Origin of the sequence: Flagellimonas nanhaiensis (assembly GCF_003382275.1) — a bacterium.
Taxonomy (GTDB): Bacteria; Bacteroidota; Bacteroidia; order Flavobacteriales; family Flavobacteriaceae; genus Flagellimonas; species Flagellimonas nanhaiensis.
Genome location: NZ_QTJX01000001.1, coordinates 403,215 through 633,900, shown reverse-complemented (window position 1 = coordinate 633,900; position 230,686 = coordinate 403,215). Strand labels below are relative to the sequence as shown.

The 230,686-nt window shown below is 40.8% G+C and carries 215 protein-coding genes, 1 tRNA gene and 1 other RNA gene (2 of these 217 only partly in view); 114 read left to right on the top strand and 103 right to left on the bottom strand.

Annotated features, from left to right (window positions below; genetic code table 11):
- From DX873_RS02955 to DX873_RS02870, 18 genes are all read right to left on the bottom strand, one after another.
- Nucleotides 1-1,849, bottom strand: partial view of a glycoside hydrolase family 2 TIM barrel-domain containing protein gene (locus DX873_RS02955; protein WP_116183028.1) — the 5' portion only. 1,337 nt of this gene lie to the left of the window's left edge; 1,849 of the gene's 3,186 nt are visible here — the first part of the coding sequence; its start codon is at nt 1,847-1,849; the stop codon falls past the left edge of the window.
- Between the two features lie 278 nt (nt 1,850-2,127).
- Nucleotides 2,128-4,941 carry a triple tyrosine motif-containing protein gene (locus DX873_RS02950; RefSeq protein ID WP_147296594.1) on the bottom strand — a complete coding sequence of 938 codons (2,814 nt, stop codon included), beginning with the start codon at nt 4,939-4,941 and terminating at the stop codon, nt 2,128-2,130.
- A 113-nt stretch (nt 4,942-5,054) separates the two neighbouring features.
- On the bottom strand, nt 5,055-7,712 hold the full coding sequence (locus tag DX873_RS02945; RefSeq protein ID WP_116183026.1) for a GH92 family glycosyl hydrolase: 2,658 nt from the start codon (nt 7,710-7,712) through the stop codon (nt 5,055-5,057).
- A gap of 3 nt (nt 7,713-7,715) precedes the next feature.
- The gene (locus DX873_RS02940) at nt 7,716-8,918 is read right to left on the bottom strand and encodes a CaiB/BaiF CoA transferase family protein (protein ID WP_116183025.1); all 1,203 of its coding nucleotides are present in this window, start codon (nt 8,916-8,918) and stop codon (nt 7,716-7,718) included.
- A gap of 11 nt (nt 8,919-8,929) precedes the next feature.
- Nucleotides 8,930-9,700, bottom strand: a complete 771-nt coding sequence (locus tag DX873_RS02935) for an SDR family NAD(P)-dependent oxidoreductase (protein ID WP_116183024.1) — start codon at nt 9,698-9,700, stop codon at nt 8,930-8,932.
- 2 nt (nt 9,701-9,702) lie between these two features.
- On the bottom strand, nt 9,703-11,082 hold the full coding sequence (locus DX873_RS02930; RefSeq protein WP_116183023.1) for a sugar porter family MFS transporter: 1,380 nt from the start codon (nt 11,080-11,082) through the stop codon (nt 9,703-9,705).
- Nucleotides 11,083-11,114: 32 nt separating this feature from the next.
- Nucleotides 11,115-14,729, bottom strand: coding sequence for a glycoside hydrolase family 38 N-terminal domain-containing protein (locus DX873_RS02925; protein ID WP_116183022.1), 3,615 nt, complete (start codon nt 14,727-14,729; stop codon nt 11,115-11,117).
- Nucleotides 14,730-14,771: 42 nt separating this feature from the next.
- Nucleotides 14,772-15,836: a mannonate dehydratase gene (locus DX873_RS02920; RefSeq protein WP_116183021.1), complete on the bottom strand. Its 1,065-nt coding sequence runs from the start codon at nt 15,834-15,836 to the stop codon at nt 14,772-14,774.
- 2 nt (nt 15,837-15,838) lie between these two features.
- Nucleotides 15,839-17,041, bottom strand: a complete 1,203-nt coding sequence (locus DX873_RS02915; RefSeq protein ID WP_116183020.1) for a CaiB/BaiF CoA transferase family protein — start codon at nt 17,039-17,041, stop codon at nt 15,839-15,841.
- Between the two features lie 17 nt (nt 17,042-17,058).
- Nucleotides 17,059-18,123: a lactonase family protein gene (locus DX873_RS02910; RefSeq protein WP_116183019.1), complete on the bottom strand. Its 1,065-nt coding sequence runs from the start codon at nt 18,121-18,123 to the stop codon at nt 17,059-17,061.
- A 1-nt stretch (nt 18,124) separates the two neighbouring features.
- Nucleotides 18,125-18,892 carry an enoyl-CoA hydratase/isomerase family protein gene (locus tag DX873_RS02905; RefSeq protein WP_116183018.1) on the bottom strand — a complete coding sequence of 256 codons (768 nt, stop codon included), beginning with the start codon at nt 18,890-18,892 and terminating at the stop codon, nt 18,125-18,127.
- A 1-nt stretch (nt 18,893) separates the two neighbouring features.
- The gene (locus DX873_RS02900; protein WP_116183017.1) at nt 18,894-20,045 is read right to left on the bottom strand and encodes an extracellular solute-binding protein; all 1,152 of its coding nucleotides are present in this window, start codon (nt 20,043-20,045) and stop codon (nt 18,894-18,896) included.
- Between the two features lie 16 nt (nt 20,046-20,061).
- On the bottom strand, nt 20,062-20,859 hold the full coding sequence (locus tag DX873_RS02895) for an SDR family NAD(P)-dependent oxidoreductase (RefSeq protein WP_116183016.1): 798 nt from the start codon (nt 20,857-20,859) through the stop codon (nt 20,062-20,064).
- The gene (locus tag DX873_RS02890; RefSeq protein ID WP_116183015.1) at nt 20,850-21,290 is read right to left on the bottom strand and encodes a hypothetical protein; all 441 of its coding nucleotides are present in this window, start codon (nt 21,288-21,290) and stop codon (nt 20,850-20,852) included. The genes DX873_RS02895 and DX873_RS02890 overlap by 10 nt, the downstream gene beginning before the upstream one ends.
- A gap of 15 nt (nt 21,291-21,305) precedes the next feature.
- On the bottom strand, nt 21,306-22,766 hold the full coding sequence (locus tag DX873_RS02885; RefSeq protein ID WP_116183014.1) for a sugar porter family MFS transporter: 1,461 nt from the start codon (nt 22,764-22,766) through the stop codon (nt 21,306-21,308).
- A gap of 1 nt (nt 22,767) precedes the next feature.
- Nucleotides 22,768-23,472, bottom strand: a complete 705-nt coding sequence (locus tag DX873_RS02880) for an RraA family protein (protein WP_116183013.1) — start codon at nt 23,470-23,472, stop codon at nt 22,768-22,770.
- Complete coding sequence (locus DX873_RS02875; RefSeq protein ID WP_116183012.1) at nt 23,465-23,884, bottom strand: hypothetical protein; 420 nt, start codon at nt 23,882-23,884, stop codon at nt 23,465-23,467. The genes DX873_RS02880 and DX873_RS02875 overlap by 8 nt, the downstream gene beginning before the upstream one ends.
- A gap of 73 nt (nt 23,885-23,957) precedes the next feature.
- Nucleotides 23,958-24,977: a LacI family DNA-binding transcriptional regulator gene (locus tag DX873_RS02870; RefSeq protein WP_116183011.1), complete on the bottom strand. Its 1,020-nt coding sequence runs from the start codon at nt 24,975-24,977 to the stop codon at nt 23,958-23,960.
- A 354-nt stretch (nt 24,978-25,331) separates the two neighbouring features.
- On the opposite strand from DX873_RS02870, the gene DX873_RS02865 reads away from it, so the two are divergent.
- Nucleotides 25,332-27,023, top strand: a complete 1,692-nt coding sequence (locus tag DX873_RS02865) for a DUF7402 domain-containing protein (RefSeq protein WP_116183010.1) — start codon at nt 25,332-25,334, stop codon at nt 27,021-27,023.
- Nucleotides 27,024-27,442: 419 nt separating this feature from the next.
- Here DX873_RS02865 and DX873_RS02860 read toward each other — a convergent pair whose 3' ends face one another.
- Genes DX873_RS02860 through DX873_RS02830 form a run of 7 tightly spaced genes read right to left on the bottom strand, consistent with a single transcriptional unit; the run spans nt 27,443 to nt 32,354 of the window.
- Nucleotides 27,443-27,856: a VOC family protein gene (locus DX873_RS02860; protein ID WP_116183009.1), complete on the bottom strand. Its 414-nt coding sequence runs from the start codon at nt 27,854-27,856 to the stop codon at nt 27,443-27,445.
- Nucleotides 27,822-28,274 (bottom strand): NUDIX domain-containing protein, encoded by a 453-nt coding sequence (locus DX873_RS02855; protein ID WP_147296593.1) that lies wholly within the window; start codon nt 28,272-28,274, stop codon nt 27,822-27,824. Before DX873_RS02855 ends, DX873_RS02860 begins: the two co-directional genes overlap by 35 nt.
- 51 nt (nt 28,275-28,325) lie before the next feature.
- A complete protein-coding gene (locus tag DX873_RS02850; RefSeq protein WP_116183007.1) occupies nt 28,326-28,634 on the bottom strand; it encodes a hypothetical protein in 309 nt (102 codons plus the stop codon).
- Nucleotides 28,635-28,671: 37 nt separating this feature from the next.
- Nucleotides 28,672-28,947 (bottom strand): hypothetical protein, encoded by a 276-nt coding sequence (locus DX873_RS02845; protein ID WP_232520839.1) that lies wholly within the window; start codon nt 28,945-28,947, stop codon nt 28,672-28,674.
- 26 nt (nt 28,948-28,973) lie between these two features.
- On the bottom strand, nt 28,974-29,948 hold the full coding sequence (locus tag DX873_RS02840; RefSeq protein ID WP_116183791.1) for a deoxyhypusine synthase family protein: 975 nt from the start codon (nt 29,946-29,948) through the stop codon (nt 28,974-28,976).
- Entirely contained in the window at nt 29,938-30,876 is a 939-nt protein-coding gene (gene speB, locus DX873_RS02835; RefSeq protein WP_116183005.1) for an agmatinase, read from the bottom strand. The genes DX873_RS02840 and speB overlap by 11 nt, the downstream gene beginning before the upstream one ends.
- A 14-nt stretch (nt 30,877-30,890) precedes the next feature.
- Nucleotides 30,891-32,354 carry an arginine decarboxylase gene (locus DX873_RS02830; protein WP_116183004.1) on the bottom strand — a complete coding sequence of 488 codons (1,464 nt, stop codon included), beginning with the start codon at nt 32,352-32,354 and terminating at the stop codon, nt 30,891-30,893.
- Between the two features lie 900 nt (nt 32,355-33,254).
- Between DX873_RS02830 and DX873_RS02825 the strand changes: the two genes are divergently transcribed.
- The gene (locus DX873_RS02825; protein ID WP_116183003.1) at nt 33,255-33,959 is read left to right on the top strand and encodes an urease accessory protein UreH domain-containing protein; all 705 of its coding nucleotides are present in this window, start codon (nt 33,255-33,257) and stop codon (nt 33,957-33,959) included.
- Here the strand turns inward: DX873_RS02825 and DX873_RS02820 are convergent.
- The 17 genes from DX873_RS02820 to DX873_RS02735 form a co-directional block, all read right to left on the bottom strand.
- Entirely contained in the window at nt 33,956-35,050 is a 1,095-nt protein-coding gene (locus DX873_RS02820) for an NHL repeat-containing protein (RefSeq protein ID WP_116183002.1), read from the bottom strand. The two genes, DX873_RS02825 and DX873_RS02820, sit on opposite strands and share 4 nt — an antisense overlap.
- Nucleotide 35,051: 1 nt before the next feature.
- On the bottom strand, nt 35,052-36,113 hold the full coding sequence (hypE, locus tag DX873_RS02815) for a hydrogenase expression/formation protein HypE (RefSeq protein WP_232520838.1): 1,062 nt from the start codon (nt 36,111-36,113) through the stop codon (nt 35,052-35,054).
- Between the two features lie 9 nt (nt 36,114-36,122).
- Nucleotides 36,123-37,217 (bottom strand): hydrogenase formation protein HypD, encoded by a 1,095-nt coding sequence (hypD, locus tag DX873_RS02810; protein WP_116183789.1) that lies wholly within the window; start codon nt 37,215-37,217, stop codon nt 36,123-36,125.
- 1 nt (nt 37,218) lies between these two features.
- Nucleotides 37,219-37,494 carry a HypC/HybG/HupF family hydrogenase formation chaperone gene (locus DX873_RS02805; RefSeq protein ID WP_116183001.1) on the bottom strand — a complete coding sequence of 92 codons (276 nt, stop codon included), beginning with the start codon at nt 37,492-37,494 and terminating at the stop codon, nt 37,219-37,221.
- A complete protein-coding gene (hypF, locus tag DX873_RS02800) occupies nt 37,485-39,764 on the bottom strand; it encodes a carbamoyltransferase HypF (protein WP_116183000.1) in 2,280 nt (759 codons plus the stop codon). Before hypF ends, DX873_RS02805 begins: the two co-directional genes overlap by 10 nt.
- 7 nt (nt 39,765-39,771) lie before the next feature.
- Nucleotides 39,772-40,467 (bottom strand): hydrogenase nickel incorporation protein HypB, encoded by a 696-nt coding sequence (gene hypB / locus DX873_RS02795; protein ID WP_116182999.1) that lies wholly within the window; start codon nt 40,465-40,467, stop codon nt 39,772-39,774.
- A gap of 16 nt (nt 40,468-40,483) precedes the next feature.
- On the bottom strand, nt 40,484-40,831 hold the full coding sequence (locus DX873_RS02790; protein ID WP_116182998.1) for a hydrogenase maturation nickel metallochaperone HypA/HybF: 348 nt from the start codon (nt 40,829-40,831) through the stop codon (nt 40,484-40,486).
- A gap of 9 nt (nt 40,832-40,840) precedes the next feature.
- Entirely contained in the window at nt 40,841-42,322 is a 1,482-nt protein-coding gene (locus DX873_RS02785; protein ID WP_147296592.1) for a hypothetical protein, read from the bottom strand.
- Nucleotides 42,297-42,554 carry a hypothetical protein gene (locus tag DX873_RS02780; protein WP_116182996.1) on the bottom strand — a complete coding sequence of 86 codons (258 nt, stop codon included), beginning with the start codon at nt 42,552-42,554 and terminating at the stop codon, nt 42,297-42,299. The genes DX873_RS02785 and DX873_RS02780 overlap by 26 nt, the downstream gene beginning before the upstream one ends.
- Nucleotides 42,554-42,871, bottom strand: coding sequence for a hypothetical protein (locus tag DX873_RS02775; protein ID WP_116182995.1), 318 nt, complete (start codon nt 42,869-42,871; stop codon nt 42,554-42,556). Before DX873_RS02775 ends, DX873_RS02780 begins: the two co-directional genes overlap by 1 nt.
- The gene (locus DX873_RS02770; protein WP_116182994.1) at nt 42,868-43,347 is read right to left on the bottom strand and encodes a hydrogenase maturation protease; all 480 of its coding nucleotides are present in this window, start codon (nt 43,345-43,347) and stop codon (nt 42,868-42,870) included. Before DX873_RS02770 ends, DX873_RS02775 begins: the two co-directional genes overlap by 4 nt.
- Before the next feature lie 82 nt (nt 43,348-43,429).
- On the bottom strand, nt 43,430-45,022 hold the full coding sequence (locus DX873_RS02765) for a nickel-dependent hydrogenase large subunit (protein ID WP_116182993.1): 1,593 nt from the start codon (nt 45,020-45,022) through the stop codon (nt 43,430-43,432).
- Nucleotides 45,023-45,043: 21 nt separating this feature from the next.
- Nucleotides 45,044-46,006 (bottom strand): NADH-quinone oxidoreductase subunit B family protein, encoded by a 963-nt coding sequence (locus tag DX873_RS02760; protein WP_116182992.1) that lies wholly within the window; start codon nt 46,004-46,006, stop codon nt 45,044-45,046.
- Nucleotides 46,007-46,254: 248 nt separating this feature from the next.
- Complete coding sequence (locus tag DX873_RS02755; protein ID WP_116182991.1) at nt 46,255-46,800, bottom strand: BfmA/BtgA family mobilization protein; 546 nt, start codon at nt 46,798-46,800, stop codon at nt 46,255-46,257.
- A gap of 381 nt (nt 46,801-47,181) precedes the next feature.
- On the bottom strand, nt 47,182-48,438 hold the full coding sequence (locus DX873_RS02745; protein WP_116182989.1) for a site-specific integrase: 1,257 nt from the start codon (nt 48,436-48,438) through the stop codon (nt 47,182-47,184).
- Nucleotides 48,439-48,656: 218 nt separating this feature from the next.
- Nucleotides 48,657-48,733 (bottom strand) — tRNA-Pro (locus DX873_RS02740).
- A 157-nt stretch (nt 48,734-48,890) separates the two neighbouring features.
- Nucleotides 48,891-57,209 (bottom strand): T9SS type B sorting domain-containing protein, encoded by an 8,319-nt coding sequence (locus DX873_RS02735; protein WP_116182988.1) that lies wholly within the window; start codon nt 57,207-57,209, stop codon nt 48,891-48,893.
- 147 nt (nt 57,210-57,356) lie between these two features.
- On the opposite strand from DX873_RS02735, the gene DX873_RS02730 reads away from it, so the two are divergent.
- Complete coding sequence (locus tag DX873_RS02730) at nt 57,357-58,475, top strand: PQQ-dependent sugar dehydrogenase (RefSeq protein WP_116182987.1); 1,119 nt, start codon at nt 57,357-57,359, stop codon at nt 58,473-58,475.
- Nucleotides 58,476-58,479: 4 nt separating this feature from the next.
- On the opposite strand, the gene murQ is transcribed toward DX873_RS02730, so the two are convergent.
- Nucleotides 58,480-59,295: an N-acetylmuramic acid 6-phosphate etherase gene (gene murQ, locus DX873_RS02725; protein ID WP_116182986.1), complete on the bottom strand. Its 816-nt coding sequence runs from the start codon at nt 59,293-59,295 to the stop codon at nt 58,480-58,482.
- Complete coding sequence (locus DX873_RS02720; RefSeq protein WP_116182985.1) at nt 59,295-60,044, bottom strand: DeoR/GlpR family DNA-binding transcription regulator; 750 nt, start codon at nt 60,042-60,044, stop codon at nt 59,295-59,297. Before DX873_RS02720 ends, murQ begins: the two co-directional genes overlap by 1 nt.
- A 193-nt stretch (nt 60,045-60,237) precedes the next feature.
- On the opposite strand from DX873_RS02720, the gene nagB reads away from it, so the two are divergent.
- The gene (nagB, locus tag DX873_RS02715) at nt 60,238-62,169 is read left to right on the top strand and encodes a glucosamine-6-phosphate deaminase (protein ID WP_116182984.1); all 1,932 of its coding nucleotides are present in this window, start codon (nt 60,238-60,240) and stop codon (nt 62,167-62,169) included.
- Between the two features lie 37 nt (nt 62,170-62,206).
- Here nagB and DX873_RS02710 read toward each other — a convergent pair whose 3' ends face one another.
- A complete protein-coding gene (locus DX873_RS02710; RefSeq protein ID WP_116182983.1) occupies nt 62,207-62,953 on the bottom strand; it encodes a DeoR/GlpR family DNA-binding transcription regulator in 747 nt (248 codons plus the stop codon).
- Nucleotides 62,954-63,157: 204 nt separating this feature from the next.
- Here DX873_RS02710 and DX873_RS02705 point away from each other — a divergent pair, with 204 nt between their 5' ends.
- The 8 genes from DX873_RS02705 to DX873_RS02670 all read left to right on the top strand — a co-directional run bounded on the left by DX873_RS02705 (nt 63,158) and on the right by DX873_RS02670 (nt 74,159).
- Complete coding sequence (locus tag DX873_RS02705; RefSeq protein WP_116182982.1) at nt 63,158-66,121, top strand: SusC/RagA family TonB-linked outer membrane protein; 2,964 nt, start codon at nt 63,158-63,160, stop codon at nt 66,119-66,121.
- Between the two features lie 16 nt (nt 66,122-66,137).
- Complete coding sequence (locus DX873_RS02700) at nt 66,138-67,469, top strand: RagB/SusD family nutrient uptake outer membrane protein (protein ID WP_116182981.1); 1,332 nt, start codon at nt 66,138-66,140, stop codon at nt 67,467-67,469.
- A gap of 89 nt (nt 67,470-67,558) precedes the next feature.
- Nucleotides 67,559-69,058, top strand: coding sequence for a glycoside hydrolase family 10-like protein (locus DX873_RS02695; protein WP_116182980.1), 1,500 nt, complete (start codon nt 67,559-67,561; stop codon nt 69,056-69,058).
- Nucleotide 69,059: 1 nt separating this feature from the next.
- Entirely contained in the window at nt 69,060-69,542 is a 483-nt protein-coding gene (locus DX873_RS02690) for a GNAT family N-acetyltransferase (RefSeq protein ID WP_116182979.1), read from the top strand.
- Nucleotide 69,543: 1 nt separating this feature from the next.
- On the top strand, nt 69,544-70,818 hold the full coding sequence (locus DX873_RS02685; RefSeq protein ID WP_116182978.1) for an MFS transporter: 1,275 nt from the start codon (nt 69,544-69,546) through the stop codon (nt 70,816-70,818).
- Nucleotides 70,787-72,415: a glycoside hydrolase family 3 protein gene (locus DX873_RS02680; protein ID WP_116182977.1), complete on the top strand. Its 1,629-nt coding sequence runs from the start codon at nt 70,787-70,789 to the stop codon at nt 72,413-72,415. Before DX873_RS02685 ends, DX873_RS02680 begins: the two co-directional genes overlap by 32 nt.
- Complete coding sequence (locus DX873_RS02675) at nt 72,412-73,077, top strand: class I SAM-dependent methyltransferase (protein ID WP_116182976.1); 666 nt, start codon at nt 72,412-72,414, stop codon at nt 73,075-73,077. Before DX873_RS02680 ends, DX873_RS02675 begins: the two co-directional genes overlap by 4 nt.
- On the top strand, nt 73,074-74,159 hold the full coding sequence (locus DX873_RS02670) for an anhydro-N-acetylmuramic acid kinase (RefSeq protein ID WP_116182975.1): 1,086 nt from the start codon (nt 73,074-73,076) through the stop codon (nt 74,157-74,159). Before DX873_RS02675 ends, DX873_RS02670 begins: the two co-directional genes overlap by 4 nt.
- Here DX873_RS02670 and DX873_RS02665 read toward each other — a convergent pair.
- The 4 genes from DX873_RS02665 to DX873_RS02650 form a co-directional block, all read right to left on the bottom strand.
- The gene (locus DX873_RS02665) at nt 74,149-75,357 is read right to left on the bottom strand and encodes a multidrug effflux MFS transporter (RefSeq protein WP_116182974.1); all 1,209 of its coding nucleotides are present in this window, start codon (nt 75,355-75,357) and stop codon (nt 74,149-74,151) included. The genes DX873_RS02670 and DX873_RS02665 overlap by 11 nt on opposite strands.
- Nucleotides 75,358-75,450: 93 nt before the next feature.
- Complete coding sequence (locus DX873_RS02660; RefSeq protein WP_116182973.1) at nt 75,451-76,992, bottom strand: acyl-CoA carboxylase subunit beta; 1,542 nt, start codon at nt 76,990-76,992, stop codon at nt 75,451-75,453.
- Between the two features lie 5 nt (nt 76,993-76,997).
- On the bottom strand, nt 76,998-78,440 hold the full coding sequence (accC, locus tag DX873_RS02655; RefSeq protein WP_116182972.1) for an acetyl-CoA carboxylase biotin carboxylase subunit: 1,443 nt from the start codon (nt 78,438-78,440) through the stop codon (nt 76,998-77,000).
- A gap of 7 nt (nt 78,441-78,447) precedes the next feature.
- A complete protein-coding gene (locus tag DX873_RS02650) occupies nt 78,448-78,948 on the bottom strand; it encodes an acyl-CoA carboxylase biotin carboxyl carrier protein subunit (RefSeq protein ID WP_116182971.1) in 501 nt (166 codons plus the stop codon).
- 177 nt (nt 78,949-79,125) lie between these two features.
- Between DX873_RS02650 and udk the strand changes: the two genes are divergently transcribed.
- The 11 genes from udk (at nt 79,126) to DX873_RS02595 (ending at nt 89,455) form a co-directional block, all read left to right on the top strand.
- The gene (udk, locus tag DX873_RS02645; protein WP_116182970.1) at nt 79,126-79,734 is read left to right on the top strand and encodes a uridine kinase; all 609 of its coding nucleotides are present in this window, start codon (nt 79,126-79,128) and stop codon (nt 79,732-79,734) included.
- Between the two features lie 2 nt (nt 79,735-79,736).
- Entirely contained in the window at nt 79,737-80,069 is a 333-nt protein-coding gene (locus tag DX873_RS02640; protein WP_116182969.1) for an FtsB family cell division protein, read from the top strand.
- Nucleotides 80,062-81,459 (top strand): methylmalonyl-CoA mutase subunit beta, encoded by a 1,398-nt coding sequence (locus tag DX873_RS02635; protein WP_116182968.1) that lies wholly within the window; start codon nt 80,062-80,064, stop codon nt 81,457-81,459. The genes DX873_RS02640 and DX873_RS02635 overlap by 8 nt, the downstream gene beginning before the upstream one ends.
- Nucleotides 81,452-83,524 (top strand): methylmalonyl-CoA mutase, encoded by a 2,073-nt coding sequence (scpA, locus tag DX873_RS02630; protein ID WP_116182967.1) that lies wholly within the window; start codon nt 81,452-81,454, stop codon nt 83,522-83,524. The genes DX873_RS02635 and scpA overlap by 8 nt, the downstream gene beginning before the upstream one ends.
- Nucleotides 83,525-83,659: 135 nt before the next feature.
- On the top strand, nt 83,660-84,433 hold the full coding sequence (locus DX873_RS02625; protein WP_116182966.1) for a ParA family protein: 774 nt from the start codon (nt 83,660-83,662) through the stop codon (nt 84,431-84,433).
- A complete protein-coding gene (locus DX873_RS02620) occupies nt 84,434-85,345 on the top strand; it encodes a ParB/RepB/Spo0J family partition protein (RefSeq protein WP_116182965.1) in 912 nt (303 codons plus the stop codon).
- Complete coding sequence (locus DX873_RS02615; protein ID WP_232520837.1) at nt 85,338-85,988, top strand: DUF5683 domain-containing protein; 651 nt, start codon at nt 85,338-85,340, stop codon at nt 85,986-85,988. Before DX873_RS02620 ends, DX873_RS02615 begins: the two co-directional genes overlap by 8 nt.
- 3 nt (nt 85,989-85,991) lie before the next feature.
- Nucleotides 85,992-86,702: a 4-hydroxy-tetrahydrodipicolinate reductase gene (dapB, locus tag DX873_RS02610; protein ID WP_116182964.1), complete on the top strand. Its 711-nt coding sequence runs from the start codon at nt 85,992-85,994 to the stop codon at nt 86,700-86,702.
- Nucleotides 86,703-86,741: 39 nt separating this feature from the next.
- Complete coding sequence (lepB, locus tag DX873_RS02605; protein ID WP_116182963.1) at nt 86,742-88,484, top strand: signal peptidase I; 1,743 nt, start codon at nt 86,742-86,744, stop codon at nt 88,482-88,484.
- Nucleotides 88,485-88,521: 37 nt separating this feature from the next.
- Nucleotides 88,522-89,154 (top strand): WbqC family protein, encoded by a 633-nt coding sequence (locus DX873_RS02600; protein ID WP_116183787.1) that lies wholly within the window; start codon nt 88,522-88,524, stop codon nt 89,152-89,154.
- A complete protein-coding gene (locus DX873_RS02595; RefSeq protein ID WP_116182962.1) occupies nt 89,147-89,455 on the top strand; it encodes a DUF6122 family protein in 309 nt (102 codons plus the stop codon). The genes DX873_RS02600 and DX873_RS02595 overlap by 8 nt, the downstream gene beginning before the upstream one ends.
- On the opposite strand, the gene DX873_RS02590 is transcribed toward DX873_RS02595, so the two are convergent.
- From DX873_RS02590 to DX873_RS02560, 7 genes are all read right to left on the bottom strand, one after another.
- Nucleotides 89,444-90,478 (bottom strand): endonuclease/exonuclease/phosphatase family protein, encoded by a 1,035-nt coding sequence (locus DX873_RS02590; RefSeq protein WP_116182961.1) that lies wholly within the window; start codon nt 90,476-90,478, stop codon nt 89,444-89,446. The genes DX873_RS02595 and DX873_RS02590 overlap by 12 nt on opposite strands.
- A 3-nt stretch (nt 90,479-90,481) precedes the next feature.
- Nucleotides 90,482-91,345, bottom strand: coding sequence for a rhomboid family intramembrane serine protease (locus DX873_RS02585; protein ID WP_116182960.1), 864 nt, complete (start codon nt 91,343-91,345; stop codon nt 90,482-90,484).
- 3 nt (nt 91,346-91,348) lie between these two features.
- The gene (locus DX873_RS02580) at nt 91,349-92,146 is read right to left on the bottom strand and encodes a rhomboid family intramembrane serine protease (RefSeq protein WP_116182959.1); all 798 of its coding nucleotides are present in this window, start codon (nt 92,144-92,146) and stop codon (nt 91,349-91,351) included.
- Nucleotides 92,147-93,994, bottom strand: a complete 1,848-nt coding sequence (gene mutL / locus DX873_RS02575) for a DNA mismatch repair endonuclease MutL (protein WP_116182958.1) — start codon at nt 93,992-93,994, stop codon at nt 92,147-92,149.
- Nucleotides 93,994-94,278, bottom strand: coding sequence for a riboflavin synthase subunit beta (locus DX873_RS02570; RefSeq protein WP_116182957.1), 285 nt, complete (start codon nt 94,276-94,278; stop codon nt 93,994-93,996). Before DX873_RS02570 ends, mutL begins: the two co-directional genes overlap by 1 nt.
- Nucleotides 94,279-94,393: 115 nt before the next feature.
- Nucleotides 94,394-94,879 (bottom strand): 6,7-dimethyl-8-ribityllumazine synthase, encoded by a 486-nt coding sequence (ribH, locus tag DX873_RS02565; RefSeq protein WP_116182956.1) that lies wholly within the window; start codon nt 94,877-94,879, stop codon nt 94,394-94,396.
- Nucleotides 94,880-94,882: 3 nt separating this feature from the next.
- The gene (locus tag DX873_RS02560; protein ID WP_116182955.1) at nt 94,883-95,644 is read right to left on the bottom strand and encodes a tetratricopeptide repeat protein; all 762 of its coding nucleotides are present in this window, start codon (nt 95,642-95,644) and stop codon (nt 94,883-94,885) included.
- A 123-nt stretch (nt 95,645-95,767) separates the two neighbouring features.
- Here DX873_RS02560 and recF point away from each other — a divergent pair, with 123 nt between their 5' ends.
- From recF to DX873_RS02540, 4 genes are read left to right on the top strand one after another with little or no spacing between them, the layout of a single operon-like run.
- Entirely contained in the window at nt 95,768-96,847 is a 1,080-nt protein-coding gene (gene recF, locus DX873_RS02555; protein ID WP_116183786.1) for a DNA replication/repair protein RecF, read from the top strand.
- Between the two features lie 2 nt (nt 96,848-96,849).
- Nucleotides 96,850-97,272 carry a hypothetical protein gene (locus tag DX873_RS02550; RefSeq protein ID WP_116182954.1) on the top strand — a complete coding sequence of 141 codons (423 nt, stop codon included), beginning with the start codon at nt 96,850-96,852 and terminating at the stop codon, nt 97,270-97,272.
- Nucleotides 97,272-97,568, top strand: coding sequence for a DciA family protein (locus tag DX873_RS02545; protein WP_116182953.1), 297 nt, complete (start codon nt 97,272-97,274; stop codon nt 97,566-97,568). Before DX873_RS02550 ends, DX873_RS02545 begins: the two co-directional genes overlap by 1 nt.
- Nucleotides 97,569-97,589: 21 nt before the next feature.
- The gene (locus tag DX873_RS02540) at nt 97,590-98,114 is read left to right on the top strand and encodes a GNAT family N-acetyltransferase (protein ID WP_116182952.1); all 525 of its coding nucleotides are present in this window, start codon (nt 97,590-97,592) and stop codon (nt 98,112-98,114) included.
- Between the two features lie 30 nt (nt 98,115-98,144).
- Here DX873_RS02540 and DX873_RS02535 read toward each other — a convergent pair whose 3' ends face one another.
- Complete coding sequence (locus tag DX873_RS02535; protein WP_116182951.1) at nt 98,145-98,564, bottom strand: nucleoside-diphosphate kinase; 420 nt, start codon at nt 98,562-98,564, stop codon at nt 98,145-98,147.
- A gap of 49 nt (nt 98,565-98,613) precedes the next feature.
- The gene (locus tag DX873_RS02530) at nt 98,614-99,654 is read right to left on the bottom strand and encodes an alkaline phosphatase D family protein (protein ID WP_116182950.1); all 1,041 of its coding nucleotides are present in this window, start codon (nt 99,652-99,654) and stop codon (nt 98,614-98,616) included.
- A 73-nt stretch (nt 99,655-99,727) separates the two neighbouring features.
- On the opposite strand from DX873_RS02530, the gene DX873_RS02525 reads away from it, so the two are divergent.
- The 6 genes from DX873_RS02525 to DX873_RS02500 all read left to right on the top strand — a co-directional run bounded on the left by DX873_RS02525 (nt 99,728) and on the right by DX873_RS02500 (nt 107,870).
- Nucleotides 99,728-100,744 carry a DHH family phosphoesterase gene (locus DX873_RS02525; protein ID WP_116182949.1) on the top strand — a complete coding sequence of 339 codons (1,017 nt, stop codon included), beginning with the start codon at nt 99,728-99,730 and terminating at the stop codon, nt 100,742-100,744.
- Nucleotides 100,741-101,298, top strand: coding sequence for a gliding motility-associated peptidyl-prolyl isomerase GldI (gene gldI / locus DX873_RS02520; protein ID WP_116182948.1), 558 nt, complete (start codon nt 100,741-100,743; stop codon nt 101,296-101,298). The genes DX873_RS02525 and gldI overlap by 4 nt, the downstream gene beginning before the upstream one ends.
- Before the next feature lie 4 nt (nt 101,299-101,302).
- Nucleotides 101,303-102,409 (top strand): peptidylprolyl isomerase, encoded by a 1,107-nt coding sequence (locus DX873_RS02515; RefSeq protein ID WP_116182947.1) that lies wholly within the window; start codon nt 101,303-101,305, stop codon nt 102,407-102,409.
- Nucleotides 102,410-102,494: 85 nt separating this feature from the next.
- Entirely contained in the window at nt 102,495-103,562 is a 1,068-nt protein-coding gene (locus DX873_RS02510) for a DUF3810 domain-containing protein (protein WP_116182946.1), read from the top strand.
- 63 nt (nt 103,563-103,625) lie between these two features.
- A complete protein-coding gene (locus DX873_RS02505) occupies nt 103,626-106,568 on the top strand; it encodes an amidohydrolase family protein (protein ID WP_116182945.1) in 2,943 nt (980 codons plus the stop codon).
- A 9-nt stretch (nt 106,569-106,577) separates the two neighbouring features.
- Entirely contained in the window at nt 106,578-107,870 is a 1,293-nt protein-coding gene (locus DX873_RS02500) for an amidohydrolase family protein (protein WP_116182944.1), read from the top strand.
- 42 nt (nt 107,871-107,912) lie between these two features.
- Here the strand turns inward: DX873_RS02500 and DX873_RS02495 are convergent, their stop codons facing one another.
- Nucleotides 107,913-108,716: a DUF6503 family protein gene (locus tag DX873_RS02495; protein ID WP_116182943.1), complete on the bottom strand. Its 804-nt coding sequence runs from the start codon at nt 108,714-108,716 to the stop codon at nt 107,913-107,915.
- 66 nt (nt 108,717-108,782) lie between these two features.
- On the opposite strand from DX873_RS02495, the gene DX873_RS02490 reads away from it, so the two are divergent.
- The 21 genes from DX873_RS02490 to DX873_RS02390 all read left to right on the top strand — a co-directional run bounded on the left by DX873_RS02490 (nt 108,783) and on the right by DX873_RS02390 (nt 126,852).
- On the top strand, nt 108,783-109,586 hold the full coding sequence (locus tag DX873_RS02490; RefSeq protein WP_116182942.1) for a TrmH family RNA methyltransferase: 804 nt from the start codon (nt 108,783-108,785) through the stop codon (nt 109,584-109,586).
- Between the two features lie 3 nt (nt 109,587-109,589).
- On the top strand, nt 109,590-110,822 hold the full coding sequence (locus DX873_RS02485; RefSeq protein ID WP_116182941.1) for a M48 family metallopeptidase: 1,233 nt from the start codon (nt 109,590-109,592) through the stop codon (nt 110,820-110,822).
- 44 nt (nt 110,823-110,866) lie between these two features.
- Nucleotides 110,867-113,071, top strand: coding sequence for a RelA/SpoT family protein (locus DX873_RS02480; protein WP_116182940.1), 2,205 nt, complete (start codon nt 110,867-110,869; stop codon nt 113,069-113,071).
- A gap of 42 nt (nt 113,072-113,113) precedes the next feature.
- Nucleotides 113,114-113,569 (top strand): Fur family transcriptional regulator, encoded by a 456-nt coding sequence (locus DX873_RS02475; protein WP_116182939.1) that lies wholly within the window; start codon nt 113,114-113,116, stop codon nt 113,567-113,569.
- 13 nt (nt 113,570-113,582) lie between these two features.
- Nucleotides 113,583-114,851 carry an adenylosuccinate synthase gene (locus tag DX873_RS02470; protein ID WP_116182938.1) on the top strand — a complete coding sequence of 423 codons (1,269 nt, stop codon included), beginning with the start codon at nt 113,583-113,585 and terminating at the stop codon, nt 114,849-114,851.
- Between the two features lie 152 nt (nt 114,852-115,003).
- Entirely contained in the window at nt 115,004-115,576 is a 573-nt protein-coding gene (locus tag DX873_RS02465; RefSeq protein ID WP_116182937.1) for a hypothetical protein, read from the top strand.
- A gap of 141 nt (nt 115,577-115,717) precedes the next feature.
- Nucleotides 115,718-116,794, top strand: coding sequence for a DUF418 domain-containing protein (locus DX873_RS02460; RefSeq protein WP_116182936.1), 1,077 nt, complete (start codon nt 115,718-115,720; stop codon nt 116,792-116,794).
- A 152-nt stretch (nt 116,795-116,946) separates the two neighbouring features.
- Nucleotides 116,947-117,327: a DUF1905 domain-containing protein gene (locus tag DX873_RS02455; RefSeq protein WP_232520836.1), complete on the top strand. Its 381-nt coding sequence runs from the start codon at nt 116,947-116,949 to the stop codon at nt 117,325-117,327.
- Between the two features lie 54 nt (nt 117,328-117,381).
- Entirely contained in the window at nt 117,382-117,834 is a 453-nt protein-coding gene (locus DX873_RS02450) for a nuclear transport factor 2 family protein (RefSeq protein ID WP_116182935.1), read from the top strand.
- A gap of 54 nt (nt 117,835-117,888) precedes the next feature.
- The gene (locus tag DX873_RS02445) at nt 117,889-118,239 is read left to right on the top strand and encodes a nuclear transport factor 2 family protein (RefSeq protein WP_116182934.1); all 351 of its coding nucleotides are present in this window, start codon (nt 117,889-117,891) and stop codon (nt 118,237-118,239) included.
- A gap of 97 nt (nt 118,240-118,336) precedes the next feature.
- Entirely contained in the window at nt 118,337-118,759 is a 423-nt protein-coding gene (locus tag DX873_RS02440; RefSeq protein ID WP_198412961.1) for an EthD family reductase, read from the top strand.
- A 146-nt stretch (nt 118,760-118,905) separates the two neighbouring features.
- Complete coding sequence (locus DX873_RS02435; protein WP_116182933.1) at nt 118,906-119,529, top strand: hypothetical protein; 624 nt, start codon at nt 118,906-118,908, stop codon at nt 119,527-119,529.
- A gap of 69 nt (nt 119,530-119,598) precedes the next feature.
- Nucleotides 119,599-120,312, top strand: coding sequence for a DNA alkylation repair protein (locus tag DX873_RS02430; protein WP_116182932.1), 714 nt, complete (start codon nt 119,599-119,601; stop codon nt 120,310-120,312).
- A gap of 48 nt (nt 120,313-120,360) precedes the next feature.
- Entirely contained in the window at nt 120,361-121,194 is an 834-nt protein-coding gene (locus DX873_RS02425) for a GNAT family N-acetyltransferase (RefSeq protein ID WP_116182931.1), read from the top strand.
- Nucleotides 121,195-121,312: 118 nt separating this feature from the next.
- On the top strand, nt 121,313-122,386 hold the full coding sequence (rsgA, locus tag DX873_RS02420) for a ribosome small subunit-dependent GTPase A (RefSeq protein ID WP_232520835.1): 1,074 nt from the start codon (nt 121,313-121,315) through the stop codon (nt 122,384-122,386).
- A gap of 90 nt (nt 122,387-122,476) precedes the next feature.
- On the top strand, nt 122,477-123,079 hold the full coding sequence (locus DX873_RS02415) for a short chain dehydrogenase (protein WP_116182930.1): 603 nt from the start codon (nt 122,477-122,479) through the stop codon (nt 123,077-123,079).
- 186 nt (nt 123,080-123,265) lie between these two features.
- Complete coding sequence (locus DX873_RS02410) at nt 123,266-123,568, top strand: DUF1330 domain-containing protein (RefSeq protein WP_116182929.1); 303 nt, start codon at nt 123,266-123,268, stop codon at nt 123,566-123,568.
- A 66-nt stretch (nt 123,569-123,634) separates the two neighbouring features.
- On the top strand, nt 123,635-124,438 hold the full coding sequence (locus tag DX873_RS02405) for an SDR family NAD(P)-dependent oxidoreductase (protein WP_116182928.1): 804 nt from the start codon (nt 123,635-123,637) through the stop codon (nt 124,436-124,438).
- 15 nt (nt 124,439-124,453) lie between these two features.
- The gene (locus DX873_RS02400) at nt 124,454-125,377 is read left to right on the top strand and encodes an LLM class oxidoreductase (protein ID WP_116182927.1); all 924 of its coding nucleotides are present in this window, start codon (nt 124,454-124,456) and stop codon (nt 125,375-125,377) included.
- A 115-nt stretch (nt 125,378-125,492) separates the two neighbouring features.
- A complete protein-coding gene (locus DX873_RS02395) occupies nt 125,493-126,050 on the top strand; it encodes a Crp/Fnr family transcriptional regulator (protein WP_116182926.1) in 558 nt (185 codons plus the stop codon).
- A 64-nt stretch (nt 126,051-126,114) separates the two neighbouring features.
- Nucleotides 126,115-126,852 carry an SDR family oxidoreductase gene (locus DX873_RS02390; protein ID WP_116182925.1) on the top strand — a complete coding sequence of 246 codons (738 nt, stop codon included), beginning with the start codon at nt 126,115-126,117 and terminating at the stop codon, nt 126,850-126,852.
- 40 nt (nt 126,853-126,892) lie between these two features.
- Here the strand turns inward: DX873_RS02390 and DX873_RS02385 are convergent, their stop codons facing one another.
- Complete coding sequence (locus tag DX873_RS02385; protein ID WP_116182924.1) at nt 126,893-127,531, bottom strand: DUF3313 domain-containing protein; 639 nt, start codon at nt 127,529-127,531, stop codon at nt 126,893-126,895.
- Nucleotides 127,532-127,673: 142 nt separating this feature from the next.
- A complete protein-coding gene (locus tag DX873_RS02380; protein ID WP_147296591.1) occupies nt 127,674-128,246 on the bottom strand; it encodes a Crp/Fnr family transcriptional regulator in 573 nt (190 codons plus the stop codon).
- Nucleotides 128,247-128,378: 132 nt separating this feature from the next.
- Between DX873_RS02380 and DX873_RS02375 the strand changes: the two genes are divergently transcribed.
- The 10 genes from DX873_RS02375 to DX873_RS02330 all read left to right on the top strand — a co-directional run bounded on the left by DX873_RS02375 (nt 128,379) and on the right by DX873_RS02330 (nt 139,228).
- Complete coding sequence (locus tag DX873_RS02375; protein WP_116182922.1) at nt 128,379-128,807, top strand: nuclear transport factor 2 family protein; 429 nt, start codon at nt 128,379-128,381, stop codon at nt 128,805-128,807.
- Nucleotides 128,808-128,845: 38 nt separating this feature from the next.
- Entirely contained in the window at nt 128,846-129,472 is a 627-nt protein-coding gene (locus DX873_RS02370) for a Crp/Fnr family transcriptional regulator (protein ID WP_232520834.1), read from the top strand.
- 164 nt (nt 129,473-129,636) lie between these two features.
- The gene (locus DX873_RS02365; RefSeq protein ID WP_116183781.1) at nt 129,637-129,843 is read left to right on the top strand and encodes a YgaP family membrane protein; all 207 of its coding nucleotides are present in this window, start codon (nt 129,637-129,639) and stop codon (nt 129,841-129,843) included.
- A gap of 112 nt (nt 129,844-129,955) precedes the next feature.
- Nucleotides 129,956-131,659, top strand: coding sequence for an OstA-like protein (locus DX873_RS02360; protein ID WP_116182921.1), 1,704 nt, complete (start codon nt 129,956-129,958; stop codon nt 131,657-131,659).
- Nucleotides 131,659-132,852: an aspartate aminotransferase family protein gene (locus DX873_RS02355; RefSeq protein ID WP_116183780.1), complete on the top strand. Its 1,194-nt coding sequence runs from the start codon at nt 131,659-131,661 to the stop codon at nt 132,850-132,852. Before DX873_RS02360 ends, DX873_RS02355 begins: the two co-directional genes overlap by 1 nt.
- Nucleotides 132,853-132,938: 86 nt before the next feature.
- Entirely contained in the window at nt 132,939-134,339 is a 1,401-nt protein-coding gene (locus tag DX873_RS02350) for a tetratricopeptide repeat protein (RefSeq protein ID WP_116182920.1), read from the top strand.
- A gap of 25 nt (nt 134,340-134,364) precedes the next feature.
- Nucleotides 134,365-135,282 (top strand): polyprenyl-phosphate transporter, encoded by a 918-nt coding sequence (locus tag DX873_RS02345; protein ID WP_116182919.1) that lies wholly within the window; start codon nt 134,365-134,367, stop codon nt 135,280-135,282.
- An 18-nt stretch (nt 135,283-135,300) separates the two neighbouring features.
- Nucleotides 135,301-136,338: a DUF368 domain-containing protein gene (locus DX873_RS02340; RefSeq protein ID WP_116182918.1), complete on the top strand. Its 1,038-nt coding sequence runs from the start codon at nt 135,301-135,303 to the stop codon at nt 136,336-136,338.
- On the top strand, nt 136,292-137,044 hold the full coding sequence (locus DX873_RS02335) for a shikimate dehydrogenase family protein (RefSeq protein WP_116182917.1): 753 nt from the start codon (nt 136,292-136,294) through the stop codon (nt 137,042-137,044). Before DX873_RS02340 ends, DX873_RS02335 begins: the two co-directional genes overlap by 47 nt.
- A gap of 144 nt (nt 137,045-137,188) precedes the next feature.
- Nucleotides 137,189-139,228 carry a DUF349 domain-containing protein gene (locus DX873_RS02330; RefSeq protein WP_116182916.1) on the top strand — a complete coding sequence of 680 codons (2,040 nt, stop codon included), beginning with the start codon at nt 137,189-137,191 and terminating at the stop codon, nt 139,226-139,228.
- Between the two features lie 47 nt (nt 139,229-139,275).
- Here the strand turns inward: DX873_RS02330 and DX873_RS02325 are convergent, their stop codons facing one another.
- Nucleotides 139,276-139,695: a CBS domain-containing protein gene (locus tag DX873_RS02325; RefSeq protein WP_116182915.1), complete on the bottom strand. Its 420-nt coding sequence runs from the start codon at nt 139,693-139,695 to the stop codon at nt 139,276-139,278.
- 196 nt (nt 139,696-139,891) lie between these two features.
- Here DX873_RS02325 and DX873_RS02320 point away from each other — a divergent pair, with 196 nt between their 5' ends.
- The gene (locus tag DX873_RS02320) at nt 139,892-141,154 is read left to right on the top strand and encodes a DUF7477 domain-containing protein (RefSeq protein ID WP_116182914.1); all 1,263 of its coding nucleotides are present in this window, start codon (nt 139,892-139,894) and stop codon (nt 141,152-141,154) included.
- Between the two features lie 28 nt (nt 141,155-141,182).
- On the opposite strand, the gene rny is transcribed toward DX873_RS02320, so the two are convergent.
- The 4 genes from rny to DX873_RS02300 all read right to left on the bottom strand — a co-directional run bounded on the left by rny (nt 141,183) and on the right by DX873_RS02300 (nt 143,568).
- Entirely contained in the window at nt 141,183-142,754 is a 1,572-nt protein-coding gene (rny, locus tag DX873_RS02315; protein WP_116182913.1) for a ribonuclease Y, read from the bottom strand.
- A gap of 51 nt (nt 142,755-142,805) precedes the next feature.
- Nucleotides 142,806-142,915, bottom strand: a non-coding RNA gene (gene ssrS / locus DX873_RS02310) — 6S RNA.
- Between the two features lie 53 nt (nt 142,916-142,968).
- Complete coding sequence (locus tag DX873_RS02305; protein WP_116182912.1) at nt 142,969-143,262, bottom strand: cell division protein ZapA; 294 nt, start codon at nt 143,260-143,262, stop codon at nt 142,969-142,971.
- A gap of 15 nt (nt 143,263-143,277) precedes the next feature.
- Nucleotides 143,278-143,568: a hypothetical protein gene (locus DX873_RS02300; RefSeq protein WP_116183779.1), complete on the bottom strand. Its 291-nt coding sequence runs from the start codon at nt 143,566-143,568 to the stop codon at nt 143,278-143,280.
- A 146-nt stretch (nt 143,569-143,714) separates the two neighbouring features.
- Here DX873_RS02300 and DX873_RS02295 point away from each other — a divergent pair, with 146 nt between their 5' ends.
- Genes DX873_RS02295 through DX873_RS02285 form a run of 3 tightly spaced genes read left to right on the top strand, consistent with a single transcriptional unit; the run spans nt 143,715 to nt 148,536 of the window.
- Entirely contained in the window at nt 143,715-145,406 is a 1,692-nt protein-coding gene (locus DX873_RS02295; protein ID WP_116182911.1) for a M23 family metallopeptidase, read from the top strand.
- A 55-nt stretch (nt 145,407-145,461) separates the two neighbouring features.
- Nucleotides 145,462-147,879: a TonB-dependent receptor gene (locus tag DX873_RS02290; protein ID WP_116182910.1), complete on the top strand. Its 2,418-nt coding sequence runs from the start codon at nt 145,462-145,464 to the stop codon at nt 147,877-147,879.
- 9 nt (nt 147,880-147,888) lie between these two features.
- The gene (locus tag DX873_RS02285) at nt 147,889-148,536 is read left to right on the top strand and encodes a hypothetical protein (protein ID WP_116182909.1); all 648 of its coding nucleotides are present in this window, start codon (nt 147,889-147,891) and stop codon (nt 148,534-148,536) included.
- On the opposite strand, the gene DX873_RS02280 is transcribed toward DX873_RS02285, so the two are convergent.
- Entirely contained in the window at nt 148,537-149,685 is a 1,149-nt protein-coding gene (locus DX873_RS02280) for a cysteine desulfurase family protein (RefSeq protein WP_116182908.1), read from the bottom strand.
- Nucleotides 149,686-149,795: 110 nt separating this feature from the next.
- On the opposite strand from DX873_RS02280, the gene DX873_RS02275 reads away from it, so the two are divergent.
- Complete coding sequence (locus DX873_RS02275) at nt 149,796-150,314, top strand: hypothetical protein (RefSeq protein ID WP_116182907.1); 519 nt, start codon at nt 149,796-149,798, stop codon at nt 150,312-150,314.
- Here the strand turns inward: DX873_RS02275 and DX873_RS02270 are convergent.
- Complete coding sequence (locus DX873_RS02270; protein WP_116182906.1) at nt 150,311-150,850, bottom strand: Smr/MutS family protein; 540 nt, start codon at nt 150,848-150,850, stop codon at nt 150,311-150,313. The two genes, DX873_RS02275 and DX873_RS02270, sit on opposite strands and share 4 nt — an antisense overlap.
- 84 nt (nt 150,851-150,934) lie before the next feature.
- Between DX873_RS02270 and DX873_RS02265 the strand changes: the two genes are divergently transcribed.
- Genes DX873_RS02265 through DX873_RS19200 form a run of 4 tightly spaced genes read left to right on the top strand, consistent with a single transcriptional unit; the run spans nt 150,935 to nt 152,265 of the window.
- The gene (locus tag DX873_RS02265) at nt 150,935-151,252 is read left to right on the top strand and encodes a DUF2752 domain-containing protein (protein WP_116182905.1); all 318 of its coding nucleotides are present in this window, start codon (nt 150,935-150,937) and stop codon (nt 151,250-151,252) included.
- A gap of 11 nt (nt 151,253-151,263) precedes the next feature.
- Nucleotides 151,264-151,587, top strand: coding sequence for a CCC motif membrane protein (locus DX873_RS02260; protein WP_116182904.1), 324 nt, complete (start codon nt 151,264-151,266; stop codon nt 151,585-151,587).
- 14 nt (nt 151,588-151,601) lie between these two features.
- The gene (locus tag DX873_RS02255) at nt 151,602-151,883 is read left to right on the top strand and encodes a CD225/dispanin family protein (RefSeq protein WP_116182903.1); all 282 of its coding nucleotides are present in this window, start codon (nt 151,602-151,604) and stop codon (nt 151,881-151,883) included.
- Nucleotides 151,861-152,265: a DUF2752 domain-containing protein gene (locus DX873_RS19200; RefSeq protein ID WP_116182902.1), complete on the top strand. Its 405-nt coding sequence runs from the start codon at nt 151,861-151,863 to the stop codon at nt 152,263-152,265. The genes DX873_RS02255 and DX873_RS19200 overlap by 23 nt, the downstream gene beginning before the upstream one ends.
- Here the strand turns inward: DX873_RS19200 and recQ are convergent.
- Nucleotides 152,262-154,463 (bottom strand): DNA helicase RecQ, encoded by a 2,202-nt coding sequence (gene recQ, locus DX873_RS02245; protein WP_116183778.1) that lies wholly within the window; start codon nt 154,461-154,463, stop codon nt 152,262-152,264. The genes DX873_RS19200 and recQ overlap by 4 nt on opposite strands.
- Before the next feature lie 184 nt (nt 154,464-154,647).
- Between recQ and DX873_RS02240 the strand changes: the two genes are divergently transcribed.
- Genes DX873_RS02240 through lptB form a run of 4 tightly spaced genes read left to right on the top strand, consistent with a single transcriptional unit; the run spans nt 154,648 to nt 157,587 of the window.
- Complete coding sequence (locus DX873_RS02240; RefSeq protein ID WP_116182901.1) at nt 154,648-155,613, top strand: KpsF/GutQ family sugar-phosphate isomerase; 966 nt, start codon at nt 154,648-154,650, stop codon at nt 155,611-155,613.
- On the top strand, nt 155,613-156,449 hold the full coding sequence (tatC, locus tag DX873_RS02235; protein ID WP_116182900.1) for a twin-arginine translocase subunit TatC: 837 nt from the start codon (nt 155,613-155,615) through the stop codon (nt 156,447-156,449). Before DX873_RS02240 ends, tatC begins: the two co-directional genes overlap by 1 nt.
- Nucleotides 156,439-156,789: a carboxymuconolactone decarboxylase family protein gene (locus tag DX873_RS02230; protein ID WP_116182899.1), complete on the top strand. Its 351-nt coding sequence runs from the start codon at nt 156,439-156,441 to the stop codon at nt 156,787-156,789. The genes tatC and DX873_RS02230 overlap by 11 nt, the downstream gene beginning before the upstream one ends.
- A 57-nt stretch (nt 156,790-156,846) precedes the next feature.
- On the top strand, nt 156,847-157,587 hold the full coding sequence (gene lptB, locus DX873_RS02225) for an LPS export ABC transporter ATP-binding protein (protein ID WP_116182898.1): 741 nt from the start codon (nt 156,847-156,849) through the stop codon (nt 157,585-157,587).
- 8 nt (nt 157,588-157,595) lie between these two features.
- Here lptB and DX873_RS02220 read toward each other — a convergent pair whose 3' ends face one another.
- Entirely contained in the window at nt 157,596-158,027 is a 432-nt protein-coding gene (locus DX873_RS02220; RefSeq protein WP_116182897.1) for a PH domain-containing protein, read from the bottom strand.
- A gap of 3 nt (nt 158,028-158,030) precedes the next feature.
- Complete coding sequence (locus DX873_RS02215; protein ID WP_116182896.1) at nt 158,031-158,753, bottom strand: CDP-alcohol phosphatidyltransferase family protein; 723 nt, start codon at nt 158,751-158,753, stop codon at nt 158,031-158,033.
- Between the two features lie 100 nt (nt 158,754-158,853).
- Between DX873_RS02215 and DX873_RS02210 the strand changes: the two genes are divergently transcribed.
- From DX873_RS02210 to DX873_RS02170, 9 genes are all read left to right on the top strand, one after another.
- Complete coding sequence (locus tag DX873_RS02210) at nt 158,854-160,035, top strand: lipoprotein N-acyltransferase Lnb domain-containing protein (protein ID WP_116182895.1); 1,182 nt, start codon at nt 158,854-158,856, stop codon at nt 160,033-160,035.
- Nucleotides 160,036-160,044: 9 nt separating this feature from the next.
- Nucleotides 160,045-161,925, top strand: coding sequence for an ABC-F family ATP-binding cassette domain-containing protein (locus DX873_RS02205; RefSeq protein ID WP_116182894.1), 1,881 nt, complete (start codon nt 160,045-160,047; stop codon nt 161,923-161,925).
- Nucleotides 161,922-162,425 carry a hypothetical protein gene (locus DX873_RS02200; RefSeq protein WP_116182893.1) on the top strand — a complete coding sequence of 168 codons (504 nt, stop codon included), beginning with the start codon at nt 161,922-161,924 and terminating at the stop codon, nt 162,423-162,425. The genes DX873_RS02205 and DX873_RS02200 overlap by 4 nt, the downstream gene beginning before the upstream one ends.
- 221 nt (nt 162,426-162,646) lie before the next feature.
- The gene (locus DX873_RS02195; RefSeq protein ID WP_116182892.1) at nt 162,647-163,204 is read left to right on the top strand and encodes a cob(I)yrinic acid a,c-diamide adenosyltransferase; all 558 of its coding nucleotides are present in this window, start codon (nt 162,647-162,649) and stop codon (nt 163,202-163,204) included.
- Nucleotides 163,205-163,329: 125 nt separating this feature from the next.
- Nucleotides 163,330-163,554 (top strand): DUF2795 domain-containing protein, encoded by a 225-nt coding sequence (locus DX873_RS02190; RefSeq protein WP_013551418.1) that lies wholly within the window; start codon nt 163,330-163,332, stop codon nt 163,552-163,554.
- A 133-nt stretch (nt 163,555-163,687) separates the two neighbouring features.
- Nucleotides 163,688-167,050: a preprotein translocase subunit SecA gene (gene secA, locus DX873_RS02185; protein WP_116182891.1), complete on the top strand. Its 3,363-nt coding sequence runs from the start codon at nt 163,688-163,690 to the stop codon at nt 167,048-167,050.
- Nucleotides 167,051-167,212: 162 nt separating this feature from the next.
- Entirely contained in the window at nt 167,213-168,430 is a 1,218-nt protein-coding gene (locus DX873_RS02180) for a sensor histidine kinase (RefSeq protein ID WP_116182890.1), read from the top strand.
- A gap of 45 nt (nt 168,431-168,475) precedes the next feature.
- A complete protein-coding gene (locus DX873_RS02175; protein ID WP_116182889.1) occupies nt 168,476-170,989 on the top strand; it encodes a M14 family zinc carboxypeptidase in 2,514 nt (837 codons plus the stop codon).
- A 6-nt stretch (nt 170,990-170,995) separates the two neighbouring features.
- On the top strand, nt 170,996-172,552 hold the full coding sequence (locus tag DX873_RS02170; RefSeq protein WP_116182888.1) for an amidohydrolase family protein: 1,557 nt from the start codon (nt 170,996-170,998) through the stop codon (nt 172,550-172,552).
- A 141-nt stretch (nt 172,553-172,693) separates the two neighbouring features.
- On the opposite strand, the gene DX873_RS02165 is transcribed toward DX873_RS02170, so the two are convergent.
- Both DX873_RS02165 and DX873_RS02160 read right to left on the bottom strand, forming a co-directional pair.
- Nucleotides 172,694-172,927, bottom strand: coding sequence for a hypothetical protein (locus DX873_RS02165; protein ID WP_116182887.1), 234 nt, complete (start codon nt 172,925-172,927; stop codon nt 172,694-172,696).
- A gap of 334 nt (nt 172,928-173,261) precedes the next feature.
- Entirely contained in the window at nt 173,262-173,495 is a 234-nt protein-coding gene (locus tag DX873_RS02160; RefSeq protein WP_116182887.1) for a hypothetical protein, read from the bottom strand.
- 397 nt (nt 173,496-173,892) lie between these two features.
- On the opposite strand from DX873_RS02160, the gene msrA reads away from it, so the two are divergent.
- Nucleotides 173,893-174,585 (top strand): peptide-methionine (S)-S-oxide reductase MsrA, encoded by a 693-nt coding sequence (msrA, locus tag DX873_RS02155; RefSeq protein WP_116182886.1) that lies wholly within the window; start codon nt 173,893-173,895, stop codon nt 174,583-174,585.
- Between the two features lie 126 nt (nt 174,586-174,711).
- Here msrA and DX873_RS02150 read toward each other — a convergent pair whose 3' ends face one another.
- The 4 genes from DX873_RS02150 to DX873_RS02135 all read right to left on the bottom strand — a co-directional run bounded on the left by DX873_RS02150 (nt 174,712) and on the right by DX873_RS02135 (nt 177,881).
- The gene (locus DX873_RS02150; RefSeq protein WP_116182885.1) at nt 174,712-176,205 is read right to left on the bottom strand and encodes a hypothetical protein; all 1,494 of its coding nucleotides are present in this window, start codon (nt 176,203-176,205) and stop codon (nt 174,712-174,714) included.
- Complete coding sequence (locus DX873_RS02145) at nt 176,177-176,779, bottom strand: hypothetical protein (RefSeq protein ID WP_116182884.1); 603 nt, start codon at nt 176,777-176,779, stop codon at nt 176,177-176,179. Before DX873_RS02145 ends, DX873_RS02150 begins: the two co-directional genes overlap by 29 nt.
- Nucleotides 176,763-177,305 carry an RNA polymerase sigma factor gene (locus tag DX873_RS02140; protein WP_116182883.1) on the bottom strand — a complete coding sequence of 181 codons (543 nt, stop codon included), beginning with the start codon at nt 177,303-177,305 and terminating at the stop codon, nt 176,763-176,765. The genes DX873_RS02145 and DX873_RS02140 overlap by 17 nt, the downstream gene beginning before the upstream one ends.
- 150 nt (nt 177,306-177,455) lie before the next feature.
- Nucleotides 177,456-177,881, bottom strand: a complete 426-nt coding sequence (locus DX873_RS02135) for an Ohr family peroxiredoxin (protein WP_116182882.1) — start codon at nt 177,879-177,881, stop codon at nt 177,456-177,458.
- Between the two features lie 160 nt (nt 177,882-178,041).
- Here DX873_RS02135 and meaB point away from each other — a divergent pair, with 160 nt between their 5' ends.
- From meaB to DX873_RS02120, 3 genes are read left to right on the top strand one after another with little or no spacing between them, the layout of a single operon-like run.
- On the top strand, nt 178,042-179,055 hold the full coding sequence (gene meaB, locus DX873_RS02130; RefSeq protein ID WP_116182881.1) for a methylmalonyl Co-A mutase-associated GTPase MeaB: 1,014 nt from the start codon (nt 178,042-178,044) through the stop codon (nt 179,053-179,055).
- 39 nt (nt 179,056-179,094) lie between these two features.
- Entirely contained in the window at nt 179,095-180,057 is a 963-nt protein-coding gene (locus DX873_RS02125) for a glycosyltransferase family 2 protein (protein WP_116182880.1), read from the top strand.
- Nucleotides 180,038-180,910 (top strand): lysylphosphatidylglycerol synthase transmembrane domain-containing protein, encoded by an 873-nt coding sequence (locus tag DX873_RS02120; RefSeq protein ID WP_116182879.1) that lies wholly within the window; start codon nt 180,038-180,040, stop codon nt 180,908-180,910. Before DX873_RS02125 ends, DX873_RS02120 begins: the two co-directional genes overlap by 20 nt.
- On the opposite strand, the gene DX873_RS02115 is transcribed toward DX873_RS02120, so the two are convergent.
- The 5 genes from DX873_RS02115 to mazG form a co-directional block, all read right to left on the bottom strand.
- Complete coding sequence (locus tag DX873_RS02115) at nt 180,907-182,565, bottom strand: ArnT family glycosyltransferase (RefSeq protein WP_116182878.1); 1,659 nt, start codon at nt 182,563-182,565, stop codon at nt 180,907-180,909. The two genes, DX873_RS02120 and DX873_RS02115, sit on opposite strands and share 4 nt — an antisense overlap.
- On the bottom strand, nt 182,562-183,131 hold the full coding sequence (locus tag DX873_RS02110; RefSeq protein WP_116182877.1) for a phosphatase PAP2 family protein: 570 nt from the start codon (nt 183,129-183,131) through the stop codon (nt 182,562-182,564). Before DX873_RS02110 ends, DX873_RS02115 begins: the two co-directional genes overlap by 4 nt.
- Nucleotides 183,132-183,133: 2 nt before the next feature.
- Nucleotides 183,134-183,361 carry a hypothetical protein gene (locus tag DX873_RS02105; protein WP_116182876.1) on the bottom strand — a complete coding sequence of 76 codons (228 nt, stop codon included), beginning with the start codon at nt 183,359-183,361 and terminating at the stop codon, nt 183,134-183,136.
- Between the two features lie 37 nt (nt 183,362-183,398).
- Nucleotides 183,399-184,766, bottom strand: a complete 1,368-nt coding sequence (locus DX873_RS02100; RefSeq protein ID WP_116182875.1) for an MATE family efflux transporter — start codon at nt 184,764-184,766, stop codon at nt 183,399-183,401.
- Between the two features lie 100 nt (nt 184,767-184,866).
- A complete protein-coding gene (gene mazG / locus DX873_RS02095; protein WP_116182874.1) occupies nt 184,867-185,640 on the bottom strand; it encodes a nucleoside triphosphate pyrophosphohydrolase in 774 nt (257 codons plus the stop codon).
- A 154-nt stretch (nt 185,641-185,794) separates the two neighbouring features.
- Here mazG and bglX point away from each other — a divergent pair, with 154 nt between their 5' ends.
- Genes bglX through DX873_RS02080 form a run of 3 tightly spaced genes read left to right on the top strand, consistent with a single transcriptional unit; the run spans nt 185,795 to nt 190,233 of the window.
- Nucleotides 185,795-187,999: a beta-glucosidase BglX gene (gene bglX, locus DX873_RS02090; protein ID WP_232520832.1), complete on the top strand. Its 2,205-nt coding sequence runs from the start codon at nt 185,795-185,797 to the stop codon at nt 187,997-187,999.
- Between the two features lie 3 nt (nt 188,000-188,002).
- Nucleotides 188,003-188,662, top strand: a complete 660-nt coding sequence (locus tag DX873_RS02085) for a GDSL-type esterase/lipase family protein (protein ID WP_116182873.1) — start codon at nt 188,003-188,005, stop codon at nt 188,660-188,662.
- Complete coding sequence (locus tag DX873_RS02080) at nt 188,659-190,233, top strand: family 20 glycosylhydrolase (RefSeq protein ID WP_116182872.1); 1,575 nt, start codon at nt 188,659-188,661, stop codon at nt 190,231-190,233. The genes DX873_RS02085 and DX873_RS02080 overlap by 4 nt, the downstream gene beginning before the upstream one ends.
- Nucleotides 190,234-190,236: 3 nt before the next feature.
- Here DX873_RS02080 and DX873_RS02075 read toward each other — a convergent pair whose 3' ends face one another.
- From DX873_RS02075 to ruvX, 3 genes are read right to left on the bottom strand one after another with little or no spacing between them, the layout of a single operon-like run.
- Entirely contained in the window at nt 190,237-190,671 is a 435-nt protein-coding gene (locus DX873_RS02075) for a DUF5606 family protein (protein ID WP_116182871.1), read from the bottom strand.
- Between the two features lie 53 nt (nt 190,672-190,724).
- On the bottom strand, nt 190,725-191,315 hold the full coding sequence (def, locus tag DX873_RS02070; RefSeq protein WP_116182870.1) for a peptide deformylase: 591 nt from the start codon (nt 191,313-191,315) through the stop codon (nt 190,725-190,727).
- A 3-nt stretch (nt 191,316-191,318) separates the two neighbouring features.
- Nucleotides 191,319-191,729 (bottom strand): Holliday junction resolvase RuvX, encoded by a 411-nt coding sequence (ruvX, locus tag DX873_RS02065; RefSeq protein ID WP_116182869.1) that lies wholly within the window; start codon nt 191,727-191,729, stop codon nt 191,319-191,321.
- A 97-nt stretch (nt 191,730-191,826) separates the two neighbouring features.
- On the opposite strand from ruvX, the gene DX873_RS02060 reads away from it, so the two are divergent.
- Together DX873_RS02060 and DX873_RS02055 are read left to right on the top strand one after the other, a co-directional pair.
- A complete protein-coding gene (locus DX873_RS02060; protein WP_116182868.1) occupies nt 191,827-192,642 on the top strand; it encodes a 2,3,4,5-tetrahydropyridine-2,6-dicarboxylate N-succinyltransferase in 816 nt (271 codons plus the stop codon).
- A 290-nt stretch (nt 192,643-192,932) separates the two neighbouring features.
- The gene (locus DX873_RS02055) at nt 192,933-193,736 is read left to right on the top strand and encodes a glycosyltransferase family 2 protein (protein WP_116182867.1); all 804 of its coding nucleotides are present in this window, start codon (nt 192,933-192,935) and stop codon (nt 193,734-193,736) included.
- Here the strand turns inward: DX873_RS02055 and DX873_RS02050 are convergent.
- Entirely contained in the window at nt 193,718-194,551 is an 834-nt protein-coding gene (locus DX873_RS02050) for a glycosyltransferase family 2 protein (protein ID WP_116182866.1), read from the bottom strand. The genes DX873_RS02055 and DX873_RS02050 overlap by 19 nt on opposite strands.
- A gap of 66 nt (nt 194,552-194,617) precedes the next feature.
- Between DX873_RS02050 and DX873_RS02045 the strand changes: the two genes are divergently transcribed.
- Genes DX873_RS02045 through DX873_RS02020 form a run of 6 tightly spaced genes read left to right on the top strand, consistent with a single transcriptional unit; the run spans nt 194,618 to nt 200,088 of the window.
- Nucleotides 194,618-195,445, top strand: coding sequence for a glycosyltransferase family 2 protein (locus tag DX873_RS02045; RefSeq protein ID WP_116182865.1), 828 nt, complete (start codon nt 194,618-194,620; stop codon nt 195,443-195,445).
- Nucleotides 195,438-195,998: an L-threonylcarbamoyladenylate synthase gene (locus tag DX873_RS02040; protein WP_116182864.1), complete on the top strand. Its 561-nt coding sequence runs from the start codon at nt 195,438-195,440 to the stop codon at nt 195,996-195,998. The genes DX873_RS02045 and DX873_RS02040 overlap by 8 nt, the downstream gene beginning before the upstream one ends.
- Nucleotides 195,998-197,428 (top strand): CCA tRNA nucleotidyltransferase, encoded by a 1,431-nt coding sequence (locus tag DX873_RS02035; RefSeq protein WP_116182863.1) that lies wholly within the window; start codon nt 195,998-196,000, stop codon nt 197,426-197,428. The genes DX873_RS02040 and DX873_RS02035 overlap by 1 nt, the downstream gene beginning before the upstream one ends.
- Nucleotides 197,425-198,438: a COX15/CtaA family protein gene (locus DX873_RS02030; RefSeq protein WP_116182862.1), complete on the top strand. Its 1,014-nt coding sequence runs from the start codon at nt 197,425-197,427 to the stop codon at nt 198,436-198,438. The genes DX873_RS02035 and DX873_RS02030 overlap by 4 nt, the downstream gene beginning before the upstream one ends.
- A gap of 44 nt (nt 198,439-198,482) precedes the next feature.
- Nucleotides 198,483-198,974, top strand: coding sequence for an IS1096 element passenger TnpR family protein (locus DX873_RS02025; RefSeq protein ID WP_116182861.1), 492 nt, complete (start codon nt 198,483-198,485; stop codon nt 198,972-198,974).
- A 55-nt stretch (nt 198,975-199,029) separates the two neighbouring features.
- Complete coding sequence (locus DX873_RS02020) at nt 199,030-200,088, top strand: nucleoid-associated protein (protein ID WP_116182860.1); 1,059 nt, start codon at nt 199,030-199,032, stop codon at nt 200,086-200,088.
- Here DX873_RS02020 and DX873_RS02015 read toward each other — a convergent pair.
- Nucleotides 200,085-201,161, bottom strand: coding sequence for a hypothetical protein (locus tag DX873_RS02015; RefSeq protein WP_116182859.1), 1,077 nt, complete (start codon nt 201,159-201,161; stop codon nt 200,085-200,087). The two genes, DX873_RS02020 and DX873_RS02015, sit on opposite strands and share 4 nt — an antisense overlap.
- Nucleotides 201,162-201,235: 74 nt before the next feature.
- On the opposite strand from DX873_RS02015, the gene DX873_RS02010 reads away from it, so the two are divergent.
- The 6 genes from DX873_RS02010 to DX873_RS01985 are packed head-to-tail and all read left to right on the top strand — an operon-like array spanning nt 201,236 to nt 211,072.
- Entirely contained in the window at nt 201,236-202,132 is an 897-nt protein-coding gene (locus tag DX873_RS02010) for an ABC transporter ATP-binding protein (RefSeq protein WP_116182858.1), read from the top strand.
- A gap of 11 nt (nt 202,133-202,143) precedes the next feature.
- Nucleotides 202,144-202,977 (top strand): ABC transporter permease, encoded by an 834-nt coding sequence (locus DX873_RS02005; protein WP_116182857.1) that lies wholly within the window; start codon nt 202,144-202,146, stop codon nt 202,975-202,977.
- 29 nt (nt 202,978-203,006) lie between these two features.
- On the top strand, nt 203,007-205,718 hold the full coding sequence (locus tag DX873_RS02000) for a T9SS type B sorting domain-containing protein (protein ID WP_116182856.1): 2,712 nt from the start codon (nt 203,007-203,009) through the stop codon (nt 205,716-205,718).
- 47 nt (nt 205,719-205,765) lie between these two features.
- Nucleotides 205,766-207,502: a T9SS type B sorting domain-containing protein gene (locus tag DX873_RS01995; RefSeq protein WP_116182855.1), complete on the top strand. Its 1,737-nt coding sequence runs from the start codon at nt 205,766-205,768 to the stop codon at nt 207,500-207,502.
- 49 nt (nt 207,503-207,551) lie between these two features.
- A complete protein-coding gene (gene uvrB / locus DX873_RS01990) occupies nt 207,552-209,537 on the top strand; it encodes an excinuclease ABC subunit UvrB (protein WP_116182854.1) in 1,986 nt (661 codons plus the stop codon).
- Nucleotides 209,534-211,072, top strand: a complete 1,539-nt coding sequence (locus DX873_RS01985) for a M20/M25/M40 family metallo-hydrolase (RefSeq protein ID WP_116182853.1) — start codon at nt 209,534-209,536, stop codon at nt 211,070-211,072. The genes uvrB and DX873_RS01985 overlap by 4 nt, the downstream gene beginning before the upstream one ends.
- Nucleotides 211,073-211,199: 127 nt before the next feature.
- Here DX873_RS01985 and DX873_RS01980 read toward each other — a convergent pair whose 3' ends face one another.
- From DX873_RS01980 to DX873_RS01965, 4 genes are all read right to left on the bottom strand, one after another.
- Nucleotides 211,200-211,625, bottom strand: a complete 426-nt coding sequence (locus DX873_RS01980; RefSeq protein WP_116183776.1) for an Hsp20/alpha crystallin family protein — start codon at nt 211,623-211,625, stop codon at nt 211,200-211,202.
- 118 nt (nt 211,626-211,743) lie between these two features.
- Nucleotides 211,744-212,145: a TerB family tellurite resistance protein gene (locus tag DX873_RS01975; RefSeq protein ID WP_116182852.1), complete on the bottom strand. Its 402-nt coding sequence runs from the start codon at nt 212,143-212,145 to the stop codon at nt 211,744-211,746.
- 188 nt (nt 212,146-212,333) lie between these two features.
- Nucleotides 212,334-213,527, bottom strand: coding sequence for an ADP-forming succinate--CoA ligase subunit beta (gene sucC / locus DX873_RS01970; protein WP_116182851.1), 1,194 nt, complete (start codon nt 213,525-213,527; stop codon nt 212,334-212,336).
- A 125-nt stretch (nt 213,528-213,652) separates the two neighbouring features.
- Nucleotides 213,653-214,291, bottom strand: coding sequence for an LON peptidase substrate-binding domain-containing protein (locus DX873_RS01965; protein ID WP_116183775.1), 639 nt, complete (start codon nt 214,289-214,291; stop codon nt 213,653-213,655).
- A 156-nt stretch (nt 214,292-214,447) separates the two neighbouring features.
- Here DX873_RS01965 and lysA point away from each other — a divergent pair, with 156 nt between their 5' ends.
- The 3 genes from lysA to DX873_RS01950 all read left to right on the top strand — a co-directional run bounded on the left by lysA (nt 214,448) and on the right by DX873_RS01950 (nt 216,686).
- On the top strand, nt 214,448-215,686 hold the full coding sequence (lysA, locus tag DX873_RS01960; RefSeq protein ID WP_116182850.1) for a diaminopimelate decarboxylase: 1,239 nt from the start codon (nt 214,448-214,450) through the stop codon (nt 215,684-215,686).
- A gap of 1 nt (nt 215,687) precedes the next feature.
- Entirely contained in the window at nt 215,688-216,101 is a 414-nt protein-coding gene (locus DX873_RS01955; RefSeq protein WP_116182849.1) for a DUF3995 domain-containing protein, read from the top strand.
- A 69-nt stretch (nt 216,102-216,170) separates the two neighbouring features.
- Nucleotides 216,171-216,686, top strand: coding sequence for a thioredoxin family protein (locus DX873_RS01950; RefSeq protein ID WP_116182848.1), 516 nt, complete (start codon nt 216,171-216,173; stop codon nt 216,684-216,686).
- A gap of 6 nt (nt 216,687-216,692) precedes the next feature.
- On the opposite strand, the gene guaB is transcribed toward DX873_RS01950, so the two are convergent.
- From guaB to DX873_RS01910, 8 genes are all read right to left on the bottom strand, one after another.
- Nucleotides 216,693-218,165, bottom strand: a complete 1,473-nt coding sequence (guaB, locus tag DX873_RS01945; protein WP_116182847.1) for an IMP dehydrogenase — start codon at nt 218,163-218,165, stop codon at nt 216,693-216,695.
- Between the two features lie 140 nt (nt 218,166-218,305).
- Nucleotides 218,306-218,800, bottom strand: coding sequence for a hypothetical protein (locus DX873_RS01940; protein ID WP_116182846.1), 495 nt, complete (start codon nt 218,798-218,800; stop codon nt 218,306-218,308).
- The gene (locus tag DX873_RS01935; protein WP_116182845.1) at nt 218,800-219,330 is read right to left on the bottom strand and encodes an FMN-binding protein; all 531 of its coding nucleotides are present in this window, start codon (nt 219,328-219,330) and stop codon (nt 218,800-218,802) included. The genes DX873_RS01940 and DX873_RS01935 overlap by 1 nt, the downstream gene beginning before the upstream one ends.
- 80 nt (nt 219,331-219,410) lie before the next feature.
- Nucleotides 219,411-220,589, bottom strand: coding sequence for a hypothetical protein (locus DX873_RS01930; protein ID WP_116182844.1), 1,179 nt, complete (start codon nt 220,587-220,589; stop codon nt 219,411-219,413).
- A 148-nt stretch (nt 220,590-220,737) separates the two neighbouring features.
- Nucleotides 220,738-221,601, bottom strand: coding sequence for a hydroxymethylglutaryl-CoA lyase (locus tag DX873_RS01925; protein WP_116182843.1), 864 nt, complete (start codon nt 221,599-221,601; stop codon nt 220,738-220,740).
- A gap of 21 nt (nt 221,602-221,622) precedes the next feature.
- The gene (locus tag DX873_RS01920; protein ID WP_116182842.1) at nt 221,623-222,282 is read right to left on the bottom strand and encodes a LysE family translocator; all 660 of its coding nucleotides are present in this window, start codon (nt 222,280-222,282) and stop codon (nt 221,623-221,625) included.
- A 5-nt stretch (nt 222,283-222,287) separates the two neighbouring features.
- Nucleotides 222,288-223,328, bottom strand: a complete 1,041-nt coding sequence (locus DX873_RS01915) for a quinone-dependent dihydroorotate dehydrogenase (RefSeq protein WP_116182841.1) — start codon at nt 223,326-223,328, stop codon at nt 222,288-222,290.
- A 53-nt stretch (nt 223,329-223,381) separates the two neighbouring features.
- Complete coding sequence (locus tag DX873_RS01910) at nt 223,382-223,801, bottom strand: hypothetical protein (RefSeq protein ID WP_147296590.1); 420 nt, start codon at nt 223,799-223,801, stop codon at nt 223,382-223,384.
- A gap of 95 nt (nt 223,802-223,896) precedes the next feature.
- On the opposite strand from DX873_RS01910, the gene pepT reads away from it, so the two are divergent.
- The 3 genes from pepT (at nt 223,897) to DX873_RS01895 (ending at nt 226,600) form a co-directional block, all read left to right on the top strand.
- Nucleotides 223,897-225,126: a peptidase T gene (pepT, locus tag DX873_RS01905; RefSeq protein WP_116182839.1), complete on the top strand. Its 1,230-nt coding sequence runs from the start codon at nt 223,897-223,899 to the stop codon at nt 225,124-225,126.
- A 1-nt stretch (nt 225,127) separates the two neighbouring features.
- The gene (locus DX873_RS01900) at nt 225,128-225,718 is read left to right on the top strand and encodes a YdeI/OmpD-associated family protein (protein ID WP_116182838.1); all 591 of its coding nucleotides are present in this window, start codon (nt 225,128-225,130) and stop codon (nt 225,716-225,718) included.
- A 138-nt stretch (nt 225,719-225,856) separates the two neighbouring features.
- Nucleotides 225,857-226,600 (top strand): hypothetical protein, encoded by a 744-nt coding sequence (locus DX873_RS01895; protein ID WP_116182837.1) that lies wholly within the window; start codon nt 225,857-225,859, stop codon nt 226,598-226,600.
- Between the two features lie 76 nt (nt 226,601-226,676).
- Here the strand turns inward: DX873_RS01895 and DX873_RS01890 are convergent, their stop codons facing one another.
- The 4 genes from DX873_RS01890 to nusB form a co-directional block, all read right to left on the bottom strand.
- A complete protein-coding gene (locus DX873_RS01890) occupies nt 226,677-228,023 on the bottom strand; it encodes a Gfo/Idh/MocA family protein (RefSeq protein ID WP_116182836.1) in 1,347 nt (448 codons plus the stop codon).
- Between the two features lie 88 nt (nt 228,024-228,111).
- Nucleotides 228,112-228,402, bottom strand: coding sequence for a preprotein translocase subunit YajC (gene yajC / locus DX873_RS01885; protein WP_116182835.1), 291 nt, complete (start codon nt 228,400-228,402; stop codon nt 228,112-228,114).
- An 11-nt stretch (nt 228,403-228,413) separates the two neighbouring features.
- A complete protein-coding gene (locus DX873_RS01880) occupies nt 228,414-228,893 on the bottom strand; it encodes a DUF1573 domain-containing protein (protein WP_116182834.1) in 480 nt (159 codons plus the stop codon).
- A gap of 38 nt (nt 228,894-228,931) precedes the next feature.
- Nucleotides 228,932-229,879, bottom strand: a complete 948-nt coding sequence (gene nusB / locus DX873_RS01875) for a transcription antitermination factor NusB (protein WP_116182833.1) — start codon at nt 229,877-229,879, stop codon at nt 228,932-228,934.
- Between the two features lie 182 nt (nt 229,880-230,061).
- Between nusB and DX873_RS01870 the strand changes: the two genes are divergently transcribed.
- A protein-coding gene (locus tag DX873_RS01870) for an ABC transporter ATP-binding protein (RefSeq protein WP_116182832.1) crosses the window boundary here: on the top strand, nt 230,062-230,686 show its start. 1,127 nt of this gene lie beyond the right edge of the window; 625 of the gene's 1,752 nt are visible here — the first part of the coding sequence; the start codon lies at nt 230,062-230,064; the stop codon falls past the right edge of the window.

Sequence of the window (230,686 nt, the reverse complement as noted above, 5' to 3'; positions counted from 1 at the left end):
CCGCTTTCAACCCCTTTAGGACGCCTTTGCCGTCGACTTCGACTCCAAGAATCTCACCGTTATAGATATCAAGGTTAGGGCCATAGTTGGCTTCTGGATACAGTCCGAAGAAGTCACCTTCGTAACCCCAATGGTAGTGACCGGTTCTATAAAAACCTCTAAGATCGAATTCTTTCGCCTTCCACTCGAATTCAGCTTGGTACACGGCCAACCTATTGTTGTCATTAAGTACAACATCGCCTTCGGGCGAACTTACCGTGATAGGCCTTGCCCGATTCTCATAAAAGATTTCGTTGATTGGGTTCTGGGCAACATTTCCAAGAATGTTGAAATTTACCTCAGCCCGCATATTGGGAGCAGGGTTACCTTCAATCCCAACAAAATAGGATTGCATATGATCAAATCCTAGTTGGTTTGGAAACGTGTTTGGGTCATCTGGATCAGCATTGTCCGGTGTGGTAATTAAACTACCGCCTGTGCTGAATGTGGAGAACTTTGCCTGAAGGTTACTGATTCGAAGAAGATTACTTTGCTCCCCCCGCAATGCGGCTTTATCACCACGTGCTTTAAGCACAGCTTCCATTAATTCAATATTGTCAAAATAGTTTTCTACAAAGGCCTGATCGATTCCTTCAGCATATGGGTCTAGCTGGTGAGCCTCTTTTAGTGCATAATAGGCAGCTCTAGGATAGAGCTCATAAAGACCACGCGGATTTGTTGCCCCTTTGGCACATATCCCAAACCACTCTTCATTCATATTGTTTGCTCCAGGAGAGGCCAAATCCCTGGCATATCCACCATTGGACCATGAAGCGTTGTTGTCATGGACATCTGCATTCTTTCTGTCATCAAAACCAAATTTCCACCATCCGTCACTGAATTGGAAGGTAAATCCACCTATGGAATTTCCAACTTTTCCCAATCCTGCAGCGTTTTCATAAATCTCTTTCCAGTTTCCTACCATATAATAGGCTTGGGAATACTGGTCTTCTTTATTCTCAACTGCGTTGAATGCATCGGCACCGAACTCCGTGAACATTACCGGTTTGTTCAATTTGTCTTTCACCACTTGGAACATATCGCCAAAAGAAACCCCGCGATACGTGTTTGTTCCGTAGATGTCGACGTCTTTACATTCCTCTGCTACAATATCGATGAACAGTACATCTCCATTACAAATGGCCACAGGGTGCGAAGGGTCCATGGCTTTCATTTTTTTGGCGGCCTCATTCATCAACCTGTACATGGGACGACCACGACTTTCTCCAATAAATTGAATTCTTCCTTCGTCATCTGGAAAATCCTCAGTTTCCGCTCCGGCCCAAAACAATCCGTAGTTATTCTCATTACCCAATAGGTAGAGTAATAAACCCGGGGTGTCTTTGTAACCATTGACCAATTCTTCCATTTCAGACATTAAAAAGTCCACGGTTGTTGGGTCGTCATAAATGGTGACTGGTGTCCAAACGCCATCCAAAGTCAATCCGTAGCGACCGAACGAATGGTTCAACATGGTATAAATGCCGTAGTTTTCGTAGATATACTGGATCCATTTTGCAGGAACTCCCGTATATTGACGAATTACATTGACCCCCATATTCTTAAGGAGTGACATCTCATGGTCCAATCCAGCCCTGATGACATCATCGGACTTTTTCCAAAAGTTGGCGTTCACTGTGTTGGTACCAATGGGGATATAATCCCAGTTCATTCCATTCATCATGAAATCTTCACCATTGACTACCAATTTCGTTCCTTCTTCACTGCTCACGACAGCCACCTTATCTACCTGGGCGGTAGTGCCGATCGTGAACAACAAAAGCAATAATTTGAACAAATTGTTTTTCATAGTTATGTTTAGTTTAAATTGAGCTGTGCCAAAGGGGTCTAAATAGAATTGTAGACTGCCACTTTGCAGAAGTTTAAACCTATCTTAAAAAAATGTAGACTCCTTAAAAAAGACCTCAACAAAAAGCATACACCTTAAAAAAAGTCTATTTTTTTTGTCAAATTCTTAAAAACCTAGATTCTCTGGGGTTTTAGCGGGTTTGAAGAAAAGCTGTTGTAAATGCCCAGAACAGGGTATTGTATAGGTAATGTTGAGGTATTTACAGAAAAGATAAACTGTTAGAGCTTAAGAATGTAGTCCACCAAATTGTCATCTTGGGTAAGATTCATCTTTTTGCGTAGACGATAACGCTTAATTTCAACACTTCTAGGAGAAATATTGAACATAGGAGCAATTTCCTTAGAGGACAAATTCAAACGAAGATAAGCGCAGAGTTTTATGTCATTTGGTGATAATTCTGGGTGGGCTTTTTTAAGTTTCTTTAGAAACTTTCTGTCCGCATTGTTGAAAGCCTCCTTAAAGAATTCCCAATCATCATTACGATCAAGGCTTTTATCAATGATTTCAATTATAGGCTTAACGGTATTCTTGTCTTCTTCACTAGAAATAAGCTGCTGTTTAATACTCGACAACAATTCGTTCTTTTTAATAATACTCATAGTGGAAGCAGCCAATTCATTGCTCTTGCTACGAAACTCTTCTTGAAGTTGTTCGTTCTTTATTCTTATGATCTCTTTCTCATTTTGTGCTTTTGCCAACGCCATTTCACGTTGGTTCTCCTCTATTAGTTTCTGTTGACGTTTGTGGTAATATTGCCTATATGATCCATGAATTGCTATGGAGCCAAGGATTGCTCCAATAACATAAAGTATTAAGAAAAGATTGGATCTATACCAAGGTTTTGCAATCTTGAACTCATAGGAAGCCACATTATTAGAGACCTTATCACCGATTTTGGCCCGGACATTAAAGGTGTAATCCCCAGGAGGTAGGTTCTCAAATGAGACAAAGGGTTCTTCTGACCACTTACTCCAATTGGGATAAATACCAATGAGTTGATACTGATATAAGGGTCTTAGATATTTGTTATAGTACGGAACATTGTATGCTATTTCAAAACTGTTTTCTTCACTTTTGAAATCACCTTTCTGATGGGAATCCAATAGGTTATTTTCTGAAACGCTCTGATTCCTATCCGCTTTTTTTACTGTCCTGATTCCTACATTGAAATCATTTATTCCAAAATTATCTGTGTCTACGGTGAAGTATCCAGACCGTGCTCCTATCAAATATCTTCCCTCTTCCTGCATGGGGGTAACACTTTCATACCCAATAATACCGTTCCTCATATCTTCAGTAAGAGGAATTCTGCTAATAATTGGTGTATTTGCCAGTCCTCCATCCGAAACAAAATTGATATTTGAGTTAGAAAATAGCCAAAGCCTTTGTCTTGAGTCCACAATCATTTTACCGGAAACATATTCCTCCTCGGTGTAGAGCGTACTCATTAATGAATCCTTGATAAATGCGTTCTTGCCACTATCATACTTAAAAACCCCCTTTTTATAAGCATACAACAAGTTGTCCTTGTATTTTATAATACCGGAGTTAGATCCTCTAATCACTGTGTCATTTTTTACCTCGATAGCTTCAGAAAGGTCCTTATTGACCTCTATTTTAAAGACTCCTTTGTACTCGTGATTAACAAAAATATTGTCCCCGTAGAGCTCAAAGTATCGCGCAGAGTGGTCAAATCCATTGATCTTGTTCTTCAAACGCCATGCTCCATTAAGAAATTCCAAAACATAGAGACCATCATAGTTTCCCTGAAGAAGCAGATTAGGCATGTCGTCAATTTTTCCAACCGTCCAGGTTCCTTGGACATCCGCAATTTTTTCAACCTTGTCATTGATTACCCTAAAAGTTCCGGTATGATGACCACAAAAAAGATTGCCATCCAAAACGGTCAAGGACCAGACTTGCCCTCCTGTTCCTTCTATAAAGGAGAATTCTCTATCTCCTCCCAATTCTTTAAAGTAAAGACCCTGGTTGGTCCCGAGGTAAAGGTTTTTTTCAAAAATTGCAGAGGCATATACACCCCCTACCAAGCCTCCACTGTCTGGATAAACATGAAATGGGGAGCCAACGTTCACATAACTAATGCCAACATCAAGTCCCAGCCAAATATTATTGTCGATGTCTTCAAAAAGAGAAAGAACGGTATTGTTCTGAAGTTCGCTTCCCTGATCTAAAGTTGTTAGTAGGCTTCCATTATTGTCCATAAGAATCAATCCATGGGAAATGGTACCCAGTGCATAGTTTCCATTTTTCAGTTCCAGGGCACTATAGAGACTAATTTCAGACAAAAGACTGTCAACACCGGTATCCCATTTTTCGATTGATCCGTTATTGGTTCTAAAAAACCCATTGTTACGGGTGAGAATGAGAATTTCTTGTTCTTTTTCAAAAATGTTTATGATTTCGTCATTGCGAACCATCTCATCATCATAAACCAAAAACTCCTCGCCGTTCCTAATTTGAAAGATACCTTGCCCCATCTTCTGGAAAAACACGGTGCGGCCAATCTTAAAAACTTTTGGCACGAAAACATCCGAGTTTATATTATTAATGGTTCCGTCTGTAATATTGTAAGTATAAATCCGGTTGTGAGATTGAAAAACCATCCATTGACCCATATCGAGAATTCCCCAAAATTCTTCGTCTTTCAACAAGTCTTCCTTGATACTGTCGGATAAACTATGGTAGGTCAGCACTCCCAAATTCCCCTTCTCCCAAAAACCAAATTCCATGTAACAGCCGGTATAAATTCTATTGTCCACCACTTTTACAGAACGGATTATGGATTCGTTGGGGGAAGGATGTAGTGTCCATCTAGATCCATCAAATTCCAACAAGCCGGTGTTGTTAGCCACATAGATGATTTTGTCCGGGGTCTGCGATATAGCCCAATTCTGGCTTTCGGAATTGTAGTCTGTTGGAGTAAAATTTTGGATTGGGGGAAGCTCTTGTGACAAGATTACCTGACATAGGAGAGCTATAAACACAAATAGAATATACTGAAGTCTAGACACAAAAAATCGATTGAAACATCACAGTCCATTTAATCCGCCTATTATGGACTGTAAAGTCAAGATAAGAAAAAGGAACTTTATTTAATAAAGATAGCCTTGAATTCTATATCGTACTACCTGACCAATCCCCATTTCATATTGGGTTCTGGCCCCATTTCAAAAATCAACTCGCCTCCCTGAATAATTGCATCATGATGCAATTGACTTGAGTTATAAGGTTCTCCATTTAAAGTTGCCGATTGAATGTAGGCGTTCTCTTTGGAGTTGTTTTTAGCTACTACCGTGAACACTTTACCGTTGCCAACATTGATTTGGGCTTTGTTAAATATGGGACTACAGATTTCATAAACCGGGGTGCCTGGCAAGGCAGGATAAAAGCCCATTGCTCCAAATACGTACCAGGAAGATACCTGTCCACAATCATCATTTCCTGGTAATCCGCCCACATCGTTAAAGAAATATTTGGCCAGCATATCACGTACTACTCTTTGGGTTCTCCACGGTGCTCCAACACTATTGTACATATAAGGGGCATGCATTGAAAATTCGTCACCCACATAGTACATGTCTTGCTCAAAAAAGTCATCCAGATACTCAATGAGTTTGTCATCACCTCCCATAAAATTTGATAGACCTGGTATATCATGAGGAACCAACAACGTGTGGTTTTTATAATACACCTCTGTATCATGATCTGTTCCCTGTGCCCATACACTAATGCTCTTATCGAAAGGTGGAAGCCATTCCCCATTTAATTTTTTACCTCTAACCAAGCCAGTTTCCTCATCCAACACATTGATGTAACGCTTGGAACGCTCCATAAAATCATCATAATACTCATCTTTGCCCAAGGCTTTCGCCATTTGTGCAATGCAATAATCATCATAGGAAAATTCCAAAGTTCTTGCCACGGGCTCTCCATAAAACCCAAAAATATCTGTAGGCACGTAGCCAATATCATTGAAATACTCAATGCCGACACGCCCTGAAAACCCTCGGTTTCCCTTTTCTGTAGCATTTTTTAGCATGGCTTTAAAAGCCAGTTCGGTATCAAAACCTCTTATGCCTTTCACATAAGCATCTGCAATAACGGCATCACCATGAGTACCCATCATAATACTTCGGTACCATGGGTTGGGCCATTTGGGAATCCAACCACCTTCTTCGTATGCATTCAACATCCCATTAATGACATCGGTAGTTTCTTCAGGTTTTACGATTACCCATAGTGGGTGCAAAGACCTGAAGGTATCCCAAAGGGATAAATCGGTATACATTTGTCCTCCTTCATGTACCTGGTAATCAAACGGGCTAAAATATCTGCCATTTTCATTTAGATTGCGAGGATTCACAAAACACTTTGTCAAAGCGGTATAGAAAATAGCTTTGTCCTCTTCGCTGCCTTCAACCTGAATCATGTTTAATTCTTTCTCCCAAACATCGGCACCTTTTTCTACGGCTTTGGTGAAGTCAAAATTGGGAAACTCTTCATCCATATTAGCTCTGGCTTGTTCAATATCGATCAATGAGGTTCCTACCTTCATTTTAACTTTTTCCTGGTCTTTTGTAGCGAACGTTACGAATACTGCATTGCCATCTGCACCCTTAAGTGCCATTTGAGGACCTAGTTGTGGATTTGGCTCCACTGGTTCCGCACACCTAAGATGCATCTCGGTAGTACTGGAACCGTCATAGTATTCAATACGCAATTTGTATTGCTGCCCCTTGGTCAGGTTTACCTTAAAGGTATTAGTACCCGTTGCCCTGTACATCCACTGGTCAATGACCATCTCATCATCCATATACATTCGGGTGCCATCTTTTGTGGTCAATTCAAATGTATGTTCCCCCGTGTGCCTGGCAACAAGGGCAGCGGTATATTCCACCGAAAAGAAATCCGCATTAACACCTTCGGCAGGTTCTTTTAACCAATTGTAATTCAATTTAGAATGGTTTACGACAACTGCCGGTTCACCTTCGAATTTGTCATTGTTATAGTATTTTGCCTTAAATCCATCAGGAACCAAATTTTGGTCTACCACATTGGGCAGCAAATCCACATTATATGTTTCAAACTTCTTATCAAACTTTGCAACAAAATGGTTTTTGAAATGACCAGCGATTACCGTGTAACCTTCAATCTCATTTCTTTCAGGAATTACTTTATAGTATCCAGGTACGTATACTCCATCGAACACCACCGATGAGGATTTGGACTCTGGAAAGGTAAATTGAAAGAATGCTGTTTTAGAAGCTGCAGTGAATTCAGTTTTTATATCGTAATCGTCTAATTTGACCGAATAATAATGTGGTTTTGCCACCTCACTATCATGACTGAATTTTGAAGCTCGAGCATCTGCATCAATGATTACATCGCCCGTCATTGGCATTATGGACATAGGCCCCCAATCGCCAACCACAGCGCCATTTGGGTAGCGAGTCCCTCTAAAACCCTGAATTTTTTCTTGGTCGTACCAATAAGGAACAGGCACTGTAATTACACGATCTGTCCATCTCGCAGTCTGTGGTGTCCAATGTGTCAAAGCTGATGGGTTTCCTACTATGGGCGAAACGTATCCCATGGGTTCCTCTACTTCAGTAACGGTGATGTCAGCAATACTAACTGCTGTGCCAACACGGGTGTCCACGTATCCCAAGTATTTTTTTTGAGACATAGGTCCATCGCTTACTAGGGTTTTCTCCTTTTGGTTACATGCCAAAGACAATAGAGCGGTTGCTACGGCCAGATATTTAAGAATGGAAAGTCTCATTTGTTACGCTTTTTCAATACTGATAATATTTTCATTGATCATATTTTCAATGGTTTCCCTACTATATCCCAATTCTGATAAGATTTCTTCGCCATGTTCTCCAATCATGGGTGAAGGTCTAGTGATTTTTCCAGGAGTTTCACTCATCGTAAAGGGGATATTGGTCACTTTGACCTTTCCTGCTTTGGGATGTTCCACCTCGACAAAAGTGTTATTGTGAATAACCTGTGGGTCATTTTCCACATCTTTTTGGTCGTTCACTTTGGCAACCCATAGGTCCAGTGCCAACATAATCTCCAACCACTCATCCGTGGTTTTGGTCACCGTAATAGCCTCAATGATGCCATGAATCTTGTCCCTTTGATCAAAAAGTAGTTGTGGGTCGTCGTATTCCATCAGGGATGAATCTCCCAAAGCTTCCACCAGTTTGGGCCAAGGACTCATCGCAATGGTCAAATAGCCATCACTTGTCTGATACATCCCAAAAGGAGCGGGATTCCCTGGATGCCCTATTTTCGACTCGGGTCGTTCAAAAGTCTGCCCCAAATTCTGAACGGTAAAATAGTCCTGCATTTGAAATGCAATGGCCGAGGACAACAGATTGGTCTTAATTTCCTGTCCTTTTCCTGTCTTCTCTCTATAGAAAAGCGCAGCCAGAATTGCGTATACCGAATTCAGTCCATTTACCTGATCGCAAAGTGCAGTACCGATGGCAACAGGTCCGTCAGACTTCTTGCCACTGGTCATGATAGCGCCACTCAAGCTCTGCACCAAGAGATCTTGCCCTGGCCTTGTAAGATAAGGTCCGTTGTCTCCCCAACCACTTGCAGAACAGTAGATGATTCCCGGGTTTATTTTTTTTAGGTCTTCATACCCATACCCCAATCTTGTCATTACCCCCGGCCGAAAGTTCTCTACAATAATATCAGCCTCTTTGGCCAATTTGTAGATGATTTCCTTTCCCTGCTCAGACTTAATGTTTATGGCCAAGGATCTTTTATTACGGTTCCAGGCCATAAAACAAGGTGATTCATCTCCTGCAATCCATTGATTGAAAAATGTCATGCCCCGGTAAATATCCCCACTTCCATTGCGTTCAATTTTGATGACATCGGCCCCCAAATCACCCAACATCTGCGTCGCAAATGGGCCTTGAAGTAGCTGGGAAAAATCCAGCACTTTGATTCCTTTTAATGCTTGATCCATTTTCTAATTTTTTATAAATATCTGGGAAGGACACACAAGCCTCCATCCACTTTTATATCTTCTCCGGTTATAAACGATGCTTCATCAGAAGCTAAGAAAACAGCGGTCATGGCCACTTCTTTTGAAGTGCCCAATCGTTTCATAGCTGCTTGGTTTATGCTCTTTTCCACAAACTCACTTCCTTCTTCCTTTAATCTTCTTCTGTTCATTGGTGTTAGAATTGCTCCAGGAGATATTGCATTAAATCTGATGTTCTCCTGCCCAAACTGACCTGCCAACTGTCTGGTCATGGAGAGCATAGCTCCTTTAGAACTTGCATAGGCCGTCCAATCGTCCCAACTCCGGTGTCCTTGCACAGAAGAAATGTTAATAATGCTCCCCGATTTATTCTGTAGCATATGGGGCAGTACTGTTTTTATTCCTCTGTAGACACTTTTTAGGTTTATGTTCATGACCTTATCCCAATCTTCTTCGGGCATTTCGGTAATATTACCACTTATCGCTACTCCAACGTTATTCACCAGAATGTCTATTCTGCCGAATTCATCCAAGGTTTTTGCCACAACATTTTCTACATCTTTTGTCACGCCTACATCGCATTGATAACTTCGGGTAGTTCCTCCATTATCATTCAATATGGCCGCTTCATCATTGCATTTATCTATGTTGATGTCGCACATGATCACCTTCGCTCCTTCTTCTACAAAAGCTTCGCTGACCGCTAGACCTATTCCGTCCGCAGCACCGGTAACCAAAGCAACTTTTTCTTTTAACCTATTCATCTTTATTCCTTTTTAGACAACCAATAATGTTCAATTTCCTCGAGTGTTTTTCCTTTGGTCTCTGGTAACACTTTTATCGATATATACAAAGCTGGAAGCATGCAGGCCGCAAAGAACCAGAAGGTACCTGACGGCATAAGGTTTTCAAGAAACCAAGGGGTCATTTGTCCAACAAAAGCAGTTCCTACCCATACGGCCATAGTTGCAATTGACATTGCGGTTCCACGTATTTTTAGGGGATAAATCTCTGATAGCAGGACCCAAAGTACGGGACCAAACGAAAATGCAAAACAGGCAATGAACACTAGAATAAAAGTCATCAATAGATAGGTATTGTTGATTTCAAAGTGGAACAGCAGTCCCACTATTATTAGTGAAATCATAATTCCAATTACCCCATACGTCAATAGGGGTTTTCTTCCCAATTGGTCGATCTTCCATAAGGCAATGAACGTGAACAACACGTTTACAATGCCAATGATTACCTGTCCACCCAGAGCTTCTCCCAGCTGTAAACCTCCTTCTTCCAAAATCTTAGGACCATAATATATTATAGCATTGATACCACTTAGCTGACTTAGGATAGCGATAGAAATCCCAATTATGATGGCCAACTTAAACGGTCCTGAAAAAACCATTTTGATACCTCCCGACTCTTTCGAAAGAATTTCCTCAACATGTTTTATCTCTTCATCAGCTTCCTCGTTGGTCACAAAACGAAGTAGGATATTTTTGGCTTTCTCTTTTCTTCCTTTCATGGTCAACCAGCGAGGGCTTTGTGGTATGGTGAAGAGTAAAAGCAAAAATATTACCGCAGGAAGTGTTTCACTGCCCAACATGGCCCGCCATACTTCTGTAACAAAAATTTTATGGGTCATGCCAGAAGCGTTGGCCATTCCCTCAGATTCTGAAACACCCAATAGATAAGCGTTGGCAAAATAGGCTACCAGAATACCCAAGGTTATGGCCAACTGATATAAGGCCACTAATCTTCCCCTAGTCTTTGCGGGAGCAATTTCCGAAATGTATAGTGGAGATAGCATGGAAGCCATACCCACACCAATGCCACCCAACAACCTGTATGCAACCAATCCGTTGAACGAAGCAGAAATCATACACCCTAAGGCCGAAAGGGCAAAAAATATTCCCGACATGATCAAAATATTCTTCCGTCCGTATTTGTCGCTGAGGAAACCCGCCACGGAAACTCCCAAGATCGTTCCTAAAAGCGCAGAGCTCACGTACCATCCTTCCATTACGGTTCCAAGGTTGAACTGGGTTTTAACGAAACCTATGGTTCCTGAAATAATTGCTGTATCGTACCCAAAAAGAAATCCTCCGAGGGCGGCTATCATTGCTAATACGGTTATGTTGGTCTTCATAAATTTTATGTTTTCAACTAAGGTTGATGCTATTACTTATTTTTTGCTTCAAAGGAATAGGTTTCAATTCCATATTTTGAAACGTCCATTGAAGTCGCTGGTCTTGGGTTTTCCTCAATAATGTTTGTTTTTTGAAGATTTTCCAAAGTAAAAAAGGAACTGAGCTTCACCTGTGTATCCTTACCTTCTGCATCATACATTCGAATAATCAAATCTTCAGAATCTTCTGCTTTTTTGATCGTGGTCACATTAATGTTCCCTTGGTCAATATTGAAAAAACTCAAGCTATCCGGCAAAGAGGCCTTGGCAGACCTATCGGGATATACCACTACACGTAAAGGATCATTCTGTTGCTCTGCAACCCGCATTCCTTCCAAGCTTCCTGTTTTGTGCGAGGTTAAAATGTTATGATAGCTGTGGTCGCCGGCCTGCGAATATTCGTTTCCTTCCCAATGGCAAGATGTTCTACTGGCCAACAATAAATGTTGTAGTAAGGTATCTTCTGAGTCGGTGGTTGGGTCCATCCAATCAAATGCCGCCACAGAAGAGCTTAGGGTGACCGTTAGGTCATCATCCGAAGCAGAGAACCAATCCATAATGGCCCTCGGGTGCACATCTTTGGCCAATGCCGTATATCGGTCACCTGCCGTTTCAATTTCATCTTGACCCACTTTTACAGCTCCAAAAGGTACTTCGTGTTTTACCAAAGCATTGTCAATAGCAACGGGGAAAGCGGTTCTGAACTCACGATACAACTCTCCCGACCAGTTCAACAAACGGGTTTCAAACAGCACTCTTTTCAATTTGTGATAGATGGTAACATCTTGTTCCACTATGGCATGTAAAATTGGCTGCTTGATTCGGTATGTAGTGAACACCCCACCTGTTTTTACAATTTCCCAATTGGCATCATGATTACTGACCTTATCAAAATCTTTCATGAAGGGTTGTTGAATATCTCCAAACTCCCCTGCACCATTTCCTTGAGAATGCAATGTGAATACCTCTCCTGCTTTTAAAGCATTTGTCTTAAAAAGGTTTCGTTTTAGCTCCTTGTCAAATATTTGGCCAATGCCGCCCTTCTCAAATTCAATTTTATAAAACTCGTTTTCATAGGTAGATGCAGAACCAATTCCTGTTGTTTTTTTAGATGTTGATAAAGAAGGTTTTACATAATAGGTTTTATACCCAATAGCGGGAACGTTCTCAGCAATAAAAACTACATCCGCACTTTTTAAAGTGCCATCATCATAGTGGCTTTTATTGGAAATTTGGGCCACAGCCTTTTTCTTGTCCGAAGCATATACCTGCAACGACTTTGCCTTACCTTTTTCAAGGTTGATGGACACGGTAATAGGGTCTGTGCGTTCCCATGAAAGACTATTGAAAAGTACTACCGGAATTCCCTTTTTATCATCGGTCTTGATTCTGTTGGCGATAAAATTTGTTCCTTTTTTCAAGAGGTCGGTCCCCATGGTTTTTGATTCCATCAACTTTTCTTTGAAGAGGTCGTCCGTAATGTCACCATCATGTCCGCCCCAACCATGATCTGGATAAATTTTTGATTGCCATGCTTTATCAAAATCCTCAAAAGGATACGGCATTCTTTTTGAATCCAAAGTATTGGCAATAGCAAGAAACTTTTCGGCCGCAGGCAACAGTTTTGAGGCCTCACGGCTTGCAGTAAGTGCTTCATGATGGGCAGGACCGTGGATATAGACCCATACATTGGGCCTTTCTCCCCTAATGGTTTCTATTTTGGTAGCATTTTTACGGGCCAAGGGCATGAATTCATCGGCGGTCATCAATTCCATATCAGGGAAGTAAACCTGGTTTTCATTACCATCACCATCTTTTACACTCTCAAAACTGTTCCATGCTTCTATAAAATCGGAATAATCCATCGCTGGAATCATATCTTGGCTAGACAATAATGGAGTAATGGTCTTGCCTTCTTCAAAAGAGGGTTTCCAATAAGTGACCTGCTCCGCAGCATATTTCATCTTACTGCTCAACTCTTTGGATAGCTCAATAATGTCATTTCCATAATGTCCTGGAGAGTAGGTAAACACGGAGCTACCATCTGGGCTTTCCCAATTGAACATCCCCTTGGCATGCCTACTGATGACCATATACTCCACCCCGGCCTTTTTCATGATTTGGGGAAATTGTAACGTCTTCCCCGGTACATCCACATTCCAGTATACTTTTGAGTCATATCCCCCAAAGGTTTTCTTCACCCATTTCTTTCCGAGATAAAACTGGCGTACAAGGTCTTCTCCATCATACATATCCTCGTAGGGACAATTGTATGATGCTCCCACAGAAACCAGTTTTTTGTTCAATAAAGTGGTTAGTTTCTCCTGAGCATCTGGGTGTCTGTTAAGGTATTCCCTTAACATTAGGCCATCTTCGATATCAAAGCCATAATCCGGCCGTTCAAAGGCGTCGTTAATGACCGGGGTCAGCACCAAGGTATCCCTAAGGATAATACAAATCTCGGGGCGGTCCACCCAGGCTATATCTTGATGGCTGGAATTCATGACCGATACTTTTCCCCCTTCATTTCGTCTGTCAAAAAAGTCGTCGTATGCGTTGAACAAAGAGGGCTTGTACAATTTTGTTATTGAAGCCTGCCATCCATTTTTTATTTGGGCATTGTAAACATAAAAGTATGCCCCCAAGATATCCGATGTATTCGAGGCAATACCATTCTCCAAAGGAAACTCTATACTGTCATCCCCATAAACAATCTTAAATTCTTTTTTGGGAGCATTTATTCGAATTGAGGCTTTTGCCAGTTCGCCCTGAGCACTAAAAACTACTTTTTTGCTTTTCTTACCATCGCTAATAACTTGCACCTGTTTACCTGCAAAATGTGTGGGTGCATCTATGTGCATGATACCATCTTTGGTTTTTATGCTGAAAGATGCTTCTTGCTCACTGGACATCCTTAGGTTTTCAAGGAGATTGTTGGCTTTAGCCAACATGAACCACGAATTGCTTCCTTTTTTGTGCCCTTGCACCTTTATTCTTGCTTGCTTCCCTTTTCCGACCATTGAAGTGGGTAATGTCAATCGGAATAGGCCTACTCCGTCTTTGTTCAAATCTCTTTTGACAAGGATGTACTCAGCCGTGGTGCCATTTTCATGATTCAAAATTTTCAAGGTTCCATCTTCGTTTGCAATAAACGTCATTACCAATTGATCATTTGCAAATACATCGTATGGCTCTCTTAGATTTAAATCGATATTGGAATAGAAGGCAAAGGTGACAGAGGATCCTGAATAATTATTTGGTACAGCATTGGTCAAGAACTCAAAGTACATTTCACCAGTACTGGCTCGGGAAATCATATGCTGGTTCACCTCATCCCGAATTGATGGATACTGGTAATCCCCACCACCAATTTTGCTATGAAAGCCCTCAATATCATTTTTACAGACCTGATAAAGTTTATAGGCCGTATTGATTTCATAAATATGGTTATGCCCACCACCTCCATGGAATGGTGCCATCATCTCCAAGGATGGAGATTTATCCAATTTTGGATGGTTCTCCAATGAATATGCATTGGCGATAAAGGCTATTATCCCTAAACCCAAAAATGCATTTTTAATACTTCTGTTCGTCAAGTTTGTTTTCATTGCTTTTAATTCTCTTCGTTTGTTTTTATGATCGATTTGATATCATGCTCCGTTAACTTTGGATATTGCCGCTTTCATATATCCCATTGCATAGGCCATACCAGCATACCAAGGGGCACTACAGGTCATTTGAGGGGTATGATCAGGAATCAAGACCCCTTCAAAATTGTTCTTCTTTAAGATCTTTAGGATCCTGAACATATCTATATCACCCTCATCTACAAAAACCTCTTTGTATTGGGGAACCTTGCCTACAACATTTCTGAAATGTATGTAGCCTATTTTGCCTTGTTTGCTATAGGTGTCTGTAGCTTCATAGATATCCCCCTCGGTCATCTCGGCTATTGAACCTAGGCAGAACTCCAGATTATTTGAAGGACTGGGTTTCATGTCAAGCAGCTTTTGATACATGCCAGGCTGGTACACCAATCTTGGTGTATCCCTTACATAGGGCATCGGAGGATCATCAGGATGGGCCGCTAATTTCACCCCAGCTTCTTCAGCAACAGGTATGATCTCATCCAGAAAATACTGCAGTCTGTTCCACAGTTCGTCGTGATCGATTCTAGGTACTCTTCCTGAAGGCGCATTTTCATCGTATACCATATTCCAAACCATACCATTTGGAATCGGCGTATTATCTACAGCTTCCATACCCACCGAAATAGCTTCTCCCCTTGCATATGGTCCCTGAATTCTCGAAGAAACACCGGCCAATGAAAAATTATAGCCAAAAATGGGAATACCCGCTTTACCAACATTTCGGATAAGTTGTTTTAGGTTTTCCATTTGCACTTCCTTTTTGGGACCATCCAATAAGATGTCGTGCCAATGGGCCGGGTCAAAATTTTCAATGGCCTCCAACTCCAAACCATGCCCGTTGATTTCCTTTTTAAGGTCCAAAAGTTCATCTAAGGTCCAAATAGTATCTGCCTTTCCTGCTTTTCCCCAACCTTCTTTTCCTCCAATGGGTTGGTCCGTACTATCCGCATTATGCCCGAAGTAGTCCACTAGATGGACAACCAAATGCGTAGCACCACATTGTTTAGCAAAATTGAAGTGCTCAGCGTCCAACATATGTCTATATAATCCAAATCCCAATTTCATCTCTATTCCTTTTCTTTCATAAATTGATTGATTTCATTTTCGCTATACCCACAGAATTCTTCCAGTATGTCCCCCGCATCTTCGTTTAATAGCGGTGCCGGTTTATAAATCTGTTGGGGTGTATCACTGAACCAGGCTGGAAAACCTGTTGTTTTTACTTTTCCCACCGTCGGATGATCAATTTCAATGATCATCTTGTTGTGTTTTATTTGAGGGTCTTCCACCATTTCGGTAAAGGTGTTCACCTGCGAACACCAGATATCTTCTTTAAGAAGAACCCACAACCATTCTTTTGTGGTCTTTGATTTGAACACTTCATCAAAATCAAACCGAATTTCATCCCGGCTTTCAATAATGTTGTTTGATGCGTACTCCTCGCTGTCGTACTTTTTCAATCCAATGATTTTAGCCAGTTTTTGAACCGAATTCATCCCAATGGCGATATACCCATCCAAGGTATGGTACAATCCATAGGGAGCTCCCAACCAAGGATTGGGAATACCACTTTCACTACGCTCGGGATTTGCGCCTTTGGATAGATAAGCCGTTACTTCTTGCACATGGAACCCTACCACCGAGTTAAGTAGGTTGGTCTCTATTTTCTGTCCCTTCCCTGTAACACTGCGTGAATGTATGGCCGCCAAAACGGATTGATTGATGAATAAACTCGTTAACAAGTCGGCCTGACCAACCGCGGTGACCACAGGTATGTCATCCTTTCTGCCATTCAAGGCAGCTCCGCCTGCAATGGACTGAGCAAGCAAATCCTGGCCTGGCCTGCTCAAATAAGGACCAGAACTGCCATAGCCCGAACTGGAACAATACACTATACCCGGATTTAATTTCTTCATGGCTTCATAGCCCAGACCCAACCTCTCCATGACCCCAGGACGGAAATTTTCGACCAGGATATCTGATTTTGCTATGATATCTACTGCTATGCTCAATTCCTTTGGGTCCTTAAGATTTAGAGCTATGCTCCGTTTGTTCCTATTGAAACTCAAAAACGAAATACTTTCCCCTTCTGGATACATGTTTCCATAGGAATAGTGTCGCATCCAATCTCCCTTTTTAGGTTCGATTTTGATGATATCCGCCCCCATATCCCCCAACATTTGAGTAGCCCATGGACCTTGTGCCAGTTGGGTGAAATCAGCCACAACCAATCCTTTCAGCGGTCCTATTTTTTCTTGGTCATTATTCATCGTTCAACTAAATCGGTTTAGGTTTTTGATTGGTTTAGAAATACTATACAAACTGGTGATAAAATTTCCTTGGTCCTGTATGTTTCTTCTAATTTTCCATCTTCCTTGATTCGATAAACCACCGTATCATAAGAGTTCTGATGACAGGCAATAAGCCATTTGCCATCTGGGGTAATGTTGAATTCCCTTAACTCTTCTCCATGTGTATATTGATGCTCTATATTTAGCAATTTGTTCTCATGAACCTTAAAAATGGTAAGTAGTTCAGCTCCTCTGTTAGCCACAAACAAAAATTTCCCGTTTGGATGCAGACGTATGGCCGAAGCACTTGGCGTTCCAGAATAATCAGCAGGTAAAGAATTGTAGATGGCCACTTCCTTGAAAACATCATCCACCTGTTGCAGCACAGAAACCTTTCCAGTTAATTCATTGATCACATAACCCAACTTTCCACTTGGATTGAAAACCATGTGTCTAGGGCCTCCTCCTTCTGAAATTGATACATCCTTATTGATGTTGGGCCGCAACTTTTCCTCCTTTATTTCATAGGCCTTGAGTGTATCGATACCTAAATCACATACATAAATATCTTTATTATTTGGATGCACCGTCACCTGATGGGCGTGCGGAGCTTCTTGCCGGTCTTTGTTGACACTAGACCCTGAATGCCTTTGATTTGTAGCAACGGGGAGAACACTTCCAAGGTGTTCCAATGGATATTGGATTACATTCCCAGTGGCATAACAGGCCAGAAGAACATTCTTTTCATGAACCACTATGTGACAAGGATACCCCCCCTCTATGGGCTGTTCATTAATGAATTGTAGTGAACAATCTGAATTTATCCTAAATGCTTTCACCCTAGGTTTTTCACTTTCATCCAATTCGGTGGAACAATACAGAAATTTATGGTCGTCACTTAAAGCCAAATAACTGGGATTGCGAACCGTTTGGGTATGAAGCACGGACAATTCTCCAGTTTCTGTATTCAACTGAACCGTGTAGATACCTTTTCCAATACCCCCAAACTCGGGAATTAGATATTCGGTATAACTGCCCATAAAAAATGTCAACGGTTCCATCTTATGTTTTATCTATAAAATCTTGAATGGCTTTTTTGGCTTCTGTCCCATGAAATAGGCGAGAAACTGTGTTGCCTTCTTCTTCAATCTTTTCATTGAAAGGTCTAGGCGATAAGCTGAGATGCGCCAATCTCTTGAGCTCCTTTAATGCTCCCAAAGGTCTTCGGGTTAATTTTTGGGCAAACCCTGTTACTTCTGAGACAAAATCGTCTTGCTTGTATACATGATTGACGATGCCCCAATCAAAAAGTTGATTTGCCGTGTATTGTCCTCCTGTAAACAACATTTCTTTTGCCCTATTAATTCCGATTCTCTGGATTAACCTTTGGGTGCCTCCACCCCCGGGAACCAAACTCAGAAAAACTTCAGGGAGGCCCATTTTGGCAGTTTCAGCGGCCAAAATCATATCACAGGACAACGCAATCTCAAATCCGCCCCCAAGGGCAAATCCATTGACTGCAGCAATCCAAGGTTGTGGCGCATTTTCAATGGCTTCATAAAGTTTGATTCCCCTGTCCTGAAATGATTTGAATTGCGCTTCCGTTTGACTGCCATATTCCTTAATGTCGGCTCCCGCCATAAAAGCACGTCCCTCTCCAGTTATAATAGCCACATGGACCTCATCGTCAGTATTAATAGTCTCTATAGCATCAATAATTTCATCCATCATTTCCCTGTTCATTGCATTGAGCTGCTCTGGTCTATTGAAACAGAGTGTTGCAACCTTATCTGAGATATCCGTTTTAATATGTTTATATGCCTTCTTCATTTTAATCTAAGGATTGATACAGTTGATTTAATTCTTTGACTATTTGGGCAGAGGCGGTATTTTTCAGTAACCCGTTGTGCAATAGGTCGGCTCCCTGTTCCTGAAACCGATTCCACCCTTGGTGCTGTGGCCGCACATAAGCATTTTGCATGGTTTTTAGTGTATTGGAAAAAAAGTTGTTGCACATTTCGTTGTTCCCTTCATGTTCCCATGCGGCCAGATTGCCAGGTTGACCTCCGTTTTGGGTGTACATACCTTCTTGTATCTCTGCCTTTGCTACGTAGGATGTATACTCTACAGCTAAATCGGCATGTTGGCATTTAGAAGAAATGGCAAGTCCAACACCACCTAAAATTGTGGAAATGCTATGATCAGGGTTGACAGGACTATTGCTAAAATGAACCAAGTTTTTAGAATACCCTTTTCGGGAATAATTGGTGTACCCGAATAAAAAAGGAGCATAGACAATCTCGTCTGTAGCACCCATTGAATCCAGAACCTGAATAGGGTTCCATGTAATGGAACTGGGGTGTAAAAACTCCAAATGGTGTTTGATTTCATCCATGACATTGGCCCCAACTTTTTCGTCCACTTCACGGTCTTTGATAAAATCTCCATTGGTATCTTGGGCGCAAAGGGTAAGGAATGTACACCACAAATCTGTGGGGCACAAAGGCCATGCAACGGAATAGTTCTTGGGTACTTTTTTGTAAAAATCAAATAGGTCCTGCCTTGTTTGAGGAAGCTTTAGCTTCAATCTTGAAATCAAATCGTTTCTGGATGCAGCTACCAATGCCGCAACATCTATGGGCAAAGCGAGCAATTGATCATCAAAATAATATGCCCTGAAACTTGGGCCTACGGATTGTCGCTCCAGTTCTTTCAAAAAGTTTTTGGTCAACCGGTCTTGTAAAGGCAACAAAAGTTGGTCTGCATAAGCTTGTCCCATATACGGATGGTCTATGGTAATTAAATCATAGGCATCTATTAAATCCTCAATGGGCATATCGCCAAATTCCTTTAGTGAACGAATGTCCCACTCAATCTTCACTTTGGGATGCAACTGGGAGAATGCCTTTGAGGTAGCCCTCAGAGGCTCATATCCTCTTGGATGATCCCAAGCAATTCCCTTTAATATGATCTCTACTGACATTCTATGCCTTTTGTGTTCATTCCGTTTCTCTCTTCGGTCTTGGGTCGTATTGAATAGTGTGGTTCATATACGCTCCATCTATATATAGATCTGCCCCGTTGATATAATCTGCCAAATCACTGGCCAAAAAGGCCACTGCATTGGCCACATCAGCGACATTGCCTATTCTGCCTTGAGGAATCCATTTTTCAAATTTTTCCTTTCCGAATTTTTCAATTTCCTCTCTATTCATATTGGTTTCAATTGCTCCTGGTGCTATGGATGCCACTCTAATGTTTTTTTCTGCCAATTCTAGCGAAAGACACTTGGAAAACATCTTTAATCCCGCTTTTGCGGAGCAATAATGAATCAATCCTTTTCTGGGTACGGCATCATGAATGGATGATATATTGATAATCACCCCCCCTCTTTTGTTTTCCATTCTTCTTCCTGCTTCCTGTGAGCAGAGAAAAGGGCCTTTCAGATTTATTCCTATAACCCTGTCCCATTCGTTCTCTTCCATATCCAAAACATGGGTCACACTCTCACTACCTGCATTGTTCACCAAAATATCCACCCTTCCCAATTCTTTGTCCATTTGAAGAAACATCTGCTCCACTTGTTTTGCATCGGCCACATTTGCTTTTCCACAGACGGCATTGACTTTATGCTCTTTCCGAATTTCTTCTGCGAGAATTTCTGCTTTTTCCTTACTACTATAGTAATTGACGAACACATTGGCACCACATTCTGCCAAGGTCCTACAGATTTCAGCGCCAATACCTTGACTCCCTCCTGTAACAAGTGCATTTTTTTCTGATAGATTTATTTGCATTGTTCTATTGTTTGATTAACGGTCGAATTAAAAAGTGTGTTCACCATCTGTTTAAGCTCATTTTGTTTTTTAGAACTCAATGGAAAAAACTCGAAGTCAGAAACATGGGTATTCGATTTCTCTGCAATAAACAGTTCAGAGCCTTCTTGCATGGCGATATTGTGCCATGTTCCTTTAGGAATATTGTACATTACATTATGCTCCATGAGTTCCAATTCAAATTCGGGTTCTCCATCTACAATGGTAGCTGCAATCAGAACTGCTTCTCCTTCAAGGGCCACAAAAACTTCGTCTGTCTTTAGATGCACGTCCAATTTGGTTATCTGATCAATGTGCTGTTCGTCCATATAATTGAGCCGTGCTAGCTGCCATCCATCTTCTATTAAAAAGGGATGATATCCTTTATCCGTTATGTTGAAAGATTCTATCATATCAAAAACACTATTTCAGGATGGGCCCTGAGTTTTATTTTTAGTTTTTCCACGCCAATATTTTTCAATTTCCTCCAGCGTCTTGCCCTTTGTCTCGGGAACAAACTTCCAAATGAACCATATAGCAGGAAGAGTCAATGCAGCATACAGAAAGAAGGTTCCGGATGCTTCAATATTTTCTATGAGGATCGGATTTGTAAGGGTAATTACAAAGCCGGTCATCATTAATGAAAAACTCCCCATGGCAACAGCCATCCCGCGGATACGGGTAGGAAAGATTTCACTGATGATCACCCAGACTATAGGCCCAAACGAAAAAGCAAAGCTTGCCACATACATGAGAAGCGGGATTATTACCAGTTTTGACCCCATTGCAAATAGGACCCCGACACCAAAAAGCGAAACAAATGCTCCAGTAACACCTGCCAATAACAATTTTCTTCTTCCAAATTTTTCAATATTGAAAATTGCCACGAAGGTGAATGCACTATTCACCAGTCCAACCAACACCGCTCCCAAAAATGCGTTTTCAACGCTCTGAATGGATTCATTGATAATGTTTGGAGCGAAATACATAATCGCTGCTATGCCACTCAGGTGGGAAAACATTGGCAACAAAATGCCTATCAACAATGGTATTCGAAGAAAAGGCTGAAATAGTTCACGTATTCCCCCTTCTTCCTCACGAATCATTTCATTGATTTCCTCCATTCTCTTTTCTGCATATTCCTCCCCATTTATCTTAATCATAATTGCACGTGCTTCAGATTGCCTCCCTTTTGAGATAAGCCACCTTGGGGTCTCAGGTACCATAAAAAGTAAGACTAAAAACAGTAATGCAATGGGAATCTCTGTCCCGAACATTCCTCTCCAGAGTTCCTCAACAAAAATCCAATTCCAAAATCCAGCAGCTTCTGTGCCGATTTTCCCCGCCATTCCTCCTGCCTGGTCAAGCACTATCCAATCTATTAGAAAAGCCAACAAAATACCCAGGGTAATGGAAAGTTGGTACAATGAGACCATTCTGCCCCGATTTTCGGGAAGTGAGAGTTCCGCAATATATATTGGTGCTACCACCGAGGTTATTCCCACACCTATTCCTCCAACAATGCGCACCATGATCAAGATGTTGAACGCCATTGCCGAATCTGAGGTAAACCAATACGCCTGATCCAGATTACCCAAAAACTGAGGGGGCAACATGGAACCTATTGCTGATATGGTTAAGCAGCTTGCGGCAACTATCAAGGCTTTTTTTCTACCAAAAGCATCTGTAATGGTACCCGCAACTATACATCCGAAGATGGTTCCCAACAATGCAGATGAGACCACCCAACCCAATGTTGCCGGTGATAGTTGAAAATGCTCCTGCAAGAAGGTGTTACATCCTGAGATAACCGCGGTATCATATCCAAAAAGGAAACCTCCAATGGTGGAGACGAAGCTTATGACCAGTAAATAGGTTGATTTTTTCATTTTACATGATTCCAAATTTTTCAAATGCCTCTACCGTGCTCATGCCGCTTTCAAGGGCTTTTTTGACCAATTGCTCTCCCCTAGCCTTTTCAATAGCTCCGCTAAAGGCTTTTGCCTCAACTTCTTTGGGTACCACAAGAACTCCGTCCCGATCTCCATAAATAATATCACCAGGATTGATTCTTGTACCTTCAATTTCAATGGGCACACGATAATCTATCACTTTGCCACGAGGACCTTGGTCCTGGGCATACCCTCCGTAGGAAAATGTGGGGAAGTCCAGTTTCAAAATTTCATTGGTATCCCTGGACCATCCATGCAATACTGCTCCTGCAGCTTCCAGTTTTATGGCCCTAGTGCTCATTAACCCTCCCCAAAGTGCATAATTGGGCGATGATCCGGTACATATGTAAACCTCATTTTTGCTTAGGCTGTCCAAAGCCTCAAACATGAGTCCGAAGGGCTTCTTCATGAGTGGGTTTTTGGTGTTCTTTGAAGATTCTTCAAAAACATCTGCCTCTAGCACCGTCATGGCCCTGCCGATTACCACAAAGTCATTTTGCAATGGTTTTATGTTAGGTGGTAAAAACTGATGCTCGTACCCCAACTTGTCCAGAATATCGCCGACCAAGGCCACAAATAATTCTGTTTTGGCTATGTTGAATAGCTCATCGTCATTTTTCCAAAGTGGTTTGGTGTTACTCATGATAATTTTGAAATTCTTTGGTTATCTTTTCTCGTATTGTCTGCAAATGCTCTTCAGTCAAATGATTACGCTCCGTATCAATTTGGTCCGTATTGGGGGGCTCAACGCTGAATAGTTCGCTGTCTTCTTCCAAAACAAGTGCATAGTGTGTCTTCTTGGGAATATTGTATGCCAAACCACGTTTCATTGCAACGACGTTGTATTGACCAAAATCTCGTGTAAAAACCAAGACTGTCTTACCCTTTAGCAAAGCCAATGCACGATTCGTGTGCTCATGCTTGTTGAAATATTCCAACTTGCCCACCTGATATTCTTTAGCTTGATAGTTCAACTTACTGACCTGCCAGCTGTCCTTTATTAAAAAAGGATGAGCACCTGTTTCTGGTATTTGATATTTTTCGATCAACCCCATTTCTTATTAACTACTCTAGTTTATTACACCTTTATAACTAAATCGGTTTAGTTATTGTTTGAAAAACTAATTCTCAAGCAACACCGCATGACTTTCTTATAGTCAATTTGGTTTCTAAAATCCGTTCAATACTGCCATTGGTCTTACCCTCCATTTTATCCATTAAAATATCTACTGCCTGTCTTCCAATTTCCGAAGCAGGCTGTGTTATCGATGTTATGGGAGGATCAGTTAAATCAAAGGCATTCAGTTCGTCAAAACTTACTACAGCGACTTCTTTCGGAACTTCAACATTAAGACGCTTCAATTCGCGAAGTCCTGCCGCGGCCAAGTAATGAGTGGAGAAAACAATCGCATCTACCGAACTTGAAGATTCGACTAGTTTTTTGATTTCCAATCCCATCTCTTCCATGAAATTCTCACGACTTACCTCACTTACATGGTTCTTGTCCGGTTTAATACCAGCATTTATCAAAGCATCTTGATAACCCACCAATCGTTGTTGCATAACCTCCAAACCAGGTTTTAGCGTAACAAAACCAATCTTATTTCTTCCTTGGTCAATTAAATGTTCAGTGGCTTTTTTGGTACCTTCAAAATTGTCCACGATAACATAATCGGTTTCCCTATCTGGATAATGTCTGTCGATGAGGACAAAAGGGAAATTGATATTTTTTAAAGCATCAATTTCGCTTTGGTTCTTTTGTGTTGAAGCCACAATAAGACCATCCACTTGGCGATCAAGCATTGATTTTATTAGTTCTCCTTCCTTTTGAGGGTCTTCATAAGAACTACTGAAAATCACGGTATAGCCTAAACCTTTGGCCTGTCTTTCAATGAAACCGGCAATTCTTGCGTAGAACACGTCTGAAATATTGGGAATTATAAGTCCGATAGTCTCACTTTTACCTCTACTGAGCCCCCGCGCCAATTGATTAGGCACGTAGTTGTGCTCTTTGGCATAAGCCAATATTCTTTGTTGTGTGTCTTGACTGATCTTATTTTCATCCCCTTTATTGTTAAGAACAAGAGAGACGGTCGTTTTTGAGACATTAAGTTCTTTGGCGATATCTTTTAGGAACAGTCTTTTCATTTTTAGAATCTAACTAAATCGGTTTAGTTGTTTTATCCAATTATCAGTGATTAAATCTTTTGAAAGAAAACTAAAACGGTTTAGGAATATTCAAACTTAAGCAAAATTTTGTGAAAATGATCGTCGCGTGAAGATATTTTTTTACCTCTAGTGGATAAACAGATAAATGGGTGCTTTGGATTGACTTAGTTATGGTCAGATCATCTCTTTTAGTCCCCACCCTATTGAAAGATTTGCAACGTGCTTGTCCGTTCTCCACAGTTGTTGGTCTAAAACTTTTTATACCTGACCTAAATCAAATTACTTTAACACATCTCTGCCTGAGTATTATTTTTATTAGAATCAAACCAAAAAATGAAAAGCGCATCACTTATTATCTGTATTTTTTTTATCACGAATTTGTTATCCGCCCAACTAACGGACAACACAAAGCGTGAAGGAGACAAAGCTGATCCTGCAAACAGTCCCATCTATGCGTATTACGAATGGGAAAATGAGATTCCCAACGATTGTCCCTTTGAACAATCGGAAGATATCACCAAGGTGGTGTTTACCGGTAGATTTGCCAATTACACTGCAGCGGACACGTGGTATTTACAATCTGCGAATGATGGAAATCTCTACTCTCCTTGGACAGATGGGGAAATGGACGGTTTTTCAACAAATTCCAATATCCGGTCAAATGCAGTGGGACAAGCAAAAGTCATTGGTAGCGATCCCCTCAACCTCAAATTTGAAAACTTGGGAAGAATGTGGGCAGGTGGTACCAATTATTACCCCTGTGTCAGCATCATTGTAGATGAAACGTTCTACATAGGTACGTACAATGCCTTTAATGATGAAGGCTATTTCAATGGATTTAGGTATTCAAAAAACTGGAACCATTTTACCTCCAATACTGAACCTGATTGGAAAAATCAATATTGGACCAATGCCATTGACCTTGATGGCAACTTTTTCAATGAAAAAGGGAAAGCCAAATTTCGAACCCCGCATGCAGTAAATTTTGCCAAGAATGACAAGGCTGAAGATGGACACATTTATTTGAGTGCCCATGGATATAGTTCTGGAAATGGCAAAAACAACTGGGACAAGGGCGATGCCATATATTTATGCAGGGCTGATGCCTCGCCCGAGAGCATTACCAATGCCGAAAGCTATGAGTTTTTTGCAGGCCACACCAGAAATGGCAAACCCATCTGGGAAAAGGGTGTTGAGAATGCCAAGCCTATTTTAGATTGGCCCAATCACCTAGGGAGCGAAAGCATAACGTACTTTCCAAAAATGGACAAGTATATCTTGATGACCTGCAGGCTCAAGGAAGCTGAAGAAAACCTGCCGTATAATGTTACCATTTTTTGGGAATCAGATAAGATAACAGGTCCTTACAAAATTGTGCACTACATGAGGGATTGGGGGGCTCAAACCTATTTTCCGAACATAACGTCTCAATTCATAAACAATGACGGTACCAGTGCTTGGATGACCGTTGCTAGCAATTATAGTGTACAGAACATTAATCCTCACCAAAATCGCTATGCGGCATCAATGCACGAGCTCGCTTTTGTCTTAAAGGATAAACCATTCAAAGAAGTGAAGCTAGACTTAAAAAACATTGCTCCGATGGCAAAAGTATGGGCAACCTCCTTTGAAGAAGATAGTAGACCCGAGGCAGTAATCGACGGTATCATTGATACCAAAACCGGAGACAAAACGAAGGAATGGATTTCCCATGAAGGAAAAGGAGCTATGATCAAATTGGAATGGGATGACGCAAAAACGATTGATAGAATACGAGTATATGATAGTCCAGCAGCAGACCGATGGATTAAAGAAGGGTATTTTGTGTTCAGTGATGGCTCCATGGAATGGATGTATGCAGCTCCATCAAACGGTGCTCAAACTCCTACTGAAATCAAATTCCCTCCAAAAACTGTAAAATGGGTAAAGTTTACCATCACAGATGGAGTTGCCGACTTGTCCGCAGCTCCACTTGCTGGGTTGAGATTAGGAGTCTCAGAAATTCAAGTTTTTGAGGTGGATTGAAGCTGTCAATGACAATCTTCAAGTGCTGAACTCTTTATTAGCAACCTCAGTAAACCACACCAATAGCTCAAATTATTGGTAATAAAAAAGGAACGTATCCTTTCATCTTGCCAAACCTAGATTTTTATATTGGACTAGATGAATTCTATAAAAACAAAAAGCATTGTCAAGTAATCCATTGACAATGCTTGGTTTCCACTGAAAAGTGGTTCGTCGGGATGACGGAACCATCATCTATTATGTAACTCGCTGTTTTTCTGAAAACAACAATGTTGTTTTGCTAGTATTCACCTCTTTGCTTCTCAAGTGAGAAAAAAAGGACGATAAACGTAAAACTTACCGGTAAATTTAATCAACCAAATACAAATTTGGGTATGGGACTGTATTAAAGTATGGGCTTTCTAAATACTGAGATTTCATCATTCGGAAAAAACCTCCTCAGAGTCTTTAAAACTCTTAAATTCTAGCATATATCCATTAGGATCTTGTACGAAAAAAGAAAGGTGCTCCCCTTTTTTGCCTTGCATAAAAGTTGCCTCAGTAGTAACCTCCAAATCCATTTGAAAAAGACGTGTATAAAGTTCTCCCCAAATATCCACAGGAACAATGACTCCAAAGTGGAATGATGGCAATATGTAATTGTCTAACTTATAATTCTTGAAATCAAATGTGAAATCACCTGCTTGAGTAAATGTCAGTTGATTTCCGAAAAGATCTACATCCAACCATTTTTCCGTATTTCTACCCAAACCGGCCATGATGGTATCTCTATAGAAAACTTTTGTTTCCTCTAAATTCTTACATGGCAATGCGAGATGAAATTGTGCGTTCATTTTTACTCATGTTTTTGTTCTGCGTTTTCAAATTTTTAAAATATACCTTAACGGCCAATCTATCTGATTTATCCATAAACCCAATCACTTTCTTCCAGTTCAACCAAAGTGCAGATTGAAACTTATGCTTTTCCAACACTTTAATTTTCAAGGGTTCAAAATGGGCATGGTAGTAGTTCTTAATTATTATCCCCGCTTCCGTTTTATTAACATGTGACATATAAAACTGTACTTGCTCCTCGGTTAGTTGCAACTCTATTTCCTCACCTGTTTCCCTGATAAGGGCTTGTTTATCAGTTTCTTTTCGTTTTTTTACACCTCCCGGAAGTGTATATCTCAAAGGTTTCCCTACTTTTTTGAGTATGAGAACCTTGGATCCGCAAACAGCCAATAATCTTGATTTGACTATTTTCTTCATATTTCCCTTTTTGTTGAAAGGCGCATAAAAATATCCCGCCAAAGGTTGGAGTTAGCCAACCAAATCAAGGCTTACAATGATATAAACATCGTATTCCTCATCATTTTCCCCAATTTCTGTTTCCATCCAATAGGTAACCTGAAATTTCCTCCCTAAAAACTTATTTGAATCCAAGTCGTATTTCTTCGAAGCTTTGATGTCAATATCTGAAAACTCATACTCCAAGCCGTCATCATCAACAAAGGTGTAAGCACCTTCTTCTATACCAATGTAGGTAGCTTCAACAATGAACTCTTCCTGTTGTATGGGCTCAGAAACTGTTATTCCCAAAACCATAAAAATGATAAAAACTGTTTTCATACATTTTTTAAAAATCCATCTTGGTTAATACAATAACTTATTCTTCTTCAAAATCATTGGATCCACTAATGTCAATTTCATCCTCATCTGAATCATTGTCATCATATTCTTCCATGGCCGTAGTGAGTCGCTTGCTCACTTTTACCAAGTACATGGTGTCCTCAGTCGTAACTTCAATACATTCGACCCATTCTCCTTGGGCATTGCGGAAGCTGATAATATCCCTGTCCCCATACCCATCAGGATATCTTTCTACCAACAAATCCAGCAAGGGAGCGTTGAGTTTTTTATAGTCCACAATTACTCTTTTCATATTTCCTGACATACCTTTTTTCATAATTACATATTCAATAAATAGGCAAAAACCAAAGGGGCAACAATTGTAGCATCACTTTCTATAATGAATTTTGGTGTACCTATATCCAATTTTCCCCATGTGATTTTTTCGTTTGGCACGGCACCCGAGTATGAGCCATAGCTGGTAGTGGAATCGCTTATCTGGCAGAAATAGCTCCAAAACGGTGTATCAGTTTCCTCTAAATCCTGATAAAGCATTGGTACAACACAAATTGGGAAATCTCCTGCGATACCGCCACCTATCTGAAAAAAGCCTATTCCATTCTTACTATTGCTTTTGTACCACTCTGCCAAAAAGGTCATATACTCAATACCTGATTTCATGGTACTGGCCTTGAGTTGTCCTTTGATAACGTAACTGGCGAAAATATTACCCATGGTACTGTCCTCCCAACCTGGTACTACCATGGGCAGATTGGCTTGGGCAGCGGCAAACATCCAGGAATCTTTTATATCAATTTCATAGTGTTCTTCCAAGACACCTGAGAGTAAAAGGCGGTACATAAATTCATGTGGAAACAATCGCTCCCCATTTTCATCAGCCTGCTTCCATATTTTAAAAATATGCTCCTGTAACCGTCGAAATGCTTCTTCTTCGGGGATGCAAGTGTCCGTAACCCTATTTAGACCATTCTGCAACAAATCCCATTCATCTTGTGGGGTCAAATCCCTATAATGAGGTACTCTTTTATAATGCGAGTGGGCAACAAGGTTCATAATGTCCTCTTCCAAGTTGGCACCTGTACATGATATAATATGTACTTTTTCAGTACGGATCATTTCCGAAAAAATCTTGCCCAACTCTGCCGTGCTCATCGCTCCAGCCAATGACACCAACATTTTGGAACCTTGTTCCAGCTGCGCTTCATACCCTTTTGCCGCATCGACCAGCGATGCCGCATTGAAATGCAAAAAGTGCTTTTCCAAAAACTGGGAAATTTCCCCTTTACTTTTCATCATATTGCTCACCATTCCTTTCAAATTTTTCAAAATTGTACGGTTGTTCATATTCATCCTCTATTTCGTCCAAATCCTGATTGAACTTGTAGCTCAACATTTTATAGTAAAGTTTTGCGGCCAAGAAATCCGAAGATCTTTCCCTCTCATTGGGACAGAGTTCCACAATATCAAAGCCGACCACATTGCATTCCTTGAAAATTCGTTTAAGAAACTCTAGGGTCTCGTACCAAAAAAGGCCGCCGGGTTCGGGCGTTCCAGTAGATGGAAGAATTGAGGGGTCCAGGGCGTCCAAATCGAAGGTGATATAAACATGCTCCGTCATCAAATCCAGAACATTGTCCATCCAAAAATCATCTGTGACCATTTCATGGGCAAAAAAGACATTGTCCTTATTCATGACCGACACCTCCGATATATCCATACTTCGAATCCCTACCTGTACAAGGTTGGTGGTCTGTGAAGCTTCATACAGGGCACAGGCATGGTTGTATTTGGAGCCGTTGTATTCCTTTCTCAGATCGGCATGTGCATCAATTTGGAGAACTGTAAGTCCCTGATAAGCTTCATCGACGGCCCTGATAGCTCCGATGGATACTGAATGTTCTCCGCCCACCATGGTGACCATCTTTTTCCGACCAACAAATTCTTTGACCACATTATGGACTGTTTTCACCATATCATCTGGAGAATTGAACCCATCCAATGTTTCCGTTAAATAGATTCCCTCCCGATATACTTCACTATTGGTTTCAATGTCATAGAGTTCCATATTCTCCGAAGCTTCCAAAAATGCTTTGGGGCCTTTGTCAGCACCTTTGCCCCATGTACTTGTACCATCATAAGCGACTGGAATAAGTACTACCTTGGACTTTTCCAAGGAGGCATATTCCTCCGGTATCCCTGCATATGTTTCTTTTGGTTCCATCCCTATTTATTTTCTTACTTAATTACCAATGGTCGATTAGCCATTGGTTTTTTTCTCAAATTTTTTGATTCAACAACTTTGGGTTTGTTATAGCCTAGGATTGATAAAAAATCACCAGCGGTTTGCTGCTCCGCAAAAACACGGGTGTTTGGGTTTCCCTCGGAATCTCTATCTATCAAAATGTGCTTGGGCTGTGGAATTAAACAATGTTGAAGCCCACCAAATCCACCAATAGATTCCTGATACGCCCCTGTATTGAAAAAACCGACATATAAGGGCCTGTCTTTTTTGAACTTGGGCAGATAGATGGCGTTCAAGTGCTGTTCCGAGTTGTAATAATCGTCACTATCACAGGTAAGCCCTCCCAGTAAAACCCTCTCATATTCCTCGTTCCACCGATTAACAGCTAGCATGATAAAACGCTTGTTGATCGCCCATGAATCGGGAATAGTGGTAATGAACGATGAGTTGATCATGTTCCACTTCTCTCGATCGTTCTGCTGTTTTTGATATAAAACCTCATAAATAGCACCACCACTTTCACCCACAGTAAAACTTCCAAACTCGGTGAAAATATCTGGAACAGCCACATTAGCTTCTCTACAAGCTTGGTTTATTTGGTTAACTATCTCCTCAATCATATACTCGTAATCGTAGTCAAAAGCCAGCGAGTTTTTTATGGGAAATCCCCCTCCAATGTTTAAGCTGTCGAGCGTTGGGCATATCTTCTTTAGATTGATGTAAACTTTTAGACACTTTAAAAGTTCATTCCAATAATAGGCCGTATCCCTAATCCCAGTATTGATGAAAAAGTGCAGCATTTTTAGCTCAACCTTAGGATTCTCCTTAATTGCATTTTCATAAAAAGGAACTATGTTCTTGTAGCCTATGCCCAATCGTGAGGTATAAAACTCAAACTTGGGTTCTTCTTCAGAAGCAATCCGAATTCCTACCTTGAAATTTCCTTGAATATCATTTCCAAGTAAATCGAGTTCTTCAAAATTATCAATGATGGGAATACAATTTCTCTGGCCACTGTTTATAAGCTGAGCAATTTTTCCAACATATTCATCCCTTTTGAAGCCATTGCATAGCACATAAGTCGAATCTGAAATCTTGCCCTCAGCTTTTAGGTGTTCCACAATATCAATATCGAATGTAGAGGAGGTTTCAATATGGATGTTGTTCTTGAGCGCTTCATTCAGAACGTGCTCGAAATGTGAGCTTTTTGTGCAATAGCTATAATAGTATTTACCCGCGTAACCATGTTTGTCCATAGCTGTGGCAAACCACTTTTTAGCACGCTGAATGTTCTTTGAAATCTTTGGAAGATAGGTAAACTTAAGTGGTGACCCATAACGGCGAATTAATGTCATTAGGTCAATATCATGAAAATGTAAGTTGTTCTCCACAAGTTGAAATTCCTCTTGAGGAAAATCAAAAGTCTGTTCAATCAAATCGATGTATTTGGTCTTCATCTGTGTTTTGTGTATGTAAAAAAGTATTTAAGGACTGTGCTAACAATCAATACTCAAATACGGAATACAAAAAACCGGTCAGGTGTAGAACCAAAGATTCGTAAATACAACTTACGATAAGAAGAAAACATTTCGGAAGTCAGCCCTATTATCCGGTGTCCTATCCCTAAGACGGCTTTTTGGGTAGACTTCCTTATCCCCATAAGCCCGAATTTGAAAAAAGATTTCAAAATAAAAGGCAATGCGTCCGATTAGTTGGACTCATTTACTTAAGGTAAACTTAGTAAAAAAAATCAATCCGCAAACTTTACATGCGTCAATTGTCGTCCGAACTTCCCTCGAACCTAGATTTGAAAAGCCGATAACTAACAGGTTTCAAGAAGGTTTCCGAATAGGTAACCTTTGAAGGTCATATTGAAACAAAATCAGCCATTTCTTATGGGGGTATAAAAACAAAAAACTCTGATAATCATATGATTATCAGAGTTAATTTGTTGACAAAGTATTAAAAGTCGGGATGACTGGTAGATGCCCAGTCCTCCCAATCCCTTTATTTATGGTTCCCCCATGGAAATCTTACTTTGGAGGTAACCGAACAGGTAACTTTTTATTTGATCTAACTTGCGTTAATCCAAGTTCAAGTTATAAAAACCAATCCAAGTAAACACAATTTTGATGAATTTAAAATTCTGTGGTAATTCTACCATAAGAGTTAAATTCACTTATTGGCATAAAATGGGATTTAATGTGAATTGTTTCGGCTTTTAATTGGATAAAGCATGCGGATAGTTCTCTTTTTTCAATATTCTAAAAAAGTATAATTATAACTATACTGGAGCAGTTGCGAACTTATAGCTTCTTTCCGAAGAATTCATTACATTGGATTGATAAAACATCATAATGAACTTTCCACTATTTGCTGGAATAGCAGCCTCGGTATTACATGTTGTTTCGGGTCCAGATCATTTGGCCGCTGTTACTCCTTTGGCCATTGAAACCAAGCGTAAAGTTTGGAAAATAGGTCTTTCGTGGGGGGCTGGGCATCTAACAGGTATGCTTCTCATTGGTCTACTCTTGCTCCTTTTCAAGGAATTTATTCCATTTGAACAAATTTCTGAGCACAGTGAACAATTGGTTGGATTAGTCTTGGTTTTTGTAGGGCTTTGGGCATTATCCAACATCTTCCTCGGAAGCAAAAGCCATAAGCATCCCCATATTCACGGTGGTAACGAGCCTTATATCCATATTCATGAGCATAAGCACGAAGAAAATGTTTTAGAACATAGTCACACCCATAGGAAAATAATCAAACAAAATTTATGGTCTTCTTTTGGTATAGGGGTTTTACACGGGTTGGCAGGAATCTCCCATTTCTTATTGCTCCTACCTGTTCTCGGCTTTGAAAATAGTCAGGACAGCATACAATATGTTTTGGGGTTTGGCCTAGGTACCGTTTTGGCCATGACATTCTATACTTTTCTATTGGGGCAAATGGTCAGTTATTCCAAAAAAAAGAAGAACCCTTCTCTATTCAGAGCCATTCGTCTCTTGGGAGGATTGTTCGCAATCGTTATAGGGATTTATTGGGTTTTTTTAAATTTTTAAAGCTTTAGATCTGTAATGACCACCCGGTGATTACCTGTATCCGCTATTATAAGTGTATCGCCTTGAGTAGTAATTGAAAATGGCCAATATAACGAACTTGATGTCCCCATTAAGGTATCCTTGTTTTCACTTCCAGTATTAAAATCTGGTTTGCCAATGACCGTATTGGCCTTTGCATTGTTTTCGATCGGGATTTCTTTAAACCATAGAATTCTGCTATTCCCTGTATCATTTACCAACAGGCCATTCTTATAAAAACAGGCATCATAAGTCCAATTCAATGATCGTGAAGAAGGAAACAAACCAAATTGATTTTGCCCACAGGCATCAAAGTCAGCCTGACCAATGATGACATCTGCAGGGTCCAAAAATGCTTTGTCTGCATTGTTCCATACCAATGAGCGATAAAACTGCGTGTCTGCCACCACCATTTGATTCTTGTGGTTCACCTTGACAGAGTAGGGCCATATAGGTTCGTTGTTTTCATAGTCCCTAGTCGTGAAGTTTGCCTTCCCTATTACATTATCCGCGGGAATATAGCTTTCTTTAGGAATTTCATCATAAAAAAGGATTCTGCGATTGCCCGTATCAGCTATCCAAAGTCGGTTTCCATCAGAAAATACCCCATATGGCCAGTTCAGGGTCTTCGCAGAAGGATTGCTGCCAATCCCTAAAACATTGGGCTGGTTCGAAACAAAATCGGGCTGACCTAAAACCACATCTGCCGGTTGGCCATTATGGTGCGGCATTTCATGCCAAATCAGTACTCTATGATTCCATGCATCTGCCACTATGAGCATATTTCCATTACTCCATATCCCAGAAGGGTACTGCAATGTTGCAGCATTGACCCCACCACCTGAGTTTCTGCCAGTCTTGGAAATATCAGGCTGGCCCAAAACCACGTCAGGTTCCCGATATTCATTATTTGGAAAACTGTTCCAGATAAAAACACGATTGCGCCCTGTATCGGATACCAATAGATGGTTTTTGGTGGAAAAGACACCTCTTGGGGCCAGAAAAGGAATTTGTTCAGAACCTTTGAAAACACGGGAATTGGAAACGTGTTTCCCTAACGTATCAAAATTCATTTTAGCAAATTCTCGGTAATTGTTCCCCTGGCAACATACTGATCACCCTTTTGCCTCCGATAGCACTTTCCAAAACAACTTGCTTAGGATGGTTTGCCACCACAGTACCAATAATCTTCGCGTTTCTTCCCTTCGTGTCTTGTCGTAGCTTTTCCAGGATAACAGCAGCTTTCTCTTCTGAAACAAACGCAATAAAAAGGCCTTCATTGGCTACATAAAGTGAATCCAGCCCCAATAATTCACAAGCACTGGCCACTTGGTCATCAATAGGCAAGTTTTTTTGATATATCTCAATGCCTACAGCGGTTGCTTCAGCTATTTCCTTTAATACCGTAGCCACTCCTCCTCTTGTAGGATCTGTCAACAAATGAATATCTGTTCCAAAATTATTCAATAAATCCTCAACGCAATGGTTCAGGTAAGTGGTATCACTTTGAATTTCAGAATCGAATTCCAATCCCTCTCGGACTGACAAAATCGCCATGCCATGGGAAGCTATGTTACCACTAACGATGATTTTATCGCCTATCTGAATATTTTTCTTGCCAATATTGGCCTTGGGGTTAATGGTGCCCACGCCCGAAGTATTGATGAAAATCTTGTCTCCCTTACCCTTTTCAACCACCTTGGTATCTCCTGTGACGATCTTTACCCCTGCCTTTTCACAAGCTATTTTTATTGACACCAAAATTTCCCAGAAATCTTTTACGGGCAACCCTTCCTCAATAATAAAACTAAGGGATAGATACTTGGGAGATGCCCCACACATAGCCAAGTCGTTAACAGTGCCATTAACCGCCAGCTCCCCAATATTCCCGCCAGGAAAAAAGATGGGCGAGACCAAAAAACTATCTGTTGAAAAAGCAATTTTTCCATGTAGCTCCAAAAACGCTCCATCATGTCTCTCATCAAGAATATCATTGCTCAGCAGGTCAAAAACCCCGCTATCCAATAGTTTATTGGTCAACATTCCCCCACTGCCATGGCCCAATGTAATGATATCAAAATCCAATATGGGCATAGGGCATTGCAACTGCATGCGTAAATTTTTGTTCTCCGACATTTCTCTTGATTAAATTTCAACCATCCCCGAAAAATGGTAATAGGCAGCACAGGCCCCTTCACTGCTTACCATTGGTGCGCCCAATGGATTTTCTGGTTTACAGGTCTTTCCAAATTGGGAGCACTCATAAGGCTTTTTAATTCCTTTCATGATCTGACCTGAGATGCAAAGTGGATTTTCAGGAGCCTCATCGATAAAAATATCGAATTTTCGGATTGCATCATAACCCGCATACTTATCTCGTACAGCATATCCACTATCAGGGATTTCCCCAATACCACGCCACATTTGATTGCGGACTTCAAAAACTTCATTGATTACTTTCTGAGCATCAAGGTTGCCTTCTTCACGAACAATCCGGGCATATTGATTCTCCACTTCGGATTTGCTCTGCTCCAATTGGCGAATTACCATTAAAATGCCCTGTAACACATCCAAGGGCTCAAAACCGGTCACCACAATGGGAACCTTATATTTTGTCGATAAAGGGTGGTATTCCGTATTGCCCATAATGGTACAAACGTGTCCGGCTGCCAAGAAGCCATCTATTTGGCTCTCCTTATCGTCCATGACCGCTTTAATAGCTGGGGGCACCAAAACATGAGAGGCCAAAATGGAATAATTTTTTACATTCCTTCTGTCTGCATGCACTACTGATAGTGCGTTGGCAGGGGCAGTGGTCTCAAAACCCACAGCAAAGAAAACAACCTCTTTTTCTGGGTTCTCCTCCGCTATTTTTACGGCTTCTAAAGGTGAATACAAAATACGGACATCGGCACCTTCGGCCTTGGCCTGCAACAAACTTTTTTGTGATCCGGGAACACGTAGCATATCCCCAAAAGAACAAAGGATCGCCTCTTTTTCCGTGGCCAAGTGGATTGCCTTGTCAATCAGGTTCAAGGGAGTAACACATACCGGACAGCCTGGACCATGAATCATCGTGATCTTATCGGGCAACATTTCAATAATGCCATTTTTCACCAGACTATGGGTTTGACCTCCACAGACTTCCATAATTGACCATGGGCGTGAAACGGTGTTCTTTATTTCTTCCAAATATTTCTTCGCAAGTTCAGGATCGCGGTATTCAGATAAGTACTTCATGTTATTCTGGTTTAGGCAGGTATTCGTCAACATCCCCCAACTCTCCCAATTCTCCAATTTCCTCCAAATATTTAAAGGTTTTTTGGGCCTCTTCTTCATTTACCTTACTAATGGCAACTCCAACATGTACCAATACATAGTCATCCACCTCTGCATCTGGTAACATCTCCAAACTGGCTTCCTTTACGATGCCCCCAAAAGAAACTTTTGCCATGCGCACCATACCGCCATATTTGGTTTCAATACTCTTTATTTTTCCAGGAATCGCTAAACACATATTTTATTTTTAATATGTTGATAGTAACATAATTGACCAAACGAGATATTCTCATCGTTACTAGACAATATACGATTAAATCTTAATTTAATTTTTGATTTTTTGCCCAGGTAAACCAGTTTGCTGATGAGTAACGCATTTTGAAAAACCCCTCCACTACAGGCTACTTGTCTAAAATTGTTGTTTTTAGCCATCTTTATGATTACCAAAGCCAACGTATGAATAAAACTGTTCGCAATTTGTTCTCTGGACATCCCGGCAACCATGGATTCGTTCATTTTGGTGAGAATAGTCCTAATGTGGACCCATTCATATTTTTCACCCTCTAGGAAATCAATAAAATCTTTTCCTGTATATGTTTGTGCCAGATTCTCCAGAAGCATGGCAGCTTCTCCCTCGTATGTACTTATATCAATTAAATTGAGTAGGGAAGCAACCGCATCGAACAATCGCCCCACAGAGGAAGTTTTCAAGATATTTTTTTTGAGCATTTGATTGTATACCTTCCATTCCGTTTCAGAGAATTTATGTTTACATACATCAACTTCCTCTTTGTCAAGCATGGAAAAAAGGGACAATCTTGGTTCTTTTGCCATTTTATCAGAAGCCAGCCAATCAACATATTCAAAATGGGTCAGACGTTGCATGGTATATTTTTCATAAGAAAAAAACTCCCCGCCCCATATGGCTTGGTCGTCTCCCCACCCAGTACCGTCCCAGACAACGCCAAGAATTTTCTCTTCTGTACCAAATAGGTGATGCTCACCAAGAACGCTTGCAAAATGGGCTTTGTGATGCTGGACTGAGACAATGTTTGACTTCCAGGTTTCTGCAAGTTCCTCACCTATTATACTGCTTTGATAATTGGGGTGGGAATCTATTAGGATAGTCCTTGGTTCGGTTTCAAATAATTTACCAAATTGGAAAATGCTTTGGCCAAATCGATTGGTGACATCATAGTTGTCCAAATTACCAAAATACTGGCTTACGTAAATATTAGAATTCGGCACAAAGGTGAACGTACTTTTCAAATGAGCACCCATGGCCAAGATCTTGCTCATTTCGCCACCCGTTTTTTCCTGCTCCAAATAATTGGGTGCCAGCCCACGAGAACGCCTGTTTATGATTTTATGATTATCCGCGAATCGAATTACCGAATCATCTTGCGGAAAGGAAATCCTTAAATTATGGTGCAAAAAATAATCCACTACGTCAGAAAGTTTCTCAACAGCTTCCTTTTGATCGGCAATGATAGGGGACCCGTGAATATTTCCACTTGTGGCAACTATTGGAATATTTAATGAGTCCATTAAAAGTGTCAACAAAGATGACGAGGGCAGCATAACTCCCAACCGTTGTAATCCAGGTGCAATTTGCTCCCGTTTTAAATCTAATTTTCTTTTTTTCGGGTTTAAGATTACAATTGGGGCAACTGGGGACAATAGCATACCTTCTTCCTCACTTGTAACCTCAAAATCGGTTTTAATCCTATCCATGCTAGGGTATAATATCGCAAAGGGCTTTGACGGACGCTGCTTCCTCTCTCGAAGAAGTTCAATGGCCCGTGCATTGTTTGCATCACAACATATCAGGTAGCCATTGGTGTTTTTCAATGCGAGAATGCATCCCTTGCGAATCAAATCCGCAGCTTTTTGGATTATTTTTTCTTGATTGTCCTCAATATCCTTGCCCGTTGCGTCTTGCAATATCAGTTGTATGCCACAATCAATGCATGTATTGGTTTGTGAGTGAAACCTTCGGTATTCCGGATCACGGTACTCTTTGGTGCAGGCTGGGCACATGCCAAAATCATTGACGGTGGTATTTGTACGTTCAAAAGGATATTTATTGGTAACTGCATACCGGGGACCACAATTGGTGCATGTGGTAAAAGCATACCCATGTCGACGGTTGTTCTTCTCGCGAATTTCTTGTTTGCAAGAATCACAAACGGCAAAATCGGGTGTCAACGGGATATTGATTTGGTGCTCAGCGGTAGAGGCTATAATCTTGAAATCGATGAATTCCTGAAAAGGCACCTCACGAAAAGAATGGGATTGAATTTTTGAAACTCCCGGAGCTTCTTCCACTACATTCTTCAAAAAAGCATTTGCGGTTTTTGTGGTGGCATTGATAAAAATCAAAACACCGTTTTCATTGTTTCCGACCCTGCCCTTTAGACCAAACTTCTTTGCAAGTTTGTAAATGAATGGGCGAAAGCCCACTCCCTGTACCTGTCCTGTTATTGTAAGTTGAAAGGTTTGTGGCATGTAGGAGTCATCCCTTTTTATCCAGTACCTTTTTCAATAGCCAGTCGCACCATTCATCAATACCTTCTTCAGTAATAGAAGATATCTGTATTACCTCCAACTCGTGGTTTACTTCCCTAGCATCTTTGGTCACTGCCTCTACCGAAAAAGGAACATAGGGAAGCAGATCGGCCTTTGACACCAACATCATATCACTGGTCAAAAACATTTTGGGGTATTTTTTTGGTTTGTCATCCCCTTCAGTGGTGGCCATTAAAGTAACGCGATAGTCTTCCCCCAAATCAAAGGAAGACGGACAGACCAAGTTCCCGACATTCTCTATGAACAAAAGATCGATTTTCTCCAGATCAAACTGATCAAGCACCTGATGTATCATTTGGGCTTCCAAATGGCAAATGCCACCGGTAACAATTTGCAATGCCTGAATACCGGTTTGCCGAATGCGTTCTGCATCACGCTCGGTCTCCAAATCGCCCACCATTACCGCAATCTTGATTTTATTCTTTAGTTTCTCGGCCGTTTTTTGCATTAGGGTGGTTTTACCACTTCCGGCCGAAGAGGTTATGTTTACCAGAAGTGTTTTGGTCCTGGCCATTTCCTTTTTGATGATATCTGCCACAAAATCATTTGCCTTGAGCAAATTAATGTTGGTATTCTCACATTGTACCGTTCCACGTGCGGCCTTGGTCGATTTTTCTATCATAGCGCTTCTTTTTTAACTAATCTTCAAATTCTACTTTGTGTATCAACATTTCTTCTCCCTGAATGACATTTTTACAGGGTTTTTCACAGTTCGCACAAACAAACCGATAGTTCTTCACTTCTGTAATATGGTTGCAGATTTCGCATTGAATTTTCAATTCGGTCGATTCTATATGCAATTTAACATGATGATAGCCTGGATTTGTCATATGATAGGCACTATAGGCATTATGCAAGAGACGCGGTTCAATATTTGATAATATGCCGACTTTTAGGTGGATTGCCTTCATTTTATTTAATTTTTCCACTTCGAACTCTTGTTCCAGTGTGCGCATGATGCTATTAACTATGGATGTTTCGTGCATAAATTACATCTAAATTAAACTTTTCACTTTTTCCAATTCATCTAGGTGTTTTTTTGCTTGCATAATTAAGTTTTCATCCTCAATCAAGGTCTTTACTTCTTCTGCTTTGGACTTCATGGTTTCATACTTTTTCTTTTCCTCATCATTGTTTTCATTGTGGGTCAACCATGACAGTTCTAATTGATTCAACAGGGTCAAGGCCCTTTCAAAAGGGTAGGATTCTGCTGTTCGTACATTGAGTGCCTCCTCGAATAGTCCCCATGCCTTCTTGTAATTGTCATGAATCTTGGCCGGGGGAAAATACATTAGTGCAGTGGCATAGTTGTGACTGGCCATGGCATATTCATAAGGATATGCTTCTTTGGTATAAAAAGCCAGGACCTCTTTAAAGGAAGAAGCACAAAATGCCGTCCACATTGGTTTTTCTTCGGGACTCACGGGAATTTCCGAATAGATCAGGGCCAAATTGTGATGAATGTCGGCAAATTTCTGTGGATGGGTGTCACGCTTAAATATTTTAAGGACATCTTGAAAGGCATTGATGGCAGCCTTGTAGTACTGGGGGTTCCCATTTTTTGACCATGTATACAGAAGTATGGCCTTTTTTAAACCCGCTTCACCCAGAAACTCTGGAATATCTTCTTGTCTGAAAATCTGAATGGCCTTGTTGATCAATTCCTTTGATGTAATAAAATCTTCCTTAAAATTGGCCACTTCGGCAGCTTCGATCAACAAAAGACCAGCTTGCACATATAACCCTTTGTTCTCAAAATAATTTATACATTCCAATTGCGCATCATGTATGGTTTCCAGTTCTTGAACATCATAGGGTACTTGCAACTGCATCATTTGAATATTGGCCAAATGTATTTTCATTGCGGTTTTTGCATCATCAGAGATAGCGATTTCATAATGCTCTTGGGCTATTTGTTGGGCCAGGTCAACTTCACCGATATCCAAAAGGAAATTTAGGAAATGTTTTGCCGTGAAGACCTGCAACTCATCATTTTCTGTAGTTTTGATCGCATCAAAAAAGTGGTTCTTCAATAGGGTATGGTCCATTGGATTCTCCACAACTCCATAGTAGTTTACCATAACCCAGTTCATGGATGAAGTTTCTCTACAAAATGATAACATTTCTTCTGAGATTCCATATCCAAACTGCAAGTGGGTGGCAATCAAAAGGTGTTTGTACAAAATGGCTTCTTCAGAAATAAATTCAAAGGCTTTTTGATGGTTTCCCAACTTATAAAAAACCATTGCCAAGAGATTTTCCCTGGTAAATGACATTTTAGGAAATATATAGGGAGGTTCCAGATCGTACCAATCCAAGGGACTTATGATACCATTTTGATCTATCATCAAAATTTTAAGGTCTTGTATGGTATTATCATTCGTTGTTACAGAAACCAGTTCATCCAATCTTTCGATGGATACAACTAAATCCTGAACATCGTGGTATAAATCAGTTGTTGTTAAAATCGTAAGCATCCTTATCTAGTTTCTTTGTGCCTCTTGGGTCTTTGGCAGCGGTTTGCTGCATACTTCTACCGTAAATCTCAGCCAATTGTTTTGAGCGATAATCCCCGATAGTCTGTACAAGTACCTGATTTGGATCTTCGGTATTGATGAAGATCAACGAAACTTCCCAACGGCCTTTGACCGGGGTGACTTTGTACTGTACTTCGGCATTGATCAGCCAATCGTTCTTTTGGTTTGCCACTAAATGTTCACTTTTAGCAAATTGGTTTTTTGAATCACTTCATATTCCAAATCCCTATCCGTCATATCCAGATCATTGTCAATCAATAATTCACGAATTGCAAGTGTTCTATCACCTTTCAAGTTACGCGATTTTAATAAAAACTGTGCGGGCTTGTACATTTTAACAAACCATTGACTGGTCACGGGAGTAATGAGAATCTTGCCTTGTTCTTCAACATAAGTGACATATGCGAAGTTGATTTCCCCAAAAATGAGCTGAACCAATTCATTATCCAAACAGATATGTGATGTCTTCAAGGAGATTTTGGTACTCACGTAGGTATCGATTGATTTAAATCCTCCAAAATATGTTGTACAACCTTGTTTCCGGCTTCTTTTACCACATTACTTAAATTCACTTCCAATTTGGTGTTCTCTATTGCCACCAAATACACTTGGATATCCTTTGGGTATTCGTCTTGTAATATTTTTTTCGCGTATGAAAGTGCTTGATCCCATTTCATTCCATGTAGAAATACCATTGGGTCATCTTGGGGTGCTTTAATAACTTCCTCGGCCGGCACCTTAAACAAGGTGCCTACAGGTTCATCACTATTCAAAACGGCATCCACAAGGATAATTTTACTATGCCCCTTTAATCCAAAGAGCACTTCAAACGCTGCTGTTCCCATATCAAAAATGGTAACATTGTCCAATCCAGGAAGTTTCTCACGTAATTGTTCAATTACATATATGCCTATTGCATCATCACTGCGCACCGGGTTGCCAAAACCCATTATTGCCGTTTTCATGTATTCTTTATTTCTTTTAAATTAAAAAACTTTCCCAGAGTTGCCTCTCGGGAAAGTCTCCATCTAAATATTGTATCAAAGATTATAGCTTAAACCTAGATAATTCCACTCCGCTTTTTGCATCATGGGCATGAACGGTACATACTAGACACGAATCAAAAGAGCGTGCCACTATGCCCACTTCCACAGGGTCAAGGGGATCCTCAATCGTAGTGCCCATAAGAGCAGATTCTATGGGACCGGGATTATCGTTTCCATCTTGTGGACCAACATTCCATGTGGTTGGGGCCATTACCTGATAATTTTTGATAATGCCGTCTTTTATCTCAATCCAATGGGCCAACGAACCCCTGGCTGCTTCCGTTGCACCAAAACCTTTACCATCTTTCTCAACAGGCTTTATGTAAAACTCCCCATCCAGGTCTATTTCACTCAACCACTTATCAATCAGTGTATATAGTCGAGGTGCCTCATGGACCCGTGCCAATACCCTTGTAAATACACTTGGACCCAACTTTTGAATAATGTCTCCAAACAAGGGATCCTTAATCTGGTGGTCGAGATTATTGGGGTTTGCATTCATTACCACTCTGGCCAACGGACCTGCTTCCGCAGCATGTCCATCATAACGTGGTGCCTTTGCCCAACTGTATTGCGAATCAAAATTACTCTCGTGTAATGTTTGTGATTGAGCTGGCGTTGGAAGTGGTTCATCCCAAGGATGTAGACCATCTTCTTGATTGTTGTACCAAGAATGTTTCACATGTTCACTTACCTTCATGTGGTCGAACTCGTGGTAATTTTTTCCATCAAAGAAACCACTTGAAGATATGAGGGCTTTATTTCTGCCATCTATCGTGGGGGTGTTATAAAGATCTTTATGTAAGTATGTGCCAAATGCCAAAAACTTACCCACACCCTGACCAAACTTATCCAATCCGAATTCTTGTCCGGCCCGTATGAACAATCCCAAATCACTATTCCTGTGTGATTCATTTTCATCGACCCAGGCCAACATATCATCCCAAGTCTTAATCTCTAAATATCTTTCAATGGAACATCCCAGCCAAACAGGCTCAAGCCAATCATTCTTGAACTGGGTCATTATTGCATGGGCACGTGTTATATCTTTCAGGGTGGGCGCGCACATTACACCTCCTGGCACCATGTAGCTAGAATGCGGCCATTGTCCTCCGAACAGCGCATATACTTGAACCGGCAAACCACTTGCAGTCAAACCGATTTGGAATGTTTCCCCAACATATGCGGACCATCTTTTCACTACCTCTTTATAGAGTGGTTTATCTGCAAATTTCTTATTTGCCAAGTCAGTGGCAAAAATGGCATAAAACCATCTTGGTATACTTTGGATCGTTTCCGTCGCCTGACCTATTGCCCTTAACAACAATGCATTTGGGCTTAGCTGGGTTCCCCAAGCAGTATCCAGGGCTGATGATGCACAATATAGGTGCGATCCACCACAGATACCACAGATTCTAGGTGTAACAATAAGTCCCGATTGGGGGTCCTTGCCCGCCATTATTTTCTCAAACCCCCTGAACATTGCAGCTTGTGTATGGGCACGGGTCACTTTTCCGTTGTCGATATAGACTTTTACATCCAAATCACCTTCAACACGGCCAACTGGGGATATATTTAATTCTTTTACTGACATTTTATATCTTTTTCGTTGCTACTATTTTGAACCTTCGTGTACTCTTTGGTTTTTGGGCAATACCTTTTGGAAGCCAGCTTCAATATAATAAGCCAGTTTGGTTCTTCCGGTGGGAACTTCCTTGGGCAATACGCCTAAGTATTTCATGGTTTTGAAAACACTTCCCTTTTTCAGATCGTGATGGGGAAAACCAGGTTCCGTGCATCCCAAACAAGGATGATTTGCCCTTGTTTTACTGGATTGCCTGTTCCACAGGATATTGTTACAACTAGCGCGTGTCATAGGTCCTCGACAACCTACTTCATAAAACAAACAACCATGGCCACGCTGACCGAACCCTCCATCAACCTTTTGTGCAAAGTTGGTTACATTGGTACAACCATGTTGAACAAAATTGGTGAAGAATGTTTTGGGTCTATGATAATCGTCAATTTGCACATCCCCTATTCGTCCAACAGCTATGGCCACAAGAATTTGTGTTATCCAATCTGGGTGAGCAGGGCAACCGGGTATATTTATTACTGGCAATCCTCCTTTTGAAACATAATTGCCCCCTAAAAAACCTCCCTTTTTCTTTTTATGGAATTGCATTCCCGTAGATTCGCTGGGGTTTGGTGGTACGGCAGGTATTCCTCCCCATGTAGCACAATCCCCTATTGCCACTACATATCCAGCCACTTCAGACAGTTCCTTGATCCAGTCTTTCATTGGGCGGTCGGCAAAATAATTCATCGTGCCCGTATTATTTGGGCCCTGAATCAACGAGCCTTCATACACAAGTATATCCATTTGCACTTTTCCTGCAATGATATCCTTTAAAAGATCTTGCACCTGATCTCCAATTTGTAAACCTGTAGTTGGGTGCCACAAAATGTTAAGGCCGAAGTCAGTGATAAGTTCAACCACTGTGGGTTCTTCAGCATTCAAGAAAGACATTGTGTTTCCACTACATGCACCTCCTTGTAACCATAATACGTTAGCCATAATATTATTGGATATATTTTTTAAAGAACTGAAAATAAGAATATGATACTTATTTAACAAAATAATTATATTATTAAATGTTATTTAGACTTTTTACAAATAATATATCTGATATTATATTTTGCAACAGCAAATAATTATCAACTGTTTTGGCGAGCAAAACCGGGTTTTGCGCTGCAAGCGTCCCAAACCTTACCGAACTAATACTACTGAGCGAGGCAGGAAGCTAAATATCGTTCGGAAAGTATCTACAAGTTTTGAAGGGTACGTTTATAGTTTTCCAGCTCACCTTCCGTGATCTCCAGCTTCAAATAGGGCTTTCCGAAAGAAGGTTTTATCAAAGTGATGTGGTCCACAACATATTGGCTTTCCCTTTTGAGCATCCCCATTTTGTCCATCAACCTTTCATAGCGAATCCTGGGGACAGTAATCTCAATCTCGGGCTCCTTTTTTAATGGTCTTTGTTCCTTTCTTACCGGCTCATCCTTGATTTTTTGTTCGAGCAGGGCATGGAGAATGGCATTGGTCGGTTTGGTCTGTGTGATCTCTATGTCCCGAATGATGGCTATGGCCGCCTCCATTCGTTTACGGTTCTTTTGTATTTCATCCAGTATCCCTTTTGAGGACCTTTCCGATGGGTCAAATCCGTGCCACTGAAAAAAGTCCATCATCTTTTGCAGTGTCTCGGAATGGGATGGTGCCACCCGTTTTGAGAACTTTCGGAACCTATTCGCCACGCCGGTCTTGAGGTTGATTGTACTGTAACTGTACCTGTATTTTCCCTTTACTATCATTTTACATCAAACTTTTTCAGTGTTTATCTGTGTTTAGGAGGGGTTTGGCGCAAACTCTTCGATTCCCATTATTCTTTTGTTTATCCCCCATCCCTTTGTTCATGGGGATTTGCGGAGCAAAAATGGTATCGTGGCACCGGCTTGCCGTGCTACCCTCTCGCTTTTCCTTAATTCTTTTGCGTAGCAAAACAATTCGGAAAACATACCTGCCCTTCTTTGAGGCGGATTGGAACCATAATCTTTTAGCCTTTAAACCAAAAGCCCACCAATGGATACTCTGATCCACCGACGGGCCTTTCCTGTGACCTGACTTTCCCTATCAAACTAGTTGCCGTTCCAAATGGCTTATGAACCCAATCGGCCCTTTAACATCGTAACAGTTCAATTTTTAAGGATTCTTGATGTTTTTGCCAATTGTTCGGCATTCCTTTCAATGGAAACAAGCCGGTCCTCCAATAGTTCCATATCATTGCTGATCTTGCTCTCCAACACCCTGGCATAGATCTGGGTGGTCGAGAGCTTTGTATGTCCCAAGAGCTTGGAGACCGTCTCGATGGGCACACCGTTGGACAGGGTCACTGTTGTGGCAAAGGTGTGCCGTGCCACATGGAAGCTGATGTGCTTGTCGATTTTGCAGAGCTTGGCCACTTCCCGGATATACTTGTTCATTTTTTGGTTGGAGTACACAGGTAGGCAGCTTCTAGATGGAAGTTTATCATTGTACCTCTCCAAGATCTCAAGTGCCTTGGAGAGCAGGGGTACCCTTACCGGTTGCTGGCTCTTCTCCCTTCTGAGGAAAATCCATTTCTTGCCATCGATGCCCAAGACAATCTGGTCCCTGGTCAACTGTTTCATATCGATATAGGAAAGCCCCGTATAGCAGGCAAACACGAACATGTCCCTGCAGATTGACAGTGATTGTTTTTTGAGTTTGATTATCTCAAAGATTGAAAGCTCGGTTTTGGTAAGATAGCTCCGGTCAAATTTGGTGAACTTCAGGGAGTATCTCGAAAAGGGGTTCTTCGCCAGCCATTCAAGTTTCACCGCAAGGTTCATCAGTTTGTTGAGCCGTTCCAGGTGCTTCATTACCCCATTGTTGGTGATGGGTTTGCTGCTGATGGCATTCTTGGGGTTGCGCAGGTACCGCTCAAAATCAATGATGAAGCCGTACCTCAGTTTCTCCAGATGGATGTCCGTGGTCTTCAGTGAATGTTTCAGATAGTTCCCAAGGTAGGTCCTTGTGGTTTGGTAGTTCTTGAGCGTCCCCTCCTTGAGCACACTTTCCATCTTGTCCCCATGGTAGGACACAACGTCCATAAGGGTCCTTCCTCTGTCATCGTTGCCCAAGTATCTGGCCTTGACGGTCTGTGGATCAATGTATCCGCCTTCCATTACCAGTTCTTGGTGACAGTCATGGAGCCGTTGGCGAATTCTGTCCAGTTTGTGGTTCAGGGACCTGGCCCCATCGGACCTTCCCATCGCCCTGCTGGCCTTGCTGTCCCAGTTGTCAATTGGATAGCTGGTCCCCGTGCTGATCTCGGCCCTTTTTCCATCGATGGTGACCCTGGCATAGATCGGTGCCAGTCCATTTTTTGTCTTTGCCCTGTTCTGCCAGAGCAGTACCTTAAAAGTCTTCATCTTGCTTTCGTTTTGGGTTAATAAATCCTGTCAACGAAAGTCAGATCACAATAAAAGCCGGTCGCTTTCCTTAAAGATATGAAAAACGGGGTAAGCCTGAGGTAACCGAATAGGTCACTTTTTTTCATAAAAAAAAGCCAACCGAATGATTTCAACAAAAATTTAATCCATTGAAATCCATTAAGTTAGCTGTTCTTTGATATCGATTGATATCATTTTGGTCGGGATGACTGGATTCGAACCAGCGACCACACGCACCCCATGCGTGTACGCTACCAGACTGCGCCACATCCCGAAAACGGATTGCAAAAATATAAATTTTGATGATACTTCGTCAGGTATTTTGGGAAATTAGAAAGTAAAATATGATTTTACAATTCCCATTACCAAACCCTCTTGAAATTGATACTTAATCCAAGCTTATCTATTTTAAATGAAATGGAGCTTTGGGTTTAACGATAAAGCGTAAAATGCCCTACAAATTGCTGTTTCTCCCGATCATTAGCATAGACCACATACCAGTAATCTCCTGTGGGCAAAGGGTGTCCTTCATAATTACCGTCCCATTTTTTAACCTGATCCAATCGAGCCACTACCCTACCGTATCTATCATAGATAATTACCTCGATATTAGGGAAGAACTCTCTGTTCTGAGGGTACCAATTGTCGTTCAAGCCATCTCCATCAGGAGTAAAGAACGGAGGTAGTTCAGGCATTCCATCAAAATCAAACGGCATGACCAGATTGGCGACACAGCCATTTTGATCTCTTACCATAATGTTGATGTTTGCGTCTGAGTTGATGTTAAAGGTGTTGGTTTCACCATACGATTCTCCTTGAAAGAAATACTCGTAACCTCCAAATCCACCTGTAGCTATTGCTGTAATCTCGTTCGGTCCTGTTTTTGCGGCTTCCAATGTCAGCGGTTCATAGGCATCAATCTCAAACTCCACAAAGGTCACACACCCATTTTCATGGTAAATGTAGACAGTATGTTCCCCTGGAGGCAAGTCACCATAAGTCCTTTGTTCAGTTGCCAATTGTATATCCTCTACATCCAATGCAAACAACAGGTTAGGCAACAAGGACTGATCAGCTATTGCAATGGTCGTTGTACTGTTGGGGAAGATTCCTTCGCAGCCATATTCCACAATAGGTTCTGCCATCAATTCTATTCCTACTCCAATTTCTGCTACAACGCTGGTTTGACAACCATTGGCATCTCTTACAAAAACCACATAGGTCTCACCTCCTTGTAGATTATCAAAAAACATAGAGTCGTTTTGTACAAAATCAGCATCATCGGCAGAATTCACACTGGTAAAATAAGGAGCGGTTCCTCCGGAAACCTGTAAGGTCATGGTTCCATCTCCATCTCCCAAACAAATTTCAGGAGTTGTATTGGCTATTCCCGCAACCAATTCCATAGGCTGAGTGATTTCAACAGTTCTGGTGATGGTACAACCTAAATCGTCCTGGATGATGATATCATAAAATCTTGGAGCCAAATCTGTAAAAGTTTTTCTGTTTGGATTCATGGGGTCGTCTCCTTCAAAGAACTCACTAAGGGTATCGGAAATGGAATATCTGATCGCTCCGGTTCCACCGCTTGCTTCAATAATAATCTGTCCATTGGTATCACCAGCGCAAATTACTGGTACAGCTTCCAAGTATTCAAGTACCAAAGGTGGTTTGGGCTCTATCACAATGGGGTCGGAAATGGCCTCACATCCTCCACTTTGCGCATATACATAATATGTTCCGGGGCTAAGTTCTCTAAAGATCCCTGAACCTTGAGCTGGTCTAACCGTGTTACCAGTTGTTGGGTTAGGCGGTATATTGGAATTCAACAAGGTGTACACATAACTTCCTATACCTCCAAAGGCTTCAGACCGAATGATTCCTGTGGCCTCACCTGCACAATTGATTGTGGCGTTGGTCAAATCCAAAGCAATGACCAATGGAGCAGCCGGGTCCAATGAAATTTGATTTGAAAGCTCAAAGGGACATCCGTTGGAATTCTGCACATCATATTGGAACGGTCCCGGGTCAAGGGTAATATCAGCTGTGATTTCAACACTTGACAGTCCAGCACCAAAAGGAATAAATGGGTCTGCTGTACCTGATCTTCTGTAGAAATAGTCTACACCAAGCTCGGGATTTGTAACGGTCAGTTGCATTCTTCCCAAGTCACCACATCCTGGAGGCTGCAACTCAACCAATTCTGCCACCACAATTTCTGGGTCCTGAACCGTAATCGGAATAGTTGTGAAACTACAGTTCCATCCATCAAAGATGGTGATGGTGTATTCTCCTGCGGACAAGTTGGCAAAAGTGCCCGTTGTTTGAAGTCCACTATTGGTACCATCGGTAATCCTGTTCAACTGATACAGATAATTTCCTGGCCCTTGACCTCCCGTAACGTTGTATGCCTCTATGATTCCATCATTGTCGTTGTTACATCGTAATGGCTGAACAACCTGAATATCAGCACCAATTGGCGTAGGTAATGGCAGATTAACCGTAGTGCTGGATTCACATCCTCTTAAATCCCTAACATTTACCGTATAGTTCCCTGTGGAAAGATTCTGAAAAATTGGATTGGTATTAGGATAATCCACTAATACAGTTGTTCCATCAGGAGCAATCAATTGGTACTCATAAGTACCCCAGCCACCATCACCTGTTGCCGTAATTTCACCCAATCCTGGAACATTACAAGTAACCGGAGAGGTTTGAACGGCATTCACGGTAAGTGGTCTGTCCGGAGATCTTACGGTAACGACGTTACTCACCACATCACAGAAAGGCGAATCCAATGCCTCTACATGTACTATTAGATTTCCAGCAGGTAATCCCGTAATAATTTCAGGATTGTTGATTGGAGCATTGGTATCAAAACTTCCTGTGACACCTGTTGAGGTCTCAACTCCGGAGTTATCCCTAGAGAAAACCTCATAATTATAGGTCCCGCTATAATTGTTTATCTCCAAGCTTATCTGGCCATCATTTCCATTGAAACAGGTAACGGGCTGTACTTCCGCAATCAAGGCCTCGATTGTATTATATTCAGGCATATTGACCGTTGAAGTAAGATAGGTACATCCTCCACTGCCAATATCTGTTACGGCAAAAATATAGTCTCCAGGAGTTGAAATATCCCAAGTAACTCTATCCGTACCCGATGAACTTCTCGCCGGTTCAGAGCCAAGAGGAAGTATTTCCACTTCGTAATTGCCAGGTCCCTCGTTAACTATAATTTCAATGAATCCTGGGCTAACACCTGTTCCTGATGCGTCACAGGTAATCTGTCCTACATTATAGCTGAAGGTAATATCGGTTGGGGTATTTATGGTAACCGAAGCAGTATCTTCGCATCCATTTTGATCCCGTACTGTCAGTATAATAGTCTGGTCCGTTCCATTGTCAATAACCTCAAAGGTATTTCCTGTCTGAAAGTTGGTCCCATCAAATTGAGGTGTGCCATCATTCATACTATACGTGTAGGGTCCAGTTCCCGTTGCAATTCCCGTACCATCTCCATTGGTATCGGTAAAAATGGTAATGGTAGCCGTACTGAACTGATTACTTGCCGGATTACATGTAAATGCCGTACTAATGGCATTGACTTGCAATAAGGTGGGCTCACTGATAAGGATATCTCCCGAACGGTCCGTACATCCTCTATCTGAGACTACCTCAACTTGATACGTATCGGGAGCAAGGTTATCAAACACTGGTGATCCTTGTGGTCCGGCAAGAACTGTTGCGGAAGAACCATCGTATAAAACATAGCTCAAAGGGGTATCCGTATCACTACCCGGTTGAAGTTCAACCGAAATTGTTCCATTATCAGCCCCATTACAGGTAACATCAGTTCTTGGAGTAGCTGTAATCACAGGTGTATTCACCGTAGATACATTTACAATGGCCTCATCTGTACACAAGGGTGCAGTATTGGAGCTTAAATCGGTCACCAAAATGTTATAGTCTCCAGGCAATACCCCGTTGAACGTATTGGAGTTTTGCGCAGGTCCAATATTGGCCAACGTACCGGCATCTCTAAGTTGATATTCAAAGTTGCCACTACCTCCAGTAGTGTTCACCGTAATTACTCCATCTCCAGCATTACATGTTGGGAATGAAGTGGCGTCTGCCGTTATGGCAAAGAAATCAAAAACTTCTGCGTTCACGGTGTTGGTACATCCATTTCCGTCCCTAACGGTTATAACATAACTACCTGGGTTTGGAACAATGAAAGTGGTCCCGTTCTGGAATCCACTTCCAATGTCATATTGGAAGGTTTCTTCGGGCAATCCAGAGCCTGTAGTCAATGGTGACAGTACATTTATTTGGTAGCCACTGGTTGCAGTACATTGGTTAACCACATCAATGGTAGGATTGGGTACTCCTGCTTCTTGGGTAACCGTAAATGTGGTCAGTGCGGTACAACCATTTGCATCTTGAACATAGAAATCATAATCCGCAGGATATGGACCAGCTATTTCAAAGGTGGTATCAGGGGCAAAAACCGTAGGCGCCGATGCTCCATTTAGAACATAAGCATAGTTGAAAGGTGCGGTTCCACCAAAACCACGAACTGTGACCAAAGCACCTGCGTTACAGGTCGCTTCAACAAAGTTGTCTATTGTGATTGATGGGGAACTGAATCCGATAAATACCAAAGTGCTTCCACTACATCCGTTGGAATCATCCCTTACTATAATTTGATAATTTCCAGGGGCCAATCCTGTAAATGTAGCATTGTACGGAATAGCTTGACCTGTCAATGAAGTTGGTCCAGATTCGATGGCACCTGTATCCGTATTCTGCAAGGTGATTGTAAAATCTCCTGGAGCGGAAATTCCAGTAACCTCATAATCAATAGATCCACTTCCTGCAACATTACAGGATGCTGAAGTAGCGGTGGCAGCCACTGCAACCGGATTGATTGGGCCAATTGGGTCAATTTCTTCAATATAAGTACAGCCCAAAGCGTCCCTTACCTCTACGAAGTATGTAACGCTTGGAACTACTTGTCCGGTGAAATCATAAATATCACCACCCGGTCCTGTTCCAGGTTGAAAAATTGGATCTCCCACTAACCTGAACTCATAAGGTCCCGTTCCGCCGGTAGCTTGAACACGATAAGGAAATGCAGTATCCGAGCATAATGCAGGGTCCGCATCTAATGGGATCAAGTCTAAGGTATTCTGGTCAATAACCACATCGTCACGGTCTTCACAACCTTGGGCATCAGTGGTAACAATGGTATAATTTCCCATTGGAAGATTAGGGAAATTAACCGTAGTACTTCCGGTTCCCATGGAAGAAGCCACCAAATTTCCTGCTACATCCAACAAAACATAGTCAAAAGGAGCAACTCCGTTGTTTATAGTTGTGGAAATAGATCCATTGACAGCACCTGCCGCACATACCGCATCTACAGGGGTAACCGTAGCATCCAATGGGGCGCTGGCTGCAATAGTAACCGAATACGCTGGGCTTACACACCCTCTGCTATCTCTAATTACAAATCCTCCATGAGTTCCTGGGCCATATCCTGAAAATATGTTCTGCGTGCTGAATGTGGCACCATTATCATTACTGAATTCGTAAGGAGGGATACCTTGCATAGTATCTGGAATCAACTCTACTATTCCACTGGTATTGTCACCACATTGGGTATCCGTTCCTACCACGGAACCGGCTATGGTTTCAGGAGGGGAGATAGTGACCGTGTTAGATTCGGTAGTACAACCTCTACTATCCGTTACCAAAAATTGATACGTAGTATCTGAAATGATAGAACCATCGTTTGGAATACTATAAACAAAGGAGTTACCAGTGATATTGTTATTATTTGAAGTATAGGGAGCTCCATTGATGCTTACCTCATAAATGTCATAATCTCCACCAGAAGTATATCCATTACTTATGTTCACCTGAATTTGCGCAGGAGGTCCAGCACAATCCAATTCTTGGATAATAGTAGCATTGGCAATAACCTGGGGCTCGATAGTAGCAGTTACGGTATCTCGACAATCATTTGCATCCACAACCTCAATGGTATAGGTGCCCGGTGTTAGGCCGGAAAAACTATTACTTGCCCCTAATGTTCCACCATTGATCCTATACTGATATGGTGCTGCACCCAAGGCTGCATTGACCACTAAAGTGGCTGCTGTAAAGTTGTCGTAGCAAAAGTCTGATGCTCCGTTATCCAATGTGAGGACGGGCGCATCCAATCGGGTCAAGGTAAAGCTATCCGTTACCGTACAGCCATTTGCATCTGTAACACTCACCTGATAGAGTCCATCTTGCGAAAGATTGGAGAACACATTTCCATTTTTTGGTCCCCTTGTGGAGGCATCAGGTTGTGTAAGGGTGTATCTATTTCCGCCCCATCCACCTACGGTGTTAATGCGAACCGCTCCAATATTTCCATTTTGACAGCTCATGGCCGTAACATCCAAACTAGCAATGGCAAATGCAGTGGAAGGTTCTTCAATAACCAAAGTAGAGGTGTCGGTACAATTGGTTTCCTCATCAGTAACGGAAATCACATAACTACCTGCTGCCAATCCCGTAAGAGGAATTATACTACTGTTTTGACCAGTGAATACAGGTCCTCCATCTATGCTATAGCTGTAGGTGGTGTTAAATCCATCTACTAAATAACGACCTTCACCATCGGTATCTCCAACACAAGTTACTACCCTGGTCTGTTGGGCCTGTACACCAATGGAACTGATATCGGTAATGGCATAGTTCTCATCGTACGAGCATCCTTCATTATCGGTAACTCTAAAGGTATAAGTTCCCAAACCAAGCCCAGTAAAGGTATTGTTGTTCCCGTTGTTAACAGCACTAGAAGCTGGAGCAATGATTTCATAAGTATACGGAGCTGTTCCTCCGGTAACCGCAAGTCCAACAGAAGCTGTTGTGTTTATACAATCTAAACTTGATATGGTAAAAGCCAGATCTGTGGGCTTATCCAAGGCATTGAATACAATGTCCGGCAAAGGTTGTACACAACCATTAGCATCCCTGATCAAAGGGGTATAGGTTCCTACACCCAGGTTAGGAAAAACGGGGTTGGTCCCAAAACCAGCACCTATACTGAATTCGTAAGGTGCAGTACCTCCAGAGATTCCTGATATCGTAATCTGACCTCCATTTTCGTTGATACAGGTTGGTGCTGAATCTGGGGTGGCGGTACCAGTTATGGTCGATGGAGTTCCAATAGTTGCTGTTTGGGGAGTTGTGGTACAGGTGAAAGAATCCTGTTCGTATCGCAGTACCACATCATATGTTCCCGGAGCCAGATTTGAAAAGACATTGCTCACCTGATAGTTGGTCCCATTATCAATGCTGTATTCTATTTCATATCCAAACCCGTTGGTAACATTTATGGTGATTCGTCCATCATTAGCGCCCCCACAATTGGCATCTTCAGGGGTTATGTTGAAAACTGGAGGTGGAATATCCTGAACATCTACCGAAGCGCTTCGTTGACAACCATTGGCATCTTCCACAAGAATGGCATAGGTCCCAGCAGTGGTAACTGCAAAAGTGGTAGATCCAGTATATGTGGAACTGAACGGACCGCCATCAACACTATAACGATAAGGTGCTGTACCACCAGAGGTACTTAGGTTAACGTCAACCGAAGCAGCACCACATCCAAAACTATCCGAAGCTGTTGCTGAAACATCCAATGGGCTTATGCCATTACCAATTTCAATGGGGTCGCTGTTAACATCAAGGGTTATTGTTTCAGAACAGTCATTGGTATCCACCCGAATGTTATAAATTCCTGGGCTAACATTCGCAAAAGTGTATGTATCCGAAGCATTGGGTCCAAAAGTATCTACGGTGATTCCATTTTTCACCAATCGATAGGTGTAGAATCCAGGAACTCCAGAAACCTGCACATCTATACTACCCAATTGTCCGCTACATAGTATATCGTTGGCAGTAACGTCCACATTAATATTCAAGTCATCAACTGTGAGTGTGTTGGATGGAAATACACATGCACTAGCTGAAACATTTTTCAACCTCACATAGACTCTATAGTCTCCTGGAGCAGTGATATCAAAGAAAGGATCATCTTGATATGGTCCCGCTGGACTATTCAAACTATACTCATAACCAGCCGGAACATTAGTTACCTCTACCCTACCTGGGTTTCCACAAATGATATCCTCCTTAATCAATTGGGGATCCAACGGATTCAGAGTTGATTTAAAATAGAAGTATTGACCTGAATCTACACGAACCCGGAATTCACCAGCAGTAGATAGGTTAAAAGTTGAGCCAGTACCCACCGTATTCCAGGTACAGGATGCATTGATCGTAGGGCAATCATCCACTACTGTTGGCGCGCAGGTATTGGTATCCAGTTGCTGCCATTCATAGGAGCTTCCAGACTGACTTAAGGTTATTGTACGAATATCACTGGTACCACATAGAAAGAATTTGGCCAAAGTACTACCATCATTGGGGCAAACCACTTCTTCGTTTGCGCCTTGGATGATGGTCATGAACATAGCACTACTTGCCGTAAATACCACATCAGTTTCATTAACTGAAGTAATATTTTTTTTAGGTGCTATGGCCTTTTCTGTATGCGGTTCTGAAAACGAGGAAACAATATTGGAGAGCAACCGATTGACCTCTGTTTTTGCTAATACCGTGGAACAGAATATTGATATGAACACCAACAACACGGCATATAGCAAATGCCTTGTTTTTTTTGGTAGCATAGGTTAAGTCTTGTTTTGAGAGAATACGCAGATTTGGGACCTTTATATTCTTAATAGTAATTATCTAAACTTATAATTTCTCTTTATCTTTCGATCACAAGTGACCGAGTAATTCATCTATTAAATCTATAATTTCAACGTTAAATTATGAAAAAAAGTGTTCTCCTTCCTTATTTTTTCGTTGTAATGCTAAGTACATCCTGTGCCCAGAAATCCGATTCGGGCATAAAAACTCCCCAAAATATTGATTTTACTGTAGAAAAGGTTGTTGGAGACATCCAAAACCCGTGGGGCATGGCCTTTCTTCCAGATGGTAGTATTTTAATTACAGAAAAAGCAGGAAAAATTATTCATTTCAAAGCGGGTAAGTTAACTGAAATAGGAAATCTTCCAGAAATTTATGTCAGAGGGCAAGGTGGATTGATGGATATTGAGTTACATCCCAACTATACTGATAATGGTTGGCTGTACCTTTCCTTCTCATCTTCTAAAGGCGATGGCAAAGGTGGAAATACTGCGATTATGAGAGCACGATTGTCCAATGGCAATCTAGCAGACAAACAATTACTGTACAAAGGTGAACCCAATACCACCAAAGGTCAGCATTTTGGTTCTAGGTTGGAATTTGATAATGAAGGCTATCTCTATTTTTCCATCGGAGATCGAGGAAACAGGGATGTCAATCCTCAAGATGTTACCAAGGATGGCGGCAAGATATATCGCATCCAGGATGATGGGAGCATTCCAAAAGACAATCCTTTTGGAAGTAAATCCTCAGATAAAGCAGCTATTTTCAGTTATGGACACAGAAATCCCCAGGGGTTGACCAAACATCCGCTAACGGGTCAGATTTGGGAACACGAGCATGGTCCAAGAGGTGGGGACGAAATCAATAAAATCCAAAAAGGAAAAAACTATGGATGGCCAGTGATAACCTACGGCATCAATTATAGTGGAACCAAAATCACCGATGAGACATCAAAACCTGGTATGGAACAGCCGGTGTACCAGTGGACTCCTTCCATTGCTCCCAGTGGAATGACATTTGTAAACTCCGATAAATATCCCAAGTGGAAAGGCAATCTGCTTGTGGGCAGCTTGGCCTTTCAATATTTAGAGCGATTGATTCTTGAGAACGATAAAGTGGTCTACCGCGAAAAATTATTGGATGGTATGGGACGGGTCCGTAATGTTAGACAAGCTCCTGATGGGTATATTTATGTTGGTATAGAAGGAAAGGGAATTTATAGAATTGTCCCTAAGTAACCTGTTACCGGAAAGCATCAATGGCTTGTTTTACAGAGCCATACTTTTTTAGAGCTTTCTCAGCTTCTTCATAATCCATGCCCAATTCTTCCACTAGGTAGCGCGTACCTCGGTCTACCAATTTGGTGTTGCTCAATTGCATGTTCACCATTTTGTTCCCTTTTACACGCCCAATTCGTATCATGAGGGCCGTAGAAATCATATTGAGCACCAATTTTTGACTGGTTCCACTCTTCATTCGGGTGCTTCCTGTAACAAATTCTGGCCCAACAACAATTTCAATGGGAATATCAGAATTGGCGGCAAGCGGAGACCCTGGATTATTGGTAATTCCTGCAGTCAACACCCCATTTTTCTTTGCATCTTCAATACCTCCGAGAACATAAGGCGTAGTTCCTGAAGCGGCAATTCCCACTAAAACATCATTGGAATTTATGTCATGCTCCAATAAATCTTTCCAAGCCTGTTCTGTATCATCCTCGGCAAACTCAACGGCTTTTCTAATGGCATTGTCCCCCCCAGCTATCAAACCAATAACCCGCTCGTGGGGCATTCCATAGGTCGGAGGAATTTCAGAGGCATCCAAAATTCCCAATCTTCCGCTGGTTCCAGCTCCTATATAGAATAGCCTTCCCCCGTCTAAAAATCGTTTTACCGTACAATCTACCAGTTTCTTGATTTGCGGGATTACCTGGGCAACAGCATCTGCAATTTTTTGGTCTTCCCTATTGATGCTTTCCAAAATGGTGCTGGTGTCCATTTTCTCCAAATTCTCGTAATTTGAAGGCTTTTCTGTGATTTTTTTATAATCCTTTTGCATTATAAAAGATGAATCTCTTGGTTTCTAAAAAGATTAAGAAGGTTATTATTGGGGTCTAACTCCGTAATCAAAGTATTTATTGCGTTGATATTGCATGTTTTAAATCGATGCTGCGAATTTAGCTTTTCAGATATACATAAAAGCACTGTCTTTTTTGAGGCCTTGATCACAGCCTTTTTAACCTGTACAATATTCCAATCGAACTCCGTAAGTCCATAAATTGAATCAACATATCCCGTACCAATAAAACCGTAATCCACCTTGATTTCGGATAATTGGTTAATGGTACTTGCGCCAACCGAAATTTGGGAGTCCGGTGAAATCTCCCCACCTATAAAAACCACCTTTACATTGGGTTTGGCAAGGAGTTCCATGGCCACAGGTAAACTTAATGTGAAACATGTCAAATTCAAATTTTCAGGAATTTGTGCCGCCAATTCAAGACATGTGGTACCGCCATCAATAAAAATGACATCGCCATCCTTTAACATTCCAACTGCCTTGGCAGCAATCATCTCCTTTTTATCTTGGGCGTAAATGTTGGTGTTCCTAACAGTTGAGTTGGTAAATCCAAGCGATATAGCGCCCCCATGGACTTTTCTCAGCTTGTTTTCACCATCCAGTTCTTTAACATCCCGGCGCACCGTATCTATGGAAACATCCAGCATTTCTGCTATATCTGTTAGCAAAACCTTGTTATGAAGCGCTACTTCATTTAAAATAATATGCTGTCTTTCTTCCTTAAGCATCCAATAATATGCCTCTTTAAATCAGCAGCAAATATATAAAAATAATCAGCATGCCATTTTATTCCGTTTTTGTTTCTTAAACATCAAGAAATAGTTAAATATTGCATGTTACAGCAATTATTACTGCAAAAAACAGCAAAATTAAAGATTGTTGCCTATCTTTGCCTTGCATAAAGCTTAAAATCGTTTAGCAATGATTCCAACAACAACTTTGAATTACCCAATTGACGAAGAATCCAGAAAATTTGAAAAAACGAATACAAAAATTTACCAAAGTTCCGATGAAGCATCCTTGCGGGTGGCCAATGAAGTGGCTGACCTAATAAAGGAAAGACAAAAGAAAGGAAAGAATGTTGTGCTCGGCCTAGCCACCGGATCTACACCGACCAAGGTTTATGAATATTTGGTGAAGTTTCACAAAGAAGATGGCTTGAGCTTCAAAAATGTGATCACTTTCAATCTGGATGAATATTATCCCATGGAACCTGATTCCATACATAGTTATGTGCGGTTCATGAACGAACATTTATTCGACCACATCGATATAAAAAAGAAAAACATCCATATTCCTGATGGGACCTTGGATAAGGAAGATGTCCGCGAATTTTGTGAAGCTTACGAGAAAAAAATCGATCAAGCCGGCGGTATCGATATACAAATACTAGGTATCGGTAGAACCGGACATATTGGATTCAATGAACCAGGGTCATCGTTGAAAAGTAAAACAAGGCTTGTCAGATTGGACCGGGTCACCAGATTGGATGCTGCCAGTGATTTTTTCGGACTTGAAAATGTGCCCATAAAAGCCATTACAATGGGGGTAGGAACCATTATGGCCGCCAAAAAAATAATCTTGATGGCATGGGGCGAAGGAAAATCAAGTATAATTCAACAATCTGTTGAAGGAAAAATTAAGGAAAGCGTACCGGCGACATTCCTACAGCACCATGAAAACTGTGATTTCATTTTGGATACGGCATCCGCATCCTCGCTCACCAGAATGAGTACGCCATGGTTGGTAACTGAATGCGATTGGGATGATAAACTGATCAAAAAAGCTACGCTTTGGCTTTCCGAAAAATTGAACAAGGCTATTTTAAAGCTGACTAACGAAGATTACAACGAATACGGAATGGGAAATTTGGTCGCAGAAGTAGGTTCTGCGGAACACATTAACCTTAAGGTATTCAACGATCTGCAAAGCACCATTACCGGCTGGCCTGGAGGAAAACCCAATACCGACGATAGCAGACGCCCAGAAAGAAAATCTCCGTACCCTAAAAGAACCTTGATTTTCAGCCCGCACCCGGATGATGACGTCATCTCTATGGGAGGAACACTATTGAGACTTGTGGATCAAGGGCACGAAGTACATGTTGCCTACCAAACTTCAGGGAACATCGCTGTGTTCGATGACGAGGTTATCCGATTTCTTGACTTTGCTACAGATGTACAGGCCAACAATCAGGAACTGGAAAACAAACTGCTGGAAGCCAGAAAGTTTCTAAGCAGTAAAACTCCTGGGCAAGTAGATAGTCCCGAGATTCAAAAAATCAAGGGCTTTATTAGAAAGGGGGAAGCATTGGCCGCATGTAGATATTGCGGTGTGGAAGAGAAAAATGCGCATTTCTTGAACCTACCCTTCTATGAGACCGGCGCGGTAAAGAAAAAGCCCCACTCAGAGGAAGACATTAAAATCACTTATGATCTGTTGAATGAAATTAAACCCCACCAAATATTTGCGGCGGGTGACCTTTCAGACCCACATGGAACCCACAGGGTCTGTCTGGAAATTATCTACCAAACATTGGAACGACTAGTAGCCGATAAAGCTGATTGGTTGGATGACTGCTACGTATGGCTTTACCGTGGAGCATGGCAGGAATGGGATATAGCCGATATGGAAATGGCAGTACCCATTGGCCCAATGGATATGGAACGAAAAAAGAATGCCATATTCAAGCATCAATCACAGAAAGACGCGGCAATGTTCCCTGGAAATGACGAGAGGGAATTCTGGCAAAGAGCGGAAGAAAGGAACAAAGAGACAGCAATAAAATACAATAGTTTGGGTATGGCCGAGTACGAAGCCATGGAAGGCTTTGTGAGGCATAAATTCATGTAGTTAATTAAAAAAGGGCCTTATAAATAAGGCCCTTTTTTTACATGAGTTCTATCTTTCCCCGATAAGCTTCCAATTTTGGATCGGTATTTTCCAGCTCGGTGATCAAGATATCTACAGAATCTATATCACATATCTTATAACGTTGTACGGAACTGATTTTTTCAGATATTGATGATACCACTACCTTTTTTGATGCTCGAATCATAGCCTTTTTCAATTGGACGATTTCCCAATCAAATTCGGTTATACCATCAGTTGGATGCATACTGTTCACACCCAAGAAACAAATATCTACCCTTAGCTCTGATAGCACTCCAATAGGCCCTCCTCCCACTGTGATCTGGGAATCCTTGTTCACTCTTCCGCCAATAAATATCACTTCAATGTTGGGCTTGGGCAATAACTGCACGGCGATGGGCAAGCTCGGAGTAAAACAGGTAATCTTTAAATATGGAGGAATAAGTCTTGCTATTTCTTGATTGGTGGTTCCACCTGTTAACAGCACAACCTGACCTGCTTTTAGCATAGAAACTGCCTTCTCCGCAATTCGAGACTTCTTTTCTAGGGAATATATTTCGTTGTTGGCGTAATTATAATGATTGAACCCCAATGAAATGGCACCACCATGCACTCGCTTCAACTTGTTCTTATCATGCAACTCTTTGATATCCCTCCTTACCGTATCCGAGGAAACTTTTAAGAGTTCGGCAATATCAGTCAGCAGAACTTTATTGTGAATCCGCACTTCATTCAATATGACCTGATGGCGTTCTTCTTTGAGCATGGTAGTGTTGTTTTGGCAAATGTAAAAGTTTTAGTGCTTTAGTAAATAAATGCAAAAAATAGCTCTCAAAAAAATAAATCAGTAAAAAACTGGCAAAAAATTGCAAGATTTTCGATTATTTGCATATTTTTGAATGTGATGGGTTATTATCCAACACGAATAAACCTAAGCTAAAGTTTAACACTCAACTCAAAATTCTAACTTATGATCGGAAAAATTTTACGTCAACTGTTGCTTTTGGCGTGTATGGCCTCATCAGCCATTGCATTTTCCCAAAGCCAGTTCACCTTTACGGGAACTGTAACAGAAGATGGCACCGGTGTACCAGTTACAGGTGCTTCAGTCTTCATTGAGAATACTGCTTATGGAACAGTCAGTGATTTTGACGGTAATTACACATTTACCGCTAATCTGGAATCAGGCACTTATACCCTGGCTGTAAGCTCATTAGGGTACTCCACACAAAAAATATCGGTTGATCTGGGTAGCAACCCAACAATCAACACAGATATTTTGCTTGCTGAGGATATCCTGAGCCTAGATGCCGTTGTGGTAACAGGTACCGGTTCCGGAGCAAACAAAAGAACACTGGGAAATGCCATTTCTTCTATTAGATCGGAAGAATTGGTAAACAATGCAGCCATTGCGGTGGACCAGGCCATCTCAGGTAAAATTACCGGTGCCCTGGTACAACAGAACTCTGGTGACCCTGCGGGTGGTATGAGTATCCGTTTAAGGGGACCAAGTACAGTTCTTGGTAGCTCAGACCCACTTTATATTGTTGATGGAATTATTATTAGTAATTCCAGTAACAGTAACGATTTGGTTGATCTTGGTGGTACATCACAAAACCGTCTTGTTGACCTCAACCCAAATGATATTGAACGAATAGAGGTCATTAAAGGTGCTGCTGCTGCGGCCATTTATGGATCTAGGGCAAGTAACGGGGTAGTTCAGATCTTTACCAAAAAGGGCCGTCTGGGAGAACCTAAGTTCAGTTTCTCTACAAACATTCGAGTAAATGAATTACGGAAAGAGATAGACTACAACACAGCACCTTTGGCCTGGGTAGACCCCTTTGACAGAACCAACTTGGAAACTGTTCCCGTAGAAAGGTTCAACTATCAAGATGATTTCTTTGAAACAGGTTTTGGTATAGAGAACTTTCTTTCGGTAACTGGAGGTAACGAACGTACTTCCTATTACATCTCTGGATCGTTCTTGGACAACGAAGGGATAATCAAAAACACAGACTTCCAAAGAGTCGGGTTTAAAACCAATATTACTCAAAAAGCATGGGACTGGCTGGAGATAACCGCTGGCCTCAATTACACCCGAAGTGTGAGCAGTGATATTCCCAACGGAGGTATAAATGCTGCTTACGGAGCTATCACAGGATTTGTTTTTAGCGACAACTCAGTAGATCCCAACCCAGATGAATCTGGTGTTTATCCAGTTACTTCTCTTTTGGTTCCACGTACCAACCCTCTTGAAGCAGTAGATCGTTTCGATTTTGGCCAAAAGGTCAATCGTGTGATCACAAGTGTGGGTCTTAACGCAGACATCACCGAAAACTTAAAGGCAAATTACCTTCTTGGGTTGGATTTTTACAATCAATCAGCGACAGCTTTCATTCCTATAAACAATACCTCACCTAATGGTGACGGTTTTTCCAGAAGAGCGGACATCAACAATTTTCAGTACAATAGTGATTTGAATCTTACCTATCAGATTCCTATCAATGATGATATTGAGTCCACAACCACCTTGGGCGGTTCCTGGCAATACGAAGAGTTTGATCGTGTAGCTATCGAAGCCGACGGGCTTGCTCCGGTAGTACAAGTTGCTTCGGATGGTAGTATTTTGACCCAAGGCGAAACACGTTCCCAAATTTCATACTGGGGATCGTTTCTTCAACAGTCATTCAGCTACAAGAACAAACTTTATGTCAATGGAGCCATAAGGCTCGATGGCGCTTCCACCTTTGGTGAGGACGAAAGAAATCAAGTTTATGCAAAGGCTAGTTTGTCCTATGTAATTTCCGAAGAAGATTTCTGGCAAGATACTTTTGGAGAAACATTCAACACATTTAAATTAAGAGGATCTTGGGGACAAGCCGGTAACCTTACGGCACTATCAGCCTTTCAAAGATTTACCACGTTAAATCCGTCTTCAATCAATGGAACACCTAGTCTTATTCCTAGTACTCAACAAGGAGATTTGAACATCGCTCCGGAGAGACAGGAAGAATTTGAAATAGGTTTTGATGCAGGATTGTTGGATAATAGACTTGGAATAGAGTTCACCTACTACAAACAAGATGTAACAGATTTATTATTGCCTCGTGAACTATCTCCATCCACAGGATTCGGTTCTAGGATTGAGAATGTTGGTGATTTGGAAAACAAAGGGGTCGAATTGTTGTTAAGGGGATCACCCATAAGAACGGATGATTTCTCTTGGGACATTACCGCTACCTTTTCACAAAATGATAATGTAGTGACCAAGGTTGCTGGTGGAGGCCAATTTGCACTGGCTGGCAGTTTTGCAACAAATTATGTGATTGAGGGAGAGCCCTTGGGCGTATTCTTCCGTCAGTTCTATGCCAGGGATGCGGATGGTAGCATTTCGTTGGATGAAAATGGCTATCCGTTTAGAGGGACTACCGAGGATGGTGAAGGTTCTAAAGTATTGGGAGATCCCAACCCTGATTGGTTTGGATCGTTGATCAACGAATTTGCGTATAAAAACTTCAAATTGAGGATACAGTTGGATGCCGTTCAAGGCTTTGACGTCTTTAACTGGAACCGAAGACTATTGGACAATGTAATTTTCGGCGGAGGTTACAATGTTGGTCAGGAACTTTTAGGAAACAGACCCAAAGGATTTGGAGGCGCACAAGCTGGTATTTTCGAAGAGTTTGTGGAAGATGGTTCCTTTGTGAAACTTAGGGAATTGGCTCTCAGTTACCACTTTAAGCCCCCATTTGAGGGAATTGATGACATTCAGTTGAGCTTGGTGGGCAGGAACCTCATCTCTTGGGATGACTACAGCGGATGGGATCCAGAAATCAACACTCCAGGCCAAAGTAATGGCGTAAGAGGGTTCGATTTTGCAGGGGTACCAATACCAAGGACCTATCAATTGGGAATCAATGTAAGTTTCTAATTCAAAAAAAAGCACAATGAAAAACAATATAAAATTCTTTATTATTTGCATTTCACTTGCGTTTGGAGTCACATCCTGCGAGACAGATTTTGACAATCCCAATGCGGCAACTGAAGATCAAACGTTCAACTCGCGCGAAGGTATTTTTGCCGCAGCGGTAGGTTTGCAACAACTCTATTCAACAACGGGCCTTCGTTGGATTGTGGAAACGCCGGCAGTTACTACGCGGGAAGGTGGAATAACCACAACCTTTCAGAATATGATCGAACTTGAAGATGGAGGGACCAGTCTACCCAACTTCAACTCCAATGTTCAAGGACTGTGGTCTACCATGCTACGAGTAATCAAAATTGCCGAAGACATAGAGGCAAGTGCCAGTGACATAGAGCTTGAAGCTGGAACACAAAGTGGACTTATTGCCCATGCCAAGCTATTCAAAGCAATGGCTATCGGTAGTCTAGCACAAAATTACGAACAGGTTGTAGTTCAAACCAGTAATAACAACGATGCGGTTTTTGTATCCAGAACCGAAGGGTTCCAGACGGCAATCACATTATTATCTGAAGCTGCAGCGCAGTTATCAGCCAATGCCGCATCCTCAGAGTTCATCAATGGCATAACCCTGGGAAATCTTGATTTGCCCAATACCATTGCCGCAATGAGTGCCAGATATAATCTATTTGCAGGCAACTATGATGCTGCCATTTCAGCTGCAAATTCAGTTGATTTGAGTTCGACTTCTATTTTTGCCTACGATTCACAAAACCTGAATCCAATTTGGGCAAGGGTCATCCAAAATGATGCGCCAAATTTTAAGCCTAGAGATAATTTTGGGCTTCCAGCAGAATTTGTTTTTGATGCTGCTGATGGACGTTTGGCGTTCTATTTGGTCGCTCTGGATGAAACCAATCAGAATGGATTGCCTATTGAAGATATTTCTGGGTTTTTTGATGAAAGTACAGAACCTATCCCGGTTTACTTGCCAGATGAAATGAACCTTATCATTGCTGAGGCAAATTTAAGATCGGGCACACCGAATTTGGGAGCGGCCACTACGGCACTTAACGAAGTGCTTACAGATACCGATGATCCCTTTGGAGTTAATGCTGATGTTGATGCCTATGCCGGACCAAACACTGCGGCTGACCTTCTAAACGAAGTATACAAAAACAGAAGAGCCGAACTTTTTCTGACGGGAGTAAGTTTAGAAGACAGCCGTAGGTTTGGGAGACCAGAACCTAGCGGAGCTGCAATGAATTATGCCGAAGAACGGAACAGAAATTTCTACCCCTATCCAGATTTGGAAAGGAATAGTAATCCGAATACTCCGGCAGACCCCTCGATTTGAAATAGATGTTTTGAGTAGTTAGTTTTCATAATCAAATCCGAGTGAAAAGGCCTACATTTAATTTTTAAGTAGGCCTTTTTTTACTAAGCATGTACAAGTTTTTATCCATACTTCTTTTTACATTCTTGTTTTCTTGCACAGCAACCAAGGTGCCCACAGAAGAATTTCGAGGTGTTTGGGTAGCCACTGTGGTCAACATAGATTGGCCAAAAAAAGCTACGGACAACCCAGAAAAACAAAAAAAGGATTTTACGGATATCCTGGATTTTTATCAAACCCTCAACTTCAATGCGGCCATTGTGCAGGTTCGCACTGCTGGAGATGCCTTTTATCCAACCAAACTTGCTCCTTGGTCCAAATATCTTACGGGACAGGAAGGTGAGGCCCCAAAAGAATTTTCAGACCCTCTTGAGTGGATGATAAAAGAAACCCACCAACGCGGTATGGAGTTCCATGCTTGGCTCAACCCCTATCGTGCTACTTTTGACCTTGATACCCTTGCTCTGTCCCAAAAACATGATTTCTACCAGCATCACGATTGGATGGTGAAATACGGAAAGAAATATTACTACAATCCAGGTTTGCCTGAAGTACGCAACCAATTTGTAAAAATCATTGAGGAGTTAGTGGGCAAGTATGAAATAGATGCCATTCATTTTGACGACTATTTTTATCCCTACAAAATCAAAGATGAAGTATTTGATGATTCCACAGCATATCAAACCTATGGTTTGCAAGATCAGAGTCTCGAAGACTGGCGAAGAAGCAATGTGGATTCCTTGGTCAAAAATGTACATCAAACCATAAAGAGGACAAAACCATGGGTGCAATTTGGCATTAGTCCTTTTGGAGTTTGGAAAAACAACAGTACGGATCCCCGAGGCTCCAACACCAAGGCCGGACAGACCACTTACGAAGATCTATACGCCGACCCCCTACTCTGGATTGAGAAAGGATGGTTGGATTATCTGGCCCCGCAGGCCTATTGGAGTATGGATTACCCCCCCGCCTCACATAGGGAGATTGTATCATGGTGGGCCAAAACCAGCTCCAACACCAATCTCTACATTGGCAACGGAACATACAAAATCAAAAACAACAAAGATGAGGCTTGGGAAAAGAAAAATGAAATTCCCAAACAACTCAACTTTGCAAGAGATCAAGAGAACGTTGCCGGAAACATTTTTTTCAGCGCCAAATCACTTATCGGAAAACATCCTGAAATAACCAAGTCCCTTAAAAGAAAGTTCTATCCCTTGCCTTCCAAAAACCCGAGTTCACGAAACAAAATTAAAAGGCATGTTTTGGCACCCTCCGTGGAAAAAATCACAAAAAATGGTAACGATTTAGAGATTTGTATTTCTCATAGCGATTCCATTCCAAGGTTTATAAATTATTATACCCTTAAAGGCAAAGAGGCCAATAAAAAAGTACTCATTGCCAAGGATTATCTCTCTGAAAGCCAAAATCAAGGGTGCTTCGAAAATAAGTTTACCAAAAAAAACCTGAGAAAAGGAATTGGTGTTACGGTAATTGACCCATTTGGAAATGAAAGCTCCTTGTTGGAGTTGAACCTAAAATTGGAATGACATGCAGGATATGATAGTTAGATTAATGGAATTGCCTGATATTTCTGAAGCAGAGACCTATCATCTGGAAATGGAAAAAATTATTTTCCGAAGACCCATTCAACCAGAAAAAAGTCTAGTGGTAAACTGGGTAAGGGAAAACTTCAGTCAAAATTGGGCGGACGAGACCGAAATGGCTTTCGCTTCGCTTCCTGCCAATTGTTTTATTGCGCAGCGAGGACAATCCATTTTGGGATTTGCATGTTTTGAGGTCTCGGCCAAAAACTTTTTTGGTCCAACAGGGGTTCTTCCTTCGGAACGGGGCAAGGACCTGGGAAAGGTACTACTGGTCAAATCTCTTCAAGCCATGAAAGAAATGGGGTATGCATATGCTATCATTGGAGGTGTTGGTCCGGCATCATATTATAAAAAGGTAGTAAATGCGGAAATCATTGTAGATTCGGAGAAAAGTATCTATCAAAATCTATTAATGCATCACAAATAATATGGCACAAAAGGACAAAAATGCTTGGCTTTGGATACCCACACTGTATTTTACCCAGGGGATTCCTTACATATTGGTTGTTACTGTATCCGTGATTATGTATAAACGTCTGGGCATAGGTAATGCCGAGATTGGCCTGTACACCAGTTGGCTCTATTTACCATGGGTAATAAAACCGTTATGGAGCCCCATTGTGGACCTCAATGGTACCAAACGAAAATGGTTTTTGTCCATGCAGCTATTAATTTCTCTGGCTTTTTTAGGAATTGGACTGTTCCTTCCTTCCAATGCCTTTTTCACCATTACCCTAGCCTTCTTTTGGATGGTCGCTTTTGCCTCAGCCACAAATGACATTGCTTCGGATGGATATTACATGATTGGTCTAACACAGAAGAAACAATCCTTTTTTATTGGTCTTCGCAGTACTTTCTATCGTTTAGCCATGGTTACCGGGCAAGGGCTTTTGGTCATCTTTGCAGGCTTTTTGGAACAGAAATATGGAGACAATACCAAGGCATGGTCCATGACCATGATCTGCTCTGCAGTTCTTATGCTGGTTTTGACTATCTCCAATTTTTTCGCAACACCAAAGTTTGAAGAAGATAAGACCGAAGATGGCGAAAAACCAGCAGGCTTTTTAGAAGTTTTCGCTTCTTTCTTCAAAAAGAAACAAATAGGCGTGGCCCTGTTGTTCATACTCACCTATCGTTTGGGAGAGTCGCAATTGGTAAAAATGGCCTCTCCTTTTCTTCTAGATGAGTTGGAAGTAGGCGGCCTTGGGTATTCCACTGAAGCTGTTGGTACCATCTATGGAACCATCGGGGTGATCATGTTATCACTGGGAGGAATACTTGGAGGTATTCTCATCTCCAAAGACGGATTAAAAAAATGGATGCTCCCCATGCTTTTGGCGCTCAATCTACCCAATGCACTTTATGCATTATTGGCCATAACTCAATCCACGAGTATTTATGCAGTTACCGGAACGGTTATTTTGGAGCAGTTTGGTTACGGTTTTGGGTTTGCTGCCTTTATGATCTACCTTATCTATATCGCTGAAGGAATTTCCAAGACTTCCCACTACGCTATTGCCACAGGGTTTATGGCATTGGGAATGATGCTCCCGGGAATGCTGAGCGGATACATTCAGGAATGGTTAGGTTATGATGGTTTCTTTGTTTGGGTAGTCATTGCCGCACTACCAGCATTTTTTGTATTGAATTATCTTAAATATCCAGCGGACTATGGAAAGAAGTCAAATGAAGCAGATGCCTGAGGATAAGAATACATTTTTGGTTTCTAAAGAAAGCCTTTCTCTTCGGCAAAAAACAGGGCAATTGTTTATGCCGGCGGTTTTTATCAACGATACGGAGGAAGAAGTTCAAAAAATGGAAAAGCTTATACAGGAGCACCATATTGGGTCCATTTGCTTCTTTCATAGCAGGGCAAGTGCTGCAACCAACTTTGAAGGAAAGAAAAAGGTTGTCCACAACGAAAAGAGCCTTGACCGACTTAAACAGCTCATCTACAGATATCAAAAAGCAGCAAAAATTCCCTTGCTCATTGCCATGGATGCTGAGTGGGGTCTTGCTATGCGAATTGAAAATACCCCTCAATACCCCTATGCCATTACATTGGGAGCTTCCACCAACTCTATTTCAACATTAGAAGAAATAGGCCTAAGAATCGGATTGGATTGCAAAGAGGCGGGCATCAACTGGAATCTTGCCCCAGTAGTGGACATCAATAACAATCCAGAAAACCCGGTTATCGGATACCGGTCCTTTGGAGACGACAAAAATGAAGTGCTTTCGAGAGCAAGTGCTTTTACCGAAGGGATGAGCAAAGCAGGCATCCTTAACTCAATCAAACATTTTCCTGGACATGGTGATACGGCAACGGATTCGCATTTGGGCCTTCCGGTAATCGATAAATCACTTCAACAACTTAATGAAAACGAGTTATTTCCTTTTAATGGGTTAATCAAAAAAGGAGTGGATTCCGTGATGGTGGGACATTTACTCGTTCCCCAACTGGATGCAGAAGAGCCTTCTACCACCTCACACATCATTATAACGGAGTTGCTTCGCAACCAGTTAGGATTCAAGGGAGTAATTATCTCGGATGCATTGAACATGCATGCCGTTTCAAAAAAATATCCTGAAAAAGGAAAGCTTGAAGCCACAGCATTTGAAGCAGGAATGGACGTGTTGTGCTTCAGTGAAAATGTGGAGGAAGGTATAGAAACCATTTTGAAAACCTCCTCAAAAGTTAGGATTGAGGAAAGTTTTGAACGGATTTGGCACCTCAAGGAAAAAGTCTTTTTGAACAAGGTTTCCGAAAAAATCCATTCAACGAAAAATCACCAACAACTCAACCGACTAGCTGCCGAACAAAGTCTAACAGAACTCTATGGAAATCCTGATGTTGTTCAAGATATCAAATCTTCAAAGTTCTTAAATCTTTGGGTCGGTAGTCCAACGCAGAATCTTTTTTCATCCAAAATCCACGAGGAACAGAGGAATGAACCTTGGGAGTTGACAAGCAGCTTGATTGCCGATGAAGAAAAAATGAAGGTGTCCCAAAATGTGGTACTGGCAGTTTTCCCTCCACAGGTGAAACCTAAAGGTTCATTTGGCTTTAGCTCAGAACAACTAGAATTGATAAAACAGCTTGTCCAGACCAAAAATGTCTTGCTCTATCTTTTTGGAAACCCATTTGCCCTGGATTTATTTGATTTAGATTCAACAGCAAATGCTGTAATGGTCTATCAAGATTTTGAGGTGTTTCAAGAAGTGGCTTATCAACATTTTATGGGGCTTCTGAAAGCGAGCGGAAGACTTCCAGTTAAACTTAAAACTTTCAATCCATGAAAACAGACACCATCACTTCTTGGGAAAAAAATGCATCGGAATGGATAAAAATCATTCAGAACAACAGCATTCCATCTCGTAAGTATACCAACAGGGCCATTTTGGACGCAGTTAAAGAACTTAAGGGAAAAAAGATAGTGGATATTGGGTGTGGAGAAGGTTGGCTGACTCGGGAAATGGGCAAAATGGGATGGGAAGCTACGGGAATAGACGCCATTCAAAGCCTAATTACCGAAGCTAGAAAAAAAAGTTCGGATAGCTTTTACGTTGGAACCTACGAGGATATCATGGCAGACAAGCAAATTGAAAATCAACCTTTCGACGCTGCCATTTTTAATTTCTGCTTGTACGCCAAAGACGATTTGCCCCTGCTGTTGGGCAATACGCTTAAGCAAATCACAGCCAAGGGATCTATAGTAATCCAGACCCTACACCCTTTCTTTTTGGTTCAGAATGGATTTTCCTATGAAAGTCAATGGTTATCCGATTCTTGGAAGGGCCTTCCAGGAGATTTTAAAGACGGGCATGTGTGGTATGCCAGAACCCTGGAAGATTGGATTCGCGAAATCAATACCCTACAAAACGTGAGTTTTACAATAAAAGAGATACGTAACGATGAGGGCAATCCTATTTCCCTCATCATCAAAATAACAAAACTATGAGTACCTACAAGGTTTTGGGGCTAATGTCCGGAACATCGTTGGATGGTTTGGACATGGCCTATTGCCATTTTTCCAAGGATGGGGGAAAATGGCAGTTTTCCATTGAAAAAACAAGGGACATCTCCTATACCAAGGAAATGAAGGAATACCTCAAAAATGCCATTTTCCTTTCTGACGAAGCACATGACAAACTGCACCTGGATTATGGCTCATGGCTAGGGGAGCAATCCAGAAAGTTCATTGAAGACGAGGATTTAGAAATCGATTTTATCGCCAGTCATGGACATACCTCTCATCATAGACCTGAAGAGGGGTTCACATTTCAGTTGGGAGATGGACAGTGGTTGGCCAACATCAGTGGAAAAAAGGTCATATGCGATTTTAGAACCAAAGATGTGTCCCTTGGAGGACAGGGAGCCCCTTTGGTACCAATTGGTGATCAATTGTTATTTTATGATTTTGATTTCTGTCTAAACCTGGGAGGTATCAGTAATATATCCTTTGAAAAAGATGGAAAGCTTATTGCTTATGACATTGGCCTAGCCAATATGCCCTTAAATTATATTACCCAAAAGATTGGACTTGAGTATGACGAAAATGGCAAAATGGCCCGTTCCGGGAATTTGGATAAGGATTTGCTACAAAAACTGAACAGCCTTCCTTATTATCAACTCCCCTATCCTAAATCCACAGGATATGAATGGTTCACGGAAGATATAGTTCCCCTGATTGAAGCTTCGCAGGTTTCTGAAGCTGACCTTCTACATACTTTCATTTATCATAATTCTGAACAGATAGCTCTAGACGTCCTTAAAAACATCCAGAAACCGAAGAGTAGATTATTGGTCGCTGGCGGAGGCGCTTTGAACAGTTTTTTTATTGAAACGCTCCAGGAAAAACTAGGCCAAAGTGTTGAGTTGGTGGTGCCTACCAAAACCTTGATTTCCTATAAAGAAGCCTTGGTTTTTGCTCTTATGGGAGTTCTACGGTTAGAAGGCAATCCCAATGTACTCAGTTCCGTTACAGGTGCCAGTGAGGATTCTTGCAGTGGTGAAATTTATTTTCCAAAAACTAAACCGTAACCAACTTGTTGGGCTTTCTGATCATCATAAAAAGTAAGAGGGAAAAGATTCCACATACGGCTAATCCCGAAAATAACGGCCAAACGCTGTCTTCTACATAACCTCCAATAAATGTTGCGATAGGTATGGCCAAAACTGTGGATACAAATCCATTAATGGCTGCCCCTATTCCCGCAATATGGCCAATGGGTTCCATAGCAATGGACCGAAAGTTCCCCCACATAAACCCAAGGCAGAAAAACTGCGCAGAAAGGAATGCCACCAGCACAACTATACTTGGGTTTGGTGAATTCAAGAACCACAGGGAATAAAACAGAGCGATAATGGTAAAGGCTGTTGTGGCCATCCACGAAAGTCTTCGCATCCCAAAACGCATCACCAAGGTTCCGTTTAGAAATGTTGAAAGTCCAATAGAAATGGCCAACCCCGCAAAAATGTATGGAAATGCTTCCTTCATTGCATATTGGTCTTCAAAAATATGCTGTGCGGAACTTAGATAAACCAGGAAAGAACCTGTCACAAGTCCAGAAATCAACGTAAAGATTATTGTTTCCCGAAACCGGACAAACTCTTTTAATCCATCGATGAACACATGACTGGAAAACGGAATCTTATATTCTGGTCGTAAAGTCTCCGGTTGTCTTTTCCAAAACCAAAAAGCTATTATTACGGCAAAAATCAGCTGTACATAAAAAATAGCCTTCCAACCGAAGCCATCCAGAATTACTTTACCAATGGCAGGAGCCACAACGGGAACCAAAATAAAAAAGGCCACCACAAAGGACATAACCCTTGCCATATAATCACCTTTATAGGTGTCCCTAATTATGGATATGGCTATGGTCCGAGGTGCAGAAAGTCCGATTCCCTGTAAAATCCTACCTACTACCATGATTTCCAAGGAGGGTGCATACAAACAGATTAGACTGGCTATCAAAAACAAAATAAAACCTGCGTATACAATCGGTTTTCTGCCGTAGCAATCAGAAAGTGGACCAAAGAACAATTGCCCTACTCCAAGTCCCAAAAATATCATGGTTACCAACATCTGATTATCCGTTGGATCCAGACTGTGTATGGCAACTCCGATATTGGATATAGCCGGCAATATTGCATCAATGGCCAATGCCACAATCGACATTAAGGCGGCCATCAATGCAATAAATTCAAAATTCGGTTTTTGGGCGTCTTTTTGCATTCGGCAAAATTAGACAACCCCGGTTTATCCGAGAAGTTTTTAAGAAAGTATTATGGTTATGTTTTCTATAATTCTTTTCTGAAAACGTTTTAGTTACAACGGAATGTTTCCGTGTTTCTTTTTAGGCGCATTTACCTGCTTTTTCTCTAGCATGGCAAAAGCCTTCAATAGTTTTCTTCTAGTGTTTTTAGGTAAAATTACCTCATCGATAAAACCACGTCTAGCAGCACGGTACGGATTGGCAAATTTGTCCGCATACTCGGCTTCCTTTTCCTTCAATTTGGCTTCTGGGTCATCTGCTGCAGCAATTTCACGTCTAAAGATAATTTCACTCGCTCCTTTGGCACCCATCACCGCGATTTCTGCACTTGGCCATGCAAAGTTGAAATCTGCCCCAATGTGTTTGGAGTTCATCACGTCATAAGCACCTCCGTATGCCTTACGGGTAATTACAGTTACTCTTGGTACTGTTGCTTCGCTAAGCGCATACAACAATTTGGCACCGTGCATAATAATTCCGTTCCATTCCTGATCGGTTCCTGGTAAAAATCCGGGTACATCGACCAAAACCAACAAAGGAATATTAAAGGCATCGCAGAAACGGGTAAATCTTGCCGCCTTTCGGGAACTTTTAACTCCTAGAACGCCTGCTAGGAACATGGGTTGGTTGGCTATAATACCAACACTTCTTCCTCCCAATCTGGCAAAGCCAACGATGATATTCTCTGCATAATCCTTATGGATCTCATAAAAAGTATCCTTGTCAATGATACCATCAATAACATCATGCATGTCATAAGGCTTATTGGGATTGTCAGGTACTATACTTGAAAGTTCCTCCCGAATTTCTTCTCCCAACTCGTAGTCTTTTTGCTTTGGGGTTTCAGTATTGTTTTGGGGCAAGTAGTCCAATAACCGTCTGATATCATCCAAACAGGCCGCATCATTGGAAGAGGTCTTATGGGCCACACCTGATTTAATGGCGTGGGCACTCGCACCCCCCAACTCATCAGAAGTTACCTCTTCATTGGTCACTGTTTTAACCACGTTTGGACCCGTGACAAACATATAGCTGGTTCCTTCCACCATAACAATGAAATCCGTCATGGCCGGGGAATATACCGCTCCACCGGCGCAGGGGCCCATTACAGCTGATATCTGGGGAATAACCCCAGAAGCTTGAACGTTTCTATAAAATATGTCCGCATAGCCTCCTAAAGATTTTACCCCTTCCTGGATTCTTGCACCTCCAGAATCGTTCAATCCCACAATTGGTGCTCCCACTTTCATGGCCAAATCCATCACCTTGCAGATTTTTTCCGCATGTGTTTCGGACAAAGCACCTCCAAAAACCGTGAAATCCTGGGCATACACGTATACCAATCTTCCATTGACCGTGCCATAGCCCGTAATTACACCATCACCATAATAGACTTCCTTGTCCATACCAAAATCTGTGGTACGATGCGTGACCAATGCTCCCATCTCTTCAAAGGAACCCTCGTCCAAAAAGTAGAGGATACGTTCTCTGGCCGTCAGCTTTTTTTTCTGGTGTTGTTTTTCGATACGTTTTTCACCACCACCCAAATGTGCCTGGGCTAGTTTGTCTTCTAAAATTTTTATTTTGCTGTCCATTGAAATCAGTTTGTGGGTATTTGAACTATTTTTTGGTCTTCTAGATATTGGTACAATGCCATCAACGAAACTATTTCGGCTTCCTTGGCATTTTTTTCTTGAATGTTTTCTGGAGAATAGTAGTTTTTCACAAAATGGGTGTCAAAATTCCCAGATCGGAATGCTTCGTGCGCAAAAACAAAACTACCGAAGGGCAAAGTTGTCTGTACACCTTCAATCTTGTAATTCTGAATGGCTTCCAGCATCAATTCCATGGCCTCCTCGCGAGTTTTACCATAGGTAATCAACTTGGATAACATGGGATCATAGTAAATAGGAATGTCCATCCCTTCTTCAAAACCATTGTCCACCCGAATACCTTCCCCGACAGGAAGTTGATAGGTTTCCAAATTTCCTACACTGGGCAAGAAGTTATTTAAAGGATCCTCCGCATACACTCTCAACTCTACTGCATGACCGTTGATTTTTAAATCCTCTTGTTTCAATGGAAGTTCTTCTCCCCTTGCCACTTTTATCTGAAGCTCCACAAGATCCACTCCTGAAATCATTTCGGTAACAGGGTGCTCTACTTGAAGCCTTGTGTTCATTTCCAAGAAATAGAAATTAAGGTCTGCATCCATAAGGAATTCCACGGTACCTGCTCCAACATAGTCACAAGCCTTGGCCACTTTAGTGGCTGCCACTCCCATTTCTTCCCTAAGCTCTGGGGTTAGAATAGAGGATGGAGCTTCTTCAACAACTTTTTGGTGCCTTCTTTGAACGCTACACTCACGTTCAAAAAAGTGGAGTACGTTGCCATGGGTATCTGCCATTACCTGAACCTCAATATGCCTCGGCGAGGTCACGTATTTTTCAACAAATACGGAGCCATCACCAAATGCTGATGTTGCCTCACTAATGGCCCGTTCCATTCCAGATTCCAAATCTTCTTCTTTTTCTACAACACGCATCCCTTTTCCTCCACCACCGGCAGAGGCCTTAATCAGGACAGGATAGCCTATCTCATTAGCGATTTCATGCGCTTTTTTCACATCTGTAATGGCCTCATCAATACCGGGCACCATGGGAATATCGTATTCTTTTACCGCTTCCTTGGCGGCCAACTTACTTCCCATTATGCGTATTGCTTTGGATTTAGGTCCAATAAAGGTCAATCCGTTTTTTTCAACTGCTTCGGCAAAATCAGCGTTTTCACTCAAAAAACCATAGCCTGGGTGTATCCCATCAACCTGAAGCTTTTTTGCCTCTTCTATAATCTTGTCGCCGCGCAGATACGATTGGTTTGAAGGTGCCTCTCCAATACAAACTGCCTCATCGGCAAATCTGACATGGGGTGCATTCCTGTCTGCTGTGGAAAATACCGCTACGGTGCGTATGCCCATTTTTTTAGCGGTTTTCATAACACGTATGGCTATTTCTCCTCGGTTGGCAATCAATATTTTTTTCATCTGTTCCTTATTCAAATTCGATCAATAATTGTGCTTTTTCCACCGCATCGCCTTGCTTTACGGCTATTTTTTTGATAGTACCATTTCTTGGAGAAGTAATGATATTCTCCATTTTCATGGCCTCAAGGACCATTAATTGATCGTCATCCTTCACTTCCTGTCCTTCCTCTACGGAAATATCCAGGATCAATCCTGGCATAGGAGCAGAAATAGAGTCGATGTTCTTGGAGCCATTGGAGGCAAAACCCATCTCATTGATAAGTTCGTCCAAAGGGGTCTTAATAGTAGCCTGATGTTCATTTCCGTTGATACTTAAAGTATACAACCGATTTGAAAAATCAGCTTTTACAATTTTTACATGGTAAGACGTTCCATCCTTAAGTAAATGGAAGCTGTCATCACCTGTTCTGATAAGGTCCAGTTTAGAAATTTCATCTTCGGAAAGTTGAAAATCCAAGTCCTCATCTACCTGGATTCTAAAGGATTTTTCCATAAAATTTGTTGACATAGGTTATCCTGCTAAATATACGGTTAAAGCTAATATTCCAAGCAAAACTACCCCCATTAACTTTAGCGGATTATGACAAAGGTCATTCCTTGAAAAGATTATCATGCCTAACTATGCACCAAGATTGACAAGCTCAAATCTTACCAAATGTTTACTTTTGGGATTAAAATAATCGTTATGCTGATTATAGGGATTGCCGGGGGGACCGGCTGTGGAAAAACCACTGTGGTCAACCAAATCGTAGACCAATTGCCCGAAAATGAAGTATGTGTCATCTCACAGGATTCATACTACAACGACCTCTCCCATATGACCAAAGAGGAACGGGCAAAAGTTAACTTTGACCACCCCAATTCCATTGATTTTGAGCTACTCATCTCCCATCTGGAACAATTGCGGCAGGGCAAGACCATTAATAAACCCATTTATTCTTTTGTTGAAGAGACCCGATTGGAAGAAACCATCCATACACCTCCCCGTAAAGTTATGATCGTAGAGGGTATTTTGGTGCTCAGCAATCCCAAGCTTAGGGATATGTTCGATATTAAGATTTTTGTGCACGCGGATTCCGATGAGAGATTGATCAGACGTTTGCAAAGGGATATCAAAGAACGGGGGCACGACCTTCAAAAAGTTCTTACCCGATACCAAACAGCGGTAAAACCAATGCACGAACAATTCATTGAGCCTTCAAAAGAATTTGCCGACATCATAATACCCAACAACCATTATAACACGGTTGCGGTGGATATAGTAAGGACCATTATCAACAATAAATTGGTCTAACCATGGGATTAAAGGAATTGAGAAATAAAAAATGGTTCAAGTTAATGACCAACATGTACGTTTTGGTCCTGACCATTTTTGCAATTTGGATGGCCTTTTTTGATACTAATTCCCTGTTGATACATATGGAGTTGGGCAAAGAAATCAATAAGCTGGAAAAACAAAAGGAATTTCTTCAAGGTGAAATAGAAAAGGACAAGAAAATCCTGGAAAAAATGTCGAGTGAGGATGAACTTGAAAAGTTGGCCCGCGAAAAGTATTACATGAAAAAAGAAAACGAAGAGATTTTTCTAATAGAATACGAAGACAGTATAAAGAACAAAAAAAATGAGTAACCCCGGTTTATTTAACGAATTTTCTGAAGTTTCCACGAAACAATGGAAACAAAAGATCCAGTTTGACCTTAAGGGTGCAGATTACAATGAAGCCCTGGTCTGGGAATCCTTGGAAGGAATCAAAGTGAAGCCTTTCTACAATTCCGAAGACCTAAATGGACTTAAGACCTTTGACCTTCCAGAAAAAGCCTCGTGGCAAATAGGACAATCCATCTATGCTGGTGATGCGCAAAAAGCCAATACAAAAGCTCGGGAGATTGTGGAAAAAGGCGTAGAAAGTCTTGTGATAACAATCCCCGATGAAAAAATTGATTTTGAGGCGCTGCTTTCAAAAATTGATCTCAAAAAAATCAACCTTCATTTCAATTTTGAATTCCTTGCGATTGATACCATCAAAAATCTCTTGACCTTTCTTGATGGAAAAGGTGCCCAAGCCTATCTAAACATTGACATCATCGGAAATTTGGCAAGAAGTGGAAACTGGTACCACAATTTGGAGCAAGATCATCGCACCCTTGAAGAAATCACGCAACTTGCCGCCAATAGAGAAGATATCAATATAATGGCCGTTGATTTGTCCCTGTATCAAAATGCTGGGGGTAGCATGGTTCAACAATTAGCTTATGCCTTAGCCCATGCCAACGAATATCTAAATCATTTTTCGACATCAGATTCTAATGGTACAGCCAACTCTTGCCCCATCACCTTTAAAGTTTCCGTAGGAAGCAACTATTTCTTTGAAATAGCCAAGCTGAGAGCGCTGCGTTGGCTCTGGGAAAGCTTATGCAAAGGATACGGAATTGAAACCAAGTGCCATATTTTGGGCACCCCTTCCAAAAGGAACAAAACGTTGTACGATTATAATGTGAATCTGCTTCGGACTACTTCCGAATGTATGTCGGCAGTCCTAGGGGGAGCGGACACCGTTTCAAACCTGTCCTATGACGCCATCTACCACAAAGACAATGAATTTGGGGAACGGATAGCCCGAAACCAATTGCTATTACTAAAGGAAGAAGGATATTTTGAATCAGCTGCTTCCATCTCCGAGGGTTCCTATTACGTTGAATCACTTACCAAACAACTCGCGGAAAAAGCGCTGGACCTATTCAAACAAATTGAAGCATCCGGAGGGTTCTTGGATGCCCTAAAAAAAGGAGCCATCCAACAAAAGATCAATGAGGTTGCCTCCAAGGAGCAACAACTCTTTGATGAGGAAAAAATAATTCTGCTCGGAACCAACAAGTTCCAAAATCCCTTGGATAAGATGAAAGACAATATGGAGCTTTATCCATTTGTGAAAAATCAACCCAGAAAAACCCTTTTGGTGCCTGTTATCGAAAAAAGATTGGCAGAAACCTTGGAACAAAAAAGATTGAGCGATGAGTAGAAAAGACCTTCAACAGTTGGCATTGACCAAAGAACCAAATAAAAAACAGACCATTGAGGTGGGGCATGAAAACTTTGCTTCGGGAATCCCTCCCTTTCTTAGAGGTCCCTATTCTACCATGTATGTCCGTAGGCCATGGACTATCAGACAGTATGCAGGTTTTTCTACGGCAGAAGAAAGTAACGCCTTTTACCGAAGAAACCTTGCTGCCGGACAAAAAGGGCTTTCGGTAGCCTTTGACCTGCCCACCCACCGCGGATACGATTCTGACAATGAACGTGTGGTAGGTGATGTAGGAAAGGCTGGAGTGGCCATTGATTCTGTAGAGGACATGAAAATCTTATTTGATGGTATTCCTCTAGATCAAATGTCGGTTTCCATGACCATGAACGGGGCCGTTATCCCAATAATGGCTTTTTACATTGTTGCAGCGGAGGAGCAGGGTGTCCCCATGGAAAAATTGTCTGGGACCATTCAAAATGACATCTTAAAGGAGTTCATGGTTAGAAACACCTATATCTACCCTCCTACTCCCTCTATGCAAATCGTTGCCGATATTTTTGAGTTTACCAGCAAAAATATGCCCCGATTCAATAGTATCAGTATTTCTGGATACCATATGCACGAAGCGGGAGCACCTGCAGCCATGGAGCTCGCCTATACTTTGGCAGATGGTATTGAATATATCCGGACAGGAATAAAGGCCGGGTTAAAAATTGATGAATTCGCACCTAGACTTTCCTTTTTCTGGGGAATTGGTATGAACCATTTTTCAGAAATCGCTAAAATGAGGGCCGGTAGAATGTTATGGGCCAAGTTGGTGAAGCAATTTGAACCTCAAAACGAAAAATCCCTAATGCTCCGTACACATAGCCAAACCAGTGGATGGAGTTTAACCGAGCAAGATCCGTTCAACAATGTGGCCAGAACCACCATTGAAGCTATGGCCGCGGCATTTGGGGGAACGCAGAGTCTCCATACCAATGCTTTGGACGAAGCCATCGCGTTGCCTACTGATTTTTCTGCCCGTATTGCACGAAATACTCAGATTTATCTGCAACAGGAGACCCACATTACCAAGACCGTAGATCCTTGGGCAGGAAGCCATTTTGTAGAAAAACTAACCGATCAGATTGCTGCGGACGCCTGGAAACTTATTGAAGAAGTTGAAAAATTAGGGGGAATGACCAAAGCCATAGAGGCCGGTATTCCAAAGATGCGCATAGAAGAGGCAGCAGCTAAAAAACAAGCAAGAATAGATAGTGGCCAAGATACCATTGTAGGGGTGAACAAATATCAGCTCGACAATGAGGATGAACTGCAGATTCTGGAGGTCGATAACGCTAAAGTGCGGCAGCAACAAATGCAAAGGCTGCAGCAAATAAGGTCGACCAGAAACAATGACGAGGTACAGAAAGTTCTAAACGAAATACAAACGGCTTCCAAAAATGCTATGGCTAATGGATCTGACCATGAAAATTTATTAGCTTTAGCTGTAAAAGCAGCCAAGGCACGGGCTACATTGGGTGAGATCAGTGATGCCATGGAAAGTGCATTTGGACGTTATCGCGCAAAAATTCAATCATTTACCGGAGTGTATTCCAAAGAAATTAAAAACGACGAAAGTTTTGAAAAGGCCCGAAAAATGGCCGATGAGTTTGCTGAACAAGAAGGTAGGAGGCCACGGATTATGGTGGCCAAAATGGGACAGGATGGTCATGACAGAGGAGCCAAAGTAGTTGCAACAGGATACGCCGACCTTGGTTTTGATGTGGATATAGGGGCATTGTTCCAGACTCCTTCCGAAGTAGCCAAACAAGCCGTTGAAAATGACGTGCACGTATTGGGAATTTCATCTTTGGCAGGTGGACACAAGACCCTTGTTCCGGAAGTGGTACAAGAACTGAAGAAATACAACAGACAAGATATTCTGGTCATTGTAGGTGGGGTAATCCCAAAACAGGACTACGAGCATCTGTTTCAAAATGGTGCAGGAGCTGTGTTTGGACCCGGAACCAAAATCAGCGATGCTGCTATAGAAATTCTAAGAATTTTGACTGAATAATCCGTCTTAACGATTCAATAAATATTACTTTAACTTTCTTTAACGGGGAATAGTGGGGTTATTCACTTCCTGTTAACAAAATACATTTTTTGGCGTCTTAAATAATCGTATTTTTAGCACCTAACTTACTATGAAATGGGCAAGATTATTGCTATCGCAAACCAAAAGGGTGGTGTGGGCAAGACCACTACTACCGTAAACCTTGCGGCATCTCTTGGCGTGCTTGAAAAAAAGGTGCTGTTAATTGATGCTGACCCCCAAGCAAATGCAACCTCTGGTTTGGGGATAGATGTGGACAGTGTGGAAAAGGGAACCTATCAGCTTTTGGAACATACCATGCATGTTGATGAGGTCATTATGCAAACAGACTCCCCAAATGTAGACTTGATTCCCGCCCACATAGACCTTGTTGCCATTGAAATTGAATTGGTGGACAAGGACAACAGGGAGTACATGTTGAAAGAAGCCTTGGCAAACCTGGGCGACCGTTATGACTATATTTTGATTGATTGTGCCCCATCCCTAGGGCTATTGACATTAAACGCGCTCACTGCGGCCGATTCGGTAATGATACCGATTCAATGTGAGTATTTTGCTTTGGAAGGTCTTGGCAAACTATTGAACACGGTCAAAAGTGTACAAAAAATACATAACAACGACCTGGATATAGAAGGCATGTTGCTTACCATGTACGATTCCAGGTTAAGACTTTCCAACCAAGTGGTTGAAGAAGTAAAGAAACACTTTGCGGATATGGTTTTTGATACCATCATCCAACGAAACGTTAGGCTAAGTGAAGCTCCAAGTTACGGGGAAAGCATCATAAAATATGATGCCAGCAGTAAAGGCGCCTCCAACTATCTGAACTTGGCCAATGAAATATTGAAGAAAAACAAGGAGAAAGTTTAAATGGCGAAAGCAACCAAGAAACAGGCTTTAGGAAGAGGTCTGTCCGCACTATTGAAGGATCCCGAGAACGATATAAAATCGGTTTCCGATAAAAATGCGGATAAGGTCATTGGAAATGTAGTTGAACTGGAACTTTCGGCCATTGAGGTGAATCCCTTTCAACCACGCTCCAATTTTAATGACGAAGCTCTAGAAGAGCTCGCAAGTTCCATTAGGGAGCTGGGCATTATTCAACCCATAACCGTAAGGAAGTTGGATTTCAATAAATTCCAACTTGTATCGGGAGAACGACGGTTCAGAGCCTCCAAACTCGTAGGCTTGGAAACCATTCCGGCCTATATCCGTATTGCCAATGACCAAGAATCGTTGGAAATGGCCTTAGTGGAAAACATTCAACGGCAAGACCTAGACCCCATTGAAATTGCATTGTCCTACCAACGGCTTATAGATGAAATTAAGATAACCCAAGAAAAACTAAGTGATCGCGTAGGAAAAAAACGGTCTACGATTACCAATTATATCCGTCTTCTAAAATTGCACCCCATTATCCAGACTGGCATGCGAGATGGTTTCATCAGCATGGGACATGGAAGGGCCCTTATAAACATAGAGAAGAAAAAAGAACAGATCGGGATTTATGAGAAGGTGGTTTCTGATGGACTCTCTGTTAGGGAAACCGAACGCTTGGTAAAAGCCTACAAAGAGCAGAAAGGTGACACGGATTCTGGCAAATCCCAAAACGGAACAAAAGAGATTCCTGGTTTTGTATCCAAAGGTATAGATGCACTCAAAAAACATCTTTCCACTAAAGTGGACATTACGGCTTCACCCAATGGAAAAGGAAAAATTGTGATTCCCTTTCATTCCAAAGAAGAGTTTCAGCGCATTAAAAAAATGTTGACAGGTGAGTAAAAACCCTTGGTTGCTGTTCTTTTCCTTGTTGTGTCTGCACCTCGGTATCTCCCAAGAAGAAAAAAGGGAAGAGGAGCAACAACATCCGGCTGAAATTGATTCCCTCGCCCAAAATTTGGAGGGCAAAGGCATTACCCTAGAAGAAGTAACATACAAAAAGAAAAGAATAAACCCGTTGGCTCCCAGCAAAGCAGCTTTTTATTCCGCTGTTTTTCCAGGATTGGGGCAGATTTATAACAAACGCTATTGGAAAGTACCTTTGGTCTATGGAGCCATTGGAACCGGCATATACGTGTACTCTTTCAACAATACCGAATACAGAAAAGCCAGGGACGCGTTCAAAAGAAGACGGGCAGGATTTACCGACGATGAATTCTACGACATCAATGGAGATGGTGTTGGTCCCGATATTGCATTGGAAGCATTGCAAGACGCCCAAGAGGCCAGGCAACGTGATCGCGACTTGGCGCTATTGATTACTATTGCCATGTATGCACTCAACATTATTGATGCCAACGTTGATGCCCATTTGAAACAATATAATGTAGACGACGACTTGGCAGTGGACTTTAAACCCTATTTGGACTTGAACCCTTTGACCAACAGGCCAAATTATGGTATGGCCCTGGTCGTAAAATTTTAGCATATGAACATTGGTCTCTTCGGATATGGTAAAATGGGAAAAATGATAGAGCAACTTGCTCTGCAGAGAGGACACAACATAGTGGCCAAAGTAGATGTTGACACAAAACACATCAATTTTTCTGAAATGGATGTTGCCATTGATTTCAGTACACCTGATGCAGCATTTAATAATATCACAGCATCAATTAAAAACAGCGTGCCTATAATTTCCGGCACTACGGGATGGCTGGCCCAATATGACCAAGTAGTTGAACTTTGTAAAGAAAAACAAGGTGCGCTCATCTATGCTTCCAACTTTAGTTTGGGAGTGAATATCTTTTTTGAACTGAACGCCTATTTGGCAAAAATGATGTCCAACTTGGAACAATACAATGTTTCCATGGAGGAAATACATCATACCCAAAAGTTGGATGCTCCAAGTGGTACCGCCATTACTTTGGCCGAAGGCATCATTGAGCACACCACCTACCAAGATTGGCAAATGGAAAGTACTGGAAAGCATTCCATACCAATTACATCAAAGCGTGAGGGCACAGTGCCGGGAACCCATACGGTTTCTTATGAAAGTGATGTTGACAAAATTGAAATCAAGCATGAGGCCCATAACCGTAAAGGATTTGCATTGGGAGCCGTTATTGCTGCTGAATGGATTCAAGGAAAAACAGGTATTTTTTCCATGAGGGACGTGTTAAACTTGAGTGAAAGAACGTAACAACAACCCAATAGGGAAGTCTAACAAAGAAATTTTTATATGAACGGTACACAGTGGATCATTTTTATCTTGATTATTCAGGTAATCCATTTTTTGGGAACCTGGAAACTCTATGTAAAGGCTGGTAGAAAGGCATGGGAAGCTGCAATTCCCATTTATAATGGCGTTGTTTTAATGAAAATCATCAACCGTCCATGGTGGTGGATTCTCTTACTGTTCCTCCCCATCATCAATTTATTGATGTTTCCAGTAGTATGGGTTGAAACTATTCGGAGCTTTGGAAAAAGTAAGCTTTGGGATACCTGGTTGGTAATACTCACCCTTGGTTTTTATATCTATTACATTAACTATACCCAGGATGTCAATTATATTGAAGATCGAAGCCTTAAACCACGGACAGGTTTGGGAGAATGGGTAAGCTCCATTGTTTTCGCCATAGTTGCTGCGACTTTTGTCCATACATATTTTATTCAACCTTACGTAATTCCAACAGGTTCCTTGGAGCGCACCCTACGTGTGGGCGATTTCCTGTTCGTAAGCAAATTTCATTATGGTGCTCGGGTTCCTATGACAACCCTGGCCGCTCCAATGGTACATGACACCATTCCTGGGCTTAAGAAAAGGTCCTATTTGGCCGATGTTGATCCAGCAACTGCAAAAACTTCATGGATCAACAAATTACAACTGCCTTACTTGCGCTTACCTGGTTTTCAAGAGGTGAAGAAAAATGATATTGTGGTCTTTAGCTTGCCCTCTGATACTTTGTATCAGTTTTTTAAAGCACAAAAGCCTGTCAAAAAACCCATCGACAAAAAATCAAATTACGTAAAACGATGCGTTGGAACTCCGGGTGATTCTCTAGCAGTTATTGATGGTTTTGTCCATATCAATGGTAAGCAACTACAACTTTCCGATAGGGCCAAAGTCATGTACAACTATAATATCTACTCCCAAAAAGGAGTGTCCAGTAGGTTGCTGGCAGAAGTTGATGCTTCAGATTATCTAAGGACCTATATCTCTGGTAACCTAACCCAAAATCAATACAATGCTCTTGCTCCATATATGATTGGTGCAAACAGGACGACAGATGGAAAGGTGCAATTGATTACCCAAGAAAAGGGGTTTCCCGTGGAAGTTATACGGCAATTGAGGCTTTCTTTGACCGAGGAAAAACCTAGATCAAGAATAGCCAATCTTACGGATGAAATTGCGGAAAAACTTAGGTCAAGTTCAGACATCGACTCCGTTGTCAGAACCAATGAACCTAAAGGTGTTTATGCAGGGATGTTTCCACAAAAACCCAATTTATATCCTTGGAACAACGACAACTTCGGGCCCATTTATATCCCCCAAGCCGGAGCAACAGTTGAAATCAATCACCGAACAATTCCTCTCTATAAAAAAATCATAAGAGATTACGAGCATAACGATGTTAAGGTAAGGGGGCAAAAGGTTTTCATCAATGACGAAGAAGCCGATTCCTATACCTTTAAACAAGATTATTATTGGATGATGGGTGACAACAGGGACCATTCTGAAGATAGTAGGACCTGGGGCTATGTTCCTGCCGACCACATCTTGGGAAAACCTGTTTTCCTTTGGATGAGTTTTGATAACTTCAATGAAGGGTTGGCCAAATGGAAGCCAAGATGGGAGCGTGTATTTACCACCGTGGGAGGAAGTGGAGAACCTGTTTCGTACCGTTGGTATTTTGTTGCTGCGATAGTAGCATGGTTTGCTTTTGATTTTATCCGAAAAAAAAGAAAAAAGAAACAAGCTTAATAAATTAAAGCCGTTTCCTTGCTCAAAAGACCATCTATTGAAAGTACTGCTTCATCCTACATATTTTCCGAGCATAGCTGCTTTTTCAGCCATAGTCCAGCACGATGTTATATGGGAAGCCCATGACAATTTCCAGAAACAGACCTATCGAAACCGCTGCTATATTTGTACCGACCAAGGCAAACATATGCTGAACATTCCCATTAAACATGTTGGTGGGAATGAGGGACGTCAAAAATACTCAGAAGTTGAAATGGAAAATGAATCCAAATGGAAGAAAATCCATTGGCGTACCTTGGAGACTGCTTACAGAACTTCCCCTTTTTTTGAATTTTACGAGGATGACCTAAAACCACTTTTTGAAGGTCCGGAAACATCCCTATACCAATTTAACCTGCAAGCAATGCAAGTTTTGGGCGAATGTCTGGGAATTCAAATTCCAAGGGATGAAACCGAAAGCTATGAACCTGTTAGGGAAGATATGTTGGATGGTCGCTTTCTGGTCGACGCTAAAAAACAAATCCACACCGATTTTGATCCCTATTCCCAAGTATTCGAGGAAAGACATGGGTACCTTCCTGATTTGAGTGTACTGGACCTTCTTTTTAATGAGGGAACAAACTCTCTGGATTACTTAAGACGCCAACCTTTGAGTTTTCTGAATGTATAGGCACTTTGTTCATTATGGCATCCACTTTTTGGTTCCAATTCTTATTGCCTTCCTGTTTTTTAAGGAAAATAGATTAAAAGTGGCTTTAGTGCTACTTGCAGGAATTATAATTGATGTAGATCATTTTCTAGCTGACCCTCTATTTGACCCCAATAGGTGCAGCATTGGCTTCCATCCTTTACACAGTTATTGGGCCATTTTGGTTTACGCCATCCTTCCCTTCTTCTCAAAAACCCGTATTATAGGTCTGGCCTTGATCATCCATATTATTGCAGACGTATCGGATTGCCTACTGATTTGAGTTAAGCCGGAGTGTGGCCATTACAGGATAATGGTCGGAAAGCTTTTCGTTGAAATTTTGATGGGAAAGTATTTCAAACTCAGGATCGGCCAATATATAGTCTATCCTGATCGGAAAGCCCAAAAGATTGTAGGTGCGACCAAAACCTTTGCCTTTTTTAAAATAGGAATCCTGCATATCGCCTTTAATCTTTCGATATACATTTGAATATTGGGTATTGTTGAAATCCCCCGCCAGGATTTTTTTGTGATGGGTCTGTTCCATGTTTTCCCGGATAAGATTTGCCTGTTCATATTGCTTCAACATGACCCTTCTTGATTTTGCAAATAATTTTGAGGACTCCTCAGTCTTAATCGTATTTATTTCTGGAACAATACTAAAGGATTGCAAATGAATATTATATACTCTTACCGTGTCTTGTTGGAAAAGGATATCGACAAATATTCCATTATTTATGGAGTTAGGGAAATTTAAAGACTCTCCTTTTATTATGGGAAACTTGGAAAAAATTGTTTGGAAAGACTTGTTTGTACCATCAGGAGTTTTAAAACTATAGTCATAATCATCAAATTCTTTTATTTTAATAATGCTAAACTCCTGAAAACAAATAATATCTGGATTGCTTTGTTTAACAAGGGAAATAATTTCATTATCTAATTCTGAATTTGCTATCCAACCGTATTTATTAAAACTCCTAACATTAAAAGACATCATCGATAGATTGCCCTTTTTCAAGTTTTTCTCACTACCTATATTGGAAAATTGATAAAACGGGCCAAGGGTAAAATACCAGAGAATTACTATTAATGCAGATAATAAAAACTGTTTTTTTCTTCTTAATAACCAGTAAACTATGAAAAACGCGTGGATAAGAATCAAAACCGGAACAACCAAACTCAATATTGATAGTGTAGGCATGTTGGTTACAGGAACAAAGGGAACCACCACAGATACCAAAGTAACCAGCACAAAAAAACTATTTAAAAAGAAAATAACCTTATTGAATAAGGAAAGTTTTTTCATATATCAATCCTCTTTACCTGCCTTGAACAAAAAATCCTTTTCAGCCTTTGATAAGCTCTCGTAACCAGATTTGCTTATTTTATCCAGAATTGTATCTATTTTGCGTTGGCGAGCTTCTTTGTCATAGTCCCTAGGGTTCTTTTTGGCCTTATCTTTTCTATACACTGTTCGCATGGGCGCTTTTTTCTCCCTAGGTTTAAACCATTGTGCCATTGAATCCAAAACTCTTGAAAAACCAGAGCCGATATCTTTTCCGTTCAGCAATTGTCTGGCATAAACATATCCAAGCAAAGCTCCTCCAAGATGAGCCAATCTTCCTCCCACGTTTCCTCCATAGGGAATTTGGATTAGGTCCACGAGAACAAAAAATGCCCCTACATACCACAACTTCACGTTAAAAAATATGATTCTAACTTCTTGGTTAGGGATGTACGCACAGATAAAGATAAGTACCGCAGTAACCCCGGCGGAGGCTCCTATCAGAGCTGTATTGGTTTCAAGAAGGGTTGGAAAAAGGTTGTAGCTTCCCAAAAAGACAATTCCCCCAACAATGACCCCTAAGAAGTACACACTTAGGAATCGTTTATTATCAAAAAGATTCAAAAAAATTTGTCCTGTGAAATATAGCATGAGCATATTCCAGAAAATATGTCCAATTCCAGCATGGAAAAAGGAATAGGTGACCAATGACCATGGCTGTCCTATAAATTCCATAAGGTCCTTGGGAAGATGGAACCATTGCGAAACGGAATATCCCAACAATGCCAAGGAAAGTCCATCCAGAATAAATATCAGGACATTGATCGCTATCAGCTTTTCAGCAATGCCAAGTTGTGCAAAATAGTATTGTAATCCTCCTCTGGCCATAAATTAATCCCAGCGATTATTATTAAACTGGTTCCTTTTCCAATACCACATCATAATAAACCCAATCAAAGCACCTCCAATATGTGCAAAGTGGGCCACACCTGTATTCACATTCCCAATTCCAAATATAAGATCCACTGCGATCAATAGTGGTACAAAATATTTTGCTTTTATGGGAATCGGTAAAAATATCAACATCAATTTTGCTTCGGAATACATGAAAGCAAAGGCAACCAAAATACCGTATATGGCCCCTGAAGCTCCAACTGCAGGAATTTTAAGGCTTGTGTGCGCTTCAAAGACCGATTCAAAATCCAAAGTCAAAAAACTGGGATCGATTCCCTTTGTGGTCAAGACCTTGGAAGCATTTTCAAAGAATTTCTGTCCGACAAATTGGTTTCCAATTTGACTATCAACATTTAAAATCTCATAAAAAACTTCCTTGGAGATAAAACCGCTGATTCCATTATATGCTTCTTGAATGTAATAATAGTTTACGCCCGTATGCAACAATGCCGATCCCAATCCGGCTGAAAAGTAAAAGAATAAAAACTTATTTCTCCCCCAAACACGTTCCAGCGGGGTACCAAATGCCCATAAAGCGTACATGTTGAACACAATATGCATGAGACCGCCATGCATGAACATATGGCTGATTACTTGCCACCACTGAAAGTTATCGTTTTTGGGAAACCATAGGGATAACCATTGGTACATTTGTTCCCCATAAAGATTTGTAGCGAAAAACAGAATTACGTTGATGATCAACAAATGTTTTACCGCTTCGGTCAATCTACCCATTTAATTAAATTTTTTATCTATATCTCCTTCGGAGATGATCGTATACGTTAATTTTTGAGATGGACTCAAAGTAGGCTCCTTACAAGCAAATAAATTGTTCACCAGGGCCAACTGGGATTCCTGATCTAAATGTTCCCCGGTTTTAATGGCCAAGTTTTTTGAAAGCGCCTTGGACAACACCTCAGCTTGCGAAAATGAACCTTCTGAAAAACCTTCTTTGTAATCCGAAATCAAACGGTCCAATACCGTGCCAATTCCACTTTCTGGAACCATCAAGGGGACACCTGTCACTTTTACAGTCTCCTCTTCCAAACTCTCAAAAGCAAACCCAATATTTGTCAGACTTTCCTGGATTTCTTTCAAAATACCCAATTCTTGTTTGTTAAAACTAAGTTCTAAAGGAAACAACAGCTGCTGGCTTACCCCTTCTTTAACTGTAATTTCACTTAAAAACTTTTCAAAAAGGATACGTTCGTGGGCCCTATTCTGATGAATTACCAACATTCCTGATTTCACGGTGCTCACTACATATTTTCGTCTCAGCTGAAAAGTACTTGCTAAATGCTCCTGGGATTCATCCTCTGAATAAATGGACCCCTGCACCTGTTCCTCGGATTCTATGATCAAACTACTGAAGGCTTCCACATCGGCTTCCTTGTCAAGACCTTCGTACAGATTTTCCCAACCTTTGGCACTCACCTTTCGGTAAGAGTCTGTATGCTTCGTATTCTCAGTAGTCTCCTGAAATGGATTAAAGGATGAATCGACCGTAACATGCGGCAATACCGCCTCTTTTCCCTTAAAAGCATAGGGAGTATCCATATTTGGATCATGTTCAAAATCCAACACTGGTGCCACATTGAATTGTCCCAAGCTATGCTTTATAGTCGACCTAAGTATAGCGTACATGGTATTTTCGTCATCAAATTTCACTTCGGTCTTGGTAGGATGAATATTGATATCAATGGATGAAGGATCCACATCCAGAAACAAAAAATATCCTGGATACATATCCGATTTTATCAACCCTTCAAAAGCAGAGACTACGGCATGATGCAAATACGGGCTCTTTATAAAGCGATTATTGGCAAAGAAAAACTGTTCGCCCCTACTCTTCTTGGCAAATTCAGGTTTGCAGATGAAGCCTGTTACTTTTACCACTTCGGTCTCTTCGGTAACAGGAACCAATCTTTCATCCATCCGGCTGCCAAATACATGAACAATTCGCTGGCGATGTTTGGCCCTGGGCAGGTTAAAGATTTCCGACCCGTTATTGTAGAAATGAAATTCTATATCTGGATGTACCAGGGCAACCCGGTGAAATTCGTCGGTAATATGACGTAACTCTACTTGATTCGACTTTAAAAAATTACGTCGCGCCGGAATATTGAAAAAAAGGTTCTTAACGGCAATTGAAGTTCCTTTTGGCGTGGCAACTGCCTCCTGAGCTACTATTTTACTTCCTTCAATCTTAATATGTGTGCCCACTTCATTGTTTTCAGTGCGGGTCTGCATGTCCACATGCGCAATAGCAGCAATGGACGCCAAAGCTTCTCCCCGAAAACCCTTTGTGTTTAAATTGAAAAGATCCTGAGCTGTTGAAATCTTGGAGGTAGCATGCCGTTCAAAGGACAGTCTAGCATCCGTTTCACTCATTCCCACTCCATTGTCCACCACCTGGATGAGGGCTTTACCGCTATCCTTAACAATCAATTTTATGCTGGTAGATCCAGCATCAATAGCATTCTCAAGCAATTCCTTGACCACCGAAGCTGGGCGTTGGACCACTTCCCCTGCAGCTATTTGATTTGCGACATGGTCTGGTAATAATTTAATGATGTCGGCCATTAGGGATTCAGGAATATCGATAAATCAAAGTCTATTACAAAAAGGAACAATAGCACCAAAATGCCCACAATAATCAGAAATCGAAGTCGTAAGTTTTTATCACCTTCGGTCTTAAGATCCTCCATTGCCGAGGTAAACTTATTTTTGATTCCTCTTTTTGTATGTGCGGTAGTTCTGAATTTATCTAGTTTGTGTTCTATTTTATAAGGATTACCCTCACCTTTATAATAACGTGGTGAATAACTAAAGGATTTGTTCTTCTTAAGTTTTAGCGGATTTCGCATGGGTTCCTTTTCGGTGTAAACTCAAAGGTACTCAAAATTGAAAAAAAGGATTCGCGTGCGTTCCCAAAAAATGTTAACACAGAATTCTGTAGAAGATAAGTTTTAAAAGGGTGGCTTAGATGTTGCCCAATGTTGCCATTTTTATTGCAGCAATGGCGGCTTCCGTTCCTTTGTTTCCATGTTTGCCCCCGCTACGATCTATGGCCTGTTGCAGAGTATCGTCTGTCAAGACACAAAATATTACAGGGACATCATAGGCCAGGTTCAGGTCTTTGATCCCTTGGGCCGCTGCACCACAAACAAAATCGAAATGACTTGTTTCCCCACGAATTACGCTTCCAATCGCAACAATGGCATCTAGGTCTTGGGAAGTAATCATTTTTTTACAGCCATGGACAAGTTCAAAGCTACCTGGAACATTCCACCTCACTATATTCTCTTGAAGAGCACCACAATCAACTAAGGCATTAAACGCTCCTTGAAAAAGTGGTTCGGTAATAGTGTCGTTCCATTCAGAAACAACAATCCCAAACCGCAGTTTTTCCGCGTTTGGGATTTTTGATTTATCGTAAACAGAAAGATTCTTGTTTTCTGTGGCCATGGTTTAGTTTTGGGCCAATCCGATCAAGGCATCGATTCCAACGCCTTCCGGAGATTTAGGATAATCTTGCTTAATCTTTTCAAAGAAGCTCAAAGCTTTGTCCTTTTGTCCCAAATCCAATGCAACCACTCCGGCCTTATACAGGAATTTTGGTGTTGCAAATTCATTGGCTCCATGTGCAATGGCCTTTTCATAATACTCCAGCGCATCCTCTTGTTGGTTCAATTGCGAAAAGGCATCTCCTATTCCGCCTTTTGCCATTGCGCCCAACACGGCATCATCTGAAGAAAAGTCTTCCAAATGGGCAATAGCCTCATCATATTGCTGAAGGTTCAAATAGGTCATTCCCGCTGAATACTGAGCCAAATTGGCCGCTTTGGTACCTTTATATTCTTCAATGATATCCAAAAAACCAAACTTTCCTTCGGCACCATTCAAAGCTAGGGTAAACAAAGAATCCTTTTCGGTTTCACTTGCCAAAGCTTGATCAAAATATTGCTGCGGATAGAAAAGCTCGTTGGCCGCTGAGGCTTCCTTCGGCTTTTGTATGAACTGGTTGTAGGCCAAGTAGCCTAGAACCCCTACAGCAATGGCTCCAATAACTCCCAAAATATAATTTTGGTTCTTTTGAACCCAGGCCTCGGTCTTAGAAGCGCTCTCATCCAAAGTACTGAACACTTCTGCCGTTGTACTTTCCATTTCTTCTAGTTGGGCCTCTTCTGCTTTGTTTTTGGGTTTATAGCCTCTCTTCTTGTATGTTGCCATCGTCATTGAATTGGTCGCGCAAAAATAAAGTTTTTATCCAAAACCAAAAGGCAATTTATTCGTTATTTTTGGAATCCTTAATTGGTTCCCAAACCTGAAAAGCCACTTTTTCTCAAGCTTTCTATGTTTTTAAGACATTTATCTTTAGTTAATTACAAGAATTTCGACTCAAAAGTAATGGAGTTCGACCCAGTGATCAATTGTCTTGTGGGCGATAATGGAGTGGGCAAAACCAATGTTTTGGATGCCATTTACCACCTATGTTTTGGCAAAAGTTACTTTAATCCGGTGTCCACCCAAAACATAAAGCACAATACCGATTTTTTTGTGGTTGAAGGCGAATTTGAAAAGGAAGGCAAAACCGAAAAAATCGTTTGCAGTTTTAAAAAAGGGACCAAAAAGGTCATTAAGCGAAACGGTAAGGCCTACGAAAAATTCTCGGAACATATTGGTTTTTTGCCCCTGGTGATCATATCTCCATCTGATCGCGATCTGATTTTGGAAGGCAGTGAAACCCGGAGAAAGTTTATGGATGGGGTAATTTCCCAATCGGACAAGGGTTATCTACAGTCTTTGATCAAATACAACAAAGTATTGGTACAGCGAAATTCATTGCTAAAGTACTTTGTGGCCAACAACACATTTGATCCAGATACGCTAGCCATCTATAATGAGCAATTGCATAATCTTGGAACGGAAATCCATAAAAAGAGAATTGCCTTTATCGATGCATTTGTGCCTATATTCAAGGAACAGTATGCCCATATAGCCGAAAAAGACGAGCAGATTATGTTGGCCTATGAAAGCCAACTCACCCATTCCTCTTTGTTGGAACTGCTAGAGTCTAACCTCGAAAAAGACAGAGCGCTGCAATATACCAGCACAGGGATTCATAAAGATGATCTGAGTTTTACTATAGCAGGACATCCTATAAAAAAGTTTGGCAGCCAAGGACAGCAAAAATCATTTCTAATTGCACTTAAACTGGCACAGTTTCACTTTATCAAAGAACTGGCGAAAAACACGCCTATCTTGTTGCTGGATGACATCTTTGATAAATTGGACGAAAGCAGGGTGTCTCAGATTGTTTCCTTGGTTGAAAACGAAAATTTTGGTCAAATCTTTATTAGTGACACTCATGCGCAACGAACTGAAAGTGTGGTAAAAAGCATTCATCAGAGCTATAAAATCTTTACCTTGTAATCATGAAGCACGTTTCCTTTTTTCTAGTTTTTTTAATGGTCTGGGGATGCAAAGAGGAGTCTGTTTCAACCTCCGACCTCCATTTTCTAAATGGATATTGGGAAATCAATACCGTTGAATTTCCTGATGGAAACGAAAAACAATATAAGGTCAACCCCAACATTGATTTTATTTACTTGGAGAATGAAAAGGGGTTTCGAAAAAAAGTACAGCCCAAGTTTGATGGAACCTACACTACAAATAACGATTCAGAGGTTTTAGCGGTGCACAATCAAAATGGCAGTATTACTTTGCGTTACAAGAATGGGAACAATGAATGGGAAGAAAAACTAACGCAATTGGACTCTCTTTCTTTTTCTGTGGTCAACCAAGAAGGCCTAAAATACTCCTACAAACGTTTCCAACCTATTTCAATACCAAAATAATGGCAAAGCGAAACAACTCCCATATTCCCCTGAGTGATGCATTAAAAGAGTTTATTGCGGAGAACAAGCTCCAGAAGGGCATGGATAAAGTGGATGCCAAAGAGGCTTGGGCCAAATTAATGGGAAATGGGGTAAACAACTATACCAGCTCAGTTGAACTTAGAAATGAAACCCTATTTGTATCTCTTTCGTCTTCGGTTTTGCGTGAAGAACTAAGTCTTGGAAAAACCAAGATTATCGCCATGATGAATGAAGAGCTGGGAAGGGAATTGATCAAGAAGTTAGTATTACGGTAACCGAAAGAACGCCAGATTATTTTGAAAGAAGTCCTAAAAACAGAAAGGCTTTTAGTTGCTGAGGCTGTGGTTGAGGATGCAAAATTCTTCAAGTCCTTATTGAACAGCCCTACGTGGTTAAAGTTTATTGGTGATCGCGGAGTAAAAACTGAACGGCAGGCTGTGGCCTATATCACTTCCAACCTTATTCGTTCGTATAAGGAAAATGGATATGGACTTTATAAAATTTGCTTGAAGCAATCTCTAGAACCCATTGGTGTATGTGGTTTTTTAAAACGAACCTATTTGGAAAGTCCGGATATTGGATTTGCGTTACTTCCGCAATTTGAAGGGCAAGGATTTATGTATGAAGCTTCCAAAGCAATGATACATTATGGAGTGAATCATCTCAAAATAAATCCCATACTTGGGATTACCACCTCTGAAAACCAACGATCACAACGACTTCTTGAGAAGCTGGGGTTCAATGGAAGTGGAACCATAAAACCTGCTGGTTCCCGTGAAGAACTACTTCTGTACACAAACAAAAAAAGCCACTCTAAATGAGCGGCTTTTTGTATTGATTTTTTGTTGCTGTTAGAATATTTCCCTTCCAGAAAAGTGGAAAGCACCTTCTATGGCAGCATTTTCATCACTGTCAGAACCATGTACTGCATTTTCACCAATACTGGTCGCGTATAATTTTCTGATTGTTCCTTCAGCCGCTTCTTCTGGATTGGTCGCCCCAATGAGTGCACGGAAATCATCCACCGCATTGTCTTTTTCCAAAATGGCCGCTACAATAGGGTTTCGGGTCATGAAATCAACCAACTCCCCAAAGAAAGGACGCTCTTTGTGTATAGCGTAGAATTCCTGTGCATCCCTTTTGCTTAACTGCGTGTATTTCATGGCCACAATTTTAAAACCTGCAGCTGTAATTTTTTCCAGGATTGGCCCAATGTATCCATTTTCAACGGCATCCGGCTTAATCATGGTAAAAGTTCTGTTTCCAGTCATTTTTTAAAATTTTGCGCAAACTTACGTTTTTTCAATCAACGGACAAGGCCTAATAGCTCTGTTTTAGTTCCTGAAGGACCAATCCGTTCTCTCCCATAATCTTAAAATGGGCTTCCCTGTTCTTAAAATCCAATTCCAAGATACCATAGCTCGTACTGGACACTACATCCCCAACCCGAAATCTATTGGGTTCTTCTTTGAAGCTGCTATAGGAATGTGTGAGTCCACTGCTGGTAAAATCAACTAATGGGTACGACATGCCAGATAAATTTGTTCTTGAGAACTCGGAAATATGGCGATCTCCCGATAGAATAATCACCCCTTCCGCTCCGGATTTGGCAATCATTCTTTCAAGTTTCTCAACTTCTTTGGGGAAATTGCCCCAAGTTTCAAAGCCATGCTCTCTTGATAAGAACTGGATACTGGATACAATCAGATTAAAATCTGCTTTTGAAGTAGTCAATTTGTTCTCCAACCACTTCCATTGTTCCGCACCCAAAACGGTAGCATCGCTGGCTGTATTTAATCCGTACCGTCTATTTGGGCTGCGGTCACCCAGAAGTTCGCCTCTGAAATATCTTGTATCCAGCGCCAAAATTTGAACCTTTCCATTCGGAGTTTCAAACAAGTGCGAAGCATAAACCCCTTCCCTGGTCCTTCTTTCGCTGTCTGCAGGTACTCCCATAAAATCCAAAAAGACCTGCTGGCTCTCCCTTTTCATTCTAAACTCCTTACCTCCATCGTTCAATCCATAATCATGATCGTCCCAGGTTCCCACTACAGGAACTTTCGACTTTAACAATGCATAGCCTTCATTACTATCCTGTTCATTGTACATTTTCTTTAACAGGTCCATGTCATCGGTGTCGGCATAAATGTTATCCCCTCCCCATATCCAAACATCTGGGGCTTCTGCCAAAATATCATCCCAATACGGGTTTGGCATATATTGTTTGTTGCAAGAACCAAATGACACTACAAATGTGGAATTATCGGAGTCTAAGGAAGTTTTTTCACTACTGGTGGTCTGCACACTTTTGCAGCTCACCATGAGACCAATGATGCTGAAAAAAAGTAAGTTATACTTCATACTTTAGATTTGTGCCAACAAAAATAGGCGTTTACAGGTTACCTCTATATTATATTATTGTATCTTTGATCGCATGAATTTTGAGAATACCGAGACAGTCAAGTCAATTCTTTCCCAACCCCAACAAATCGTAATCATTCCCCATAAAAATCCGGATGGAGATGCTATGGGTTCGTGTTTGGGACTCTACGGCTTTTTAAAGGGAATTGGCCAAAAGGCGAACGTAATTGCCCCGAATGACTATCCAAAATTCTTGAAGTGGCTACCTGAAAACGACTGTGTCGTCAATTTTGAAAAAGAGAACCGTGAAGCTCTAGAATTGTTGGAAGAGGCCACAGTAATTTTCACCCTTGACTTCAATGATTTTTCCAGAACTGGACAAATGGAGCCTATTCTCGAGGCAAAGGAAGCTGATTTTATCATGATAGACCATCATCAACAGCCAAACGATTATGCCAGGGTTACCTATTCTGATGTAAGCATGAGCTCTACTTGCGAAATGGTCTACAATTTTATTGTAGCTCTTGGGGGCAATGATAAAATCACCAAAGAAATTGCAACTTGCCTCTACACCGGAATCATGACCGATACCGGGTCTTTTAAATTTAGATCCACCTCCAGTACCACGCACCGGGTGGTTGCCGACCTCATTGATCGAGGCGCGGAAAACATGAAAATCCACCAACAAGTTTACGATACAAATTCACCATCAAGACTACACTTATTGGGAGTTGCACTCAGCAACATGACCATACTCTCTGATTACAGAACAGCTTATATAACACTTTCTCAGGAGGAGTTGGATAAACATAACTTTAAAAAAGGTGATACTGAAGGTTTTGTAAATTATGGACTGACCCTTGAAGGAGTTAATTTTGCCGTCATTTTTATTGAAAATAAGGATGAGGGTATCATTAAAATCTCTTTCCGCTCTGTTGGTGATTTTTCGGTCAATGAATTTGCCCGAAAACATTTTAATGGCGGAGGGCATGACAACGCAGCAGGAGGAAGAAGCGAACAGAGCATGGAACAGACCCTAGAGCACTTCATTTCCATTTTAGAAACCTACAAAAATGTCTTGAACCCATGAGAGTTCTTCTGATGATTATAGCGGGACTGCTTTTCTTTAACTGCGGAGGTCCAGAGCCAAGAAGACCTATCAAGGTGAGGTCTGGTAGTTTTTTCAAAGAATCTGTGGAACGCAACAAGGCTTTGGTGGCCTTGGAAGAGCAATCAATAAGAAATATCATTGCTAAGGATACCTTGCAGGAATATGTATCAAACCCCAATGGGTTTTGGTACTATTTTGAGACAAAGAACGATACCGCCACCTACTTCCCTAAGACCAACGACCAAGTATTGTTTTCATACAACCTGATGACATTAGCTGGCGATACCATTTATTCAGCCAAAGATATTGGGCCTACCTCTTATGTAGTGGATAAGGAGCAACTGTTTCCAGGACTTCAAAACGCGGTAAAACTGCTTAAAATTAACGAAAAAGCTACTTTTTTGTTCCCTTCATTGCAAGCCTACGGCTATCATGGCGATGGAAATCTTATCGCCCCTAAAACACCATTGAGTTCCTCTGTGGAGCTTCATACAATAATTATTAACAAAGACAGTCTAAATCTAAAACCATAATACCATGAAACGATCACTGATTGCAATAACATTGTTCTCCATAGTGCTCTTCGGATGCAAGTCCAGCAAATATGCTGAACTTGGAGAAGGCATTTTTGCAGATATCCAAACCACCCAAGGTGATATCATTATAAAACTGGAACACCAAAAAACTCCTGTAACCGTAGCAAACTTTGTTTCCCTTGCCGAAGGAAACAGCCCTTTTGTAAGTGATAGCCTTAAAGGCAAGAAATATTATGATGGACTAATCTTTCACAGAATCATCAAGGATTTTATGATTCAGGGAGGAGATCCATCCGGTACAGGAAGTGGAAATCCGGGCTATAAGTTCAAGGATGAGTTCCATGATTCCCTCTCGCACAGTAAAAAGGGTATACTTTCCATGGCCAATTCTGGTCCCAAGACCAATGGAAGTCAATTCTTCATCACACACAAACCCACCCCATGGCTCGATGGAAGACATACCGTATTTGGCGAAGTAGTTACGGGCATCGATGTAGTAGACTCCCTTGCCAATGTGGAAACCGAGACTAGGGATAGGCCCAAGGTAGACGTAGTGATGAAAAAGGTAGAAATTGTACGAAATGGAAAAGAGGCCAAGAACTTCGACGCAATTCAGATAATGACCGATTATTTTGCTGAAGAAGAAGCTGCGGCGGAAGCTTTTAAAAAATTGAAGGAGGATATGATATCCGAATTCTCAAAACAAAAGGAAGAAGCCGAAGAAACCCCTTCAGGGTTAAGAATCCTTACTTTGGCCAAAGGGGATGGGGACAAACCAAAGGTTGGACAAAAAGTTTTTGTGAACTATGCCGGATGGTTGCCCGATGGTAGTTTGTTTGATAGTAATGTAGAGGAAGTCGCCTCAAAATTCAATCAATTGAATCCTAAACGTAGAGATCAAGGTGGCTACCAACCTTTCCCGATGGACTATAGCCCCGAAGCTCGTTTAATACCAGGTTTTAAAGAAGGTTTACAGACCATGAAGGTAGGGGACAAAGTACGATTGTTCATTCCTCCTCATCTAGGTTACGGTCCACAAGGTGGAGGACCCATACCACCAAATTCAGATTTGATATTTGACTTGGAGATAACTGGAATCCAAGAGTAGCACATTTCTAAAAAAACAAAAAGCCGTACATTTCAGTGCGGCTTTTTTTATTCCCGGCCAACATTGGGTATTTTAATTTTTTTTGATGGGACACAAGCTCAAGACTATTTTGGCAATAGCACTTCCTGTTCAGGTGATTCTGGTAAAATGGATAGGGCTATACCCTGAATTTGTCGAGAAATATTACAGTAACGGGATTTATCCACTAATCTCACGATTTTTAAGAATCCTATGGGGTTGGATTCCCTTTTCAGTGGGGGATTTGCTCTACACGCTACTATTTGTGCTGGCAATAAGATACCTTTTCAAAAATTGGAAATCCATTAAGGCCAAACCTCTTTTCTTTTTAAAGAATATCGCAGTCGTATTGTCAATTGCATTTTTTCTTTTCCATTTTCTCTGGGGCATGAACTATTACAGGCAGCCCATCACCAAAAACTTAGGAATTGAAAAAGAATATACCTTAAAGGAACTTACTGATTTCACATCCTATCTCATTGAAAAGAGCAACCAATACCAGTCAGAAATAGCTGGTGATACCATGTCCCCTGTCCAAATTCCCTATACCAGAAAAGAAATTTTCAAGAAAACGAAAGAAGGGTATACTATATTGGAAAAGAGTTATCCCAATTTTGAATACAAAAGCAAGAGTTTAAAATCTTCAATTTACAGTCTAGCCTTGACCTATATGGGCTACGGCGGCTACTTAAATCCATTTACCAACGAGGCCCAGGTCAATGGAATTACCCCCTTGTTCCGATTACCTACGGTTAGTGGCCACGAGGTTGGGCACCAACTGGGATACTCCGCCGAAGATGCCACTAACTTTATTGGCTTTCTGGTAACCGTAAAAAATACTGACCCCTACTTTAAATACGCCGCATATTCTCATGCCCTTTCCTACTGCCTATCGGATTTATCAAGAAAGGACAACGAAAGGTTCCAAGAGCTACTTGAACAGATCAACCCTGGAGTGAAAGAAAATTTTAGAGAGGTTGCAAAATTTTGGGAACGCTATGAAAATCCGTTGGAGCCTGTTTTCAAATCCATTTTCAATGCATTTTTAAAAGCCAACAACCAGCAAGAAGGAATCAAAAGTTATCATGCCGTGGTAGAACTTTTGATCAATTACGATGCAAAATATGGCTTCTAACATCCTGTTTGTACAATACCATCACTTCTCATACCTTTAAGCGACTAATTCAACATCATACATATGAAACTAAAACTCCTGATATTTGCCCTGCTCTTAGGCAATATCTCTTTGTTTGCACAAGACTATTTTCCCAAAAATGACGGTGTCAAAACAAAAAACAACAACTACACCGCATTGACCAATGCTAAAATTTATGTGACTCCTACCCAGGTAATCAACAATGGAACCTTACTGATACAAAATGGTAAGGTAGTACAAGTGGGTAGTTCCATTTCCATCCCTAAAAATGCTGTAATAGAGGATTTAAAGGGAAAGTCCATTTATCCATCGTTCATTGATGTTTTCTCGAACTTTGGCGTAAAAAAGCCCGAAAAATCAAAAGCAACAGGTAGATCTGCAGAATACAATCCTTCTAGGGAAGGGTTCTACTGGAACGATCATGTTATGCCTGAAAACAACGCCATTTCTAAATTCTCCTATGACGCAAAGAAAGCAGCAGAGCTAAGAAAAGCTGGTTTTGGGGTGGTAAACACCCACATACATGACGGTATTGCCAGAGGAACCGGGGTTTTGGTAACGCTTAATGACCAAGGTACCGAAGCCAATAGGATTTTGGAAGATAGATCTGCCCAGTATTTTTCATTTAAAAAGAGTATTGCCAAAAACCAATCCTACCCAACATCTCTAATGGGAGCTACAGCTTTGATGAGACAGTTATATTATGACATGGATTGGTACAATAAAGGCAATGTTTCAACCAAAGACCGTTCCCTAGAAGCTCTTATTGAAAACAAGGGAATGGTACAAATTTTTGATGCCGGTAATAATGGAAATGTGCTGCGAGCTGATAAAATTGGGGATCAGTTTGGAATTCAATATGCCATAGTTGCCGGAGGAGACGAATATGAGCGTATAGCAGATATCAAGGCTACCAATGCCAAATTAATTGTTCCCGTTAACTTTCCAAAGGCCTTTGATGTCTCCAATCCATACGAAGCTCATTATGTTGCTCTAAAAGATATGCGACATTGGAATTTGGCCCCATCCAACCCAAAAGCTTTGGAGGATAATGCGGTTCAATTCTCATTCACCTTGCATCACTTGAAATCTCCAGCGGATTTCAAATCCAAAGTTTTAAAGGCTATTGATTACGGACTTTCCAAAACCAAAGCTTTGGAAGCTCTTACAACGGTACCTGCTTCAATTTTGGGAAAATCCAATACGGTTGGATCTCTTCAAGTTGGCAGACAAGCTAATTTTTTGATTACCTCCGGAGATATTTTTGATAAAGGGACGACACTTTATGAAAATTGGGTGCAAGGAACCAAAAATGTCATCAACTCCAAAGATGAAAAAAATCTGGCAGGCGATTACAATCTGACCGCTAACGGTAAAACTTATTCAATTTCCATTTCTGGGAAGCCCAATGCACCCAAAGCAACGGTTAAACAAGATACCCTAAAGCTGGATTCAAAAATTGAATATGCTTCAAACTGGCTAAATCTCTCCTTTACGGATAATGAAGGTAAAGCCTATAGAATGGTTGGTTTAGTACTTCCGGAATCTGATAACATTTCGGGAACAATGATATCTCCAACCGGAAATGAATCCAAAGTAACTTTGTTAAAAACCGCTTCTTCGGACAAAAAAGTAAACGGAGAGCAAAAGACCAATAAACCGCAAATGGTTAGTCTTACCTATCCAAATGTGGGTTATGGTTACAAAACCAAGCCCCAACAGGAAAACATCTTGTTCAAAAATGCTACGGTCTGGACAGGTGAAGCTATTCTGGAAAACACAGATGTTCTGATCAAGAATGGAAAAATTTCCAAAATTGGGAAAAACCTCAATGCCGGAAGTGCCAAAACTGTTGATGCCACAGGTAAACACTTGACCGCTGGTATTATTGATGAACATTCTCACATAGGTGCTCTTGCCGTTAATGAAGCTGGCCATAATTCCACCGCTGAAGTAAAAATGACCGATGTTATCGATCCAAAGGATATGGATCTTTACCGAAACCTTGCAGGTGGGGTAACCACCATTCAACTATTGCACGGTTCCGCAAATCCTATCGGCGGACGATCTGCCATCCTTCGTCTTAAGTGGGGAGAAAATGCGGACGGACTGGTTTTTCAGAACTCGCCCAAGTTTATCAAGTTTGCGCTGGGAGAAAACGTAAAACAATCCAATTGGCCAAGTTTCTCTCGTTTCCCGCAAACGCGAATGGGTGTGGAACAGGTTTTTGTGGATTACTTCCAACGCGCCAAAGAATATGAGGTCAAAAAGAAAAGCGGCCAGCCCTTCCGCTACGATGAGGAAATGGAAACTTTGGTTGAGATTTTAAATGGGGAACGATTCATCAGCTGTCACTCCTACGTGCAGAGCGAGATCAATATGTTGATGAAGGTAGCCGATAAGTTCAACTTCACCGTAAACACCTTCACGCATATTCTTGAAGGGTATAAAGTGGCCGATAAAATGGCGGAACACGGTGTTGGAGGCTCAACCTTTAGTGACTGGTGGGCCTATAAATATGAAGTGAACGATGCTATTCCATACAATGCCGCCATAATGGCCAGTCAAGGTGTTACCGTGGCCATTAATAGTGATGACGCCGAAATGTCCAGAAGATTGAATCAGGAAGCTGCCAAGACAGTAAAATATGGGGGTATGTCCGAGATAGAAGCTTGGAAAACGGTAACTATTAATCCAGCTAAATTGTTACACATTGATCATCGTGTTGGCAGCATCGAAGTTGGTAAAGATGCAGATATGGTTCTTTGGAACGATCATCCCTTATCTGTTTACGCAAAAGCGGAAAAAACTCTGATTGAAGGAACCGTGTATTTTGATTTGGAAAAAGATAAGCAACTACGGGAATCCGTTAAACAAGAACGTAGCTTGTTGATAAACATGATGTTGGATGAAAAGGGAAATGGAGCTAAAACCCAAGGCCCCAAACAAAACAAAAAAATTAAGTTTCACTGCGATAGCCTATAACTCAAAAAAATGAAAAAACTAGTAACTATACTTCAGTTGTTTGGGCTTTTTGCCTGCTTAAGTTTGACCGCACAACAGACACCGGCCCCAGTGCAATCACAGGCCGTTACCATAACGGGAGTAACCGCCCATATTGGGGATGGAACGATCAAGGAAAACTGCACTTTGGTCTTCGAAAATGGAAAGATTACCGCAATCGGTGGCGCTGAAACGGCTACCAAAGGGGAAGTCATCAATGCCGCTGGCAAGCATGTGTATCCAGGGTTTATAGCCCCAGGGAAATCTTTGGGGCTTATTGAAGTAAACGCCGTTAGAGCAAGTAATGACCAAGATGAGATTGGGGAGATCATCCCTCATGTACGAAGCATTATCGCGTACAACGCAGAATCAAAAGTTGTGGAAAGTATGCGTCCCAATGGAATTCTTCTAGGTCAAATCACCCCTAAGGGCGGAAGAATTTCTGGAACTTCTACTATTGTTCAATTTGATGCTTGGAACTGGGAAGATGCCGCAATAAAAACCGATGATGGTATACACCTTAATTGGCCTACCACCTTTAGAAGAGGTAGATGGTGGTTGGGAGAACCAAGTGGTTTTCAACCAAACAAGGACTATCAAAAACAAACCGTGGAGGTAGAAACTTTTATGAAAAATGCCAATGCCTATGGTAAAAGCAACAGCAAAGAACGAAACGCAGCCTTTGCGTCCATGGAAGGTGTTTTTGATGGAACAAAACAACTATACGTTTATGCCAACGGTGAGAGAGAAATTGTCGACGCCATAACCACAGCCAAGAATACAGGAGTTAAAAAAATAGTTTTAGTGGGTGGATACCACGCACATAAAATAGCAGCCTTTTTAAAGGAAAACAACATCCCTGTGCTGGTGAACTTTACGCATACCATCCCTAATTTTGATGATGATGATTATGATTTCACTTTCAAACTACCCAAATTATTGATGGAAGCTGGACTCACCGTTGCACTTCAGAATGCTTCGGCTTCCAACTTTCAAACACGTAATCTTCCCTTTTACGCAGGACAGGTTGTTGCCCAAGGGCTCGATAAGGAAAAAGCACTCCAGCTTTTGACGGGAAATACCGCAAAAATTTTGGGAATAGATGCAGATTATGGAACCCTGGAAGTAGGTAAGAGTGCTACTTTGTTCATTTCAGAGGGAGATGCACTGGATATGCGCACAAACCAGCTCTCAAGAGCTTTCATTGATGGCCGGGACATTTCCCTGGAAACCCATCAAACCAAACTCTGGAAGCGATATATGGGAAAATATGAAGGAAAATAAAAACAGGCGGGGCGCTCTAAAGAGCGCCCCGCCTGTTTCATATTAGTTTTTCTTTACCTCCACGTAGGCCGCATTTTCGGGCTTCGCATAAAACTCTTCGGGTTTAGTCGTTTTACTAAGAGTCACCTGCTCAAAAGGAACATTGCTCCTAGCATCTAAAATTTTGTTTCCTTCAAAATTATACCAGGTAATTGATTTTGGCAGAACCAAGCCTTCTACAGTTTGCCAGTCATCATATCGAATCCATTTCACAGTTTCAGATTTTTCACCTGTTCTATAGGTAACCGTGTAGCCCAACCAGGCCATTTGGTGGCTTTCCGGATCAAAATGAAGGTAATATTCATCTTTAGATGAAGCACCAACACCAGACTCATAGGCTATACGTATGCCAGGATAATTTTTACCCTCGTACACCAAATCTTCAGTTTCCCCATAAATTATTCCGTCATCCGCCAGAACAAAAGGCATCGCATAAAAGTAAAACATAAGATTATGGTAAAAACCTGCATCACCTTTATAGGCTTCATTCCTATCCAATAACCAAACCATTTCACCTTCCGAACCCATAGAAAATTCGGGAGCATCTACCCTATCCTTTCTTGACCAAAGGTCTATGGTGTGCACTTCAGTAAAGTCTTTTTTAGGCAATTCATACGTTAAAGTTCTTTGATTTTTCCATGTTGCCAGGCCTCCATGAGCCTCAAAAACCTGGACTAAATCTTGAGGAAATGTTTTTTCTGTTTTTGTAATTTCAGAAACCACCTCCTCTTTTACCTCCTCCTTTTTTGGAGCCGGTTTACAGGCACCAATAGCTAGTGCCAAAAGAATAATAGTTGTTTTTTTCATTGTTGTTTGTTTGCCGCTTTGTCGGAATATCTCTTTTAAGATTACAAGAATACGTATTTTTGAGTCGTGAGTGAAGTTAAACTAATCAGTAGTATCCAGAACCCCTTGGTTAAAAAGATATTGCTGCTCAAAGAAAAGTCCCGGGAACGAAAAAAGACCGGACTTTTTGTTATTGAAGGGCAACGCGAAATTGAACTTGCCCTAAAGGGCGGATACAACATTGAAACTGTTCTGTTCTGCCCCGAAATAGCTTCAATTGATGCAATACACCCACTTTTTGAAGGTCTAAATCCAAAGTTTATCCATATCTCCCCACAGGTATACGGTAAAATGGCCCATCGAGAGACTACGGAGGGTATTTTGGCTATCGCCGAAAGCAAACCCCATACTTTGGATTCCGTTGACTTAAAGAGCAAAACACCCTTGATTCTTGTCGCCGAAGCACCTGAAAAACCGGGAAACATTGGGGCCTTGCTACGAACGGCAGATGCGGCTTCCATTGATGCTGTACTTATAGCCAATCCTAAATCCGATATTTATAATCCAAATATTATCCGCTCAAGTGTGGGTTGCGTGTTCACCAACATAGTAGGCATGGGTTCCACCACCGATATCATCAAATTTCTAAAACAGAACGGAATTTCAATTTACAGTGCTGCTTTGACCGCATCAAAGAAATATGTGGATTGTAATTTTAAAGGAGCTTCGGCAATTGTTGTGGGAACTGAAGCAACGGGATTAACGCAGGAATGGCTCGAAAATTCGGACCAAAATATCATTATTCCGATGCAAGGGGAGATTGACTCCATGAATGTATCGGTGTCAGCGGCAATACTTATATTTGAAGCCAAGCGGCAACGTGGATTTTAGCCTATGGAAAAGACTACTCTCTTTTTTGTAATCATTGCAATTCTACTGATCCAATATCTGGTGCATCAGCTTTTGGAGTATTTGAACGCAAAACGGTTTACCTCAAAAGTTCCAGCAGAACTTAACGATGTCTTTGATGAAAAAGAATATCAAAAATCGCAACACTATAAAAAAGCAAACTATCACTTCGGGCTTATTTCCGATGGTTTTTCCCTGGTATTCACTTTGGCCTTTCTTCTTTTGGGCGGCTTTGAATGGCTAGACCAATTAATACGGTCTGTGTCAGGCGAAATGATTCCAATGGCGCTGTTGTTCTTTGGTTTGATTGTTTTGGCAAGTGCATTGTTGGGACTTCCCTTTTCCTATTATCAAACTTTTGTTATTGAAGAAAAGTATGGTTTTAACAAGACCACAAAAAAGCTCTTCTTTATGGACAAATTGAAGGGAGGAATACTCATGGTAATCCTTGGCGGAGGAATATTATCCCTGTTCATTCTTTTCTACCAGTGGACCGGACCAAAATTTTGGATCTACGCCTGGATTTTGATCGGCACTTTTGTTCTTTTTATGAATCTGTTTTACAGCAGACTGATCGTACCCCTTTTCAACAAACAGACCCCTCTAAAAGAGGGCAATCTAAAAGAATCCATTGAAAACTATGCTGCCAAGGTAGGATTTGAACTAAAAAACATTTTTGTAATTGATGGTTCAAAAAGATCCACAAAGGCCAACGCATACTTTTCAGGATTTGGGAAGGAAAAACGCATTACCCTGTTCGATACTCTTATCAATGATCTTAATGAAGAGGAAATTGTAGCTGTCCTGGCCCATGAAGTGGGGCACTACAAAAGAAAACATATTATTTTTAGTCTTTTTGCCACTCTGGCCCTTACAGGTTTCACACTATTCATACTTTCACTCTTCATCAACAATCCCCAAATCTCGTTGGCAATCGGTGTATCAACTCCTAGTTTTCATGCTGGTTTGGTGGGCTTTGCCTTGCTGTACAGTCCTATTTCAGAGATTACCGGATTGGCAATGAACTATCTCTCCAGAAAGTTTGAGTTCCAGGCCGATGATTATGCCAAAACTACGTTTTCGGCCGACCCCTTGGTCACCTCATTGAAAAAACTTTCCAAGAACAGCCTGAGCAATCTAACTCCACATCCTGCATACGTTTTTGTGCATTACTCCCACCCACCTCTGATACAGCGCATTAGGAATTTAAAGGCATAATTTTTGTTGTCTACATGTAAAGATTATGGTAATTTTAATATACTATGACGGAGGCTGCCATTGAAAAAGAAAACAAAGAAATTGCAAAGCAATACAAAGAATTGCTTCGCATAAGCTATCAAACCTTGACCGATAAGGACAAGAAATTGATACGCTCTGCCTTTGATGTGGCTGTTGATGCCCATAAAGACCAAAGGCGTAAATCTGGTGAGGCCTATATTTTTCACCCTATTGCCGTTGCCAAGATAGTAGCGTCCAAAATTGGTCTTGATGCAGTTTCCATTGCCTCAGCATTATTGCACGATGTAGTTGAGGATACCGCTTATACCTTAGGCGATATTGAACGCATGTTCGGAGAGACCGTGGCCCGTATTGTGGACGGACTCACCAAAATATCCAATCTTAAAAAGGATAAGGATATCAGTCAGCAAGCTGAGAACTTCAGAAAAATGCTGTTGACCTTGCATGATGATGTTCGGGTAATTATCATCAAAATTGCTGATCGCTATCATAATATGCTCACCATGGATTCCATGCCAGAGCACAAACAGGTAAAGATTGCCTCAGAGACCCTCTATATCTATGCACCGCTGGCGCACCGAATCGGTCTATACAACATTAAGACCCATCTAGAGGACCTGAGTTTAAAGTACACAGAGCCTGAAGTGTATCAAGATATTCAGGTCAAAATTGAAGATACCGAAGGGGAGAATTTAGCCTATATAGAAGATTTTGCCAATGTAATCAGAAATTCATTGGACAAAGAAGGTCTAAACTATAATATCAAGGGCCGGATGAAGTCCATATTTTCCATCAGAAGGAAAATGAAGGCGCAAAACGTTTCCTTTGAAGAGGTTTACGACAAATTTGCCATCCGTATCATCTATAAATCGGACAGGAAAAACGAAAAATTCCTCGCCTGGAAAATCTATTCCATTGTTACGGACCACTTCACCCCCAACCCCATTCGTCTTAGAGATTGGATAACATCTCCAAAGTCAACCGGGTACGAAGCGTTGCACATTACCGTAATGGGACCCAAGGGAAAATGGGTAGAGGTTCAAATCAGGAGCGAACGTATGCACGAGATTGCCGAAAAGGGGTATGCGGCACATTTTAAATACAAGCACGGAGAGCAAAAAGAACAAGGTATAGAAGAATGGTTGAACCGTTTGCAGGAGGCGCTGGAAACCGCCAATGGAAATGCAGTGGACTTTGTGGAAGAGTTTAAGCTCAACCTGTATTCGAAGGAGATTTTTGTATTTACTCCCAAAGGAGATCTTAAATCGATGCCCAAGGGATCCACGCCTTTGGATTTTGCCTTTCACATACATACCGAAATTGGAATGAGAACCCGAGGAGCACGGGTGAATGGTAAACTGGTTCCACTCGGGTCTGAGCTACACAGTGGAGATCAGGTAGAAATCATTACTTCGGAAACTGCAAAACCCAATCAAAGTTGGTTGGACTATACCAACACTGCCAGGGCCCGTTCCAAAATCAAGTCCTCCCTACGGGAAGAGAAAAAGAACATTGCAGAAGAAGGAAAGGAAATCCTTCGAAGAAAATTGAAATCCCAAAAAATCACTCTAAACGAGGATACGGTCAACAAGCTGGTCACTTTCTTTAAATTAAAGACCAGTCTAGATCTGTTCTATCGTGTGGGAATCGGGGTAATCGATAATGAGAAAATAAAGGATTTTGCATCTTCCTACCACAATGCGTTTCTCAATTTCTTTAAAAATAGAATCCGAAGAACCCCTTCTTCTAAAGATATAAACAAGGATGAGATTACTACCAAGTATGACATGCTTGTATTTGGAAAGGAAGAGGAAAAATTGAACTATAAACTATCTCCGTGCTGTAATCCTATTCCAGGTGATGAAGTTTTTGGGTTTTTAAGTGTGAGTGACGGAATCAAAGTGCATAAAAAGAACTGCCCCAATGCTATTTCACTTCAGTCCAATTATGCCTACCGCATAATGACGGCCAAGTGGATAGATTCCTCTCAAGAGGAATTTTCGGTGGACATTCAGCTTACCGGTATGGATAACCTAGGGTTGGTAAACGAAGTCACCAATATCATATCGGACAACATGCACGTGAACATGCGGAACCTAAACTTTAAGGCAGACGGAGGCACCTTTACAGGTAAGATTACCCTAGTGGTAAAAAACAATAGTATCCTTAAAAAATTAATGAATAATTTAAAGCAGGTAGAGGGTATTGACAAAGTGACAAGAATTTAATTTTTAGCTGTACCTTTGTGCATTAGCATAGCTTACAGAGCCATGGGGAACAATAAAAATCAGGAAATTGTAAAAAATGTGTTCACAGCCTTTCTTGAAGAAAAAGGCCATAGAAAAACACCTGAACGCTACGCAATTCTACAGGAAATTTACGACAGTGATGATCATTTTGATGTGGAATCCCTCTACATTAAAATGAAGACCAAAAACTACAGGGTGAGCAGGGCCACACTCTACAATACCATTGAACTTCTATTGGAATGCAAATTGGTACGGAAACATCAGTTTGGAAAAAATCAGGCCCAATATGAAAAATCATATTTTGATCGCCAGCACGATCATGTAATCCTGACCGATACCGGTGAGGTGGTGGAGTTCTGCGATCCCCGCATACAATCTATTAAAAAGACTATTGAAGAGGTTTTTGATATAAAAATCAATAACCACTCGCTATATTTCTACGGAACCCGAAACAAAGAAGAAAACCTAACTGAATAACCAACCCACCTCTATGGTAGATTTACTGCTCGGACTCCAATGGGGAGACGAAGGAAAAGGAAAAATTGTTGACGTTCTAACCAAAGATTATAACATTATAGCCCGATTTCAAGGAGGCCCAAACGCCGGGCACACCTTAGAATTTGATGGGATAAAACACGTGTTGCACACCATTCCATCAGGTATTTTTCATGAAAATGCCGTCAACGTAGTTGGAAATGGGGTAGTTATAGACCCAGTCATTTTTAAAAAAGAGTTGGATAACCTTGACAAATTCGATATTGATTTTGTCTCCAAATTGCTCATCTCAAGAAAAGCACATTTAATACTACCAACACACAGATTACTTGATGCCGCTTCGGAAACCGCCAAAGGAAAGGCCAAAATAGGTTCTACCCTTAAGGGTATTGGCCCAACTTATATGGACAAAACCGGTAGAAATGGTATGCGAGTAGGAGACCTTGAGTTTGATGACTGGAACAAAAAATACCGTTCCCTAGCCAACAAACATGAGGCCATGATCGATTACTATAATGTGGATATCCAATACGATCTGGAAGAGTTGGAAGCTGAATTTTTTGAAGGTGTGGAAACCTTGAAAAAATTGACTTTTATTGATAGTGAGGAATATATTTTCAAAGCACAGGCAGAAGGCAAAAAAATACTTGCCGAAGGCGCTCAAGGTTCACTATTGGATATTGATTTTGGAACGTACCCTTATGTTACCTCCTCTAATACCACTGCCGCAGGAGCCTGTACTGGATTAGGAGTTGCTCCGGGTAAAATTGGAAAGGTTCTTGGTATTTTTAAAGCCTATACCACCCGTGTAGGGAGCGGGCCGTTCCCAACCGAGCTATTTGACAAAGATGGAGAGACTATGGGACGAGTCGGCAACGAATTCGGCGCTACCACGGGAAGGCCCCGTAGATGTGGCTGGTTGGACCTTGTGGCATTAAAATATGCCGTGCAAATTAATGGGGTAACAGAACTTATGATGATGAAGGCTGATGTATTGAGCGGCTTTAAAACCATTAAGGTTTGTACAGCGTATCAGTATAAGGGAAAAACCATTGAACACCTGCCCTACTCCATTGAAAGTGACCATGTGAAGCCTGTGTACACTGAACTCAAAGGCTGGTCCAAGGACCTTACCAAAATGACTAAAAAGGAGGAGCTACCCCCTGCCCTAAATGACTATATTGCTTATTTAGAGGAACAGCTTAATGTCCCCATTCGGATAGTTTCTGTAGGGCCAGACCGTACGCAGACCATACACCGCTAAGACTTTAAGCAAGCCAACAATCGTTTGTTTTGTGCTGTGGATCTAATGTCCACCAGCAAATAAATTACCACGGATTTGCACTAGATTTTTGCACTTTCATTTCATGTATCTTTATAATCCTGATTTAGTATATTTCACAAAACTAAACTCATATGAATAGAATTGTAATTCTGCTGGTTTTCTTCGCAATCGGATTTATGTCCTGTAAAGATTCTGAAAAAGAAATTGACAAACTTGAAATAGCAAAACAGTACTACAAGATTCTTGATGGCTCAGATATTTCGGCAATAAATACACTACTAACCGATAGCCTTCTGACCAGAGAAACTGAATACGATTATGAACAGACATTTTCTTTGAAAGAATACACGGAATGGTTGAAATGGGATTCAGTATTTGAACCATCCTATGAAGTCCTCCAAATTGAACAAGAAAATGAGATTGTAAAAGCAACGGTTTCTAAAATTGACAAAAGAATCCTTTTTCTTCATAAAGAACCAATTGTAATTAATCAAATCATAAGATTTGATAATGATAGAATCAGTACTATTGAAACAACCAAATATGAGGTTTTCAATGATTCAGTATTTGTAAAAAACAGGGATGAACTTGTAAACTGGATTCAAGCAAACCACCCTGAGTTGGATGGTTTTCTTTACGACCAAACAGAGACTGGTGGGATGAAGTATCTCAATGCAATTGAACTCTACAAAAATCAACAATAATATATTACGACAGCATCTTCGTATTTAGAATAGAGGGTTAACAAAACTTTGGTTTCATCTGTTACATTACGGTAACTTTTCATACTAATCCTTCATGTACCCTTTAAAAGGGTATGGATTAATAAAAATGTTCGTGGTTAAATGAAAAAACGAATAATAGGGATAGATGTGGCCCGAGCATTGGCCGTTTTCGGAATGGTCATTGTGCACTTCAAAATTGTTTTTGGAGATACAGGTAATGACTGGTTAAAAGCGTTTGCCAATCTTTTTGACGGAAAAGCAGCGGCCACTTTTGTGGTTTTGGCCGGCATTGGCTTAGCACTTATGACAAATTCTGCCCTTAAAAATGGTGATGTTCAAAAATTAAGAACAGCCAAAAGGCGAATCGCCAAAAGAGCATTATTTCTCTTTGTTGTTGGCCTGTCCTATTTATGGATTTGGCCCGCTGACATTCTTCACTCCTATGCCTTTTACATGCTGGTAACCTTGTTGCTCATTGCAAGAAAGTCAAACGAGATACCAATCTGGATAGTTGGCGCAATACTGTTATTTCCGGCATTGCTTTTGTTCCTCAATTATGAAACCGGTTGGGACTTTACAACATTGGAGTATGTAGATTTTTGGACTGTTAAAGGCTTTACAAGAAACCTTTTGTTCAATGGTTTTAACCCAGTGGTGCCCTGGGTGGCTTTCATGTTATATGGGTTGTGGTATGGCAGGAAAGATCTAAATGATACTGCCTTTGTAAAAAAATCCTTTGTAATTGGGTTAGTCTCTTTTATTGTCATTCAGTTGATTTCTTATACTCTATTGCAGTACTCCTCTGGTGATGAAATTCAATATAATGAAGACTTAAAAGCATTTTTTGGTACCGACCCCATGCCTCCTATGCCTATTTTCATGCTGAATGGAATTGCAATTGCAACAACCGTCATTTCCGGGTGCATCTTATTGGCAAGAAAATATGAGAACAATTTTATAATCAAAACTTTGTACAAAACCGGCCGTCTGGCGCTAACATTTTACGTTGCCCATGTTGTAATAGGAATTGGTTTTATGGAAGAATTGGGTCCTAAGGAATTGGGAACCTATTCCATAGTGTTTTCGGTAGCATATGCCCTTGTTTTTAGTCTCGTCTGCATGTTATTTGCATTAGTGTGGACAAAATACAGGAAAGCAGGTCCGTTGGAATGGGTTATGCGAAAAGTTTCGGACTAGCAACATTTAAAATCAAGACTTAAACAGATTTCATACTATGTTTCCTATTTATCGCTGTCGGATATCGTTTAAGAATTAGAAAAAACGGGACCAGTACAAAACCAGGTTCAATTTTTAAACTTCTCTTAAAAACCAAACACATTTGCCCAAGAATGGCTATTATTGAACGTGGGTTTATATCCCAAGTACATCACACCTTAGATTACCGACCGAGCGCAAACATTCATAGAAAGTGGAGGGCAAAAATAAAGTATCAATTTTCAACCAAAATGTGGAAAAGTGGCCTTGCCGGAGGTTGGCACTTCGTTTCCCTGCCCAAAACCCTATCCGAAGAAATAAGAGAAAATCTTCAATGGCAAGAGGAAGGATGGGGAAGAATGAAAGCACATGCGCAGATAGGAGAACTTAAATGGGAAACGGCCATCTGGTTCGATTCTAAAGCAGGGGCTTATCTGTTACCCATCAAAGCTGAAATACGAAAAAAAACAAAGCTTGAAATCAATCAAGAAATAGAAATGAATATTTGGGTCTGAATTAAAAGGCCACGCTAAAAAACGCATAACTCAATCCAAAATAGAAGCACAAACATGAAATCATCCTGTTTACTCGCAATTTCAACAATCGTTCTGTTTACGATCAACTGCCAGGCACAAAGCAAACAAGATTCGCTAGATATCAAACAAGCGGCCCTGGACTACATTGAATCGCAACATAATGCAAAACCTGAACAATTTGAACGCTCTGCCCACCCAAGAATGGTAAAAAGAACCTTTTGGACAGACAAAAAGACCAACAAGGAATATTTGCGGGAGACTTTTACAGATGCCATGGTCTTATTGGCCGAAACCTACAACCAAAAAGGGGATAAGTTTCCTGAAAATCCAAAAAAGGAAATCGTGATACTCGACATTTTTCAAAAAACGGCCTCCGTAAAGTTGATTGCAGATGACTGGATAGATTATATGCACATTGTTAAACTGAACGGCAAATGGCAAATTGTAAACGTATTGTGGCAATTCAATGATTCAAATGACCATTGAACTAGGCCCATATACAAGAAAAATTATTTTTAGACTTTGACCACACTGAACTAGATGACTAAAAAATCGAACAAAGAGCTGTGCATTTCTTATCTAGAAAAATATGCTGAAAAAGATTTGGAGGCCATGGAGACCATGTTCTCTGATGACATCATCCTGCGTGATTGGAAAATCAGGGTAATCGGTAAGAAAGATGCCTTGGACGAAACACGTAAGAACTTTAAAAATGCCCATTCCATTGAAATTGATGTCTTGGCCACCTACGAAAACCAAAATACCGTAGCAGCAGAACTGAAGATTATTGTAGATGGTACAGAGGAACTTTTTGTGGTTGATGTCATAACCTTTAACTCAGCAGGACAGATATCTTCCATTAGGGCCTACAAAGGAAGAGGAGACGATTAAATGGCAAAATCTGTCAGATTAGATTCTCTTAAACCGAAAAATGTATAAAATGGCTCAATTTCATTACCTTGAATTGCTTAAACCATAACCAACCAACATGAAACCCAAAAGAATTTTGATGATTCTTTGCTCATCTATCCTGCTAGCAAGCTGTGGACAAACGGAATCAAAAGAAGCAGATGGTGTTAAAGAAGGTATGATCAAAGTAACCATTCTCTATCCCAATGGAGAAGGTAAAACATTTGATATGGACTACTATGCCAATAAACATATGCCCATGGTAGCACGTTTGCTCGGTGATTCCTTAAAACTACAGGCTATTGACAACGGACTGTCCGGTAGAACCCCAGATGAACCTATCCCCTACCTGGCCATAGGGTATTTATATTTTGACCAGCTCTCGGCCTACAGAAATTCATTTGGACCAAATGCAAAGCAAATTGTTGGCGATATTCCCAATTACACCAATATTCAGCCTATTGTACAAATCAGTGAGGTACTTCAACCCCCAGGAAACTAACTAAACACAGTTGTTCCCAAAGCAAGAATAGAAGATGAACGAACTTGAACTATTGCAGGACCTTCACAAAAATTCAGAAAGACAAAGCTTGCAAAGTTTCTTTTGTTTAATTTCATTTTCATTAAGCTTGAATTGAACGAATCTTTATGTCTGAATATACTTTTGAAAAGCTTCCCGACCTAAGAGAAGCTTTGGTTAAGGGCGATGTGACATCGGCTTTAGATTTAGTACCACTAGTTGATGTTGAAGAGGACGCCTACGAATATGTGGCTCTTGTTATGGAAATTGACCGAATGTTGATGTCCTTCTATTCGTCAGGTAATCAACTTGCAGTTAGTTCTACTATCGAATTGATCTCAAAAACGGACAGACTCCATTTCTCGGAAGACTGGCCCCAATTCACCGATTTGATTTCCAAAATAGTGGGTATGCTTGCTGAAATGGACAAAGGAGCGCAAAGGGATGAACTTCTAAAAGTTGTGCTTTCCAAGTTGCCGTTAAAAGATAGACGGGTTTCCTATGATGAAAACTTGAATTTTAACCTTGCTTGTTACTACGCCATTAATGATGATGTAAAAACAATGACGGAATATGTTCGAAGGGCATCGTTTTATTATGAAAAAGAACAGTTTTTAGAGGATAAAAGTTTTGAGAAATATAAAACCGAACCATTTTTTGTGGATGTATTGGAAAACATAGGGTATACCGCTTCAAGCTGGTGGAAGTGTGCATGGCCCATTGAAGAGTGGTATGAGAAAATCACGTATTGATTTCCTATCTACCTAATCAACACAAAATGTGATATGCCGTTCTTTTTTATAATCTACTAATCTGTAGTTATGACAAAAGCAGATATCATTGCCGTAGTAAGAAAACAGCTTACAGGCCACTCGGATGACAGTGTTAAGGCTACTGGAAAAGGCTTTTTCAAGGAGAATATCAAGTCGTACGGAGTAAAGGTTCCCGTGGTCAACCAAATTGCTAAAGAACAGTTCAAATCAATCCGAAATCATCCCAAAGATGAAATATTCGATTTATGCGAACAATTATGGCAGTCAGGTTATATTGAGGAATCTCTTGTTGCTTGCAAATGGTCCCACGCACTCCGAAGAAGCTTTGAGCCCAAAGACTTTCAAGTTTTCAAGAAATGGATTGATTCCTATGTGGATAATTGGGCCAGTTGCGACACATTTTGCAATCATACCATAGGAGAGTTCATTCAAATGTACCCAGAATACATTCCTGAACTTACCAAGTTTGCCTTGTCCAAAAACCGATGGATGAGAAGAGCCGCAGCGGTTTCATTTATAGTGCCTGCAAGAAAAGGAAAGTTCCTAAAGGAAATTCTTGAAATAGCAGACCTCTTGCTCACGGACCAAGATGATTTGGTACAAAAAGGATATGGATGGATGTTAAAGGTTGCAAGCAAGGACCATCAAAAAGAAGTATTCAACTATGTAATGAAAAACAAAGCCCAAATGCCTCGTACAGCTTTGCGCTATGCCATAGAAAAAATGCCAAAGGAATTGAAGTCCAAAGCCATGGACAAGTAATTTGGAATAGCCGATTTTCTTATCGTCCCAACCAAAAAGAATTATCAAATGATTGAGCTTAAAAAAAACGACTACCACAAGGCCTTAAAAGAATTGCTTAAGGTCGAAATCAATAATCTCTTTGCCCGGGCTGTTGTTGAAAACCATGTTTCAGGAAAAGTTTATGTGGACCAACAGGAAGAACCTTCAACATTTTATGTGGTCCATCCCTACGGGATGTCCTTGTTATTTGGAAAACATGACAATGAAGAATTCAATCTACAATTCAAGGAACATGCACTAAATACCAAAGGCAAACGGGATACCCACATTTGGATGCAGGCATTCCCCAATATGTGGCACAATGAACTGGAAACATTGTTTGCTGGCTGCTCCATAGACTCGTCAGCTAACAAAACCAAGAATCAAACAGAACAAATCATTGAGCTCAATACCCGGGTCAATTTTAAATTTGATGCGGACAAGTTCAATGCCCTTCAGAACAAACTAAGGGTGCCTTCGGTACGTTTAAAGAGCACCACTGAAAAAGAGTTTGAGTCAATGAAAGGCTCGGTAATTCCCAAAAACTTTTGGGACAATTACGATGACTTTAAAAAGAATGGAGTGGGTTTTAGCACCTATATTGATGATGAATTGGCCTGTACAGCATTTTCCTCGTGCATTATGGATGACTTTTTAGAATTGGGAATGGAAACCGTTCCGGAACATCGTGGAAAGGGAATGGCTGTATACACCTGCGCTCAACTTGTGGAGTATTCCTTGGAGCATGGGTATGAACCTATTTGGGCCTGTAGCTTGGCCAACAAGGGATCTTATGAGCTTGCCAAAAAGCTTGGTTTTGAAGTCTCATTACAGATTCCATATTATAGGCTCAGTAAATAAGAACTGAAGATATACTACCTGTAAAAGTGGGCATTTAGCTACAATTGCAATAACTTTGCAAAGCAAATCCTTTTCCCTACTATAAATTGCCGATTTACCACAGGTAAAACCTGATAAAATGAAGATGAAACTTGAAGATTTAGGATACACAAACGAACAAGAAAAATATCGTCAAGAAAATAATCTTGGTGTATTTGATGTAGGCAGAATAATCTCTGAACATAAGGAACGCTACGTTGTAAAGACAGAAACAAATGAATACGACGGGGAAATTATTGGAAACCTGCGGTTTTCCGCAAGCAGTAGGGCAGATTTTCCTGCCGTAGGAGATTGGGTTGCCATTTCACCTTATGATGAGGATAAAGTACTCATCCATGCCATTCTACCAAGAAAGACGGTACTGGAGAGACAAGCTGTAGGAAAGCATGGTGAAAAACAGATTATCGCTACCAATATTGATTTTGCACTAATAATGCAAGCGGTGGATAGAGATTTTAATGTTAACAGAATAGAACGTTATCTTACCATTTGCCACACCTCCAAGGTTAAACCCATTATTGTTCTCAATAAAATTGATCTGATCAGTGAAGTAGAGCTGGAAGGACATATCGATGAAGTCCGAAAAAGAATAAGCGATGCCCCGATACTGGCCATAAGCAACGAATCCCAAGAAGGAATACAACAGCTTAGCAATCGTATTGAAAAAGGTAAAACATATTGTCTGCTTGGTTCGTCAGGTGTGGGCAAATCAACTTTGTTGAATTCCCTAATGGGAAAAGACCTAATGCGTACCGGTTCAATTGGTTTAGGCACCAACAGGGGTAAACACGTTACTACACATCGAGAACTACGGGTACTTGAAAATGGTGGGATTCTAATCGATAATCCTGGAATGCGGGAAGTAGGTATTGTAGACTCGTCAGATGGGTTGGAAGTTACGTTTGATACTATCATGGAGCTTTCAAAAGAATGCAAATTCAAGGACTGTTCACACACCACAGAAACAGGTTGTGCGGTGATTTCCGCTGTGGATAACGGTGAAATTGATGAAACATCTTATGATAATTACCTAAGAATGGAACGGGAAAAGTCTCATTTTGAAATGACCGTTGCCCAAAAACGTAAAAAAGACAAGGATTTTGGAAAAATGGTCAAGAATTTTCAAAAGAACAAGAATCTAAAAAAATATTGACCAACGAACGATTCTGCATATAACTATTGATTCCACCCAAAATCAAATGTCGAGGTAAAACCCTACCTTGTTTACTCAAACAAAAAAGAAATGAGAATACTGATAATTGGTGGAAATGGAACAATAGGAAGACCCGTGGCGAATCATTTTGCCAAGGAAAATGAAGTCATCATTGCCGGAAGAAGCGAAGGTGACCTGAAAATTGATATATCCGATAGCACCTCGATAAAAGAAGGTTTAAGTCAAATAGGGCAACTAGATGCCATTGTCTGCATAGCAGGGGAAGCCAAATGGGCAAATTTTGATGAACTCTCAGAAGAGGATTATTACATTGGTTTGAGAAGTAAACTCATGGGGCAGGTGAATCTTGTTAGATTGGGAAGAAACCACCTGAATCCTAACGGTTCCATAACCTTATCAACAGGAATATTGGCAGATGACCCTGTAGTAAAAACGGCCAGTGCGTCCATGGTAAATGGTGGCATCCACAGTTTTGTACAAGCCGCAGCATTGGAAATGGAAAATGGTATTCGGTTGAATGTAGTTTCGTTGGGGGTGGTACAAGATGCTTATGAGAAATATAGAGATTACTTTCCCGGACACAATTCAATTTCAATGGAAAAGGCTGTTAATGCCTATGTTCGAAGTGTACAAGGGCGAGGGAATGGGCAAATCATAAGGTTCTACGAATAGTAAACGACCGCTGCCGGATACACTGCAAATCCATTTAGTTTCTTTCTGTGCAAGATAAATCTACATCATTGCATAAGTGCCTGTGCATTACTATACCTACTATCCTTTTTAACCGTTATTGCAAGGGATTTTAACTATAATTAATTTTGCTACTATATTTTTTATAGTTAACCAAAAATCTCGATTATGACTTATTATTCAGTGTTGGACGTAACTCCAACAACAGACAAATGGATTGCAGCCTATTTGCCCACTGCAAATAAGCTTGTATCAAAACACGGAGGTCAATATTTGGCCAGAACTGCTAATCATGAACAACTTGAAGGTGCTAAAAAAGAAGCTGCCCTCCGCATCATCATTCAATGGCCTTCTAAGGAATCGGCCCAAAACTTTATGAAAGACCCGGAATATGTTCCGCATTTAAAATCGAGAACAGAAGGATCGGTCAGCCATCATTTTTTAGTTGAAGGCAAAGACGACCTAGCATAAATCGATGTTCGCATACAGGTCTTTTCAGCTTTACAAAGACCTGTATTTCCTAAACAAGCCTTAGTTATGAAAAAAACTATTCTCATTACTGGAAGCACAGATGGTATAGGGAAATTAACTGCCATAAAATTGGCTAAGTTGGGCCATACCATCATTCTTCACGGAAGAAAGAGGGATAAACTGGAAAAAACCGTTTCGGAAATTGAACTGCTTACCAAAAACAATAATATACATGGGTTCCTTGCTGATTTTTCAGATTTGAGTGCTGTAAGGCAAATGACTCTTGCCATCAAGGAAAAATTCAACAAAATTGATGTATTGATTAATAACGCTGGGATATTCAAAAGTCCTAGTGTACAAAAAGGTGCTGTTAGCATTCAGCTCGTGGTGAATTATCTTGCACCTTATCTACTCACCACCGAGCTGCTTCCTCTTATTCAAAAAGGAACAGACCCAAGAATTATCAATTTGAGCTCTGCTGCTCAATCCTCTGTCTCGTTGGATGCCCTGGAAGGAAAACAAACACTGGGCTTTCAAGCAGCTTATGCCCAGAGCAAATTGGCCCTAACCATGTGGAGTTTTCATCTTGCCAAAAAGGAGAAAAATATAGTTGTCATAGCGGTTAACCCCGGTTCCTTGTTGAACACAAAAATGGTACAGGAAGCTTATGGTCAATCCTGGTCCTCTGCGGAAAAAGGTGGAGAAATCCTTTTCAATCTCGCTATTGACCATAGCTATTCAACAGCCTCAGGAAAATATTTTGACAACGATCAAGGTGCATTTGCACCGGCACATCCTGATGCCTATGAGTCCCCAAAAATTGAAGACCTCATCACTAGCACTAATGCTGTCCTGAACAAGTCCCTCTGATCAAATAAAACAAGAATGAAACAGCTCCAAAAAATAGCTAAAAAGGGTAAGCTAAGCTTAGGACTGGTATTTCCATTAGAGTCTTATACCGGTTCCATAGCAAAAATGGAAAATCAGGAAACATTGGCCAAACGTGCTGAAGAACTTGGTTTTAAAGCACTATGGTTCAGAGATGTTCCATTCAATGACCCATCATTTGGAGACGCTGGCCAACTATACGACCCATGGGTGTACATGACCCATATTATGAATCATACCAAAGAAATTGCCCTTGCCACAGGGAGCATAGTGCTTCCTTTGCGGCATCCTGTGCATACTGCAAAGTCGCTGAACAGCATACAGCTCCTTTCCAATGGAAGGGTAATCATGGGTATTGCCTCTGGGGACAGGCCTTCGGAATATCCTGCATTTAACCAGGATATCAACAAAAAAAGCACTTTGTTTCAAGATAATTTTTTCTATTTAAAAGCTTTGCAAGGTGATTTCCCAAGGTTCACGTCAAAATATTATGGTTATCTTCAAGGAACTATAGACTTGGTTCCCAAACAACCCCATTCCACTCCAATGCTGGTTACCGGTCATTCTGGGCAAACCCTCGATTGGATTGCGGAACATGCAGACGGTTGGTTATACTATCCTAGAAACCTGAGCTTTTTGGAGCAAATCATGAGAGATTGGAAACTTGCCCTGGAGCGCAACGGACAGCCATGGAAACCCTATATGCAATCTCTATACGTTGATCTACTGGAAGAGGACACAGCCCCTCCTACCCCAATACATCTCGGTTTTAAGTCAGGAAGCGATTATTTGGTCGAACATTTAAAATTTTTGGAATCCCTAGGGGTTAACCATGTTATTTTCAATCTCAAATATGGCTCAAGACCTGTTGCCGAAATGCTTGAGGAATTGGGAGATAAAATATTGCCCCATTTCAATTAAGCAATCTTGCATCATATCAAAGTTTGGGTCCCAAAACACCTCAAAATTGAATACATTTATAAGGGAAAAGTGATTGTTTTCCAAACTGAACCTCCGGTTTGGCAGAGCACTAAAAATGAAAGAGTTTCTAGAGACCATATTGCCCCAAGAAAGATTAACGGAGTTCTTGTCCATAGGACAAATCCTAAAACTTGAAAAAGGGGAATATTATATCAGGGCCGGTGAAGTGCCCACAAAACTGGGTTTTACCATCTCAGGACTCTTCAGATACGTTTATGTTAACCAAGAGGGCAGGGAGTTTACCAAGGGCATTATTTTAGAGAATCAGTTCCTAAGTTCGTATTCTGGGATGATTTCGCAAAACCCCTCCTATTTTTTTATTGAAGCCCTTGAAGGTTCCGAAGTATACTCTTTCAGCTATAAAAAATGGAACGACCTGCTCAAAACTCATCCTTTTTGGACACAGTTCTTGTTGGAGGTCATAGAAAAAGCTTTTTCAAAAAAGGAAAAAAGGGAACGGGACTTGCTATTGCTTCATGCCGAAACCAGATATCTTGATTTTCTTAAAGAATATCCAAACCTGGACAAAAGAGTCAATCAGACCATAATTGCTTCTTATCTGGGCATCCAGCCCGAATCCCTTAGTAGAATTCGAAAAAAGTTGGGCACTTAACATACATCAATGCACAGGGTGACCTCTAGAGCTACTTTTGCTTGAACATTTAAAAGCAAACAAGATGCAATTAGCTGGCAACACTATTTTAATAACCGGTGGTAGTTCTGGCATAGGCTTGGAACTGAGCAAGAAATTGGTTGAAAATAACAAAGTGCTGATTTGTGGTCGGTCACGGCAACGTTTGGAAAACGCCAAAGAACTAATTCCGGCGTTGGAAATCTTTCAATGCGATCTATCCGATAAAAATCAGTGTAATTCATTAGCAGACTGGATTAAAGAAGAACATCCCGACTTGAATGTTTTGATCAACAATGCGGCCGTTGTGCATAAAGTCAATTTTCTAGGAACGGGTGGCATACTGGATATGGCGGAGCAAGAAATCGCAATCAATTTTATGGCTCCGGTAAGATTGATTCATTCCCTATCCCCGATTCTTCAAAGAAATCATAGGGCCACTATCATAAATATCACCACGGGGTTGATCTATGCTCCCAGAGCGGTATATCCTTTTTATAATTCAACAAAATCCGCACTTCATTCGTTTACCCAGGTTTTAAGAAAGCAAATGGAAGGTTCCAACCTAAACATTATTGAGATTATGTTCCCAGCTGTGGATACGCCATGGCATAAAGGAAATCCTCCTAAAATTGCCATTTCAAAAGAGAAAGCTGTAGATGAAATGCTCAAAGGGCTTCAAAAAGGAAAAGAGGAAATTAGAATCGCGGGAGCCAACCTACTCTATAAAATAGCCAGGCTGGCTCCAAAATTCGCATTTCAAAAAGTGAACAGTCTAAATTAACAATGGGGCAATAACTCCCTAAATGAAACCCAGATTAGAGTTACGGATGCGTATCCAATGCTTTTCTGAGTTCCTTGGCCCATCCATCAAAAGCAGCTCTGGTATGTCCGAGTCTTGAAAAGGCCCGGGGTGTAAATGGTGATCCCCTTTTTTTATCGACCATTGTAGCCAATACTTCGTTGGTTTCTGAATCCAAAAACTCAACTTCAATGGTTGCTCCTCCCATATCCACAGGAAAAAAGACCAATAACATTGCTGGATAATTGATAGCTGGACTTGAAGGAGTAATCTCTGTTATTGCTGCCCGTATTCTCAATACTTCGGGGCCAGGGGTACTGACTACCTGGTATTTTCCCTCTAATTCAGTGCTAACCGTGGAATGAAAATATGTGGCAAGCTCATTCTCTTTATAAGCCGAAATCTTCTTGTCTTTTGTTTGCGGATGGTAAAGGACCACCACGGGGTCAAGCATCAGACTCTTGTACTTACCCCAATCAAAATCATTTTTTTCCCACCACTTTAAACTTTTGTCCCCATTTTTATCTTCTTGCAACTGAGAATAGTCCTCAAGAAAACCGGAATCTGTAGATGGTATAGCTGCGCAACTTGTTATTGAGATAAAAAGAACCAACATTAATAACCTTACTATGATGTACTGAGAGCTTAACAAATTTTTCATGGCCTTATGTTTATTGATTACAGGACAAAATTATCCTGCGACATGGCGCTTTTCATTGACAATTGTTAAGAAAGTAAATTAAACTACGTGCACACCAGCACTATACAAAAATCAAAGTTGAAGTTACTGGGCCGAATTATATTTAAGTGGATAGATTTCGTCTTATTCTGCTCAAAGACTCCGGTTTTATGCCTAAATACGTAGCAACATGGTACTGAGGTATTCTTTGCAATATATGTGGACTATGTTTCATTAGAAAAAGATACCTGTCCTGATTATCCATGGTCTGGAAAATGGTTCTTCCCTTGGCAATCTTGGCCAATCCCTCTTCCAAGAGAAGCCTGCCAGTCCTCTCCATCTTCGGATACTTTTGGTAGAGATCGTAAAGTTCGGTTTTGGAAAGTGTTTTTAAAATGGAAGGTTCATTGGTAGTTATATCAATATCTGATGCTGTATCTGACAAAAAGCTATTGAGGTAGGTAACAAAATCGCCTTCAAAGGCAAAATCGATTGCAATATCATCACCTTCTGGACTTGTCTGGGAATAAATCAAAGATCCTTTTTCCACATATGCAATGCTGTCGCTCACTTTGCCAGCGGAAAGGAAACTTTCCTTTTTGTCCAATGAAACAGTTTTGAATTTGGAGATGATACCGCTTACTTCTTCATCAGAAAAGTTAGCGCGCGTGAGTAATTCATCCCTCAAAGTTTCCATACTTAAAGTTAGCAAATCCACCTCTAAAAATTGCATGCCTACATCCTCTTATCTAAAAGGATCTCATACATCAATATCCCTTAGTAAAATTGTATATCTTTTAGTTTTCTAAAATCGATAAGACCCAAAAGAATGAATACTAAAAACGGTATTGCCTTATTTGTCTCGCTGATATTTGCTATTGCAATGTTTTCGCAAACCTCAGAAAAGGAAGAAATTCAAGAAGTAATTGAACAATCGTATATCAAGGGGCTTATAGATGCAGGTGATTTTGACGAAGCCAGGAAAGGAATCCATGAGAATTTTATTATCTGGGGGCATCGGGATACTACCTTGACCTCTAAAACACGAGATGAGTGGATAGCACAAAGAAAAAAACGTCCAGACCTTGCCAAAGTAGATTACTCGATTGTTTTTATAGATATTTCTGATGAAGCCGCAAGCGCCAAGGTTGAAATGAGCAGGGGCAATATATGGGCCGTGGATTATATTTTCCTCTATAAATTTAAAAATACATGGAGGATTGTCTCTGCAATAGACCATGTTAAAAGATTGGATTAACATAACATATTCAAACATCAAAATCTCTGCATAAACCATTGGAAATAGATACTAAAATATCGAACATACTGTCCCACTTAGACCCAAATCTTGTAAGCGAGGTAAAGGATGCTGCCCTTGTAAAGCAAATTGACGAAAATGTTCAAATATTGAGGGAAGGACAGTATGTAAAGGTTGTACCCATTGTCCTGGAAGGGCTCATTAAAGTCTTCACCCGACATGAAGAAAAGGAACTTTTGCTGTATTACATCAAACCCAATGAAAGTTGTATTATGTCCTTTGCTTCTAGCCTAAAAAATGAACCCAGTAAGGTATTTGCGGTCACAGAAGAGGCAACTTCCGCACTTTTATTGCCAGTTGACAAAGTCTCCAAGTGGACAAAACAATTTCCCGGTTTTAACACCTTGTTTTTCCAACAATACAATTTGCGCTATAGCGAGCTATTGGATACTATCCACCATGTGCTGTTCGATAAAATGGACAAGCGACTTTACAATTATTTGCAGGAAAAAGTACGTCTGACCAAAAAGAATCCCTTAAAAATATCCCATCGCCAAATAGCCAATGAGTTGGGGACGGCCCGTGAAGTTATTAGCAGGGTTGCCAAAAAACTGGAACACGAAGGGAAGTTGAAACAACATTCGGACGGCATAGAAATCCTTTAGTGGTGACCAAGGTCACTGCAAAGGAGAAATTACCCCTTTATCTTTGGCCAAAAGAACCATGAAGAACAAAGTACTAAAATTTGTGCTCGTATGCCTGACCTGTATTGCTCTGGTCACTTTTACAGTTCTTGCGGTTCAATATGTGTCCAATTAAATTCAGAAAAATGAAAAAAAACATGGGGTCTGCGGACCGAATCATCAGGGTTTTGATTGCAGCTGTTGTTGCTGTTCTTTATTTCACCAATGTAATCACGGGAACACTCGGAATTGTTCTTTTGGCGCTGGCAGCGGTATTTTTGTTGACCAGTCTGGTTAGTTTTTGTCCATTGTATGCGCCATTTGGAATAAAAACGTGTTCCACTAAAAAGTAGGTTTTAGCAAAAAAGGAGCTGAGAAATCCAAAAAGGTTACGGGTATATTTCCCAAACCTATCTAAATCCTGCTCCCTACTATCTCCAAAAAGCCTACTTTTGGACAAAAATTATGGTATTGAAAAGGTTTTTCCATTTCATTGTATTTCTTTTTGTCCTGAAAATCTGTGCTCAAGAAAACCCAGATCAAACCCAGGGAAGACAGATAAACATAGTCTACGGGGCCAATTTCACCAAAGATGAAGCCCAGTTTCCTGGTGCTTCCATCTTCAGCAAAGATGACGAGCGCCAAGTTCAATTTGAACACCAAGGAGCTGATCTATGGTGCGATATTGCCATCTTTTACAATCAAGAAAACAGGCTTAAGGCCATTGGGAATATTCGTTTGCAGCAAGGTGATTCCATTGAGATGAACAGTGGGAAAATGGACTATGATGGAAACACCAAACTTGCAAAGGCCTGGGAAAATGTTGACCTGTCCGATGGTAAAATGACCTTGACCACGGACACACTTTATTTTGATCGGGAAAATCAGTTGTCGTACTACCGTTCAGGAGGAAAAGTAGTGGATTCCGTTAACGTTCTAACCAGTAAGATCGGGAACTATTTCATGGAGCTGAAGAAGGTTCAGTTCAGGAACAAGGTACATATTGACAATCCTGAGTATATCATCGATTCGGAACAATTGGATTATTACCGCGTTTCTAAAAACGCCTATATGTACGGCCCATCTACTATAACCGGTGAGGAATATAAAATCTATTGCGAGCGTGGTTTCTACGACACCAAAATAGAGCAAGGGTATGGCGTAAAAAATACCAAAATCGAGTATAGCAATCGAATTATTGAGGGGGACAGTGTTTATTTTGACAAGGCTTCCTCATTTGCTTCGGCTACCAATAATATTCAGGTTACCGATACCATAAACAATGGTGTGATCAGAGCACATTATGCAGAGGTTTATAAAGAAAAAGACTCTGTTTTTGCAACAAAAAGAGCGGTTGCCATCAATTTGGTTCAACAAGATTCGCTTTATATCCATGGTGATACATTGATGGTTACCGGAAAACCTGAGGAAAGGGTTCTCAGAGCCTTCAGAAATGCAAAGTTTTATAAAACGGATTTAAGCGGTAAGTGCGATTCTATTCACTCCGAACAAAAAACTGGAATTACCCAGTTGATCAAAAATCCCATTCTTTGGAATGTTGAAAACCAGATTACCGGAGATAGCATCCACTTGATTTCGGATTTGGAAACAGAAAAACTGGATTCGCTCAAAGTCCTTGAAAATGCCTTTATCATTTCTCTGGACACCATTAGCAACGAAGGTTATAATCAGGCCAAGGGCAAGGATCTATTTGGAAAATTCATCGAAAATGAACTCAAGATTATTGATCTTGTTCGGAATACCGAGGTTATTTATTATGTCTACAACGATGACCAGGAATTAATTGGGATTGACAAGACTATCTGTAGTAAGATCAGATTGTTGATGGCAAACAATGACATTGAGGACATCACCTTTTTTGTAAATCCGGATGGTGATATTTTCCCCGAACTAGACCTTCCCGTTGAAAGTAGAAAATTAAAGGGTTTTGTTTGGCGGGGCGAAGAACGTATCCTGTCCAAGGAGGATATCTTTGATGAGGACGACAACAATTTAGAGTTGGTGAAAATCAGGGGCATTGATGATTCAATAGACATAGATACTGAAGAAAAGGAACGACAAAAAAATCAATCCATAAGTTCCGCACCCAACTCCCAAGCCGTAAAACCCAAAAAAACGCAGGTAAAAAAGGTTCAGGCTCCCCAATGATAAAAGATGATTTTTTCACATATCAAGCACAGACCACCCCGCATCCTTTAGGCCTTGAAGTGGCTCATGCCAAAGGAAGTTACATATACGACAGCGCAGGTAATGCCCATTTGGATTTTGTGGCGGGAGTTTCGGCCTGTAGCCTAGGTCATTGCCATCCAAAAGTTCTGCAGGCAGTAAAACAACAAGCGGAGCAGTATATGCACGTAATGGTTTACGGGGAATATATTCAGGGTCCGACAGTGGAATATGCTAAGTTGTTAGCTTCACATCTTCCCAAAAAGCTTGAAACCACATATCTAGTAAATTCTGGCACAGAGGCCATGGAAGGTGCCCTTAAACTTGCTCGAAGATATACTGGACGCTCAGAAATTGTAGCGGCCCATAAGGCCTATCATGGCAATACCATGGGCAGTTTAAGTTTAATGGGGTACGAAGAACGGAAAAGCGCCTTCAGACCCTTGGTTCCGGATATTCGTTTTATAGAATTCAACCAAGAAGAAGATCTGGAAAAAATCACAGTGCAAACTGCTGCCGTAGTTCTGGAAACCATCCAGGGAGGAGCCGGATTCATCCTACCAAAAGACGGATATCTCAAAAAAGTGAGGAAACGTTGTGATGAAGTTGGTGCCCTCCTGATACTGGACGAAATACAGCCTGGTTTTGGAAGAACAGGAAAACTTTTTGCTTTTCAACATTATGACTGCATCCCGGATATTTTGGTCATTGGCAAAGGAATGGCCTCGGGATTGCCCGTGGGAGCCTTCGTAGCATCAAAAGAAATGATGTCCTCACTGCAAGACAACCCTAAATTAGGCCATATTACCACATTTGGCGGCAACCCTGTCATTGCAGCTGCCAGTCTGGCAACGTTGAAGGAACTCACTGAATCACAGCTTATTCCCGAAACCTTGGAAAAAGAGAAGCTGATTCGCTCGCTTTTGGTACATCCTTTGATTGATGAAATAAGAGGCAAAGGATTAATGCTTGCCTTGATTTTGAATAAGAAAGAAGTAGCGGACCATCTTGTCTTGGAAGCAGCTAAAAAAGGGCTGATTTTGTTTTGGTTACTTTTTGAGTCCAGGGCCGTCAGGATATCACCGCCACTCACCATTTCACTGAAAGAAATCAGGCTCGGTTGCGACCAAATCCTGGACATTTTAAATGAATATAGTCCCCTTACTGTTAACTAATTTGTTGATAACATACCCAAATTTCGGGCTTAATCAGACTTCCAAAAGGCTAATTTTAAGTCCATAGTATAACCAAATACGTTCCTATGGCGTTAGATTCTAACGAACATTCCAACAAATCCATTACCAAGTTTGAGTCCATGCTCAAGACCGATGACGTCTATTTTTTTGACGCAGAGGACTTTGAAGAGATTGTTCATCATTATCTGAACAATGGAAAGATTTCCTTGGGGAAAAAGGCAATTCAGATAGGCTTGGAACAACATCCAAATTCATTGGAACTGAAACTGCTTCAGGTTGAAGTACTTGCGTTCGAAGACAAGTATGAAGCTGCCGAAAAGCTCTTGGACGAAATTCAGACCATAGACACCCGCAACGAAGAAATATATATTCAGCGAGCAAACCTGCAATCCAAACAAGATAATCACCAAGAAGCAGTGAACCTTTTGTTGGAGGCTTTGCACCTGACCGATGATACTTTTGACATTCACTCCCTTCTTGGAATGGAGTATCTTTTCATGGATGACTATGAGAAGGCAAAAAGAAGTTTCATGAAATGTGTGGATTTTGATCAAAACGATTATTCCTCACTGTACAATGTGGTATACTGCTTTGAATTTTTAGAGGACCACAATGGTGCAGTTCGCTATCTAAACGATTATTTGGAGTACAACCCCTACTGTGAAGTGGCGTGGCATCAACTTGGAAAGATGTACTATGCACTCAACATGTTCCAAGAAGCCCTAACGGCTTACGACTTTGCCATAATTTCTGATGATTCCTTTATAGGCGCATATTTTGAAAAGGGTAAGGTACTGGAAAAATTGGGTCGTTATAATGAGGCAGTAGAAAATTACGAGACCACCATTTCCATTGAGGACCCTACCTCACATGCCTACCTTAGAATTGGGAAATGCCATGAAAAATTGGGGAACATAGATTTAGCCAAATACTACTATTATAACACTGTACATGAAGACCCTTTGTTGGACAAAGGATGGTTGGCAATCACAAACTTCCATTACAAAATAGAAGACTTTGAAAAGGCCTTGTACTATGTAAACAAAGCTATAAACATTGATGGGGAAAATCCGTTATACTGGAAAACAGCTGCAAAAATATATGTAGCCCTCAACAATCTTGATGAGGCCGACTTTGCCTACAAACAAACCGTAGATTTGGGCAATTACGAGCTGGATACTTGGTTGAATTGGGCGGATACTCTTAAAAAAATTGGAGATTTAAACTCCACTGTACAGGTTTTGGTCCAGGGATTGGAATTCTATCCTGAAAAAGCCGAATTGCTTTATAAATTGGCAGGGACATATCTAAAAAACAACGAGGTTATGGAGGCCAAGGAAAAATTGGCCCAAGCCATACAAATGGATATTGAAAAATTAGCTCTTTTTGAAGATGAATTTCCAGAATTTACCCAGGTAGGATGGCTGCGAACCTTAGTGTCCGAATTCAAGAAAACTTCTACCTAGATTTTGGGTTTCCTTTACCAAACACATGAAAGCACGTCAATTACTTGATTATATTTTTATTGCCCTTAAGGGAATGGCCATGGGTGCCGCCGATGTGGTTCCAGGAGTTTCTGGAGGGACCATAGCCTTTATTTCCGGGATTTATGAGGAATTGATCACCTCTATCAATAACATTAACCTGTCCCTAATAACAACGTTAAGAAAAGAAGGTTTCAAAGCATTTTGGAACAAACTCAATGGAAATTTTCTATTGGCACTGTTTCTGGGAATTTTCACAAGTGTACTCTCACTGGCCAAATTCCTAAGCTGGCTTTTAGAGAATCATCCAATACTACTCTGGTCTTTTTTCTTTGGATTGGTATTGGCCAGTATATTTTTGGTAGGAAAGGAAATCTCCAAATGGAACTTGGGAACAATTGCAATTTTGTTGATTGGAGCTGCCATAGCTTACTTTATCACAGAACTTCCCGCCAATGAAAATGTAGATGGCCTACCCTATCTTTTCCTTTCAGGTGCCTTAGCAATTTGTGCGATGATTTTGCCCGGAATATCTGGAGCTTTCATCTTGGTTCTTCTGGGTTCGTACAAGACAATTTTGGATGCCGTGCATGAACGTGACCTAAAAATTGTCATCACCGTGGCTCTGGGTGCCATTTTTGGACTTTTAAGTTTTGCAAAATTGTTGAAATGGATGTTCAGCCATTATAAGAATATGACCCTAGCTTTGCTAACGGGATTTATTCTAGGCTCTTTGAACAAAATATGGCCATGGAAAAAAGTATTGGAAACCAAGACTTTTGGCGATAAGACCAAGGTCATAGACGACATGAATGTGTGGCCCTCATCATTCGAAGGGGAGAATCAGTTATTACTTGCCATAATCTTAGCCATAATAGGTTTTTCGCTTATTTTTATCCTGGAAAAATTAGCTTCCAAAAAATAAGAAAAACCTAATTAGGGAATGCACAGACCTAGAACACTTCTGGACAACTTTTTTTTGGTCATTAAAGGCCTATGCATGGGAGCTGCCAACAAAGTTCCCGGAGTATCTGGTGGTATCGTAGCTTTTGTTGGAGGTTTTTATGAAGAGTTCATCTATTCTTTACAAAAACTCAATACCAAGGCCATAAAATTACTGTTTAACGGCAGGTTCAAAAGCTTTCTTCAATATACCAATGCCCAATTTTTAGCTTTGCTGATCTTTGGAATGTTGGTCAGTTATTTCAGTGTTTCCAAAGTATTGGATTATTTTTTGGAGCAAAAGGAGCTATTTGTCTGGTCGGCTTTTTTCGGTATGGTGCTGGGCTCCATCTACTACATAGGAAAAGATTTTAGGCCCTGGAACCAAAAAACCATTCCAGCAGGAATTATTGGTTTTATTGTTGGAATCTCCATCAGCTTTCTAAGTCCCGCTACCCAAAATGATAATCTCTTTTTTATCTTTTTCTGTGGAATTATCAGTGTTTCAGGAATGACATTACCGGGCTTGTCCGGATCTTTTATTTTGATACTACTAGGAAACTATGTCCTATTGCTCGTTGACTCAGTCAATGCTCTGTACGACTCATTCTCAGACGTATTTGCCGGAAATTTTGATTTTTTAAACGACCCCAAACGCATGAACACCCTTAAAATACTTGCTATTTTTACCTTAGGCTCTGCCACCGGGTTGGTCACTTTCTCCCATTTACTCAGTTATGTACTTAAGCACTATAAATCCATCACAACAGCGGTAATATTAGGTTTTATAACAGGGTCCCTTGGGGTGCTTTGGCCTTGGAAACGAACCATCTTTAAAACAGATACTGCAGGGAATCTACTGTTGGACTCCAACGCAGATAAAATTGTACTCAACTATGAGCGCTATTTTCCCAATATTGGAATAGCGGAAACTTGGTGGGCCGTGTTATTTGTTATTTTGGGAATTTTGGTATTATTGGTATTGGATTGGTATGGTAAAAATAGGAAAGAAAGAAAACAGGTTCGGGCTGCTCGGTAGGAATATTTCATATTCCTTCTCGCAAGGTTATTTCACCCAAAAATTTAAAGACCTTGGATTGAGCGATCACAGTTATGAGAACTTTGACATCCCTGACATTTCCTTATTCAAAAAAGTTATCTCGGAAAACAATCTAAGAGGCCTAAATGTTACCATTCCTTATAAAGAAGAGGTAATTCCATTTCTAGACCAACTTGATGTGAGTGCCGAAAAAATTGGCGCGGTGAATACCATAAAATTTACAGAACAAGGCCTGATTGGGTACAATACAGATGCAACAGGTTTCAAAAAATCGTTGGAGCCATTGCTTAAACCACATCATACCAAAGCATTGATTTTAGGGACGGGCGGCGCTTCAAAAGCTATATTTTTCGTTTTGAATGAACTGGAGATTGAAAGCACCTATGTTTCCAGGAGCAAAAAGCAGGACCAGTTTACCTATGAAGATTTAGACAAGGAAACTATTGAAAATCATACAGTTATTGTCAACTGCACTCCATTGGGCACACATCCCAATATCTCCGAAAAACCTGCTATACCTTACGAATACCTGGGAAATAGACATCTACTCTTTGATTTGATCTACAATCCTGAAAAAACCAGTTTTCTTACACTGGGTGAGAAAAAAGGAGCTACTATCCGTAATGGAGCCAAAATGCTTCAAGAACAAGCGGAAAAGGCTTGGGAAATATGGAATAGACCCTAAAATTGGCCATCAGCACCACAATTTGGCCATTTTATACACGGTAAACCTCTAACAAAAGAAGAATCAATACTTTTGCTATTGGGTAATTTAGTTGTTAACTTGGCTATATTATCATCAATCGGAAGGAAAGAAAAGACACTACTCATGCAGGATAATGAACATAAACTTCAGGGAACTGAAGGTGGCACAGATCATAATACGGAGGAATTAAAAACATCGCTGGAAGAAAACCCCATTTCTGATCCAAACATAACTAAAGAACCCGAAACTGACGCTGAAAAAGAAGTCGTTACCAATGAGGCCTCTTCATCTAATGAAAAAAAGGATGAGGACAAGCCTGCCAATACAGAGGATGCCATTCAAGAAATTGAAGAATCCAATGCTGAGGATGCCGAGGATAAGGACAATGAAAAACGGCATTACATTCCCATGTTGGACTACCATTCCATGTCCATGGAAAACTTGGTCGGTGAACTACAGCGCCTGGTAAAAAATGAAAAGGTACAGGCCATTGGCAAGCATGTAAGCTCTATTAAATATGAGTTTGATCAAAAGTTTCAAGAATTTTTAGAGCATAAAAAAGAGGAATTTGTAGCCAATGGTGGCAATGAAATTGACTTTAGGTACAACTCAGTGGCCAAAAGACAATTTAACGAGGTCTTTGGGGAATATCGTGAGAAAAAAGACCAGCATTACAAACAACTTGAGCAAGCCCTAAAGGACAATCTTCAAAAGAGATTACAGATTATTGAAGAACTCAAGGGACTCATCAATGTTGAAGAGGACATCAATACCACCTATAAAAACTTTAAGGAACTCCAGGAAAACTGGAGGAATGCAGGTCCGGTTCCTAGGAACAATTACAATGATGTTTGGCGTACCTATCACCATCATATGGAGATTTTCTATGACTTTCTCCACTTGAATCGCGAACTAAGAGATCTTGACTTCAAACACAACCTTGAAGAAAAACTAAAGCTCGTTGACCGTGCCGAAGCTTTGGCCAATGAGCCCGATTTAGGAAAGGCATTTCGAGAACTACAGACCCTTCACAAAATATGGAAGGAAGATATTGGCCCTGTTGCCAAAGAACAACGAGAGGAGGTCTGGGAACGGTTCAGCAATGCTACCAAGGTCATGCACCAACGAAGACAAGAGCATTTTCATGAGCTGGAAAAGTCCTATGAAAAGAACCTTGTAAAAAAGAACGAGATCATTGAGTCGATTTCAGAAATAGCGAACAATGTTGCCAATAACCATAGGGACCTTCAACAACAAATTAGACAAGTAGAGGCACTACGAGAGACCTTTTTCAAGGCTGGAAAAGTACCTCAAAAGGTAAACGAACAAACGTGGACTTCTTTTAAAGAAGCCGTTAGGCAGTTCAATAGAAATAAGAACACCTTCTATAAGAACCAGAAAAAAGAACAACATTCGAATCTCGAGAAAAAACGTGCATTGCTGGAGTTGGCCCTGTCCTTAAAGGATAGTGAGGATTGGGATACCACCACCCCAGAAATGAAGCGCATACAAAGCGAGTGGAAGAAAATCGGCCACGTTCCAAGAAAATATTCCGATAAAATCTGGTCCGAATTCAAAAATGCCTGCAATCACTATTTTGACCGTCTTCATGCGGAGAAAAATCAGGCCCACAAGGCCGAATATGCAAACTTCGAGAAGAAAAGTGCTTGTCTAGATCGATTAAAAACTTTCCAACTAAGTGGAAAAAAGGAAGAAGATCTGGAAGAAATCAAAAAATTTCTTGCTGAATGGAAGCAGTACGGTCGTCTTCCATACAACAAAAGACATATCAATGGTAAATTCAATAAAATCATTGATGCCCTTTTCAAAAAACTTGGAGTTAGCAGACAGGAATCCGAATTGCTCAAATATGGAGACAAGATGCAGCAGTTGGCCAATGCCGACGATGATAGGGCCCTAAACAATGAACGCATCTTTATAAGGCGCAAAATTGATGAAAGCAAGTCGGAAATCCGTCAATTGGAGAACAATCTACAATTCTTCTCCAATGCTTCCGAAGATAGTCCTCTGGTAAAAGAAGTGGTGAACAACATCAACAAACACAAAGAATCACTTGAAACCTGGAAGGCCAAATTAAAGAAGCTGAACATATTGGAAAACAGCTTACACAAAAGTGCCGAGGACTCTTCCGAAGAAGAATAGCGATTTAAAATAAGCCCTGAAAGAATTGTCCGCCATCCAGGAGTCTCCTAGTATAGATCCAAAAGGTAGTTAATCAGGTCCGTAGTGGTAACAATACCCACAAGTTTTCCTTCATCCACCACTGGCAGGGCATGGAATTCCTTTCCCGCTAAAAACTGGGCAACATCCTTTATTGGAGTTTTTGAGGTAACACTGACCACATCACTGACCATAATCTGGGAAATATTGAAAAGATCATAGATTACCGAATCCGTGGGTTCTCCACTGTCCACCACAGCATCGGCAAAACTTATTCGTAATAAATCAGTATAGCTAAGCATTCCCACAACTTCCTTACCTTCAACCACGGGTATATGCCTAATACGGTATTTCTTAAAACGCTCTTCTGCAGTAACCAAATCGTCACTTGTACTGAGCGTGATGACATTTTTTGTCATAATCTCTGAAACAGGCATCTTTTTCCTCATTGTTCTATGATTTATTGTACTTATGAAGTTAGCCTGTTGCTCCTAGGGAAAATATGATAATTGTCAGGAAGTTTCATCGGGAATAGGTGATGCGTTGGCGGCTTTTTTTGAGTTGAAGCTCCTTTTTTTGCATATTTATGCTACCAAACCATTTGATAATCAGCCAGATTGAAACCAAACAACTTAAAATTCCACCATGAAAAAACACTTGATCACCCTTACCTTTTTACTGCTTTTTGTACGGCTGCATTCCCAGACTTATTTTGAAACAAGTTGGATAAGCAACAATGTTAAATACACTGGATTTGTCCTTTTTTATAGTGATGAGGAGGCCTTGGTTCGAATAAAATATAACGCCAATGGCGTAGACAAGGTGGCAAGTTACAAATGCTCTTATCAGGATTTTACAAAAATGGACGGTACCAAAGATCGGTACCTCAATGGAACCGAAGCCTCTATTGTCAAAGGATCAACAGATTATGGCTATAGCGCTGACAATTTTTATTTTAAAAATTTGGACGGAGGCAATTATCAGGCCTATACCGTTGATGACAATGGGTTAAAAGGTAGCGATATAACCCAATACATGAATCCTACCCTGTATTGGATCAAATTAGACCCAAAAGTCCTGACCAGTGTTTATTTGGATGACTATTTCAATTCTGATGAGCCATTATACAGGCTTCTATCTTTTGAGAATACAGGTGAGATGGACTTTTATACACAAAATGCCGCCATAACTTCTTTGGCTTATGGAAGAGATACTGATTCATCTTCAACAAGCATTTGGTCTGTTGTCATGAGCGGATTTAAAGAAAACGGCTATAACCACCAAAAGGTAAAAGAATCCTCTTCCTATCCTTCAAAATGGATAGAAACCCAGTGGGACCTAGGGTATCATATTACATCTCTTGAATATGACACCAGTAGAAACTTCTTTGTCCTGATCATGAGCAAACCCTCCAACTTGGGGTCGCAATCCTGGAAAAGACTGGATACCTTTCCCAAACAGTGGGTATCTGAAAAATGGGACAACAATTTCTATATTACCTCCATGACCTATGGAGCGGGACAATGGTATGTGGTCATGAACCAGAATACCGGATATTCTGCGCAAAGATGGAAAACAAGCAGTTCCGGTATACCCAAGGAATGGATCAAGGAGAGTTGGGACAGCGGGTACAAGATAACTTCAGCTACGTACGGCAATGGACTTTGGGCAGTGACCATGACCACTAATTCAAAATTAGGGACGCAGAGCTGGAAGACCCAATCGGATTATCCGATAGACTGGATTAGGGAAAAAGCTGAAAACGGGTATCATATTACTACAATAGCCCACGGGGATGGCATGTGGTTTGTCGCCATGTCCAATGGAACTCCATACTCCACTAACATGAGTACATCAAACTATGAATTTCTTCCCCTGAACTGGATCATGCAAAAATCCAGCAACTAAGAAAAAACAAGATTAGGCCCAAATAAGACTATTTGGCCACGTTTACGGAACGGGTCTCTCTTATTACGGTAACTTTCACTTGACCAGGATATGTCATATCGGTCTGTATCTTCTGTGAAATTTCAAATGAAAGCTCCGCAGCCTTGTCATCACTTACTTTTTCACTTTCCACGATTACTCTAAGTTCCCTTCCTGCTTGAATGGCATAGGCTTTTTGAACTCCATTAAAGCCAAAAGCTATATCCTCCAAATCTTTTAGTCTTTGAATGTAAGAGTCCAAAACCTGTCTTCTGGCACCAGGTCTGGCCCCGCTAATGGCATCACAAACCTGGACTATGGGAGATATCAAAGTAGTCATTTCCACCTCATCGTGGTGCGCTCCAATGGCATTGCAAACTTCTTTCTTTTCTCCATATTTCTGTGCCCATTGCATTCCCAATATGGCATGAGGCGTCTCTACTTCCACTTCGGCCATAGGAACCTTTCCAATATCATGCAACAATCCTGCGCGTTTAGCCAATTTCGGATTCAATCCGAGTTCAGCTGCCATCACACCGCAAAGTTTGGCCACTTCTCTTGAGTGCTGCAGAAGGTTTTGTCCATAAGAAGAACGATACTTCATTCGTCCAACAGCTTTGATCAATTCTGGATGCAATCCATGGATTCCTAAATCGATTACGGTACGTTTCCCGATTTCGGCAATCTCCTCATTGATTTGTTTTTCCGTTTTCTTGACGATTTCTTCAATACGGGCTGGGTGGATTCTACCGTCAGTGACCAACCTGTGCAGGGAAAGTCGGGCAACTTCCCTCCTAACTGAGTCGAAACAGGAGAGAATTATCGCTTCCGGGGTATCGTCAACAATTATTTCCACCCCAGTGGCAGCTTCGAGAGCTCTAATATTTCGACCTTCACGGCCAATGATTCGTCCTTTTACGTCATCAGATTCCAAGTTAAAAACAGAAACACAGTTTTCCACAGCCTCTTCCGTACCTATACGTTGTATGGTATTGATTACAATTTTCCGGGCTTCTTGTTGGGCAGTTAGTTTAACCTCTTCCAGAGTTGTCTGTAGATAGGCCATGGCATCTGTCTTCGCGGTTTCCTTTAAGGATTCCAACAACTGGCTCTTGGCATCTTCAGCTGAAAGTCCAGAAATGACCTCCAATTGCTGTACCTGGCTTTTGTGCAATTTTTCAACTTCGGACTGTTTCTTGTCCAAAATTTCGCTCTTGTAGTCTACCTCCCTTATCTGTCGCTGTAACTGCTCGTTAAGCTTCTTGTTTTTGGAAAGCTCATTACTGACCTGGGATTCCTTATCCCTAGTTCGCTTTTCCGCTTCGGCAATCTTCTTGTCTTTGTTTATGATTACCTTTTCATGTTCTGCTTTCAGTTCCAGAAACTTCTCCTTGGCCTGAAATATTTTATCTTTTTTAAGGCTCTCGCCCTCTTTCTTTGCTTCTTTCAGAATATCAGTTGCTTCCTTCTTGGCATTGGCTATGGTCTTTGTTGCCCTCCCTTTTTCCATCATTTTGGCTATTATGAATCCAACAGCCAGTCCAACAATCGCAACCACCCCAATGAGTATAGTGTTATCCATTTTGATAGTGTTTGGTTATAAAAAAAGCCCACATTGGGCGAAGTTTTGTACAAACTCCTAATTACAGGTTTAGGGCTAACAAGCTGCTCAAGGATCCCTATACAGGTAGGGCCTGCTTTTACAACCTAAACTCACCCTTTTTAAATATAATAGTGTTGAGTTTGTCAAAAATTATTACCAATGTGGGCAGTAACAATATTTTATTTTAAAGAACTTATTCTCCTAGTTTGGAATGTACCAAATCATCCAAGGCCTTGAGGCGCTCCAATGCTGTTCTTGTACCTTCCGAACGATCTATTCCGCCTTGCTCAATCTTAGATGCGAACTGCAGGGCACACATGGCCAAAACATCCTGTTTATCCCGTACGGCATAGTTCTGCTCAAACTTTTTGGCCAAATTTTCTATGTTCTTGGCTGCTTTCCGCAATCCCTCCTCTTGTTTAGGGTCAATCGTCAACGGATATACCCTATCTGCAATGGAAAGCTTTATTTTGAGCTTCTCTTCCATACTAAATGGTACAAACTAATCTGCAAGTTTGGCTATGCAAACATCCAGTTCACGGATCAGTGTATTTATCTTGAGCTTAGCTTCTGTTTTACTCGTATTACTACCCAGCATTGAGTTTGCCATTTTTAAGGAATTGTATTTTTCTTCCCATTCCAAAACGGCGTTCTCCTTGAGTTGGGTTTCCTCTTTTGCAAGGTTCAATTCTTCTTTTAACTTGGCATTGGCCTGATGCAGCAACTCCAATTTGTGCAGCAATTTGCTTACCTTGTTTTCTAAAGAATCAACAATCTCAACTAGTTCGCCCATATATGCAAACATCAATGCGTATCATACAAATTTAACCAACCTTGGGTAACTTCGCAATTCTTTTTGGATTATTCTTCTTGCACCGCTTTGGTCTTTTCTTCTAATCAAAACATTGGTTACTTTCGTATGTAATTATAAAACACACTATGCGATTCTTCTTTTTAGGAGTTGTTTTCTCTTTGGTTCAAATACTACCGGCACAAGAAAAGTATCCCAAAAATGTTTTTGGTTCTCCTTTGGAGATTCCGCTGATTCTCGCGGGCACATTTGGAGAGCTCCGTTCCAACCACTTTCATTCCGGAATTGACATAAAGACCCAACGAAGGCAAGGGTTACCGGTTTTGGCCATTGCTGATGGAACCGTTACAAGAATCAAAATATCCCATTGGGGCTATGGAAAAGCTTTGTACGTTGCCCATCCAAACGGGTACACTTCGGTCTATGCCCACCTTCAAAAATTTGGACCTGAAATTGAACAGTACATCAAAAAACAGCAATACAAAAAACAATCTTATGAAATAGAGGTATTTCCAGATTATGGTGAACTTAAGGTCACCCAGGGAAGTACTATTGCCTATTCAGGCAACACAGGTGGATCTTCTGGACCTCATTTGCATTTTGAGATTAGAAGCAGCGTCACGGAAAAGCCCACTAATCCCCTGCTCTACGGTTATGAGGTCAGGGACGCTACCAATCCTTCATTGTTGGGTCTTTTTGCTTATCCTATTTCCGATGATGCTGTGGTAAATCAAAGCGCAAGAAAAATTCAGCTCAATTTCACCAAACAACCGGACGGAACTTTTCTGGCAGACAAAGTCAATGCCATTGGAACCATCGGTTTTGGGTTCAATGGGTTCGATCGACAGGATTTGGCTGCCAATAAAAATGGTGTGTATTCAGTTAAGCAAACCGTGAATGGAAGGGTGTATTCCGAATATGACTTTGAAACTTTCTCATTTGGAGAGACCCGCTACATCAATACTTTAATTGATTATTCCCATTTTGGAAAATTCAGGCAGCGTATTCAAAAATGTTTCAAGGAGCCCTATAATCGACTAGGAATCTATAGAACACTTCACAACAATGGAAAAATTGCCGTAAAAGATGGACTTTCCTATAAAGTTGAACTGAGCATCTCTGATATTGAAGACAACACCATTAAAATTGTGATTCCTGTAGATGGAAAAAGAGAAGCCGTTAAAATGAAGAAGGAAGACCCTGAAACCTCTGACTTTATTATTGCCAACAAACCCAACAACTTTGATCTTGGCGCAGCAAAAGTATATTTTCCAGCCAATACGTTCTATGAGGACTTTTATATTGATTTGGCAAAAGGAGCAGATACGGTATCCATCCATAACAACAAGGTTCCTGCCCACCGGAACTTTACCATAAGCTTTGATGCCAAAAAATTCAGTGAAGAGGAAAAAAGACGACTTTTTATTGCGCGATTGGATGAAAATTTGGAACCTAGATATTCCAAAACTTTTAAACGGGACGGTTCGTTCACCACCAGAACCCGCACCTTGGGAACCTATACCCTTGTAAAGGATACGGTACCCCCTTCCATTAAGCCCAAAAATTTCAAAGAACGGCAATGGTTAAGTAATTATAGCTATCTGAGCCTATTGATTTCAGATGACCTAAGTGGAATAAACTCTTATGAGGCAACGCTCAATGGGGAATGGATTTTAATGGAATATGAGCCAAAGACTAAAACCATCACCTACAACTTTGAGGATACTACACTGGATAACACACAATGTGACCTAAAAGTCACCGTTACCGATAATGTAGGTAATTCAAATACTTTTACCAGTACCTTCTTCAGAAAATAATGTATTGAACGTCCTTAGACCCATAACAATCATTGTATTGATCCTTTACGGATTCATGCTACAGGGTCAGACCGCCACTGTTGTGGGAACCATTTTGGATGAAAACAATCGCCCCATAAGTAATGTCAATATTATCTCTGGAAATCAGGGTACAACCTCCAACATTGATGGGTACTACATCTTGCAACTGGTTGCAGATACAAAAAACACGATAACCTTTTCTCATTTGGGGCATGAAAACGTGGTCCTAGAAAATCTGATATTGACCACCAATGAGACCTATGAGTTCAATCCCGTTATGAAACTCAATATCATTCAGGTTGCAGGGGTTGAAGTTTCCCCTATGGGGAAAAAAAGTGTTGAAGGCATTACAACTGTAAGTCCAGAAACGGTGCGGACAATTCCTGGAGCCAATGCCGGCGTGGAGAATATCCTAAAACTCCTTCCCGGGGTTTCATTCAATAATGAACTGAGCACCCAATACAATGTAAGAGGTGGCAATTTTGATGAAAACTTGGTCTATGTCAATGGAATTGAAGTCTATCGCCCTTTTCTGATTAGATCTGCTCAACAAGAAGGTCTCAGTTTTGTAAATAGCGATATGATCACTGGATTAAAATTTTCTTCAGGAGGCTTTCAATCCAAATACGGCGACAAACTATCCTCCATGCTGGATATCACCTACAAAAATCCTGTTGATTTTGCTTTACGAATTGATGGAAGTCTATTGGGAGCCAGTACCACGGTGGAAACCATTTCAAAAAATAAAAAATTCACCAGTATTACAGGGGTGCGTTATCGGAACAACTCCCTTCTCGTGAACAGCCAGCAGACCCAGAGTAACTTCAATCCCAAATTTGTAGATGTTCAGAACTTTTTGACCTATAGGTTTTCAAAAAAGTTCCACCTCAACTTTTTGGGCACCTATTCCATAAATGATTACGAAAATGAGCCCCTTACCCGCCAGACCAATTTTGGAACCCTTAACGACCCAAGGGCGCTGTTGGTTTTCTATGATGGTAGGGAACATAGTAAATATAGTAATGCACTTGGTGCTTTTAAAACCGATTATTTTGTTGGCAATAACACAAAATTGAGTTTCACAACCTCTCTATATCACTCACAGGAGGAAGAATTTTCAGATATAATTGCCTCTTACGAACTTGGTGAAGTTGAAAGTAATCTAGCCAGTGACAATCTTGGGGACGTAACCACATCCAGGGGTGTAGGTTCCCAAATCAATAGAGCCAGAAACCAATTGGATGCATTGATTTTCAACATTTCCCATCAGGGCAACTACAAAAAGAATGGAAAATCTCTGGAATGGGGCATTAAATATGTCCATGAAGACATACGTGATCAGTTGAGGGAATCTGAGTTTATAGATTCTGCAGGTTTTTTCGTTAGGCCTTCCGAGCCCGAGTTTGTAAATAATCAGCCTGAAGAACCCTTCACGGGGGACCTTGTTGCTTTTGAAAGTGTGCGGGCCAATAATTCCGTTAACACAGACCGCTTGTCAGGTTTTGTCCAATTTGCCCAACATACCAAGTGGGGAGGGCATGATATTTACTACAACCTTGGTGTAAGAGCTCAACATTGGACCCTGGATGGTGCTAGTTTTGAAAGCAATTCACAATTCATTTTTAGTCCAAGAGGGCAATTCTCGATCAAACCCAATTGGAATGGAGACATCTTGTTTCGTTTGGCGGCTGGAAGTTACCAACAACCACCTTTTTATAGGGAACTTAGAGATATCAATGGAAACGTAAATCCTGATGTGGAGGCGCAAAAATCTGTTCACTTTGTACTGGGCACAGAATACAGCTTCAATCTTTGGAATCGCCCTTTTACTCTGATTGGTGAGGCATATTACAAGAATTTATCGAACATAAACCCGTATACCATAGAAGACGTGCGTATTCGTTATGCCGCAGACAATATTGCCAAAGCATTTGTCTATGGATTTGACTTAAGGCTTACCGGGGCCTTTGTACCTGGAACGCAGTCGTGGTTGAGCGTGGGGTATCTCCAAACCCAGGAAAACATAAATAATAGGGGCTACATTCCTAGACCAACCGATCAACGATTGAAATTTGCCCTGCTCTTTCAGGATTATGTTCCAACCATTCCGGATTTAAAACTATATCTCAACTTGGTATACAACACAGGAGTGCCCGGCGGTTCTCCCAACTATTCAGATCCTTATAATTTTCAGAATAGATTAAGAGATTATAAAAGGGCCGATATTGGAATTTCCTATATTTTTGCAGACGAAAAAAATAGATATTCCCAAGGGCATTGGCTTCATAAGTTTAAGGAGTTAAGTATTGGACTTGAAATTTTCAACATGTTCAACAATCAAAACTCCATCACCAATACCTGGGTGAGGGATGTGGATACACAACAACAGTTTGCTGTTCCTAATTTTTTGACCAGTCGTGTACTTAACTTAAAGTTTGGGATGCGCTTTTAAAATTGATGCATGAAAAAAATTCTGGCCTTCTTGCTGTTCTTTATGGTTGCCCTGGTATCGGCACAGAAAAACATCTATGAGCACAGAAAATTTGATGAGCTCTCCAAAGACCATAGGGTATTGGCCATCATTCCTTTTATTACAAATTTGGACCTCAAGGAGAATGTCGATCCCAATGAACTGGCAGAATTGGCAAGAAGAGAGGGGTTTGCCGTCCAAAATGCCCTAGAAACGTACTTCTCAAAGCGAAAAAAAAGAAAAAAATTCAATGTGAATTTCCAGAACATTGAAGATACCAACGCAATACTCAACCAGAATAATATCAATTACGATAATCTTGACATTTACACCACAAAGCAGTTGTGCAAGATTTTAAATGTGGACGGTATCATCAGTGGTAATCTAAAACTCAATATTCTTCTCTCCGAAGGAGTACCTACCAATTTTAGCCTTCTGGACTATTTTAGGGATGCCAATTATGGGAGAATAGGCATTAAGGTCAGTGATGGGGAAACTGGTAAGTTGTTGTGGAAATACGAAAAGGCCATCGACAAAAAAACCGGAAAAAATACCACGGAACTCATTGACAAAATGATGAAACTGGCTTCACGTAAGTTCCCTTACGACAAAGAAAAGAAGCGTAAAAACAAGGGGTAATCAACTCTCTGCAAACTCCTTGAGCACGTCTATGGCATAGTCCAATTCCTCCTTGGTGTTGTATTTGGAAAATGAGAACCGAATGGAAGGTTTTTCCAATTCCTCAGTAGCCAGGATTTGGGTGAGCACATGAGACCCCAAATTGCTTCCCGATTGGCAAGCACTTCCTTTGGAACAGGCAATTCCCTTCATATCTAGGTGGAACAACAACATCAGGCCTTTCTGTTTGTCAAAGGGCAATCTAATATTTGCCAGGGTATAGGTACTTTTTCCCATATCCCCCGAAAGTCCGTTAAACTCAACTCCTGGGATTTTTTCAGCTATTTTTTCAATAAAATATTGCTTCAATCCTCTAACGAAACGGGTCTCTTCTTGCAGATTCTCATAGGATTTCACAAAAGCCTCTTCCAACCCTACAATATTATGGAATGGTTCTGTACCAGCTCGGAAACCTCGTTCTTGTGAGCCTCCAAAAATGAAGGGTTTTAATCCAGAATTCTTTCTAATAAAGGCAAAACCTATTCCTTTTGGGCCATGGAATTTATGTGCAGCGGCTACCATAAAATCAATAGGGACTGTTTGTACATCCCATGGGTAATGTCCTATAGATTGAACAGTGTCTGAATGGAACAGAGCGCCGTTCTCATGACAAAGTTTCGCCACGGATTCAATATCTAAAATGTTACCAATCTCATTGTTCACATGCATTAAGCTGACCAGTTTTTTGGAATCGTCTTGCTTCAACAATGTCTCCAAATGAGATAATACTGGAGTCCCATTTTCATCTAAATCAACAAATTGTAGGGTAACATTGAATTCTTTTTCCAACTCTTCAGCAGTATGCAATACCGCATGATGCTCAACTTTGGAAGTTATCAGGGTCTCCACCCCAAGATCGCGAACAGCACATCTCAATATCATATTGTCCGCCTCGGTTCCCCCAGAGGTGAATATAATCTCAGAAGGTTGGGCATTCAATGTTTTGGCAATGGTCTTTCTAGCTTTTTCAACCACCGTCTTGGCCGTTCTTCCAAAACTATGGGTTGAAGAAGGGTTTCCATAATGCTCAGCAAGGGCTTCCTGCATTTTGGCTATTACTTCTTCCCTTACTTGGGTAGTTGCCGCATTGTCCAGATACACTTTTTGCATGACTTAGCTATCAATTTTTAACCTGCCAAAAATAGCGGAAATAAAGTTAATTTCTTTTAAAGTATTTCTTTGGATGGTCTATTAAAATGGAATTGCTTTAAATTTGGGGCATGAGAAATTTTTTACTGCCCGCACTTCTTATCATATCATTTTATTCTTGCAGTGATGGCGACCTACAGATAGAGACCATTGACTTTGATAGTGCCACCATTCAGAATTGTACTGATCCTGTTGCGGAATCGAGTAATGTTCTTTTTAAAATAAGCGAGGATGAAGCATTGATCATGGAGCTTCAAAATGGAGCATTGAACAATGGTGTGGTTGGTGAAACTGTTACTACCGAGAGTACTGTACCAAGTCAAACCAAACTTACGTACCGTATTTTTTCGGAGAACGTTACCTCCAGCTATTTTTGCGATGATATACCTCCGGTAACCCCTACTGTTACTGATGAGATAGAGGCCGGGGACGGGATGGTAATCATTGAAACGGTGGCGGACGAGGAAAACAACAATTTTGTCCATACCATTAGCTTAAGTGGTATTTCATTTATTACCGAGTCCGGTGAGCGCATCACCAATTTGAGCATCAACGAGTTTGGTGAGGTTACAACGGCCATTCCCAATTAGCCATTCTGAAAGATGTAGACCTCAGTGGCACCCAGCCCATATTTTTGGTAATCGGCATCATAGAACTTGAGGTTCTCATATTTTTTAAAGAGATATTTCAATTCTTCCTTGAGGATTCCTTCCCCAACTCCGTGTACAAAAACCACCTTCTGGATGCGTTTTCCGATTGCAAAATCCAACTGCCTTTTGGCCGCATCCAATTGTAGATTGAGTATATCAAAATTGCTTAGGTTTTTACTGGATTTTACCAATTGGTGTATGTGAAGATCCACAACCATTCTGGCTTCGTTTCTCTGCTTTGGTTTGCGAACTGGGTCTTTCTTCTTTTTTTGAACCTCTTTTTCCCCCTTGACTTTCGCCACTTCGTAGTTTGAGACCTTGATATCCCCTTCTATCTTAATCAATTCTTTGATAGAATATTTCAACGTGAAACCATCATCCATAACCACAGTGGCCATATCGCCTTCAATGTCCACAACTCTCCCGGAGGAGGCTTCGTCCAAGACCTCAACCTTATCCCCTATTAGTAAGCTCATTTGTCTACGCTTTATCCAAAAAAATCCAGAATTTTAATATCAATAGCAAAAATAATAGTATTTTTCATCGAAGTTACAGCAACCATGTACCTACAACCAACCATTTTTACTCTTAGCACAGAAGATTTTATGTTGCCATGCCTAAACAAACAAATGTTTGGTCTTGAGTGCCCAGGTTGTGGTATACAGCGCTCTGTACATTTACTTTTTCAGGGTGAATTTGTATCAGCATTTAAGATGTACCCGGCAATATATCCTTTAGTATTGCTCCTGTTTTTTTTGGTTACCAATCTTTTTATCAAATTTAAATATGCCAATCAAATCAAAATGTCTTTGATGTTAATGACAGCTGGTTTTATTCTTATTAACTATATATTAAAATTGAGCACTATTTTCAACTAACTATTAAATCCATGGAACAAAAAAAATTACCAAACGTTACGCTTGCACTAGTTCTGGCCATTTTTTCCTATATCTGTTGCTGTTTTGGGGGAGTACCCGGACTGATTCTTGCGGGGATAGCATTCTTCCTTATCAGAAAAGATGAAAAAACCTATGCGGAAAGCCCAGAGAGCTATACGAACTACAGTACTTTGAAAACCGTTAAGATTGTAGCAATAATCGGCATGATCCTAGGGGCACTTTACTTCTTCTATAGCATCTGGTCAATCAACCAAATGGGTGGCTGGGAAGGCTATATGGAACGAGTAAATGAAATGATGGAACAATACCAATAATTAATACACAACCAATGGAAAACAACCAAAACATGCCGCCAAAACCAAACAATTACATGGTGGTGGCTATTTTAAGTACAGTTTTTTGCTGTCTGGCAACTGGAATTGCCAGTATAATTTATGCATCCAAGGTAAATGAGCACTATGCCAGAGGAGAATATGAGCAAGCCGAGAGAGCTTCCAAAAATGCTAGATTGTGGGCATTTATTGGAATAGGCCTCGCCGCTGTAATCTGGATCATTTATATCGCCATATTTGGATTTGCATTTTTAGGTGCAATGTCTAGTGGCTATTAAAAGAGCATACCTTTTAGGTATATTGGGAGTATTGTTACTTGTAGCAATACTCCTTTACTTTTCCTTTAATCCGGAGCAGGGGCTTTTGTTTCCAAAATGTCCCTTCAACCAATATTTGGGCATCTATTGTTCTGGTTGTGGAACCCAAAGGGCCATACATGATTTATTGCATTTCAGGTTTGTAGAGGCCATGAGCCACAATTTCTTGTTGCTCCCCGCCTTTTTGGCCATTATCCATCATTTTCTTGTCAAGTGGAAAGTGATAAAAGGGAAAAGCCTGCTAAGTTACAGGTACGCTCCCTTGATTGTTTTGGCAATAGTTTTGATTTTTATGCTACTAAGGAATTTGCCTATTGCTCCTTTTACACATTTAGCGCCTTAATTGGCAACTTCGCTTATAAATTTAAGTCTGTACATCCTTAGTTCCTCATCTTCATAATCCCCATCAAATTCTTCTACGGCCTGACTGATGGAATCGGTATCTGCATCCAAAAAATAATCATGGATCTCCTCTTGTTGATCCTCATCAAGAATTTCATCGATCCAATAACCAATATTCAATTTAGTGCCACTGAACACAATCTGTTCCATTTCTTTTATTAGTTCTGGGAGCTCCAATCCTTTAGCAGAGGCAATATCATCCAGAGCTAATTTTCTATCAACACTCTGAATAATATACAGTTTTAGACCAGAATTGGCACCGGTGCTTTTTACTACTAGATCATCCGGGCGAACAATCTCATTTTCCTCTACGTAGTCAGCTATTAAACCAATAAATGGTTTACCATATTTTTTTGCCTTTCCTTCACCAACACCTTGTATATTGATCAATTCCTCCATATTGATGGGATACTTCAAGGCCATATCATCTAAAGAAGGGTCCTGAAATACCACAAATGGGGGTACTCCCAACTTTTTTGCCTCCTTTTTCCGAAGGTCTTTAAGTAGTTTGATCAAATTGTCATCTGCACTGCCTCCACTGGACCTTGCGACGGTGAGAATGCCATTGCTGTTTTCCTTAGGATATATATGATCCTTTGTCATTTGAAAGGACGCAGGTTTTTGAAGAAATTCTTTTCCTCCCGGGGTAAGATGGAGAATTCCATATTGCTCAATCTCTTTTTTCAGCAGTCCAGCAACCAGCACCTGCCTTACCAAGGCCATCCAGTAGTTTTCATCTTTATCTGAACCAATACCAAAAAACTCTTTTTCGTCTGTTTTGTGCGAAGAAATCATGGCATTGGTCTTTCCTACTAGGATTTTCACTATTTCCTTGGTCTTGAATTTTTCATTGGTATCCTTGACCACGCTCAAAAGTTTAACCACCTCGTCCTTGGCTTCCTCCCTAGGTTTGGGGTTTCTGGCATTGTCATCCATGTCCGCCCCTTCCCCATTTGTTTCATCAAAGTCTTCACCAAAATAATGAAGGATAAACTTCCTTCTGGACATTGAAGTCTCGGCGTAGGCCACAATCTCTTGCAGCAGGGCATTTCCAATTTCCTGCTCCGCCACAGGCTTCCCGGACATAAACTTCTCCAGTTTTTCCACATCCTTATAGGAATAAAAAGCAAGACAATGGCCTTCTCCTCCGTCTCTTCCTGCCCTTCCAGTTTCTTGATAATAGCTTTCTATGCTTTTGGGAATATCATGATGGATTACAAAACGTACATCGGGTTTATCTATGCCCATACCAAAGGCAATGGTAGCCACCACAACATCCACTTCTTCCATAAGGAACATATCCTGATACTTAGATCTTGTCTTGGCATCAAAACCTGCATGGTACGGCACGGCACTTACCCCATTAACCTGGAGTACCTGGGCCAATTCTTCAACCCGTTTTCGGCTCAAACAATAAACAATCCCAGATTTGCCCTCATTCTGTTTTACAAAACGTATGATATCCGCATCCACATTTTGGGTCTTGGGGCGTACCTCGTAGAAAAGATTAGGCCTGTTAAAAGAAGCCTTGAAAACTTTGGCATCCACCATGCCCAAATTCTTAATGATATCTTCCTGTACCTTGGGAGTTGCGGTTGCCGTAAGACCTATTATGGGAATGTTATCGCCCAAGCGGTTAATAATCCCTCTTAAATTTCTGTATTCAGGTCTAAAATCATGTCCCCATTCTGAGATGCAGTGGGCTTCATCCACAGCCACAAAGGAGAGGGGCACACTTTTTAAGAACTCTACGTTCTCTTCCTTGGTTAGCGATTCAGGCGCTACGTACAACAGCTTGGTGAGTCCATTCACCATGTCTTCCTTAACTTGTTTTACCTCTGTTTTTGTTAAAGAAGAATTGAGGACGTGGGCAATGCCGTGTTGTTCAGAAATACCCCTAATAGCATCTACCTGATTTTTCATTAGTGCAATCAAAGGGGAGACCACAATTGCAGTACCCTCTTTCATAATAGCGGGCAATTGGTAACAAAGAGATTTACCGCCCCCAGTGGGCATGATTACAAAGGTGTCTTTGTCGTCCAGAATATTTTGTATGACTTTTTCCTGTAGTCCCTTGAATTTAGAAAAGCCAAAATGTTTTTTAAGCGAAGAGTGCAAATCGGTGTTTGTAAGACCCATTTCCGTATATTTCAATTTTAGTCAGTCATACAAGACTGTAGAAGTTCCAATTTTGAGTGTTTAATTCAAACAAGAAGTATTCTATCTTTCGTTAATGGTTAGTAAAAGATAGTTTGATTAGTTTTGTAATCTTAAATATAAGACATTCTTTTAGGAATACAATCTAGATAATCTGTTAATTACCTTGAACAATATCCAGTCTATTTTATCCATAGCAAAAAGAACCCTTGAAACCGAAGGCAAGGCGGTACTTAATTTAATGGGGCAACTCGATGACCAGTTTGCCCATGCCGTACAGCACATCTTGGATTCACAGGGACGTGTAGTGGTCTCAGGTGTTGGTAAAAGCGCCATTATAGCGTCAAAAATAGTGGCCACATTGAACTCAACTGGCACCCCAGCTATTTTTATGCATGCTGCTGATGCCATTCACGGTGACCTAGGTACAATTCAAAAAGACGATGTGGTCGTCTGTCTTTCCAAAAGTGGAAACACCCCAGAGATCAAAGCTTTGCTTCCTTTGATAAAGGTTGGTAAGAACAAGCTAATTGGTATCACAGGGAATATGGATTCTATTTTGGCAAAACAAGCCGATTTTGTCCTTAACACCTTTGTAGAAAAAGAAGCCTGTCCCAATAACCTTGCCCCTACAACAAGTACTTCGGCCCAAATGGCAATGGGAGATGCACTTGCTATTTGCCTTTTGGAACTACGGGGCTTCAGCAGTGCGGATTTTGCCAAATACCACCCTGGAGGTTCCTTGGGTAAGAAATTATACTTGAGGGTTGCGGATATTGTAGTGAACAATCAAAAACCACAGGTTGATATCAATTCCAATGTCAAGGAGGTAATTGTAGAAATATCTGAAAAAATGCTTGGCGTAACCGCTGTAATGGAGAACGACAAGGTTGTGGGGGTGGTGACCGATGGAGATATTAGAAGGATGCTGAGCAAATACGACAATATAAATGGTTTGACCGCTAAGGACATCATGACTTCCAATCCAAAATCGGTAGATGTCGATACCTTGGCCGTCAAAGCATTGAAAATGCTTCAAGAAAAGGAAATCTCTCAGCTATTGGCCTTTGACAATGGTTCCTACGTGGGAGTGGTCCATCTACATAATCTGATTAACGAGGGAATCCTATAATGGCAAAAACGGCAAATCAAAATCCTAATGAAATGTCCTTTTTGGACCATTTGGAAGAACTACGGTGGCACTTGATCAGATCTACGTTTGCCATTGTCATTGTGGCCTGTGTGGCATTTGTAATGAAAGATTTCATTTTTGACACCATAATATTTGGTCCCAAGAAAATGGATTTTCCCACCTATAGGTTCTTTTGTAGGATAGCCACCTTTTTTGGAATTGATTCTGAGTTTTGTGGGGACTCCCTTCCCTTTACCATTCAGAACAGGACCATGGCCGGGCAATTTTCAGCCCACATCTGGACCTCAATTTGGGCAGGGTTTATCATAGCCTTTCCTTATGTGCTCTGGGAACTATGGCGATTTATCAGCCCTGGGTTACATGCCAACGAACGAAAGTATTCCAAAGGTTTTATTTTAGTTGCCTCTTTCTTATTTTTCTTGGGTGTACTTTTTGGGTACTACGTGGTTGCTCCATTGTCCATTAATTTCTTGGGTACCTATCAAGTAAGTAAAGAAGTCCTCAATGAAATAGATATAAGTTCCTTTATAGCTACTGTCAGGGCTTCTGTAATAGCCTGTGGAATCATGTTTGAACTTCCGATCATCATCTTCTTCTTGACAAAAGTGGGATTGGTTACGCCTGAAGTCCTTAAAAAGTATCGGAAAATTGCATTGGTCATGGTTCTTATATTATCAGCCATAATTACACCACCCGATGTAGCTAGCCAAATTGTGGTCGCCGTTCCTGTTTTGATTCTATATCAAATCAGCATCTATATTTCAAAAGTTGTACTGAAAAAAGAAGCAAAAAAAGCCAAGCAAAATGCCAAATAAAGTAGAAGAATTTAATGCTTATCGTTCCAAAATGAACGAAAAGCTCCTAGCTGAAAACAATAAGCTGATAAAGCGTATTTTCAATTTGGATACCAATGCCTACATGGCCGGAGCTTTGGACGTGAAGACCAAAGAGCTATTGGGCCTAGTTGCTTCTGCTGTGCTTCGATGTGATGATTGTATAAGTTATCACCTGGAACATTCCAAAAAAGCCGGAGCTTCTAAAGAAGAAGTCATGGAAACATTGGGGATTGCCACCTTAGTGGGTGGAACCATAGTAGTGCCACATTTACGAAGGGCCTATGAATATTGGGAAGCGCTGGAAGAGACCGAAGCTTAAAAAAATCCCAAAGACCGTGATGCAAAAAGAGAATATGTTTAGTTTTGGCGAATTCGTATGAAGCTACGTGCAGAAAATATCATGAAGGCCTATCGAGGCCGAAAAGTGGTGAAAGGAATTTCCCTAGAGGTCAATCAAGGTGAAATTGTTGGGTTGTTGGGCCCTAACGGTGCAGGTAAGACCACTTCGTTCTATATGATTGTTGGCCTTATAAAGCCGAATGGAGGAAAGATTTACCTGGACGATATGGAAATAACCGACTTTCCTATGTACAAAAGAGCACAGAACGGTATCGGTTATTTGGCGCAGGAAGCTTCTGTTTTTCGTAAGTTGAGCATAGAAGACAATATCCTAAGCGTACTGCAATTGACCAAGCTGAGCAAAAAGGAGCAGCATATGAAAATGGAGTCCCTAATTGATGAGTTTGGTTTGGGACACATACGAAAAAACCGTGGCGACCTATTATCAGGTGGTGAGCGAAGACGTACTGAAATTGCGCGAGCTCTGGCCACTGACCCTAAATTTATTCTCTTGGATGAACCTTTTGCTGGTGTAGACCCAGTTGCCGTAGAGGATATCCAACGTATTGTGGCCCAATTGAAGAATAAGAACATTGGCATCTTGATTACCGACCATAACGTTCAGGAAACGTTGGCCATTACAGAACGTTCTTACCTTATGTTCGAAGGTGGGATTTTAAAAGCTGGTGTTCCTGAAGAGCTAGCTGTGGATGAAATGGTAAGAAAAGTGTATTTGGGCCAAAACTTTGAGCTTCGTAAAAAGAAACTGGATTTTTAAATCCGTTACTACTCCTTCTTCTTTCTGAATTCAACCTGTATTTCCGGATTTAAACTTTTCAGGTGATCAATAAAGGCCATTTTTTCTTTTGGGGAAACTAAGATGAATCCGTTACTCCCATATTGTATTTCCAATCTGTCCAAAGATGCCGCTGGTGAACCCAGCGGGTTTCGAGTTTCCTTGATTCGGCAAATTGATGGAATCTTAATCTTCTTTTGGTAGAAGGCTGCGTAATTGACCAGCAAATCATCACCCTTAATCTCATAGGAAATTGAAAAAAACAAGTAATACACCAATGCAAAAGTTACCAAATGGATTAGGGCTCCAATAGAATTCCAATCAACAATCATGTAATACAACCCTACGCCAAAACCGAGGGATAAAATTCCCAACAAACCCAAACCTACTTTTGATCTATATTTTTTATATCCAGAAATCATGGATTATTCATTTTTTGTTACTAAGGAAATCAAGATATACAACACAACTATCAAAGGAATGGCCAAAAACTTCATGGTCAGCAATAACACCAAGCTTCCTATCAAAAAAAGATATCGAACCCCATTGGCCCTAAAACTCCAATTCTTAAATTTTAAAGCAAAAAGTTTGATGGGAGAATTCAACAAATATGCACTGAGCAAAGTAAGGCCAAGCAAAAACCATTGATTTAAGATAATTTCGTTGAGCGCCTCATTGTTATGGTATAAAAGAATCAACGGCAACGAAAGAATCAGCAAGGCATTGGCTGGTGTCGGCAATCCTTGAAAGGAAGAAACCTGGTTTTCATCAATATTGAATTTGGCCAATCTATAGGCCGATGCCAAGGTAATAACAAACCCTAAAAAAGGTAATGCGGTCATCTCCGTTTCATGTCCAAAGAAACCAAGGTTCCATCCTCCCCTTTCGGCCATATTCAATAGTTGAAACATTACAATTCCTGGAACCAAGCCGCTGGTAATCATATCTGCCAAAGAATCCAATTGCACTCCCAACTCACTTTGCACTTTTAACATGCGAGCTGCAAATCCGTCAAGGAAATCAAAGAAAATTCCAATAAAAACGAAGAGGGCAGCCAATTCCAAATGGTTGAGCACGGCAAACACTGTAGCCACACAACCGCTAAAAACATTCAATAATGTCAGGGAATTTGGAATAAATTGCTTCATATAGTTAGGTTTCCGTAAAAATAAGAGAAAAAACAACGAGATTGATTTTGATGTGCTCCTGTGCCATAATTATTCTGATATTTGCTTGACAAAGTCAAAAATGAAATTTAAATCATTCCTTTTCATAGTATGGTTATTGTTTGGGGGTGGAGTGCTCGCCCAAACTCCAGAATTGTCCGGAAGATCCCAAATTAGCCTGCTCACATGTTCAGCTGGAGATGAGTTATATTATTCCTTCGGACACAGTGCCATTAGGGTACAGGACCCAGAATTGGGAATTGATGTGGTCTATAACTACGGTACTTTTGATTTTAATCGGCCTAATTTTTACCTGAACTTTGTAAAAGGTAAACTTATCTATTCTCTTTCCCGTAGAACTTTTGATGTATTCCTCTATGAATACGAATTGGAAAAAAGATGGGTACGAGAACAAATTTTGGACCTCACCCTTGCGGAAAGGAACCGACTCCTAGCTTTTCTTGAAGACAACTACCTACCCCAGAACCGGGACTATCTGTATGACCCCCTTTGGTACAATTGTTCCAGTATCACCGGGGATATTCTTAAGAATCAATATGGAGATGCCATAGTTTTTAATGGCTCCCACTTGGAAAAGCGGTTTACATTTCGGCAATTGGTAAGACAACACTTGAACATAAATTCCTGGTCGTCCTTCGGTATAGATTTGGCATTTGGTTCTAAAGTCGATAGAGAAGCTACAGTGCGGGAACATATGTTCCTCCCTTATTATGCCATGGAGCAGATACGCAATACCACCAAAAATGGTAAACCCCTCTTAAAAAGAGAACGGGTTGTTCTGGATTATGACGAACATGTTGTCAACGGGTTTTTTCCCTTGTCGCCACTTTTTTGGTTCGCCATGCTGATGATTTTCACGGGAATTGTCACTTATTTTGACCATAAACACAAAACAAAGAGTAAATGGCTCGATTTTACGCTATTTTTTGTGAGCGGATTGGCGGGTCTTATTCTTTTTCTATTGTGGGTTGCCACCGACCATACCTCGACCCCTTATAACTTCAATATTCTTTGGGCTTTTCCTGTAAATATGGGGATAGCATTTATTTTTATTCTACAACCTCAATTGCCTTCTTGGCTCACTAAATATTTATGGGGTCTGCTGGCACTTATGGGTATAATGTTTTTGCTGTGGATATTGAAAGTTCAGATTTTTTCACCGATTTTGATTCCAGTGCTCCTCACCTTGGTCATACGCTATGTGTATCTAATTCAATTCTCTAAAATTCGTCCAAGGAGATAAATACATCTAATGAATCTATTAACGGTAGAGAATATATCTAAATCTTATGGCGAATTGGTGCTGTTCTCCAACATTTCCTTTGGAATAAACAAAGACCAAAAGATTGCGCTTATAGCCAAAAACGGTAGCGGGAAGACTTCCATCTTAAACATCATTTCTGGAAAGGACACTTCAGAAACCGGTCAAGTTACCACTAGAAGGGGCATTAAAATCTCCTTTTTGGAGCAAGAACCCAATCTAAATCCCAATTTTACCATTGAAGAGACCATATTGTCTACGGACAATGAAATCCTTAAAGTCATAGCCCAATATGAAAAAGCGGTCCTGAATCCTGATGATGCATCACAATATCAACAAGCTTTTGAAGCCATGGAGCAACACAACGCATGGGATTTTGAGACGCAATACAAACAGATACTTTTCAAATTACAGCTAACCGACCTGAATGCGAAGGTTGGCACGCTTTCCGGCGGGCAAAAGAAACGATTGGCATTGGCCAATGCACTTTTGAACAAACCCGATCTACTCATTCTGGATGAGCCTACCAACCATTTAGATCTAGAAATGATCGAATGGCTTGAAGCATACTTCAGTAAAGAAAACATTACTCTTTTTATGGTTACCCATGACCGTTACTTTTTGGATAGGGTCTGCAATGAAATCATAGAACTGGACAACAACCAACTGTATAGCTACAAGGGCAACTACACCTACTTTCTACGTGAAAAGGAGGCCAGGTCGGAACGGGAGGCCGTAGAGCAGCATAAATCCAAATTGTTGTACAAAAAAGAACTGGATTGGATTAGAAGGCAGCCTAAGGCCCGTACCACCAAATCCAAATCCAGAATAGATGATTTCAAGGAAATAAAACAAAAGGCACATCAACGAAGAAAGGAACATGAAGTGCAGCTAGAGCTCAACATGGAACGGTTGGGCAGTAAAATCCTGGAATTGCACAACATTTCCAAATCTTATGGAGATAAGCCTATTCTAGAAAAGTTCGACTATAACTTCACCAAAGGTGACCGGATTGGGATTATTGGTCAAAATGGAACCGGGAAATCCACTTTTCTAAACATTATTACCCAACAAGAGGGTATAGATGGTGGAAAGGTGGTGGTTGGGGACACCATTAAATTTGGTTACTACACCCAGAAAGGGATTCGCGTAAAAGAAGGACAAAAAGTAATTGATGTCATCAGGGAATTTGGGGATTATATTCCGCTAAAAAAGGGAAAACAAATCTCCGCCCAACAATTATTGGAACGTTTTCTCTTTGATCGAAAGAAACAGTATGATTTTGTTGAAAAACTGAGCGGCGGGGAACGTAAACGTCTTTACTTGTGCACAGTGTTGATTCAGAATCCGAACTTTTTGATTCTGGATGAGCCCACCAATGACTTGGACATTGTTACCCTTAATGTACTGGAGAGTTTTTTACTGGATTTTCCCGGGTGTTTGATCGTTGTCTCCCACGACCGTTATTTCATGGACAAGATTGTAGACCACCTTTTTGTTTTTAAGGGTGAAGGTATAATTGAAGATTTTCCTGGAAACTATTCAGATTATAGGGCTTATGAAAGCAGTAAAATTGCACAAGAACGGGAAATTAAAAGTAACGCACCCAACAAATCTGAAAAACCCAGTTGGAAAGAAAAGGACAATAACCGCAAGCTTTCATATCAAGAGCAAAAAGAACATAAACAGTTGGAAAAGGATATTCAAAAACTGGAAGAGCAGAAGGAAGAGCTGCAAAACAGTTTTTCCAATCCGGACTTGACCGGAGAGGAAATCGACCAACTTTCCATCGACCTGAAAGAAATATCGGAATCTATTGAAAAAAAGACCGAACGCTGGTTTGAGCTTTCCTCCATTTTAGAAGGACAATGACATACTTTGAGTTTTCTGCATACCTACGGTTTCTTTTAAAATCGACCAACGCCCATGGGGTACACTCTCCTTTTGTGTTCAATTATGTTACCCAGTGCCTATCTTCCAAAAAGAAACACAGTAAAGACAAATCCATTAACGTATTGCTTAATTCCATAGCGTATTTTAGTGCAAAAAGTATTTGGATAGCAGAGGGCTCAAAAGCCCAAAAGATTGTCAAAAAGTATGATTCCAATCTTATTTGGAATACTCCCCCGTTCGATATTTTGTTTTTTGAGGAACTGGACAAAAAAGGGTTCATGACTTTACTTTCCGAAGGAAAGATTCATAACGACACGATTATTTTCATCAATTCAATCTACACGAATCCACAAAAACATGAACTTTGGAAAGAGTTGATCAATATCCCGGGAATTACCGTTAGTATGGACATGTTCCATTTGGGCGCTCTTTCAATTCGAAAAGAACAGCTAAAGCAACATTTCACAATTCGGATTTAATAAAGTAATTTTAAATATGGAAAATGCAGCAACAGATAACACTATTTGGTACGTCCTCGTAGTATTGGGTCTCATTTACCTGATTATTTTGGTCCGAAATAAAAAGGCCACAAAACGCAGGAAGTCACGGAGATTTATGGAAGGTAAACGAAGGCACAATGAGCAATGAGCAATTTACACTGATTATTGGTAATTGTTAATTGATAACTGACCACTGAAAAATGAAAATCTACACAAAAACTGGGGATAAGGGTACCACCGCTTTGTTCACCGGCACCCGGGTCCCTAAGCACCACATACGTATTGAAAGTTATGGAACCATTGATGAGCTAAATTCTCATTTGGGACTTCTTAGAGATCAAGATATAGATCCAAATTCTGCTGAAATACTTGTCCTTATTCAACAAAAACTTTTTACTGTTGGTTCTATTTTGGCAACTGAGCCCAAAAAGAAGGAACGTCTAAAAATCTCTAAAATCAATGATGATGACATTCAGCTGTTGGAGAATGAAATGGACAAAATGAACGAAACTCTTCCTCAAATGACCCATTTTATCCTTCCAGGGGGGCATCCTACAGTGTCATACTGTCATATTGCCAGGACCATTTGCCGTCGTGCCGAGCGCATGATATCCTATTTGCATGAAACAGAACCGGTACCGGAAAGTCTTTTAGCCTATATAAATAGACTTTCTGATTACCTTTTTGTGTTGGCACGGAAATTGTCAAAGGATTTAAACGCCCAAGAAGTGAAGTGGATCCCTGAAAAACTTGACTAATAAAATCGTTTTTTTTACGTTAGAGAGTTGTCAACATCAAAATAATTTTTAAATAATGTCGATTTTACTTGACTAATTGGGTTTAAAAATTATTTTTGCAAAAAATTTAAAATCAAACCGTTACTATGTACTGGACACTAGAACTAGCCTCATATTTAAGTGACGCACCTTGGCCAGCCACCAAAGACGAGCTGATAGACTACGCGATTCGTACGGGAGCGCCTTTGGAAGTTGTGGAAAACCTACAATCAATGGAAGAAGAAGGTGGTGAAATATATGAATCCATCGAAGAGATATGGCCTGATTATCCTACTGAAGAGGACTACCTCTGGAATGAGGATGAGTATTGACCAAGAATGAACAAACCCTATTAAAAAGTCTCCTCGGAGGCTTTTTTTTATGTAATTTTGACAGCCTGGCAAAAGGGTTCCCGCTAACTCTCGATAATGGAACAGCTTTTGCAATCCAAAAGAAAAATTATTCATGAGCTTTATTAATTCCGTACTGAAGGTTTTTGTTGGAGACAAATCGGAAAAGGACGTAAAAGCCCTACAGCCTTTGGTAAAAGAGATAAATTCCTTTGAAAAGACACTGGAAGGGTTGACCCACAATGAATTACGACAAAAAACTGTCGATTTCAAATCCCAAATAGAAGCAGATTGCAAGGAAATCAACGATAAAATTGCGGCATTACAGGAAGAGGTGCACAATTCCAACGATATAGACCGCAATGAGGAAATCTACTCTGAAATAGACAAACTCAACGAGGAAGCCTATAAAATATCAGAAAAGACACTCAATACTATTCTCCCCGAAGCATTTGCCGTGGTAAAGGAAACTGCCAAACGTTTTGCTGCCAATGAGGCGCTTACCGTTAAGGCTACTGAATTTGATCGGGCCCTATCCGGAAGTAAGGATTATGTGACCTTGGAAGGAGATGATGCTGTATGGAAAAACTCGTGGGATGCAGCCGGAAAAGAAGTAACTTGGGACATGGTGCATTATGATGTTCAGCTTATAGGTGGAATCGCCCTGCACCAGGGAAAAATTGCAGAGATGCAGACTGGAGAGGGAAAAACATTGGTGGCCACCCTCCCACTCTACCTCAATGCACTTTCAGGCAAGGGTGCGCATCTTGTAACCGTTAATGATTATCTGGCCAAGAGGGATAGCACCTGGATGGCCCCAATTTTTGAGTTCCATGGTCTTTCCGTGGATTGTATTGATCGGCACAAACCCAACTCAGATGGAAGAAGGGCCGCATACAATGCCGATATTACCTACGGTACTAACAACGAATTTGGTTTCGATTATCTAAGGGACAATATGGCACACACGCCAAATGACCTGGTACAAAGACCCCATCATTATTCTATCGTGGATGAGGTGGATTCTGTACTGATCGATGATGCCAGAACACCTTTGATCATATCTGGACCCGTGCCGGAAGGAGATCGGCATGAATTCAATGAGCTCAAACCTAAAGTTTCAGATATTGTACAAAAACAGCGACAGTATTTGACCGGCGTATTGGCAGAGGCCAAAAAACTCATCAAGGAAGGTGACGCAAAGGAAGGCGGCTTTTTACTGCTAAGAGTTCACAGAGGTTTGCCCAAGAACAAAGCCCTCATAAAGTTTTTGAGCGAGGAAGGAGTAAAACAATTGCTTCAGAAGACCGAAAACTTTTATATGCAGGACAACAACAGGGAAATGCCCAAGGTGGATGCCGAATTGTTGTTTGTAATAGATGAGAAAAACAATCAAATAGAACTTACCGATAAGGGAGTTGAGTACATTTCTGGTGATCAGGACAAGGAATTCTTCGTGATGCCAGACATCGGAAGTGAAATAGCCAAGATCGAAAACCAAGATCTGGAAATTGAAAAAGAAGCAGAGCTAAAAGAAGAACTGTTCAAGGATTTTGCCGTTAAAAGTGAGCGAATCCATACCATGACCCAGTTGTTGAAAGCCTATACCCTCTTTGAAAAAGATGTGGAATATGTGGTAATCGAGAACAAAGTAATGATCGTGGATGAGCAGACAGGTCGTATTATGGACGGTAGAAGGTATTCTGATGGGCTGCACCAAGCTATTGAGGCCAAGGAAAATGTAAAGATCGAGGCCATGACCCAGACCTTTGCCACCATTACCCTCCAGAACTACTTTAGAATGTACAATAAGCTGTCCGGAATGACCGGTACTGCGGTTACAGAGGCAGGCGAGTTTTGGGAAATATACAAGTTGGATGTGATGGAAATCCCGACCAACAGGCCAATTGCTAGAGATGACAGACATGATCTTATCTATAAGACCAAAAGAGAAAAATATAATGCCATAATCGAAGAGGTAACCCAGTTATCAAAAGATGGCAGGCCTGTTTTGATCGGTACCACTTCGGTAGAGATTTCAGAATTGCTGTCCAAGCTGTTGAGTGTTAGGAAAATTCCGCACAACGTACTCAATGCCAAATTGCACAAAAAAGAGGCCGATATTGTAGCCGAAGCTGGAGATGCCGGGGTAGTGACCATTGCAACGAACATGGCAGGACGAGGAACCGACATTAAACTCACCAATGAAGTAAAAAATGCGGGGGGACTTGCTATTGTAGGTACGGAGCGGCATGATTCTAGACGTGTGGATAGACAGCTAAGAGGTCGTTCCGGTCGTCAAGGGGATCCCGGAAGCTCACAATTCTATGTTTCTCTTGAAGATAACCTAATGCGATTGTTTGGATCGGACCGTGTAGCCAAAATGATGGACCGTATGGGGCTCCAAGAAGGTGAGGTAATTCAACACTCCATGATGACCAAATCCATAGAACGTGCCCAGAAAAAGGTCGAGGAAAACAACTTTGGTATTCGTAAGCGTCTTTTGGAGTATGATGATGTTATGAACGCCCAGCGTGAGGTTGTCTACAAAAGAAGACGACATGCCCTGCAGGGAGAACGTCTAAAAGTGGACATTGCCAATATGATCTATGATACCAGTGAGGTCATTGCGGAAACCAACAAAATGGCAGAGGATTACAAAAACTTTGAGTTTGAACTAATCAAATACTTCTCCATAACCTCGCCGATAAGTGAAGAAGAATTCAAAAAACTGAGTTTCCAAGAAATAGCCAATAAGGTATACCAAGCGGTGTACGAGTTCTATCAACAAAAAATGGAACGTAGTGCCACAGTTGCCTTTCAGGTAATCAAAAAGGTTTATGAAGACCAATCCAACAAGTTTGAGCGGATTGTGGTCCCATTTACGGATGGGATTAAGACCTTGAACGTAGTAACCAATCTGGAAGCGGCATACAACAGTGATGGCAAACAACTCATCACGGATTTTGAAAAGAATATTTCATTGGCAATCATTGATGATTCTTGGAAAACGCACCTTCGAAAAATGGATGAACTAAAACAGTCCGTCCAGTTGGCAGTGCATGAGCAAAAAGACCCTCTCTTGATTTATAAGTTTGAGGCATTTGAACTCTTCAAGGAAATGATTGACAAAGTGAACAAAGAAATCATTTCATTCCTTTTCAAAGGAGAATTGCCTTCAGAAAGTACTGGTCAAATTCAAGAGGCCAGGAATGTTCGCAGACCCAAAGAGAATTTGAAAACTACTAAAGAGGAGATTCCAAATAGCGATGAGCTGGCAGCTCAGAACAGGGCAGCGGGACAAACCCAAGGCAGGAGACCCCAAGTGACCGAAACCATTGTTCGGGAAAAACCAAAAATTGGCAGAAACGAAAGGGTTACCATTAAGAATATCATGTCCGGAGAAAGCAAAACTGTCAAATACAAACAGGCAGAACCCCTCATTGATAAAGGTGAATGGGTGTTAGTAGAAGATTAGCCTAAAATAAAATATCTTATAAAAGCGACAGTTTTAAACAGCTGTCGCTTTTGATTATATCAAAAAACATAACTAGATTTACAACCGAAACACCCCATTAAAGCAATTTTTGCTACTCCTCGTTTCAACCTTTTGTAGCAAGTGATTGATTCTGCGCAGCATATGAAGAATCCTATTAAGGATAAATATCGTTTACAGGACAAGACTGATTTGATACTTAAGGTCAACTACAATTCATCGTTGTTTGCGCTATTCTTTGGCTTAGCGTGCCTCTTTTGGTTGGATATCAAAGGGGTAATACCCTATACTTGCTTTGGATTTGCTGGCTTAAACTTGATAAATACAGTTTTATACAAATTACACGGGAAACTGATTGTTACTTATAATATCACCTCTCTTCTTGCCATGATAGGTGCCATAATGGTTACTATTTTTAGTGGCGGTATACAAAGTCCCTTCATTTTTGTCTTGGCCATAGTAGTTTTTGCCGGATATGTTACCACTCAGGTGTATGGGCAGTTATATCTGATCGTCAATCTTGCCGTACTAGCTATTTTGTTTCTGTACGATATGGGAGATTTTAGGATTTCCGAAGATACCGTACCTCTTGAGGCCAAGAATTGGTTTGCATTCCTGAGCGCTGTATTTGCTATATACCTTTTAGGAGGGGTTTTTGGAAGAAATCTTTTGCGCGCGCACCATAAATTGTATAAATCCAGAAATGAAATTCAAGAACGCATAGAAGAGAAGGAAACCCTGCTCAAAGAAGTTCATCATAGGGTCAAGAACAACCTACAAACTGTATCCAGCCTCCTTAGCTTGCAATCCAGGGCAATTGATGATAAGAAAATCAGCAACATCATTAAAAGCAGTCAAAATAGAGTGGTTTCCATGGCTATGGTGCACGAAATGCTCTATAAAAGAGATGATTATCTATCCAAAATAGAATTAAAACCTTATGTAAAGGAGTTATGCGACTATTTGGTAAGGTCTGTAAAAGGAAATTTGAACCAAATACAGGTCAAACTTGACATCGCCGACAATAAACTAAGTATTGATACCATTATCCCACTTGGACTTATCATCAATGAAACCATAACCAATGCCCTCAAATATGGTATTGCAGAAGACCAAGAAGGCGAAATTGAGGTCTCTTTGCGAAAAATCGGGGACAACCGTTATGAAATGTACCTGGGTGACAATGGAATAGGGTATTCTGAAAATTTTGATCCAAAAAATGCAAAATCCTTGGGCCTAAAACTCATTTATAATCTTACACGCCAACTCAGAGGAACACTAGCTCGGGATTTATCCAAAAAAGGAACTTATTATCGCATCGAATTTGAGGAAATAATAGAGGAATTCAACTCAGTTGATTAAATCGTTTTCCTATCTTTAGAAGATTAACAAAAATCTTCATTCCGAATGCTCAAAAAACTACTTCTCGGAGTACTTTTCCTTAGTACTTCAATCTCTGCTCAAGACTATTTTTTAAAAAAATTTCATCCTTTTGACGCCAATGTTCCCTCTCCCGAGGAATTTTTGGGTTATCCCATTGGAGAAAGGCACACCAGACATGATCTTATAGTGGCGTATTTGACCAAACTGGCTGAAGTTTCGGACCGTGCCAGTATTTACGAATACGGTAGAACCCACGAAGACCGAAAGTTGGTCATCCTTACCATTTCATCGCCCACCAACATGTCCAATTTGGAGGGTTTAAAACAACAGCATTTAAAATTTACAGACCCTTCGCAAACCCCAACCAATTATGACGAAGTACCCATATTTATAAACCTGGCATACAATGTTCATGGAAATGAGCCTTCAAGCTCTGAAGCGGCCATGCTTGCAGCCTATACTATGACAGCATCCAATAATCCGGAGGTGCTGAATTATATCAACAATGCGGTGATCTTTATAGACCCTACCATTAATCCAGATGGCAGGGACAGACATACCCAATGGGCGAATATGTACCAGGGCAGCCCTTTGGTTGCGGATCCGCAGGATGCTGAGCACAATGAATATTGGCCTAGGGGAAGGACCAACCATTATTGGTTTGACCTAAACAGGGATTGGCTTCTGGGAATTAACCCAGAAAGCAGGGGCAAGTTGACCTGGTACCATGAGTGGTACCCCAATGTAGTGACGGACTTTCATGAAATGGGTACTCAAAGCTCCTACTTCTTTGAGCCTATGAAAGACAATGCCTCCCTAAATCCCATTATGCCCAAGGAAAATTACATTGACCTCAACAATCTATTTGGGGAGTATTTTTCAAAAGCATTGGATAGCATAGGATCTTTTTATTTTACCAAGGAAGTGTTTGATGGTACCTACCCAGGTTATGGTTCCTCCTACCCCGATCTTCAAGGTGCGTTGGCACTGTTGTTTGAGCAAGCTAGCTCCAGAGGGCATAAGCAGACTACCGCTTTTGGTGAAATAACCTTTCCATTTACCATTCGAAACCAGTATGTTTCCAGCATTGCAACCGTAAAGGCCGCTGTGGAAAACAAGGCCATGATGCGAAAGTATCAGCAGGATTTCTTCAAAAGTGCTTTGACAAATGCATCAAAAAGTAGAGTACAAGGGTATTCTTTTGGTGATCAATATGATCAAAATCGCGTGAAGGCTTTTGTAGATAAATTATTGCTACATAAGATTGATGTGTACAAATCGGGCAACAATTTTGTAGTTCCCACAAGGCAGCCACAATACAGAATGGTACAAACCATGTTTGAAACCTATGAGAAATACCGTGACAGCGTCTATTATGATGCTTCAGCATGGTCCGTGGCCAATTTTTATAACATGAAATACCGTCCGGTAACATCACTGAACCTAGGAGAAAAGGTTTCGTCCTTGGAAAAGCTGGTAACACCGGTTTCACTTCAAAAATCCGATTACGCTTATATTATTGACTATGACGATTACAATGCTGTCGCTGCTTTAAATCACCTTCAATCCAAAGGATTGGTCATATCATCATCATTTAAACCGTTTACTATCAAAACAAAATCGGGTGACAAGCAATTCAACTATGGAGCACTTGTAATACCGGTAAGTCTTCAGAAAAAAGACTCCAATACTGTATTCAAACTACTGGAAAATGCCCAAAAGCAATTTAAAATCCCAGTTTACGCGGTCAACTCCGGATATAGCTCCCATGGTATAGATTTAGGGAGCAGGTATGTTTCTCCTTTGACCAAACCCAAAGCGGCAATGATTATTGGAGACGGAGTGCGCTCCTACGAAGCAGGAGAAGTTTGGCATTTGTTGGATACCCGGGTCCATATGCCCATTACCAAAATTCCCATGAGAAATCTGGGAAGGGCCAATCTTGACGAGTACAACACCCTAGTGATGGTATCCGGTAATTATGACCTTCCCAAAGAACAATTCGAAAAAATTAAGAATTGGGTCAGCAAAGGCAATACTTTGATTACTATTGGTACAGCTTCAAAATGGGCCATTGACAAAAAGATGGTCAAGGAAAAGTTAACAGAAAAAGAAGAGGATAGCACTAAAACGGCACAGCGAAAGCCCTACGTGGATGCTCCCGAAAATTTGGGCAAAAAAAATGTGGGAGGAGCCATCTTCAAAGTGGACCTGGATATTACCCACCCTCTTGCATTTGGTTATCATGACGATGCCATTCCGGTATACAAGAACAATTCCGTTTGGTTGGCCCCAAGTAAAAATGAATACGCCACCGTGGCCAAATACTCCAAAGACCCCCATATTGATGGGTTCATCACTGCAAAAAATACGGAAGAAAAGTTGAAACCATCGGCTTCCCTTATTGTCAGTAAACTTGGAGGCGGTCGAGTTGTCCTATTCGCGGATAACCCTAACTTCCGGGGCTCTTGGTATGGAACCAATAGATTGTTCTTGAACGCCTTGTTTTTAGGAGATAAAATTCAAATACCTGAATAAATCATTATGAAAAAAGTACTTTCAATCCTATTGTTTTTTGGTGTATTGTTGATTCATGGCCAGGAAAACTTCAGCGAAGGCCCTTTCCCTCAACTTATTATCAGAGGAGTAACCTTGATCAATGGAAATGGGGCTCCACCACGCGGACCTGTGGATATTGTTGTGGAAAAGAACAAGATAGTTGATATAAAGGTTGTAGGATACCCGGGAGTCGCTATAGACGAATCAAAACGGCCCCAGCTAAAGCCCGGAGGCAAAGAATTGGATTGTTCAGGTATGTATCTGTTGCCAGGGTTTGTTGATATGCATACCCACATAGGCGGCAAATCACAAGGTGCTGATTACGATTATGTATTCAAATTATGGATGGCCCATGGTGTCACCACCATAAGGGAAGTTGGAGGTCCTGGGGTGGATTGGTCCATTGACCTAAAGGAAAAAAGCAACAACAACAGTATTATTGCTCCAAGGATTTTCACCCATACTGTTTTTGGACAAGGAAGCAAAAATACGATCAGTACCCCTGAAATGGCCAGAGAATGGGTACGGGAGAATGCCAAAAACGGTGCTGATGGCATCAAATTCTTCGGTGCTCCTCCAGAGATTATGGCTGCTGCATTGGACGAAAACAAAAAATTAGGGCTTAGATCAGCATGTCACCATGCTCAATTGGACGTTGCACGCTGGAATGTATTGCACTCTGCCAGGGCTGGTTTAACTAGTATGGAACACTGGTACGGGCTTCCAGAGGCACTTTTTGAGGACCGCACTGTGCAGGACTACCCTTTGGATTACAACTACCAAAACGAACAACATCGTTTTGAGGAAGCCGGAAAACTTTGGACGCAAGCTGCCAAGCCATACTCGGACCACTGGAATAAGGTCATGGATGAATTAATCAGTCTGGATTTCACCCTAGACCCCACCTTTAATATATATGAAGCCAGTAGAGACCTTCATAGAGCAAGACGGGCAGAATGGCATGAAGACTATACTTTACCTTCTTTATGGGATTTTTATCAACCCAGTAAAATTTCGCATGGCTCCTATTGGCATGATTGGGGCACGGAACAGGAAGTAGCTTGGCGTGAAAACTACAAACTATGGATGACCTTTATAAACGAATACAAAAACAGGGGCGGTAGGGTCACCACGGGCTCAGACTCCGGTTTCATCTTCCAACTATACGGATTTGCCTATATACGTGAAATGGAGCTGTTAAGGGAAGCCGGTTTCCATCCTTTGGAAATTATTCGCTCTTCTACATTAAATGGCGCAGAAGCCCTGGGAGTTGAGGACAAAATAGGTACAGTTGCCGTTGGCAAACTTGCCGATTTTGTTGTGGTATCCGAAAATCCTTTGAAAAACCTAAAGGTTTTGTACGGTACTGGAGCCATAAAGCTCACAGAGGATAACGAAGTGGTGCGCGTTGGTGGAGTAACCTATACCATTAAAGATGGTATTATTTACGACGCGAAAGGACTTTTACAGGACGTAAAGCGGATTGTACAACAAGAAAAACAAAAGCTAAACTACAAAATAAAGCAACCAGGGATAAAATAACGTACATGATATACTAGGTTTTTAGGTTAGGGAATCAATCTCAAGGGTCTTTTCGTTTTCGAAGTGAAAAGGCAATTGCAGAAATTACAAAGGCCAAACTGAAAAAAAGTGCTATTGGAATTAATATTCCCCAAAACATGATTAAGCCAATTTAGATCTGTTCTTCTTGGTCTTGAAGGAAAGAGCCTTCTTTACCCTAGCGTTCTTGAACTTGTACAATCTGGCAACCTCGGTCTCCTTTTCAACCTCGTCCTGAATGTCAATGTTCAACTCAACACCGGCAGTGATAACATCAACCTTTACCTCTTTGGTATCCTGAGCCATGGCTACTGTTCCGAAGAAGATTATTGCGATGATGGTTAATACTGCTTTCATGATTTGGGTTTTTATTACAATGTAAATTTACCCCCGGGCCTCCCCTGGACCGGATTTATGTCGTTTATCCCCCCTTTTTTTCGGTGTAAAAACTTTTCTTGGGTGAAGTGCATTTTATCCTCGACGAACGTTTTCGGGCCCCGGAACGGCTTGACGAGCCAAGGTGCATTTCATCGATGCCGACCGAAGGGCATGCCCCCGGAACCCCCGGATACAGTAGTCTTATTTGTAAGAAAAATAATACGAACAGGAAGGATTCGGGTTGAATCTCACAATAATATTATACTTTAATCTGAATGGAAATGGACTGAAGTCTTAATCTTGGAAGTTGGAATTAAGCCAATTTAGATCTGTTCTTCTTGGTCTTGAAGGAAAGAGCCTTCTTTACCCTGGCATTCTTGAACTTGTACAATCTGGCAACCTCGGTCTCCTTTTCAACCTCGTCCTGAATGTCAATGTTCAACTCAACACCGGCAGTGATAACATCAACCTTTACCTCTTTGGTATCCTGAGCCATGGCTACTGTTCCGAAGAAGATTATTGCGATGATGGTTAATACTGCTTTCATGATTTGGGTTTTTATTACAATGTAAATTTACCCCCGGGCCTCCCCTGGACCGGATTTATGTCGTTTATCCCCCCTTTTTTTCGGTGTAAAAACTTTTCTTGGGTGAAGTGCATTTTATCCTCGACGAACGTTTTCGGGCCCCGGAACGGCTTGACGAGCCAAGGTGCATTTCATCGATGCCGACCGAAGGGCATGCCCCCGGAACCCCCGGATACAGTAGTCTTATTTGTAAGAAAAATAATACGAATTCAAGGTGTCGGTCTTAATTATTGATAGCAAACAGCGCTTCATCCACTAGTGGTTAAGCATCAAAACCGACAACCTAATCATCAGATTAGGATATTTTAACACCTTAAAAAGTAATAGTTACTATCTTACTACTACTAAGCAAGAAAAAATGAATATTGTGAGAATTCCTTTTTCAATTCTTTTGTTATTGTTGACTACCAGTTGTCAACCCAAAAACAAATCGGACAAACCAGAGACTCCTCAAATTGTCAAAGAAACTGTTGCCCCCAAGGTGGAAATTTCTCTTGAAGAACTACAAAACTATGAGACAGCCTACTTTGCCAGTGGCTGTTTTTGGTGTGTAGAGGCCATATTTGAAAGTGTAAAAGGAGTTAAAGAGGTATTTTCTGGGTATTCTGGTGGAACAGAGAAGGACCCTACCTACGAGCAAGTAGCCTACGGTCGTACCCATCATGCTGAAGCTGTTGAAGTATATTATGACCCTGGCGTAATCTCATTTACAGAACTGGTACAGGTATTCTTTGGCTCGCATGACCCAACTACCTTAAATAGACAAGGGCCGGACAGAGGAGCCCAATACCGCTCCATTGCCTTCTATAAAAACGAAAAGCAAAAGAAAATCATCATAAGTTATATTGCGCAACTGGAATCGAAAAACATCTATGGGAGACCTATAGTTACTGAAGTATCTGAATTTGAAATCTTTTATAAGGCTGAAGAATACCATCAGGACTATGAAAAAAGAAATCCCAACAATTCTTACATTAGAAATGTATCAATTCCCAGATTGAATAGATTCAAAAAGAACTTTAAATCCTATTTAAAGGAAGATTCGCATTAGGAAGTTCAAAAAATCTTTGTAAAAACCTTAGGCGGAATACGCGGAGGGAGTGCTGGAAGAAATTGGATGCCTAAGTGTTGTGTAGCTAGTTAGGTTGGTTTGGGACTTTGATCATTCTCCTAAAACTCATTCCTTCAACACCACCTCGCTATATTTAGAGTTGATATTAATCGATTTCTCTCCTTTATTATTTATATAATAACCATCATGGATATTGGTGTTGTGGTTTTTAGATGTGCCCAAAGACAATTTGGATGGGTATTTTAAATCTGAAAGAGTCTCCACAACATGAATATTGAAGGGTACCTTAGGAAGTGTAAAGTCCAATTCCCCATTCTTTACTGAAACATCAACCACGGTGAAACCATCGGATATTGAGTTGATTTTAAGAGCCCCCAGACTGTTGGTCACGTAAGCTGAGTCCTCCAATTGGTCAATGACCACATTGGAAGAAACGGAACTTAATTTCAAATCTTTTACCTCTTTTAGGCTTACCTTTTCGGAATAATCCGTTTTAAGTTGACCATAATTCCATCTTTGTACCACTACCGGTGAGTATGAGGCCCTAATATTGGTGCGGTTACCATCAATAGTAGAGGCAAGCAAGCTTGAGTAGGACAAGCTTGCGTTGATATTCTTGATATTGGCCGCCAATTTCACCTCACCATGGCGGACATTCATTTTTAATCGAACTGATTTTGGCATTTTTATCTTGATGCGCTTCTTTACGTTGTATTTTTTTTCCTCTCCATCGGTAGAAAAATAAAAATTGTAGTCGTCGCCTGAATGGATTCTAACGCTTCTCGTTGTCCTGCTCTCACGTCTTTCCTCCTGCATTTGTTTTCTTTCCTCCTGTATTTGTTGTCTTACCTCCTCGCGTTGAGCCCTTAACTCTTCTCTTTCTTTCCGGACTTCTTCTCGCAATTTCTCTTGCTCCTCCCTAAGTTCTTCCTGTTCTACCCTCAACTTTCGCTGCTCCACTATCCTATCGGACTTTTCCTTGGCCATCTCCTTCATGTGCAGACTCCATTCTTTGAGTTCTTCCCGGTATTCCTCGTCAAAGTTTTCATCAAAATCCTTTTTCCATTTTTTTAGATAACGATTGCCATCTTTCTTGTAAGCATCATAATCAAACTCTGTAAAGGGCATTGGGGGCATTGGGGGAAGTTCTGGAATTACAAATACCTCAGGTATTTCCGGCAACTCCGGAATTTCTGGAATCTCAATATCAAAATCCATGGAAGGAATATCGGGGATAACAATATTTAAGTCGTTGAAGTCATAGACATGGGGGGCAAAAGCTCCAAAACCACTGGATGTCTTTACCTCAATCTCTTTGCTATTTCCAAAAATTTTGACCACATCTCTTTCAAAATAAGATTCTGCTTCCTCATCGGTAGCTCCTACGAGTTCCACCACAGCGGTAATCTCCACTTGGTCCCTGTCCCATGTTTCAAATTCAATATCCGCATGACTGGTGTTGACCGCCAGGACTGCCTCGTCCCCTACATTGAAGGTCTCCTTGTAGGTTTTGGTCTTGGTTTTCTCTTGTCCATAGCAGACCAGGCCTGCAAGAACAAAAAAGAACGTGTTAAACAATATGTGATGTTTTCTGCTCATTTTTTGATGATTTTAATTGATTCAACTTTGATTTTAATTTTTGTAGCAACTGTAATCTAAGTTGTAAGTTGTTGATCAGGGCATTGATTGTCTGGTCATTTGGACCCATTTCGTTTAGCTCGGCGTTCAGTCTTCGGTACTCCGCGTCCAATTCGGCCAATTGTTCCATATAACTGTCAATGACTTCCTTATTATCGTCGTTAAACTCTAAACCGGAAAGCTCCAGATTGATATTGGTCAAATAATAATTCTCAATTTTTTTAAGATCCGGAGACAGATCTCCTAAAGAAATACTTTGATTTTGTGTGTTGTTCTCCTGGGTATCAACCACATTGTTATTTGGGTCTGTCACAACTTCTTTAGAACCAAAAAGAAAGTAGTAGCCCAGCCCGATAACAACCACCACCGAGGCGGCGATTTGCAACCAAAAGGTTCTATTCGCACGCCTATAGTGCTTGGTACGCGGTATATTCTCATCCAGTTTGGACAAAAAACGATCTTCATGTCCCTCTTTCATAGTGTGGGTCTGTTGCTCTCTTTCCCTGGCAAACAATTCCCTAAGATCCTGTGCCATAAACTATGTTCTTTAATTTTTCTTTTAAATATGTTTTTCCTCTCAACAATCTGGTCCTGGATGCCGAATTGGTAATTCCAAGTATCCCAGCAATCTCCTCATGATCAAATCCTTCTACAAGAAACAGCTGTACTACATATCTGTATTTCTCTGGAAGTTGCTCAATAACGTCTTTGACCTGTTCCAACGAAATCGTATCCTCAACCATCCAACCCTGCTCGTCCGATGTTTCTAAATATTTTTCATCCAATTCCACGGTATGTTGGTGTTTCGATTTTAAAAAATCTATACTTCCGTTGATCACTATTCTTTTTAACCATGCTCCAAATGTTACATCTCCCTTAAACTGGTGTATCCGCTGAAAGGCTTTTATAAAAGCTTCCTGTACCACATCTTCTGCGTCATCCGGATTCTTAAGAAAACGCATTGCAACACCATACATGCCATTGCAGTATTGGCGATAAAGCCGCTGCTGGGCCTTTCTATCGTTTGCTTTGCATTTTTCTACCAGTTCAATTTGAAACACGGTCGGTTTTGTGTTTGGTCTTTTAGTGTTCTCCTAAAGGACGATGAAAAAAAAGTGACGTTGCAAAATAGTACTGTTTTAGATGATTTTTAACAAAAAATCCCGTTGACTGCTCAACGGGATTCTATTATTCTTTGAAAAAAGATGCAATCAATCATCCAACAATAAATTAAGATGTACGGTGATGTTATCTCGTGTGGCCTTACTGTATGGACATATTTCATGCGCCGCATTGACCAGTTTTTCACCAGTTTCTGCATCAACCGTTGGTAAATAGGCATCCAAAGTAGCCTCTAAAAAAGCGCCTTCTTCCTCAGTCTTAAAGGATATAGTGGCCGTAACACTGAAATCTCCCAGGTCGGTCACATCCATTTCCTTTGCCACATACTCTACCGCACCTGCAAAGCAGGTGGCATACGCCGCTGCAAACAACTCTTCTGGATTTGTGGATTTTGGGTCAGGTTTTCCTTTGGAATTGGGCATGCTGATGTTAAAATCCAGCACTCCATCCTCACTTTGCACATGCCCAGACCTACCTCCTGTATTAACAGCCTTACTTTCAAAAATAGTTTTCATCCGTAAATCTTTTATTATTTATAGCAAAAGTTACTATAAGTGAATTGAAGCAACCTTGTTATGGCTATTAAATTTTTGTGAAATGACCAATAGTGCCTTATTCTTTCGTTTAGAGCTTCGTGTGTACTACCTTTGAGGTATACAAGAAATAACACCTGATATGGTTCCTAAGAAAAATCAGTTCCGCAATCGTGATATTCCCGCGGAAGTTTTGGTAGAAGGTATTTTTAAAGGTGATAAAGCTCTTTTGGCCAAAGCCATAACCCTGTTGGAAAGTACGCGTCCGGACCACTTTGAAAAAGCCAACTCAGTAATCGAAAAATGTCTCTCCAAACCCAATTCAAGCATTAGATTGGGCATTACCGGAGTTCCCGGAGTTGGGAAAAGTTCTTTTATTGAAGTCTTGGGTTCCTTATTGACCAGTTTAGGAAAAAAAGTTGCTGTTTTAGCGGTAGACCCTACCAGTTCTTTAAGTAAAGGAAGTATTCTTGGGGACAAAACAAGAATGCAGTCCCTATCAAAGGATCTTAATGCATTTATAAGGCCCTCCCCTTCGGGGTCGTCGTTGGGTGGTGTTGCCAGAAAGACCCGAGAGAGCATCATCCTATGTGAAGCTGCAGGCTATGATGTAATCTTAGTAGAAACTGTTGGAGTAGGCCAAAGTGAAACTGCAGTTCATAGCATGGTGGACTTCTTCCTTTTGCTTAAGCTATCAGGTGCAGGTGATGAGTTGCAGGGCATTAAACGGGGAATCATGGAAATGGCAGATGCCATTGCCATCAACAAAGCCGACGGCAGCAACCTGGAAAGGGCCAAACTGGCGGTCGTGGAGTTCACTAGAGCCCTACATCTTTATCCGCCTAAAGAAAATGGATGGACTCCTAAGGTTATGCAGTGTTCAGCCAGCGAAAACACAGGAATCAGGGAAATATGGGAAATGGTCGAAGACTTTGTGGCCCATAACAAAGAAAGTGGCCATTTTGATCAAAAACGAAAGACCCAGAACAAAAACTGGTTCCTACAGACCGTTGATGAGCACCTTAAGCTGTTTTTCCATCAAAAAAAGACTTTTGTAGAAGCCCAAGACAAAATGCTAAGAGCTATTGATGAAAACAAGATCTCTCCATTTTATGCAGCAAAAATGCTGTTGGATGATGTTACCAAAGAACTTTAAATAAAAGAGGTAAATTTGCAGCGATCATAATCATGATACATGAGCAAAGTCACTGATTCCCTCCTTTCCATTGTAGTTCCATTGTACAACGAAGAGGACAATGTGGTCCTGTTGACCCAGAAAATCCACGAAAGCCTAGATGGCTACAACTATCAAATTGTTTATGTTGATGACTTTTCAACGGACAAGACCCGGAAAGTAGTCAAGGGTATGGACGACAAAAAAGTCCATCTCATTGAATTGAAAAAAAACTATGGACAAAGCCTAGCTTTGGCCGCAGGTATCGATTACGCGGAAGGTGAATACATCATCACTATGGATGGTGACCTGCAGAACGACCCTTCCGATATTCCCCAGATGCTTGAATACGCTATTAAGGAAGAATATGATGTAGTCACCGGAATACGTCAGAAACGAAAGGATTCCCTAGTTAAAAAAATTCCATCAAAGATTGCCAACTTTTTGGTGAGACGAGTCACTAAACTAGACATTAAGGACAATGGTTGTGCTTTAAAAGTGTTTACCAAGGACATTGCCAAAGGACTCAACCTATATGGTGAAATGCACAGGTTCATCAACCTTTTGGCTTATTTAGAAGGCGCCCAAATAAAACAAGTCCCCGTGAAACACCATGCCAGACATGCCGGAGTTTCCAAATATGGGTTGGAAAGGGTTTTTAAGGTGGTGGCAGATATGATGTTGTTGTTGTTTATCCGAAAATATTTTCAGCGGCCCATTCATCTTTTCGGAATCTTTGGGGTATTGTTGATCATTCTGGGAATCTTCATCAATATTTACTTGCTAATCGTAAAACTCGGCCTTGGGGAGGATATTGGCAGTAGGCCCTTGCTGATTTTTGGCATGATGTTCATTTTAGGGGGCATCCAATTGTTCACCATTGGTATTGTAATGGAACTGTTAATCAGAACCTACTACGAATCGCAACAAAAAAGGCCATATCGCATTAAAAACATCTCGATAGGTGACGGAAAAGCTTCGTAAAAGGCTAATTACTGCGCTGAAAATTATTGTCAGTGCCACCTTGATCTATTTTATTTTCACCAAAATAGATTTTAAGGATGTGGTATTGACTTTGAAGAAGAGCAATCCCTTTTATCTAGCTGTAGCCATCATTTTCTTTGTTGTTTCAAAAGCTCTGGCAGCCTTTAGGCTCAACCTCTATTTTCACGAAATTGGAGCTAAACTATCCCAGGCAAGTAACTTAAAACTTTATCTCTTGGGGATGTTCTACAACTTGTTCCTGCCGGGAGGTATTGGCGGTGATGCCTACAAAGGTTATGTAATACAAAAACAGTATAAAACCGGAACAAAAAGAGTTGTTTCAGTACTGCTTCTAGATCGTCTAAGTGGCATGTTGTTGATTTTTATTTATGCCTGTATACTGGTTGCACTTTCCAATCATTCTTTTTTTGCCGGGATTGTATGGTTAGCAATTTTAGCAATCCCCCTGAGTGCGGTTGTCTTTTGGTGGGTAGTTAAAAAGTTATTTTCATACACGCTGCCAGTTTTTTGGCAATCTATTGGATATTCAGCACTAGTACAATTAGCTCAACTCGTCAGTATACTGTGTATCCTGAAATCACTTTCCATTTCATGGAACATTTTTGAATATCTGTTGGTGTTTTTGGTCTCTTCCATAGTATCTGTGATTCCTTTGACCATAGGAGGAATCGGCAGTAGAGAAGTAACATTTTTATACGGAGCAAAATGGCTTGGGTTGAATGCCAGCACTTCAGTGGGTATCAGCTTCACTTTTTTCCTGATAACCGCCCTGATATCACTTATGGGGATTGTATACCATTTTAAAAAACCTAACCTGGAGGGAACTTCCTAGTCCAAGTGGACCAAATGCATCCTTTCCAGCTTTTTGACCCTGGTATGAGGGTTTAAAAACTTTAATTGTAGTCGTGTAATCCTAAATTGGTCTACCGTAATCTGTTCGTGCCAATGAAAGCCTTCGTTGAGCAGTTTATCCAATTCCTTATCCGTTGCATAGATCCAGATATCGGCCTTGTCCATTATTTCAGAAGTTGAAATGATATCGACCGGATTTTGGTTATAAAAGTCCAATGCCCATGTATGTCTTTCGGAAATCTTATAAATCTTATCTTTTGGAATGTTATGCTCATTTACCTTTTGAGACATGGTTGAACCAGCCTGATACTTCAACAATTTTGGATAAAAATGCGTGTTCAGCACCCCATTTAGAAGCAAAGAACTGCACACAGACAACGTAATGATCCGCAAATAATAAGCTTCACGCTTTAGACAGAAGTAGGTGATGCCGGCCAGAATCGCCAATAACACAAAGTAGCCATGTAAATGTTGAAACTTGAAGACATAAAAGCACACCAGAAGTACAAAAATGAACACCAGGCTCAATATAAAATATTGAATGCCCAGTAAAATTTTTACAACCTTATGTTTTTCGTATTTATATAAACTATAGAGGTAAGAAGCGGACAATATGGAATACAACGGTACCAAAATGTTCATGTAATGGGGCAATTTGAACTGTGCAAAACTGATGAGAAAGAACAAAATTGTTATTCCACCCAAGGTTAAAAATTCAAATTGGGGACGATAGGCAAATCGCATCTTCCAAAATGCCTTAACCCTGCACCAATAGGCAATCAATGCCAAAACTGTCCACGGTAGGAAAATCCATAAAAAGGTATGGAAGAAGAAAAAGAAATCGCTGCTATTCTTCCCTACTCCTTCTCCGCTCATTCGCTCAAAGCTTTGTTCCCAGAAAATAAAAAAGATGCCACTTCTGTTGCCCCTACCGCGGATTATTTTCTCAGGATGCATATCAAATTGGTGGTAATACGCATAGAGCATTGGAGTTATGGTCACCCCTAAGACCACCAAAGCCACCAAAACCTTCCAGCTCAATAATTGTTTCCACTTTCGAGTATAGGCCAAATGACACAGCAAGCAAATACCGATTACCACAAGGGCTATCTGTCCTTTTGTAGAAAAGGCCAATCCAGCTCCAAGAGCGCCAAGTGCAATGTTTTTCAATGTATTTTTTTCGACGTAGGCCACCAGCTGCCAAATGGAAAAAATGGTAAACCCGGTCAAAACAGCATCTGTCCTAACATCTATAGTGGAAAGAACAATGGTTTGGGCAGTCATAAAAATTAGCGCGGAAAACCTCCCGATATCCTTATTGTACAGCAATTTTCCCAAACCAAAACAGCTATAAGCTCCCAACAACGTCATTAAAATAGCGGGAATGCGATAGGCCCAATCATGGATGCCAAAAATCTTAAAGGAAATTGCGGCCAACCAATAGTGCATATGTGGCTTGTCCAGATATTCCTCTGTTCCTTTTATCAAGGTAAGGAAATCATTTTCCTGGACCATTCTCATGGCCATTACCGCAAACTGTGCAGAATCATTTTCGAAAAGGGTAACGAACATCCCGGCGATATACACCAGAACTACAAGGACAAGCAAAAACCAGTACCTGGCAGATGATATCATGCGGCCCACTTTTGGAATGCAAATATAGCCAACTTGGAAAACAACCAACCAAATACTGCACCTACGATTGCACCGGTAATTACATCCAAAGGAAAATGGACCCCAATGTATATTCTACTGTAACCCACAATACAGGCCCACAGAATCAGTAGCATGCCCATATATTTGACCTTGCGATGGAATAAAATTGTAAAAAACACTGCAGGCCCGAAGGAATTAGCTGCATGGGCAGAAAAATAGCTGAATTTCCCTCCACAATAGCTTTTTACCAACCGCATCAATGTACTTATCTCTGGATCGTGGCAGGGTCTTAATCGACCTACACCATACTTAAAAAAATTGGACAGTTGATCCGTGCAAGTAATCAACAAAGCCACGGCAAGCAATACTATTCCTGTTTTTTTAAGACCAAAGTTCTTGTAGGTAAAATAAAGTAACAATAGGTAAAGGGGGGCAGAATTCCTTGTTGTGGTCATGAACATCCAAAAACCATCCCATCTTTCAGTTCCCAGGGCATTTAGGAACAGGAAAAGGTCTTTATCTAGTTGTACGAGTTGCTCCAACATATTTATTGATCGTATCTTGACACTTCTCGATCATAGAAAGCTGTGGCCGCTTTAATCAAGCTTTCAGCCTCGGATGCCAATTCAGCTTCGTCTTCTTTGGAAAACTCTTCCATCCACTCCACTTCGTCATTTTCCAAGTTTATTACAAACCTGGGATACTCGGTATGGACAATAAAAATGGCATTGGGATGATCAGTATTATCGGCCAAAAGAAATTTAGGTAGTTCCATTGTTTATTATGTTGTCTTCCAGACAGCTGGAATTGAATCAGTTATTTATCAGTTTTCTACTTAAATAGTTGAATCGAATATACAACATTACCGCAGATGCTGTAAGTCCCAAAAGGAGTCCAATCCATATTCCTGTGCTTTTCAAATCTGTAAACAGTCCAAAGTAGTAGGAAACGGGGAAACCGATCAACCAATAGGCAATAAAGGTTATAAGTGTAGGAATCTTTACATCCTGAAGACCTCGCAACGCTCCCAAGACCACTACTTGCACTCCATCGGAAATCTGAAAGAATGCAGCCACCATCAACAGTTTTGCAGCAATAAATATCACTTCGGTATTATCCATTTGGTTTGTGATGTCATCCACATCCAGATAAATGGTGGGAAGCCAATGTCTTCCTATGAAGAAAAGTGCAGCAAAAACCACCTCCAGCAAAAAGGTCAGAAGAAAGATTGATTTGGCAATTCTTCTTAATTCACTAAAATTCTGAAGTCCCTTTTGATTGCCTACGCGCACCATAGCCGCAACACTCAATCCCATACCTACCATAAACGTCATACTGCTGAGATTTAAAGCAATCTGATTGGCAGCCTGGGCATTTTTTCCCAATACCCCGCTGAGCCAAATGGCTGCAGTGAAAATGGCAACTTCAAAAAACATTTGCATAGCGGAAGGAAAACCCAATCCAATGATTTTGCGGATAACCTTCTTCTCAATTTTTCTAAAGTTGAAACGGGTCACATAGATTTCAAACTTCTGTCTTCTTTTTAGTAAAAACCAAATGAAGAGTACCATGATTATCCTTGCTACAAGAGTGCCCAAAGCAGCTCCCACTATTCCCAGCTTTGGAAATCCAAAAGATCCAAAAATGAGCAAATAATTCAGGGTAATGTTCACCACATTGGCCAGAATAGTTGCAAACATGGGGTATTTGGTCTGTGAAAGCCCTTCCGAGAATTGTTTGAAGGCCTGGAACATGATCAAGGGAATCAAGGAAAAGGCCACCAATTCCAGATAGGGAATGGCCAACTCCACCACTTCAGGCGGTTGATCCATATGATGCATAATGGGCTTGCACAATAGAATAATGCCGAACAACGATATGCCCAGCAATGTGCAAAGTACCAACCCATGCTTAAGGGCACTTTTACCTGCCATTTGGTCTCCAGCCCCATCTGCCTCTGCAACTAAAGGGGTAATGGCAGTGGAAAAACCTATTCCCAGAGACATGGCAATGAAAACGAAACTATTGCCCAGTGAAACAGCGGCCAATTCTGCTGTTCCCAGTTGGCCCACCATAATATTATCTGCAAAAGCTACAAAAGTGTGCCCCAGCATACCTAAAATTACGGGATAGGCAAGCCTTAGGTTATATGCAAACTCTTTGGTGTACTGTTGAAACAAAATGGATTATTAAAAAGGGAGCGTAAAGATAGATGGATTGCAAATAATTCCTGTTCTCAAGAGAGCTGTTTTTTCAAGAAAAAATAAACAATTGAATAGATTATATGCTTTTGGCCTCCTCCCAAAAAACATCCATCTCCGCAAGGCTCATTTCCTTCAAGGTCTTTCCTGCTTTTTTGGCATTCTCTTCCAAGTATTGAAATCGTTTTATAAACTTCTTATTGGTACGTTCCAGGGCGTTTTCAGGATTTACACCTAGAAATCGAGCATAGTTGACCATTGAAAATAGTACATCGCCAAATTCTGATTCTGTACCATCGATATTATTCTTATGCACTTCCTCCTGAAGTTCTCCCAACTCCTCTTTCAACTTCTCAAAAACTTGTTCTGGTTTTTCCCAATCAAATCCAACTCCAGCCACTTTCTCTTGAATTCTGTTGGCTTTTACCAGGGCCGGCAAACTATTTGGAACTCCTTGAAGCACACTCTTTTTACCCTCTTTCAATTTGATGTTTTCCCAGTTTTGCTTTACCTCCTCTTCATCCTTCACTTCAACATCACCATAGATATGGGGGTGACGATTGATAAGCTTTTCGCAAATGTCATTGGATACATCTGCTATATCAAAATCATTGGTCTCAGATCCAATTTTAGCATAAAAGACAATATGCAAGAGTAAATCTCCCAGCTCCTTTTTAATTTCGTCCATATCATTGTCCAAAATGGCATCTCCCAGCTCATAGGTCTCCTCAATGGTCAAATGTCTTAAGGATTGCATTGTCTGCTTTTTGTCCCAGGGGCATTGCTCCCGAAGTTCATCCATTATGTTCAGCAATCGTGCAAATGCGTCCAGCTGTTCTGATCTTGCGTTCATCTATAAAATTTTATCTAAAAGTACAAAGACATTACTTTAGGGCATGATGGATTTTTGGCTTAATTTAGTGGGTTATCAATTAGTTCCTAACACTCCTTACACTATGACACCTAAACACTTATTTCGCTGGCTGAGTTTAACCTCTATTTTATTCATGAACTTTACTATTATGGCCCAAGAAAAAACTATCGATCAGAAAGTTGATTCATTACTCAAATTAATGACCCTTGAAGAGAAAGTTGGACAAATGAACCAATACAATGGGTTCTGGGATATTACCGGTCCTGCACCCAAAGAAGGGAATGCTGCTGAAAAATATGAGCATCTTAAAAAAGGATGGGTAGGCTCCATGCTCAATGTAACAGGTACCGAAGAGGTACGAAAATTACAGAAAATGGTCGTTGAGGAATCCAGATTGGGTATTCCTCTGATATTTGGGTTTGATGTAATCCACGGATACAAAACTTTAGCTCCCATTCCTTTGGCCGAAGCTGCTAGTTGGGACATGGAAGCCATAGAAAAATCGGCAAGGATTGCCGCTGATGAAGCTTCTGCTGTTGGACTTAACTGGACCTTTGCCCCTATGGTAGATATTTCCCATGATGCCCGTTGGGGACGGGTCATGGAAGGTGGTGGCGAAGACCCTTACTTAGGAGCACAGATTGCCAAGGCCAGGGTAAATGGCTTTCAAGGAACAGATTTATCCCAAAACAACACGATTGCTGCCTGTGCCAAACATTTTGCTGCTTACGGTTTTGCTGAAGCAGGTAAGGAATACAATACAGTCGATATAGGAACCTCCACCCTTTACAATATGGTGTTTCCACCATTTAAGGCCGCAGTCGAAGCCGATGTAAAAACTGTCATGAATGGGTTCAATCTACTTAACGGAGTACCCGTTACAGGGGATAAGAATCTTCAAAGAAACATCTTAAAAGGTACCTGGGGATTTGATGGCTTTATTATTTCGGATTGGTCTTCCATTGGTGAAATGGTACCGCATGGTTATGCCGCTGATTTAAAGCATGCTGCTGAACTTGGTGCTCTGGCCGGTTCTGATATGGACATGGAATCTTATGCCTATGTAACCCATCTTGCCGATAATGTAAGAGAGGGGAAAGTTGATGAAAGCATATTAGATGAAGCTGTAGGACGTATTCTTAGGGTTAAATTTGAACTGGGCCTTTTTGATGACCCCTATCGCTACTGTAACCCAGAGAGGGAAAAATCAAGACTCTATCACGAGGACCATCAGTCTGGAGTACTGGAAATGGCCCAAAAATCCATGGTGCTTCTAAAAAACGAAGGAGGATTGCTTCCGTTAAAAAAGAACCAGCCTAAAATCGCTGTTATCGGGGAGCTCGCAAACGATAACAATAGTCCTCTTGGAAGCTGGCGTTTAGGTTCGGATGACAATACTGCTGTAACTGTACTTGATGGATTGAAAAAGTATACCCAGAATCTTACCTATGCCAAAGGACCAAAAGTGTTCAATGAGGATGCCAACTTCTTGAACGAGGTACAGGTGAATGAGACAGACCGGTCCGGAATCAGTGAAGCTGTAGAACTGGCCCAATCTTCGGATGTTGTAATCATGGTTCTTGGAGAACACGGTTTCCAAAGTGGAGAAGCCCGTAGTAGAACAAAATTAGGGTTACCTGGACTACAGTTAGATTTGTTGAAAGCTGTTCATAAAGTGAACAAGAATATTGTTTTGGTCTTAATGAACGGGCGTCCCCTGACCATTAATTGGGAGGCTGAAAATGTTCCTGCTATTCTTGAAGCTTGGCAACTAGGTTCCCAAACAGGAAATGCAATAGCCAAGGTATTGTTCGGGGATTATAACCCCAGTGGAAAACTTCCGATGACCTTTCCTAGAAGTGTTGGTCAAGTACCAATCTACTACAACCACTATAGTACAGGGCGGGCCAATGAAGTACCCATTGTATTTTGGACACATTACAGTGACGAAAAAAATGAACCGTTATTTCCCTTTGGATATGGATTGAGTTATACAACCTTTGGATATTCGGACCTAGCTATTGATTCTTCAAATCAAAGTAAGATAAAAGTATCTGCTACGATCACAAATACAGGAAAAGTAGCCGGAGAAGAAGTGGTACAATTATATATCCACGACAAAGTCGCCAGTGTAACAAGACCTGTAAAAGAACTAAAAGGTTTCCAAAAGATAGGTTTAGCACCAAATGAATCCAAACGAGTTGAATTTGTTCTAACCAATAAAGAATTGGGCTTCTACAACCATCAGTATGAATTTGTTGTGGAACCAGGTGAATTTGGAGTAATGGTTGGAACCAGTTCAGGAGAAGGGCTTATTGATTCATTTGTAAAAAAATAAGGGATGAGGTTCGTTATACTTTTTCTATTTGTCTTTTCAGCTGTCAATGCCCAAGAAAGCCTTCCCTTCTTTGAAGAGGTGAAGGAAGTACAACAGCGGGTTTCCCAGAACTGGAACAATGCCGAGGAGACCATTGTTTTCACTGGCAGTTCCAGTATTCGCCTTTGGGAAGATCTTCAAGATCGATTCCCAGACAAACAAATTTTGAACACAGGTTTTGGAGGTTCCCAATCATCGGACCTAGAACTTTATATGGATGAATTGATATTGGACTACAGTCCAAATAAAGTATTCATTTATGAAGGAGATAATGATATCAGCAGCAAAAGAAGGCCAAAAGCTATTATTGGAACTTTTGTCAACATCCTGGAGTACCTTCAAGAAAAAAGACCAGGAATGGAAATTGTACTGATTTCTGCCAAACCCAGTATTTCCAGATGGCATTTAAAACGCAAATATCTCCGCCTGAACAAGAAACTGAAAAAGCTTGCTGCTACCCTGCCCCATGTCCATTTTGTGGATGTTTGGACAATCATGCTCAATAAAAGAAAACTTAAACGAAATCTTTTTATTGAAGATGGATTGCATATGAATACCAAAGGATATGATTTGTGGTACGCCGTGCTCAAAGAATATGTCAACAACAGTAATAATCAATTATGATAGGAAGGTCCTTACTACTTTTTTCCGCAATGGTCTTTGCCCTTGCGTGTCAATCTCCAAAGCCACAAATTAAATATCCTAAAACTGACCTTAGCGCAGAACCTCTTATACCGAAACCGTTTAAAACGGTTCCTACGAACAGTGCTTTTGGATTGGACCAAAATACTTTTATATATACCTCCTTATCTGACCCTAAATTTGAAGAAGTAGGACAGTTCCTAGCAAGAAAAATCCATTCAAAAACTGGATTGGACATTAGTGTTAATAATACCGATTCTGAAAAGAGAATAGACCGATACATCTATATCAACCAATCAGATAGTAGTGCTCTTAAAGGACCAGAATCTTATCTTTTGTACATCAAAAACGATTCTATTTTATTGGATGCAAAAACGGCTGCGGGAGCATTTAGGGGCGTACAGACCATAAGGCAACTCATTCCTGAGAAAAGCAACGATACCCTTACAGACCATCCCTTATGGCCAATACCAAGCGGTAAGGTAATGGATAGTCCAAAATTTGAATATCGCGGAGCTATGTTGGATGTAGCACGACACTTTTTTACAGTGGATGAAGTGAAGAAATATATAGATCTATTGGCCTATTACAAATACAATGCACTGCACCTTCATCTTTCCGATGATCAAGGGTGGCGTATTGAAATAAAGTCATGGCCTAAATTGACCGAAGTTGGCGGTGCATCGGAAGTTGGTGGCGGTGAAGGAGGATTCTACACTCAGGATGAGTATAAAGAATTGATTGACTATGCTTCCGAAAGATTTATCACCATTATTCCCGAGATAGACATGCCAGGGCATACCAACGCTGCCTCCTTGAGTTACCCATTTTTAAACGGAAACGGAAAAACTGTACAGCGCTATACAGGCACACAGGTCGGGTTCAGTACTTTTGATGCCCAAAAAGACACCGTGTACAGCTTTCTGAACGATGTGATAGGTGAAATTGCCGCTATTAGCCCTGGACCATATTTTCATATTGGAGGTGATGAAAGCCATGTGACCAAGAAGAAAGACTATATCCTTTTTGTTGAAAAAGTGGAGAAAATTGTCCAAAAACATGGAAAACAGGCCATAGGTTGGAATGAAATTTCCCAAGCTGACATAGGTTCCAGCACAATAGTTCAACTGTGGAATGAGCCCAAGGATGCGCTTAAAGCAATGGACAGAGGTTCAAAAATTATCCTTTCCCCTGCCGAAAAAACCTATTTGGACATGCAGTACGATACCAAGTCCGAATTCGGTCTACATTGGGCGGGATACATTCCGGTAGATGTAGCGTATAATTGGAATCCCCAAACTTTTGTTGAAAATCTGCACCAAGAAAGCATATTGGGTCTTGAAGCTCCCTTGTGGTCAGAAACCATAAGCAACAGTGCGGAACTGGAATATTTGGCCTTTCCACGTGCTATAGGGTATGCCGAATTGGGCTGGTCAGCCAGCGAACATTGTGACTGGAAAGACTACAGAAAACGACTGGGCAAACAGACGGCTTACCTAAACCGAATGAACGTTAATTTCTACCCATCAAAGTTGGTGGATTGGGAAGATTGAGGTTTACTCCTCTTCAGAGGTTTCTACAACAGCTTTATCGTTGTCTGCCTCTGCAAAATCAGTAATCTTATTATCAACAAGAATGTTGTACCACTGTACAATCTTTTTGATGTCGCTGGCATAGACCCTATCCTCATCGTAGTTTGGTAAGATTTCGAAGAAATACTCTTCCAATTCTATCTTTTCAGCCTTGTGGCTTATACCGGTTTTATTTCCATTTTCCTTTTCCTTGATTTTTTGGAAAACTTCCCGCAAGGGCACTTCCTCTTCCAAGGTATATATGGCAATTTCCGACAGAACGCTGACATTGCTGCGCATTCCCACAGTGATACGCTTGCCATCTAAAAGAGATTCTCCCACAAAACCGCTTCGGGTCTGTGTCAACAACTTGAATAATCCAGGTTTGCCACCTATAGATAAAATTTTGTCAAGGGCCATTTACTATATTTTACGGGCGCAAAATTATGCTTTTATCCCAAACCCGAACTTTTTTAACGTCCTTTTTTGATATTGGGAAATCTCATTTTATAATCTACGTTGATTTTTCCTTTTGAAATCTTCTCCAACCTACTTTTTAAAAGGCGTTTTTTAAGTGATGAAAGTTTGTCCGTGAACAGCACACCCTGGATATGGTCGTATTCATGTTGGATGACCCTGGCCAATAATCCGTCGTAAGTTTCGGTATGTTCTTTAAAGTCCTCATCCAAGTAGCTAATGGTGATTTCAGGTTTACGTTTTACATCTTCCCTAATGTCCGGAATGCTCAAACACCCTTCGTTGAAGTTCCACCCTTCTCCATTCTCTTCTTCTATTTTGGCATTGATAAAAACCTTTTTGAAACCATTTAATGCTTCTTGTTCCTTCTCCTCCAGTTCTTCATCATCAGCAAAAGGCGTAGTATCCACTAGAAAAAGTCTGATAGGAAGGCCGATTTGTGGTGCGGCCAGCCCTACCCCATGAGCATTGTACATGGTATCCCACATGTTTGAAATCAACTCATCCAACTTTGGGTATTCTTGGGTAATGTCCTTTCCAACTTTTCGTAAAACCGAATCTCCGTATGCTATAATTGGTAAAATCATAAATTAAATCCTGTTAAGGTATGCTTGTAAAATCAGTGTAGCACTTATTTGATCCACTGTGGCCTTATTTTGGCGCTTCTTTTTCTTCATTCCACTCTCCAACATAGATTGAAAGGCCATTTTGGAGGTAAACCGCTCATCTTGCCGTTCTACTGGAATCTCTGGAAATTTTTTCGACAATTCTTTCAAAAAAACCTGAATAAGACTCTCCGATTCCGATGGGGTATTGTCCATTTGCTTAGGAAGACCGATAACAAACCTTTCTACATTTTCCTTTTCAACATAACCTTCAAGAAATGGTAGTAATTCTTTGGTTTCAACGGTGGTGAGCCCTGAGGCAATCAACTGAAGTTCATCCGTTACGGCAATTCCTGTTCTCACCTTCCCATAATCCAATGCCAAAATTCTCGCCAATTCAAATTTTTTGGCAAAAATAGGTCAAAAATGTTATGTCAGTAAAATATGCACCGATATTAATAAGAAGCCAATTATCTTTGCCAAAATCTAAAACATGAATGCACTGCGCGCACTTATTGAAGAAGCCTGGGACAATAGAGAATTGTTGAAAGAGGAAAAAACCCAAATTGCCATTAGGGAAGTAATAACCTTGATAGATAATGGGGAATTGAGATGTGCGGAACCCACAGAAGATGGCTGGCAAATCAATGAGTGGGTCAAAAAAGCGGTAGTGCTTTATTTTCCTATCCAGAAAATGGAAGTGCTGGAGGCTGGAATCTTTGAATATCATGATAAAATTCCCCTAAAAAAGGGATACCAGGAAAAAGGTATACGCGTAGTTCCACATGCGGTTGCACGTCATGGCGCTTATATCTCCAAAGGAACCATTCTAATGCCAAGCTATGTAAATATTGGGGCTTACGTAGATGAAGGCACCATGGTAGACACCTGGGCCACAGTGGGAAGCTGTGCACAAATAGGAAAAAATGTCCATTTAAGTGGTGGTGTGGGAATAGGAGGCGTATTAGAACCTCTTCAAGCAGCACCTGTTATTATTGAGGACAATGCGTTCATAGGCTCCCGCTGTATTGTGGTTGAAGGGGTACGGGTTGAAAAAGAAGCTGTTTTGGGCGCAAATGTGGTTTTAACCGCCTCCACCAAAATAATAGACGTAACGGGGAATGAACCTGTTGAGCTCAAAGGAAGAGTTCCGGCAAGATCTGTGGTAATCCCTGGTAGTTATACGAAAAAGTTTGCCGCAGGCGAGTATCAAGTGCCTTGTGCATTAATCATTGGAAAAAGAAAGGAAAGTACAGATAAGAAAACATCATTGAACGATGCTCTTAGAGAGCATGATGTTGCTGTATAAACACTGTTTATACCAATTGATTTAACCATATTGACTGCATTTTATTGGTAATCTTCGATTAAGCCGTCTAGTATTCCCAAACTAGGTACGGAATAATCTTTAAAACGGAAAGCAACCTTTTGCTTTTTCGTTATCTCTTATATGTCAAAACAACCTAAATAGTATTTTTTAAATAGAAAAAGTAGGGAATTTGTAATTCCAATTGTTGTAAGAAAAATAAACATTGGAACAATTTTATCCTTAATTTTTTGTTATAGTTTTGTAAACACCAAACTTGTACACCAATAAATATGGCTGAATTGAGCACCCCAAAGCAAAAATTGTCAGCACTGATCATAACCTATAATGAGATGGGTTATATTGAAAAATGCCTTGATTCCATCTCATTTGCTGATGAAATCATTGTTGTAGATTCTTATAGTACTGATGGTACTTATGAATACCTGCAAAATCACCCCAAGGTTACGGTGATTCAAAATCCGTTTGAAAATTTTACAGCTCAAAAATCCTTTACTCTAAAGCAAGCGAGCAACGATTGGATACTCTTTTTGGATGCTGATGAAGTGGTAAGCGAAAAGCTTCAAAAAGAGATTGTAGATACTATCAACAATCCTAATGCATGCGAAGCCTATTGGTTCTACAGAAACTTCATGTTCCAGAACAAGCCATTGAACTTTAGTGGTTGGCAAACAGATAAAAATCATAGGTTGTTCAGAAAAAGTAAAGCCAAATTTACTGACAAAAAGATTGTACATGAGACTTTGGAAGTGGATGGCGGTTCTTGCATCCTAAAAGAAAAGCTTACCCACTACTGTTACAAAAATTATGAAGACTATAAAGGAAAAATGCTTCGTTATGGTCAATTAAAGGCAAAAGAAGCCTTTTATAAAGAAAAGCAGTTCAACTATTTCCTAATGGTGGTAAAACCTTTTTGGAAATTCTTTTACCATTATGTGCTCAGACTTGGTTTCCTCGATGGAAAAAAGGGAGTTATTGTTTGTTATCTCAATGCCCTAGGAGTTTTGGAGAGATTCAGAGAGCTTAAACGACTGGAAAAAAAGAACGAACTGGCCTATTACTTGGTAATGCCATAGTGGGTCCAAACCTCTTTTTGGGTCCTTGTCTCCTTTCTAATTGATTTATTTTTTGCAATAGACTCTGGGGTCTTATAACCTCTTTTATGGTCTAAATGGACGCAAACAGCACTGTAACGCAATTGTTTGGACTTTATTCCAAAGTTGAACAGACGTTCTCCCAACTCTCGGTCCTGTCCACCGTATTGCATCCTTTCGTCAAACCCATTAACATTTAGGATATCTTTTTTCCAACCAGAAGAATTATGCCCGTTCCAACTTGCATTGGTAGGGGTTACAGTATTCAAAAATTTCGATAGTAACCCTCTCGCAGTCAACTTATTGTTCTTAAAAGTCTTTGGTATCCCTTTTTCCTTTAACCAATGAATATCAAAACATTTTTGTTGTTCTATATCCTCCAGTGATATCAATTTGGAAATGTTCATAGGGAGCATATAATATCCACCAGAGATAAAATAACCTGGTTCTTTATTGATATAGTGTACCTCTACAAAATCCTCCCGGGGAATGCAATCCCCATCCGTCATGATGATATATGGCGCGCTGCACGCTTCTACCGCCTTATTAAGGATTCTGGACTTTTGAAAGCCGTCGTCCTCTTGCCATACATGAACGATATCATAAAACACCTTTTCAGAAAGTTCGTCCAACAACTCTTTGGTCTTTGGTCCAGACCCATCATCTGCAACAACAACTTCGAAATTCTTGAAAATCTGACAATTAAACCCCCATAATACTTTTTTTAGCCATTCTTCCGCATTATAAGTGCTTACTATGACAGATATTTTCGGGATTTCCTTTTCCTTCTGATTCATCTTGGCAAAAATAGAAATATTAAATATTATCACATATCCTTAATTTTGAAACATTAAAACCAATTTATGAAGGTCAAAGAAATACCGGTATCCTTGTCGAATCAATTGAGATTGACCTTTGCCAATAAAATAGGACTTACCAAAGGTAAACCTACCATTCCAGTGGTAGTTTCCCTAGCTTCCATACCATCCAGACTGGGAATAGTACACCTCACTATAAAGAGTATATTCAATCAAGATGTGCTGCCCGAAAAGATAATTCTTTGGCTACATGAAGACCTAAAAACTGAAATTCCTCAAAAATTGGCAAAATTGACCGGAGACCTTTTTTCAATAAAGTATACGTCCTACTCAAGTTCACATCGAAAATTGGTGGAGCCACTTAAAATTTTTGGAGATAAAATTGTGGTCACTTGCGATGATGACATGATCTATAGAAAAAGATGGCTGTCCAGATTATATGAGTGCCATCAAAAAAAACCAACAGCCATCATTGGAAACCAGACAAGATGTATTGGTTATTCCGATTCTGGGGAGTTACTTCCTTATCGTGAATGGAAATCAAGCTCGGAATCCTGCGAAAATCTCAAGAGAACCTTACCCATTGGAGCTGGAGGCACCCTTTATCCTCCAAACACTTTGGATGATTTGGTCTTTGACCAAAAACTTTTTCTTGACCTGGCACCAAAAGCAGACGATCTTTGGTTCAAAGCTATGGCCTTGTTAAAAGGAACAGCTTCCATTCAGGCAGAAAACAATGGAAAAGAACCCATACCCATCTGGGGATCCCAAAAGGTTAGTCTGAAGAAATCAAATATTACCGAGGACAAAAACAGAACCCAATGGTTGGCCCTTAGCCAACATTTTAAACTAAAACTCCATAGTATTGATTGAAGAAATCAACAATTGTATTGAAGTGCTCAAAGAAGGTAAACTCATCCTCTACCCCACCGACACCGTATGGGGCATTGGTTGCGACGCCACTAATCCAGAAGCCATTAAAAAAGTATATCAATTAAAACAACGGGAAGATAGTAAAGCCCTTATTTGTTTGGTAGCCCACCAAGCCATGTTGGAAAGGCACGTAAAGGAAGTTCCCGATGTGGCGTACGACATTATGGATTTGGCAACAAAACCCACAACCATTGTCTATGACGACCCTGTTGGTATTGCACCAAACCTGGTAGCCCAGGACAATACCCTGGCTATCCGCGTAGCTTCGGATAAGTTTTGCCAGTATCTCATCAACAAATTTGGAAAGCCCATTGTTTCCACCTCGGCGAATATCTCTGGTCTTCCTACTCCCAAACAGTTCTCCGATATACACCCAGAAATTTTAAAAGGAGTGGACTATGTGGTAAATTTGCCGGATGAGAACAAAAATCCTTCACCCTCTTCCATCATAAAATTAAGCAGTGGTGGCCAGGTCAAGGTAATTAGGGAGTAATGACGCAGGACTTTCACAAAGACGCTATATCACAACCCATTTTTAAACTGATAGGAGAAGTATCCGATGAATTGGGCATGGAATCCTATGTGATTGGGGGATACGTCCGTGATTTTTTTTTAAAGAGGGAAACTCCAACAGATATAGACATTGTAGGTATTGGAAGTGGTATACAACTGGCCAAAAAGGTTGCAGAAAAGCTAAAGGGCAAACCGGATGTTTCAGTTTTTAAAAACTTTGGTACTGCCATGATCAAGTACCAGGGCATGGAACTGGAATTTGTGGGTGCCCGAAAAGAAAGCTATCAAAGGGACAGTAGAAAGCCCATTGTGGAAGATGGCACCTTGGAGGACGACCAAAATAGACGGGATTTTACCATAAACGCCATGGCCCTGGCGCTTAATAAGGTAAACTTTGGACAATTATTAGATCCTTTTGGTGGTTTGGCCGATTTAGACCAAAAAATAATCCGAACACCACTGGAGCCTGGAATCACATATTCCGATGACCCTCTTCGAATGATGCGCGCCGTTCGATTCGCATCCCAGTTGAACTTTACCATTGAATTGGAATCGCTTCGGGCCATAACGGAGAACAAGGGCCGAATCAAAATCGTTTCAAAAGAACGTATTGTAGATGAGCTCCATAAGATATTGATGAGTCAAGTGCCTTCAGTTGGTCTCAAATTGCTCCATCAAACAGAGCTTTTACCCATTATCCTGCCCGAACTTACGGCCCTACAGGGCATCGAAGAAATTGAAGGGCAACGCCACAAAGACAATTTTTGGCACACTTTGGAGGTAGTGGACAATATTTCAAGGACCACGGACAATCTCTGGCTGCGATGGGCAGCTTTGCTACACGATATTGGAAAAGCTCCCACCAAAAAATTCCACAAAAAAATTGGATGGACATTCCATGCCCACGAATTTGTTGGGGCCAAAATGGTGTACAAGCTCTTTAAACGCCTAAGGATGCCGCTCAATGACAAAATGAAATTTGTGCAAAAAATGGTGTTGATGAGCTCCAGACCCATTATTCTTTCAGAAGACCATGTTACAGATTCTGCGGTGCGCCGTTTGGTATTTGATGCAGGAGACCATGTGGAAGACCTCATGACCCTGTGTGAAGCGGATATTACCACAAAAAATCCGAAGAAGCAGAAAAGGTACAAGAACAATTTTCTAATAGTGCGTCAGAAAATTGTAGAAGTTGAAGAACGAGATCAAATTAGAAACTTTCAGCCTCCGGTCACAGGTGAAGAAATCATGAAGACCTTCAATCTAAAGCCCTCCAAAGAAATTGGAATTATCAAGGACGCCATAAAAGAAGCCATTCTTGAAGGGGAAATTCCCAATGAACACGAGGCCGCTTATCAATTTATGTTGGAAAAAGGCAAAAAAATGAATTTAAAAGTCCATTCAGAATGAAGAAAAACAAATATGTAATCTATTGGTTGTTGACTGGTTGTGCTCTTATTTTCATTATGGTTGTTGTTGGAGGGATTACAAGACTTACCCATTCCGGACTTTCCATTTCGGATTATAGATTGATACAGGGTACCATACCTCCGTTGAACGAGCAAGAATGGCAAGAAGCCTTTGAACTTTACCAACAATACCCCGAATATCAAAAACTCAACTATCATTTTACCCTGGAAGATTTTAAGAGCATCTATTTTTGGGAATGGCTGCACCGGGTAATCGGGAGGTTTATAGGGGTGGTTTTCATTCTACCTTTCCTTTTTTTCCTAGCGACCAAAAAATTGGATCGCCCAACAATCAAAAAATGTTTGGTTTTACTTTTTTTAGGAGGGTTTCAAGGCTTTTTGGGCTGGTATATGGTAAAAAGTGGCCTTGTGGACCGTCCAGATGTGTCACATTACAGATTGGCCGCACATTTAACCACAGCTTTTCTAACCTTCTCATACAGCCTTTGGGTAGCTCTGGACCTGCTCTATCCCACGAAAAATGAAATAAATAAAAAGGTAAGAAACCTTCTTAGACTAGGATTCATTACGATTATTATCCAAATAGTGTGGGGTGCTTTTGTTGCTGGTTTGGATGCAGGGTTCCTTCACAACCACTGGCCATTGATGAGTGATGGAAAACTGATACATGAAACCGTGTTTATTGAACAGCAGCCTTGGATAAAGAACTTTTTTGAAGGAAAAAGCGGGGTCCAATTCATACACCGCTACCTAGCCTATATTGTGGTGGGAATTGTGATATGGATATGGTACACGGTCCGAAACCTTAAACTGACCACACTACAGCACAAAGGAATACAATCGCTTATGGTTCTTGTTTTCCTTCAATTTCTATTGGGAGTATTGACCCTTATATATGCTGTACCTCTCTGGCTTGGGGTTGCACACCAGGTCGGGGCTTTTTTCCTATTGGCAGCAATCACCTTTACCTTGCACAGGTTCGCAAAATGAAACACTAATTTGTTGTAAATTTGCCCCCACTCTAATTTTTTTTGATGATTTACAAGATTAGGATTATCCTGGATGCCGAAGAAGATATTTTTAGGGATGTTGAAATTGAGGATAACAATACATTGGAAGAATTTCACAACACCATAACCCAAGCCTTTGGGTTTGAAGGAGGTGAAATGGCTTCTTTTTATACCTGTGATGAAGAATGGAACCAAGACGAGGAAATTGCACTGTTTGATATGGGTGAAAATGGGTCCGATATTAGGCTCATGAACGAAACCTCCCTTGATCAGGTATTAACAGAGCAATCTCCCAAGATGATCTACGTATATGACTTTTTCAATATGTGGACATTTTTTGTGGAATTGGCCGATATTGTCGAAAAAGAAGATGGCCGGACCTACCCCAATTTGTTGTTCAGTTTTGGTGAATTACCCGATTCGCCCCCAGAAAAAAAGTTTGAGTCAGACCCATCCGTTGGATTAGACCCTATGGACAATTACGATGACTTCGACTTTGATGAAAACTGGAATTGAAAGTCCAAAATTGATTTCTTTACTTCTATTTAAACCATAAACATAGCCCAAGAACATGCTAAACCTGTATTCTGCCCAAATTGAGAGTATTTCTCTTCATAGAGTGGGTAATAAAAGTAAAAACGAGAGCATTTTTCTCTCTTCAGAACCCTTTTCACTCAATGACGAAATGGCCGGTCTGCTGAAAGAGTACTTTTTTAAACCGTTCAGGGAGAAAGAAGAGAACTATTTCAGGTTTTCCCATGAAGCAGATTTGGAATTCAACGAGGTCTATAACTCTGTGTGTGAAATTTTTCAGGATTCTTCAAACACCCATCAGGTTTCAAAAAAAATAACCACACATCTCTTTGAGCAATCCAACCACCCACATATTAAAAGTGGGGAAGTTTATGTCGTACACTTCTCCGATATGGTCATCGACAACGAAAAAACGGATGCCGTAGGTATTTTTAAGAGTGAACTAAAGCATGATTTTCTTCAATTCAAGGAAAACGAGCAGAATTTGGAGATTTTGATTCGCCAGGGCATCAACATTAACAAATTGGATAAAGGCTGCATTGTGTTTAACATGGATAAGGAAGAGGGGTTTAAAGTACTTTCTGTGGACAGCAACCGGTATGATGCTAAATATTGGGTAGAGGATTTTTTGGGATTGATTCCATTGACCGATGAAAACTTTTATACCAAGAACTACTTAAAGTTCTGTCAAAACTTTGCGAAAGATGTAGTGCTACCTGCTGAAGATAAGCAACAAGAGGTTCTCTTTATGAACAGGGCCGTGAACCATTTTGCCAAAAATGATGCTTTTGAGGAAACTTCCTTTTTAAATGAGGTAATGGAAAACCCAGAGCTTATACCAGAATTTAAGCACTACAAGGTTGAAAAGGGCCCAAAATACAGTATTGAGGATGTTTCCAACTTTGACATTGCCAATAAGGCGGTATCTGATGCCAGAAAGAAAATCAAGAATGTAATCAACCTGGATACCAACATCCAGATAAAAATGGATTTCATCAACCCGGAATCTGCCCAAAAGTTTGTGGAAAAAGGTTGGGATGAGGAACGACAGATGTACTATTATCTGGTCTATTTCAACAAAGAGCAAAAAAGCTAGGCCCCATTGCCCAGAATTTGCTTCATGCTCATATCCTCGTAATTGCGTCTTACAAAGTCAAGGGCCAATGAAAGTACTTCTCCCATTGTGTTACTTTTCTTAAAGTTGATGTCCTTGGTCAAATCGTAGATTTCAAGTTTGAGCCGTTCAATGTTCTCGGGCAACGAAATATTGTCCATCCTTGCAATGCCCATCAATCTTTTAATTCTATTTCCAGAGCTTAAAATACGCTTTGCCACAATGGAGCGTTCTTCAATTTTGTACTGATCCACCGAATACTTCTGCAGTTTGGTACGCACCAGTTCAACCATCTGAAAGTTCTCCTTGAAAAATTGGGGACGGTAAACTTTTAGCTTTCCTTCAAAACATTGTTGGTCAAAATCAATGGCCCTTATTTTATAGACCACATGATCAAAATCGTGTGTGGGCACAATCACGTAGTTGTACGATCGCATATCACCCAGTAAGCGTATCATACACCGTTCATTGAACTTTACAAACTCCTTGGCCAACTGAGCCTTCTCGGCTTCGGTGCAATTGGGAAGCATATCCTTGATGAACACATCGCCCGGGACCCCGGTTATATGTTCCTCTATCAAAGTGTCTTCGTAAACCAAAAAGTTAAGGTTGTACGGTGATAAAATGTGCTCCAGCTCAAGCCCGTACACCCTAGAGGCATCGGTCTTTTTTACATAAAAATAGGTGTAGTTGTCATTCAAGATGTTCCTAACCTTGATACGGAAAGGTTTAGAATTGCCAAACGTGCAGTAATCAATTGCATCAATATTGAGATACTCCAAAATCCTATCGCTACCATCAGAATGCAGTATGGAATATACTTTTTTTAAGCTCAGGTCAATTTCCTCCCGTTCAAAGTCAGAGTAGTAGACCCTGACCCAGAGTGTATCATTTTCATCATCATCATACACCACTACAGAGCCTGAAAACCTTAATAAATCCTCATAAAAAATGGGAATTTCAATCTTTCTACTGTATTTGTGCAGGTATCCATCCAGCCTTTTGCTTACTGGATAAGCCGGTTTTTTCTTCGACATCAATTTTTCCTCGGACATTCTTTCCCTATTTTGTAACAAATTTTGTTTAACCTCGTCAAGTTACTATAAACTGATCAAAAAACGATTCCGTCTTGGACACAATACTGACCGTAACCGATTTAACAAAGAAATTTGGCCCATTAACGGCCGTCAAGGACTTGTCATTCACCATCGAGAAAGGCAATGTCTATGGTATTTTAGGGCCCAATGGTAGTGGTAAATCCACAACCTTGGGGATTATCCTCAACGTTGTTAACAGAACTGCCGGAAATTTTAGCTGGTTTGATGGGAGCATCTCCACGCATGAAGCTCTTAAAAAAGTGGGTGCCATAATTGAGCGGCCCAATTTTTATCCGTACATGACAGCGGTTCAAAACTTAAAATTGGTCTGTAAAATCAAAGAAGTACCGGAAACCAAGATTCAGGAGAAGCTGGAACTCGTAGGTCTTTGGGACCGACGCAACAGCAAGTTCAAGACCTACTCCCTAGGGATGAAACAACGGTTGGCCATAGCTTCAGCACTTCTCAATGACCCGGAAATTCTCATTTTGGACGAGCCTACGAATGGACTCGACCCCCAGGGTATTCATCAAATCAGGGAAATCATTAAAAAAATTGCCGGTCAAGGAACCACCATATTGCTAGCTTCCCATCTATTGGATGAGGTTGAAAAGGTCTGCTCCCATGTGGTCATTCTTAGAAAAGGAATGAAATTGTATTCCGGACCAGTAGATAGTATGTTGGCAAGCCATGGCTTTTTTGAGCTCCGTTCCGAAAACATGGAAGAATTGAAAGGCCTTCTTGAAAAAAATGCAAGTTTTGGGAAAATTGAAAGCTTCAACGGCACGCTAACCGCATACCTCAAGGAAGAAATGGACGCTGAGTCATTGAACAAAATGCTTTATGAAAAAGGAATTGTGCTTTCCCATCTGGTTAAACGTAAAGAAAGTCTGGAAGAACAATTTTTAACCTTGACCAAGAACAACTAATCAAAAAACGAATGGTACGTTTACTACAAATAGAATTCATCAAACTTTGGAACAATAGGGCCAGCAAAATACTGATCACATCGTATTTTGTTTTGCTTACTTCAATAGCCCTTATTGCCGCTATTAAGTTCAACATTGGCCCGGTAAAGTTCCATTTAGCGGACCAAGGAATTTTCAATTTTCCCTATATCTGGCACTTTAACACCTTTATTACAGCCATATTTAAGTTATTCCTGGCCATAGTGATAGTATCAATGATGGCCAACGAATACAGCAACAAGACCATCAAACAAAATTTGATTGACGGTCTATCCAAGAAGGAATTTATACTATCCAAATTCCTTACGGTAATTTCATTTGCGCTTACGTCAACAATTTTTGTTTTTGTGGTTTCAATGATTCTAGGGCTTGTTTATTCTGATTATGATGAACTGTCCATCATATTCTCAGATCTGGAGTTCTTGGCGGCCTTTTTTGTAAAATTGGTAGGATTTTTTTCCTTCTGTCTCTTTCTGGGAATCTTCGTGAAGCGATCTGCCTTTGCACTCGGGTTTCTCATTCTATGGGCTATTCTGGAGCAGGTAATGTTCGGTTTGTTGGGATGGAAGGTCATGAGTTGGGAAAGCGCGGGAAGAATAAAAGACTTTTTCCCTTTAGAGTCTATGACCAACCTGATCAAAGAACCTTTTACTAGATTATCGGCCGTTCAGAACATCGGAGAACAGATAGGCGAAAACATGAATTTTGACTATCATGTTTACTGGTACGAGTTCCTAATCGTCATCTTTTGGACTGTTCTTTTCGTCTATTTATCCTATGCTTTGTTGAGAAAGCGTGATTTATAGTATCTTGTAAGGTGCTATAAATGCGATGAATGCTATATAAATACCGGTTTTTACTGTGGGCATTGCTATTTACCCTTGCTACTTATGGGCAAGGAGAAACCTCCAATTGGTATTTTGGCAACGGGGCCGGAATCACTTTTAACAATGATGGTACCGTAACACCATTGACAAATGGTAGGCTGGATACCTTTGAAGGTTGTGCCTCCATATCTGATGCCGCCGGCAATCTTATTCTGTATACCGATGGGATACGGGTATTTGACCGCAACCACAACATAATGCAAAACGGAAACAATTTGTATGGAGATCCCTCCAGTACCCAATCTGCTATTATTGTTGAAAAACCGGATGACCCAAATATTCTATACATTTTTACGGTGGACACCAAAACTTTTGAGGAGGATCCCGATCGAGGCTTCAACTATTCCGTGGTGGACCTTTCCCTAAATGGCGGAAATGGGGCCATAACCCAAAAAAACATAAATCTTTTGGCCGACTGTTCCGAAAAAATATCAGCCGTAGTAAAAGACTGTTTTGATAAATCCATTTGGGTGGTCACGCTTGGTTTTGACTCTGACCAGTCAACATCCTTTGACGCTTACTATGCCTATGAGGTGAGCAATTTGGGGGTAAATCCAACTCCGGTGAAAAGCACTTTTGCCGATTTGGAAATATTGGACCCACGAGGTTATTTAAAATTTTCGCCTGATGGCAGTATTTTGGCTGCTGCCCATGCATTTTCAGGACTTCATTTGTATGATTTTGACACCAATACAGGAATTGTTTCCAACCCACAGATCATTGAAATCTCAGATGAAAATACCTCATCCTATGGAATTGAGTTTTCCCCGAACCAACAATTCTTTTATGTTCTTTCCTCTGGAATTCCTGATCCAGATGTACCTCAAGATCCATCTTCTTCTTTATTGCAGTATGATCTTACAGCGGCTGACATTTCAAGTTCAGAGCTGGTTCTGGACAAAAGATCCATTTTCAGGGGAGCGTTACAACTGGGTCAAAATGGAAAAATTTATCGAACCATTGCCGAAAGTTATCTACGGGGAACACCTTATTTAGGGGTTATTGAAAACCCAAACGAAGCTGGAAATGCTGCAAATTATGTGCACAATGCTATATTTCTGAACAACAGAAATGCCACCCAGGGATTACCTCCGTTCATTCAATCTTTCTTTGATAGAATAGATCTTGTTAGAAACCCAGATGGTACCACAAGCAGTTCCTTATCCATTTGTGATGGGGAACAATTTACTCTTGAAGGGGATAATGTTCCCAATGCAACCTATGTTTGGGAAAAAGATGGTGTGGTACTGCCAAATACTGGCCATACCATAACCATAGATCCAGCTTCAATTGCTGATTCTGGTCGATATAGTTTGGAAATAACACCCAATGATCCGGGAGAATGTCCAATTGTTGGAGAAGCTTTCATATCGGTAAATCCACTTCCAACAGCACAACCGCTTCTTTTGGTCCAATGTGATGCTGCTTCAACAAATTCAACGGACGGATTGACCTCTTTTAATCTGGAGCAAGCCATTTTGGATGACGCGTACACCTATTTCTTTTATGAATCTTTAATAGATCTGACCTCTGATAACCCCATACCCAATCCCGTAGGTTATACCAATACCAATGCTTTTGATCAGACCATCTACTACAAAATTGTGGACAACAACGGATGTGAAGATTTTGAGGAACTACAACTTCGGGTAAGATCAATTGTTCTAACTGATGGGGAACGATCTTTCTATGCTTGCGATGACAATCCCAATAACCAGCTCTTGGAGGGTATTTTTGATTTGGATGATATCATACAATCCAACTACCCTAATCAGGATGTAAATTTATATGCCTCATTGGAGGATGCCAGTCTAGAGCAAAATCCACTTTCGGGAATGTATTTGACGCAGTCAACCTCCATTTTTGCCAGAGTAGAAGAAAACAATGAATGTGAGGATGTTGATATGCTGAATCTTGTTGTCAATCCAACTCCAGAACTTTCCTTTGAAAGTGAATTTATTTGGTGTACCGATGGTCAACCTCTTATCATAACAGCTCCAAATGGTTATGACCAGTACAGATGGTATCATGAAACCGAAAACGGAATTCAAGAAATAGGGAACCAACAAGAAGTTCCCATTTCCGCATTGGGGAATTATGTGTTGGAAGTAGGCTACACTTACACCAATGCAGATGGAACCTTTGAATGTTTCAATGAAACTGGCTTTGAGGTACTCCCATCTAACCGGGCCATATTGGAAAATATTCGTGTAGAGGATATCTCTGACAACAACATTGTGGAAGTATTTGTTTCAGGTGATGGGGATTATGAATATTCGGTGGACGGAATCAACTACCAAGACTCCCCATTATTTGAAAACATAGCCCCAGGATTTGTTACTGTGGCGGTTAGAGATAAAAATGGTTGCGGTATTTCCAAAAAAATGATTTCCGTTATTGGGTACCCTAAGTTTTTCACTCCAAATGGAGACAACTATAATGATACGTGGCAAATTCTAGGTGTTGACAGTCAGTTCCAGCCCGAAAGTCTTATTCAGATATTTGACCGATATGGTAGGCTTATGGCACAGATAAGTCCTACCACAACAGGTTGGGATGGTACTTTCAACAACGCTGAACTGCCTGCTTCTGACTATTGGTTTAAGGTCTCTTTGGAGGATGGAAGAATATTTAAAGGACATTTTACCTTAAAGAGATAGGTATTGAAAGAGAAATTTGGTAAATTAAACAGTTTGATTTTGGTCAAATGTTAAAAAAATTGCTTCTCATTATCGTTCTGCTCAATGCAGTCACAGGAATGGCTCAGGAATGCCCAGACCTGTTGAGCCCTGTTGACGGTGCCTCAAACGTACCCGTGAACACCACTATTACGTGGGAGTCTGTGGACGGTATTCCGGGTTATCGTGTTAGATTGGGAACTTCTCCCGGAGGAGCGGACATTGCGGAGCAATCAGTAGGAAGTGCAACCTCTTACACCCCCCCTCTCGGTCTTCCCGAGAATACACAGATCTACGTTACCATTATTTTGGATTTCCTTTTTCAAGGGGGTTCTGATATCGTCTGCGCAAGTCAATCGTTTACCACAGAAGATGTCACCGTCGCACCAAATTGCACCACGTTCAGGAACCCATTAAATGGAGCAACTGACGTTAGTGTCTTTACCAATTTCACTTGGTTTTATGCTCCAACGGCTACAGGATATTTTTTGACACTTGGGACATTCCCGGGAGGTAGTGATATTTTGCCACAAACAGATATTGGTAATAGTCTTTCGTACAACCCTCCTGGACAACTACCAGAAAACCAATTGATTTACGCATCTGTTGTACCCTATAATGAAAATGGCTCGGCCTCAGGTTGCACAGAAATAAGCTTTACCACAGGTGAATTAGCCCCACTTCCGGGCTGTACCAATCTTACAAATCCGGTCAACGGAGCTGTTAACGTTCCACTTACCCCCCTACTTGAGTGGACCGCTGTTCCAGGGGCTGTGGGTTACCGTCTGACCGTTGGAACCACACCGACAAATGCCAATGTTCTGGATAACGCTGCCTTTTTCACCAATTCTACTTTTGTGTTGAACTTTGAACCCAATCGAACGTTTTTTATCACCATAGTACCTTTTAATGCTGCCGGTGATGCTATCGGATGTACACAGGAAAGCTTCTCCACGCTTCTCGGTTGCGGGCCTTATTTAGATTTGGCCACAGGTGAGTTCGTTTCGCTAAATCCCGAAATCAATTTCCCGGATACCGTTTCTTTCTGCGAAAACCTAGCTCCCTTTACGGTAACAACTGAAGATGTTGCTGATGGATTTAGATGGTACCAAATTGATCCCTACGGAAATGAAACCTTGTTATCTGAAAACAGTTCTGTTGATCTAACCAGTAATGGCACCTATCGCTATGAAGCCTACAACTTTGTTTCCCAATCTGGAAACCTGATTGAATGCCCCACAAGTAAAGAGTTTGAGGTTGTTTCTTCCGAAACTGCAATTATCGATAATCTGTTGGCCACGGAAGAAGTAACAACTTGGCGCGTTACCGTTGAAACATCTGGAATTGGCGATTATGAATATGCTATTGATAACCGTGATGGTCCCTATCAGGACAGTAATGTGTTCAGTGGGGTAACCCCCGGAAATCATACATTCTATGTAAGGGATAAAAATGGATGTGGAATTGCAGAGGAAGCTTTTTCCCAAGATCTAACAGTGGAAGGGTTTCCAAAATTCTTTACACCCAATGGGGATACGTTCAATGACTATTGGCAATTCATTCAACCAAAAAATACAGACGCCATTGTTTTTCAAAGTATCCGCATATTTGACCGATATGGAAAATTCCTAAAAGAAATCTCACAAGATTCTGAAGGTTGGGATGGTAATATTGCTGGGCGTCCACTACCCTCTGGGGATTACTGGTTCAAAGCAGTGGATGTAACAAACCGTGAAATATACGGTCATTTTTCACTTAAAAGATAATTTGTCCCTTCACTTCGTTTTTAGTCGCTGCCTTTAGTATTTTTAGTGTATGAAATTTCAGGTAGTATCAGAATTCAATCCTACGGGGGACCAACCCGAAGCTATTAAACAACTGGTAGAGGGTATAGGCACTGGAGAAGGCCATCAGACCTTGTTAGGGGTTACCGGATCAGGAAAAACATTCACCGTGGCCAATGTGGTGGAACAAGTCCAAAAGCCCACTCTGGTCCTTGCCCATAATAAAACTTTGGCTGCACAGTTGTATTCCGAGTTCAAACAGTTTTTTCCAAAAAATGCTGTAGAATACTTCGTTTCTTATTATGACTATTACCAGCCCGAAGCCTATATACCTACCAGTGGTCTCTATATTGAAAAAGACCTATCTATTAACGAGGATATTGAAAAGCTAAGATTAAGTGCCACTTCTTCACTCCTTTCTGGAAGAAGGGACGTTTTGGTAGTGGCATCCGTTTCCTGTTTATATGGAATTGGGAATCCGGTGGAATTTCAGAAAAATGTAATCTCCATTCATAGGGACCAGGTGATTTCCAGAACAAAGTTCCTGAAACAATTGGTACAAAGTCTATATTCAAGAACTACTGCGGATTTCAGAAATGGAAATTTTAGGGTAAAAGGTGACGTCGTTGATGTTTTTCCAGGTTACGCGGACCATGCCTTCAGAATCCACTTTTTTGGAGACGAAATTGAGGAGATTGAGGCTTTGGACCCTTTCAACAATAAGGTTATAGAAATCTACGATGCCCTGAACATATATCCCGCAAATATGTTCGTTACCTCCCCGGACATTCTGCAAAATGCCATTCATCAAATTCAGGATGACCTGATGAGACAGATAGATTACTTTAAAGAAATTGGCCGTCCCTTGGAAGCAAAACGACTGGAAGAACGCACCAATTTTGATTTGGAGATGATCAGGGAATTGGGTTACTGCTCAGGAATAGAGAACTACTCAAGGTATTTAGATGGTAGGGAATCCGGTACCAGGCCCTTTTGTTTATTGGATTACTTCCCAGATGATTATCTCATGGTCATTGATGAAAGCCACGTAACCATACCCCAGGTCCATGCCATGTATGGTGGCGACCGTTCTCGAAAAGAGAATTTGGTGGAATACGGATTCCGACTTCCTGCGGCTATGGACAACCGACCACTAAAATTCGAAGAATTTGAGGCACTTCAAAATCAGGTTATCTATGTTAGTGCAACCCCTGCTGATTATGAGCTAGAATTGAGCCAAGGAGTGTATGTGGAGCAAGTTATCAGGCCCACAGGTCTGTTAGATCCCATTATCGAGGTAAGGCCAACTATGAACCAAATTGACGATTTGGTTGAGGAAATTCAGCAACGGGTAGAAATTGATGAACGCGTTTTGGTCACTACTTTGACCAAGCGTATGGCAGAAGAATTGGCTAAATACTTGGCTAGAATAGATGTTAGGTGCCGCTACATCCATAGTGATGTGGACACTCTGGAACGGGTGGAAATCATGCAAGATCTTAGAAAAGGACTTTTTGATGTGCTCATAGGTGTAAACCTGCTGAGGGAAGGTTTGGACCTGCCCGAAGTTTCGCTTGTAGCTATATTGGATGCAGATAAGGAGGGCTTTTTACGAAGTAACCGTTCTTTGACCCAAACCGTAGGTAGGGCCGCTCGAAACCTGAATGGCAAAGCCATTATGTATGCGGATACCATTACTGAAAGTATGCAAAAAACCATTGATGAGACCAATTACCGTAGGGAAAAGCAGATGACCTACAACAAAGAAAACAATATTGTTCCCAAGGCATTGAACAAAAACCTTGATAACGCCTTGGCCAAAAACTCAGTTTCTACCTATTATTTCCAAAAAGAAGAATTGCGTGCTGCTGAGCCTGATTTGGAATATTTGACCAAAGATCAACGTGAAAAACTAATTAGGGACAAAAGAAAGGCTATGGAAAAAGCGGCTAAAGAACTCGACTTTATGGAAGCTGCAAAATTACGGGATGAAATAAAAATGTTACAAGAATCATGACACTACACAAATACCTGACCATTGGCTGCATGGCTTCATTGCAGCTCCTTTTCATTGCGACAATGAATGCCCAGCAGCTTTCAAAGGAACAGATAAAGAACGCTGCCGAAAATGCATTGCCTACTGCAGTCAATAACCTAATGGACTTTTTAAAAATTCCAAATGATGGGAATTACACCGACCAGATTGAGGGTAATCTCCAACGATGTGACCAGATTTTCACAGAGCTTGGTTTTGACACGCAACGACTTAAAACTACTGGAGCTCCGCTGTTATTTGCTGAAAAGAGATATGCAAACAACACAAAGACCCTCTTGTTCTATTTACAAATTGATGGTCAACCTGTTGATTCCACAAAATGGCACCAACCCAGCCCCTATGATCCGGTTTTAAAAAGAAAGAACGCAAATGATGAATGGGAAATCGTAACCGAAAAAACTAATGACCACGAATTGGATGAAAACTGGAGAATATTTGCTCGTTCTGCTTCAGATTCCAAAGGTCCCGCTATGTCGTTTATCACTGCATTAAGGGTATTGAAAGAAATGAAGGTAATGCCTAGGTATAACATCAAGGTAATCATGGACTTTCAAGAAGAGCTGGGATCTCCCCATCTTCCAGAAGCTGTTGACCAATATGCAGATTTATTGACTGCGGATGGAATATTGATTATGGACGGAACCCGCCATCTGTCCAATCTACCCACACTGACGTACGGAGCACGGGGAATTGCAACGGCTACCATAACCTTTTTTGGTCCTAGAAGGGCTTTACACAGTGGTCAATATGGAAACTTTGCCCCTAACCCGGTATTCGAAGCCTCTCGTTTTCTGGCTTCTCTAAAAAATGAAGACGGTCTTGTACAGATTCCTGGGTATTATGATGGTATTGCACTTACTGATGAGGAAAAGAAAAGACTTAACCAAATTCCGGAGGACATGCAAGAAATCAAGGAAAGCCTGGGAATTTCCAAACCTGACCTAGTAGGAGGCAGTTATCAAGAATCCTTGCAGTATCCTTCATTGAACATTAGGGGACTTAAGGCTGCTTGGGTGGGAAAAGAAGTCAGAACGCTGATTCCTTCTGAAGTAATTGCTGAAATCGATATGAGATTGGTTCCCGAATCTGATGGTGAAAGGCTCATGGGGCTTTTGAAACAATTCATTCAGGATAAAGGTTACTATCTAGTGGAGTCCACCCCCACTGACGAAGAGCGCAAATCACATTCAAAATTGGCCTCTTTTAAATATAGATTGGGTTCACAACCATTCCGAACCAATTTTGATTCTTCCATGGGGCTAATGCTGAGTCGCGCCATGACACGGGTTTTTGAGGATCAGTTTGTTAATATGCGTACTACTGGAGGCTCTCAACCTATTGCCCCTTTTATAAACAAGTTGGGAGTACCTGCGGTCTCTTTGCGAATCCCCAATCCAGACAACAGCATTCATGCACCCAACGAGAATTTTAGAATTGGTAATTTCCGTGAAGGCATTATGTCCTGTCTCGCGGTTCTGACCGAGCCAATGGATTGAATGAAGTAGTCTCTTTAAAATAAAAAGAAGCGCGCCCCTTGCAATAGCTGCAAGAGACGCGCAAACAAACCAACCAACTCAATCAACCATCATGAAACACCTAAGTTGGTGCTTTTGATATTTTGTATTATCCTATTGAGATAACCCTTTTAGGTTCGGGCAATGCTTCTTGTCGTTTAGGTAGCGTCAATCTCAAAATACCGTCTTCGTATTTGGCATCAATTTTTGAGCCGTCTACGGAATCTGGCAAGGTAAAAGCTCTTTTAAAGGAGGAGAATGAAAACTCTTTTCGGGTATAATTTTCTTTCGTTTCTTCATTTTCGGATTTTAGCTCGCTGGAAATGGTCAAAACATCGTTGTCCACTTCTACTTTGAAATCCTCCTTTTTAGCTCCGGGAACAGCTAGTTCCAGCTCGAAATCTTTTTCATTATCCTTGATGTTGACCGCTGGAACCGATTTGTTCCAATTGTCCATACCACCAAACCAATCTGGTCCAGCCAAATCGTTCATAAGGGACGGGAAAAACAGTCTATTTCTTTTAACTATACTCATGGTGTTCAATATTTTTTTGTTACACATTTGAATCACCAATACATAGTCAAAGGGTGTACCAATACCAGAACAGTGTCATTATGACATGTTTTTAACATAATTTTATGTCAAAATGACATTAATTGTAATGTGCCTTGAAAATATCGATTAGCACCTCCGGAGGCACTACCTTGTTCGGATAGTTGTGCATTACTTCAAGAACCTGACCGATGGCCGCAGGGGGCAAGCCCATTTTGAGTCCGATATTGTAGAGCTTGTTTATTTCCTTTTTATGTTGCTCCCTGTCTATGTTCATCAGCAAAAGAAGCCTATGAAACTGTACAATGCGCTGCGGTTGGGACTTTAAAACCACCTTAGGGGATTTTTCCCTTAACAGGTCTTCAAAGGTATCTTTGTTCACCCCCAAATTGGAAGCAACGCCCAGCAAAAACTGATATTCAGATTGCTTAAGGGAATGATCTACCCGAGCGAAAGCAATCATCTCTGAAAGAATACTCAATTTTTCCTGGTAAGAGCCCATAGTTTTGTACTTGAAGTATAGCTGTAACCTAGATAACTCAAAAAGCGTCAACTTTATTACATTAAGAAGCCTTGAATTGGCTCAAGACCTACTGCAACCTGCACCAATAACTGAAGTACGACAAACTATGTAAAACAAAAAAGGCAACGTTAAATCAACGTTGCCCTTAAATTGTATAGAGAAACTGGTTATCCCAGTACTTCTTTAACTTTATCTGCAGCCTCTTGGAACTGTACGGCTGAATGCACTGCCAATCCAGAATTGTCAATAATTTCCTTGGCCAGTTCAGCGTTGGTTCCTTGCAATCTTACAATAATTGGAACCTTGATAGCGTCTCCCATATTCTTATAAGCATCAACAACACCTTGGGCCACACGGTCACAACGTACTATTCCTCCAAAAATATTGATTAGAATAGCCTTTACATTGGGGTCCTTTAGTATAATTCTGAAGGCCTCTTCTACCCTCTTGGCATCCGCGGTACCTCCAACATCCAAAAAGTTTGCGGGTTCCCCACCTGCCATTTTTATCAAATCCATGGTAGCCATGGCCAACCCGGCCCCATTGACCATACATCCAACATTTCCATCAAGGTCAACATAGTTGAGACCTACTTCACGGGCTTCCACCTCAATAGGGTTTTCTTCCCGTAAATCTCGCATTTCTGCGTATGATTTTCTTCTGTACAGCGCATTGTCATCTATGGTTACTTTGGCATCAACGGCCATAATCTTATCATCCGAGGTCTTAAGTACTGGATTAATTTCAAAAAGACTGGCATCACTTTGATCATAAGCTTTATACAAAGCAGATACAAATTTTACCATTTCCTTGAAAGCAGCTCCAGAGAGTCCAAGGTTGAAGGCAATACGTCTTGCCTGAAACGGCAACAAGCCCATTCCTGGGTCAATTTCCTCGGTAAAAATCAGATGTGGGGTTTTTTCCGCCACTTCTTCTATATCCATTCCACCTTCTGTGGAATACATCACCATATTTCTTCCTGTAGCCCTGTTCAATAGAACAGACATATAAAACTCATTGGTCTCACTGTCTCCAGGATAATACACATCCTCCGCAACCAGTACTTGATGTACCTTTTTCCCTTCGGCCGATGTTTGTGGAGTAATAAGGTTCATCCCAATGATGCTACCAGCCAGCTCTTCAACCTCTTTCAAGTTTTTGGCCAACTTGACACCACCACCTTTTCCACGTCCTCCGGCATGGATCTGTGCTTTTATAACATGCCATCCGGTTCCCGTTTCTTGAGTAAGCTGTTTGGCGGCATCTACCGCTTGCTTGGCATTTCGGGCAACGATTCCCCGTTGGATCCTAACTCCAAAGCTGGCTAAGATTTCCTTTCCTTGATATTCGTGAAGATTCATTTATGCATTAACTTTTGTTCGGCGACAAAAATAGAAAACACACACGACAATAAGAAGGTGAAGCGGAAGAATTAATTTCTTACAACACAATCGACCCTTATTGCCAACTTATAAAACATGGTCCTCTAAATTTTGAAATTTTTGAAATCCAAGGGATCAAAGTTTTTAAAATGCCCATTTTGATCAATAATAGTCTTTGTACGATTGACCTCTTGCAAGACTCTTATGGTAGTTTCCAAATGACTTTTGATGAAGGCCAAACGATCACTTTCTTTTGGAATCTGCAACAATTCATATTCCTGTTGAAACGACAATCCCATTTTATGGGCCAAGGAATAACTGTTGAACTGTTTGGGCGGAATCTTTGTAAATGGAACTTCCATAAGACGGTACAACGTTTCTATTTTCTGGAGAACTTCTTCCCGCATAGGGTCATCAGCATCATATACCAAATCTAAAAACTCTACATCTCCCCCGGCATAAAGCCTCCCTTCCATTCTGTTCTCAAAAGAAAGTATCCTAAAAACCTGTCGTGCCACACAGACCACATCCATTTCACCGGATTCATAAGTAGTGACGACTTCAACCAATTGCACTTCGGTACCATAGGATATAGTATTATCAATAAACACCGGTATACCAAAAGTGATAGCCTCCTCCCTACAGTCATTGATCAATTGTTTGTAACGGTCTTCAAAAATATGGAGTGGTACGGTTTCCCCCGGGAAGAATATGGATTGCAGTGGAAATAAAGGTAATTTCATTCTGGCTATTTGCTTTAAATGTACAATGCTTGGCCAAAAGGCACAAACATTCATTAAGTGTTATTTATAACATTTTGTTATAAAAGTATTAATTTGCGTTTTTGTTTTGTGCAACAACTGCACATCCTTTAGATTTGTTTTAAAGACTGATGAATTATGGATTCGCAAAATTTATTGAAGCTTGCCGAACAGTACGGTGCCCCTTTATACGTTTATGATGCTGAAAAAATTTCCGCTCAATACAAGCGATTGACCAAAGCGTTCAAAGGTGTTGGTAGCCTTAGGCTGAATTATGCCGCAAAGGCACTCTCCAACATAAATATCCTAAGGTTCATGAACCATTTGGGAAGTGGGCTTGACACAGTCTCTATCCAAGAGGTCAAACTGGGGCTTATGGCAGGGTTTAAGCCAGAATCCATTATTTACACTCCGAATGGTGTGTCCTTGGAGGAAATTGAGGAAGCTGCTGCTCTGGGAGTGCAGGTCAATATCGATAATCTGTCCATTTTGGAGCAGTTTGGTAGCAAGCACCCGGATATCCCCGTTTGCATACGGATCAATCCACATGTTATGGCCGGGGGGAACTCTAAAATCTCAGTTGGACACATAGATTCAAAATTTGGAATCAGCATTCATCAAATTCCCCATTTGTTACGGATTGTAGAGTTGACCAAAATGAACATCAACGGGATTCATATGCACACAGGAAGCGATATCCTAGACATTGATGTCTTTCTTTACGCTTCTGAAATCCTATTTGAAACAGCCAAAAACTTTAAGAATCTCGAGTTCATAGATTTTGGAAGCGGTTTTAAAGTACCTTATAAGGAAGGTGACATTCAGACCAACATAGAAGAGCTAGGCAAAAAGCTCACCGTAAGATTTAATGAATTCTGTGCTGAATATGGAAAAGAGCTTACTTTGGCCTTTGAACCTGGCAAATTCTTGGTAAGCGAAGCGGGTTATTTTCTAGCAAAAGTAAATGTGGTCAAACAAACCACTTCAACGGTTTTTGCCAGTGTGGATTCAGGCTTCAACCATCTAATTCGCCCGATGCTATATGGATCGGGTCATGAAATCATCAATATTTCAAATCCAAAAGGAAAAGAACGATATTATTCCGTTGTGGGCTATATTTGTGAAACGGACACATTTGGAAGTAATCGTAGAATCAATGAAATTTCCGAAGGTGATGTCCTTTGCTTTAAAAACGCCGGAGCCTATTGCTTTACCATGTCCAGCAATTACAACTCCCGTTACAGACCTGCAGAAGTACTCTGGTATAAAGGAAAGGCACATTTAATTAGAGAGCGTGAGACCTTTGATGATATCTTGAGAAACCAAGTGGACGCAAAAGATTTGTTTGAAACACCTAAAGCAGAAAGCATAAAATAGCATGGACGTATTGGCCGTCATCCTCTCCATAGTATTGATTTTTTTGGCGGTCCTTCATTTTTATTGGTCCATCTTTGGAATTAAAGATCCTTCTGCGGTACTACCCACCAACTTGAAGAACAATACCGTAAAATCTCCTGGAAAATTTGGGGCAGTATTGGTAGGCATACTGTTATTGTTTTTTGCCTTCATTTTTATAAATAAAGTTCTTGAATATGTAGATTATCCGTGGCTCAACTATGTATCGTTGGGTATAGGGTTCATATTTATTATTCGTGCTTTTGGAGATTTCAAGTATATCGGCTTCTTTAAAACGGCCAAAAACAGCAAATTTTCTGCCTTGGACACACGCTATTATTCTCCTCTTTGTCTGTTGATGGGGATACTTATCCTAATTCTGGAGTTTTTTAACTAGATACTTTTATGGCACAATTTTCGTTAGTTTTGTATAGATAGCACGACGAAATCGTCAAAAACAGGAACTATGCGGACAATTTTTACCCAAATCAGCTTACTTTTTCTTCTTTTCATAGGTTTTCAATCACATGCCCAAAACATAAACTGGGTATCTTGGGAAGAAGCCGTAGAATTGTCCAAAACTGATGCTCAGCCCAAGAAACTTTTCATTGATGTGTACACGGATTGGTGCGGTTGGTGTAAAAAAATGGACAAAGATACCTTTCAAAACCCTGAGGTTGCTGCCTATATGCAGGATAATTTTTATATGGTGAAACTAGATGGGGAAGGAAAAGACCCTATTGAATACCAAGGCAAAACCTTCAAATTTATCGCTTCAGGAAGAAGGGGTTACCATGAGCTTGCAGCAGCCCTTTTACAAGGCAAATTGAGCTATCCAACGGTTGTGTTCCTTGATGAAAATCTTAATATGCTCTCGCCCGTTCCCGGGTATCAAAAAGCAAAACCCTTTTTACAGATTGCTAAATATTTCGGGGACAATATCTACAAGGACAAGGATTGGGAGACCTATGCAGGGAAATAATTTCCCCTACCTACTATAATTAGGGCTCTCTTTGGTTATGGTCACGTTATGTGGGTGACTTTCATGGATACCGCTGGATGTAATCTTTACAAAACGACCTGTTTCTTTTAGGGTTTCGATATCCTTTGCGCCACAATAGCCCATTCCTGCTCTCAATCCACCAATAAATTGGTGCATACTTTCATATAGGTCACCTTTATAAGGCACTCGTCCCACAATTCCTTCTGGGACCAACTTTTTGATGTCATCCTCCACATCCTGAAAATACCGATCCTTACTCCCTTCCTTCATAGCCTCCACAGAGCCCATACCCCGGTACGATTTGAATTTTCGACCTTCATAAATAATGGTCTCTCCTGGAGATTCTTTGGTACCGGCCAATAGTGAGCCTAACATAACGGTATCTGCACCAGCGGCTATCGCTTTTGGAATATCTCCGGTATATCGAATACCTCCATCGGCAATAACGGGAACTCCCGTTCCCTTAATAGCAGCGGCAACTTCTAAGACCGCAGAAAATTGGGGAAAGCCAACCCCGGCCACAACCCGGGTTGTACAAATAGACCCGGGTCCGATGCCAACTTTTACGGCATCCGCTCCAGCCTCTACCAAATATTTTGCTGCCTCACCAGTGGCGATATTTCCCACTACCACTTCCAATTGCGGAAAGGTTTTCTTTATTTCTTTCAATATGCTGACCACACCTTTGGTGTGACCATGGGCAGTATCAATGATAATAGCATCTACACCAGCCTGAACAAGAGCACCTGCACGATCAACAGCATCTGATGTGACCCCAATGGCCGCCGCAACACGTAATCGACCATATTGATCCTTATTTGCAATGGGTTTTTGGGTAAGCTTGGTAATATCCCTAAAGGTTATTAGCCCAACCAAGGTATTGTCATCATTGACTACCGGAAGTTTCTCAATCTTGTTCTTCTGTAGAATAACTTCAGCTTCGGCCAAAGAAGTACCTTCTCCTACCGTTACAAGATTTTCCGAAGTCATAACCTCACTAATGGGCCTGTCATCATTTTTCTCAAAACGGAGGTCCCGGTTGGTAACAATTCCAATCAATTTTTTGTTCTCATCCACAATAGGAATACCGCCAATGCTATGTTCCTTCATATTGGCCTTGGCATCTCTGACAGTTGATTCCATAGGAAGTGTAACAGGATCCATGATCATTCCACTTTCCGCACGCTTCACCTTTCGCACCTTTATGGCTTGTTGTTCTATGGTCATATTCTTGTGCAGTACACCAATCCCTCCTTCGCGGGCCATGGCAATCGCCATTCTGGATTCGGTCACGGTATCCATAGCAGCAGATACAATAGGTACGTTGATACTTATGTTTCTGGTAAATTTGGATTGAATATTAACTTCTCGTGGAAGTATTTCAGAGAAAGAAGGCACAAGAAGAACATCATCATACGTCAGTCCTTCGCCAACAATTTTGTTTAGGTGGGCTTCCATTGCAATTACGGATTAATTGCGTGCAAATATACCATAATTTAATTCAAAAACCCGCTGCGATAAAAGTTATACCAAATCCTTAAAAAGAGAGGAGAAATAAAGTTAGATTTTGCCCCTATTAACCAAGAAGCCTCAAAAGATCAATGCTTTTTTGGCTGAAAGCATTGCCAAAATACCAAACCTGCCGAAAACGCATAAGTTACGGTCATGAGTGTTCCGGAGAATATTACAATATACTTGAACCATGAAATCCCTTTCCACATAAGATAAATCCCTCCAAAAGTCAAGATTACCGAAAGAAATGGCTCAATGGTCAAAAAGAGTTTCCATTTCTTTGGGAAATCGGAAATCCAAACCAATCCGCCCAAAAGAAAAAAGATAAAAGCCATAGATAGAATATGGGTATGTACAATGGTGAGCATTTCCCTATCCCCTTTCTTGAATTTCATAACCGCGGCATCTTCATCATCTTCATTGCCCAAATAGTTTTCTTCCACACCCGCAGGAGTTGTGGAATCTGTTTGTTTCACAAAAAGTAGTCCTGTAAAAAACCCAATGGAAAGAATAATAACGAATACTGCAATAAACAATCTAATTTCTCTGGGAAATGTTGTCAACAATCCGTTGTAGACCATTACAGCTCTCCTTTATCCTTTAAAATGCCTATTGTCTGAAGCAGGTTGTCCATGGCCTTGGTCATGGAATTTACAGATATGGTAGCACCAGCAATTGCATCAATATTGGTTTCGCTGCTCACCCTATCATCACCAGTTTTTCCTATAAATTGTTTCAGCCAACGTTTGCTTCCAATTTCCCCGCCGTATTCTTCCCTATAAATCAATACCTTGGTATTGATGATAGCCAAATCTTTATCAAAAATTACCAGATAGTCAAATTTGGCTGTTTTGCTTGGGGCTTGATCTACAAATGCGTAGCCTAAAATTGATTCGTTCTGGAGCACACGATAAAGGTTCTCACTGGAAATCTTGGTTGGAAGATTTTCATTCAATTCTGAGGAAACCTTAATGGGGTCCATGGTAAAGTCGGCCACTTCAAAAGTCTTTTCAACTTCCTTGACCACTTTTTTGTTCAGACCTTTTGGAACACTGAACGCCAAGAACACGAAGGCCAGAAAAAATAAGCTGTACGATTCCAACGATTTCATCCCACAAATATATTAATTTAGACTTATTCTGAATAGTCTAGATTGAAGTTTCTGTTCCCTTCTTGAAATAAAAGGTGTGATTAAAACCACACCCCTATTCCAAAATTTAGTCTATCTGCCACATCACTGTCATCTGCGGCATTGCTTCTGAACTGATAATCACCTTTTACTACAACCCCCGGTGCTATGTGATAGGTAAGACCAGTGGTCACATCGGTTCGGTCATAGGCTTCGTTTCTCATCAAACCACCTTCGGTGTCAGCATGGGTATCATACTTTTCGTAGCGTGCAAATGCAAAAAGTTTTTGCCGCTTTCCAACAGGCAGTACATTGTAGGCTCCTTCTAGGTACCATCCTTGAAGCGTACTTCCCAAATTGCTTCCTGTTAGATTATTATATGCATCTGTATCGGAAAGTGAGGCATGGATAAATTGTCCCCTTGCAGTAAACTTTTGATAGGCATAACGGGCATCCAAACCTAACATGGTAATCCCAATATCTGCTCCATCAAATTGTTCTATCTCGTCCTCAGCCTGGGTGCGTCCAAAGTATGTGGAAAAGCCCAAACGCAGACCAGGAATACCGTAATAGTCAAGTTTTGTGGAAAGGTTGGGGCTGTCTATGGTTGACTGGATTCCTTTCTGTCTTCCACCACGCAAACCATTTGAACCTCTTAGCTTTCCATTTATTCCACCTTCGCCATCAGACTCGGTTGATTTGAACCCGTTAAAAAGGTAGGCTTGATATCCCAAAGAGATTGAATTGAATCTACCTGTTACACCCACACCCAGTTCTCTCCAAGTTGTGGGAACTATGGCATTGTCTAGCGCAGGACGCTCAGTTCCGTTAAAGGTGGTCGGTTCATGGAACTCGTTGATAATTCCCATTGGAACCAGCATAAGTCCACCTCGAACATTAAAATTAGGTGCGGCATTGTAGTTCACAAAAGCCTGTTCTACAAAAACCTCTTCTACGTGCTCAAATTCAATTTCCGTAACAAATTGGGTACGATCATCAAATCGATATCCAAAAAGTACCACAAGTCGTTGTACGTCCAACTCTCCATTTTGCCCTTCGGGTTGGTTATACAACATTTCCCCATAGGCGCCTACCGTCACTGCAGAAGCATAGTTTCCAGAAAGCAAACGTTGCGCAGCATTTATTTGCTTTTGAGGGTCAAGTTGTATTGAATCGGTTTGCGTTTGTGCATAGATGGATGTTGCAAAAAGCAGTGTCAAGAAAAAAATTAGGTGCTTCATTGGTGCTGGTCTATTTATTTAGATTAAATATAAATAATTACGGCGGCAAATATATTCCCACTACATGAAGTGACCAAATTAATTTAGACTTATTTTAAATAAAAATGAAGGTTTAACAGCAAGACGTTTTTAACCCTTTCAATTGCCATTAATGATAAACAGAAAACAACTCAGTTGCTTTGTTGTAGGCTGCCTCAAATACCATCCAATTTACGCCTGTATCCACTTTCTCCGTAGTAAAATAGGAAAGCATTTTTTCAGTGGGCATATTCCCAGTAAGTTCATCCTTGGCCATTGGGCACCCACCAAAGCCTTGAACAGCTCCATCAAAACGTCTGCAACCTGCCTTGTAGGCAGCATCTACCTTCTCGTGCCATTTGGTTGGTGTAGTATGCAGATGAGCTCCAAATTCTACCTTGGGATACTTTGGAATTAGATTGGAGAACAAATAATCGATTACCTCTGGAGTAGAGCTTCCAATGGTATCTGAAAGTGACAGTATCCGCGCGCCCATTCCCGCTAATTTTTCGGTCCACTCCCCTACTATCTCCACATCCCAAGGGTCTCCATATGGATTCCCAAATCCCATGGAAATATAGGTAACCACCTCTTTGTTTTTGGAATCCGCAATTTCTAGAATACCTTTTAGGGTATCTACGGATTGGGCAATTGTTTTGTGGGTGTTCCGCATTTGAAAATTCTCAGAAATGGAAAATGGAAAACCCAAGTAATCTATTGCTTCAAATTGACTGGCATCTTGGGCTCCTCTGATGTTGGCCACAATTGCAAGTAATTTGCTCTTACTTTTGGATAAATCCAACTGGTCCAGTACCTCTGCCGTATCCTGCATTTGGGGAATCGCTTTCGGAGATACAAAACTTCCAAAATCCAAGGTATCAAAACCACACCCCAGCAAAGATTGTAGATACTTCACCTTTTCTGTTGTTGGGATAAATGTTTTGATGCCTTGCATGGCATCACGCGGACATTCTATGAGTTTAACTTTTGCCATAGGACGATGGTAAATTTACCACTATTTATCTGATAGGAACAGATATACGGCAATACCCACAAAGACAGTTATTTGAAGCCATTTCAAGAACAACCCCGATTGCGGGTACTTTGTTAAATACTTGGAAATCTTTCCGGCCAAAACGGCGATTGTTCCAAAAATGATAAACGCGGAGAGCATAAAAAGTAAGCCGAGCACATAAAACTGAACTACCGTATTCAACTCCTGACTAAACAGAAACCCCGGAAAAAAGGCAAGAAAGAAAATGGTCACTTTGGGATTGAGCACATTCATGGTGAAACCAATCTTGAACAGTTTACTATGGCTTTTGCCATTGCCGCCGGTGTTGTCCAAGCTGAGGGATGCATCACTTTTATAAACCTGGATAGCTAAATACAACAAGTAGATTGCACCAAACATCTTGATTCCGAAAAAAAGCGCATCACTTCTTTTGATGATTTCCGACACCCCAAATGCCAGCAAGGTAGTATGAACCAAACAACCGCTTACCAGCCCGGTCGTGGTGGCCATCCCAGCTTTTACTCCATTGGAAATGCTTTGGGTTAGCACATAAATGTTATCCGGACCAGGAGAAATGGCCAAAGCGGCAGAAGCCACAACAAACCCAATCAATATTGGGTAGTTGATAAATGCCGTTTCTTGAATGAACAACGTAAACATATGAACTATGATGTCCGCTCTAAAATTGCCTTGTTGATTTTTTTAATGAGGCCAGGTCCTTCATAAATGAAACCTGTGTACAATTGTACCAAATCTGCTCCAGCATCCAACTTTTCCAAAGCATCCTCTGCTGAGTGAATCCCACCCACTCCAATAATAGGAAATGCCCTATTGCTTTTTTCTGCCAAGAATCTGATTACCTCGGTACTTCTGTTTGTTAAAGGTTTTCCGCTAAGACCTCCTTGTTCTTCTGTCAAAATCAAGTGGGACTTTAACCCTTTTCTAGAAATGGTAGTATTGGTAGCAATAACACCATCTATTTTTGATTCTTTGACGATGTCAATAATATCCAGAAGCTGGTCATCGCTTAGATCCGGTGCTATTTTAAGAAGAATCGGTTTTTCTTTTGACTCCAATTTCTTGGAAAGTTTTCCGTTCTGGCTTTTCAATTTCTTCAGCAGTTTGAACAAAGGCTCCTTATCTTGAAGTTCCCGTAACCCAGGTGTGTTGGGAGAACTAACATTGACCACAAAATAATCCACGTGCTCGAATAGCGCCTCAAAACAAATGAGATAATCTTTTATGGCATCTTTATTCGGAGTCTTTTTGTTCTTTCCAATATTGCCCCCGATCAGGACCCTGTGTTTCTTGTTGAGTTGCTCCACTGCCTCAAACACCCCATGATTGTTAAACCCCATCCTATTGATGATTCCACTGTCTTCCACCAATCTGAACAATCTCTTTTTTGGGTTTCCTGCTTGTGGCTTGGGAGTCAGCGTACCAATTTCGATAAATCCAAAACCAAAATCTGAAAATTCGTTGTAGAGCTTTGCATCTTTGTCAAATCCTGCCGCTAGACCCACCGGGTTTTTAAATATCAATCCAAAGACTTCTTTTTCCAATCTTGGGTCCTTAATGATGAACATTTTCTTGAAAAGATGATTTATTCCCAGCTTGGACAGTATTCTTATGGCACTAAATGAAATTTGGTGTGCTACTTCAGGGTCAAATAAGAAAAGAATCGGGCGAATGAGGAATTTGTACATTCAAAAAATTTTGACAAAAATATAAACTCTTAGTTCAGCTTGTAAGAAATTGGTTATTTTTCGTCAACTGACCTATCCACATACATAGGGCGTAGGGTAAGTTGACTACAAAGTTCCAAATAAAGGTTGTACTGTTTGGCATTTAATGTGGACAAAAGACGCCTGTCCATCATAAGTGCATTTTGCTTCATACTATCCAAAATATCTTTGTATTGTTTTGAAAAAGTCATCAAAACTTCGGGTGAACTTCCTTCATGACGTTTTAAAAGATGTTTTGCGCGGTCCTTAAGGATATCGTTCCTAACCTTAAGTTCAGCGCTCCAGCTTTTTAATTTGTCCTTTTGATTATCATTTAATTGAAATACCTCCATAATCACTTGATCATCTTGCCCGCCAACTCCCAATTGACAATCTTCTTGGGATAGACCTACATTAAAGAAAACCATAAGTAAGACTAAAGGAACTTTTTTCAAACCGTATGTTTTAAACCGAAGAAATATAGGTCTTCAAAAACGGTTTTTCTCAAAATAACGATTGAATAAGCATTATTTTTGATGAAACGCATGTTATGGAAAAATTACTACCCAGATTTCTTGAATATGTCGCCATAGATACCCAAAGCGACCCTTACTCCAAAACCACCCCTACTACCGAAAAACAAAGAGACCTGGCTAAAAAGCTGGTCATGGAACTTCATCAAATAGGTATGCAGGAAGTCTCCATTGATGAGAATGCGTACATCATGGCCACCCTTCCGTCCAATATGGATAAAAAGGTGCCTACCATAGGTTTCATCTCCCATATGGATACTTCTCCTGATTTTTCAGGTAAGAACGTCAGTCCCCAAATTGTGAAAAATTACGATGGTAAGGACATCGTGCTCAACAAACAGAAAAACATTGTTCTATCTCCGGATTATTTTGAGGATTTGCTCCAATACCAAGGTCAGACCTTGATCACCACCAACGGTAATACGTTGCTAGGTGCCGATGACAAAGCTGGAATTGCGGAAATAATCACTGCCATGGAGTATTTGATCCAACATCCGGAAATTAAGCATGGTAAGATTAGGATTGCCTTCACTCCCGATGAGGAAGTAGGACGGGGCGCCCATAAGTTCGATGTAAAAAAATTTGGTGCGGAATGGGCCTATACCATGGATGGTAGCCAGGTTGGGGAATTGGAGTACGAAAACTTTAACGCCGCAAGTGCCAAAATAACTGTCCTGGGCAAAAGCGTACACCCAGGTTATGCCAAAGACAAGATGGTCAATGCCATAGGCATTGCCAATGAGTTCCTGGGATTGCTACCGCCAAACGAGGTTCCCGAAAAGACTTCGGACAGGGAAGGTTTTTTCCATGTTCACCTATTTAAAGGTGAGATTGAAAAAGCAACGGTTGAACTTATTGTCCGTGATCACGATGCCCTCCATTTTGAAGCCAGAAAGCAACTTTTGGAAGACATCAAGGAAAAACTCAACAAAAAATACGGGGACTGTGTAAATCTTCAGATTGATGATCAATACAAAAACATGCGCGAAAAAGTAGAGCCTGTTTTTCATATTGTAGAAATTGCCAAAGAGGCTATGGAATCGCTGGATATTGAGCCGATCATAAAACCCATAAGGGGTGGAACTGATGGTTCCCAACTGAGTTTTATGGGGCTGCCGTGTCCAAATATTTTCGCTGGCGGCCATAACTTTCACGGAAAATATGAATATATTCCCTTGGAGAGCATGGAAAAAGCTGTTAAGGTCATCGTTAAAATATGTGAGCTCACGGCCATTCAAATAAAGTAGTATGGAAAAGGCGGAAAAACTCAAAAACTACTACGAAAAAGAACATCCTTTTAAGGATGGCATTAACCTATTGCGCTCCCTTGCCCAGGAAACTGAGAGTACAGAGGGTTACAAGTGGAACTTTCCGGTATATACCATTAATGGTAAAAATGTATTTGGCATATGCCGATTCAAGAACCATTTTGGACTTTGGTTTTTCAACGGAGTGTTTCTAAGTGATCCAAAAAAGGTGTTGCAAAATGCCCAAGAAGGAAAAACCAAGGGAATGCGGCATTGGAAATTCCAGTCAGTGGATGAGTTGGACCATAACGCAATACGGGAATATTTATTGGAATCCATTGAAAATCAAAAAAAGGGCAAGGAAATTTCCGTGGAAAAAGGGTCCAAGGCCAAAATACCGGAACTTCTCCGGGTGCAATTGGACAACAACCCGTTATTGAAATCGAGTTTCGACGCTTTTTCTCCTTATAAACAAAAAGAATTCTGCGAATACATTTTGGAAGCCAAACAGGAAAAAACCAAACTCAAAAGATTGGAGAAAATCCTTCCTATGATTGAAAAAGGGGTTGGGCTTAACGATGCTTATAGGTAAAATGTAAGTATTCGTCAATCCGATAAACTCATTCGTCCATTTACCGTTTATCTGAGTCAAAACTTTAGTGAACTTCGCACATTGTTAAGATATGTACATTAAAATGAATTTATGTCCTTACTAGTGTGGAAACATTGAATGAACTATATTGAAACCATAAGTAAACTATCAATTCCAACTCAAGAGCAAATCAATAGGTTCACTGCGTATCTATTAGATATTCATAGTTGGTACAAACATATTCCTTTGATTAAAGGAAGTGTATTCACGGTTTATATTGAACCAGATTTAAATCGAGAATATCCCACAAATCACCCTAAATTACCATTTGGCAATACCAAAGAAGGGTATCAGCAGGCGTTTGGGCACTTATCATATCAATATTATATAGGCCAAATTTGTTATCAGGACTTCCGTTACAAATTCATTGATGGTAAAAGGGTTGAGCTAGGAGTAACAAAAATACCCGAAGCGTATAAATTAAAATGGAGTATCAAACTGTTTCCGTATTGTCATATAGATTTCGAGGAAGGCATATCCTTATTTGAAGAGGATATCAGAATTCTTCAAAACAATGGGCTTCATCCGCAAAAAGATCTACTACTAACTTGGTATAAATCAATTTCCAAGAGAAACGATTATTGGAACAAAAAGCTCAATGATGAAGAAAGGGAATATTTGGTTTTGCTTGATGATCACCGAGAAATAAAAGAAGAAAATGACATTCCAAAACGTATTTTCGATTACATCAAACTGGAAAGATCAGTTTGGGATATTGAAGATAGATTGCGGTCTATCGAAGAACAAAAGTTGTCAAATTCACTTAAAAAACTAATTGACGATTTTGTCACAATAAAAGAACAATTTGCCAACAAAGAATAAATCACAATAAAAATGACCGTTTTTTCGAAATGATAGGTGCTCTCTCAAAAACCACATTCATCTACAAAGGCATAACTTATTTCTTTGGAAACTGCCACCCATTATAATAGGTTTTGCCTAGATAGGCATTGGCTTCCATATTGTCAAAACCTCCTTTTTCGGCATTCCAGAACAAACGCTCACCTGTTTTGTAAGCCAGATTGCCCATATGGCAGACCATAGCGGCATCGTATCCTATTTTCATTGGAGCATTAAGTATGGATTCATCTCTTTTTTTGACAGCTTCCAGAAAATTGGTAGTATGGAGGTCCAAACCGTTGGCATCCACCCTTTGTATAGGTACCGCTTCTATCTTGGGTCCAAGGTCCTGGTCCCAATTGGGTCTATCTTTTTCCGGGATTACTTCCCAACCCCCACGATCCAATACCAAGGTTCCGTTGTTCCCGATAAACGCAATGCCGTGATTTCGACCATAATTGCCCCCATCAATACCGGTAGCATGCTCCCAGAGCAAGGAAAATCCATCAAACTCGTAAACGGTCTGCAAGGTATCCGGGGTTTCGGAAGCGTCATCGGGATAGGCAAATTTTCCTCCCAGGGCCATTACCGACTTTGGCAGCGAAGCTTTCATCCCATACAATGCATAGTCAATCAAATGAACCCCCCAATCAGTCATCAATCCTCCTGCATAATCCCAAAACCATCTAAAATTGAAGTGAAATCTATTTGGGTTGAAAGTACGTTCGGGAGCTGGTCCCAACCACATTTTATAATCAACTCCCTCTGGTACAGAGCCATCGGGCAATTGTGGAACAGGCTGCATCCAACCTTGATACGCCCAAGCCTTAGCCAAGCGTATTTGCCCAAGCTTTCCCGAATGTACATAGTTTATGGCATCCACAAAGTGGGGTTGACTACGTTGCCATTGCCCAATCTGAACCATACGGTCGCTGGAATTTACCTTGGATAGCATTACCTCGCATTCGGCTATGGAATTAGCTATGGGTTTTTCACAATAGACATCCTTGCCTGCATCCACGGAATCTACCAATTGAAGGCAGTGCCAATGGTCCGGGGTGCCAATAATAACAAGGTCCACATCTTTATCTTCCAACATTTTTCGGTAATCCGAATACCATTTCGGTTTTTTGATTTCCGCCTTTTCCAACTCTGAAGTTTTGTCTCGAAGAACGTTCTCATCCACATCACAAAGGGCAACCACTTCTACTTCGCTATTTTTTAGGATTGACAGCAAGTTGACAAACCCCATTCCCTTGCACCCAATAAGTCCAACCTGAATTCTATCGTTGGGGCTAATGGTTCTTCGTATTGACGCCAGCATCTCTGTTGGGAACAAAGCGGAAGTTCCCAAACCGGCCATAAACAGTGATCCTCTTTTTACAAATTGTCGTCTTGTACCCATGTGAAAAAAATTTTAATCAAGGTACAAAAAAACGTCCCTCGTAATTCATCTTACGAGGGACGTTTGCACTCAAAAATGTATGTGAGTACTATTTTTTGTCGGACGAGGTATTTAATTTTCTGCTCATCTCCATAGAGATTGCTGAACGATCAAACTTCAATCGGCCGGCCATGGTCTCAATGACACAGGAAAAATCCTTGTCGTTCAATTCCAAAATTTTGCCGTGCAGACCACTTTTCGTGATAATACGATCACCTTTCTTCAACTCTGAAGCAAATTTTTTCTCATCCTTCTGACGCTTGATCTGTGGGCGAATCATAAAGAAATACGCCACAACAAAAATCAATATCAGTGGTAAAAACTGTCCTAAATTTTCCATTAAAACCCTAGTTATTTAACTGGACCTGCTGGTGCAGCATCCTTTGGGTTAACAAAAGCCTTTATTCTCAAAAGCTCGCTCCCTTTCTCTGTGTTTGCCGTTACCGTGATGGTCTTGGTAACTTGGTTTTGACCAGAACCATTGAACTTCACTAACATTTGCCCAGACTCTCCCGGAGCTATTGGAGTATTCCTTGGATACTCTGGAACAGTACAACCACAGCTGCTTTTAGCATCGGTAATGATCAAAGGTGCATTACCTGTATTGGTAAATGAAAAGGTTGTTTCTTGTGGAGTACCTCTTTCAATAGTACCGAAATCATGCTCTTGCTTATCAAAACTCATTACAGGAACATTCTTCTGTTCGGCATCTCTGTCCGTAGCACTTTCAACATTGTCTGCAACTACCTTGTCAGAAGCTTTTTCCTTACAGGAAACACTTACCAAGGCAACCGTCAAGATCAAACTCAAAATTGTCGTTATTCTTTTCATGGTTTAAATTAATTTTTCCAAAATTAAGCAAATATTGTTTATTGTAATCCTCTTCCCATTTTTTGCAATCTCCCGTTGGATTTATATTCCTTGGCCAACTTGTCCAAAACCCCATTAATGAAAATACTGCTCTTAGGGGTGGAATACTCTTTGGCTATTTCCAAATATTCATTGAGGGTCACTTTCTCTGGAATGGAAGGAAAATTGAGTAGTTCGCAAATCGCCATCTTCAATATTATGGAATCAATTTCCGCAATACGATCATTGTCCCAATTAGGTGTCTTTCCTTCTATTTCTTTTTCCCATTTGGCATCGTTGAGCAAGGTTTTGGTAAGCAGGTCATTGGCATAGATCATATCTTGTTGATCTTTTAACAAGGCTGGCAAAAAGAATTTTTCACTGGCATTTTCTTTTGCCTTGCGCAATCTTTTGATCAAAAAGGTATTTACAATGGGAATATCATCTACCCAAGTAAGTTTGTCATCTTCAAAATACTCGTAGATCTTTTCGTTGGGCGCTATGATGTTTTTATAAAGTTGAAGAACCACATCCTTGTCATCCTCATAACTACCTGCTGCATTGGACATATAAGTTTTATAGATATCGCTGGCCACTACCTCTTTGTAAATGATCTTTACATATTCCTCATTGAGGTACCAATTGTTGAGTTTCCGCTTTGATAGTTCGTTTTGAAGTGCTGCATTACCCGAGATTTGGAGCAGTAATCTGTTTTTTACGAACTTTTCGGGATCGGGATAATTATCGTCCTCGGTAATCAGATATTTTTTGGAAGCATGATTGGCATGTTTTTCCGCTAGTCGATGAAGCTCTATTAAAAGGCTTAACACCAGCAAGTAGAGCACGTACATGTTCTCTATACTCACTTTTAGAAACTTCTGTTGTTTCTCCAGGGAATCATCCTTGGATTGGACCAATGCATATATGCATTGCATCACTTTTACTCTAATATGCCTTCTAGTAAGCATTTTTAAAAGAACTTTAAAGTCGTTTGTTGGCTTTCACTGCGCAAAAGTAATCTTATATTTCAATCTTGTCCTACCAAAGTCATTTTCTTATCAGTTTTATAACATTTAGTTTTGGGGCAATGGTCTATATTTGTCAAAGCATCATCAAATAAATACCTCCAAGAAACCCTCTTTCCCTTTATATGAAGGAACTCAAGCATCTTAACAAATACTTTAAAAAGTACTGGTTAAAATTATTGATGGGAGTTTTAATCACCATCATTGCCCGTGTTTTTTCGCTCATCATGCCATCTTATGTGAGCAAATCTATACAGGCCATAGAAAAGTTTGTCGCAAACTCTATCTCTATTTCCGAGGCCAAAGAATTACTTTTTGGTTACATATTGATCATCATTGGAGCAGCACTACTCTCTGGTCTTTTTACCTTTTTAATGCGGCAGACCATTATCAATGTCTCTAGATACATAGAGTATGATCTTAAAAATGAGGTTTTTGACCACTATCAGATATTGAACCTGAGCTTTTATAAAAAGAACAGGATCGGAGACTTAATGAACCGCATAAGCGAGGATATCAATCAAGTAAGAATGTATGCCGGGCCGGCAATCATGTATGGAATCAATACCTTGACCATGTTTGTCTGTATCATTCCCTTGATGTTCATTAAAGCGCCCACTTTGGCATCTTATACACTGATTCCTCTACCTATACTTTCTGTTTTGATTTATCAGATCAGTAAGATCATTCATAAAAGAAGCACCAAGGTACAAGAGTACTTGTCTACCCTGTCCACCTTTGCCCAAGAAT

Bases quoted from the DNA above. Each gene is read 5' to 3' on its own strand.
- rny (WP_116182913.1), bottom strand. From the start codon at position 142,754: ATGGATAACACTATACTCATTGGGGTGGTTGCGATTGTTGGACTGGCT.
- DX873_RS01880 (WP_116182834.1), bottom strand. From the start codon at position 228,893: ATGAAAAGAATAACGACAATTTTGAGTTTGATCTTGACGGTTGCCTTG.
- DX873_RS02145 (WP_116182884.1), bottom strand. From the start codon at position 176,779: ATGGCACAGGATCTTAGGGAATTGTTTGCCAGGGAAAGAGAGCAACAG.
- DX873_RS02045 (WP_116182865.1), top strand. From the start codon at position 194,618: ATGAAGGTCAAAGAAATACCGGTATCCTTGTCGAATCAATTGAGATTG.
- DX873_RS02445 (WP_116182934.1), top strand. From the start codon at position 117,889: ATGACTAAAAAATCGAACAAAGAGCTGTGCATTTCTTATCTAGAAAAA.
- DX873_RS02055 (WP_116182867.1), top strand. From the start codon at position 192,933: ATGGCTGAATTGAGCACCCCAAAGCAAAAATTGTCAGCACTGATCATA.
- recF (WP_116183786.1), top strand. From the start codon at position 95,768: ATGTTTTTAAGACATTTATCTTTAGTTAATTACAAGAATTTCGACTCA.
- DX873_RS02840 (WP_116183791.1), bottom strand. From the start codon at position 29,948: ATGAAAAGTAAAGGGGAAATTTCCCAGTTTTTGGAAAAGCACTTTTTG.
- DX873_RS01980 (WP_116183776.1), bottom strand. From the start codon at position 211,625: ATGAGTATAGTTAAAAGAAATAGACTGTTTTTCCCGTCCCTTATGAAC.
- DX873_RS01955 (WP_116182849.1), top strand. From the start codon at position 215,688: ATGGACGTATTGGCCGTCATCCTCTCCATAGTATTGATTTTTTTGGCG.
- DX873_RS02200 (WP_116182893.1), top strand. From the start codon at position 161,922: ATGACATACTTTGAGTTTTCTGCATACCTACGGTTTCTTTTAAAATCG.
- tatC (WP_116182900.1), top strand. From the start codon at position 155,613: ATGGCAAAAACGGCAAATCAAAATCCTAATGAAATGTCCTTTTTGGAC.
- DX873_RS02770 (WP_116182994.1), bottom strand. From the start codon at position 43,347: ATGAAAACGGCAATAATGGGTTTTGGCAACCCGGTGCGCAGTGATGAT.
- DX873_RS02690 (WP_116182979.1), top strand. From the start codon at position 69,060: ATGCAGGATATGATAGTTAGATTAATGGAATTGCCTGATATTTCTGAA.
- DX873_RS02215 (WP_116182896.1), bottom strand. From the start codon at position 158,753: ATGAAGCAATTTATTCCAAATTCCCTGACATTATTGAATGTTTTTAGC.
- DX873_RS02115 (WP_116182878.1), bottom strand. From the start codon at position 182,565: ATGATATCATCTGCCAGGTACTGGTTTTTGCTTGTCCTTGTAGTTCTG.
- mazG (WP_116182874.1), bottom strand. From the start codon at position 185,640: ATGAACGCAAGATCAGAACAGCTGGACGCATTTGCACGATTGCTGAAC.
- DX873_RS02935 (WP_116183024.1), bottom strand. From the start codon at position 9,700: ATGAATAGGTTAAAAGAAAAAGTTGCTTTGGTTACCGGTGCTGCGGAC.
- DX873_RS02880 (WP_116183013.1), bottom strand. From the start codon at position 23,472: ATGAGTAACACCAAACCACTTTGGAAAAATGACGATGAGCTATTCAAC.
- DX873_RS02865 (WP_116183010.1), top strand. From the start codon at position 25,332: ATGAAAAGCGCATCACTTATTATCTGTATTTTTTTTATCACGAATTTG.
- hypE (WP_232520838.1), bottom strand. From the start codon at position 36,113: ATGTCGGAGAACAAAAATTTACGCATGCAGTTGCAATGCCCTATGCCC.
- DX873_RS02280 (WP_116182908.1), bottom strand. From the start codon at position 149,685: ATGCAAAAAGTGTATCTGGACAATGCGGCAACTACCCAAGTAAGGGAA.
- DX873_RS02925 (WP_116183022.1), bottom strand. From the start codon at position 14,729: ATGAAAACAAACTTGACGAACAGAAGTATTAAAAATGCATTTTTGGGT.
- pepT (WP_116182839.1), top strand. From the start codon at position 223,897: ATGGAAAAATTACTACCCAGATTTCTTGAATATGTCGCCATAGATACC.
- DX873_RS02855 (WP_147296593.1), bottom strand. From the start codon at position 28,274: ATGAAGAAAATAGTCAAATCAAGATTATTGGCTGTTTGCGGATCCAAG.
- recQ (WP_116183778.1), bottom strand. From the start codon at position 154,463: ATGGGTCTTACAAACACCGATTTGCACTCTTCGCTTAAAAAACATTTT.
- DX873_RS02270 (WP_116182906.1), bottom strand. From the start codon at position 150,850: ATGAGCTTACTAATAGGGGATAAGGTTGAGGTCTTGGACGAAGCCTCC.
- DX873_RS02340 (WP_116182918.1), top strand. From the start codon at position 135,301: ATGCACAGACCTAGAACACTTCTGGACAACTTTTTTTTGGTCATTAAA.
- DX873_RS02680 (WP_116182977.1), top strand. From the start codon at position 70,787: ATGGAAAGAAGTCAAATGAAGCAGATGCCTGAGGATAAGAATACATTT.
- DX873_RS02305 (WP_116182912.1), bottom strand. From the start codon at position 143,262: ATGGAAGAGAAGCTCAAAATAAAGCTTTCCATTGCAGATAGGGTATAT.
- DX873_RS02590 (WP_116182961.1), bottom strand. From the start codon at position 90,478: ATGAAAAAACTTTCCTTATTCAATAAGGTTATTTTCTTTTTAAATAGT.
- DX873_RS01915 (WP_116182841.1), bottom strand. From the start codon at position 223,328: ATGTACAAATTCCTCATTCGCCCGATTCTTTTCTTATTTGACCCTGAA.
- DX873_RS02830 (WP_116183004.1), bottom strand. From the start codon at position 32,354: ATGAAGACCAAATACATCGATTTGATTGAACAGACTTTTGATTTTCCT.
- DX873_RS02455 (WP_232520836.1), top strand. From the start codon at position 116,947: ATGGCTATTATTGAACGTGGGTTTATATCCCAAGTACATCACACCTTA.
- DX873_RS02375 (WP_116182922.1), top strand. From the start codon at position 128,379: ATGAATACTAAAAACGGTATTGCCTTATTTGTCTCGCTGATATTTGCT.
- DX873_RS02720 (WP_116182985.1), bottom strand. From the start codon at position 60,044: ATGCTTAAGGAAGAAAGACAGCATATTATTTTAAATGAAGTAGCGCTT.
- DX873_RS02585 (WP_116182960.1), bottom strand. From the start codon at position 91,345: ATGGCCAGAGGAGGATTACAATACTATTTTGCACAACTTGGCATTGCT.
- DX873_RS02910 (WP_116183019.1), bottom strand. From the start codon at position 18,123: ATGGAACCGTTGACATTTTTTATGGGCAGTTATACCGAATATCTAATT.
- DX873_RS02480 (WP_116182940.1), top strand. From the start codon at position 110,867: ATGACGGAGGCTGCCATTGAAAAAGAAAACAAAGAAATTGCAAAGCAA.
- mutL (WP_116182958.1), bottom strand. From the start codon at position 93,994: ATGGCCGACATCATTAAATTATTACCAGACCATGTCGCAAATCAAATA.
- DX873_RS01930 (WP_116182844.1), bottom strand. From the start codon at position 220,589: ATGAAGCACCTAATTTTTTTCTTGACACTGCTTTTTGCAACATCCATC.
- DX873_RS02635 (WP_116182968.1), top strand. From the start codon at position 80,062: ATGAGTAACCCCGGTTTATTTAACGAATTTTCTGAAGTTTCCACGAAA.
- DX873_RS02765 (WP_116182993.1), bottom strand. From the start codon at position 45,022: ATGTCAGTAAAAGAATTAAATATATCCCCAGTTGGCCGTGTTGAAGGT.
- DX873_RS02505 (WP_116182945.1), top strand. From the start codon at position 103,626: ATGAAACTAAAACTCCTGATATTTGCCCTGCTCTTAGGCAATATCTCT.
- DX873_RS02110 (WP_116182877.1), bottom strand. From the start codon at position 183,131: ATGTTGGAGCAACTCGTACAACTAGATAAAGACCTTTTCCTGTTCCTA.
- DX873_RS01895 (WP_116182837.1), top strand. From the start codon at position 225,857: ATGAACTATATTGAAACCATAAGTAAACTATCAATTCCAACTCAAGAG.
- DX873_RS02230 (WP_116182899.1), top strand. From the start codon at position 156,439: ATGCCAAATAAAGTAGAAGAATTTAATGCTTATCGTTCCAAAATGAAC.
- DX873_RS02755 (WP_116182991.1), bottom strand. From the start codon at position 46,800: ATGATAGTAAAGGGAAAATACAGGTACAGTTACAGTACAATCAACCTC.
- lysA (WP_116182850.1), top strand. From the start codon at position 214,448: ATGGATTCGCAAAATTTATTGAAGCTTGCCGAACAGTACGGTGCCCCT.
- DX873_RS02860 (WP_116183009.1), bottom strand. From the start codon at position 27,856: ATGAACGCACAATTTCATCTCGCATTGCCATGTAAGAATTTAGAGGAA.
- DX873_RS01920 (WP_116182842.1), bottom strand. From the start codon at position 222,282: ATGTTTACGTTGTTCATTCAAGAAACGGCATTTATCAACTACCCAATA.
- sucC (WP_116182851.1), bottom strand. From the start codon at position 213,527: ATGAATCTTCACGAATATCAAGGAAAGGAAATCTTAGCCAGCTTTGGA.
- DX873_RS02180 (WP_116182890.1), top strand. From the start codon at position 167,213: ATGAAGAATCCTATTAAGGATAAATATCGTTTACAGGACAAGACTGAT.
- DX873_RS02080 (WP_116182872.1), top strand. From the start codon at position 188,659: ATGATAGGAAGGTCCTTACTACTTTTTTCCGCAATGGTCTTTGCCCTT.
- DX873_RS02580 (WP_116182959.1), bottom strand. From the start codon at position 92,146: ATGGGTAGATTGACCGAAGCGGTAAAACATTTGTTGATCATCAACGTA.
- DX873_RS02285 (WP_116182909.1), top strand. From the start codon at position 147,889: ATGAAAAAAATTCTGGCCTTCTTGCTGTTCTTTATGGTTGCCCTGGTA.
- DX873_RS02675 (WP_116182976.1), top strand. From the start codon at position 72,412: ATGAAAACAGACACCATCACTTCTTGGGAAAAAAATGCATCGGAATGG.
- DX873_RS02030 (WP_116182862.1), top strand. From the start codon at position 197,425: ATGAAGAAAAACAAATATGTAATCTATTGGTTGTTGACTGGTTGTGCT.
- DX873_RS02820 (WP_116183002.1), bottom strand. From the start codon at position 35,050: ATGAATTTTGATACGTTAGGGAAACACGTTTCCAATTCCCGTGTTTTC.
- DX873_RS02135 (WP_116182882.1), bottom strand. From the start codon at position 177,881: ATGAAAACTATTTTTGAAAGTAAGGCTGTTAATACAGGAGGTAGGTCT.
- DX873_RS02440 (WP_198412961.1), top strand. From the start codon at position 118,337: ATGAAACCCAAAAGAATTTTGATGATTCTTTGCTCATCTATCCTGCTA.
- DX873_RS02695 (WP_116182980.1), top strand. From the start codon at position 67,559: ATGTACAAGTTTTTATCCATACTTCTTTTTACATTCTTGTTTTCTTGC.
- DX873_RS02785 (WP_147296592.1), bottom strand. From the start codon at position 42,322: ATGCTTACGATTTTAACAACAACTGATTTATACCACGATGTTCAGGAT.
- DX873_RS01950 (WP_116182848.1), top strand. From the start codon at position 216,171: ATGCGGACAATTTTTACCCAAATCAGCTTACTTTTTCTTCTTTTCATA.
- DX873_RS02430 (WP_116182932.1), top strand. From the start codon at position 119,599: ATGACAAAAGCAGATATCATTGCCGTAGTAAGAAAACAGCTTACAGGC.
- nagB (WP_116182984.1), top strand. From the start codon at position 60,238: ATGATTCCAACAACAACTTTGAATTACCCAATTGACGAAGAATCCAGA.
- DX873_RS02255 (WP_116182903.1), top strand. From the start codon at position 151,602: ATGGAAAACAACCAAAACATGCCGCCAAAACCAAACAATTACATGGTG.
- DX873_RS02460 (WP_116182936.1), top strand. From the start codon at position 115,718: ATGAAAAAACGAATAATAGGGATAGATGTGGCCCGAGCATTGGCCGTT.
- DX873_RS02220 (WP_116182897.1), bottom strand. From the start codon at position 158,027: ATGATTTCTGGATATAAAAAATATAGATCAAAAGTAGGTTTGGGTTTG.
- DX873_RS01935 (WP_116182845.1), bottom strand. From the start codon at position 219,330: ATGAAATCGTTGGAATCGTACAGCTTATTTTTTCTGGCCTTCGTGTTC.
- DX873_RS02940 (WP_116183025.1), bottom strand. From the start codon at position 8,918: ATGGATCAAGCATTAAAAGGAATCAAAGTGCTGGATTTTTCCCAGCTA.
- DX873_RS02160 (WP_116182887.1), bottom strand. From the start codon at position 173,495: ATGAAAGCAGTATTAACCATCATCGCAATAATCTTCTTCGGAACAGTA.
- DX873_RS02415 (WP_116182930.1), top strand. From the start codon at position 122,477: ATGAGAATACTGATAATTGGTGGAAATGGAACAATAGGAAGACCCGTG.
- DX873_RS02350 (WP_116182920.1), top strand. From the start codon at position 132,939: ATGGCGTTAGATTCTAACGAACATTCCAACAAATCCATTACCAAGTTT.
- DX873_RS02845 (WP_232520839.1), bottom strand. From the start codon at position 28,947: ATGAAAAGAGTAATTGTGGACTATAAAAAACTCAACGCTCCCTTGCTG.
- DX873_RS02650 (WP_116182971.1), bottom strand. From the start codon at position 78,948: ATGTCAACAAATTTTATGGAAAAATCCTTTAGAATCCAGGTAGATGAG.
- guaB (WP_116182847.1), bottom strand. From the start codon at position 218,165: ATGGAAGCCCACCTAAACAAAATTGTTGGCGAAGGACTGACGTATGAT.
- DX873_RS02545 (WP_116182953.1), top strand. From the start codon at position 97,272: ATGGCAAAGCGAAACAACTCCCATATTCCCCTGAGTGATGCATTAAAA.
- DX873_RS02300 (WP_116183779.1), bottom strand. From the start codon at position 143,568: ATGGGCGAACTAGTTGAGATTGTTGATTCTTTAGAAAACAAGGTAAGC.
- DX873_RS02595 (WP_116182962.1), top strand. From the start codon at position 89,147: ATGTATAGGCACTTTGTTCATTATGGCATCCACTTTTTGGTTCCAATT.
- DX873_RS02625 (WP_116182966.1), top strand. From the start codon at position 83,660: ATGGGCAAGATTATTGCTATCGCAAACCAAAAGGGTGGTGTGGGCAAG.
- DX873_RS02485 (WP_116182941.1), top strand. From the start codon at position 109,590: ATGGAAAAGACTACTCTCTTTTTTGTAATCATTGCAATTCTACTGATC.
- DX873_RS02025 (WP_116182861.1), top strand. From the start codon at position 198,483: ATGATTTACAAGATTAGGATTATCCTGGATGCCGAAGAAGATATTTTT.
- DX873_RS02905 (WP_116183018.1), bottom strand. From the start codon at position 18,892: ATGAAGAAGGCATATAAACATATTAAAACGGATATCTCAGATAAGGTT.
- DX873_RS02745 (WP_116182989.1), bottom strand. From the start codon at position 48,438: ATGAAGACTTTTAAGGTACTGCTCTGGCAGAACAGGGCAAAGACAAAA.
- DX873_RS02265 (WP_116182905.1), top strand. From the start codon at position 150,935: ATGTACCTACAACCAACCATTTTTACTCTTAGCACAGAAGATTTTATG.
- DX873_RS02175 (WP_116182889.1), top strand. From the start codon at position 168,476: ATGCTCAAAAAACTACTTCTCGGAGTACTTTTCCTTAGTACTTCAATC.
- DX873_RS02890 (WP_116183015.1), bottom strand. From the start codon at position 21,290: ATGATAGAATCTTTCAACATAACGGATAAAGGATATCATCCCTTTTTA.
- uvrB (WP_116182854.1), top strand. From the start codon at position 207,552: ATGAAATTTCAGGTAGTATCAGAATTCAATCCTACGGGGGACCAACCC.
- DX873_RS02260 (WP_116182904.1), top strand. From the start codon at position 151,264: ATGGAACAAAAAAAATTACCAAACGTTACGCTTGCACTAGTTCTGGCC.
- secA (WP_116182891.1), top strand. From the start codon at position 163,688: ATGAGCTTTATTAATTCCGTACTGAAGGTTTTTGTTGGAGACAAATCG.
- DX873_RS02000 (WP_116182856.1), top strand. From the start codon at position 203,007: ATGCTATATAAATACCGGTTTTTACTGTGGGCATTGCTATTTACCCTT.
- DX873_RS02210 (WP_116182895.1), top strand. From the start codon at position 158,854: ATGAAATTTAAATCATTCCTTTTCATAGTATGGTTATTGTTTGGGGGT.
- DX873_RS02395 (WP_116182926.1), top strand. From the start codon at position 125,493: ATGAAAGAGTTTCTAGAGACCATATTGCCCCAAGAAAGATTAACGGAG.
- DX873_RS02320 (WP_116182914.1), top strand. From the start codon at position 139,892: ATGAAAAAACACTTGATCACCCTTACCTTTTTACTGCTTTTTGTACGG.
- DX873_RS02550 (WP_116182954.1), top strand. From the start codon at position 96,850: ATGAAGCACGTTTCCTTTTTTCTAGTTTTTTTAATGGTCTGGGGATGC.
- DX873_RS02710 (WP_116182983.1), bottom strand. From the start codon at position 62,953: ATGCTCAAAGAAGAACGCCATCAGGTCATATTGAATGAAGTGCGGATT.
- DX873_RS01965 (WP_116183775.1), bottom strand. From the start codon at position 214,291: ATGAAATTACCTTTATTTCCACTGCAATCCATATTCTTCCCGGGGGAA.
- DX873_RS02660 (WP_116182973.1), bottom strand. From the start codon at position 76,992: ATGGACAGCAAAATAAAAATTTTAGAAGACAAACTAGCCCAGGCACAT.
- meaB (WP_116182881.1), top strand. From the start codon at position 178,042: ATGGTTCCTAAGAAAAATCAGTTCCGCAATCGTGATATTCCCGCGGAA.
- rsgA (WP_232520835.1), top strand. From the start codon at position 121,313: ATGAAGATGAAACTTGAAGATTTAGGATACACAAACGAACAAGAAAAA.
- DX873_RS02405 (WP_116182928.1), top strand. From the start codon at position 123,635: ATGAAAAAAACTATTCTCATTACTGGAAGCACAGATGGTATAGGGAAA.
- DX873_RS01940 (WP_116182846.1), bottom strand. From the start codon at position 218,800: ATGGTCTACAACGGATTGTTGACAACATTTCCCAGAGAAATTAGATTG.
- DX873_RS02290 (WP_116182910.1), top strand. From the start codon at position 145,462: ATGCTACAGGGTCAGACCGCCACTGTTGTGGGAACCATTTTGGATGAA.
- speB (WP_116183005.1), bottom strand. From the start codon at position 30,876: ATGGAACCAAAAGAAACATATGCAGGGATACCGGAGGAATATGCCTCC.
- DX873_RS01985 (WP_116182853.1), top strand. From the start codon at position 209,534: ATGACACTACACAAATACCTGACCATTGGCTGCATGGCTTCATTGCAG.
- DX873_RS02165 (WP_116182887.1), bottom strand. From the start codon at position 172,927: ATGAAAGCAGTATTAACCATCATCGCAATAATCTTCTTCGGAACAGTA.
- DX873_RS02150 (WP_116182885.1), bottom strand. From the start codon at position 176,205: ATGAGCAGAAAACATCACATATTGTTTAACACGTTCTTTTTTGTTCTT.
- DX873_RS02015 (WP_116182859.1), bottom strand. From the start codon at position 201,161: ATGTCCGAGGAAAAATTGATGTCGAAGAAAAAACCGGCTTATCCAGTA.
- DX873_RS02050 (WP_116182866.1), bottom strand. From the start codon at position 194,551: ATGAATCAGAAGGAAAAGGAAATCCCGAAAATATCTGTCATAGTAAGC.
- DX873_RS02535 (WP_116182951.1), bottom strand. From the start codon at position 98,564: ATGACTGGAAACAGAACTTTTACCATGATTAAGCCGGATGCCGTTGAA.
- DX873_RS01900 (WP_116182838.1), top strand. From the start codon at position 225,128: ATGGAAAAGGCGGAAAAACTCAAAAACTACTACGAAAAAGAACATCCT.
- dapB (WP_116182964.1), top strand. From the start codon at position 85,992: ATGAACATTGGTCTCTTCGGATATGGTAAAATGGGAAAAATGATAGAG.
- DX873_RS02365 (WP_116183781.1), top strand. From the start codon at position 129,637: ATGAAAAAAAACATGGGGTCTGCGGACCGAATCATCAGGGTTTTGATT.
- DX873_RS02020 (WP_116182860.1), top strand. From the start codon at position 199,030: ATGCTAAACCTGTATTCTGCCCAAATTGAGAGTATTTCTCTTCATAGA.
- DX873_RS02920 (WP_116183021.1), bottom strand. From the start codon at position 15,836: ATGAAATTGGGATTTGGATTATATAGACATATGTTGGACGCTGAGCAC.
- DX873_RS02850 (WP_116183007.1), bottom strand. From the start codon at position 28,634: ATGAAAACAGTTTTTATCATTTTTATGGTTTTGGGAATAACAGTTTCT.
- accC (WP_116182972.1), bottom strand. From the start codon at position 78,440: ATGAAAAAAATATTGATTGCCAACCGAGGAGAAATAGCCATACGTGTT.
- DX873_RS02570 (WP_116182957.1), bottom strand. From the start codon at position 94,278: ATGCGAAATCCGCTAAAACTTAAGAAGAACAAATCCTTTAGTTATTCA.
- nusB (WP_116182833.1), bottom strand. From the start codon at position 229,879: ATGCTTACTAGAAGGCATATTAGAGTAAAAGTGATGCAATGCATATAT.
- DX873_RS02760 (WP_116182992.1), bottom strand. From the start codon at position 46,006: ATGGCTAACGTATTATGGTTACAAGGAGGTGCATGTAGTGGAAACACA.
- DX873_RS02390 (WP_116182925.1), top strand. From the start codon at position 126,115: ATGCAATTAGCTGGCAACACTATTTTAATAACCGGTGGTAGTTCTGGC.
- DX873_RS02530 (WP_116182950.1), bottom strand. From the start codon at position 99,654: ATGAAGTATAACTTACTTTTTTTCAGCATCATTGGTCTCATGGTGAGC.
- DX873_RS02075 (WP_116182871.1), bottom strand. From the start codon at position 190,671: ATGGCCCTTGACAAAATTTTATCTATAGGTGGCAAACCTGGATTATTC.
- DX873_RS02345 (WP_116182919.1), top strand. From the start codon at position 134,365: ATGAAAGCACGTCAATTACTTGATTATATTTTTATTGCCCTTAAGGGA.
- DX873_RS02435 (WP_116182933.1), top strand. From the start codon at position 118,906: ATGTCTGAATATACTTTTGAAAAGCTTCCCGACCTAAGAGAAGCTTTG.
- DX873_RS02790 (WP_116182998.1), bottom strand. From the start codon at position 40,831: ATGCACGAAACATCCATAGTTAATAGCATCATGCGCACACTGGAACAA.
- DX873_RS02700 (WP_116182981.1), top strand. From the start codon at position 66,138: ATGAAAAACAATATAAAATTCTTTATTATTTGCATTTCACTTGCGTTT.
- DX873_RS02525 (WP_116182949.1), top strand. From the start codon at position 99,728: ATGAATTTTGAGAATACCGAGACAGTCAAGTCAATTCTTTCCCAACCC.
- DX873_RS02005 (WP_116182857.1), top strand. From the start codon at position 202,144: ATGGTACGTTTACTACAAATAGAATTCATCAAACTTTGGAACAATAGG.
- DX873_RS02735 (WP_116182988.1), bottom strand. From the start codon at position 57,209: ATGCTACCAAAAAAAACAAGGCATTTGCTATATGCCGTGTTGTTGGTG.
- DX873_RS02475 (WP_116182939.1), top strand. From the start codon at position 113,114: ATGGGGAACAATAAAAATCAGGAAATTGTAAAAAATGTGTTCACAGCC.
- DX873_RS02515 (WP_116182947.1), top strand. From the start codon at position 101,303: ATGAAACGATCACTGATTGCAATAACATTGTTCTCCATAGTGCTCTTC.
- DX873_RS02685 (WP_116182978.1), top strand. From the start codon at position 69,544: ATGGCACAAAAGGACAAAAATGCTTGGCTTTGGATACCCACACTGTAT.
- DX873_RS02170 (WP_116182888.1), top strand. From the start codon at position 170,996: ATGAAAAAAGTACTTTCAATCCTATTGTTTTTTGGTGTATTGTTGATT.
- DX873_RS02330 (WP_116182916.1), top strand. From the start codon at position 137,189: ATGCAGGATAATGAACATAAACTTCAGGGAACTGAAGGTGGCACAGAT.
- yajC (WP_116182835.1), bottom strand. From the start codon at position 228,402: ATGGAAAATTTAGGACAGTTTTTACCACTGATATTGATTTTTGTTGTG.
- DX873_RS02500 (WP_116182944.1), top strand. From the start codon at position 106,578: ATGAAAAAACTAGTAACTATACTTCAGTTGTTTGGGCTTTTTGCCTGC.
- DX873_RS01975 (WP_116182852.1), bottom strand. From the start codon at position 212,145: ATGGGCTCTTACCAGGAAAAATTGAGTATTCTTTCAGAGATGATTGCT.
- msrA (WP_116182886.1), top strand. From the start codon at position 173,893: ATGAATATTGTGAGAATTCCTTTTTCAATTCTTTTGTTATTGTTGACT.
- lptB (WP_116182898.1), top strand. From the start codon at position 156,847: ATGAAGCTACGTGCAGAAAATATCATGAAGGCCTATCGAGGCCGAAAA.
- DX873_RS02895 (WP_116183016.1), bottom strand. From the start codon at position 20,859: ATGCAAATAAATCTATCAGAAAAAAATGCACTTGTTACAGGAGGGAGT.
- DX873_RS02900 (WP_116183017.1), bottom strand. From the start codon at position 20,045: ATGTCAGTAGAGATCATATTAAAGGGAATTGCTTGGGATCATCCAAGA.
- DX873_RS02560 (WP_116182955.1), bottom strand. From the start codon at position 95,644: ATGGCAACATACAAGAAGAGAGGCTATAAACCCAAAAACAAAGCAGAA.
- DX873_RS02930 (WP_116183023.1), bottom strand. From the start codon at position 11,082: ATGAAGACCAACATAACCGTATTAGCAATGATAGCCGCCCTCGGAGGA.
- DX873_RS02275 (WP_116182907.1), top strand. From the start codon at position 149,796: ATGAGAAATTTTTTACTGCCCGCACTTCTTATCATATCATTTTATTCT.
- bglX (WP_232520832.1), top strand. From the start codon at position 185,795: ATGAACTTTACTATTATGGCCCAAGAAAAAACTATCGATCAGAAAGTT.
- DX873_RS02465 (WP_116182937.1), top strand. From the start codon at position 115,004: ATGAATAGAATTGTAATTCTGCTGGTTTTCTTCGCAATCGGATTTATG.
- def (WP_116182870.1), bottom strand. From the start codon at position 191,315: ATGATTTTACCAATTATAGCATACGGAGATTCGGTTTTACGAAAAGTT.
- DX873_RS02335 (WP_116182917.1), top strand. From the start codon at position 136,292: ATGGTAAAAATAGGAAAGAAAGAAAACAGGTTCGGGCTGCTCGGTAGG.
- hypF (WP_116183000.1), bottom strand. From the start codon at position 39,764: ATGCCACAAACCTTTCAACTTACAATAACAGGACAGGTACAGGGAGTG.
- DX873_RS02380 (WP_147296591.1), bottom strand. From the start codon at position 128,246: ATGGAAACTTTGAGGGATGAATTACTCACGCGCGCTAACTTTTCTGAT.
- DX873_RS02400 (WP_116182927.1), top strand. From the start codon at position 124,454: ATGAAACAGCTCCAAAAAATAGCTAAAAAGGGTAAGCTAAGCTTAGGA.
- DX873_RS02295 (WP_116182911.1), top strand. From the start codon at position 143,715: ATGCGATTCTTCTTTTTAGGAGTTGTTTTCTCTTTGGTTCAAATACTA.
- DX873_RS02825 (WP_116183003.1), top strand. From the start codon at position 33,255: ATGAACTTTCCACTATTTGCTGGAATAGCAGCCTCGGTATTACATGTT.
- DX873_RS02875 (WP_116183012.1), bottom strand. From the start codon at position 23,884: ATGGGGTTGATCGAAAAATATCAAATACCAGAAACAGGTGCTCATCCT.
- DX873_RS02945 (WP_116183026.1), bottom strand. From the start codon at position 7,712: ATGAGACTTTCCATTCTTAAATATCTGGCCGTAGCAACCGCTCTATTG.
- DX873_RS02805 (WP_116183001.1), bottom strand. From the start codon at position 37,494: ATGTGTTTAGCGATTCCTGGAAAAATAAAGAGTATTGAAACCAAATAT.
- ribH (WP_116182956.1), bottom strand. From the start codon at position 94,879: ATGGCCACAGAAAACAAGAATCTTTCTGTTTACGATAAATCAAAAATC.
- DX873_RS02085 (WP_116182873.1), top strand. From the start codon at position 188,003: ATGAGGTTCGTTATACTTTTTCTATTTGTCTTTTCAGCTGTCAATGCC.
- DX873_RS02035 (WP_116182863.1), top strand. From the start codon at position 195,998: ATGACGCAGGACTTTCACAAAGACGCTATATCACAACCCATTTTTAAA.
- DX873_RS02915 (WP_116183020.1), bottom strand. From the start codon at position 17,041: ATGAATAATGACCAAGAAAAAATAGGACCGCTGAAAGGATTGGTTGTG.
- DX873_RS02705 (WP_116182982.1), top strand. From the start codon at position 63,158: ATGATCGGAAAAATTTTACGTCAACTGTTGCTTTTGGCGTGTATGGCC.
- DX873_RS02450 (WP_116182935.1), top strand. From the start codon at position 117,382: ATGAAATCATCCTGTTTACTCGCAATTTCAACAATCGTTCTGTTTACG.
- DX873_RS02125 (WP_116182880.1), top strand. From the start codon at position 179,095: ATGAGCAAAGTCACTGATTCCCTCCTTTCCATTGTAGTTCCATTGTAC.
- hypD (WP_116183789.1), bottom strand. From the start codon at position 37,217: ATGAAGTACTTATCTGAATACCGCGATCCTGAACTTGCGAAGAAATAT.
- DX873_RS02105 (WP_116182876.1), bottom strand. From the start codon at position 183,361: ATGGAACTACCTAAATTTCTTTTGGCCGATAATACTGATCATCCCAAT.
- scpA (WP_116182967.1), top strand. From the start codon at position 81,452: ATGAGTAGAAAAGACCTTCAACAGTTGGCATTGACCAAAGAACCAAAT.
- DX873_RS02510 (WP_116182946.1), top strand. From the start codon at position 102,495: ATGGGACACAAGCTCAAGACTATTTTGGCAATAGCACTTCCTGTTCAG.
- DX873_RS02360 (WP_116182921.1), top strand. From the start codon at position 129,956: ATGGTATTGAAAAGGTTTTTCCATTTCATTGTATTTCTTTTTGTCCTG.
- DX873_RS02060 (WP_116182868.1), top strand. From the start codon at position 191,827: ATGAATGCACTGCGCGCACTTATTGAAGAAGCCTGGGACAATAGAGAA.
- DX873_RS01995 (WP_116182855.1), top strand. From the start codon at position 205,766: ATGTTAAAAAAATTGCTTCTCATTATCGTTCTGCTCAATGCAGTCACA.
- DX873_RS02885 (WP_116183014.1), bottom strand. From the start codon at position 22,766: ATGAAAAAATCAACCTATTTACTGGTCATAAGCTTCGTCTCCACCATT.
- gldI (WP_116182948.1), top strand. From the start codon at position 100,741: ATGAGAGTTCTTCTGATGATTATAGCGGGACTGCTTTTCTTTAACTGC.
- DX873_RS02325 (WP_116182915.1), bottom strand. From the start codon at position 139,695: ATGAGGAAAAAGATGCCTGTTTCAGAGATTATGACAAAAAATGTCATC.
- DX873_RS02730 (WP_116182987.1), top strand. From the start codon at position 57,357: ATGAAAAAAAGTGTTCTCCTTCCTTATTTTTTCGTTGTAATGCTAAGT.
- DX873_RS02620 (WP_116182965.1), top strand. From the start codon at position 84,434: ATGGCGAAAGCAACCAAGAAACAGGCTTTAGGAAGAGGTCTGTCCGCA.
- DX873_RS02195 (WP_116182892.1), top strand. From the start codon at position 162,647: ATGAAAATCTACACAAAAACTGGGGATAAGGGTACCACCGCTTTGTTC.
- DX873_RS02205 (WP_116182894.1), top strand. From the start codon at position 160,045: ATGAATCTATTAACGGTAGAGAATATATCTAAATCTTATGGCGAATTG.
- DX873_RS02640 (WP_116182969.1), top strand. From the start codon at position 79,737: ATGGGATTAAAGGAATTGAGAAATAAAAAATGGTTCAAGTTAATGACC.
- hypB (WP_116182999.1), bottom strand. From the start codon at position 40,467: ATGATAGAAAAATCGACCAAGGCCGCACGTGGAACGGTACAATGTGAG.
- DX873_RS02385 (WP_116182924.1), bottom strand. From the start codon at position 127,531: ATGAAAAATTTGTTAAGCTCTCAGTACATCATAGTAAGGTTATTAATG.
- DX873_RS02190 (WP_013551418.1), top strand. From the start codon at position 163,330: ATGTACTGGACACTAGAACTAGCCTCATATTTAAGTGACGCACCTTGG.
- DX873_RS02410 (WP_116182929.1), top strand. From the start codon at position 123,266: ATGACTTATTATTCAGTGTTGGACGTAACTCCAACAACAGACAAATGG.
- DX873_RS01890 (WP_116182836.1), bottom strand. From the start codon at position 228,023: ATGGGTACAAGACGACAATTTGTAAAAAGAGGATCACTGTTTATGGCC.
- DX873_RS02495 (WP_116182943.1), bottom strand. From the start codon at position 108,716: ATGAAAAAAACAACTATTATTCTTTTGGCACTAGCTATTGGTGCCTGT.
- DX873_RS02665 (WP_116182974.1), bottom strand. From the start codon at position 75,357: ATGCAAAAAGACGCCCAAAAACCGAATTTTGAATTTATTGCATTGATG.
- udk (WP_116182970.1), top strand. From the start codon at position 79,126: ATGCTGATTATAGGGATTGCCGGGGGGACCGGCTGTGGAAAAACCACT.
- DX873_RS02870 (WP_116183011.1), bottom strand. From the start codon at position 24,977: ATGAAAAGACTGTTCCTAAAAGATATCGCCAAAGAACTTAATGTCTCA.
- murQ (WP_116182986.1), bottom strand. From the start codon at position 59,295: ATGCAAAAGGATTATAAAAAAATCACAGAAAAGCCTTCAAATTACGAG.
- DX873_RS01925 (WP_116182843.1), bottom strand. From the start codon at position 221,601: ATGGCAAAAGTTAAACTCATAGAATGTCCGCGTGATGCCATGCAAGGC.
- DX873_RS02670 (WP_116182975.1), top strand. From the start codon at position 73,074: ATGAGTACCTACAAGGTTTTGGGGCTAATGTCCGGAACATCGTTGGAT.
- DX873_RS02470 (WP_116182938.1), top strand. From the start codon at position 113,583: ATGGTAGATTTACTGCTCGGACTCCAATGGGGAGACGAAGGAAAAGGA.
- lepB (WP_116182963.1), top strand. From the start codon at position 86,742: ATGAACGGTACACAGTGGATCATTTTTATCTTGATTATTCAGGTAATC.
- DX873_RS02425 (WP_116182931.1), top strand. From the start codon at position 120,361: ATGATTGAGCTTAAAAAAAACGACTACCACAAGGCCTTAAAAGAATTG.